The 230,686-nt window shown below is 44.5% G+C and carries 205 protein-coding genes (1 of these 205 cut by a window edge); 119 read left to right on the forward strand and 86 right to left on the reverse strand.

Annotated features, from left to right (window positions below; translation table 11 throughout):
* Positions 1 to 1,820: RHS repeat-associated core domain-containing protein (locus GTQ38_RS19135; RefSeq protein ID WP_161437191.1), on the forward strand; the 1,820-nt coding region annotated here is incomplete at its 5' end.
* An 893-nt stretch (positions 1,821 to 2,713) separates the two neighbouring features.
* Here the strand turns inward: GTQ38_RS19135 and GTQ38_RS19140 are convergent.
* The 3 genes from GTQ38_RS19140 to gldJ form a co-directional block, all read right to left on the reverse strand.
* Entirely contained in the window at positions 2,714 to 3,100 is a 387-nt protein-coding gene (locus GTQ38_RS19140) for a thiol-disulfide oxidoreductase DCC family protein (protein ID WP_161437192.1), read from the reverse strand.
* 140 nt (positions 3,101 to 3,240) lie between these two features.
* Positions 3,241 to 4,518, reverse strand: a complete 1,278-nt coding sequence (locus GTQ38_RS19145; RefSeq protein WP_161437193.1) for a UDP-N-acetylmuramoyl-tripeptide--D-alanyl-D-alanine ligase — start codon at positions 4,516 to 4,518, stop codon at positions 3,241 to 3,243.
* Between the two features lie 64 nt (positions 4,519 to 4,582).
* The gene (gene gldJ / locus GTQ38_RS19150) at positions 4,583 to 6,259 is read right to left on the reverse strand and encodes a gliding motility lipoprotein GldJ (protein WP_161437194.1); all 1,677 of its coding nucleotides are present in this window, start codon (positions 6,257 to 6,259) and stop codon (positions 4,583 to 4,585) included.
* Positions 6,260 to 6,748: 489 nt separating this feature from the next.
* Here gldJ and porV point away from each other — a divergent pair, with 489 nt between their 5' ends.
* The 6 genes from porV (at position 6,749) to GTQ38_RS19180 (ending at position 13,090) form a co-directional block, all read left to right on the forward strand.
* Positions 6,749 to 7,894 (forward strand): type IX secretion system outer membrane channel protein PorV, encoded by a 1,146-nt coding sequence (gene porV, locus GTQ38_RS19155; RefSeq protein ID WP_161437195.1) that lies wholly within the window; start codon positions 6,749 to 6,751, stop codon positions 7,892 to 7,894.
* Positions 7,895 to 7,978: 84 nt separating this feature from the next.
* On the forward strand, positions 7,979 to 8,449 hold the full coding sequence (cdd, locus tag GTQ38_RS19160; protein WP_161437196.1) for a cytidine deaminase: 471 nt from the start codon (positions 7,979 to 7,981) through the stop codon (positions 8,447 to 8,449).
* Positions 8,450 to 8,628: 179 nt separating this feature from the next.
* The gene (pdhA, locus tag GTQ38_RS19165; RefSeq protein ID WP_161437197.1) at positions 8,629 to 9,627 is read left to right on the forward strand and encodes a pyruvate dehydrogenase (acetyl-transferring) E1 component subunit alpha; all 999 of its coding nucleotides are present in this window, start codon (positions 8,629 to 8,631) and stop codon (positions 9,625 to 9,627) included.
* Between the two features lie 3 nt (positions 9,628 to 9,630).
* Positions 9,631 to 11,280 (forward strand): dihydrolipoamide acetyltransferase family protein, encoded by a 1,650-nt coding sequence (locus GTQ38_RS19170; RefSeq protein WP_161437198.1) that lies wholly within the window; start codon positions 9,631 to 9,633, stop codon positions 11,278 to 11,280.
* A gap of 81 nt (positions 11,281 to 11,361) precedes the next feature.
* Complete coding sequence (locus GTQ38_RS19175; protein WP_161437199.1) at positions 11,362 to 12,405, forward strand: M28 family metallopeptidase; 1,044 nt, start codon at positions 11,362 to 11,364, stop codon at positions 12,403 to 12,405.
* A 4-nt stretch (positions 12,406 to 12,409) separates the two neighbouring features.
* Positions 12,410 to 13,090, forward strand: coding sequence for an SDR family NAD(P)-dependent oxidoreductase (locus GTQ38_RS19180; protein ID WP_161437200.1), 681 nt, complete (start codon positions 12,410 to 12,412; stop codon positions 13,088 to 13,090).
* 7 nt (positions 13,091 to 13,097) lie between these two features.
* Here GTQ38_RS19180 and GTQ38_RS19185 read toward each other — a convergent pair whose 3' ends face one another.
* The 4 genes from GTQ38_RS19185 to GTQ38_RS19200 form a co-directional block, all read right to left on the reverse strand.
* Positions 13,098 to 13,493 (reverse strand): VOC family protein, encoded by a 396-nt coding sequence (locus GTQ38_RS19185; RefSeq protein ID WP_161437201.1) that lies wholly within the window; start codon positions 13,491 to 13,493, stop codon positions 13,098 to 13,100.
* 116 nt (positions 13,494 to 13,609) lie between these two features.
* Positions 13,610 to 15,622, reverse strand: coding sequence for a serine hydrolase domain-containing protein (locus tag GTQ38_RS19190; protein ID WP_161437202.1), 2,013 nt, complete (start codon positions 15,620 to 15,622; stop codon positions 13,610 to 13,612).
* A gap of 6 nt (positions 15,623 to 15,628) precedes the next feature.
* On the reverse strand, positions 15,629 to 16,741 hold the full coding sequence (locus tag GTQ38_RS19195; protein WP_161437203.1) for a C45 family autoproteolytic acyltransferase/hydolase: 1,113 nt from the start codon (positions 16,739 to 16,741) through the stop codon (positions 15,629 to 15,631).
* A 36-nt stretch (positions 16,742 to 16,777) separates the two neighbouring features.
* Positions 16,778 to 17,599 (reverse strand): helix-turn-helix domain-containing protein, encoded by an 822-nt coding sequence (locus GTQ38_RS19200; RefSeq protein WP_161437204.1) that lies wholly within the window; start codon positions 17,597 to 17,599, stop codon positions 16,778 to 16,780.
* A 115-nt stretch (positions 17,600 to 17,714) separates the two neighbouring features.
* Between GTQ38_RS19200 and GTQ38_RS19205 the strand changes: the two genes are divergently transcribed.
* From GTQ38_RS19205 to GTQ38_RS19215, 3 genes are read left to right on the forward strand one after another with little or no spacing between them, the layout of a single operon-like run.
* Positions 17,715 to 18,314, forward strand: a complete 600-nt coding sequence (locus tag GTQ38_RS19205; RefSeq protein ID WP_161437205.1) for a SprT-like domain-containing protein — start codon at positions 17,715 to 17,717, stop codon at positions 18,312 to 18,314.
* A 33-nt stretch (positions 18,315 to 18,347) separates the two neighbouring features.
* Complete coding sequence (locus GTQ38_RS19210) at positions 18,348 to 19,427, forward strand: mannose-1-phosphate guanylyltransferase (protein ID WP_161437206.1); 1,080 nt, start codon at positions 18,348 to 18,350, stop codon at positions 19,425 to 19,427.
* A 2-nt stretch (positions 19,428 to 19,429) separates the two neighbouring features.
* Entirely contained in the window at positions 19,430 to 20,890 is a 1,461-nt protein-coding gene (locus GTQ38_RS19215; protein ID WP_161437207.1) for a DUF389 domain-containing protein, read from the forward strand.
* On the opposite strand, the gene GTQ38_RS19220 is transcribed toward GTQ38_RS19215, so the two are convergent.
* Both GTQ38_RS19220 and GTQ38_RS19225 read right to left on the reverse strand, forming a co-directional pair.
* The gene (locus GTQ38_RS19220) at positions 20,887 to 21,654 is read right to left on the reverse strand and encodes an ABC transporter ATP-binding protein (protein WP_161437208.1); all 768 of its coding nucleotides are present in this window, start codon (positions 21,652 to 21,654) and stop codon (positions 20,887 to 20,889) included. The genes GTQ38_RS19215 and GTQ38_RS19220 overlap by 4 nt on opposite strands.
* Positions 21,654 to 22,391, reverse strand: a complete 738-nt coding sequence (locus GTQ38_RS19225) for an MlaE family ABC transporter permease (RefSeq protein WP_161437209.1) — start codon at positions 22,389 to 22,391, stop codon at positions 21,654 to 21,656. The genes GTQ38_RS19220 and GTQ38_RS19225 overlap by 1 nt, the downstream gene beginning before the upstream one ends.
* A 110-nt stretch (positions 22,392 to 22,501) precedes the next feature.
* On the opposite strand from GTQ38_RS19225, the gene pafA reads away from it, so the two are divergent.
* Positions 22,502 to 24,184: an alkaline phosphatase PafA gene (gene pafA, locus GTQ38_RS19230; protein ID WP_161437210.1), complete on the forward strand. Its 1,683-nt coding sequence runs from the start codon at positions 22,502 to 22,504 to the stop codon at positions 24,182 to 24,184.
* Here pafA and GTQ38_RS19235 read toward each other — a convergent pair.
* The 3 genes from GTQ38_RS19235 to gcvP form a co-directional block, all read right to left on the reverse strand.
* Positions 24,176 to 25,036: a glycosyltransferase gene (locus GTQ38_RS19235; RefSeq protein WP_161437211.1), complete on the reverse strand. Its 861-nt coding sequence runs from the start codon at positions 25,034 to 25,036 to the stop codon at positions 24,176 to 24,178. The genes pafA and GTQ38_RS19235 overlap by 9 nt on opposite strands.
* A gap of 192 nt (positions 25,037 to 25,228) precedes the next feature.
* Positions 25,229 to 26,287 carry a 3-oxoacyl-ACP synthase III family protein gene (locus GTQ38_RS19240; RefSeq protein ID WP_161437212.1) on the reverse strand — a complete coding sequence of 353 codons (1,059 nt, stop codon included), beginning with the start codon at positions 26,285 to 26,287 and terminating at the stop codon, positions 25,229 to 25,231.
* Between the two features lie 173 nt (positions 26,288 to 26,460).
* Entirely contained in the window at positions 26,461 to 29,316 is a 2,856-nt protein-coding gene (gcvP, locus tag GTQ38_RS19245; RefSeq protein ID WP_161437213.1) for an aminomethyl-transferring glycine dehydrogenase, read from the reverse strand.
* Positions 29,317 to 29,386: 70 nt separating this feature from the next.
* Between gcvP and GTQ38_RS19250 the strand changes: the two genes are divergently transcribed.
* Positions 29,387 to 30,280, forward strand: a complete 894-nt coding sequence (locus tag GTQ38_RS19250) for a UbiA prenyltransferase family protein (protein WP_238858044.1) — start codon at positions 29,387 to 29,389, stop codon at positions 30,278 to 30,280.
* Positions 30,281 to 30,500: 220 nt separating this feature from the next.
* Here GTQ38_RS19250 and GTQ38_RS19255 read toward each other — a convergent pair whose 3' ends face one another.
* The gene (locus GTQ38_RS19255; RefSeq protein WP_161437214.1) at positions 30,501 to 31,061 is read right to left on the reverse strand and encodes a sigma-70 family RNA polymerase sigma factor; all 561 of its coding nucleotides are present in this window, start codon (positions 31,059 to 31,061) and stop codon (positions 30,501 to 30,503) included.
* Between the two features lie 72 nt (positions 31,062 to 31,133).
* Between GTQ38_RS19255 and GTQ38_RS19260 the strand changes: the two genes are divergently transcribed.
* Both GTQ38_RS19260 and GTQ38_RS19265 read left to right on the forward strand, forming a co-directional pair.
* Positions 31,134 to 31,490 carry a rhodanese-like domain-containing protein gene (locus GTQ38_RS19260; RefSeq protein WP_161437215.1) on the forward strand — a complete coding sequence of 119 codons (357 nt, stop codon included), beginning with the start codon at positions 31,134 to 31,136 and terminating at the stop codon, positions 31,488 to 31,490.
* Positions 31,491 to 31,516: 26 nt separating this feature from the next.
* Positions 31,517 to 31,936, forward strand: a complete 420-nt coding sequence (locus GTQ38_RS19265) for an FKBP-type peptidyl-prolyl cis-trans isomerase (protein WP_161437216.1) — start codon at positions 31,517 to 31,519, stop codon at positions 31,934 to 31,936.
* Positions 31,937 to 32,007: 71 nt separating this feature from the next.
* On the opposite strand, the gene GTQ38_RS19270 is transcribed toward GTQ38_RS19265, so the two are convergent.
* The 3 genes from GTQ38_RS19270 to GTQ38_RS19280 are packed head-to-tail and all read right to left on the reverse strand — an operon-like array spanning position 32,008 to position 35,747.
* A complete protein-coding gene (locus GTQ38_RS19270) occupies positions 32,008 to 34,035 on the reverse strand; it encodes a M3 family metallopeptidase (protein ID WP_161437217.1) in 2,028 nt (675 codons plus the stop codon).
* A 55-nt stretch (positions 34,036 to 34,090) separates the two neighbouring features.
* Positions 34,091 to 34,585 (reverse strand): 5-(carboxyamino)imidazole ribonucleotide mutase, encoded by a 495-nt coding sequence (gene purE, locus GTQ38_RS19275; protein WP_161437218.1) that lies wholly within the window; start codon positions 34,583 to 34,585, stop codon positions 34,091 to 34,093.
* Between the two features lie 7 nt (positions 34,586 to 34,592).
* The gene (locus GTQ38_RS19280) at positions 34,593 to 35,747 is read right to left on the reverse strand and encodes a 5-(carboxyamino)imidazole ribonucleotide synthase (RefSeq protein WP_161437219.1); all 1,155 of its coding nucleotides are present in this window, start codon (positions 35,745 to 35,747) and stop codon (positions 34,593 to 34,595) included.
* Positions 35,748 to 35,877: 130 nt separating this feature from the next.
* Here GTQ38_RS19280 and GTQ38_RS19285 point away from each other — a divergent pair, with 130 nt between their 5' ends.
* The 7 genes from GTQ38_RS19285 to GTQ38_RS19315 all read left to right on the forward strand — a co-directional run bounded on the left by GTQ38_RS19285 (position 35,878) and on the right by GTQ38_RS19315 (position 45,140).
* The gene (locus GTQ38_RS19285; RefSeq protein WP_161437220.1) at positions 35,878 to 36,993 is read left to right on the forward strand and encodes an adenylate kinase; all 1,116 of its coding nucleotides are present in this window, start codon (positions 35,878 to 35,880) and stop codon (positions 36,991 to 36,993) included.
* A gap of 37 nt (positions 36,994 to 37,030) precedes the next feature.
* Positions 37,031 to 37,555, forward strand: a complete 525-nt coding sequence (locus GTQ38_RS19290; RefSeq protein WP_161437221.1) for a GNAT family N-acetyltransferase — start codon at positions 37,031 to 37,033, stop codon at positions 37,553 to 37,555.
* A gap of 33 nt (positions 37,556 to 37,588) precedes the next feature.
* Positions 37,589 to 38,587 carry a GTPase ObgE gene (gene obgE / locus GTQ38_RS19295; protein WP_161437222.1) on the forward strand — a complete coding sequence of 333 codons (999 nt, stop codon included), beginning with the start codon at positions 37,589 to 37,591 and terminating at the stop codon, positions 38,585 to 38,587.
* Positions 38,588 to 38,650: 63 nt separating this feature from the next.
* Positions 38,651 to 39,175, forward strand: a complete 525-nt coding sequence (locus GTQ38_RS19300; protein WP_161437223.1) for a DUF4136 domain-containing protein — start codon at positions 38,651 to 38,653, stop codon at positions 39,173 to 39,175.
* Positions 39,176 to 39,439: 264 nt separating this feature from the next.
* Positions 39,440 to 41,719 (forward strand): S9 family peptidase, encoded by a 2,280-nt coding sequence (locus tag GTQ38_RS19305; RefSeq protein ID WP_238858046.1) that lies wholly within the window; start codon positions 39,440 to 39,442, stop codon positions 41,717 to 41,719.
* Positions 41,720 to 43,353: 1,634 nt separating this feature from the next.
* Positions 43,354 to 44,412, forward strand: a complete 1,059-nt coding sequence (locus GTQ38_RS19310) for a sensor histidine kinase (protein ID WP_161437224.1) — start codon at positions 43,354 to 43,356, stop codon at positions 44,410 to 44,412.
* Positions 44,409 to 45,140, forward strand: coding sequence for a LytR/AlgR family response regulator transcription factor (locus GTQ38_RS19315; protein ID WP_161437225.1), 732 nt, complete (start codon positions 44,409 to 44,411; stop codon positions 45,138 to 45,140). Before GTQ38_RS19310 ends, GTQ38_RS19315 begins: the two co-directional genes overlap by 4 nt.
* A 62-nt stretch (positions 45,141 to 45,202) precedes the next feature.
* Here GTQ38_RS19315 and GTQ38_RS19320 read toward each other — a convergent pair whose 3' ends face one another.
* Complete coding sequence (locus tag GTQ38_RS19320; RefSeq protein WP_161437226.1) at positions 45,203 to 45,577, reverse strand: DoxX family membrane protein; 375 nt, start codon at positions 45,575 to 45,577, stop codon at positions 45,203 to 45,205.
* Positions 45,578 to 45,841: 264 nt separating this feature from the next.
* On the opposite strand from GTQ38_RS19320, the gene GTQ38_RS19325 reads away from it, so the two are divergent.
* Positions 45,842 to 46,723: a tetratricopeptide repeat protein gene (locus GTQ38_RS19325; RefSeq protein WP_161437227.1), complete on the forward strand. Its 882-nt coding sequence runs from the start codon at positions 45,842 to 45,844 to the stop codon at positions 46,721 to 46,723.
* A 1-nt stretch (position 46,724) separates the two neighbouring features.
* On the opposite strand, the gene GTQ38_RS19330 is transcribed toward GTQ38_RS19325, so the two are convergent.
* Together GTQ38_RS19330 and GTQ38_RS19335 are read right to left on the reverse strand one after the other, a co-directional pair.
* Entirely contained in the window at positions 46,725 to 47,510 is a 786-nt protein-coding gene (locus GTQ38_RS19330) for an SDR family oxidoreductase (RefSeq protein ID WP_161437228.1), read from the reverse strand.
* A gap of 16 nt (positions 47,511 to 47,526) precedes the next feature.
* Positions 47,527 to 47,844: a cupin domain-containing protein gene (locus tag GTQ38_RS19335; protein WP_161437229.1), complete on the reverse strand. Its 318-nt coding sequence runs from the start codon at positions 47,842 to 47,844 to the stop codon at positions 47,527 to 47,529.
* Between the two features lie 99 nt (positions 47,845 to 47,943).
* On the opposite strand from GTQ38_RS19335, the gene GTQ38_RS19340 reads away from it, so the two are divergent.
* Positions 47,944 to 49,305 (forward strand): UDP-N-acetylmuramate--L-alanine ligase, encoded by a 1,362-nt coding sequence (locus GTQ38_RS19340; protein ID WP_161437230.1) that lies wholly within the window; start codon positions 47,944 to 47,946, stop codon positions 49,303 to 49,305.
* Between the two features lie 80 nt (positions 49,306 to 49,385).
* Here the strand turns inward: GTQ38_RS19340 and GTQ38_RS19345 are convergent, their stop codons facing one another.
* Positions 49,386 to 49,835, reverse strand: coding sequence for a DUF1569 domain-containing protein (locus GTQ38_RS19345; protein ID WP_161437231.1), 450 nt, complete (start codon positions 49,833 to 49,835; stop codon positions 49,386 to 49,388).
* 62 nt (positions 49,836 to 49,897) lie between these two features.
* On the opposite strand from GTQ38_RS19345, the gene radC reads away from it, so the two are divergent.
* The 6 genes from radC to GTQ38_RS19375 all read left to right on the forward strand — a co-directional run bounded on the left by radC (position 49,898) and on the right by GTQ38_RS19375 (position 55,624).
* Entirely contained in the window at positions 49,898 to 50,596 is a 699-nt protein-coding gene (gene radC / locus GTQ38_RS19350; RefSeq protein ID WP_161437232.1) for a RadC family protein, read from the forward strand.
* 101 nt (positions 50,597 to 50,697) lie between these two features.
* A complete protein-coding gene (locus GTQ38_RS19355; RefSeq protein WP_317169094.1) occupies positions 50,698 to 51,945 on the forward strand; it encodes a polysaccharide deacetylase family protein in 1,248 nt (415 codons plus the stop codon).
* Positions 51,938 to 52,627, forward strand: a complete 690-nt coding sequence (locus GTQ38_RS19360) for a YjjG family noncanonical pyrimidine nucleotidase (RefSeq protein ID WP_161437234.1) — start codon at positions 51,938 to 51,940, stop codon at positions 52,625 to 52,627. The genes GTQ38_RS19355 and GTQ38_RS19360 overlap by 8 nt, the downstream gene beginning before the upstream one ends.
* A gap of 84 nt (positions 52,628 to 52,711) precedes the next feature.
* Positions 52,712 to 53,263, forward strand: coding sequence for a lamin tail domain-containing protein (locus GTQ38_RS19365; RefSeq protein WP_161437235.1), 552 nt, complete (start codon positions 52,712 to 52,714; stop codon positions 53,261 to 53,263).
* Entirely contained in the window at positions 53,260 to 54,717 is a 1,458-nt protein-coding gene (locus GTQ38_RS19370) for a DUF5723 family protein (protein WP_161437236.1), read from the forward strand. Before GTQ38_RS19365 ends, GTQ38_RS19370 begins: the two co-directional genes overlap by 4 nt.
* A gap of 13 nt (positions 54,718 to 54,730) precedes the next feature.
* Positions 54,731 to 55,624 carry a hypothetical protein gene (locus tag GTQ38_RS19375; RefSeq protein ID WP_161437237.1) on the forward strand — a complete coding sequence of 298 codons (894 nt, stop codon included), beginning with the start codon at positions 54,731 to 54,733 and terminating at the stop codon, positions 55,622 to 55,624.
* On the opposite strand, the gene GTQ38_RS19380 is transcribed toward GTQ38_RS19375, so the two are convergent.
* Positions 55,621 to 56,898: a replication-associated recombination protein A gene (locus GTQ38_RS19380; protein WP_161437238.1), complete on the reverse strand. Its 1,278-nt coding sequence runs from the start codon at positions 56,896 to 56,898 to the stop codon at positions 55,621 to 55,623. The two genes, GTQ38_RS19375 and GTQ38_RS19380, sit on opposite strands and share 4 nt — an antisense overlap.
* A 208-nt stretch (positions 56,899 to 57,106) precedes the next feature.
* On the opposite strand from GTQ38_RS19380, the gene GTQ38_RS19385 reads away from it, so the two are divergent.
* Positions 57,107 to 57,853: a rhomboid family intramembrane serine protease gene (locus GTQ38_RS19385; RefSeq protein WP_161437239.1), complete on the forward strand. Its 747-nt coding sequence runs from the start codon at positions 57,107 to 57,109 to the stop codon at positions 57,851 to 57,853.
* 9 nt (positions 57,854 to 57,862) lie between these two features.
* Here GTQ38_RS19385 and rlmB read toward each other — a convergent pair whose 3' ends face one another.
* The 7 genes from rlmB to GTQ38_RS19420 all read right to left on the reverse strand — a co-directional run bounded on the left by rlmB (position 57,863) and on the right by GTQ38_RS19420 (position 70,190).
* Positions 57,863 to 58,600, reverse strand: coding sequence for a 23S rRNA (guanosine(2251)-2'-O)-methyltransferase RlmB (gene rlmB / locus GTQ38_RS19390; protein WP_161437240.1), 738 nt, complete (start codon positions 58,598 to 58,600; stop codon positions 57,863 to 57,865).
* 66 nt (positions 58,601 to 58,666) lie between these two features.
* A complete protein-coding gene (locus GTQ38_RS19395; protein ID WP_161437241.1) occupies positions 58,667 to 60,007 on the reverse strand; it encodes an aryl-sulfate sulfotransferase in 1,341 nt (446 codons plus the stop codon).
* Positions 60,008 to 60,083: 76 nt separating this feature from the next.
* Entirely contained in the window at positions 60,084 to 60,824 is a 741-nt protein-coding gene (locus GTQ38_RS19400; RefSeq protein WP_161437242.1) for a hypothetical protein, read from the reverse strand.
* 58 nt (positions 60,825 to 60,882) lie between these two features.
* On the reverse strand, positions 60,883 to 64,227 hold the full coding sequence (locus tag GTQ38_RS19405) for an FG-GAP-like repeat-containing protein (protein ID WP_161437243.1): 3,345 nt from the start codon (positions 64,225 to 64,227) through the stop codon (positions 60,883 to 60,885).
* Positions 64,228 to 64,364: 137 nt separating this feature from the next.
* Complete coding sequence (locus GTQ38_RS19410; RefSeq protein ID WP_161437244.1) at positions 64,365 to 65,231, reverse strand: hypothetical protein; 867 nt, start codon at positions 65,229 to 65,231, stop codon at positions 64,365 to 64,367.
* Between the two features lie 13 nt (positions 65,232 to 65,244).
* Complete coding sequence (locus tag GTQ38_RS19415) at positions 65,245 to 66,918, reverse strand: SusD/RagB family nutrient-binding outer membrane lipoprotein (RefSeq protein ID WP_161437245.1); 1,674 nt, start codon at positions 66,916 to 66,918, stop codon at positions 65,245 to 65,247.
* Between the two features lie 26 nt (positions 66,919 to 66,944).
* On the reverse strand, positions 66,945 to 70,190 hold the full coding sequence (locus tag GTQ38_RS19420; RefSeq protein WP_161437246.1) for a SusC/RagA family TonB-linked outer membrane protein: 3,246 nt from the start codon (positions 70,188 to 70,190) through the stop codon (positions 66,945 to 66,947).
* 633 nt (positions 70,191 to 70,823) lie between these two features.
* Here GTQ38_RS19420 and rpsL point away from each other — a divergent pair.
* The 37 genes from rpsL (at position 70,824) to GTQ38_RS19605 (ending at position 95,113) form a co-directional block, all read left to right on the forward strand.
* Positions 70,824 to 71,198 (forward strand): 30S ribosomal protein S12, encoded by a 375-nt coding sequence (gene rpsL / locus GTQ38_RS19425; RefSeq protein WP_013305196.1) that lies wholly within the window; start codon positions 70,824 to 70,826, stop codon positions 71,196 to 71,198.
* Positions 71,199 to 71,219: 21 nt separating this feature from the next.
* Positions 71,220 to 71,696 carry a 30S ribosomal protein S7 gene (rpsG, locus tag GTQ38_RS19430; RefSeq protein WP_161437247.1) on the forward strand — a complete coding sequence of 159 codons (477 nt, stop codon included), beginning with the start codon at positions 71,220 to 71,222 and terminating at the stop codon, positions 71,694 to 71,696.
* Positions 71,697 to 71,703: 7 nt separating this feature from the next.
* Positions 71,704 to 73,830, forward strand: coding sequence for an elongation factor G (gene fusA, locus GTQ38_RS19435; protein WP_161437248.1), 2,127 nt, complete (start codon positions 71,704 to 71,706; stop codon positions 73,828 to 73,830).
* Between the two features lie 9 nt (positions 73,831 to 73,839).
* Entirely contained in the window at positions 73,840 to 74,145 is a 306-nt protein-coding gene (gene rpsJ, locus GTQ38_RS19440; protein WP_161437249.1) for a 30S ribosomal protein S10, read from the forward strand.
* Positions 74,146 to 74,315: 170 nt separating this feature from the next.
* Positions 74,316 to 74,933, forward strand: a complete 618-nt coding sequence (gene rplC, locus GTQ38_RS19445) for a 50S ribosomal protein L3 (protein WP_161437250.1) — start codon at positions 74,316 to 74,318, stop codon at positions 74,931 to 74,933.
* A 5-nt stretch (positions 74,934 to 74,938) separates the two neighbouring features.
* Entirely contained in the window at positions 74,939 to 75,568 is a 630-nt protein-coding gene (gene rplD, locus GTQ38_RS19450) for a 50S ribosomal protein L4 (protein ID WP_161437251.1), read from the forward strand.
* A 7-nt stretch (positions 75,569 to 75,575) separates the two neighbouring features.
* Positions 75,576 to 75,866, forward strand: a complete 291-nt coding sequence (gene rplW / locus GTQ38_RS19455; protein WP_161437252.1) for a 50S ribosomal protein L23 — start codon at positions 75,576 to 75,578, stop codon at positions 75,864 to 75,866.
* A gap of 9 nt (positions 75,867 to 75,875) precedes the next feature.
* Complete coding sequence (gene rplB / locus GTQ38_RS19460) at positions 75,876 to 76,700, forward strand: 50S ribosomal protein L2 (protein WP_161437253.1); 825 nt, start codon at positions 75,876 to 75,878, stop codon at positions 76,698 to 76,700.
* A 14-nt stretch (positions 76,701 to 76,714) separates the two neighbouring features.
* Complete coding sequence (gene rpsS / locus GTQ38_RS19465) at positions 76,715 to 76,993, forward strand: 30S ribosomal protein S19 (RefSeq protein ID WP_161437254.1); 279 nt, start codon at positions 76,715 to 76,717, stop codon at positions 76,991 to 76,993.
* A gap of 8 nt (positions 76,994 to 77,001) precedes the next feature.
* The gene (rplV, locus tag GTQ38_RS19470; protein WP_161437255.1) at positions 77,002 to 77,409 is read left to right on the forward strand and encodes a 50S ribosomal protein L22; all 408 of its coding nucleotides are present in this window, start codon (positions 77,002 to 77,004) and stop codon (positions 77,407 to 77,409) included.
* A gap of 10 nt (positions 77,410 to 77,419) precedes the next feature.
* Complete coding sequence (gene rpsC / locus GTQ38_RS19475; RefSeq protein ID WP_161437256.1) at positions 77,420 to 78,133, forward strand: 30S ribosomal protein S3; 714 nt, start codon at positions 77,420 to 77,422, stop codon at positions 78,131 to 78,133.
* An 18-nt stretch (positions 78,134 to 78,151) separates the two neighbouring features.
* Positions 78,152 to 78,574, forward strand: a complete 423-nt coding sequence (rplP, locus tag GTQ38_RS19480) for a 50S ribosomal protein L16 (protein ID WP_161437257.1) — start codon at positions 78,152 to 78,154, stop codon at positions 78,572 to 78,574.
* Positions 78,575 to 78,591: 17 nt separating this feature from the next.
* The gene (gene rpmC / locus GTQ38_RS19485) at positions 78,592 to 78,783 is read left to right on the forward strand and encodes a 50S ribosomal protein L29 (protein ID WP_161437258.1); all 192 of its coding nucleotides are present in this window, start codon (positions 78,592 to 78,594) and stop codon (positions 78,781 to 78,783) included.
* Positions 78,784 to 78,796: 13 nt separating this feature from the next.
* Positions 78,797 to 79,054, forward strand: coding sequence for a 30S ribosomal protein S17 (gene rpsQ / locus GTQ38_RS19490; RefSeq protein WP_161437259.1), 258 nt, complete (start codon positions 78,797 to 78,799; stop codon positions 79,052 to 79,054).
* 2 nt (positions 79,055 to 79,056) lie between these two features.
* A complete protein-coding gene (gene rplN / locus GTQ38_RS19495; protein WP_161437260.1) occupies positions 79,057 to 79,425 on the forward strand; it encodes a 50S ribosomal protein L14 in 369 nt (122 codons plus the stop codon).
* A gap of 13 nt (positions 79,426 to 79,438) precedes the next feature.
* Entirely contained in the window at positions 79,439 to 79,750 is a 312-nt protein-coding gene (gene rplX, locus GTQ38_RS19500) for a 50S ribosomal protein L24 (RefSeq protein WP_161437261.1), read from the forward strand.
* Between the two features lie 2 nt (positions 79,751 to 79,752).
* Positions 79,753 to 80,304: a 50S ribosomal protein L5 gene (rplE, locus tag GTQ38_RS19505; protein ID WP_161437262.1), complete on the forward strand. Its 552-nt coding sequence runs from the start codon at positions 79,753 to 79,755 to the stop codon at positions 80,302 to 80,304.
* A gap of 1 nt (position 80,305) precedes the next feature.
* Positions 80,306 to 80,575 carry a 30S ribosomal protein S14 gene (rpsN, locus tag GTQ38_RS19510; RefSeq protein WP_161437263.1) on the forward strand — a complete coding sequence of 90 codons (270 nt, stop codon included), beginning with the start codon at positions 80,306 to 80,308 and terminating at the stop codon, positions 80,573 to 80,575.
* Between the two features lie 20 nt (positions 80,576 to 80,595).
* Entirely contained in the window at positions 80,596 to 80,994 is a 399-nt protein-coding gene (gene rpsH, locus GTQ38_RS19515; protein ID WP_161437264.1) for a 30S ribosomal protein S8, read from the forward strand.
* 21 nt (positions 80,995 to 81,015) lie between these two features.
* The gene (gene rplF, locus GTQ38_RS19520) at positions 81,016 to 81,558 is read left to right on the forward strand and encodes a 50S ribosomal protein L6 (RefSeq protein ID WP_161437265.1); all 543 of its coding nucleotides are present in this window, start codon (positions 81,016 to 81,018) and stop codon (positions 81,556 to 81,558) included.
* Positions 81,559 to 81,568: 10 nt separating this feature from the next.
* Positions 81,569 to 81,925, forward strand: coding sequence for a 50S ribosomal protein L18 (gene rplR, locus GTQ38_RS19525; RefSeq protein ID WP_161437266.1), 357 nt, complete (start codon positions 81,569 to 81,571; stop codon positions 81,923 to 81,925).
* A gap of 6 nt (positions 81,926 to 81,931) precedes the next feature.
* The gene (gene rpsE / locus GTQ38_RS19530; RefSeq protein WP_161437267.1) at positions 81,932 to 82,456 is read left to right on the forward strand and encodes a 30S ribosomal protein S5; all 525 of its coding nucleotides are present in this window, start codon (positions 81,932 to 81,934) and stop codon (positions 82,454 to 82,456) included.
* Between the two features lie 6 nt (positions 82,457 to 82,462).
* Positions 82,463 to 82,642 (forward strand): 50S ribosomal protein L30, encoded by a 180-nt coding sequence (gene rpmD / locus GTQ38_RS19535; protein ID WP_161437268.1) that lies wholly within the window; start codon positions 82,463 to 82,465, stop codon positions 82,640 to 82,642.
* Positions 82,643 to 82,656: 14 nt separating this feature from the next.
* Complete coding sequence (gene rplO, locus GTQ38_RS19540; protein ID WP_161437269.1) at positions 82,657 to 83,109, forward strand: 50S ribosomal protein L15; 453 nt, start codon at positions 82,657 to 82,659, stop codon at positions 83,107 to 83,109.
* Between the two features lie 13 nt (positions 83,110 to 83,122).
* The gene (gene secY / locus GTQ38_RS19545) at positions 83,123 to 84,466 is read left to right on the forward strand and encodes a preprotein translocase subunit SecY (protein WP_161437270.1); all 1,344 of its coding nucleotides are present in this window, start codon (positions 83,123 to 83,125) and stop codon (positions 84,464 to 84,466) included.
* Positions 84,467 to 84,469: 3 nt separating this feature from the next.
* Positions 84,470 to 84,685, forward strand: a complete 216-nt coding sequence (infA, locus tag GTQ38_RS19550; protein WP_015753973.1) for a translation initiation factor IF-1 — start codon at positions 84,470 to 84,472, stop codon at positions 84,683 to 84,685.
* A 12-nt stretch (positions 84,686 to 84,697) separates the two neighbouring features.
* Entirely contained in the window at positions 84,698 to 84,814 is a 117-nt protein-coding gene (gene ykgO / locus GTQ38_RS19555; protein WP_013621733.1) for a type B 50S ribosomal protein L36, read from the forward strand.
* Positions 84,815 to 84,816: 2 nt separating this feature from the next.
* A complete protein-coding gene (gene rpsM / locus GTQ38_RS19560; RefSeq protein ID WP_161437271.1) occupies positions 84,817 to 85,191 on the forward strand; it encodes a 30S ribosomal protein S13 in 375 nt (124 codons plus the stop codon).
* A 37-nt stretch (positions 85,192 to 85,228) separates the two neighbouring features.
* Complete coding sequence (gene rpsK, locus GTQ38_RS19565) at positions 85,229 to 85,621, forward strand: 30S ribosomal protein S11 (protein ID WP_161437272.1); 393 nt, start codon at positions 85,229 to 85,231, stop codon at positions 85,619 to 85,621.
* A gap of 99 nt (positions 85,622 to 85,720) precedes the next feature.
* A complete protein-coding gene (gene rpsD, locus GTQ38_RS19570; protein WP_161437273.1) occupies positions 85,721 to 86,326 on the forward strand; it encodes a 30S ribosomal protein S4 in 606 nt (201 codons plus the stop codon).
* 17 nt (positions 86,327 to 86,343) lie between these two features.
* Positions 86,344 to 87,336, forward strand: a complete 993-nt coding sequence (locus GTQ38_RS19575; protein ID WP_161437274.1) for a DNA-directed RNA polymerase subunit alpha — start codon at positions 86,344 to 86,346, stop codon at positions 87,334 to 87,336.
* 63 nt (positions 87,337 to 87,399) lie between these two features.
* Positions 87,400 to 87,900, forward strand: coding sequence for a 50S ribosomal protein L17 (rplQ, locus tag GTQ38_RS19580; RefSeq protein ID WP_161437275.1), 501 nt, complete (start codon positions 87,400 to 87,402; stop codon positions 87,898 to 87,900).
* A 284-nt stretch (positions 87,901 to 88,184) separates the two neighbouring features.
* Complete coding sequence (gene carA, locus GTQ38_RS19585; RefSeq protein ID WP_161437276.1) at positions 88,185 to 89,312, forward strand: glutamine-hydrolyzing carbamoyl-phosphate synthase small subunit; 1,128 nt, start codon at positions 88,185 to 88,187, stop codon at positions 89,310 to 89,312.
* A 339-nt stretch (positions 89,313 to 89,651) separates the two neighbouring features.
* Positions 89,652 to 90,944 (forward strand): phosphopyruvate hydratase, encoded by a 1,293-nt coding sequence (gene eno / locus GTQ38_RS19590; protein WP_161437277.1) that lies wholly within the window; start codon positions 89,652 to 89,654, stop codon positions 90,942 to 90,944.
* Positions 90,945 to 91,048: 104 nt separating this feature from the next.
* A complete protein-coding gene (locus GTQ38_RS19595; protein WP_161437278.1) occupies positions 91,049 to 92,584 on the forward strand; it encodes a glycogen synthase in 1,536 nt (511 codons plus the stop codon).
* A gap of 106 nt (positions 92,585 to 92,690) precedes the next feature.
* Positions 92,691 to 93,974, forward strand: a complete 1,284-nt coding sequence (locus tag GTQ38_RS19600; RefSeq protein WP_161437279.1) for a citrate synthase — start codon at positions 92,691 to 92,693, stop codon at positions 93,972 to 93,974.
* A 224-nt stretch (positions 93,975 to 94,198) separates the two neighbouring features.
* Positions 94,199 to 95,113 carry a dimethylarginine dimethylaminohydrolase family protein gene (locus GTQ38_RS19605; RefSeq protein WP_161437280.1) on the forward strand — a complete coding sequence of 305 codons (915 nt, stop codon included), beginning with the start codon at positions 94,199 to 94,201 and terminating at the stop codon, positions 95,111 to 95,113.
* A gap of 9 nt (positions 95,114 to 95,122) precedes the next feature.
* On the opposite strand, the gene GTQ38_RS19610 is transcribed toward GTQ38_RS19605, so the two are convergent.
* On the reverse strand, positions 95,123 to 97,429 hold the full coding sequence (locus tag GTQ38_RS19610) for a glycoside hydrolase family 65 protein (RefSeq protein ID WP_161437281.1): 2,307 nt from the start codon (positions 97,427 to 97,429) through the stop codon (positions 95,123 to 95,125).
* Between the two features lie 206 nt (positions 97,430 to 97,635).
* Here GTQ38_RS19610 and GTQ38_RS19615 point away from each other — a divergent pair, with 206 nt between their 5' ends.
* The 4 genes from GTQ38_RS19615 to GTQ38_RS19630 all read left to right on the forward strand — a co-directional run bounded on the left by GTQ38_RS19615 (position 97,636) and on the right by GTQ38_RS19630 (position 102,874).
* Positions 97,636 to 98,235, forward strand: a complete 600-nt coding sequence (locus GTQ38_RS19615) for a TetR/AcrR family transcriptional regulator (protein WP_161437282.1) — start codon at positions 97,636 to 97,638, stop codon at positions 98,233 to 98,235.
* 161 nt (positions 98,236 to 98,396) lie between these two features.
* A complete protein-coding gene (locus GTQ38_RS19620) occupies positions 98,397 to 100,778 on the forward strand; it encodes an efflux RND transporter permease subunit (RefSeq protein ID WP_161437283.1) in 2,382 nt (793 codons plus the stop codon).
* Between the two features lie 19 nt (positions 100,779 to 100,797).
* Positions 100,798 to 101,571, forward strand: coding sequence for an outer membrane lipoprotein-sorting protein (locus tag GTQ38_RS19625; RefSeq protein WP_161437284.1), 774 nt, complete (start codon positions 100,798 to 100,800; stop codon positions 101,569 to 101,571).
* 19 nt (positions 101,572 to 101,590) lie between these two features.
* Positions 101,591 to 102,874, forward strand: coding sequence for a hypothetical protein (locus GTQ38_RS19630; protein ID WP_161437285.1), 1,284 nt, complete (start codon positions 101,591 to 101,593; stop codon positions 102,872 to 102,874).
* On the opposite strand, the gene GTQ38_RS19635 is transcribed toward GTQ38_RS19630, so the two are convergent.
* Positions 102,871 to 104,022 carry a serine hydrolase domain-containing protein gene (locus GTQ38_RS19635; protein ID WP_161437286.1) on the reverse strand — a complete coding sequence of 384 codons (1,152 nt, stop codon included), beginning with the start codon at positions 104,020 to 104,022 and terminating at the stop codon, positions 102,871 to 102,873. The genes GTQ38_RS19630 and GTQ38_RS19635 overlap by 4 nt on opposite strands.
* A 108-nt stretch (positions 104,023 to 104,130) precedes the next feature.
* Entirely contained in the window at positions 104,131 to 104,955 is an 825-nt protein-coding gene (locus GTQ38_RS19640; protein ID WP_161437287.1) for a LytR/AlgR family response regulator transcription factor, read from the reverse strand.
* Between the two features lie 94 nt (positions 104,956 to 105,049).
* Between GTQ38_RS19640 and ctlX the strand changes: the two genes are divergently transcribed.
* Complete coding sequence (ctlX, locus tag GTQ38_RS19645; protein ID WP_161437288.1) at positions 105,050 to 105,982, forward strand: citrulline utilization hydrolase CtlX; 933 nt, start codon at positions 105,050 to 105,052, stop codon at positions 105,980 to 105,982.
* Between the two features lie 62 nt (positions 105,983 to 106,044).
* On the opposite strand, the gene GTQ38_RS19650 is transcribed toward ctlX, so the two are convergent.
* The 4 genes from GTQ38_RS19650 to GTQ38_RS19665 all read right to left on the reverse strand — a co-directional run bounded on the left by GTQ38_RS19650 (position 106,045) and on the right by GTQ38_RS19665 (position 111,035).
* Positions 106,045 to 107,541, reverse strand: a complete 1,497-nt coding sequence (locus GTQ38_RS19650; protein ID WP_394350974.1) for a BCCT family transporter — start codon at positions 107,539 to 107,541, stop codon at positions 106,045 to 106,047.
* 50 nt (positions 107,542 to 107,591) lie between these two features.
* Positions 107,592 to 109,097: a carboxypeptidase-like regulatory domain-containing protein gene (locus GTQ38_RS19655; RefSeq protein ID WP_161437289.1), complete on the reverse strand. Its 1,506-nt coding sequence runs from the start codon at positions 109,095 to 109,097 to the stop codon at positions 107,592 to 107,594.
* Positions 109,098 to 109,171: 74 nt separating this feature from the next.
* The gene (locus GTQ38_RS19660) at positions 109,172 to 110,596 is read right to left on the reverse strand and encodes an SDR family oxidoreductase (RefSeq protein ID WP_161437290.1); all 1,425 of its coding nucleotides are present in this window, start codon (positions 110,594 to 110,596) and stop codon (positions 109,172 to 109,174) included.
* A gap of 13 nt (positions 110,597 to 110,609) precedes the next feature.
* On the reverse strand, positions 110,610 to 111,035 hold the full coding sequence (locus GTQ38_RS19665; RefSeq protein WP_161437397.1) for a hypothetical protein: 426 nt from the start codon (positions 111,033 to 111,035) through the stop codon (positions 110,610 to 110,612).
* A 226-nt stretch (positions 111,036 to 111,261) separates the two neighbouring features.
* Between GTQ38_RS19665 and argS the strand changes: the two genes are divergently transcribed.
* Positions 111,262 to 113,100: an arginine--tRNA ligase gene (gene argS, locus GTQ38_RS19670; RefSeq protein ID WP_161437291.1), complete on the forward strand. Its 1,839-nt coding sequence runs from the start codon at positions 111,262 to 111,264 to the stop codon at positions 113,098 to 113,100.
* Positions 113,101 to 113,152: 52 nt separating this feature from the next.
* Here the strand turns inward: argS and GTQ38_RS19675 are convergent, their stop codons facing one another.
* Complete coding sequence (locus tag GTQ38_RS19675) at positions 113,153 to 113,887, reverse strand: bacteriorhodopsin-like (protein WP_161437292.1); 735 nt, start codon at positions 113,885 to 113,887, stop codon at positions 113,153 to 113,155.
* Between the two features lie 86 nt (positions 113,888 to 113,973).
* Here GTQ38_RS19675 and GTQ38_RS19680 point away from each other — a divergent pair, with 86 nt between their 5' ends.
* Positions 113,974 to 114,867, forward strand: coding sequence for a Brp/Blh family beta-carotene 15,15'-dioxygenase (locus tag GTQ38_RS19680; RefSeq protein ID WP_161437293.1), 894 nt, complete (start codon positions 113,974 to 113,976; stop codon positions 114,865 to 114,867).
* On the opposite strand, the gene GTQ38_RS19685 is transcribed toward GTQ38_RS19680, so the two are convergent.
* The 3 genes from GTQ38_RS19685 to GTQ38_RS19695 form a co-directional block, all read right to left on the reverse strand.
* Entirely contained in the window at positions 114,864 to 117,464 is a 2,601-nt protein-coding gene (locus GTQ38_RS19685; RefSeq protein ID WP_161437294.1) for a TonB-dependent receptor, read from the reverse strand. The genes GTQ38_RS19680 and GTQ38_RS19685 overlap by 4 nt on opposite strands.
* On the reverse strand, positions 117,445 to 118,356 hold the full coding sequence (locus GTQ38_RS19690) for a FecR family protein (protein WP_161437295.1): 912 nt from the start codon (positions 118,354 to 118,356) through the stop codon (positions 117,445 to 117,447). Before GTQ38_RS19690 ends, GTQ38_RS19685 begins: the two co-directional genes overlap by 20 nt.
* A gap of 324 nt (positions 118,357 to 118,680) precedes the next feature.
* Positions 118,681 to 119,178, reverse strand: coding sequence for an RNA polymerase sigma factor (locus GTQ38_RS19695; RefSeq protein WP_161437296.1), 498 nt, complete (start codon positions 119,176 to 119,178; stop codon positions 118,681 to 118,683).
* Between the two features lie 126 nt (positions 119,179 to 119,304).
* Here GTQ38_RS19695 and GTQ38_RS19700 point away from each other — a divergent pair, with 126 nt between their 5' ends.
* The 3 genes from GTQ38_RS19700 (at position 119,305) to folD (ending at position 123,604) form a co-directional block, all read left to right on the forward strand.
* Positions 119,305 to 121,059 (forward strand): hypothetical protein, encoded by a 1,755-nt coding sequence (locus GTQ38_RS19700; RefSeq protein ID WP_161437297.1) that lies wholly within the window; start codon positions 119,305 to 119,307, stop codon positions 121,057 to 121,059.
* A gap of 168 nt (positions 121,060 to 121,227) precedes the next feature.
* Positions 121,228 to 122,556 carry a signal recognition particle protein gene (ffh, locus tag GTQ38_RS19705; protein WP_161437298.1) on the forward strand — a complete coding sequence of 443 codons (1,329 nt, stop codon included), beginning with the start codon at positions 121,228 to 121,230 and terminating at the stop codon, positions 122,554 to 122,556.
* Between the two features lie 166 nt (positions 122,557 to 122,722).
* The gene (folD, locus tag GTQ38_RS19710; RefSeq protein WP_161437299.1) at positions 122,723 to 123,604 is read left to right on the forward strand and encodes a bifunctional methylenetetrahydrofolate dehydrogenase/methenyltetrahydrofolate cyclohydrolase FolD; all 882 of its coding nucleotides are present in this window, start codon (positions 122,723 to 122,725) and stop codon (positions 123,602 to 123,604) included.
* 19 nt (positions 123,605 to 123,623) lie between these two features.
* Here folD and GTQ38_RS19715 read toward each other — a convergent pair whose 3' ends face one another.
* Positions 123,624 to 123,764 carry a hypothetical protein gene (locus GTQ38_RS19715; protein ID WP_161437300.1) on the reverse strand — a complete coding sequence of 47 codons (141 nt, stop codon included), beginning with the start codon at positions 123,762 to 123,764 and terminating at the stop codon, positions 123,624 to 123,626.
* A gap of 186 nt (positions 123,765 to 123,950) precedes the next feature.
* Between GTQ38_RS19715 and GTQ38_RS19720 the strand changes: the two genes are divergently transcribed.
* From GTQ38_RS19720 to GTQ38_RS19745, 6 genes are all read left to right on the forward strand, one after another.
* Positions 123,951 to 125,687: an alpha/beta hydrolase-fold protein gene (locus GTQ38_RS19720; protein WP_161437301.1), complete on the forward strand. Its 1,737-nt coding sequence runs from the start codon at positions 123,951 to 123,953 to the stop codon at positions 125,685 to 125,687.
* Complete coding sequence (locus GTQ38_RS19725) at positions 125,680 to 126,306, forward strand: DUF2306 domain-containing protein (RefSeq protein WP_161437302.1); 627 nt, start codon at positions 125,680 to 125,682, stop codon at positions 126,304 to 126,306. Before GTQ38_RS19720 ends, GTQ38_RS19725 begins: the two co-directional genes overlap by 8 nt.
* A 72-nt stretch (positions 126,307 to 126,378) precedes the next feature.
* Complete coding sequence (locus GTQ38_RS19730; protein WP_161437303.1) at positions 126,379 to 126,750, forward strand: VOC family protein; 372 nt, start codon at positions 126,379 to 126,381, stop codon at positions 126,748 to 126,750.
* 185 nt (positions 126,751 to 126,935) lie between these two features.
* Positions 126,936 to 128,138 carry an ADP-ribosylglycohydrolase family protein gene (locus GTQ38_RS19735; protein ID WP_161437304.1) on the forward strand — a complete coding sequence of 401 codons (1,203 nt, stop codon included), beginning with the start codon at positions 126,936 to 126,938 and terminating at the stop codon, positions 128,136 to 128,138.
* A 6-nt stretch (positions 128,139 to 128,144) separates the two neighbouring features.
* The gene (locus GTQ38_RS19740; RefSeq protein WP_161437305.1) at positions 128,145 to 129,116 is read left to right on the forward strand and encodes an aldo/keto reductase; all 972 of its coding nucleotides are present in this window, start codon (positions 128,145 to 128,147) and stop codon (positions 129,114 to 129,116) included.
* 165 nt (positions 129,117 to 129,281) lie between these two features.
* Positions 129,282 to 129,692, forward strand: a complete 411-nt coding sequence (locus GTQ38_RS19745) for a DUF6591 domain-containing protein (RefSeq protein ID WP_161437306.1) — start codon at positions 129,282 to 129,284, stop codon at positions 129,690 to 129,692.
* A 183-nt stretch (positions 129,693 to 129,875) separates the two neighbouring features.
* On the opposite strand, the gene GTQ38_RS19750 is transcribed toward GTQ38_RS19745, so the two are convergent.
* A complete protein-coding gene (locus GTQ38_RS19750; RefSeq protein ID WP_161437307.1) occupies positions 129,876 to 130,718 on the reverse strand; it encodes a DUF4349 domain-containing protein in 843 nt (280 codons plus the stop codon).
* A 128-nt stretch (positions 130,719 to 130,846) separates the two neighbouring features.
* Here GTQ38_RS19750 and GTQ38_RS19755 point away from each other — a divergent pair, with 128 nt between their 5' ends.
* Together GTQ38_RS19755 and GTQ38_RS19760 are read left to right on the forward strand one after the other, a co-directional pair.
* On the forward strand, positions 130,847 to 131,758 hold the full coding sequence (locus GTQ38_RS19755; protein WP_161437308.1) for a hypothetical protein: 912 nt from the start codon (positions 130,847 to 130,849) through the stop codon (positions 131,756 to 131,758).
* Positions 131,755 to 132,210 carry a hypothetical protein gene (locus GTQ38_RS19760; RefSeq protein WP_161437309.1) on the forward strand — a complete coding sequence of 152 codons (456 nt, stop codon included), beginning with the start codon at positions 131,755 to 131,757 and terminating at the stop codon, positions 132,208 to 132,210. Before GTQ38_RS19755 ends, GTQ38_RS19760 begins: the two co-directional genes overlap by 4 nt.
* Before the next feature lie 26 nt (positions 132,211 to 132,236).
* Here GTQ38_RS19760 and GTQ38_RS19765 read toward each other — a convergent pair whose 3' ends face one another.
* A complete protein-coding gene (locus tag GTQ38_RS19765; RefSeq protein WP_161437310.1) occupies positions 132,237 to 132,659 on the reverse strand; it encodes a VOC family protein in 423 nt (140 codons plus the stop codon).
* 90 nt (positions 132,660 to 132,749) lie between these two features.
* Complete coding sequence (locus GTQ38_RS19770) at positions 132,750 to 133,589, reverse strand: alpha/beta fold hydrolase (RefSeq protein WP_161437311.1); 840 nt, start codon at positions 133,587 to 133,589, stop codon at positions 132,750 to 132,752.
* 105 nt (positions 133,590 to 133,694) lie between these two features.
* On the opposite strand from GTQ38_RS19770, the gene GTQ38_RS19775 reads away from it, so the two are divergent.
* On the forward strand, positions 133,695 to 134,117 hold the full coding sequence (locus tag GTQ38_RS19775; protein WP_238858048.1) for a winged helix-turn-helix transcriptional regulator: 423 nt from the start codon (positions 133,695 to 133,697) through the stop codon (positions 134,115 to 134,117).
* Here GTQ38_RS19775 and GTQ38_RS19780 read toward each other — a convergent pair whose 3' ends face one another.
* From GTQ38_RS19780 to GTQ38_RS19790, 3 genes are all read right to left on the reverse strand, one after another.
* A complete protein-coding gene (locus tag GTQ38_RS19780) occupies positions 134,118 to 135,080 on the reverse strand; it encodes a YybH family protein (protein ID WP_161437312.1) in 963 nt (320 codons plus the stop codon).
* A 149-nt stretch (positions 135,081 to 135,229) separates the two neighbouring features.
* Positions 135,230 to 135,775 carry a hypothetical protein gene (locus GTQ38_RS19785; RefSeq protein WP_161437313.1) on the reverse strand — a complete coding sequence of 182 codons (546 nt, stop codon included), beginning with the start codon at positions 135,773 to 135,775 and terminating at the stop codon, positions 135,230 to 135,232.
* A 21-nt stretch (positions 135,776 to 135,796) separates the two neighbouring features.
* Positions 135,797 to 137,308: a helicase HerA-like domain-containing protein gene (locus GTQ38_RS19790; RefSeq protein WP_161437314.1), complete on the reverse strand. Its 1,512-nt coding sequence runs from the start codon at positions 137,306 to 137,308 to the stop codon at positions 135,797 to 135,799.
* Between the two features lie 149 nt (positions 137,309 to 137,457).
* Here GTQ38_RS19790 and GTQ38_RS19795 point away from each other — a divergent pair, with 149 nt between their 5' ends.
* Positions 137,458 to 138,090, forward strand: coding sequence for a 7-carboxy-7-deazaguanine synthase QueE (locus GTQ38_RS19795; protein WP_161437399.1), 633 nt, complete (start codon positions 137,458 to 137,460; stop codon positions 138,088 to 138,090).
* Positions 138,091 to 138,210: 120 nt separating this feature from the next.
* Here the strand turns inward: GTQ38_RS19795 and GTQ38_RS19800 are convergent, their stop codons facing one another.
* Positions 138,211 to 139,014 (reverse strand): hypothetical protein, encoded by an 804-nt coding sequence (locus GTQ38_RS19800; protein ID WP_161437315.1) that lies wholly within the window; start codon positions 139,012 to 139,014, stop codon positions 138,211 to 138,213.
* Between the two features lie 42 nt (positions 139,015 to 139,056).
* Entirely contained in the window at positions 139,057 to 139,770 is a 714-nt protein-coding gene (locus tag GTQ38_RS19805; RefSeq protein ID WP_161437400.1) for a class I SAM-dependent methyltransferase, read from the reverse strand.
* Between the two features lie 85 nt (positions 139,771 to 139,855).
* On the opposite strand from GTQ38_RS19805, the gene GTQ38_RS19810 reads away from it, so the two are divergent.
* Both GTQ38_RS19810 and GTQ38_RS19815 read left to right on the forward strand, forming a co-directional pair.
* On the forward strand, positions 139,856 to 140,353 hold the full coding sequence (locus GTQ38_RS19810) for a YkgJ family cysteine cluster protein (RefSeq protein ID WP_161437316.1): 498 nt from the start codon (positions 139,856 to 139,858) through the stop codon (positions 140,351 to 140,353).
* A gap of 732 nt (positions 140,354 to 141,085) precedes the next feature.
* A complete protein-coding gene (locus GTQ38_RS19815; protein WP_161437317.1) occupies positions 141,086 to 141,982 on the forward strand; it encodes a sterol desaturase family protein in 897 nt (298 codons plus the stop codon).
* Here GTQ38_RS19815 and GTQ38_RS19820 read toward each other — a convergent pair.
* Positions 141,951 to 143,195 carry an exo-beta-N-acetylmuramidase NamZ family protein gene (locus GTQ38_RS19820; RefSeq protein WP_161437318.1) on the reverse strand — a complete coding sequence of 415 codons (1,245 nt, stop codon included), beginning with the start codon at positions 143,193 to 143,195 and terminating at the stop codon, positions 141,951 to 141,953. The two genes, GTQ38_RS19815 and GTQ38_RS19820, sit on opposite strands and share 32 nt — an antisense overlap.
* A gap of 3 nt (positions 143,196 to 143,198) precedes the next feature.
* Between GTQ38_RS19820 and GTQ38_RS19825 the strand changes: the two genes are divergently transcribed.
* From GTQ38_RS19825 to GTQ38_RS19865, 9 genes are all read left to right on the forward strand, one after another.
* Positions 143,199 to 144,434: an ABC transporter permease gene (locus GTQ38_RS19825; protein ID WP_161437319.1), complete on the forward strand. Its 1,236-nt coding sequence runs from the start codon at positions 143,199 to 143,201 to the stop codon at positions 144,432 to 144,434.
* Between the two features lie 118 nt (positions 144,435 to 144,552).
* Complete coding sequence (locus GTQ38_RS19830; protein ID WP_161437320.1) at positions 144,553 to 145,533, forward strand: PLP-dependent cysteine synthase family protein; 981 nt, start codon at positions 144,553 to 144,555, stop codon at positions 145,531 to 145,533.
* 28 nt (positions 145,534 to 145,561) lie between these two features.
* Positions 145,562 to 146,860 carry a M20/M25/M40 family metallo-hydrolase gene (locus tag GTQ38_RS19835; RefSeq protein WP_161437321.1) on the forward strand — a complete coding sequence of 433 codons (1,299 nt, stop codon included), beginning with the start codon at positions 145,562 to 145,564 and terminating at the stop codon, positions 146,858 to 146,860.
* Entirely contained in the window at positions 146,861 to 147,655 is a 795-nt protein-coding gene (locus tag GTQ38_RS19840; protein WP_317169096.1) for an aldose epimerase family protein, read from the forward strand. It abuts the gene before it with no gap.
* Complete coding sequence (locus GTQ38_RS19845) at positions 147,645 to 148,277, forward strand: Crp/Fnr family transcriptional regulator (RefSeq protein WP_161437322.1); 633 nt, start codon at positions 147,645 to 147,647, stop codon at positions 148,275 to 148,277. Before GTQ38_RS19840 ends, GTQ38_RS19845 begins: the two co-directional genes overlap by 11 nt.
* Before the next feature lie 82 nt (positions 148,278 to 148,359).
* Positions 148,360 to 149,280 (forward strand): hypothetical protein, encoded by a 921-nt coding sequence (locus tag GTQ38_RS19850; protein WP_161437323.1) that lies wholly within the window; start codon positions 148,360 to 148,362, stop codon positions 149,278 to 149,280.
* Between the two features lie 79 nt (positions 149,281 to 149,359).
* Entirely contained in the window at positions 149,360 to 151,093 is a 1,734-nt protein-coding gene (locus GTQ38_RS19855; RefSeq protein WP_161437324.1) for a SulP family inorganic anion transporter, read from the forward strand.
* 35 nt (positions 151,094 to 151,128) lie between these two features.
* Complete coding sequence (locus GTQ38_RS19860) at positions 151,129 to 152,538, forward strand: MBL fold metallo-hydrolase (protein WP_161437325.1); 1,410 nt, start codon at positions 151,129 to 151,131, stop codon at positions 152,536 to 152,538.
* A gap of 99 nt (positions 152,539 to 152,637) precedes the next feature.
* Positions 152,638 to 152,853 (forward strand): YgaP family membrane protein, encoded by a 216-nt coding sequence (locus GTQ38_RS19865; RefSeq protein ID WP_161437326.1) that lies wholly within the window; start codon positions 152,638 to 152,640, stop codon positions 152,851 to 152,853.
* 388 nt (positions 152,854 to 153,241) lie between these two features.
* Here the strand turns inward: GTQ38_RS19865 and GTQ38_RS19870 are convergent, their stop codons facing one another.
* Positions 153,242 to 154,624, reverse strand: a complete 1,383-nt coding sequence (locus tag GTQ38_RS19870; RefSeq protein WP_161437327.1) for an exonuclease domain-containing protein — start codon at positions 154,622 to 154,624, stop codon at positions 153,242 to 153,244.
* Between the two features lie 145 nt (positions 154,625 to 154,769).
* Here GTQ38_RS19870 and GTQ38_RS19875 point away from each other — a divergent pair, with 145 nt between their 5' ends.
* The 8 genes from GTQ38_RS19875 to GTQ38_RS19910 all read left to right on the forward strand — a co-directional run bounded on the left by GTQ38_RS19875 (position 154,770) and on the right by GTQ38_RS19910 (position 164,040).
* A complete protein-coding gene (locus GTQ38_RS19875; RefSeq protein ID WP_161437328.1) occupies positions 154,770 to 155,543 on the forward strand; it encodes an SDR family NAD(P)-dependent oxidoreductase in 774 nt (257 codons plus the stop codon).
* Positions 155,544 to 155,546: 3 nt separating this feature from the next.
* Entirely contained in the window at positions 155,547 to 156,398 is an 852-nt protein-coding gene (locus GTQ38_RS19880; RefSeq protein WP_161437329.1) for a fumarylacetoacetate hydrolase family protein, read from the forward strand.
* Positions 156,399 to 156,407: 9 nt separating this feature from the next.
* On the forward strand, positions 156,408 to 157,961 hold the full coding sequence (locus tag GTQ38_RS19885) for a sulfatase (RefSeq protein WP_161437330.1): 1,554 nt from the start codon (positions 156,408 to 156,410) through the stop codon (positions 157,959 to 157,961).
* 15 nt (positions 157,962 to 157,976) lie between these two features.
* The gene (locus tag GTQ38_RS19890) at positions 157,977 to 159,140 is read left to right on the forward strand and encodes an alpha-hydroxy acid oxidase (RefSeq protein WP_161437331.1); all 1,164 of its coding nucleotides are present in this window, start codon (positions 157,977 to 157,979) and stop codon (positions 159,138 to 159,140) included.
* Between the two features lie 953 nt (positions 159,141 to 160,093).
* Positions 160,094 to 160,798: a caspase family protein gene (locus GTQ38_RS19895; protein WP_161437332.1), complete on the forward strand. Its 705-nt coding sequence runs from the start codon at positions 160,094 to 160,096 to the stop codon at positions 160,796 to 160,798.
* 18 nt (positions 160,799 to 160,816) lie between these two features.
* Complete coding sequence (locus tag GTQ38_RS19900; RefSeq protein WP_161437333.1) at positions 160,817 to 161,563, forward strand: hypothetical protein; 747 nt, start codon at positions 160,817 to 160,819, stop codon at positions 161,561 to 161,563.
* A 21-nt stretch (positions 161,564 to 161,584) separates the two neighbouring features.
* Positions 161,585 to 163,429, forward strand: a complete 1,845-nt coding sequence (locus GTQ38_RS19905; RefSeq protein WP_161437334.1) for a sensor histidine kinase — start codon at positions 161,585 to 161,587, stop codon at positions 163,427 to 163,429.
* Positions 163,426 to 164,040: a response regulator gene (locus GTQ38_RS19910; protein WP_161437335.1), complete on the forward strand. Its 615-nt coding sequence runs from the start codon at positions 163,426 to 163,428 to the stop codon at positions 164,038 to 164,040. The genes GTQ38_RS19905 and GTQ38_RS19910 overlap by 4 nt, the downstream gene beginning before the upstream one ends.
* Here GTQ38_RS19910 and GTQ38_RS19915 read toward each other — a convergent pair.
* From GTQ38_RS19915 to GTQ38_RS20010, 20 genes are all read right to left on the reverse strand, one after another.
* A complete protein-coding gene (locus GTQ38_RS19915) occupies positions 164,037 to 165,203 on the reverse strand; it encodes an ATP-binding protein (RefSeq protein ID WP_161437336.1) in 1,167 nt (388 codons plus the stop codon). The two genes, GTQ38_RS19910 and GTQ38_RS19915, sit on opposite strands and share 4 nt — an antisense overlap.
* Before the next feature lie 109 nt (positions 165,204 to 165,312).
* On the reverse strand, positions 165,313 to 169,035 hold the full coding sequence (locus GTQ38_RS19920; protein ID WP_161437337.1) for an eCIS core domain-containing protein: 3,723 nt from the start codon (positions 169,033 to 169,035) through the stop codon (positions 165,313 to 165,315).
* Between the two features lie 32 nt (positions 169,036 to 169,067).
* Complete coding sequence (locus GTQ38_RS19925; RefSeq protein WP_161437338.1) at positions 169,068 to 170,510, reverse strand: eCIS core domain-containing protein; 1,443 nt, start codon at positions 170,508 to 170,510, stop codon at positions 169,068 to 169,070.
* 1 nt (position 170,511) lies between these two features.
* Positions 170,512 to 171,948 (reverse strand): contractile injection system tape measure protein, encoded by a 1,437-nt coding sequence (locus GTQ38_RS19930; RefSeq protein WP_161437339.1) that lies wholly within the window; start codon positions 171,946 to 171,948, stop codon positions 170,512 to 170,514.
* Positions 171,941 to 175,729: a hypothetical protein gene (locus GTQ38_RS19935; RefSeq protein WP_161437340.1), complete on the reverse strand. Its 3,789-nt coding sequence runs from the start codon at positions 175,727 to 175,729 to the stop codon at positions 171,941 to 171,943. The genes GTQ38_RS19930 and GTQ38_RS19935 overlap by 8 nt, the downstream gene beginning before the upstream one ends.
* Positions 175,716 to 178,442, reverse strand: coding sequence for a hypothetical protein (locus GTQ38_RS19940; RefSeq protein ID WP_161437341.1), 2,727 nt, complete (start codon positions 178,440 to 178,442; stop codon positions 175,716 to 175,718). The genes GTQ38_RS19935 and GTQ38_RS19940 overlap by 14 nt, the downstream gene beginning before the upstream one ends.
* 5 nt (positions 178,443 to 178,447) lie before the next feature.
* On the reverse strand, positions 178,448 to 181,420 hold the full coding sequence (locus GTQ38_RS19945) for a baseplate J/gp47 family protein (protein ID WP_161437342.1): 2,973 nt from the start codon (positions 181,418 to 181,420) through the stop codon (positions 178,448 to 178,450).
* A complete protein-coding gene (locus GTQ38_RS19950) occupies positions 181,417 to 181,854 on the reverse strand; it encodes a GPW/gp25 family protein (protein ID WP_161437343.1) in 438 nt (145 codons plus the stop codon). The genes GTQ38_RS19945 and GTQ38_RS19950 overlap by 4 nt, the downstream gene beginning before the upstream one ends.
* Position 181,855: 1 nt before the next feature.
* Positions 181,856 to 182,149, reverse strand: coding sequence for a PAAR domain-containing protein (locus GTQ38_RS19955; RefSeq protein ID WP_161437344.1), 294 nt, complete (start codon positions 182,147 to 182,149; stop codon positions 181,856 to 181,858).
* A 1-nt stretch (position 182,150) separates the two neighbouring features.
* Positions 182,151 to 183,902, reverse strand: a complete 1,752-nt coding sequence (gene vgrG / locus GTQ38_RS19960) for a type VI secretion system tip protein VgrG (RefSeq protein WP_161437345.1) — start codon at positions 183,900 to 183,902, stop codon at positions 182,151 to 182,153.
* On the reverse strand, positions 183,902 to 184,570 hold the full coding sequence (locus GTQ38_RS19965) for a CIS tube protein (RefSeq protein WP_238858049.1): 669 nt from the start codon (positions 184,568 to 184,570) through the stop codon (positions 183,902 to 183,904). Before GTQ38_RS19965 ends, vgrG begins: the two co-directional genes overlap by 1 nt.
* 25 nt (positions 184,571 to 184,595) lie before the next feature.
* Complete coding sequence (locus GTQ38_RS19970; protein ID WP_161437347.1) at positions 184,596 to 184,760, reverse strand: DUF5908 family protein; 165 nt, start codon at positions 184,758 to 184,760, stop codon at positions 184,596 to 184,598.
* Between the two features lie 3 nt (positions 184,761 to 184,763).
* Positions 184,764 to 185,207, reverse strand: a complete 444-nt coding sequence (locus GTQ38_RS19975) for a phage tail protein (protein WP_161437348.1) — start codon at positions 185,205 to 185,207, stop codon at positions 184,764 to 184,766.
* Between the two features lie 2 nt (positions 185,208 to 185,209).
* A complete protein-coding gene (locus GTQ38_RS19980; RefSeq protein WP_161437349.1) occupies positions 185,210 to 185,641 on the reverse strand; it encodes a phage tail protein in 432 nt (143 codons plus the stop codon).
* A gap of 27 nt (positions 185,642 to 185,668) precedes the next feature.
* The gene (locus tag GTQ38_RS19985; protein ID WP_161437350.1) at positions 185,669 to 187,453 is read right to left on the reverse strand and encodes a phage tail sheath family protein; all 1,785 of its coding nucleotides are present in this window, start codon (positions 187,451 to 187,453) and stop codon (positions 185,669 to 185,671) included.
* The gene (locus GTQ38_RS19990; RefSeq protein ID WP_161437351.1) at positions 187,450 to 188,835 is read right to left on the reverse strand and encodes a phage tail sheath family protein; all 1,386 of its coding nucleotides are present in this window, start codon (positions 188,833 to 188,835) and stop codon (positions 187,450 to 187,452) included. The genes GTQ38_RS19985 and GTQ38_RS19990 overlap by 4 nt, the downstream gene beginning before the upstream one ends.
* A gap of 18 nt (positions 188,836 to 188,853) precedes the next feature.
* A complete protein-coding gene (locus GTQ38_RS19995) occupies positions 188,854 to 189,627 on the reverse strand; it encodes a hypothetical protein (protein ID WP_161437352.1) in 774 nt (257 codons plus the stop codon).
* Positions 189,624 to 190,193: a DUF4255 domain-containing protein gene (locus tag GTQ38_RS20000; protein ID WP_161437353.1), complete on the reverse strand. Its 570-nt coding sequence runs from the start codon at positions 190,191 to 190,193 to the stop codon at positions 189,624 to 189,626. Before GTQ38_RS20000 ends, GTQ38_RS19995 begins: the two co-directional genes overlap by 4 nt.
* Positions 190,194 to 190,195: 2 nt before the next feature.
* On the reverse strand, positions 190,196 to 190,507 hold the full coding sequence (locus tag GTQ38_RS20005; protein ID WP_161437354.1) for a hypothetical protein: 312 nt from the start codon (positions 190,505 to 190,507) through the stop codon (positions 190,196 to 190,198).
* Positions 190,508 to 190,716: 209 nt separating this feature from the next.
* Positions 190,717 to 191,568 carry a LytR/AlgR family response regulator transcription factor gene (locus tag GTQ38_RS20010; RefSeq protein WP_161437355.1) on the reverse strand — a complete coding sequence of 284 codons (852 nt, stop codon included), beginning with the start codon at positions 191,566 to 191,568 and terminating at the stop codon, positions 190,717 to 190,719.
* A gap of 264 nt (positions 191,569 to 191,832) precedes the next feature.
* Between GTQ38_RS20010 and GTQ38_RS20015 the strand changes: the two genes are divergently transcribed.
* Positions 191,833 to 194,094 carry a hypothetical protein gene (locus tag GTQ38_RS20015; protein WP_161437356.1) on the forward strand — a complete coding sequence of 754 codons (2,262 nt, stop codon included), beginning with the start codon at positions 191,833 to 191,835 and terminating at the stop codon, positions 194,092 to 194,094.
* 16 nt (positions 194,095 to 194,110) lie between these two features.
* On the opposite strand, the gene GTQ38_RS20020 is transcribed toward GTQ38_RS20015, so the two are convergent.
* From GTQ38_RS20020 to GTQ38_RS20030, 3 genes are all read right to left on the reverse strand, one after another.
* The gene (locus GTQ38_RS20020) at positions 194,111 to 195,202 is read right to left on the reverse strand and encodes an NAD-dependent epimerase/dehydratase family protein (RefSeq protein WP_161437357.1); all 1,092 of its coding nucleotides are present in this window, start codon (positions 195,200 to 195,202) and stop codon (positions 194,111 to 194,113) included.
* A gap of 221 nt (positions 195,203 to 195,423) precedes the next feature.
* Positions 195,424 to 196,407 (reverse strand): toll/interleukin-1 receptor domain-containing protein, encoded by a 984-nt coding sequence (locus tag GTQ38_RS20025; RefSeq protein WP_161437358.1) that lies wholly within the window; start codon positions 196,405 to 196,407, stop codon positions 195,424 to 195,426.
* A gap of 5 nt (positions 196,408 to 196,412) precedes the next feature.
* A complete protein-coding gene (locus GTQ38_RS20030; protein WP_161437359.1) occupies positions 196,413 to 197,969 on the reverse strand; it encodes a caspase family protein in 1,557 nt (518 codons plus the stop codon).
* A gap of 495 nt (positions 197,970 to 198,464) precedes the next feature.
* On the opposite strand from GTQ38_RS20030, the gene GTQ38_RS20035 reads away from it, so the two are divergent.
* Both GTQ38_RS20035 and GTQ38_RS20040 read left to right on the forward strand, forming a co-directional pair.
* Entirely contained in the window at positions 198,465 to 199,826 is a 1,362-nt protein-coding gene (locus GTQ38_RS20035) for a toll/interleukin-1 receptor domain-containing protein (RefSeq protein WP_161437360.1), read from the forward strand.
* A gap of 14 nt (positions 199,827 to 199,840) precedes the next feature.
* Entirely contained in the window at positions 199,841 to 203,413 is a 3,573-nt protein-coding gene (locus tag GTQ38_RS20040; protein WP_161437361.1) for an nSTAND1 domain-containing NTPase, read from the forward strand.
* Positions 203,414 to 203,735: 322 nt separating this feature from the next.
* Here the strand turns inward: GTQ38_RS20040 and GTQ38_RS20045 are convergent, their stop codons facing one another.
* The 11 genes from GTQ38_RS20045 to GTQ38_RS21080 form a co-directional block, all read right to left on the reverse strand.
* Positions 203,736 to 204,770 (reverse strand): hypothetical protein, encoded by a 1,035-nt coding sequence (locus tag GTQ38_RS20045; protein WP_161437362.1) that lies wholly within the window; start codon positions 204,768 to 204,770, stop codon positions 203,736 to 203,738.
* An 8-nt stretch (positions 204,771 to 204,778) separates the two neighbouring features.
* On the reverse strand, positions 204,779 to 205,711 hold the full coding sequence (locus GTQ38_RS20050) for a DUF6175 family protein (protein ID WP_161437363.1): 933 nt from the start codon (positions 205,709 to 205,711) through the stop codon (positions 204,779 to 204,781).
* Positions 205,708 to 206,166, reverse strand: a complete 459-nt coding sequence (locus GTQ38_RS20055; RefSeq protein ID WP_161437364.1) for a hypothetical protein — start codon at positions 206,164 to 206,166, stop codon at positions 205,708 to 205,710. The genes GTQ38_RS20050 and GTQ38_RS20055 overlap by 4 nt, the downstream gene beginning before the upstream one ends.
* Before the next feature lies 1 nt (position 206,167).
* On the reverse strand, positions 206,168 to 207,067 hold the full coding sequence (locus GTQ38_RS20060; protein WP_161437365.1) for a hypothetical protein: 900 nt from the start codon (positions 207,065 to 207,067) through the stop codon (positions 206,168 to 206,170).
* Positions 207,068 to 207,103: 36 nt separating this feature from the next.
* Complete coding sequence (locus tag GTQ38_RS20065) at positions 207,104 to 208,063, reverse strand: WG repeat-containing protein (protein WP_161437366.1); 960 nt, start codon at positions 208,061 to 208,063, stop codon at positions 207,104 to 207,106.
* A 69-nt stretch (positions 208,064 to 208,132) separates the two neighbouring features.
* The gene (locus GTQ38_RS20070; protein ID WP_161437367.1) at positions 208,133 to 209,005 is read right to left on the reverse strand and encodes an LEA type 2 family protein; all 873 of its coding nucleotides are present in this window, start codon (positions 209,003 to 209,005) and stop codon (positions 208,133 to 208,135) included.
* Positions 209,002 to 210,762: an ABC transporter ATP-binding protein/permease gene (locus tag GTQ38_RS20075; RefSeq protein WP_161437368.1), complete on the reverse strand. Its 1,761-nt coding sequence runs from the start codon at positions 210,760 to 210,762 to the stop codon at positions 209,002 to 209,004. Before GTQ38_RS20075 ends, GTQ38_RS20070 begins: the two co-directional genes overlap by 4 nt.
* Before the next feature lie 4 nt (positions 210,763 to 210,766).
* The gene (locus tag GTQ38_RS20080; protein ID WP_161437369.1) at positions 210,767 to 211,591 is read right to left on the reverse strand and encodes a M48 family metallopeptidase; all 825 of its coding nucleotides are present in this window, start codon (positions 211,589 to 211,591) and stop codon (positions 210,767 to 210,769) included.
* 231 nt (positions 211,592 to 211,822) lie between these two features.
* Positions 211,823 to 212,491 (reverse strand): helix-turn-helix domain-containing protein, encoded by a 669-nt coding sequence (locus GTQ38_RS20085; RefSeq protein WP_161437370.1) that lies wholly within the window; start codon positions 212,489 to 212,491, stop codon positions 211,823 to 211,825.
* 9 nt (positions 212,492 to 212,500) lie between these two features.
* A complete protein-coding gene (locus tag GTQ38_RS20090) occupies positions 212,501 to 214,312 on the reverse strand; it encodes a tetratricopeptide repeat-containing sensor histidine kinase (protein ID WP_161437371.1) in 1,812 nt (603 codons plus the stop codon).
* A gap of 172 nt (positions 214,313 to 214,484) precedes the next feature.
* Entirely contained in the window at positions 214,485 to 214,637 is a 153-nt protein-coding gene (locus tag GTQ38_RS21080) for a hypothetical protein (RefSeq protein ID WP_238858050.1), read from the reverse strand.
* Positions 214,638 to 214,833: 196 nt separating this feature from the next.
* On the opposite strand from GTQ38_RS21080, the gene GTQ38_RS20095 reads away from it, so the two are divergent.
* Positions 214,834 to 215,568 (forward strand): hypothetical protein, encoded by a 735-nt coding sequence (locus GTQ38_RS20095; RefSeq protein ID WP_161437372.1) that lies wholly within the window; start codon positions 214,834 to 214,836, stop codon positions 215,566 to 215,568.
* 11 nt (positions 215,569 to 215,579) lie between these two features.
* Here the strand turns inward: GTQ38_RS20095 and GTQ38_RS20100 are convergent, their stop codons facing one another.
* Together GTQ38_RS20100 and GTQ38_RS20105 are read right to left on the reverse strand one after the other, a co-directional pair.
* Positions 215,580 to 217,937: a pentapeptide repeat-containing protein gene (locus tag GTQ38_RS20100; RefSeq protein ID WP_161437373.1), complete on the reverse strand. Its 2,358-nt coding sequence runs from the start codon at positions 217,935 to 217,937 to the stop codon at positions 215,580 to 215,582.
* A gap of 7 nt (positions 217,938 to 217,944) precedes the next feature.
* Complete coding sequence (locus tag GTQ38_RS20105; protein WP_161437374.1) at positions 217,945 to 218,481, reverse strand: hypothetical protein; 537 nt, start codon at positions 218,479 to 218,481, stop codon at positions 217,945 to 217,947.
* A 182-nt stretch (positions 218,482 to 218,663) separates the two neighbouring features.
* Here GTQ38_RS20105 and GTQ38_RS20110 point away from each other — a divergent pair, with 182 nt between their 5' ends.
* The 9 genes from GTQ38_RS20110 to GTQ38_RS20150 form a co-directional block, all read left to right on the forward strand.
* Positions 218,664 to 219,107: a hypothetical protein gene (locus GTQ38_RS20110; RefSeq protein WP_161437375.1), complete on the forward strand. Its 444-nt coding sequence runs from the start codon at positions 218,664 to 218,666 to the stop codon at positions 219,105 to 219,107.
* Between the two features lie 706 nt (positions 219,108 to 219,813).
* Entirely contained in the window at positions 219,814 to 220,278 is a 465-nt protein-coding gene (locus tag GTQ38_RS20115; protein WP_161437376.1) for a hypothetical protein, read from the forward strand.
* Positions 220,279 to 220,307: 29 nt separating this feature from the next.
* The gene (locus GTQ38_RS20120; RefSeq protein WP_161437377.1) at positions 220,308 to 222,371 is read left to right on the forward strand and encodes a S8 family serine peptidase; all 2,064 of its coding nucleotides are present in this window, start codon (positions 220,308 to 220,310) and stop codon (positions 222,369 to 222,371) included.
* Complete coding sequence (locus tag GTQ38_RS20125; protein ID WP_161437378.1) at positions 222,365 to 223,615, forward strand: MBL fold metallo-hydrolase; 1,251 nt, start codon at positions 222,365 to 222,367, stop codon at positions 223,613 to 223,615. The genes GTQ38_RS20120 and GTQ38_RS20125 overlap by 7 nt, the downstream gene beginning before the upstream one ends.
* 443 nt (positions 223,616 to 224,058) lie before the next feature.
* Positions 224,059 to 225,717 (forward strand): hypothetical protein, encoded by a 1,659-nt coding sequence (locus tag GTQ38_RS20130; protein ID WP_161437379.1) that lies wholly within the window; start codon positions 224,059 to 224,061, stop codon positions 225,715 to 225,717.
* Between the two features lie 7 nt (positions 225,718 to 225,724).
* Positions 225,725 to 225,907: a hypothetical protein gene (locus GTQ38_RS20135; protein WP_161437380.1), complete on the forward strand. Its 183-nt coding sequence runs from the start codon at positions 225,725 to 225,727 to the stop codon at positions 225,905 to 225,907.
* Between the two features lie 125 nt (positions 225,908 to 226,032).
* On the forward strand, positions 226,033 to 227,538 hold the full coding sequence (locus tag GTQ38_RS20140; protein WP_161437381.1) for a DUF2779 domain-containing protein: 1,506 nt from the start codon (positions 226,033 to 226,035) through the stop codon (positions 227,536 to 227,538).
* Positions 227,528 to 229,114: a patatin-like phospholipase family protein gene (locus GTQ38_RS20145; RefSeq protein WP_161437382.1), complete on the forward strand. Its 1,587-nt coding sequence runs from the start codon at positions 227,528 to 227,530 to the stop codon at positions 229,112 to 229,114. Before GTQ38_RS20140 ends, GTQ38_RS20145 begins: the two co-directional genes overlap by 11 nt.
* 98 nt (positions 229,115 to 229,212) lie before the next feature.
* Positions 229,213 to 230,686, forward strand: partial view of an AAA family ATPase gene (locus GTQ38_RS20150; protein ID WP_161437383.1) — the 5' portion only. It continues 44 nt past the right edge of the window; the window shows 1,474 of its 1,518 coding nt (coding positions 1-1,474); the start codon lies at positions 229,213 to 229,215; the stop codon falls past the right edge of the window.

Genomic DNA, 230,686 nt, shown 5'->3' on the forward strand with positions numbered 1-230,686 from the left:
ATGTGCTGGACTATGATTACCACAACAGCGAGCTAAGTAACAAGCTTTACAAGGTTCGGGACGATGGGAACGACAGTTATGGCTTCAAAGACAGCACAGCTGACAGCCAGGACTATTGGTATGATGCCAATGGCAATATGGTCCGCGATTTGAACAAGGGTATTGGTACCAGTAGTGCAGATGGGATCAGCTACAACCATCTAAACCTACCTATACAAATAAAGTTTGATAACAGCGATCAGAAAAAGATTACATATATTTACGATGCTGCGGGGGTAAAACTACGCAAGGTAGTGGAACAACCTTCGGTAAGTTCTGTGACAACTGATTATGCGGGTAACTACATCTATGAGAGCAGTACTTTGCAGTTCTTTAATCAGCCGGAAGGCTATGTAGAACCCGATGGTAGCGGGGGCTATGATTACATCTACCAGTATAAAGACCATTTAGGGAACGTGCGGCTGTCTTATTCAGATATAAACCAGGATGGTATGGTCTCAGATCGAGTGATATTTGAGGATGGTATCGAACTTGCAACCGGATGGTCTGGCATCACAGCCTATGATGATACCTTCTCCCATACAGGTAACTATTCTGCTAAGATCGTGAAGACATCAACTGGCGAAAAGGTCTCTTTGAATGATACCTGGGCCTATATTGACCATGACGTGTCTACGGATTATACATTCTCCGGATGGTATTATAGCAATGGTCCATCCGCGGATATCTTTCTCTTTATGAAGACTGAGAACGAAACAGGATATTATACGCAAGTAGCTAATGTAAGGGGCACCACCACGAATAAATGGGTATACCTCGAGAAAACCTTTTCTGTTCCCTCCAATATCGCCAAATTGAACTTAAGGATTGATAACAATGGCGGAGGCACAGTTTGGTTCGATGACCTAAGAATTCGGCAAGTGACTGACGAAATAGTCGAAGAGAACAACTATTATCCTTTTGGGCTTGAACATAAAGGGTATAATAATGTTGTAAATGGTACAGAATACAAGTACAAGACATTCCAAGGTCAAGAGATAAACGAAGAACTTGGATTAAACTGGTTGTCTTTTAAATATCGAAATTACGACCCTGCAATAGGTCGATTCTTTAATGTTGACCCGCTTACGGAAGATTATATGGATTGGGGGCCTTATGTTTTTAGTGGTAATAGGGTTATTGATGCAAGAGAACTTGAAGGCTTGGAACCTTTTGTTGTTACAGGTAGAGCGTTTATACCTGATGAGAAGTTAGCAAATCCTAATCCTTTTTCAAAGACCAAATCTTTTGCGGGAGATAATAGAAGTGATTACCAACTCAATACAAGTGCATATAGAACGGAACAAAAAGTAAGGGTTGATATTGACAATGGTAATGCAACAACTTTAAGTAATAGGGCTAATTCAACTACTGGTTATGATAAAAACGGAAATGTAGCCGAAACTTCTGAACCAGGGAAAGCAGGTCCAACACCAACATATACAATGGATGGTAATACTGCAACTGTTAATATGGAAGTAGATGCATCAAATAAATTAGTTAGTGGTGCACCAGCTATTAATTATGACGTAGGTGTTACAATAACACAGAATGAGGATGGTTCTTTTAGTTTTGAACTTAAAGGGGAAACTGATGGCTTTCCTGCGTATGAGTTCTTTATCACAAATGAAAAAGACGGAAAATCATATTTGATTTATGGAAGTAACCCTAATCAAACAGGAGATGGTCCTTTTTCACTATTCCCACCAATGGAGAAAGATGTTAATACGAGTGGAAGTAGTACGACAACAACACCTATAGAGGACGATAAAAAGAAGTAAACTATTATGAAAAACAAAAATTTAATTCTTCGATATTTTGGATTACTCTTATTAGTAATGGGAATTATTTTGAGTATCAAAATGTACGTTGACAGAGCTTATCCAACTTATTTATTTTTTATCATAAGTGGTATAGGAATTATTCAAATCATAGCATCGTTTGTATCTAAACAAATGAAAGTCAGTTGGCAGATACTTTGGGCTTTATTGCCATTAGTAGTAGGCTTTGTGTATTTAAAGCTATGATGAAATAAATATTAAAAGATTGAAACCACTCTCGGAGTGGTTTTTTTATGCCATACGTTTTTGTAAATCACATTTGAGCAGAAAAGACTCTAACAGCTCTTTTACAATATCCTTTTTATCCTGTGGCAAATGTTAAGTTTTAAATGCCAAGTTTTTCGGTAAAAGTTAACCTAACACTTAGCACTTAAAATCTACAACCGCGGTACCGCTGGTCTTTGTGTAATAAACAGTAAACAGTAATCAGTAATCAGTGAACAGTGAACAGTTCTCATTCGCTAAAGTTGTAGAGGATGATATCAGTTGGCAGCACGCAGTTTGCGGTTGTAAGTCTTGTCAGTTCGAGCGCACGTGCCCATCGAAACTTTGGTGAAGATGGAGTCGAGAACGAATCAAGGAAGTAAACAGTAAACAGTCCTCCTTCGCTAAAGCTTCGGAGGATGAGAGCGTATAGCGTACAGCGCAAAGCAAAATCCCCGAACAATTAGATTTAATCTTAAACTTGAACTTAAACTTTCCAAGAAATGACCGCGCGGATTTATAATCCGTGCGTTCTCCCTGCTATAGCGCATAGTAATAAAAAAACCTCCCGTTCCCGGGAGGCCTCACTAATCCTCTTTTTCATAGCAACTTAATCTTAGGAGGATATTTTATCTAAAACTAACCGTACAGCTTTTGGATTTACCAAACCACTTTACACGGTTTCTGGATGCTATATGATAAATACTGTCCCTGATAATCCTGGGTATAAAGGCCAATAAGGCCGCAACCAATCTCCACTTTGGGATTTTGGAAACGATACGCAAGAAGCCGTCTGAATGGGTATACACCCCGGTCTCATCCAATAAGATCACCGTTTCCAGGCTTTCAGTTGGAAAACCATGCGCCTTTAGAATTCTATTTCCTTCTGCTGATTGGAAGGCCACAAAACGGAACACATCGGCAGGGGCAAAGCGCAGCAGCCAACCAACTACGCCATTGCAGAGGTTGCACTCTCCGTCAAAAATGATTACGCTTTCTTTTACTGCAGTTTCCATTGCTTATTAACTGAATTTGAAGCAATAGTCGTAAGAAGCCATAGATCATTTCAATAATCCTTAAATTTTTTTAGTGCCATAGGTTGAGAAGGGGAGGATTCCAGTTGAAACAGTCCGTTTTTTGCGCCTGGAGTTAGCCACTAAAGTACTTCCAGCAATCTTTCCAGTGCCATCCCGCGGGAACCCTTTATAAGTAAAGTGCCACTGCTTAGGGGAGAAGTTTTAAGATGTGATGACAGGGAGTCGAAGGACGGGAACTTTTGAAGTTCCGTTTGGGTCCTATAGAAATTTTCACCTACCAGGAATACCTCTTCCAAATTCAGAGAAGCTGCCAGCTCGGCAATTTGCTGGTGTTCCCTTTCCGCGTCCTCACCCAGTTCAAACATATCTCCCAGAAATGCGATTTTGGGATCTTCTTTCATCTTTCCGAATTGCTCCAGGGCAACTTTCATGCTGCTGGGATTGGCATTGTAAGCGTCCATGATGATCTTGAAATGCTTGTGATGCAGCACCTGAGACCGGTTGTTCTCCGGAACGTAGTTCTCAATACCCTCTTTCATGCTCTCCAGAGGGACATTAAAATATTTTCCGATGAGCAGCGCCACACAGCAGTTGGAAAAGTTATACTCCCCGATTAACTGTGTTTTGATCACCGTATCCTCAATCTCCAGCCAGACAAAAGGGTCTGCCCGCAAAAAGCGGATATTGAAGTATTGTGGGTCAGTCTGACTAAAGCCAATTTTTCGAACGTATCCCGACAGTTTCTCTACCTGAATAGGATCGTCCGCATTCAAAAAAGCGTGCTTGTTGTTGGCGGTCAGAAAATCATAGAGCTCGCTTTTTCCCTTTATCACACCTTCTACACCTCCAAAGCCCTCCAGATGCGCTTTTCCAAAATTGGTGATATATCCGAAATCCGGCTCGGCAATATTGCTGAGAAAGGCAATCTCTTTCTGGTGGTTGGCACCCATCTCGATAATTGCAAACTCCGTATCGGCCTGTATGGAAAGCAAGGTTAGCGGAACCCCAATATGGTTGTTTAAGTTGCCCTTAGTGGCAATGGTTCGATATTTTCCGGAGAGTACCGAATATATAAGTTCTTTTGTGGTGGTTTTCCCGTTGCTTCCGGTAAGGGCGATTACCCTGGCATTGCAGTAGTGCCTGTGATACCTCGCCAATTCCTGCAAGGCGGTCAATACGTCTTTTACCAGCAGGGTTTTGCCTTCCCAATGGTAGTCCGGGTTATCGATAACCACAAAGGCGGCTCCTTTCTCTAGGGCCTCCCGGGCAAAAGTATTGCCATCAAAATTGGGCCCTTTTAAGGCAAAGAAAATGCAATCAGCTTCAATTTTACGGCTGTCTGTAGACACCAGAGGGTATTCCAGAAAGCGTTTGTGTAATTCTTCAACGGTGGTCATGGCCGTAAATATAAAAAGCCCTGACGAATCCGACAGGGCTTTTGTTCTGCTTTTATAAACAGTCTTATTTTCTTCGGGCTTTTTTGCCTCTAATGGTCTTGTTCTTTGTTTTCGACTTAGATCCTACTCTGGACATCGCACATCGGAAACCTATGTAATCTGTCGCCATGTATTGTGGCAGGTATCTTCTTTGAGCCGGGTCTAACCAGTAAGCGCGATCTCTCCAGGAACCACCTTTATAGATCCTAACCTCGTCGTTGATCAGGGTTGTCCTGCTATTGCTGGTATCATACTGGCGAAGCAGTTTTCCGGTAGAATCCCGCTCTACTTTGTGTTTTGGCGAGTTGTACATTTTCCGGGGATCCTCTTCTTCTTCATCGCTAAAGCGGTCAAAGAACCTTGAAGAACCTGGATCTCCATCCCTGTAACCTCTGTTGTCACTGGAGCTGAAATTAGTTCTCAGGTAGGTCTCCTGCTCGTCAACCGGAACCATTTTGATCTCACCTGGTAAGTTCACAGCAACCACCTTACCGTTCGGAAGGGTGTCGTAAACGATGCTATCTCTAAGGATATTTACCTTACCGTCTTCACCTATGGCGGTTTTCATGTAGATATTACCTCTGTAGTAGTTGAAATCACTGATTTCGTCGTCAACTATTGGTCTGTATACATCAGCCACCCATTCGGCAACATTACCTGCCATATCGTAGAGACCAAGGTCATTAGGCTTGTAAGACTTCACTTCAGCAGTGATATCGGCACCATCGTCAGACCATCCGGCAATCCCGCCGTAATCTCCTTTTCCTTGCTTAAAGTTAGCCAACTGGTCTCCTCTACCTACACGTTGTCCGTTTCTGGTGTAGTCTCCTTCCCATGGGTACTTCTTTCTACCTCTGTAGTTGTTGTACTCTCTGGATCCTTGAAGCGCGGCTGCCGCGTATTCCCATTCTGTTTCAGTAGGCAGTCGGTATTCAGGCATAATGATACCACTACTTCTTTTAGCGAATACAGAAATGGAATCTCTTTTCTTATTTCCTTGTAACGAATCTATTTGTCCGTTGTATACAGACTCCGGGCGGTTAAGGTAAGCTTCAGTACTGAAAGTACCTTCTACTTCTCCGGTTACTGCCTTGTATTTGGCGTCCTTGGCCAGGTAACCTTCTCTTTCCAGCATATGCTCATTAACCCGGTCCGTTCTCCATTCGGCAAACTGAACGGCCTGAACCCAATTCACACCAACTACAGGATATTCTGCATAAGCAGGGTGTCTCAGGTAGTTGTTGGTCATGGTCTCATTGAAACCAAGCCTGTTCCTCCATACCAGGGTATCAGGCAAAGCACCGGTGTAAATATTCGTGTATTTTGGATTCTCCGGAGGGTAAACACTCTTAAGGTAATCCAGGTATTCCAGATACATTACATTAGTGACCTCGGTTTCGTCCATATAAAAAGACTGTACGTGCTGCTGAGTTGGGGTGTTATTCCAATCGTGCATCACATCGTCCTGAACTTTTCCTTTGGTGAATGTACCACCCTCAACAAAAACAAGTCCGGGAGCAGTCTCCTGTTCCTTAAAGTCAGAATTATACTGAAAGCCGCCTTCCTTGGCATTGATCTTCCAACCTGTGGCTCTTGAGGTGTTCTTGGAGGATGACGAAGCGGACTTTTTACAGCTTGAAACGCTGAGGCCTCCCGCAATCACTGCACAAGAGAGTACAACTTTAATAAATTGTTTTTTCATTTGTATTTAGGACTTAAATTCAAAGACAAGCTAAAAATTTTTAATCAACGCCTGTCCTCATTTATTAAATTGTTTTTGTGTCTTTCGGCTTATAAAACGAGCTTTTGCCCATAATATTTTATTACCTAAAAAATATTTGTGCCCCAAAATTCAAGGGAGGCACCTAAAGATCGCATTCTAAATTCATAACGACTCAAAACCTATTCTAGTATTACCGCCACGGCACATTTTTCAACGGGTATAGGTGAAGCCCGGGCGACGGCCTGAAAATCACCCTTAAATAGCCCTGATCAGCCCAGATTATGGAGTACTTTCCACCTTTTTATATAATTATTGAAAAAATAATTAAGGAAGCTTGTATAAGATATTCCCAAAAAGGCCGTTTACATGTCATACATCTAATACGGTATTTAAAGTATTACAGCTAAATATTTTTGAGTATTCGATATTTATTTGAGACTTTTGAGCCAATTAATCCTACGGAAAAAAATGAAAAAATTATTGCTATTTGCTTTCCTGGTTTCACTGTTTAAAGTGAGTGCACAAGAAGACAGGGTGATAACTACAGCGGTCCCTTTCCTTACTATTGCTGCAGATGCGAGAGCGGCTGGTATGGGCGATATGGGAGTCGCCACCTCTGTTGATGCCTTTTCGCAGCAGTGGAATCCGGCCAAGTTCGCTTTTGCCGAACGGAAAATGGGTATTGGCGTTAGCTACACCCCTTATTTAGAGAGTATTATCACGGATATTGCCCTGCTCAGTGGTAACTATTACAACAAGATCAACGATCGAAGCGCCTTTGCTTTTAGCCTTCGTTATTTTACCTTGGGTGAGATTGAATTGCGACAGTTCGCGAACGATATCGGAACCGTGGCTAAGCCCAATGAAATTGCGATAGACGGGTCTTATTCCCTGAAACTCAGTGATCAGTTCTCTATGGCTGTGGCCGGACGTTTTATAAGATCCAACCTGAGACTGCCAGAAACTGGTGATGTTGATTCTCAGGCAGCCAGCGCCTTTGCCGTGGATGTTGCCGGATACTACCGTTCCAGGGAGATCGCATATAACAGCTTTGACGGGCGTTGGAGAGCCGGATTCAATATCTCTAATCTTGGAGGAAAGATCTCTTACGATGAAGGAGGACAGGAAAACTTCCTCCCCACTAACCTGAAATTCGGTGGAGGTTTCGACTTCATTTTTGATCAGGATAATGTCCTTGGCCTTACCTTAGAGTTTAACAAACTATTGGTGCCAACACCAAGGGATTTTGACGGTGATGGCGATGTAGACGCGGATGATAACGTAGAATATCAGAATATCACCTTCTTAAATGGAGTTTTTGAGTCCTTCGGCGATGCCCCCGACGGCTTTAGCGAAGAGCTCAAAGAGATCACCTGGGCTTTGGGTGCTGAATACGTATACCAGGATGCCTTTATGGTACGTGCAGGATATTTCAATGAGAGTGAAGATAAAGGTTCCAGAAGGTTCTTCTCGCTGGGTGCAGGATTCAAATTCCGTGCAGCCCAAATAGATCTTTCTTACCTGTTCTCAAGTTCTCAGGTGAGAAACCCGCTGGAAAATACCCTGCGTTTTTCTCTTACCTTCCTGCTGGGTGAAGAATTTATAAACGACTAATTGGGATTCCCATCACAATAACATCAAAACCTGCCTCATGGCGGGTTTTGTTTTTTTTACGGCCCAGGAATTTTATATTTACTTATGGAGAAACGCCAGCTCGGTTTTGAATTGACAGTTTACGACAATATGGACGAACTTTCGGCCGAAGACCGATCCTTAATGCAGGCCGCGGTGCAAGCGAGGGAGGATGCCTATGCACCCTATTCCAGGTTTAAGGTAGGTGCGGCAGTACTTCTGGACAATGGGGAGATTGTTCTGGGCAACAACCAGGAAAACGCTTCATACCCCTCAGGCCTCTGTGCTGAAAGAGTAGCTGTTTTTCAGGCAGGTGCTGTTTATCCTAATTCCGCGATAAAGACAGTGGCCATAAATGTTGGTTCTCAAGATCCTGCGGCGCCATGTGGTAATTGCAGGCAGTCCATAGCCGAGTACGAACAACGCCATAAGAGCCCGATCGCACTTCTTCTGATGGGAGCCTCCGGGGTGGTATACAAGTGTAATTCCATAGCCGACATTCTTCCTCTGAGCTTTGACGGTTCCTACCTTGAGTAAGATTTGAACAACTTATTTTCCTACCAGAAAATGCCTGTTTTGTTATAGGCTTTAAGCTTTTTTGACAAATCTTTTTCACTATTGATATAATGTGTATTTTTGTTTTTCCTCATTACGGATAGCTTAGCTGAAAAGGGCTGGTAGTGGGATTTGTAGAATACTAATAACATTAGGATTTAATGGAAAAAATAACCAAGAAAGTTTACCTGAAATGGTATGAAGATATGCTGTTCTGGCGCAAATTTGAAGATAAGCTGGCAGCTGTGTATATCCAACAAAAAGTCAGGGGCTTTCTACATCTCTATAACGGCCAGGAAGCAGTATTGGCCGGGGCTTTACACGCCATGGATCTTACTAAGGACAGGATGATCACGGCTTATAGGAACCACGTACAGCCTATTGGCATGGGAGTAGACCCAAAGAGAGTAATGGCAGAACTGTTTGGAAAAGTAACCGGTACTTCCAAGGGAATGGGCGGTTCTATGCATATTTTTAATAAAGAACATCGCTTTTATGGCGGGCATGGTATCGTTGGAGGGCAAATTCCACTCGGAGCAGGCCTGGCATTTGCGGACAGGTATTTCAAGAGAGATTCTGTTACCCTTTGTTATATGGGAGACGGGGCCGTAAGACAAGGCTCGTTCCACGAGACCTTTAACCTGGCCATGCTTTGGCAGTTGCCAGTGGTATTTATCTGTGAGAATAACGGATATGCCATGGGGACTTCAGTGGCGAGAACCTCGCATTCCACGGAGATCTGGAAATTGGGTCTGGGATACGAAATGCCCTGTGGCCCTGTAGATGGTATGGATCCTGTGACCGTTGCCGAAGAGATGAGCAAAGCCATAGAGCGGGCTCGTAGCGGAGGAGGACCAACCTTCCTGGAGATGAAGACCTACCGGTACAGAGGGCACTCCATGTCTGACGCCCAGCACTACCGTACTAAAGAAGAAGTAGAAGAATACAAAAAGATAGACCCGATCACTCAGGTATTGGAAGTAATCAAAGAAAAAGGATATGCTTCTGATGAAGAGATCAAAGAGATAGACGACCGGGTAAAGGAAAGGGTTAAAGAGTGTGAGAAGTTTGCGGAGGAATCTGAATTCCCACCAGTTCAACAACTCTACGATATGGTTTACGAGCAGGAAGACTATCCATTTTTACAACACAAATTATAGGAAATGGCTGAAGTAATCAATATGCCGCGATTGAGCGATACCATGGAAGAAGGTACCGTTGCAAAATGGCTTAAGAAAGTTGGGGATAAAGTCGAAGAGGGCGATATCTTGGCCGAGATAGAAACGGACAAGGCTACGATGGAGTTTGAGTCCTTTCACGAGGGTACCCTGTTACATATAGGTATTCAGGAAGGAGATGGGGCTCCGGTTGATTCTCTTTTGGCTATTATTGGTGATGAAGGTGAGGATATTTCCGGACTGCTTAACGGTTCTGGTGAGCCTGCTGCGGCCGAAGCCGCTCCTGTAGAGGAAGCCAAGCCGGCGGAACAGCCTGCACCAGCCGCGGCAGAGGCCGCATCCGCCCCGATTCCCGAAGGTGTGGAAGTAGTCAAAATGCCAAGGCTTAGCGATACTATGGAAGAAGGTACCGTCGCTACCTGGCTGAAAAAAGTTGGAGACAGTGTTGAAGAAGGGGATATCCTTGCAGAGATAGAAACGGACAAGGCTACTATGGAGTTTGAGTCCTTTTACTCAGGCACCCTTCTGTATATTGGAATAAAAGAAGGGGAATCAGCCCCGGTGGATGAAGTTTTGGCCGTGATAGGCCCGGAAGGTACCGATGTAGACGCTGTCCTGAATGCAAAACCGGCTGCCGAAGCAGCAGCAGAAAAACCGGTGGCTGAAGCAGCAGTTGCAGCGGCGGTCCCTGCGGAAACCGCGGCGGCTCCCAGTTCCAGCAACGGACAAAGAATATACGTATCCCCACTGGCCAGAAAAATGGCCGAGGAAAAAGGCATATCCCTAAATGATGTCAAAGGCACTGGAGACAGCGGACGTATCATAAAACGCGATATTGAGAATTATCAGCCTGCACAAAAAGAAGTGGCTCCTGCACCGGCAGTGGAACAGGCAGCATCTGCAACTCCGGCGCCCGCGGCTGCTGTGGCCCCTGTACAGCTTCCGGTAGGAGAAGAAGGTTCTGAAGAGGTTAAAAACTCTCAGATGCGGAAGGTAATTGCCAAACGTCTCAGTGAATCTAAATTTACTGCGCCCCATTACTACCTCACCATAGAGGTGGATATGGCTAACGCCAAGGCTTCCAGGTCACAGATCAATGCATTACCGGATACCAAAGTATCCTTTAATGATATGGTGGTTAAGGCCTGTGCCATGGCCTTGAAGAAACACCCGCAGGTGAACACTACCTGGAACGGAGATACCACCAGGTACAATCATCACATACACGTGGGCGTGGCCGTAGCGGTTGAAGACGGACTGGTTGTTCCTGTGTTGAAATTCGCGGATCAGATGACCCTTACCCAAATAGGTGGTGCCGTAAAAGATCTGGCCGGAAGAGCGAGGATCAAAAAATTGACCCCTGCCGAAATGGAAGGAAGTACTTTTACCGTTTCCAATTTGGGAATGTTCGGAATTTTGGAATTCACCTCCATAATCAATCAACCGAATTCCTCTATTCTGTCAGTAGGAGCGATTGTAGAAAAACCTGTGGTACGAAACGGTGAAATTGTGGTTGGTAGCACTATGAAAGTTACCCTGGCCTGCGATCACAGGACAGTCGATGGCGCGACAGGAGCTCAATTCTTACAGACCTTAAGGGCGTACCTGGAGAATCCGGTTACTATGTTGGCATAATCGAACTATAAATCATATGAATAAATAAAAAGCATCCTGTATTATAAAGGGTGCTTTGTTTTTTCCATAAAATCCAATTCAATGAAAAACAGTATTCTTGGTTTCGTTCTCCTCCTGCTGATCAGCTGCGGTTCCGGCGCCATTAAAACTACAGACCCGGCCACCGTAAACGGCTCCTCCGTAACCTTAGCGGATAATACACCTAAGGGTCCGGCAAGTTCAATGCCGGCAGAGCCTGAAGTAAAACCTGAAGCGGGTCCAAAGCCATTTACGGATACCACCAGAATAGGAGGGATCATGAATTTCCTGGCTTCGGATGATCTGAAAGGAAGGGATTCCGGGTCTGAAGGAATAGCAAAAGCAGCCGAATTCATCGAAGGGATCTTCGAACAAAACAACATAAGCCCGTATTTTGAGAGCTACAGAGACACGCTTTCCAATTTTAAAAAGACGGCCTACAATGTAGTTGGGGTTCTGGAAGGAAACGATCCCGAATTGAAAAAAGAGTTTATCCTTATCGGGGCGCATTACGATCATATCGGCATCATAAAACCCGTAAACGGAGACGCAATCGCGAACGGGGCGAATGACAATGCCTCCGGTACTACCACCGTACTGGAACTCGCCCGATATTTTGGGAACAGAAAGTCCAATAAGCGCAGCCTGATCTTTGCCTTTTTCAGCGCCGAAGAAAAGGGACTGTTAGGTTCCAGACACCTTGCGGAAAAGCTCAAAGAACAGGAGTTGAACCTCTATACCATGCTCAACTTTGAAATGACAGGAGTTCCTATGAGAGGTAAGAGTTATTTTATTTATATCACCGGCTACGATAGATCTAACCTGGCCGAAGTGAGTAATAACTATGCTGGGGAAAAGTTGATTGGCTTCCTTCCAAAATCTAAAGAAGTAGGGTTATTCAAAAGATCGGACAACTATCCGTTTTACGAAGTTTTTCAGGTTCCCTCGCATACCTTCTGCACCTTCGATTTTAGCAACTTTATCCATTATCACGGGGTTGGAGATGAGGTTTCAGAAATGGATTTGGATCATATGGCCAAAGTAGTCAATAAAATGATCCCGGTAGTGGAAGGCATCACTAATGCTGCAACTCAGGAAATAAAATAGACCTATGGCCAATGTCATAATTACCGGCTGTAGCCGTGGTATAGGATACGAACTTGCGCGCCTTTTCGCTGAAGAAGGACATCAGGTACTGGCTTTATCCAGGAATGATGGACCTATTGCAGATTTGGGACATCCAAACATCTCCAGCTTCCCTTTTGATATTTGTAACTCCGCTGATCTGGAAAAGCTGCAAAGCTTTTTAAATAAGAATTGGGAGGCCGTGGACATACTGATCAACAATGCCGGAAAACTGGAAAATAAGCCTTTCCTGGAGACGAGCCGTGAAGATTTTGAGTCGGTCTACAGCGTGAACGTTTTTGGACTGGCAGAGCTAACCAGGATCGTAATCCCGTACATGCCCAAAACCGCTCATGTAGTGGTTATCAGTTCCATGGGCGGGGTACAGGGAAGTATGAAGTTTCCGGGTCTTGCCGCCTACAGTTCCAGCAAAGGTGCCGTGATTACTCTGACAGAATTGCTTGCTGAGGAATTTAAAGAAACCGGCCCTTCCTTTAATGCGCTGGCTCTGGGTGCCGTGCAGACAGAGATGCTGGCCGAAGCCTTTCCCGGTTACCAGGCGCCGACTACCGCTTTGGAAATGGCCACTTATATAAAGGATTTTGCACTTAAGGGACATAAGCATTACAATGGCAAATTGCTGCAGGTGAGCAGTAGTACGCCCTGATCCCGAACTATTGCGCTTTATCGCTTACAAACATCCACTGAATGCCGTAAGGGTCTTTCAGCATGCCAAAGTCTTCTGTAAGTGGGAAAAGAACCTTTCCGTTTTCCGAAAGCGCCGCAAATATTTCCTCCTTTTTAGCCTTATCGGCAAAGCTTACAAATAGGGATATATTCGTTCCTGCCTGTACTTCATGGCCCGGAAGATCATCTGAGGCCTTAATACGCAATTTTCCGGCTATCATTTCGCTGTCAAATATCCTATGCCCAACTTCCTCCGGGACTTCCATTGGGGCCTCTGCAAAAGTCTGTAGCTTAACTAATTTACCGCCAAAGGTTTTCGAATAAAATTCCATGGCTTCTTTACAGGTTCCGGGAAAAGCGATATAAGGTAAAAGTGTGGTCATGATAGTAGTTATTTTGCGGGTAAGGATGGCACGTATTCGTGCCCCATGGAAATCATCAAAGTTCGGTGTACTCCTAAAGGTATTGAATTACGGGTAATAATGCCAGTGGGAGCCGGTCAATGAAACAGGAATTCCTCCAGCATTCGTGAGAACTCGTCTCCAAGGTTACTATTGGTGAGCACAATGTAGCCAACTTTTTGCTGAGGATTGTAGGCAAATTTACAATCGTAATCCCCGTTATTGCCGCCATGAGCAAGTAGTTTTCCCTTGGCAGTCTCCTGCACAAAAAAACCGTGCGAGATGTATTGTGGGGTGTCCGGGTCGTAGATCTTCTGATCTGCTTCCAATACGGTTTGAGGGGTATAGAGCAATTCATAAGACCTTTTACTGAGATGTTTCTCTTTCAATAAGCCAATTACGAATCGTTGAAAGTCGTGGGCGTTAGTCACTACACTGGATGCCGGGCTTGGCATATACTCTTTTCCCTTATAGCTGGGATACTGCTGATAATGCCCCATGGCCGTGTTTTTTTCCTGGCTGTCCGCGTAGTTGTAGAAAGTGTTCTTAAGCTTAAAAGGTCCTGCTACCTCTTCTTTAAAGATCTGTGGCAATTTCTTTTGGGTGATTTGCTCCAATACCCTCCCCAGGTAGTTAAAGGCTTCGCCAGAATATCCAAAGGCGGTTCCCGGTTTAAAGTTCAGGGAGATCGGGCCACCGGATTCCCAGGTCCCTGGTCCGCCCCAGGCCCAATTCGGCAAGCCGCTCTGATGATTAAGGACGATCCTTGCCGTCAGCAGTTTATAACGCTCGTCTCCTTCCAGATTTGGGAAGGGCAGGTATTCGTACAGGGGTTTGTTCAGATCAATTATACCGCGCTCGGCAAGCCTCAAAACCATCACCGCGAAAACCGATTTAGAGATAGATGCCGCCTCAAAAAGCGTATTCTGATCCGTCAGTTCAGCGGTAGCCAGATTTTTATATCCAAAATTCTTGTCGTAGACCAGCTTGTTGTTTTGAATTAACGCTACGGATACCGCAGGTATATTCAGGTAATCCATCCAGGTCTTTATGAATTCGTCAGTACTCCGGGCCAGGTCCTTGCCATCTCCAAAAAGCATTTCAGAGCCTTGTGTCTTTGGATGAGGTTTTACCTCTACGTTTATAGTATCCAGCGTAGTATTCTGGTTTGCGACAACCGAGATGGACTGGGGTAGTTCATATTGCAATTTTCTCGTATTCTGTTTAAATCCCACCGAATATATGGGTGAGCTGTACCATCTGTTGGGTTCTATAAGGTAAGGACCCTGCGGCAGTACCGCCTTGAAGTATCCCGTGGAATCTACCCTTACTTTTATCCAAAAATCAGGGTTTTCAACACCCCGCAGGCTGAATTCGTCTATCCGGACCTCCTCAGGCAGCTTCAAATTACCTTCAATACTTCCCACAGAAGCATTGCTTTGCAATAGCATGACGTCTCCTAATCGTTGGCTCCCGCTACTTTTTTGGAAGCCGTCTTTCCATAACACATTGAGCTGATTTGGCTGGTTTGGATCCTGGTCAATGATAAAATGATCCAGGCCCAAAACGGTATTTGCTTTTATTTTATCTCCTAATCTGATCTTCCATTCGTAAAAGGTCTGATTCCCCTGATGCTTAACCGCGACTTTGGCATTATCCAGGGATACATCAGCATGATGTGGGTCCCAAAAAGGATGTTTTTTAACCAGTTCCAGGTGCTTTTCGGCCCCAACGTAGAAAAAAGGGGCACCGCCTTTGTTTTGGTGGTAACGGTCTAAATAGACCAGGGCGTGGTCCTGGGTCATATGGCTTTCTCCGTTTGCTCCTATATGCTCATCGTCTATGACCACGACCCCTAGGTAAAGCGCTTTCTCTACTTCGTTGTATCCCACGCAAAAACGGGCGGCAAAATCCTCCCTGGTTTCATTGTCCGGGCCGTATTTGTTGTCCACAATATACCAGGGTAGCTCATCGGGCCATTCTTTGAGTGAACCGTCAATGCTGATGTCTTCCACGGGATAGGCGATCGCAGATACCTGGGCAAATGTTGTACTGAGAAATAATGCAGCCAGCAGTGTCTGGAGTATGGTTTTGAGATGTGATGTATGCATTTATGATTATTTAAAAGATAGTATTAACTGTTCCCGGCTCTCCGGGTTAATAAAAGTGATCTGAGCGGCCTCCTGAGTTTGTTTCGGATAACTGGCAACATACCTGAGATAAGTTTCCTGGTTATGGATAGGCAAGATAGAACAGACCTCTTCCAGCCTGGAGAAACTATTCAACTTGGGCTCCATGCCATCCTCAAACCGGGTCACCAGGGAATCGAGATATTGGAAGCGCAGACAGAATCGGTTTTGGTAGCCCTTTATTTTGTAATCGCGATTCCCTATAGGGAAATTCGTATGACTAAAAAAGCCGGATGCCGCAGGGGTTTTCTTTACGATGGTGTCTTTTGAGATCTCAAAATTTACTACTCCATCCCGTGAAAGAAGTAACAGGTTTTGGGGAATGGCCAGGGGTTTTGTTTCAATAAAATTAACGGCTTCTGACATTGTGGGAGCCTCAAGCAGTTTCCTTATCGCAAAAGAAAGTGGTAGCCCGGACTTATCCATCCTAAGCATGGGCAGGGAATTGCAGCTCAGGGCAATGGCTTTAGAAGCCCCGCTTAACCCTATACTGCCTGGCATCGTAAAGACATAATGATCTTTATGCGCCAGTATAATTGGCCTGTTTTGACCGTGAAGAAAATCCGGGAGGTCCTGGTTATAGGCTACAAAGTTTTCGGAATTTCCCTGGTAAGCGATGGTGGAACAGCTTTCGAAACCAGCTGTAATGAAATTGTATATCTCTTCCCCCAAATTGTAGCACAGTATAAGATCTCGATCTAATTGAGCCCCGTCTGCAATGCCATTTATCTCTTCTAACAGTTCCGGAGCTTCTCGTTGAACGGCATCCAGGAATTGGCTGTGTTTAGAGACGATAAGCAACATACTGTCTCTCTGAATACCCAGTTCAGCACCCATGGCACTTTCCCATTTGGCCACTTGGGACCCTATTTCGTCTTTGAGGATTCTTCCGTGCTCATAACCCCTTTCGTAGGCTGAGCCCTGCTGTGTGATATAGTGGATAGAGGCCGGTTGTTTAGCCTCAACTGCTTCTTGTTCCTGCTGCTTTTGCTTACAGGCTATCAAGGTCAAAAAAACAAGTGACAGGTATATTAAGCGCATAACCGTTTTTGTCAAAAATAGCGGGGCCGGAAGAAATTACATTGTATAATAGCGCAAAGATTCTTCCGGGTTGGTAATAAAGGTGTCGCTATTGATGATCTTCTTAGGAGAGAAACCCCAGTATGCCTTGAACAGGTTCACAAAATGTGGTTGGTCAAAGAACCCGTATTTATAAGCCAGGGATATGTAGGAAGTTGAAGGATCTCCAAATTTGAGTTCTTCCGAAACCTTCCGCAAGCGAATCCCGTTGGAGTACTTTTGGGGGCTTAAACCGATAGTCCGGGAGAATTTCTGCTCTATGGAACGCGTAGACAGTTTGTTGTTCTTTAAGTAGAGATCCCTTGCTGTTTTGAAGTCGGCATAGCCGGAATCCAAAATCTGGCAACAGCTTTTTACCAGTTGGATGTCTTTGGGTGATGATATGGGATCCGCCAGGGCAATACTGAGCCGTTCAAGGATCTTGTCCAATTGACTCGAGGGTAAGAGGTATTGCAGTTGGCGGTTTAGCTCCGGGTTGATCTCCCCGAGAGGAACAGTTCTATTCAGTGCTTGTTTGAAATCAAATCCGCTAAGCGACGCGGCCGCCCAGGGTTCCAGCTTAATGGAAAGCAGGCTGGTGTCTTGTTCTATTTCCAATTCCAGGGGCCTATCCATTTGCCCGCCAAGGTATATGCCTTCTGAGAAAAAATCACTTCCCGTAGGCCGGATGGTACGGTATCCCTTTCCGGTAACGAACACCATTTCAAAACGACCATCACCTATCATAATACCGGTGTTCTTCTTAAGCTTTTGGGTCTTGTTTTCCAAAACCCAGATCTTCCTGATATAGGGATGGTACTTTTCTAGTGCTACCTGCATAGGCTCAGCCAAATGATCTGTCCTTTCCCGGACGGGAATTAAGTTAAGCCATATTTCAAATAAAATCAACTTAATATTGTTCAAACCAAAGTCGTATCGTGTATTTTTGTTTTGGATGGATACGGTGCTCCTAAAATACCTGCCTGAGCGAGCGGCCTCGCCATGTTTTGATCTGATTAAGGCTTACGGGGTCAACCTGAAGATCGTAAACCAGCGGGTTACCCGACACGGAGACTACCGCAGATTGCCGGACGGTTCGCATCAGATCACCGTAAATGCCACATCGAACAAATACAGATTCCTGATTACCCTGATCCATGAGATCGCCCATCTTGTGGCTTTTCAGAAATACGGGCGTCATATTAAGCCGCATGGCAGGGAATGGAAGCATACCTTTCAGTCGCTCATGCTGCCTTATATAAGACCTGAAATTTTTCCAGCTAAACTCTTGCCCTTACTGGCCAGGCATTTTAAGAATCCCAAAGCGAGTAGCAGCACCGACGCTAATTTATCCATTGCATTAAAGGAATACGATTCGGATTCCAACAAGACCTATGTCTTTGAGGTACCCCACGGGTCTCTGTTCAGATTGTACAATGGCAAACTCTTCAGAAAAGGGAACAAAAGGGTAAAAAGATATGAATGTTTGGAAGTAAAGAGTGGAAAGCTATATCTTTTTCAACCCAATGCGGAAGTTGAAGTTATAAGCGATTAATTCGAAATCTAACCATTAAACCACAGTTAAAAGGTGAATCAAAATTATTATGCAGTGATCATGGCCGGAGGGGTGGGATCACGCTTCTGGCCAACAAGCACAACTAAAAATCCCAAGCAGTTTCACGACATGCTGGGAACCGGAGATACCCTTATTCAGCGGACTTTTAAAAGGCTGAACAAATTCATTCCGACGGAAAATATCCTGATACTCACCAATGAAAGGTATAATGACCTGGTGTTGGAACAGCTTCCACTGATCGGCCAGGAGCAGGTTGTCCTGGAACCAGCTATGAGAAATACTTCTCCCTGTATCCTCTACGCGGCTATAAAGATCCAAAAACTAAACCCTGATGCCCAGATGATCGTGGCTCCCAGCGACCATTGGATAGAAGATGAAGAGGCCTTTGCCAAAGATGTACAGACCTGTTTCGCACTTTGTGAAAAAGAAAGTGTGCTGTGCACCCTTGGGATACAGCCTACCTTTCCGAATACCGGCTTTGGATATATTGAGTTTACCCAGCAAAAGTCGGACGAACTCTTCAAGGTGGAGAAATTCAGGGAAAAGCCCAATTATGAGACGGCGAAACACTTTATTGAACAGGGTAATTTTCTTTGGAACGCCGGCATCTTTATGTGGAGCGTAGAGACTATCGTCGATGCATTCAAAACACATCAACCAGATCAGTACGCCTTGTTCGAAGCAGGTATTCCGGTATGCAATACTGAAAAAGAATGGGACTTTATCGTTGAGAACTACCCCAAGGCGGAGAATATTTCCATTGACTACGCCATATTGGAACCCTCAAAACACATCTATGTACTACCCGCCAGTTTTGACTGGAACGACCTGGGCACCTGGGGAGCGCTTTATGAGAAACTGGACAAGACCGAAGATAACAACGCTTTGGTTAACGGAAAGATGCTGGCCAAAGAAAGCCATGGCAATATGGTACGGACAACCAAGGAGAAAATAGTGGTATTAGACAGCCTGGATGATTATATTGTGGTAGACAATGAAAAAGTTCTATTGATATTTCCCAAATCCAAGGAACAGGACATCAAGCAGATCCTGGCCGAAGTAAAAGATAAGTTTGGAGATCATTACGCTTAATTATGAATGAAACTAACGAAAACTACAGCCCCGAGGAAGAAGAAAAACTAAGTATTGAAGAGGTTGAAAAGAATTTTCAGGGGCTGTTGGGAAGCGCCAGAAAGTTTCTTTCCGAACTGCTCGACATCCGTAAAAACACGGACCAGGAAGCCACCAAAGAGGCCATTATAGCAGACATTCCCTTTAAGGGACATACCTCCTGGATCCTGGTTTGTTCCATTTTTATCGCTTCTGTTGGTCTGAATGCCAATTCCACTGCTGTAGTTATCGGAGCCATGTTAATTTCACCATTGATGGGGCCTATTCTGGGGATGGGCATGTCTTTGGCTACAAACGATATCGACACATTGCGCCGCTCCCTCAAGAACCTCGCTGTTATGGTTGTCTTAAGCGTGCTTACGGCCTTTTTGTTCTTTTACTTTTTTCCAATTCAGGATGAGTCTTCGGAACTGCTGGCACGAACAAAACCGGATATCCGCGACGTACTTATCGCATTTTTTGGCGGCCTGGCCCTGGTTATTGCCAGGGCAAAAAAAGGAACTATTGCAACAGTTATTTTCGGTGTTGCGATTGCAACCGCCCTGATGCCCCCTTTATGTACTGTGGGATTTGGATTGGCAATTGGCAATTTTGAGTATGCCGGAGGTGCATTGCTGCTTTTTGGCATCAATACTATTTTTATAGGCCTCGCTACTTTTCTGGTGCTAAAATTGCTGCGCTTTCCGATGGTGCGCTACGCTAATTCGAGGAGAAGAAGATTGATCGCCAGATTGGTGTCAGTAACCGCCCTGGCCGTAATGATACCTTCAGGGCTTATTTTTTACGATGTTTTTGAAGAATTCCGGTTCAAGAAACAGGCCAATGAATTTATTGAAGAAAATGTAGTTCCATATCAATTCTCAGGTGAAGGCCGGTTCCTTGAAGATTTTACAGACCTTGAATACAACGATGGGGATAACCCCCTGATTGAATTGGTATTTATGGGTAATGAGACCATTCCGGAAAACGTTATTGCTACCTGGACGGGGCAGAAGAATAGCTATGACAAGCTGGAAAACGCCGAACTGAAAGTGATCCAGGGTTCAAACAACGAGGCCGCAGACCAATTGAAATATGTCAATGAATTGTACGAAAGCAAAAAGGCAGAATTGCTAAATAAAGATGAACGGATCCGTCTTCTGGAGGATGAGTTGGCCAGCCTTAGCAAGATAGCAGCCAATCAAATACCTCTGAAGGATATCAGCGCCGAGGCCCTGACCAATTACGAAAACCTCGCGAGCCTTTCCTACGCCCAGACTATTATTACGGACTTTAAAAAATGGGATACGCTCCCTGTTTTTGAGGTAAAATGGAAGCAGGATTCTGACCGGAATAAGGTCTCAAACGATATGAAAAAACTACAGGAATGGTTGAGGCTTAGAACCAAAAACAATAAGATCCAATTAAAACAAGTAACAAACTAGTTACGTTCTTCCAGGTACATCTGGCGTACTTTTTTAAAGAGCTCTGAGGAATAGACGAAATTGGTAACAGCAGCATTGTCCGTTTTAAAGATCTCTTTATTACTGCCTTCCCACTCTTTGAAGCCGTCTTTTAAGAAAATGATCTTTTCTCCTATCTCCATCACGGAGTTCATATCGTGACTGTTGATTACCGTGGTGATGTTGTATTCCTTGGTGATCTCCTGGATGAGATTGTCTATAAGAATGGCTGTCTTGGGATCCAGTCCTGAGTTGGGTTCATCACAGAAGAGGTATTTGGGGTTCATTACTATGGCCCGCGCAATGGCGACACGCTTTTGCATACCTCCGGAAATCTCCGATGGGTATTTGTGGTGCGCGTCGATCAGGTTTACCCTTTTTAAAACAAAGTCTACACGATCCTGCATTTCGGACCTGGACTGTTTGGTGAACATTTCAAGCGGGAACATGACGTTTCCCTCCACGGTCATAGAATCGAACAGGGCGCTTCCCTGAAATACCATTCCCATTTCCTGGCGAAGGTCCCGCTTTTCATCTAAACTGAGTTCGGAATAGACCTGCCCTTCATAGGCTATTTTACCCTCCTCCGGAGTGAACAGACCCAACAGGCACTTGAGGAATACGGTCTTACCGGATCCACTTTGTCCTATGATGAGGTTGGTTTTGCCCTTCTCAAAACTGGTGCTGATCCCCTTGAGTACATGGGCCTCTCCAAATGATTTATGCAAGTTTTCTACTTCTATCATCAGCCCAGTAAAAGAGAGGTTAATATAAAGTTCAATATAATGATCACCACACTGGTCCAGACAAAGGAGGTTGTACTGGCCTTACCCACTTCCAGTGCCCCGCCTTTCATATAATAGCCGTGGTAAGAAGGCACTGTGGCGATAACAATGGCAAAAACCAGGGATTTAATGAAGGAGTAGCTCACGTGAAAGGGTATAAAATCCAGTTGAAGACCCTGTATGAAATCAGCACTGGAGGTATGCCCGCCAAAAACACCGGCTGCCCAGCCACCAAAAATACCAACGTACATGGCTATGGCAACTACAAAGGGATAGAGCAGCATGGCGATTATTTTAGGAAAAACCAGATAATTCAATGAATTTACACCCATAACCTCCAGGGCGTCTATTTGTTCAGTAACCCTCATAGTACCAATACTGGAGGTAATGTAAGAACCTACCTTTCCGGCCATTATGATGGAGGTAAAAGTGGGCGCGAATTCCAGGATAACGGACTGACGGGTGGCAAATCCAATAAGGTTTTTGGGAATTAAGGGGTTTGTTAGGTTCAGTGCTGTTTGAATAGCCACAACCCCACCAATAAAAATGGAGATGAAAATAATAATCCCCATAGAGCCATATACCAGTTCATCTATCTCCTTAAGGATCAAAGACTTCATAACGGACCATTTGGTGGGCTTTTTAAAGACCTCTTTGACCATTATTGCGTAACTCCCAATTGATGCGATATAATTCATGAAAAGGGTATCGACTTCAGTCCGTAAAAATAATAATATTAGCCTTCATTTGATCTTTATCTAAAATTTTAAAGCTTTATTTAATTATTTTTAGTCTCAATAATATTGGCATGATCCACAAGAGAATCACTCTGATAATTGCTGTGATATTCACAGCCTTTATGGTAAGCCCTGCCTTGCCGCAAAGAAAATCCAAAAACAAGGAACAATCCATCGAGATTAAGCCACCCTTCGCCAGGCCAAAATTGGTGGTCGGGATCGTGGTTGATCAGATGCGTTATGACTATTTGACCCGGTTCTGGAACCACTATGGCAATGGTGGGTTCAAGCGTCTGGTAGCAGAGGGTTTTAACTGTAAAAATAACCATTTTGATTACGCTCAGACCAAAACAGGTCCCGGTCATGCCTCCGTATACACGGGGACTACTCCTGCCAATCATGGGATCCTTGCCAACGATTGGTATGACAGGCAGCAGGAGAAAGAAGTCTATTGTGCTTCGGACGATAGTCGTAATACGATTGGAACGAATTCGGATGCGGGAAAAATGTCACCTCACCGTTTACAGGTGACCACCATTACTGACCAATTGAGACTGCATTATCAGCAGCGCTCCAAGGTGATCGCTATAGCCATTAAGGATCGCGGTGCCGTATTGCCGGGAGGGCATATGGCCAATGCGGCTTACTGGTTTGAAGGGGAGGACACGGGCCAATGGATCAGCAGTTCCTATTATATGAACCAACTTCCGCAATGGGTGATCAATTTCAATGCCTCGGGCAAGATCAAAGCCTATAAGCAGGCATGGAACACCTATAAGAACATCTCAGAGTATATTGAAAGTGCCCCGGACAATAGTCCGTACGAAGGCGTTTTTGAAGATGAAGCCAGCCCGGTATTTCCGCATAGCACGCCCAATCTCCTGAGCAAGGAAAGGGATTTTGAGATCCTGAAATATACCCCATTTGGGAATAGCCTGACTACGGATTTTGCCATTGAAGCTTTGCAGAACGAGCAATTGGGGACGGATCCTATAACGGATTTTCTGGCTGTCAGTTTTTCCAGCACGGATTATGTCGGCCATAAATACGGGGTGAACTCCAAAGAAGTCCAGGACACTTATATACGTCTGGACCGGGACCTGGAAAGGTTGTTGAATACGCTGGATTTGAAGGTTGGGGCAGGAGCTTACACGGTTTTTCTCACCGCGGATCACGGTGCGATACCGGCTCCCGGATTTCTGAAAGCCAGGAAATTCCCGGCCGGGTTTATGCGGGAGGAAGAAGTAAAGCTAAAACTGGAAGAATTCCTGAAGTATTCCTATGGCACGACGGATATCCTGATGAATATTTCAAATGATCAGCTGTTTCTGGACAGGCGTGTTGTACAAAACCTGGATCTGGAACTTTCGAAAGTGCAGGAGACCTTAGCGGCAGAATTGTTGTCCTATGGCCCCTATTCCCAAGTGTATACCGCCCATCAGATGAAGTCTTCTCAGTTCACGGCCGGCATACCGTATTTGCTCCAGAAGGGTTATAATCATGCGGGTTCGGGAGATGTATTGATGGTATTGAAACCGGGCTTTATCGAATACCGTGCGGCAGGTTCCACCCATGGCAGTCCACATCCGTATGACACCCATGTACCTCTGTTGTTTTTCGGTAATGGTATTAGACAGGGAAGCACCGTGGAGCGAACGGAGATCTCGGATATAGCCCCTACCATATCTGCCTTACTCGGAATCGCTTTTCCAAACGGAGCTACGGGAATGCCTGTTTCACAGGTGCTAAAATAGCTTGGCCCGTATCTTGGTCCACCGGTATTTTCGAATAAAATTACCTTCTTCTTCAGAGACTATAAAGGGAATCTTATCCTTTTGTGCACGCCAATAGCCTTGTAAATTATAAATAAATACCGCAGGCTTTTTTCGTTGCCATGCCATTTTGAGGGAAGCGATAAGACACAGCAATAACCCATATCTCATTTTGTACAATGCTGTGCCCTGTAACCTGGCTGTATTGCTACTGTAGGAGCCGCCGGTGGGTCGCAGGTGTTTAACCGTTAAGCTGTGATCAGTAAGAACGGAATAACCGTGGTATTGCACCAAAAGCTCATCCAGGGTGTCCCACCCTATGGAAGCCCTGAGACCGCCAATTTTCTTGAAACACTCTGCCGAATACATCTTAATCGGTCCGCGAACATGAGATTTATTGGAGATCGCCTCATATACCCACTTACCATTCCTTTCGATGAACAGTAGCCCTGAACACAAACCAAGTTGGTTATCTGAATGGAAGTGGTTTAATATCTTTTCAAAGTAATCGCCCGGAAGTACAATATCGGCGTCAAATTTTCCAATAAACCGGAATTTGTTTTTAGAGTGCGACAATCCCTTATTAAAGGCATCCACCACCTTTTTTCCTGGAATATGAAGTTCTGAAGAGTGGTTTTGAACAAGATGTATCCAATGGTGTTTTTCACTAAAGCCCTTGGCGATCTCAAAAGTGCCGTCCGTAGAATTGTCGTCTACTATAATGAGTTCAGTGGGTTGTTGAGTTTGGGAAACGAAGGAATTTAGACACAAGCTGAGGTTTTCCTCTTCATTGTGGGTAGGAATAATTATGGTTGTACTTGATTTGTCAGACATTATCGCTCTTTTGGCCCTTGAATGCTCAGGGCTATCGGCATGCTTTGGTAGCAGTATAGCTGAGACTTGCAGAAATTTCCCAGCTAATTTAAACAATCAGCTTATAATACGGTCTTCTATACCAAAATATGTGGTTGGAGAAAAGGCAGCGATGGATTTATGATCAGTGAACTGCTACACCTGGATCTTGCATCAGCATCTGTACACAAAGGCATTGATATTCATTCCGGCACCCACACTTGCAAAGATCACTACATCGCCTTCCCGTACACTCTGACCCTCAATTTCTCCTCGTCTCACCATATCGAACAAGGTGGGGATAGTGGCTACAGAACTATTTCCATGTTTTTGGATATTCATAGGCATGATCCCCTCAGGCACATTCATCCCGAACAATCGATAAAAGCGCTTAACAATTGCGTCGTCCATTTTTTCATTTGCCTGGTGCAAAAAGATCTTCTTTACCTCAGAGATATCTACCCCGCTGTCCTCCAGACATTCTTTCATAGCTTTGGGAACCTGGGTGACTGCAAATTCATAGATCTTACGTCCATTCATTTTGATGAAACGGGTGTCCTCGCTGGTATCTGTTTTGAAGGAATTTCCGAATCGAAGCAAATAAGCTTCTCCATTGGCGTAAGTGGCCGAAGTATGTGCTATGATCCCTCCTGTTTCTGATGAGGCGGAAATTACAGCGGCTCCCGCACCGTCCGCGAAGATCATGGAATCCCGGTCATACTTGTCCACTACCCGGGAAAGTGTATCAGCACCCACTACCAAACAGTGCTTTGCCATTCCGCTTTGGATAAACGCATGTGCCTGGATAACTCCCTCTACCCAGCCTGGACAGCCGAACAGCATGTCGTATGCCACGCATTTTACATTCTTTATTTTCAGCAGGTGCTTAACCCTTGTAGCCAGAGTTGGCAGCGTATCCCCCTGAAGTTCCCCGAAATTGACGTCGCCGAAATTATGTGCAAATATGATATAGTCCAGGTCTTCGCGGTCAATACCCGCATCTTCCAAGGCTTTTTCGGCCGCCAGATGACCTATATCCGAGGTATTCAGTTCTTTACTGGCATAACGCCTTTCCTGAATACCGGTAATGTCGCTGAACTTCTGGATAATATCACTGGTCGGGTTGTCAAAAGGCCTTCCCCCGGAATCCACAAAGTGCGCGGATTCAAAGTCTTCATTGGGCTTTCTTTCGGACGGGATGTAGCATCCTGTTCCTGTGATTGCTGTCTTCATCGTAGCCTGCTTTTGGTTCGGTAATAGCAAGTTAGCCAAAAGCTAAAAAAATATTATGCATGCATAATATTAATTACGATGCCCAAAAGTTCTAATTGTAAAGAATACCGTACAAAATCGCTTCGTGCGCATTCGAAAACCCTAATGAATTAAGCTCTTAAGCCAATTATAGCTTAGGTTTCCGCATAGGCTTCTATGGGCGCGCAGGTGCAGATCAAATTACGATCCCCATAGGCATCGTCCACCCGTCTGACGCTGGGCCAGAATTTGTTTTCCGAAACATAGGGAAGTGGAAAGGCGGCTTGTTGCCTGCTATAGGAGAACGGCCATTGATCGTTAGTCACCATCTCCAGGGTGTGAGGCGCGTTCTTAAGGATATTATCGGATTCCTGTTCTGCAGAGATGTTGTCAATTTCCTCCCATATAGAAAGCATGGCATTGCAGAATCGGTCCAGTTCCTCCAGGCTCTCGCTTTCTGTTGGTTCTATCATCAGGGTGCCGGCTACCGGGAATGAAACGGTCGGGGCGTGAAAGCCGTAATCCATAAGGCGCTTTGCAATATCCGTGATCTCGATACCTTTTTGCTTGAAGGGTCGGCAATCAATGATCATTTCATGTGCCGCCCGTCCCTGTTCTCCGGAATACAATACATTGTATTTACCGTTAAGACGTTCCTTAATGTAATTCGCATTGAGAATAGCTATTTGGGTGGACATGGTAAGTCCCCATTCGCCAAGCATTTTGATGTATCCGTAAGAGATCAGGCAAACCAGGGCACTCCCCCAGGGAGCTGCTGATATGGCCGGTATGGCTTGCTCTCCACCGGTCTTTATGAGGGGATTTCCAGGTAAAAATGGCAATAATTGCTCTGCAACGCAGATAGGACCCACTCCCGGGCCTCCCCCGCCGTGTGGAATTGCAAAGGTTTTGTGCAGATTCAGATGGCATACATCGGCCCCAATGGTTGCCGGATTAGTTAGCCCCACCTGGGCATTCATATTTGCCCCATCCATATAGACCTGCCCGCCATTGTCGTGGATCAATTTGGTGATATAGCGTATGGAAGACTCAAAAACCCCGTGGGTTGAAGGGTAGGTTATCATAAGTGCCGCAAGGTTGGCAGAATGAAGTTGTACTTTTTCTTCAAGATCCGCGACGTCTATATTTCCTTTGTCATCTGTCTTGGTCACCACTACTTTCATACCGGCCATTACGGCTGAAGCCGGATTGGTACCGTGCGCTGATGCAGGAATGATACAGATGTTCCTTTGGCTTTCACCTCTGGATTCGTGATAGGCCCGGATCATCATCAAGCCTGCATACTCTCCCTGGGCACCTGAATTAGGTTGAAGGGAGGTGCCGGCAAAACCGGTAATTGTCGTGAGGTCCTTTTCAAGCTCTTTTAAGACGTATTGATAGCCCTGAGCCTGTTCTACCGGGGCGAAAGGATGGATATTGCTCCATTGGGGAGAACTCAGAGAAAGCATTTCCGAAGCCGCGTTGAGTTTCATGGTGCAGGATCCCAGGGAGATCATGGAGTGATTTAGCGCTAAATCCTTTCGTTCCAGGTTCTTAAGGTACCTCATCAGCTCGGTCTCTGAATGATAAGTGTTGAAAACTTCATTTTGCATGAAGGCAGAAGTTCTACTGAGTTCATAGGGTATAACCTCTTCTGTTCCTCCTGAAAATGATGGATCTTCCTTATAACCGGCAAGTTCTGCAAAACAGCTGACCAATTCCCTGGCATCAGTTTCGGAAGTGGCTTCGTTCAAAGAGATAGAGACGCTTGTCTCATCGATATAATTTAGGTTGATCTCTCTTTTCTCCGCTATTTTACGCAGGGCTACAGCATCTACCTCCTCAAAGAGCAGGGTATCAAAGAACACCGGGTTTGATTGCTGGAAACCTAAAGATTCCAAGGTGCCGGAAAGTTTCCTCGCCAGGTCGTGCACCTTATTCGCTATATATTTCAATCCCTTGGGTCCGTGATACACGGCGTAAGCTCCGGCCATTACTGCGAGAAGTACCTGGGCTGTACATATGTTACTTGTAGCCTTATCTCTTTTGATATGCTGTTCCCTGGTCTGCAGGGCCATTCGCAATGCAGGTTTACCATCACTGTCTTTAGTGAGCCCGATGATCCTTCCGGGAATATTTCTTTTATAAGCCTCCCTGGTTGCAAAAAAGGCCGCGTGTGGTCCACCATAACCCAATGGGATCCCAAACCTTTGGGTAGTCCCGACAACTACATCCGCTCCCATTTCCCCTGGTGGGGTAAGCATAGTAAGGCTCAATATGTCGGCGGCGACGGCAACTTTTATTTCCTGCCGTGCTGCTTCCGCTATGAACCCGGCATAATTGGATACCTTGCCGTGTTTTCCCGGATACTGAAGCAGGGCCCCGAAGAATTCCGTACCGAATTCAAATTTTTCGTGATCTCCGATTACCAGTTCTATTCCCAGCGGTCTGGATCTTGTCTGTAGCAGGGCTAGCGTCTGAGGAAGGATTTCGGCGGAAACGAAGAATTTCAAAACCTCCTCTTTCTTTTGGGCCCTGCTCCGAAGGTCGAATAACATGGTCATCGCCTCCGCGGCAGCCGTGCTTTCGTCCAGGAGGGAGGCATTGGCCAGCTCCATTCCAGTGAGGTCGCAGACCATGGTCTGAAAGTTTAGGAGCGCCTCAAGGCGTCCCTGTGAGATCTCCGCCTGGTATGGTGTATAGGCCGTATACCAACCCGGGTTTTCGAGAATATTTCTTTGTATAACCGGTGGAGTAAGGCTTTCGTGATAGCCAAGGCCTATATAGCTCTTGAAGACCTTATTTTTTTCGGACAGTTTATGAAGGTGTTGCAAAAACTCATATTCGCTCATAGCCTGGTTTAAGCCAAGTGGCCTCTGGAGCCTGATATCGTCCGGAATGGTTTCGTAGATCAGTTGTTCGAGGTTCTCAACTCCCACAGTTTCAAGCATCTGCGGTAGGTTTTCTTCGCGTATGCCTATATGGCGCAATGCAAACACGTCTGTCTTCATGATGCGAGCAATTTTATTTAATCATTTAACTAACAAAATTACTGCTAATTCTTCAAAAAATGGAGTTTTTATGCATACATGGCAACTAAAGTTTTTAACCAAATCCAGGGCTTATGAACAGTTTGGCTACTTTTGCTTTATGAAGATACTGTGGCGCGTGTTGGATTTTTATCTCGATGCCAGCATTCATGTGGCGCTGGCCGTTTTCTGCCTTATCTATTGCACCGCATTTTTCCTGCAGATCCGGGTCGATGAGCATCTGGCTCTTTATGTACTTACCGGGACGATTGCGAGCTATAATTTCATCAAATACGGGGTAGAAGCAGAGAAGTATATTCTGGTGGCTAATCGTTATCACAAGAACATCCAGTTCTTTAGCTTTATTGCTCTTGGTTTTGCGGCCTATCATGCCTGGTTTTTGAATCTAAAGACCTGGATAGGCATTGGTGTCCTGATTGTGCTGACCGGGCTTTATGCGCTACCTCTTTTACCGCAGGGACAAAAACTCAGGAGTTTAGGACTTTTAAAAATCATTCTGGTAGCCTTGATCTGGTCGGGGACTACTGTTTTCCTACCCGTGTTGTCAATTGATCATCCCATAGATTGGGATACGGCAGTTGAGGGAGTTCAAAGGTTTTTGTTGGTGCTCGTGTTACTGGTGCCTTTTGAAGTGAGAGACCTCAAATACGATCAACCTGAACTAAGGACACTTCCGCAAAGACTTGGATTATCCGGAAGCAGGGTATTCGGCATAGGAGTATCGGTAGTTTTTTTCTTTTTGACTTTCCTAAAGGACGATCTCCACGCCCTGGAACTTATAGCCAAGGCATTCCTTTTCCTGATCCTGGCTCTGATGTTGGTAGTAACCAGGCGCGACCAATCCAGGTATTTCGCTTCTTTATGGGTAGAAGCTATACCTATACTCTGGTTAGGGATTATCTGGTTGCTGTGGAAGTTTTCCTAAAGCCTTTCTTCCAGGCGTTTTTTCATCTGCGCCTTTTCATTTTCCGAAAGCGCTTGTAGATTCGCCCTTTGGCAAAGGGTTGTAAGTTGTGTGTTTTTCTTTGTAAATGCAGAACAGGTCTTGCACATAAACAGGTGGAACCGCAATTTTAAGCGTTCCCAAAAGGTTGCCTCTTTATACTGTGTTTTATTACAAATTATTGCTGCTTCGTCGCAAGAAATCATATTTTGAACCAATTTTCATTAAGACATCCCATCAGGGCTGTCCGTGCTCTATGCACCATTACCCACAGATTAGACGGATTAATTCCAAGTTCTTTACAAATATCTTCAGTACTTATTCCCTGAACAGTTTTCATGGTAAAAACCAGAGACTGTTTTTTTGGCAATTTAGCAATACAGGATTGAATGGCCATGCCTAATTCCTCATTTTCCACGGCGTCATTTTCCTGCAGGCTAAAGGGGTCTGCCACTTGTTCTTCCAGCCAATCTCCTTCGGATTCACTTGAGGAGCTATAACCGATCCTTACCTCTGCCTTGCCTTTTTTGGAATTTATTTTTCTGTAATAATCAATGATCTTACGCTTCAATATGGCTATAAGCCAGGTACGCTCCGCGGCGGAGCCTTTATAGTTCTTTGCGGATTTGAGTCCGGCCAAAAAAGTCTCCTGAACCAGGTCTTTGGCAATTTCCGAATCGCTAACCCTGGTCACTGCATAGTTGAAGAGGTAGTCCGCATAAACGTCCACCCAGGTATCGGGCTGTAATTGATGTGCCGTCATGCTATTTTTTGTTGCTATCAAAAGTAAATGAATTTAGTGAATATATTTAATTTTACACGAAACAGCGTTCCAATGAAAACACAGTATCTATGGGTAATTTTGGTGTTAATTCATCTGAACTGCACACAAATAAAATCAAAACCTATCACAGAATTTTCACAAAAAGATATTAAAAGTGGCCTGCTTGTAGACGTTCGCACTCCGGAGGAGTTTGCCAATGGGCATTTGGAGAACGCACGGAATGTCAATTGGTTAGCTGATGGATTTCAATCGTATTTCGACAGCATACCTAAAGACCGGACCATCTTTCTCTACTGCAAAAAAGGTGGAAGAAGCTCCAAGGCCGCGGCGGTTTTGGATTCACTCGGTTTTGAGGTTGTAGATCTTATTGGCGGGTACGATGCGTTTATAAAAAATCAAATAAATTAGCCGAATTGTTCTAAAATGCATTTTTTATGAAGTTACTATGGAGTAAAACCGCACTCTTTATTTTCGTCATTTTTGCACTTTCTGCCTGTAAGGATCCAGGTAGCAAAGAGGTAACCCTTACCTCCGGACTTCGCTATGAGGTGTTGAAAGAAGGCTCAGGTAAAGCAGCTCAGATCGGTGATGAGGTCATTATTAAGGAAAAGCTGGAATATATGGATGGAACCCTGCTTTATTCAACCGAAAACCGTGGAGTAAACCTTCCCAAGTTTACTTTGGGACAAAAACATGTTATCGACGGGGTGGATCAGGGAGTACAGGGTATGCGGGTAGGTGAAGTACGTAAACTGGTCGTTCCGCCTGAGCTTAGCAAAAGGGAAACATACCCAAAATTTCTCTCAGCGGATTCTACTCTGGTGTATACCATTGAATTAATTACGATAATGTAATAAGGCAAGGCGTTGCAGTTTGCGACCTATTTCCTCCCATTACAGAACTAATCTCAGGCAATTGGGCAGTCTTAAGCCGTTTTGCCCAGTAATCCGGCACGCTCCAGCAAGGCCTCAATTTTTGGTTCACTACCCCTGAATCTTTTGTATAATACCATTGGTGGTTCGGTTCCACCTCTGGAAAGAACCTGTTCCTTGAATTTATCGGCCACTTCCCGGCTAAATATGCCTTTTTCCTTGAAGTAGGCAAAAGCGTCCGCGTCCAATACCTCTGCCCATTTGTAGCTGTAATAACCTGAAGAATAACCGCCTTGGAAAATATGTGAGAAAGCCGTGCTCATACAGGTCTCCGGGCTGTCCGGATACAGTTGGGTACCTGAAAAAGCTTGCAGTTCGTGCGCCTTTACATCAGCAATTGAGGTAGGATCTACCGCATGCCAGGCCATGTCCAGCAGTCCAAAGCTCAATTGTCTGAGCGTGGCCATACCTTCCTGAAAGTTTGCTGTTGCCCGGATCTTTTCTACCAATTCCATAGGAATTACCTCATCCGTTTCAAAATGTCTGGCAAATAATTCCAAAGCCTCTTTCTCGTAACACCAATTTTCCATAACCTGACTGGGTAATTCTACAAAATCCCAATAAACCGAAGTGCCCGAAAGACTTGGATAGGTGGTATTGGCAAGCATACCGTGTAAGGCGTGACCAAATTCGTGGAATAAGGTAGTTACCTCGTTAAAGGTCAGTAAGGAAGGTTTGCTTTTGGTTGGTTTTGTGAAATTGCAGACGTTGGAAATGTGTGGCCTTACGTTTTCTCCACTGCTTCTGTATTGCGGTTTATATGAGGTCATCCAGGCGCCTCCTCGCTTACCCGGCCTGGGATGAAAATCCGCGTAGAACAGGGAAATGAAAGAACCCGTTTCATCAAATACCTTGTAAGTCTTAACTTCTTCGTGATACCTTTCAATATCGAAAACCTCTTCGAATTTCAACCCAAAAAGCTTCTCCGCTACCTGGAATACTCCGGAAATTACATTTTCAAGCTTAAAATAGGGCTTTAACTTTTCATCGTCCAGACTGAAAAGCCGTTGTTTTAGTTTTTCCGAATAAAAGGCGCCATCCCATTTTTGAAGACCTTCCAGACCGTCTTCAGTTTTTGCAAATTTTTCGAGTTCCTCGAACTCCCTTAGCGCCGCGGGCTTAGCCTTTTCCAATAGTTCGTTGAGAAAATCATATACCTTTTCCGGGCTTTCGGCCATGCGCTCTTCCAGAATGAAATGCGCGTGGGTATCGTATCCTAACAACCTGGCCCTTTGATAACGCAGGCTGGTGATCCTGAGAATATTTTTGCGATTGTCCAGTTCATCTCCATGAAATCCTTTACTTCCGAAGGCTATGCTAAGTTTTTTCCTCAATTCCCGATTGGTCGCGTATTTCATGAAGGGAATATAGCTGGGATAATCCAGGGTAATGATCCATCCCTCCATATCTTTACTTTTGGCGAGTTGAGCCGCAGCCTCCCTGGCACCATCAGGCAAACCATCCAGGTCTTCTTCATTGGTCAGCTGCATTTGGAACTTATTGGTTTCTGCCAGCACATTCTCGCCAAATTTTAGCTTTAGTTTAGCCAGCTCCGCGTCGATTTCCCTTAGCTCCTTCTTTTTTTCTTCAGGGAGATTTGCCCCGTTCCGGCTGAAATTCTTGTATTTTTTGTCCAGCAGGGTCTGCTGTTCCGCGCTCAACTGATCGGATTCCCGATGCTCATAAACTGCCTTTATCCTTTGGAACAAGCCTTCATTTAAGGTAATATCATTGCTGAATTCCGTAAGCATGGGAGAAACCTCCTGGGCTATTTTTTGGATCTCCTCATTGGTTTCTGCCGCGTTCAGGTTAAAGAAGACACTGGAGATCCGGTCCAGGTGCTGCCCTGCAAAGTCCAGGGCCTCAACGGTGTTACTAAAGGAAGGGGGCTCCGGATTTGCCGTTATGGCATCAATTTCTGCCCTGGCTTCGGCAATTGCCTGTTCAAAGGCAGGTTTGAAATGTTCTGTTTGGATGGCAGAGAACGGGGCCGTATCAAAAGGTTTTAAAAGTGGATTCATGCTTGAATAAGTTGAAGTTAAGGAAAAGATCAAATCTGCTTATGTCCGGAGGCTTCTACTGCTTTTTACCACTGACTTCTTCGGCTCCCTTGATGACTTTTTCTTTGAGTCCTTCCTTGTATTGAATAATGCGGTTTCTGACCGTGAGATCGTTACTTCCGATGATCTGGGCAGCAAGTATACCGGCATTTTTGGCGCCATTGAGCGCTACTGTGGCCACAGGAACGCCTCCGGGCATCTGAAGTATGGAAAGTATGGAATCCCAGCCATCGATAGAATTACTGCTTTTTACGGGTACACCGATCACGGGAAGTGGTGATAAGGAAGCGAGCATCCCAGGCAGGTGTGCCGCGCCTCCAGCTCCGGCAATGATCACCTCATATCCTTCATCGTGAGCTGTCTTGCCAAAACTAAACAGCTTGTCCGGTGTTCTGTGGGCAGAAACTATATCAACATCCACCTCAATATTAAAACTCCTGAGAATATCAACAGCCTCCTGCATGACCGGAAGGTCACTGGTGCTTCCCATAACCACAGCTACTTTACCCATAATTTGATTATTTGCTGATTACTCTGACCGTCTTCTTAACTTTCTCCGCCGTACTTCGGGCTCTTTCCATATTGGTATCTACAATGGTAACATGCCCCATTTTTCGGAACGGTCTCGTTTGCTTTTTGCCATAAACATGGGGCGTTACTCCGTCTATTTCAAGGATCTCCTCCATATTTTCGTAGTGCACATCGCCACGAAATCCTTCGGCGCCCACCAAATTTACCATAATTCCGGAAAGTTTGCTCTCCGGATTCCCCAGGGGTAGGCCCAGAATAGCCCGAATATGCTGTTCAAACTGGTCTGTATAACTGGCTTCAATGCTATAGTGCCCGCTATTATGTGGTCTGGGGGCCACTTCGTTTACCAGAATGTCGTCTTCCTGGGTCTGAAATAATTCTACCGCCAGCAGTCCTACATGTCCCAGGCCTTTTGAGACTTTTAGTGCTACTTCCACAGCCTTTTTGGCTACCTCCGGATCAATCCTTGCCGGGCAGATCACGTATTCTACCTGGTTGGCTTCCGGGTGGAACTCCATTTCTACAACCGGATAGTTAACTACCTGGCCGGTTGAATTACGCGCCACGATCACTGCCAGCTCATTTTTAAAGGGTATCAACTCCTCCGCTATACACTCCACATTAGGCAAACCTTTAAGATCTTCCAGCGAGCGTACCACTTTTACGCCCTGACCATCGTAGCCGAATTGAGCACTTTTCCACACAAAGGGAAACTGTAATCCTCCGTTGCTGAGACTGTCCTCAATCTGGCTTGTATAGGCAAAACGCGAAAAGGGAGCTGTAGGGATGTCATGGTCCGTATAAAAGAGTTTCTGAGTAGCTTTATTTTGAATGGTCCGCAGTGTACTGGAAGGGGGGTATACTTTAACGCCCTCCTGCTCCAGTTTTTCAAGGGCATCTACTGAAACATTCTCGATCTCAATGGTTAGTAAGTCCAGATCTTTACCGAAATCGTAAACTGTTTCTGCATCCATCAGATCCCCAACCCTGAAATCATTGCATGACATCCGGCAGGGAGCATCTTCCGAAGGATCCATTACACGGGTATAAATGTCCCATTTGCGGGTTACGTAAAGCATCATTTTTCCCAGTTGGCCCCCGCCAAGGATCCCCAGTTTAAATTCAGAAGAAAAGTAAGTCATTTGATCGCATTACGGCCTTCATGAAGCCAGACAGAGCACAAAAATACACCGAAATATCAGAATCCGATAAGACAGGCATAAAAAAGAGAAATCAAAGTGTTATCTTCGCAGTTCCAGAAAAAATTAACTATTGATTAAGCTGCACGACAAACAGTTTGTTCCCTTCCTTAGCGAGGAGCAGATCCTTGAAGCGGTTAAGAAGATTGCAGAGGAGGTAGCCAAAGATTATAAGGATCAGGTGCCAATTTTTGTTGGGGTTTTGAATGGTGCCTTCATGTTTGCTTCAGACTTTCTGAAGTACTATCCTCACCCCTGTGAAGTATCTTTTGTAAAACTGAGCTCTTATCGCGGTCTGACCTCTACCGGAATCGTGGAAACCTTGCTTGACGTTCCTAAGAGCATTGAGGGCAGGAGCGTTATTATTCTGGAGGATATCATAGATACCGGGCGAACACTAAGGGCCCTGGTACATCTTTTTTCCAATACCAATGTAAAGGACTTCAAAATTGCCAGCCTGTTTTTCAAATCTGAGCTCTATAATGGCGAGTACAGCATTGATTATTTCGGTATGGAGATCCCCGATAAATTTATTGTGGGTTATGGTCTGGATTATCGTGAACTGGGAAGGAATTTAAGACAAGTATACCAACTAAATCAGAACCAAATGATAAATCTTGTGCTATTCGGAAAGCCAGGTGCCGGCAAGGGTACTCAGGCCAATTTTCTGAAGGAGACATATAATCTAAAACACATATCCACCGGGGACGTTTTTAGGTACAATATTAAGAACGGAACGGAACTCGGAAAGCTGGCCCAGTCTTATATGGACAAGGGAGACCTTGTGCCGGACGAGGTGACCATTAAAATGTTGCAGGACGAGGTTGATAACAATCCGGAGGCCAGTGGCTTTATATTTGATGGCTTCCCCAGGACCACAGCGCAGGCTGAAGCCCTGGATAACTTCCTGGAGTCCAAGAATATGCAGATAGATGCGACCATCGCACTGGAAGCAGACGAGGAAGTGCTGATCCAAAGATTGCTCGATCGCGGCAAGGAAAGTGGCAGGCCGGACGATCAGGACGAGGAAAAGATCCGTAACCGTTTCGAAGAATACAATCAAAAAACCGCACCGCTTAAGGCCTATTACGAGAAACAGGGTAAATTTCAAAGCGTGGACGGTATAGGGGAAATTACAGAGATCACCCAAAGGTTACAGAAAGTGATCGATGCACTTCAGGTGGCCTGATCCACTTTCCTGAGCATCATTAAATTTTACCGTTAAGATGAGTTTTAACCTCCAGCCTGTCCTAGTGGATGACCGTATACTTTTGGCCCCGCTGCAGGCAGGGGACCTGGAAGCTTTATACCAGGTTGCCTCAGATCCGCTGATTTGGGAACAACACCAGGAGCCCGAACGCTATCAAAGGCATCGGTTTGGAAACTATTTTGCAGAAGCCATCGCTTCCGGAGCAGCACTTAAGATCGTATTGAAGGCCAACGGCGAGCTCATAGGGTGCTCGCGCTACAAGATTATTGACGAAGATGAAGGTGTCATAGAGATTGGATGGTCTTTTTTGGCTTGCGAGTACTGGGGTGGAGATTACAACCGTGCAGTAAAGAAACTGATGATCAATTACGCCCTTACCCATTTTGACAAGGTGATCTTTTACGTGAACAAGTACAACCAAAGATCACGAAAGGCTGTGGAGAAGATCGGGGGTAAATTCATATCACCCGGGGCCACCAGCTGGGCTTTGGAGGAAGAGTCAAACGGTGTGACCTATCTGATCAATTCAAAACTTTCGTAGATAAAAAGGGCTAAGGCAGCAAATTCCTGAGATATGACAGAAGGCAATTTTGTGGATTACGTTAAAGTTCACCTGGCTTCCGGAAACGGAGGCAAGGGCTCTGTACATCTGCACCGGGAGAAGTACGTAGCTAAAGGCGGCCCTGATGGCGGAGACGGGGGTCGAGGAGGACATATTATCTTAAGAGGGAACAAGAACCTCTGGACCCTGTTTAGTTTTAAATTTAAAAAGCATTTCAAAGCGGGCCACGGCGAACACGGGAGTAAGAACAGAAGCACAGGAGCAGATGGAAAGGACGAGATTATTGAGGTGCCTTTGGGAACGGTGGTACGGGATAGCCAGACTAACGAGGTGCTTTTTGAGATTACAGAGCATGGTCAGGAAAAGATCGTATTGGACGGGGGTAAAGGAGGCCGGGGTAACTGGCACTTTAAAAGTCCTACCAATCAAACTCCCCGATATGCACAACCCGGGATCCCTGGTAAGGAGATGCAGATAACACTGGAGCTCAAAGTCCTGGCTGATGTTGGCCTTGTAGGATTTCCTAATGCCGGCAAGTCTACCCTGCTTTCTGTACTGACTTCAGCCAAGCCCAAGATCGCCGATTACGAGTTCACCACTCTAAAACCGAATCTGGGTATAGTACAGTACAGGGATTTCAGGAGTTTTGTGATGGCAGATATCCCGGGTATCATAGAAGGTGCGGCGGAAGGCAAAGGATTAGGGCATTATTTTCTACGCCATATTGAGCGGAATTCCAGTTTGCTTTTCCTGATACCGGCCGATAGTAAAGACATCAGTAAAGAGTACGATATACTGCTTAACGAGCTTAGAAAGTACAATCCTGAACTTCTGGACAAACAGCGCCTGGTTGCTATTTCCAAAAGCGATATGCTGGATGATGAGCTTATGGAGGAAATGCGCAAGGAGTTGGATAAGGATTTACAGACCCCTTATCTATTCATTTCTTCAGTGGCCCAAATGGGTTTGTCAGAGCTCAAGGATAAGCTTTGGGCGATGTTGAACGAATAAATGCGGATTACTTCTGATCTCCCTTCTTTTTTCCTTATTTTTATAGGAATCTTTTAGTTTGTAATGAGATATTTAACAGTTGGTTTTCTCTTGATATTTTGCCTTTCGTGTACAGCCGTAAGGGTGAATTATGACTATGACAAGAAGACGGATTTCACCAACTATACCACTTACAACTATTATCCACAGATGGACACCGGATTGAGCCAACTGGATGCCAAAAGGCTGTTAAAAGCCGTTGATTCCACCATGCAAATGAAAGGAATACTGTTTTCAGAAGAGCCGGATTTCTTTATAAACATCCAAAGCAGGGCCTTTCGAACCCCTCAAAACAGCAGTGTTGGAGTAGGGGTTGGAGGGACTGGAAGAAATGTTGGCGGCGGGGTTTCCATAGGTCTGCCTGTAGGACGCCCTAATATGGAACTGGAAATTGTCTTTGATCTGGTAGACAGCCAGAAAGATGAGCTTTTTTGGCAGGCGGTGAGCGAAAGCGCTTTCCGGGAAAATGCATCTCCATCCGTAAAAGAACAAAATTTACGGAATCTGGTTGCCAAGGTCTTTGCCAAATACCCTCCGAAAACCAAATAACTCATAACCGCCTTCCGAATCGGACAATAAAGCTAGTTCTCAACAGGCCTTTAAAATGATTTGCCGTTCAATAACACAATTTTACCGTTTGACATATTTTTGAAGCACAAACCCAAGTATCCACATATATTTATCCGGAAAAAGGCGACCAATTTGTGACAAATCCCATTTGGAGTCGTCTTATTTCTCGAGGAAGAGTTTCCTATTATCAACTATATATTTAGAATATCTATGATTAAATTAAACACTACTACATCAAAAATTATGGCAACATTCCTGTTTTTCGTGGGGATGTACAGCTATGGCCAGGACGTTCAGGGATCCTGGAAAGGCAATCTTTCTGTTCAGGGAACAGAAATGCCCCTGATCTTTAATGTTTCCATGGAAGATGGAACCTACTCATCAACCATGGATAGCCCCTCGCAAGGAGCTACTGATATTCCAATGGACGAGACCACTTTTGCGAATGACGAACTTACTATTGTTTTCAAGCAAGCGGGCATTAAATACGTTGGAAACCTGGATGGGTCTACCCTTAACGGTACATTTTATCAGGCAGGAATGGAATTTCCACTGGTGCTCGAAAAAACAGAGAAAACCATTCCGGGAAACCCGGAATTACCCAGTTCAGATGAAGAACTGGACGCACTTACAAAGCTGGATCAGGGAGACTACCGATATACGGTAGAAGACTATTTTGCCAAGCCTAAAGCTTCCACTTTCCGATTTTCACCGGATGGGAAATACATGTCTTACCGGGAAAAGGATGAGAACGGAAAACGCCATATTTATGTAAAAGACGTGGCTTCCGGTGTAGCCAAAAGGGTTATTGAAGAAAAGGAGGAGCTCGTAAGAGGTTACGGATGGATCAACAATGAGCGCCTGGTCTATATTATGGACAGAGGTGGAGATGAAAATTATCATGTATACGCGGTGAATCTGGACGGATCAAACCAAAAAGACCTTACTCCTTTTGACGGCATCCGAGCTCAATTCAGTGATTTGCTTAAGGATGATAAAGATCACATCATCGTACTGATGAACAAAAACAATCCGCAAGTATTTGAACCCTATAAGATCAATGTGGTCAACGGTGAAATGGAACAACTCTATGCGAATGACGACCCGGCAAACCCTATAGCAGGGTATGATTTTGACAAGGATGGTAAGCTGAAATCCTTCACCAGGATCCGTGATGGGGTAGAGCAGGATATCTATTACGCCAAGGAGCCCGGTAAGTTTGAGCTTCTTAAAAGCCTGAATTGGAAGGACTCCTTTGGAATTCTTCAATTCAACTACGCTACTGAAAATCCACATGATGCCTATATGGTCTCTAACCTTGAAAATGACAAGGCCGAAATTGTATTGTACGATCTGAAGGAAGACAAGATCATAGAAAAGGTATTTTCCAATGATCAGTACGATGTGTCTAACCTTGGGATTTCACGAAACAGGGATTGGGAGTTGGATTACTTCAGCTATGAAGGAGAAAGAAACGTGATCGTTCCGGTAAGCGAATACTTTACAAAGCTACACAACAAGATCACTGCCAAGTTTGAAGGTAAGCAGTACTCTATTCCCGATGCTACAGACGACGAGAGCAAGTACCTGATCTTTGTACAGAGTGATCGGCTATACGGAGTTTACTATTCCTATGATGCGGAGAAAGACGAGTTCACGGAACTATACAACCTGATGCCTCAGTTAAAAGAGGAGGATATGGCTGAAATGAGGCCCATAAGTTTCAAAAGCAGGGATGGATTGACTATTCACGGTTATATTACCCTTCCAAAGGCAGCCCTTCAGGGCCAAAAAGTACCTGTTGTCGTGAATCCACATGGTGGACCACAGGGGATAAGGGATTCCTGGGGTTTCAATCCGGAAGCTCAGCTTTTTGCAAGCCGGGGTTATGCAACTTTACAGGTTAATTTCAGGATCTCCGGAGGATACGGAAGAGAATTTCTGGAAACCGGATTCAAGCAGATCGGAAGAAAGGCCATGGACGATGTGGAAGACGGACTGCAATACGTGATAGACCAGGGTTGGGTAGATAAGGATAAGGCCGCGATTTACGGTGGAAGCCATGGTGGTTACGCTGTACTGAGAGGACTTACCAAAACCCCGGACCTTTATGCCTGCGGTGTGGACTATGTAGGAGTATCTAACCTCTTTACCTTCATGAAAACCATTCCGCCTTACTGGAAGCCATATTTGAAGATCATTAAAGAGATCTGGTATGATGAAGATGTTCCGGAAGAAAAGGCTATTATGGAAGAAGTATCTCCGGTATATCAGATAGACCGTATTAAAAAGCCGCTTTTTGTGGTTCAGGGTGCCAATGACCCCAGGGTGAATATTGACGAGTCTGACCAGATCGTGAGTGCGCTGAGAGCCAAGGGATTTGATGTGCCCTATATGGTGAAATACGACGAAGGTCACGGTTTTGGCAAAGAAGAAAACTCCATCCATCTTTATAAGGCTATGATGGGCTTTTACGCCAAGCACCTGGGCCAGCAGGAGATCACAACACCTTTAAGAGACTAATTAAATAATTCATACACAGTTTGAGTTGGGAGCCGAGAGGCTCCCTTTTTTTGTTTGAAATCTAAGATCAGGTTGAAGTACAGGAATAAGTACAAGTATAAGTACAAGTATAAGTACAAGTTTAAGTTTAAAGGTTTTAGGTGTTGAGTAAGCAAAACTGTTTACTCCCGATAGCTATCGGGACTGTCCGCCAACCTAATTATGTCTCGACTGCCCGTCCGAATGCCTTGGCCCCATCCGTACCGGAGCGGGCGGGCGGGCGGACGCTCGACCTGACATAGCGAAAAACCAACCGCCACCTACATCATTCTCAGTTGCTTTAGCGAAGGAGGACTGCCAACTGCGAACTGCCCGCTGCCCACTGAAACCGGGGGCCTAAACCCCGCCCCAATCTTAAATTAATCCCGGACACTGCAATGTAAAAGCAGAAAAGGTGATTTGTTGATTTGATGGTTTGTCAATTTGAATATTTGAAAATGTGAAAATGAGGAAATGTGAAAATGTAAAACTGTGAAACCGCCTCCTATCTGTTGATTTCATCCTCCGTAGCTTTAGTGAAGGAGGACTGCCAACTGCCAACTGCCCACTGAAACCAGGGTTCTAAACCCCGCCCTAATCTTAAATTGACCTCGGACACTGCAATGTAAAAGCAGAAAAGGTGATTTGATGGTTTGTCAATTTGAATATTTGAAAATGTGAAAATGTGAAAATGTGAAAATGTGAAAATGAGGAAATGTGAAATTGTAAAACCGTGAAACCACCTCCTACCTGTTGATTTCATCCTCCGTAGCTTTAGCGAAGGAGGACTGCCAACTGGCAACTGTCCACTGAAACCAGGGTTCTAAACCCCGCCCTAATCTTAAATTGACCTCGGACACTGCAATGTAAAAGCAGAAAAGGTGATTTGATGGTTTGTCAATTTGAATATTTGAAAATGTGAAAATGTGAAAATGTGAAAATGTGAAAATGAGGAAATGTGAAATTGTAAAACCGTGAAACCACCTCCTACCTGTTGATTTCATCCTCCGTAGCTTTAGCGAAGGAGGACTGCCAACTGGCAACTGTCCACTGAAACCAGGGTTCTAAACCCCGCCCCAAATTCAAGTTAATCCTTGGTACTGCATTTTAAAAGCAGAGAAGACAAAGATTAGGTTGAAGTACAAGTATAAGTACAAGTTTAAGTGTTAAGTAAGGCAAACTGTTTACTGTTTACTGCCTACTGCAAACGGCCTACTGCCAACCGCCAACCGCCAACTGCCTACTGCGAACTGCCCACTGACACCAAACCGTTCGCTATTACATTTTTACCGCTTGTCATAATACCGTTTCCCGGCCGCTGATTACAGTATATATTTGAATAAGAAATGAGATAGAAACCATTAAATCCAAAAGTTATGGTCACTTTAGCAAAATTGGTAATCACCTTACTTTTAAGTGTAATCCTTTAAGAAGTACGATATGAGAATTCAAACCGCTACCCTGAAATTATCGTTGAGATCTTTTGCTGTATTCACCTCAGTGGTCTTGATAATGTTTGGCTTGGGATTCCTTGTTGGTAAGGGCCTCTATTATCTTTTCAATTAATGTTAATTGATTCTGGAATACCCTATATTTGAGGCTTTCCGCCAAATGTTATGGAATTATCTGCAACCAAGCGCAATCGCATATTTTGGCTCCTTCAATTTCTGGGTTGGGGATTTATAAATGCATTCTCCTTTTTTCTTTTCACGAAAGTCAGTCTTGAATTCATCATTTTTTCTATTCTTTCCGGAATTTTTATTGGTGTTTTCACTACCTCCTTACTTAGAAATTACCTTAAAAAACAGAACCTCTTTGACCAGTTTGGACTTAAGGAAATCCTTAAGATTGCCATTTCTACTGTTTTGTGCTCGGCTCTTTACGGCTCTATGAGTTTCGCTGCAGGATTCTTCTATGGAAAGTACATGCCGACCGTAGATGAGATTGAAATCAAAATACTTGAGAATTATAACAGTTTTTGGCTCATAGCTGTTAATTCCCTCTTTATTATTTTCGTTTGGGTGGTTTGCTACCTGGTCATAAAGCTATTGCTTAAACTGAATGCAGACCGCATAGAACGCCTGGAACTGAATACAACCTTGAAACAGGCACAGTTAAATACCCTCAAGGGCCAGATCAACCCGCATTTTATGTTTAACAGTCTGAACAATATCCGGGGGTTGATGCTGGAGGATGTTGAGAAGTCGAGGGATATGTTGACCAAACTTTCGGAAATGCTCAGATATTCACTTACCCAGAATGACGGGAATGCCATTGCCCTGGAACAGGAACTGGAGATGGTGGAGAACTATATTGACTTGTCTAAAATTCAGTTTGAGGACAGGCTTCGCTTTGAGAAAGACATTGACCCAAAATCTCTACACCTCAGTATTCCCCCAATGATAGTGCAACTGCTGGTAGAGAACGGAACCAAACATGGAATATCCAAACTCAAGCAAGGCGGGACCATTGCGCTAAAGACCAATGTTGAAGAAGATCAACTGACCATTCGCGTTAGTAATACAGGAAGCTTGAAAATGGGTAAGAATACCACGCAATTAGGGCTAAAAAATATAAGGCAGCGATTAAGGCTGCTATATGGCGAAAGGGCCACTTTTGGGCTAAAAGAAGAAAACGGAGAAGTAGTGGCAACCATAAAGATTCCGTTATCATGAGCAAAATAAACACGGTAATTGTTGAAGATTCCAGACTTGCCAGGAACGAGCTAAAGGAGATGATCAAGAAATATTCCCGGATTTCGCTTGTCGGGGAGGCTGAAAATGTGGATCAGGCTTATGAGCTCATAAATGAAACAAGGCCAGACCTGATCTTTTTGGATATCAATATGCCGGAGAAAGATGGTTTTGAACTGCTTGAAATGCTGGATGAGGTTCCCATAACGGTTTTTACTACCGCTTTTGACGAATACGCCATAAAATCCTTTGAGTACAATGCCCTGGACTATCTGCTAAAGCCAATAAATGAAAAGAGATTTGCTGTCGCGATGGAAAAAATTGAGGCCAGACTGGAAGCCATGGATTCTAAAAGCTCCGGGCATGAATCGCGCCTCACAGATAAAAGCCAGATCTTTATTAAGGATGGTGAAAAATGCTGGCTGGTACGCATAGAGGAAATCCTCCTTTTTGAGATCGTCGGAAACTATACCCGTGTCTTTTTTAAGGAAGAGAAACCAATGTTGTACAAGTCTTTAAACCAGGTAGAAGAAAAACTTCCTCTTGCCAACTTTTTCAGGGCAAATAGACAGCAAATCATCAATATTAACTTCATCAAGGAAGTGGTTCCCTGGTTCAATGGAAAGCTGAAGTTGACCATGACCAATGGGGAAGAGGTAGAAGTATCCCGTAGGCAATCCTACATTTTTAAAGACAAGATGAGCCTTTAATACCAAAAAAAAACGGCCCCCTGAGGGGACCGTCCACAAATTGTTTCAGGGATATAAATCAGTTAACCAGCGAGTAAACTCTGGTATTTATCCTTGTACCCAAAAAGTACTGCTATATTTAGTACAATGAGTGCAACCGCTCCTCCTATACCCTCTGGTGCAAGGGCAATATGAAAGAGTATTGCATTTACGGAAACACTCATCAGAATTAAGGCCATTAATGCTCCGTACTTATTAAAGATCAGGGCTAAGCCCGCTACAATCTCCACAATAGCCACGAGCGAAAGGGTATTGGTGCTCATCATTGCCCCGAAGTAGGCAGCGACATCGTCACTAGGTTCTCCCATTGGAATAAATTGTAAGAATTTGTTCAGGCCAAAGACCAGGACAAACAGGCCAAGAAGGATCCTGATGACCATAAAAACTTTAGAATTCATAGGTTTTAGTTTAGTTGTTAACACAATAAATGTACGCAAAAACCGTCAATATGGTAAAATTTATAAGCTTTTGTTGAAATAATCACAAAAATTTAAAGTTCTAGTACTTCTGCCAAACCAGACTCGAATAGTGATCCAAACAACCTGCTTTTAAAGCCGGTCCGGTCGATTTTTATAGGTTGATTGGCATTATATTATTTCAATTAACCAGGCATTTAAGGAATCAAAAGAGTTTTCGACCAAAAAGGAAAAGAATTAAGCGCTATGAAATTGAGGTTTCTCTTAGTAGTTCTGGTATTCGTTACCGGCTTATCGGCTCAGAAATCTCCCGAACTGCATCAAATAGAAGAGCTCATAAGTTTGGGTAAATTTGAAGCGGCGGAGTCCTTATTGCTTCAAGCTGTTCAAAACAATTCAACCCCTGAATTACAGGACAGGCTGGGGGAAGTTTACGGATTTCAGCAAAAATGGGATAAAGCCATAGAAGTTTATTCCCAATTGTCAGAATCCTTTCCTCAAAATGCGGATTACAGCTTTAAATATGGTGGTTCCCTTGCAAAAAAGGCTCAGAATGGCAACAAATTCAGGGCACTGACCCTGGTCAGCAAAATAAAGTCAAACCTAAAACGCGCCGTAGAAATAGACCCCGGGCATATTCAAGCTTATTGGGCCTTGGTGGATCTCTATGTTTCCCTTCCAGGGATTTTGGGTGGCAGTAATTCCAGGGCGATGGAATACGCCAAGCGCTTACAATCTATCTCTACCCTGGATGGCTACCTCGCCACGGGCTATGTTTACGAGTATGATGATAAACCGGAACAGGCAAAAAAGGCATATATGCAAGCCCTTCAGTTACTCGGGAATTTCAAAACACTAAGCCGCAACCAATTGCATTATCAGATTGGGAAGATCTGTGGCACCTACGGAACCCGAATAGAGCAGGGGATATGGCATATGCGGCAATACATCGAGAACTATACTGCCTTGGATGGTGTACCTCTGGAGTGGGCGCATTATAGAATGGCCAAACTACATCGGAAAAACGGTGCTACGGACAAGGCATTAGCAAGTATTGAAAATGCACTGAAACTGAAGAATTCTTTTGGTCCGGCACTGGAGGAAAAAGAGAAGATCTTATCGCCCTAGACTAGAGGGATTTAAGCAGCCCACCATCTATGGGAATATTGATCCCGGTGATATAGGAGGCCTTCTCAGAGGCCAAAAACGCGACCAAATAACCGTACTCACGGGGGTCACCAATACGTTTCATGGGCACCTGCTCTTCCATATTGGCCCGCACTTCACTTTCAGCAATACCGAGTTGCTCGGCCTTTTTAGCATTCAGATCTGCTATTCGCTCCGTATCAAAATAACCTGTAAGTATATTGTTAACGGTGATCCCGTCCCTGGCAACATCGGTAGCCAGAGTCTTGGACCAGGTGACCACCGCTGCGCGGATGCTATTGGAAAGTGCGAGATAAGAAAGGGGTTCTTTTACAGAAATTGAAGCCACATTGATAATCCTTCCCCAGGACTGTTGCTGCATATGCCTTAAGGCCAGTTGGGTAGTAAAGACTACGGATTTGAACAACAGGTCGAAGGCCTCCTGGTAATCTTCAACCTCTTTTTCCAGACTACCACCGGCTGCCGGTCCCTGAGTGTTGTTCACGAGGATATCAACTTCATTTTCGGCAAAATAAGTTTCCATGGTTTTCCGGTATTCGGCAAATCCCGAGAAGTCTACCTTTAGATAACTGTGCTGTTGTTCTTCCGTTGAGGGTAGAGATTTCACAATCGCTTTCAGCTTATCTTCGCTCCTGGCCATGAGGGTAACACTTGCTCCGCTGGCAGCCAATTGCTCTGCAATGGCCCTGCCAATACCACGGCTACTACCCCCGATCAGGGCTTTTTTGCCTTTAAGGGAAACCAACATAATACAGCTGATTTAATTATTTATACTCTTCGCGTACCGGACTAAAAACGTCCAGAAGTCTGCATGGGGTAAGGGCTTTACCTCCATGAGGGGTATGGGCTGGGATCACCACCAGTTCGTCCGGGCTATATACCTTGGTAACGCCGCCTACAGTAAATTCAAAACGACCCTCCAATACCTGCATGATCTGCTCATGCATATGGGAATGTTCAGGTACTACCGCACCTTCTTCCACCTCCCAGAAAGCCATAGACATGTTTTCCCCGTGAACCATTTTTCCGTGGTAGCCGGGCATAATTTCCTTTGATTTAATTTCAGAAAGCTTGATATCCATCTCCCGAAGTTTTTACGAAGATAAAAAGAATCTCAGCACCCTAAAAGCGGTTTGCCGGGCACTTTTCAATCCCTATCTTTACGCCATAATTCGGTTTAGATGCACATCCATTTTATAGCAATCGGGGGCAGTGCTATGCACAACCTGGCCCTGGCCCTGCACGAAAAGGGCTATCAGATCACGGGGAGTGATGACGTCATTTTTGAACCCTCAAGAGGAAGACTGGAGAAAAAGGGATTGTTGCCTGCCAAGATGGGATGGTTTCCGGAACGCATAGACAGCAAACCGGACGCAGTGATCCTGGGAATGCATGCCAAGCCGGATAATCCTGAACTTCTCAGAGCACAGGAATTAGGGATAAAGATATACTCCTACCCGGAATTTTTATACGAGCAATCACAACACAAAACCAGGGTAGTCATCGGAGGGAGCCATGGCAAGACCACAATTACTTCGATGATATTGCATGTACTTCAATATCACGGAAAGGAAACAGACTACATGGTAGGTGCCCAGCTGGAGGGTTTTGACCGGATGGTACATCTTACTGAAACCAATGATTTCATTGTTTTGGAAGGGGATGAATATTTGTCTTCTCCGATTGACAGACGCCCTAAATTCCACCTATACCAGCCCAATATCGCGTTGCTCAGTGGGATCGCATGGGACCATATCAACGTATTTCCCACATTTGATAATTATGTAGAACAATTCCAGATCTTTATTGACAGTATTGTACAGGGAGGAAGCATCACCTATAACGAGGAAGATAGTCAGCTGAAAAAGCTGGTGGAGTCTTCGGATAAAGCCATTCGGAAGTTTCCGTATGTAACGCCTGAATTCTCGGTTTCCGATGGAACCACACTGCTACAAACCCCGGAAGGCCCCATGCCAATAGAAGTCTTCGGAAAACACAACCTGAGCAATCTGGCTGGTGCAAAATGGATCTGTCAGCAAATGGGAGTTGATGAAGACGATTTTTATGAGGCCATTGCCTCTTTCAAAGGGGCTTCAAAGAGGTTGGAAAAGATCGCGGCGGGAGCCACTTCTGTGGGGTATAAGGATTTTGCCCATTCTCCAAGTAAGGTGGCAGCGACTACACAAGCCGTAAAAGAACAGTACCCGGACAAAAGGCTGTTAGCCTGCCTGGAATTGCATACCTATAGCAGCCTCAATTCGGAATTTCTGCAGGAGTATAAAGACAGCCTGGAGGCTGCAGATGAGGCAGCAGTATTCTATTCCCCTGAAGCCATCAGGATCAAAAGGCTGGAAGAAGTGGATGCCGAAGACATTATGCGGGCATTCGGACGAACGGACCTAAGGGTATACACAGACCCAAAAAGCTTTAGTGACTTTTTGTTCGAGCAGTCTTTTAACGATACCGTTCTCTTGTTGATGAGTTCCGGAAATTATGGAGGGTTAGACTTATCAGCCGTTGCAGCGGAGGTAGAAAAGTTCTAAAGCCAAATAGACCTGTTCCTTAACCAAGCCCATGGGATTCCACGCCATTTAAAACTTAAAACTTAGCAATCATAATTTCCTCAAACGCCAAATTGCCTGAGGTGATGATCCAGGTGTTTGTATTGCAATTTCCCCCATTGCTCATGGGTAAAATCTCCGAAGGCGGGATGAGGATCCCAGGAAGTTTTGTTCTTGGCTTGATGGAATTCCGTTACCAGTTCAAGGAGTTTTGGCTTTTCTTCAGCAAAATCCTTTGGCGTAACTACCTTATACTCCTTTGCAGTAGGTTGGTTTGGCTTCCAGGGTTTGTCATCATACAAGGAAGACTTGAAACTTTTATAAAGCAGTTTCATAAAGAAATTGGGCTTTTTGAAGGCCTGTTTTCCCAGGCCCACAGCCAGCGGATTCCGGCAGTGATTTAGCATTTGCGCCACATCCATTTTACCCCATTTCGCAGGAGAATCCGGACGCAAATTGTCTATGCGGGTCACAACTTCCTGGTAGACAGAATCATCAAAAATTGATTGCATATTTTCCTGGTATTTTCTGTGAGAAATGTACAATTTTTTTGTGAGTTACGTATCTTTAGAGTATGCAAGAACAGCTTACTTCTTTTACTATAAAGCAATGGTCTGACGATGACAAGCCGCGGGAAAAACTGCTCAGGAAAGGACGCTCAGTAGTATCCAATGCTGAGCTGCTGGCGCTGTTGATCGGTTCTGGAAGCAAGCGGGAAAATGCTGTGATACTCGCAAGAAAGATACTTGCGGAAGTAGATAATGATCTTGCGGCTTTAGGGCGGCTTTCTGTTGCCCAACTTATGCAGTTTGAAGGCATTGGAGAAGCAAAAGCGGTAACTATTGCCGCGGCCCTTGAGATTGGCCGAAGACGGCAGGGAACAGATATCAAGGCGGTCTCCCGAATCAACAGCAGTTCAGATGCTTACAAATTACTCTTTCCAATGCTAAGTGAGCTGGCCCACGAAGAGTTCTGGATCGTTTATCTCAATAATTCCCATAGGGTACTTCATATTGGCCAGCTGAGCAAAGGAGGCATAACAGGCACATTGGTAGATATCCGCCTTGCCATGAGACAAGCCCTTGAGTACGGGGCGGTTGCCCTTATTTTAGCCCACAACCATCCTTCTGGCACCTTAAAGCCCAGCAGGGCCGATAAAGAGATTACCGCTAAGTTGAAAACAGCCTCCGAGGCCTTGGATATTAGGATCCTGGATCATATCATACTGGGCCAACAGCAATACTTTAGTTTTGCAGATAGTGGAATGCTCTGAAACCGTTTGCCCGGTAGGGTCGGGAATTTGTACTTTTGGCTTTTCGTCATTCTATGTTACTGATCTATACCCATAAAATAACGCCACGCTTCAGCTACATAATGCGGCATCTTTTTACAAGGGTATTGGGGATAGATGTGACATTTGCTACCAAGGTCGAGGATTTCATCAAACATACCGGACCAAAAATTACCTATACCAAGCAGCCATTGCAGAATGAGTTTTTTGTTCGAAGCACGGATCTACTTTTTGAACAGGGCGTTAATGATTTCGATATTACAATGGGTGACTGGGAAGGGATACCTTGCTTTTTTACCACTGGTGAGCGAAGCAACCTGCCTTACGATATTTTCGCCGCCAGCTTTTATCTGATCAGCAGGTACGAAGAATACCTTCCACATCTGAAGGACCTTCACGGCAGATTCCCGCCAGGGGAAAGTTTCGCGAGCAAAAATGGCTTTCTGCACCTACCTGTAATCGATATTTGGGCATTTAAGCTTAAGCAAAGCCTGGTAAATCGATTTCCTCAGATTATAGCCAGCGACAGGTTTTACACTTTTAAACCCATAATCGACGTGACAACCTCTCATTGCTATTCAAACAGGGGGTTGTTTCGAGGTTTGGGGGGGCTATTGCTAGATCTGGGAACTTTCAAGTTCAAAAGGGTAGGGCAAAGGATACTGGTATGGTTCAACGCGAGAAAGGACCCTTATGACAACTTTTATCCCTTGATCGATCTTCATAAGAAATACGGTGTAAAAGCGATGTTCTTTTTTCAGTTCGCTTCCTATTCTACCTATGACAAGAACGTATCCCCCAACAACAATAACTTCAGATACCTGATCAAGTCTGTGGCAGACTACGGGGTTGTCTCCCTGGCGGCATCCTACAGTTCATTCAATAATAACGAATTGCTTAAGACCGAAAAGAAAAGACTTTCAGAGGTGATCAACAGGCCGGTAAAGTATTCCAGGTTGCGTTACAATCGAGTGGATATACCTGCTACCTACCGAAACCTGATAGAAACCGAATTTACAGACGATTACACCATGGGCTATACCCATGCAATTGGCTTTAGGGCAGGTACATGTAGCCCTTTCTATTTTTATGACATTGCCCTGGAGACCCAACAACCCATTAAGGTCCACCCGTTTGCGGTTCACGATTATGCACTTACCACGCTTAATACGGAGGAGGAGATCATGCAAAAAATGGATCATATGTACCGGCAGATAAAGCAGGTGAACGGAAATTTTATTGCCATTTTTTCCAATGAATTGCTGGGTGGGGATCACAAAGTGGACTGGATGGACCTCTATAACAAAGTGATACAGAAATACCATGTTTAAAGGCGTAGTAACCGATATATTTTTTGACCTTGACCACACCTTGTGGGACTTTGATAAAAATTCTGCTCTTACCTTTGAGCAGATCCTGCAAGCCCAAAATATTGTGGTTAATCTACCCGACTTTTTAGAGGTATATGTACGGCTTAACCAAGAGTATTGGAAGTTGTACCGTGAGGAGCGCATCACTAAGTCTGAGCTGAGATATGGGCGATTAAAACGTAGTTTTGATGCCCTGGGTTATCCGATATCCGACAACACGATCGACCTTTTGGCTCAGGAATACATAGCGCATCTTTCATCCTATAACAACCTCTTTCCAAACACTATTGAAATTCTGGAATATCTGAAACCCAATTATCGGCTTCATATTGTTACCAATGGCTTCCAGGAGATACAAGAGAAGAAGCTCAGGAATGCGGACATTCTGGATTATTTTGACCAGGTCGTGAATTCAGAAATGGCAGGGGTAAAGAAACCAAATCCCAAAATTTTTAATTTGGCTTTGGAGAAGGCCGGGGTCTCCGCGCTAAACTCCCTGATGATAGGCGATAACCTGGAAGCAGACATACTTGGGGCACAAGCTGTGGGCTTTCATACCCTGCATTTTAACCCACAAGACGAACCGCTGCACGAATACTGTGAAATCATTCAGGACCTTAGTGAAATAAAAAACTATTTGTAGAGTTATATAAGATGAAATTAGATTGTAACATTTACCCAAAAATGGATGTCAACCCGAACACGATCATTTTAAAGGTACTCTACAATGAAAAAAAACCTTCTATACCTCTTTGCGGTATTAACAATTGTTGCCAGTTTCAGTGGTTGTTCGGAAAAACAGGATTTTGATCAATTTGACGATCTTGACATCACTCCTACGGTCGAAGCGAGTATAATTTACATTGAATCTCCGGAAAACCTTATAAACCTTGCGGCTGGCATAAACTTTTTTACAGGCGATTTCAATTTCGATGCCTTTAATGAGGATTTTGTGGCAGAAAGAGTTTTGGAAGGCCTGGTGATCTACGAACTGGAAAATACCACAAGCAAACCTATAGATGTCTCTTTCCAATTTCTGGATGCTGCGGGGAATATTCTGGACACCGAGTCCTTCTCCATTCCACCCGCACCCACAGCGGTACTACGCCGCGAAGTGGCCTACGGGGGAGCAACGGGAAGAAGTATTGATATTATTACGAATACCTCGGCGATCAGGGTAAACGCGATAAACCAGGGTGATAGTACCAGTGTTTCAAGTCTCCCCGACCCTAAAATAATCTTACGTTCAAGCGCCCAATTAAGGATTCGCCTAAAATGAAAAGAATCCATCTATTTTGTTTTGCCTTATTTATAGGGTGCTCAGGATTGTTTGCTCAGAATAAACAGCTTCTATACGATTTTGTAGAAATACCCCAGGCATTGATGGTCAATCCTGGAATGCAAACCGACTTCAAATGGTATGCGGGGGTTCCCTTATTGTCCGGACTTTCCGTACAGGCGGGTACGAGTGGGTTGAGTGTACATGACATATTCGCTGATGACGGCCTTGATATTAATGACAAGGTAAGAGAACGTGCGGTTTACGGGCTGAATACACGGGATATGATCGGAACAACAGTTCAGATAGAACTGTTAAGCGGAGGTTTTAGGCCCGCCAACCGCCCAAAGGACTTCTATTCCTTTGGGATCTATCACGAGACGGATTTTGTCAATTACTGGCCACAGGACCTGGCGTTTTTGGGCTACGACGGTAATGCCAATCAGTTGGGAAGACGGTATCGGTTGGATGACCTGAAATTAAGGGGTGAAATATTAAATGTCTTTCATTTTGGGATCAACAGGGAGGTCAATCCTAATCTTACGGTAGGAGCACGCGCTAAGATCTATTCAGGGATCCTGGATTTCAACAGTACGGCCAACGAAGGTTATTTTGTTACCAATGAGGGTCAGGAGAATTTGTTAAGCAGTACCCTGGTCTCCGATATGCAATTGCGTACCTCCGGATATGAGGAGATCAAAGAAGCCCTGGACGACGACGTACCGGGAGACAACGGTACCAGACTAAGGGATGTTTTTGTTAAAAGGGGCTTTTTGGGTGGTGACCTCGGGCTCGGACTTGACTTGGGTTTCAGTTACAACCTCAATGAGCAGACCACCATCACAGGTAGTGTGCTGGATATAGGCTTTATTTACCACTATTCCGACCCGAAAAATTATACGCTTGAAGGACAAGCCACAACCGAAGGGGTACGGATCATTCTGCCCAATGCCCTTGTAAATCCCAGCGGGGATTTCTGGCAAGACCTGGTAGATGAGATAGAAGAACTTGTTCCCTTTGAGGATAACACGAATAGTTATATCAATTTCAGGCCAACTAAACTCTACGGGTCCATCCGGTACAGCTTTGGCGAACCAGACGGGACAGCTGAAAACTGCAACTGTGATTATCGCGTCTCAGGAAGCCGCAGCAGTGGTATCAGGTACAGGAACAGTCTTGGAGGCCAGCTATTTGTAATTAACCGTCCCAGAGGGCCACAGGCCGCGGTGACCGCATTCTACCAGCGCCGTTTCGGCAGGGCGCTTTCTTTGAAGGCTACTTACACCGCTGATAAGTTCACATTTACCAATGTTGGCCTGGGGTTAAATATGCAGGCCGGACCGGTTAACCTATACCTAATGGCCGATAATTTATTGGCCTATCAAAATATTGCTGACAGCAATTACGCTTCTTTTCAATTCGGATTAAATATTATATCTTGGGATCGGAATTGATATAATACCCTTCATGAAAAAGCTTTTTTTCTGTGCCTTCATGGCCGGAGTCTTCCTAAGTCAAGCACAGTCTCCTCTTGATCCTTATAAGTACGTTATCGTCCCTAAAAAGTTCTCAGCGTTCAAAAATGAAAATCAACATCAGACAAGTACCCTTATTAAATATCTGCTTACGCAAAGAGGTTATAATGCAGTGTACGAAGGTGACCTTCCGGCAGATCTTGCCAGTGACAGATGCCTTGGCGTTGTAGCGCACTTAGAGGACAATTCTTCGCTTTTTGCGACAAAGACAAGCCTGACATTCGAAAATTGCGAGGGTAAAGAGGTTTTTATTACCAAAGAAGGACGGAGTAAGGAGAAGGAGTATAAGGCGTCCTATAGTGAAGCCATTCAAAATGCCTTAGAGTCCTTTGACGGGATGGAATACGTGTATACCCCAAAAAACAAGGATGCAGACCCTGCACCTATAACGGTTAGCTTTAAGAACGATATCAAAAACCTGGAAAAGGAAACGACTAAAGAAGTGGCGCAGGAAGCAACAACCGAAGCTGATCCGGTGGTAAAACAGGTAGCGACACCGGAGGAACAAAGTTATGAGAACAAGGCACCGCAGCCTTCTGCCATGACAAAGGCGGACAGCCCTATGGTCGCAACTTCCACATTGGATCCGGCTAAGATCACCGTAATGGATGAGGTTTGGTATGCCCAGGAATTGGCAAACGGATATCAGCTGGTAGACAGCGCTCCGAAGATCCGGCTAAAATTAATGCGAACTTCCATGCCGCAAGTATATTTTGCGGAAAATGAAGAAGTAAGGGGCATGGTTTACCAAAAAGGCGGAAAGTGGATTTTTGAATACTACGAAGAAGGCGAACTTAAAGCGAAAGAACTCAAGCTAAAATTCTAAAGCTCATATTTGTCTTTCCATCGGTTTTCTAAAAACTCTTTGATGGCTTTTTCCCTGGAATTTTTGCCGGGGATGTAAAAGGACGTCCCGGAGATCTCTTCCGGCAGAAACTCTTCCGCTACGAAATTATTGGTATAGTCATGTGCATACTTGTAGTCTTTCCCATAACCCAGGTCTTTCATGAGTCGGGTAGGGGCGTTCCGCAGGTTTAATGGAACGGACAGGTCGCCGGTTTCCTCCACTTTCTGCTGTGCTTTTTTGATGGCAACATAGCTGGCGTTGCTCTTCGGAGAGGTAGCCAGGTATACCGCACATTGACTCAGAATGATCCTGGCTTCAGGATATCCTATGGTGCTTACCGCCTGAAAAGTAGCATTCGCGATGACCAGGGCGGTTGGATTTGCCAATCCGATATCTTCGGATGCCAGTATTACCAGGCGTCTGGCGATGAATTTCACATCTTCACCTCCGGCAATCATCCTGGCCAGCCAATACACAGCCCCGTTAGGATCACTGCCGCGTATGGATTTGATAAAGGCCGAAATAATATCGTAATGCTGCTCTCCGGTTTTGTCATAGAGCACAGTGTTTTTTTGCACTTTACGCATTACCAGTTCATCCGTGATACGTATGGGGTCTTTTTCCTCGGAGTTTACAACCAGCTCAAAAATGTTGAGAAGTTTACGCCCGTCCCCACCTGACAGCCTGAGCAGTGCCTCGGTTTCCTCCACTTCAATCTGCCTGGACTTCAATATCTCATCTTCCCTTAAGGCCCTATTGAGCAAGGCCTCCAGGTCTTCCTTACCAAAGGAATTCAAAACATATACCTGACAACGGGAAAGAAGAGCCGGGATAACTTCAAAACTCGGATTTTCCGTGGTGGCCCCAATGAGGGTGATCCAGCCTTTTTCTACAGCACCAAGCAGGGAGTCTTGCTGAGACTTGCTGAAACGATGGATTTCGTCAATGAACAGAATAGGGTTTTTGGCGGTGAACAAACCGCCGCTTTGCTTGGCCTTCTCTATTACTTCCCGAACATCTTTTACACCACTGCTTATAGCGCTGAGCGTGTAAAATGGTCTTTGGCTTTCATTGGCAATGATCTGGGCAAGGGTTGTTTTACCGGTGCCCGGCGGACCCCAGAAAATAAGGGAGGGGATCTGTCCGGTCTTTATCTGATGCGTAAGCGAACCCTCTTTGCCCACTAAATGGGGCTGGCTGATATAATCCTCAAGCGTTTTTGGACGTACGCGTTCTGCCAGTGGTTCGTTCATGGCGTAAAATTAAGAAATGAACCTCAATTAATGCTTTGGCTGCGGGATTAGTTCAATAATCTGTTCGAATACATTGTGGTGAAACCTCCTTCGCTAAACCCCTTATTTTTTAAGGATGGACGGCAGATTTCCCAAAAAAGCAAATGACAATTTATCAGGTTTAAGGGTTGTGGCCGACTAATTGCATTCTAAGTTGTAAATTCAGGTTGTGTCAGACGAGAGATATTTCCGCTTTTCCAATCGGGTGCTCATTGCCCCGATGTTGTCTATATTGCTTATCTGGTCTGTTTTCTGGTTTGAGATCCGATTTCAGGTAAATCTGAATGATCTTGGGATCTATCCCAGAACACTATCCGGGCTGAAAGGTATTCTCTTAAGTCCGGTACTTCACGGTTCCCTGGAGCATTTATACAATAACACCCTACCACTGTTGATTTTAATGGCATCACTCTTCTATTTTTACCGGGATGTTGCCCTAAGGGTTGTGTTGATTGGCATTCTGTTCTCAGGGATACTTACCTGGATAATCGGAAGGCCTTCGTTCCATATAGGTGCAAGCGGGGTAATTTATGTGTTGGCAAGCTTTATTTTCTTCAAAGGGATCTTTACCAAACACTACAGATTGGTGGCACTTTCCATGATGGTGGTTTTTCTCTACGGGGGCTTACTTTGGTATATCTTTCCTATAAAAGAAGGGATATCCTGGGAAGGACACTTGAGTGGTTTTATTACCGGCCTGTTACTTGCCGTATTTGTTAAAACAAGCGTACCCAAACCCGTAAAATATGTCTGGGAGAAAGAGGACTACAACGAGGAACAGGACGACTTTCTTAAACATTTTGACGAAGACGGGAATTTTATTGAGAATATTGATGAGGAAACCGGCGATGCGAATGCTGAAATTAAGATCACCTATCACTACAAGAAAGACAGGAAATCACCGGATGAGAAATAAGAAGGTGTTTTAAGCTAAACGTTGTCGTAACACTTCGTACAAAAATACCCCACAAGCCACGGAAACATTAAGGGAAGCGATTTCTCCCAACATGGGAAGTCTGGCCATATGGTCCACAGTTTTTAGCACCGATGGAGAAACACCTTTATCTTCTGCACCCATGACAATGGCCAGAGGTACATTTAACGGAATGTCGTACAACGTATCCTTGGTTTTCTCAGTGGCGGCGACAACACTTAGCCCGGATGACTGAAGATAAAAAATGGCATCTTTGAGGTGGTCAACCTTAGCGATAGGTATTTTAAAAGCGGCGCCTGCAGAAGTTTTTATGGTATCTGCGGTAAGCGGGGCAGAGCCGTGTTTTGGAATAATGATCCCATCTACTCCGGTACATTCTGCCGTCCTGATAATGGCCCCAAAGTTGCGAACATCCGATAGCTGGTCCAAAAGGAGAAATAAGGGAAGTTTTCGCTCCTCGATCACCTTTTCAACCAGATCCTCAAACTGGTGAAAGGCAATGGGCGAAATGCTGGCAACAACCCCCTGATGATTTTCCGTGCTAAGGCGATTTAGCTTCTCTACAGGAACATAGGAGGTACTTATTCCCTTTCGGCGAACCAGGGTTTCCAATTCTTTGGATAGCTCTCCTTTGAGTCCTTTTTGAATAAATACTTTGTCTACAGGCTCTTCCGCATTGATTGCTTCAATAATAGCCCTTATGCCATAAATCCTATGGTGTTCTTTCATTTGCTGAACTAAGGTATTAGGAAATATTTTCCTGAGAATGGGGCAATATACGAATATTGATCCCTATTACAGTCCCAATGCCTGGATTTCCGGAGCATCTTTGTCATAATGATAAGCCCGCCAGAAGAATCCGTTTTGACTGAACTTCCAGACCACCTCCCCATCCCGGGTCACTTCCCAAATCCCAAAGTCACCTTCGGTGATCATCACATTGCCATTGGGTAGTTTTACGGCTCCCGAAACCCTTGGAGCAAAAAGATCAGGGTCAGTAAAGCTCCATACAACCTCTGGTTCGTTATCCACTCCGCTTTCCAAGCTGAAGGTTTCCGGCATCTGCAGTTCATACACTATGGACTGATCAACCTCTTCCGCCATACGGTTTGAGAATATGAGCATTCTTCCGAGGTCTTCGCCGGAGAGAAGATTGGGGAAATGATTGTTGTAAAACAAACGCTCTCCTGCAGTATTCTTATAGGCCTCAGGATTTCCAAATCTATAGATCAGGTCGCCTCCTTTGCCGTAATTCCCACCGGAATCGGAGGCAGCTTCTGCCGTGGTCGTGCTGTGATCTATCACCCATACTTCGTGATAGAAGTTGACACTAATAAAGATGAGGTCGTTCACCGCATCATAGGCGATACCGTTGGCATGCATAATATCGCCTTTCTCATTTGGGACATAGTTAAGGTCAATCAATTGTGGATTTCCAGAGATCACCCCAAAGTTTTCTTTAGTATCGTCAATATCCTGTATCAGATGGTCCCAGGCATGCCATTCCCAGACAATCTCATCAGTTTGCGGGTTTACCTCTATTACAGCCTCCGGAAAGAGATCAATACCGAGATCAGATCCTGCCATTTCCGCTTCCTCCAGGCTGCGCTTTTCCCACACCAGGGCTATGACGTTACCGTTGGGTAAAAGTTCTGCATCGTGATGGGTTTCCGCATCTTCTGAAGAGTAATTGAAATTCCATTCAATCTTGTTATCCGGAGCGATGAACTGTAGTTTTCCGCCCTGGCCACCAAGGGTTATCTTAGGGTCATCTGCTTCCAAAGAGGCCAGTAAATTGCCATTGGGAAGTAAAAATACGTCGTTACCGATATTGTTGCTGAGCTCCCATTCCTGCAGCAAATTAGCTTCCTTATCCATAAGATAAACCCGGTTAGCCGCCGCATCGTTCACAAGGACGTAATTATCTGCGGTAAGTTCGGGATTCAGCGCTTCGATGACCCCCAGAGGGTCTTCCTCTTCCTCCTCCTCCGGATCCGGATCATCCATGCCCGTATCCTGATCCGGTATAACTTCTGGTTCGGGTACAGGACTGTCGTCACTGGAACAGGACAAAGTACTGAGGGAAATGGCCAAAACGATGACCAGAGAACACAGCAAACGAGATAAACGCCTCATACGGGATACATTAACTTACGTTACTAATCCCTTAAAAACCAGACTGTCTCTCCCTATTTTTTAAGGTAAAATGATACTATTTCAGGTAAGCGAAGAACTTGATCAGGTCCGCTTCGTTTTTGAGGTCAAGCGAGTTGTCCTTGATATAGCCGCTAAGTGCTTGCTTATCACCGCCCACTGCCTTGATCAGTTGATTCTTCTTTAGCAATATCTCATCAATCCGATCTACTCCATTCTTCTGCATATAGTACTCCTCGAAGTGGGCAAACCTGTTAGGGGTGGCTTTGACAAAGGAATTCTGTGCCGGGCTACCCTCTGTAAACTTTACATGTGTTCGCTTGTAAAGGTCAAAGGTCTCTCCGTCGTGAAGTAAGGTAAGGTATCCATTGGTGGTTTTACCCTTTCGATCGATAAAGGTTTTAAAGCTCATAGGCTTACCGTTATTGTATATGCTGATATTCTTATCACGGCCCAGGGCTCTGATACCCTCTTCCAGAAGGTTTTGTTGCTTAATTTCTACTTCCTCATTCAGCGCGTTATAGCGGTAAAAAAGTGAACCTACCTCTTCGTCGCGATAGAAGATAGTGGTGGGCCTGAAATTATCGTCCACATATGGAGATCCCTGAAATTCTTCAACTTCCAGGGTCCGCTTTGCGTCGGCTTCAACAATTGGGCCCAATAAACTCGCGATGGTCGCAGAAGCTATTCCCTGGGTGTCACCACCTGCGGATAAGTTAGTGGCTAATTGACCGGAATACTGGGCGCTTGCAACACTTACAACAAGTCCCATAACGAAAAAGCTAATGTATCTCTTCATGTCTCAAATTTTATCAAATATACGGATTAACGCAAAGAATACGGTGGTTTTTCACCAATTATTTCCTTTGCTCAAACAGCAGGGGAGTACCATTATTTCTGGCCGCCAGAAGGTATTTGGAGCCACTGAGTTCTATGAATTTTATATCCTTGATATTACCAGGTAAATACAAGCCCGAATTGAAAGCGTCCTCCGAAATATAGCCATTGTTTCCGTCGGAGAATAAAACGGTACCTGAAATAGCGTCCAGGCGAGGTGTCTCCACCTCTGTTTCATAAATATTTCCTGCAACCACCAGGTCTTCGTACCCGTCCTGGTTCAAATCCCTGGCTTCAATAGCCAAAATAGGGTGTTGTTGGGCTTCTACAGGAAGTGCTTTCTTTTCAAACTTAAGGTCTCCCAGATTGATCAAAACAACGGATTGGAATTCAGTAACCTCCCTGGCATAAGAATCCTCTAATTTACCTCCGTAGACATCTTCAAGTGAAGCATTTGCAAACTCCTGATAACTTTGGAACTTTTCTTTGATAAATGGCATTTGCTGCGAAGAGCACTCCCTTCCGCGTACCGGTACGTAGGTCCCTTTGTATTTTGAACTCAAAACCACGTCGTTGGTCCCATTCTCATCAAAGTCCGTGGCATATACCTTAAAGGGTTTTTCAGTTCCGGCTTTAAACTTTATGTTCAGGCCGGCATTTCCCAAAACATAGTCCTTAAGACCGTCATTGTTGACATCCGTTTCAGCCACTGAAAACCACCATCCTTTTGAATCCAGGATGCCGTCTTCGTCCACAAACCTTTCAAAAATGCCTTCTTTATTCTGAAAAAAGCCTATTGGGCTCCATTCTCCGACAGCAATGAAATCATCCCAGCCATCGTTGTCAAAATCAGACACGATCAATTGGTTAATGATCCCAAAATCTGCCAGTCCCGCTGCATTCGATTCGGTGACATCCGTGAGGGCTCCATTATCATTTCTAAGCAAGGTAGAAGCAGCGTGCTTTGGATAATTCTTTGGGATAATCCTGTTTCCTACCAGCAGGTCTTCATCCCCGTCCTTGTCAAAGTCGATGGCTATTACAGATTTACCGCTTTTTGGATACCTGCTAAGTATTTCGCTGTTCAGTTTGGAAAAGTTACCCTTGCCGTCATTGAGATAGATCCTGTCCGCATACAGTGAGGAGAAGGCCTCAAACTCATTCCCCCCGCTTACCACATAGAGGTCCATATCCCCATCGCCATCAAAATCAAAGAAGGTAGCGGCGGTGTCTTCATAAAGCTGATCATTTTCTATGGCTGATGAGGTGATCTTTACGAAGCCGCTGTTGGTCTGGGCGTACAATTGCCCGGATTGGCCGGAAGCCCCTCCAATATAAAGGTCCTCTTTTCCGTCCCCATTGACATCCCCGCTGGTCAGAGATGGACCTAAGGTAGATTGTTTATAGGGCAGCAGTATCTCTTTTTCAAAGTCGTCATAAATATTTTCCCGATGCTCAAAATCCAGGTTAACACGCTTAGGGTCTGATTGAACAAAACGGGTGCTGCTGGCCGGAATGTCGGATGATTTAGACCTGGCGTCCGCTTTGTTAAAAGTGAGGAACTGGTTTGCGGGAATATGGTATTTCTCTATAAGCTTTCCGTCCGGCCATTCAATCCTAAGGGTATCTACCTGACTGGTTTTGCCGAGGCCGAAATGAGCCACTTTATCATGCGCAGACATATATCCGCGTACTCTTTTGGTCTCTATGAACTGGGTTTTATCACCGTATGTAATTGTGATCCTGGCCGGTGTCTCGGATGTCATACCGTCTGTCTTGACCTTCAGGTAATTTCCCAAGCCTCTTTCTGTAGCCGTATTCTGATATAGAAAGGCACCTTCGTCCATGTTGTTTACCACAAGGTCCAGATCACCATCGTTGTCCAGATCGCCGGTTGCTGCGCCATTGCTAAAGGAAAAGTCGGCCAACCCCCAATCCCTGGCTACTTCCGAAAAACGAAGCCCGGAATCATTGCGGTACATGATGTTAGGTAGTTTTTCGGATGGCATGGCATTGTAAAGCTCCCTTTTCAATTCCAGGGGCATGTTCTGCCCGTAACGCATTTTGGCCTGATAGACTTTTTGCTGCAGGTCGTTGTCCAGGGCGTATCTGCGATATCCGTTCGTTACGAAGATGTCTTTCAACCCATCCTGATCAAAATCAGACATCAACACGGACCAACTCCAATCTGTTTTTGCCGTTTGAGTAAGTTGAGCGATATTGTTGAATTGATCATTCCCGAGATTGAGTTGCAGGGAATTGAACATGTATTGGTAATGAAAACCGGCTTCTTTGGTCAGATAGTCAAAACGGCGGGTATTCATGGAGGCCATCAGGGTTTTGGCCCTGTAATGATCGCTGGAGGCCATATCCAATACAAAGATCTCCTGTCTGGCGTCGTTATTAAGATCCGCAATATCCATTCCCATACCGTAGTAGGAGATCTGGTTGGTAAAGTCTTTGATCCTGTCCGAAAAGGTGCCATTCTTATTGTTGATGAAAAGCGCGTCCGGAATGTAGTAATCACTGGCGATGTAAATATCGGACCATCCGTCGTTGTTAATATCGCTCACCATCAGGCCCAGGCCAAAGATCGGTCTTTCAATCCCGGAACTTTTGGTCACATCTACAAACTTACCACTGTCATTCCTGTACAAATGCGAAGAATTAAAATACTCAGTCTCCGGGGACTGGCCCACCATTTTGTAAAGGCTTATAGGATCTACACCGTATAGTTCGTTTTCATTCATTACAATACAGTCCAGATCGCCATCCCTGTCAAAGTCAAAAAAGGTAGATTGGGTGCTTATCCCCATATCATCAAGCCCAAAAGATGCGCCCTGTTCCAGGAATGTCTCGTTTTTCTGGTTGATGAAGAGCAGGTTCTTCCTTTCCAGTCTGGGATTGGGTCCGCCCTGAGATACATAGACGTCCATCCAGCCGTCCTGGTTTACATCCGCAAAGGTGACTCCGTTAGACCACACTTTCCCCGAATTGATACCAGCCTTTTCAGTGACATCCTCGAAGGTCATATCGCCCCTATTCATAAAGAGTCGGTTTTCCACCTGATTCCCACAGAAAAAGATATCGAGCAGGCCGTCATTGTTAAGGTCTTCCATACCTACACCTGCACCGTTGTAAAAATAGTCGAAGTTAAAGAGGTTCTCAATGGTCTCCAGGTTTTCGGTAAGTTGATTAGAAAAGACCACACCGCTTTTTTCCGGAGCTATTTTTTTAAAAAGGGGAGGTTGTTTATCCTCGGTTGATTTTTCCAGCCCGGTATTTTCGGTAACGGCATCATTGCGTTTACAGCCAGAAAAGGTAAGCAGCAATACAAGTATATAAAAGAACAGTCTTACAGTCATAATCACTTCAGCAAAGCAAATTTTATTGATCGCAAAATTAACAATTATCCCGGGATACCTGGGATTTTGTGAAAGTTGCGAAAAAAAGGAGACCGCACAGGCGGTCTCCCCTTAAAGCAAATTCAATTTTTCCTAAATCAGATACAAATACTCAGTGTAATTACACCCGGATTAGGACTAGGGCCATCTTCAACCGCCAGATCTCCTGTCGGCCCTATAATATCATAAGTGTGTTCACCTTCAAAGTTACCGGGAGTGTACTCAAATATCAGCTCAGTAGTTCCAACGGGAACATTGATATCGAAAGAAGCTTCTGAACCGTCATCGATGGTGTACTCAGTGGCTGTTCCATCAATAGTTACAGTGATAAAAGCACCATCCCAACCGTCTCCAAAGCTGTCGTTCATGTTTATCTCATAATCACCTGGAACAGGAGCAGTAGGTACACACTTTATAACCAGTCTGTAAAGGAAGGGTGAACTAAAGAAGGATCCTGTGATCGTACCGGTGTTGTCGGTATTGGTGAAGGTTCTGCCGTCCGTGAGTGTCAGTAAAAGCCTGAACTCAATGGCATCCCCTCCATCAAACTGACCAGCAACCAGTCCGAGTGCGGACAGGGCTTCGGCGAAGGTGCTTGATACACTTGCTCTGGGTAGTCCAAACTCACCAGTTTGGAATTCCGAAGCATTGATCGTTTGTACCAGGACTTCAGCCGGTGCAACTGTTCCGTTGCCTTCCGTATTATCGTCAAAGCCGACGAATAGATCTACTTTCTCCAGTAATGCGCCATCTTCCTGATCCTGCTCCTCAAATTCAAGGCTCCAGGAGGTAGAGGTGTCGTTTCTGTCAAAGAAGGTACCTTCCTGAGAAACTGTTCTGAGGACAGCCCCTCGGGTAACATCAGCTGTGATATCATCAAATGGCAGATCACCATCTTCACATCCGATCATTAACATTGCCAATGCTATTGCGGATGACTTTAAAATGTTTATATGTTTTTTCATCTCAATCATTTATTTAGTTAGCAGGTGGAAATGTTGGACTTGCCGGATTGGTATCCCAGAACACCTGAGTGTTCAAATCCGTTCTTTGCGACAGATTCGGGTTAGTAAGAACCTCGTTCTGTGGTAGCAGGAAAGTCCTTGGGAATGGTCCCGGATCTGGTTCCCAGCTAGGAGATACGGTTGTTGGGAAGCCTGTCTTACGATAGTAGTTGTAAGACTCGGTTCCACCGCCGTAAAGTGCGATCCAGTACTGCTCTGCAAAGATATTTTCCTGATCATCTCCGGTTGCCGCGTTGAAATCTGCAATCACTCCGTCTATATAAGCGGTTACATCCGCCTCAGAAGGCTCAAAAGATTTGTCCGCACTTCCGTCAAGCGCTCCAAAACCTTGTACTTTGGCAATAGATTTTTCCATTCCCGCTCTTAGGAAGGCAGCTTTTTCTGTTGCGCTGGCTGCCATCGCACCTCTCATGAAATCCACATATGAGGCTAAGAGGATCGGCTCTATTCCGGCACCGCCACCTCCAAGTCCAAGACCTACTTCGCCGAAGCTACTGTCATCAAATAAACCTGCTGCAGGATATACCCCAACTGCGGTTCTTTTGAAGTTATCCGGAGGAGTACCTTCGTCATTACCGTGAGAACGTCCCCAATAGCCGTTAGCAACGCTACAATAAGTAAAGCCATCGTAATGCGGAGGAGGAACTACCAGTGAACAGGCAAGATCTTCTTCGTTTGGAGGAACACCTGTAGCTCCGGGAGTAGCATCTACCTGTCGGTAGAAGTAGTACCTGATCCTTGGATCTGCAAGCTCTAACATGGTTTCCATCAACCAGTTAGACTGATAGATATTAGCACCACTTGGCGTATAGTCGTCTATATAATCAGGATGCCTGTTATCTGGCTGCAGTTCGCTGGTTCCGTACTGGAACTCAAAATCATCTTCGGAATCCGAAATGAAGTTGCCTCCGCTGATGATACTGTTGAAAGCAGCAGTATCTCCGGTATTGAAATAAGAACGAAGTCTTATGGTATTGATCAGCTTGATCCATTGATCAGTATCTCCATCGTAAAACAGATCGGTAGCACCTTGAGTAGCCGGACCTGAAGCGAGCAAGGACTCAGCTTCGTCCAAAAGGCCAAAGGCTGCTGTGTAGATCTGCTCTCCTGTGTCTAACATTGGTGTTGGGAACTCTACCGGATTAGCCGCCTGGCTCCAGGTCGCAGTTCCGAGGTAATCCGCTAGCAGGAACAACATATGCGCTTGTAGCACTCTTGCAACTCCTATGTGGAAGGAGTAATCAATGTCTGAAGTCTGATCGATCTCGATAAGGTTATTGACATTCGTGAAAATGCCCACTTCCTGAAGCAATCCATCACCCTCTATAAGGTCTTCACTACTATAGGTACGTGCCCAAATGTCATCAAAAGTATCCCCTGGCAGTTCGTTGAAGTATATCCTACCAAAGAAATAATCAATACGGGTCAACTCCGCACCATTATCACTAATGTCATCCATATTAACAGCGTAAGCCAGCTGGATGGAATTCAACAGCAAATTAGGATCTGCCTGATCTGCTGCAAGGTCGTTTGGACTCACTCTTAGGTCCAGGTCTGTCGTTTCACAAGAAGTAACAAAGCTTCCCGCGATAAGTACAACTGTGAAATATTTAAATATTTTTCTCATAATTCTGTATCACTAACAATTTTTAATTAGAAAGAAGCTTGAATACTGATTCCATATCTTCTCGAGCTTGGCCCGTTGATGAAATCGAACCCTCTTCCGTTACCAACACCTACACCCTGTACGTTAGGATCAAAGTTTGCACCATCTGGAGTGTTGTATGCATCATACCAGAGGTTGAAACCCTGAGCGGTAATCTTCAAGGATCCGAAAGGTGTTTTATCTAACCATTTGGATGGGAATGTATATCCAAGTGATACTTCCTGTAATCTGATAACTGAAGCGTCATAGATCCTGGTTTCAGTAGGCCCGAATAACAGGTTGCTAAAGAAGTATGTAGAGTTATTGATCTGAAGGTTGTTAGGATTTCCATTCGGGTCAATACCTGGCAGGATATAAGTATTTAACCTGTCCTGAGTTTCTACGATCAATCCTCTACCCAGCAGTACAGCTACCGTACTTGAAAGGATATCACCTCCTTTTACATGATTCACCTGGAATCCAAGGCTCCAGTTTTTATAGCGCAATGTGTTAATGAAGTTCATGGTGTAATCAGGAATCGCGTCCCCTACAATTGGCACATTTCCATCAGCATCCTGCTCCACCTCTACGAAGTTACCACCGGAATCGATCAGGAAGTTGCCATCAGCATCTCTACCGATCGCCGTACCTACAATAGTACCGAGAGACTCGCCTTCGATCGCGGCGTTTGAACCTCTGTCAAGGTTACCACCTACGGCCAAACTACCCGCATAGAATATTGCATCCTGATCCTGCTGAGTCACCGTCTCGTTGTTGGTGAAGAAATTCACTCTGGAATTCCAGTTGAAGTTCTCTGATTTGAAGATATCCACCCCAAGATCAACTTCTATACCTTCGTTCTGGATCTCACCAATATTACTTTGAGTAAAAGAGAATCCTGTAGAAGGTGGCAACGGCTCTGTAACAATAAGGTCGTTGGTCCTTCTATCAAAATAAGTGAAATCTACAGTAATCCTGTTCTTCCATAGTCTGGATTCAAATCCTAATTCGAACTCTTCCAGAAGTTCTGGCTTAAGGTCTGGATTCGCACGGAAGTTATCTACCTGGTTGGTAGTGATACTTGTACCGTTGTCGAATACCTGAGTATTCTGCTGTACTACGTTAATAGTAGGATACCCTGTTGGGAAGGTTGCCGAAGTACCGTAACTGGCTCTTAACTTCAGGAAGTTGATCCCGTTTTCCGAACGCAGACCATCAAAGGCCGCCGTTGGAAGGAAGGATACACTAACACCCGGATACGTTTTACTGTTGTTTTCTGAAGTAAGGTTAGATACCCAGTCAGTCCGTGCAGAAAGGTTAAGGAAAAGCATATTGTCATAATCCAGGGTAGCCTGACCCAGTAGACCTACGATATTCCTTTTCTGGGAGAATTGGATCGGGGCCTGGTTGGCGTAGTTGAAATGCCTCTTTATCCCGAATACCAACTGACCTGTACTGGCCGTACCCTGCTGATCAAAGAAATCCTGCCTGGATGTCGCACCAGCAGTAAAGGTAAGACCCAACTTCTCTGATAGGTCATAATTACCATTAATGGAAACAAAATGCTCCCAGATAGTATTGTTGTTATCATAGGTATCGTAGAAACCAAAGATCGCCTGGTTAAATTCTACCCCACCTTTGTTAGAACCATTGATGTTACGCTCGTTATAGAAGTCTAAACCTGTTCTCCAGTTAAGGTTAAGGTTATCATTGATCTCATAAGATAACTGAGCGTTCCAGTAGAAACGATTTGTAAGCTGCTGTAAGGTAACGTTTGCCGCAGTCCATCTCGGGTTGATGATGTCATTACCATTTCGGTAGTAAACACTGGAACCATCAACCGGATTTTGGAATGGCAGCCCCATAAGGTCAACACTACGAGGTGTAAACAGAACGTTACCGTAAACTGAAAGTCCGTCTGTTCCGTTACCCCTACTGGATGCAATAGGAGGAGTTCGGTAATCTGTACGGGCATAGTTCATGGTACCGCTTATAGTAAACTTGTTGGATAGTCTGGAACGACCACCGATAGAAACGTTAGCTCTGCTTAATGAGTTACCAGGTGTAAATCCTTTATCGTTCAGGTAACCTACGTTTACATTGTAGTTTGTATTACCGTCTGTAGTAGAGCCGGCAATGTTAATAGATGTGTTGGTCACATAACCTGGGCGGAAGAATTCCTCTACGGAATCGTAGGGCCTCCACGCGTATCTGGTATCCTGAAGTTCAGGAAAAGCTTCCCGGGTTGCTCTAACCGCAGTAGAAGAGTAAGGGTGCTCTAGTGTCCCCTGATCGTCGATCGCGGATTGCCTTCCCCAACCGGATACACCTTCACGGTCGAAACTTGGACCCCAGTTACTAAAGAACCATCCGAAGTTCTGGTCGAAACCGTTACCGAACTGATCCTGGTAATCAGGGATTGAAGCCATTTCGTTGCTAAAGAACGACTGGTTTACGGTGATCTCAGTTTTCTTAGCCCCGCCTGTTGCGGCTCCGGCCTTGGTTGTGATCAGTATTACCCCGTTCTTTCCCTGTGTACCATAAAGGGTTGCCGCGGCAAGACCTTTAAGTACCTCAACACTCGCGATGTTGTTAGGGTCCAGGTCAAGGAACCTTGAAGATCCTGTGTTACCGTTAATGAAGCTAGCTGTCTGACCGTTTGTAGCACCGGCGGCATTAGTATCATTACTGAAGGGTACCCCATCTACAATGAACAGTGCCTGGTTACTTCCGCTAAAGGAGCTAAGACCCCTAACTGTAACGTTTGTCGCGGATCCTGAGGCACCACCGGCCGATGTAATCTGGACCCCGGCTGCCTTTCCAGCTAGTACCCTGGCAACATCACCTTCGGTCCGATTCTCAATTTGATCCTGGCCAACGGAGGTCACGGCATAACCCAGAGCTTTCTTTTCTCTTTTAATACCCTGGGCGGTCACGACGACCTCTTCCAGCGCCTGTGCGTCCTCCTCCATTTGTACATTAATGACATCTGCGGCACCGATAGTCCTTCGGACGTCTCGCTGTCCGATGTACGAGAAGAGTAGAGACTGCCCTACGCTTCCGTTTATGGAGTAATTTCCGTCGAAATCGGTCTGGGTACCTGTAGTGGTCCCCTCTACAACGATGTTTACACCAGGTAGGGGCAGGCCGTCTTGATCCGTCACCGTACCTGAAATCGTCTTGTCTTGCGCAAATGACAAATGCACAACCAACGCCAATAGAAGCGTTGAGATTCCATTTAATTTTGTTCTCATTTTTTAATTATTTGAATTAGCTAGTTGCGAAAATCATAATTTCGTGTTAATAATCCAAACTTATTTTAATAAAACTTTAAGAGTGAAATGCCCGTAAAATGCAAATAATCGACCATTTGTTACACCTAATAGGGGGGTATATGTTAAAAAAATCAAAATGACTCGATTTTGGCCTGTTGCAATTATCAATAGACCCTAAAAGCGAGGGTTGAATTGTGGACTTTGCAAAAAAAAATTAACACCACTTTTACTACAAGGGTGGATATTTGAGTAAAAATTCTCTAAATCGGTGTTCATACCTAAAAAAATCATCCGCAAAAAGGCCAGGTTAGCTGGCCATCCGTATCTAATTCCGGAACTCAATTTTCAGCCGGGAAGTTTGCGGATCCGATCCGTGTCAATTCGCGGCTTTGAAAAGTGAGTTTATGCCCTGAAGGGAGTCTGAGTCCGAGTGGAAATTAAAAAGCTTCAAAATGCTATATATATTAAGGTATAAGAGTAGCATTTTAATGGAGTGAGAGGGCTTCTGTAAAAATTAGGTAAAATTAATTCGGAACCATTTGAATTATAACGAATAATTAGTACATTTGCCAGCCCTTAAAAGAGGGTAGTATTTTATACATAGATAATAGTATGCCAACAATTTCACAATTAGTACGAAAAGGAAGGGCCACAATTACCAAGAAGAGTAAATCGGCTGCTTTGGATTCGTGCCCTCAGAGACGAGGAGTTTGTACGCGTGTATATACCACTACACCGAAGAAACCAAACTCTGCAATGCGTAAGGTTGCAAGGGTAAGGTTAACCAACGGTAAAGAGGTGAATGCGTACATTCCCGGCGAAGGGCATAACCTCCAGGAGCACTCGATAGTATTGGTAAGAGGCGGAAGGGTGAAGGATTTGCCAGGTGTTAGATATCACATCGTTCGAGGTGCATTGGATACCGCAGGTGTCGCAGGCCGGACACAGAGAAGATCTAAGTACGGTGCAAAACGCCCTAAGAAGTAATCTAAACTTTAAGAAGAAGCGATGAGAAAAAGACAGGCAAAGAAAAGACCGCTATTACCGGATCCCAGATATAATGATCAATTGGTTACCCGATTTGTAAACATGTTGATGTGGGATGGTAAGAAGTCGGTTGCTTTCAAGATATTCTACGATGCTATCGATATTGTAGAAGAAAAGAAGACCGATGAGGAGAAATCCGCATTGGAATTATGGAAAGACGCTTTATCTAATGTAATGCCGCACGTTGAGGTTCGCAGCAGACGGGTAGGTGGTGCCACTTTCCAGATCCCTATGCAGATCAGACCAGACCGTAAGATATCTACGGCTATGAAATGGTTGATCAGCTTTGCGCGTAAGCGAAACGAAAAATCAATGGCACAAAAATTAGCAGCCGAAATTTTGGCAGCATCAAAAGAAGAAGGCGCCGCGGTTAAAAAGCGAGTTGATACTCACAAGATGGCCGAAGCCAATAAAGCGTTTTCCCACTTTAGATTCTAATCAGACAATGGCAAGAGACTTAAATTATACTAGAAATATAGGTATTGCAGCGCATATCGATGCTGGTAAAACTACCACCACCGAGCGTATCCTCTTTTATACCGGGGTGAGCCACAAGATAGGAGAGGTTCACGACGGAGCTGCAACCATGGACTGGATGGAGCAGGAACAAGAGCGCGGGATTACCATTACTTCGGCAGCTACTACCTGTACCTGGAACTTTCCAACCCAGAACGGGCAAATGATTCCGGAATCCAAGCCATACCACTTTAATATTATAGATACTCCCGGTCACGTGGATTTTACCGTTGAGGTAAACCGTTCGCTGAGGGTATTGGATGGGCTGGTTTTCCTTTTTAGCGCTGTTGACGGTGTTGAACCTCAGTCCGAAACTAACTGGAGACTTGCGGATAATTACAAGGTTCCGCGAATGGGCTTTGTAAATAAAATGGACCGTCAGGGTTCTAACTTCCTGGCTGTTTGTCAGCAGGTAAAAGATATGCTCAAATCCAATGCGGTACCTATTGTACTACCGATTGGTGAAGAAGCAGACTTTAAAGGCATTGTAGACCTTGTGAAGAACAGGGCTATCGTCTGGAATGAGCAGGATATGGGATCTACATTTGAGATCATCGACATTCCGGAAGAAATGAAGGATGAGGTAGCTGAGTACCGTGCAGCGCTTATAGAAGCTGTTGCGGAATACGATGAGAACCTCATGGAGAAATTCTTTGAAGATGAGGATTCCATCACAGAAGATGAGGTGCATGCGGCATTGAGAGCGGCGGTGATGGATATGAGTATCATCCCTATGATTTGCGGGTCTTCATTTAAGAACAAAGGAGTTCAGTTTTTATTGGATGCGGTTTGCCGTTACCTTCCTTCTCCTTTGGACAAAGAAGCGATCATCGGTACCGACCCGAGAAATGATCAGGAGATCGCCAGAAAACCAGATCCTAAAGAACCTTTTGCGGCTCTTGCTTTTAAGATCGCCACAGATCCCTTTGTAGGGCGTTTGGCATTCTTTAGAGCTTATTCCGGGAAACTGGATGCTGGTTCTTACGTATTGAATAACCGATCCGGCAACAAAGAGCGTATTTCCAGAATTTATCAGATGCACTCTAACAAGCAAAACGCCGTGGAGTCCATTTCTGCCGGAGATATCGGGGCAGCTGTTGGTTTTAAAGACATCAAGACAGGGGATACCTTATCTGATGAGAAACACCCAATTGTCCTGGAAAGCATGAAATTCCCGGATCCTGTAATTGGTATTGCTGTAGAGCCTAAGACCAAGGCCGATGTGGATAAATTGGGGATGGCTCTTGCCAAACTTGCAGAGGAAGATCCAACCTTCCAGGTAAAAACTGACGAGGCATCCGGACAGACCATTATCTCAGGAATGGGAGAGCTTCACCTTGATATTATTGTTGACCGTTTGAAGCGGGAGTTCAAGGTTGATGTTAACCAGGGGCAGCCTCAGGTAGAGTACAAAGAAGCTATTACGCGCAGTGCGGATCACAGGGAAGTTTACAAGAAACAAACCGGTGGTCGAGGTAAGTTCGCGGATATCATCTTTACCATGGAGCCGGCTGATAAAGAAACTCAAGGTCTTGAGTTCGTAAACGAGATCAAAGGGGGTAACATCCCAAGAGAATATATCCCTTCTGTGGAAAAAGGCTTTAAGGAAGCCATGAAAAACGGGCCTTTGGCTGGTTTTGAAATGGATAGCATGAAAGTTACGCTTAAAGATGGTTCTTTCCACCCTGTGGATTCCGATTCGCTTTCTTTCGAATTGGCTGCCAAACTGGGTTACAAAGATGCTGCGAAAGCCGCGAAAGCCGTACTTATGGAGCCTATCATGAAACTGGAAGTACTTACCCCTGAAGAGAATATGGGAGATATCGTTGGAGACCTTAACCGAAGAAGGGGACAGGTTAACAACATGGACGACAGGGCAGGTTCCAAGGTGATCAAAGCTGAGGTACCGCTTTCAGAGATGTTTGGTTATGTAACCGCACTGAGGACCTTGTCTTCAGGTAGGGCAACATCTACTATGGAGTTTTCACATTATGCAGAGACTCCGACAAATATTGCTGAAGAAGTGATCAAGGCAACCAAAGGTGTAACCGCTTAAATTTAGGAGATGAGTCAGAAAATCAGAATAAAATTAAAGTCGTACGATCATAACCTGGTGGATAAGTCCGCGGAGAAAATCGTAAAAACGGTAAAGACGACAGGAGCGGTGGTTACAGGACCTATTCCGTTGCCAACGCATAAGAAGATCTTTACAGTATTGCGGTCTCCGCACGTAAATAAGAAATCCAGAGAGCAGTTTCAGTTGAGCGCGTACAAGCGTTTACTCGATATATACAGCTCTTCCTCCAAAACCATCGATGCACTTATGAAGCTTGAACTTCCCAGTGGCGTTGAGGTGGAGATTAAGGTGTAAGTGAAATGCCGCTGTAAGAAGCGGTGGACATGTCCGGAGCGTTTCGCGAAGGAAAAACGGTAACAAAAATAAATTCGGGGTCGGATTATTTTTGGCCCTGTTTTTTTTGTCCGAATAAAAAGAAATAATTAAAAACTAAATAGTTAGTAATTCATAATCAATAATTAAGTATGTCTGGGTTAATTGGAAAAAAAGTAGGCATGACCAGCATTTTCGATGAGAATGGAAAGAACATTCCATGTACTGTTATCGAAGCGGGGCCATGCGTAGTTACCCAAGTCAGAACCGAAGAGGTAGACGGGTATAATGCCCTTCAGCTCGGTTTCGATGACAAGGCAGAAAAGCGCGCGAATAAGGCTGAAATGGGCCATATGAAAAAAGCGGGCACTTCTCCCAAAAAGAAAGTCGTTGAGTTCCGGGAATTTGAAGGTGAGCACAAATTAGGGGATACCATTGGGGTAGACCTGTTTGTAGAAGGAGAGTTTGTGGATGTTTCTGCGACTTCCAAGGGAAAAGGATTTCAGGGTGTGGTTAAAAGACATGGCTTCGGTGGTGTCGGACAGGCTACACACGGGCAGCACAATCGATTAAGAGCTCCAGGTTCTATCGGGGCAGCTTCCTATCCTGCACGAGTTTTTAAAGGGATGAAAATGGCCGGTAGAATGGGCGGCGGAAGAGTAACGGTTCAAAATCTCAGGGTTTTGAAAGTGGTTCCTGAAAAGAACCTGCTTGTACTCAAAGGCTGTGTACCTGGTCATAAAAATGCGTACGTAACTATTGAGAAGTAGCCATTATGAAGGTAGCAGTTTTAGATATCAAAGGAAAAGATACAGGTAGGAAGGTAGACCTTTCAGACGCTGTTTTCAAAATAGAGCCGAACAATCACGCCATCTACCTTGATGTAAAGCAGTACACAGCGCACCAGCGCCAGGGTACTCACAAAACCAAGGAAAGAGCGGAAATTGCAGGTAGTACCAGAAAGATCAAGAAGCAAAAAGGTACGGGTACCGCGAGAGCGGGTAGTATCAAGTCTCCTATTTTTCGAGGAGGTGGTAGGATCTTTGGGCCAAGGCCAAAAGATTACAGCCAGAAGTTGAACAAGAATGTGAAGCGGCTTGCACGTAAATCTGCCCTAAGTCTAAAGACCAAGGAAAAGGCAGTCATCGTGGTTGAGGATTTCAATTTCGAAAGTCCGAAAACCAAAGATTTTATTGCTGTTCTGAAGTCGCTGGGCCTCGAAAACAAAAAGTCCCTCTTTGTGTTGGGCGATTCAAATAATAACGTATATTTGTCGTCGCGTAATTTGAAAGGTTACGAAGTTATAACTAACTCAGAATTAAGCACTTACAAAATATTGAACGCAAACAATATCGTGCTTCTCGAGGGTTCTTTAGAAGGAATTGAAACGAACTTAAACCGATAGGAAAGTCATGAGCGTGTTGATAAAACCAATTATTACAGAAAAGATGACTGCAGACAGCGAGCTGTACAATCGCTATGGGTTTATTGTAGACCCTAAAGCGAACAAGTTGCAGATCAAAGATGCTGTTGAAGCAACCTACGGTGTTTCTGTAAAGAAAGTTCGTACTATGAATTACGGTCCTACCCGACGAACCCGTTACACCAAAACCGGTGTTCAGCACGGAAAGACAAACGCTTATAAGAAAGCGATAGTCGATGTTGAGGATGGAGATGTAATTGATTTTTACAGTAATCTATAAAGACCTAAGATGTCAGTTAGAAAATTAAAACCGATAACTCCAGGACAGCGTTTTAAAGTAGTAAACGGATTTGACGCGCTTACTGCTGATAAGCCGGAGAAAAGCTTGCTTGCTCCGTTAAAAAGGTCTGGAGGTAGAAACAGTCAAGGAAAGATGACCATGCGCTACCGTGGTGGTGGTCATAAAAGAAGGTATCGTATTATCGACTTTAAAAGAGATAAGCAGGATGTTGCCGCTGAGGTAAAGTCTATACAGTACGATCCCAACAGAACCGCGTTTATTGCACTGTTGGAATACAAGGACGGTGAAAAAAGATATATCGTAGCTCAAAACGGATTGCAGGTAGGGCAGAAAGTATCTTCAGGAACGGGATCCGCTCCTGAGATTGGAAATGCCTTACCACTTAAGGAGATCCCTTTGGGAACTATCATTTCCTGTATTGAGCTAAGGCCGGGTCAGGGAGCCGTGATGGCTCGAAGTGCCGGAACCTTTGCTCAGTTGATGGCAAGAGAAGGAAAATTTGCGACCGTTAAACTTCCTTCCGGAGAGACCAGATTAGTACTGTCTAACTGTCTTGCGACCATTGGAGCAGTTTCCAACTCAGATCATCAGCTCATCGTATCAGGTAAGGCTGGTAGAAGCAGATGGCTGGGTAGAAGACCAAGAACAAGACCAGTAGCCATGAACCCTGTGGATCACCCGATGGGTGGTGGTGAAGGAAGGGCTTCCGGAGGTCACCCAAGGTCTAGAAACGGAGTACCTGCAAAAGGTTACAGAACCCGTTCCAGGACCAAGGAAACGAACAGATATATCATAGAACGTAGAAAGAAATAAAAACGTAGAAAGAAATGGCACGTTCATTAAAAAAAGGACCATACGTTCATTACAGCCTTGAGAAGAAAGTCCAGCAGAATTTGGAGTCTGGGAAGAAGTCAGTGATCAAGACCTGGTCACGAGCTTCAATGATCACTCCGGATTTTGTAGGTCAGACTATAGCGGTTCACAACGGAAGACAATTCGTCCCTGTTTACGTCACTGAGAATATGGTTGGGCACAAGCTCGGAGAATTTTCTCCTACCAGATCTTTTAGAGGACACGCGGGTGCAAAGAACAAAGGTAAAAAGTAAGCTAAGCTATGGGAGTTCGAAAAAAACAAATGGCTGAAAGAATTAAAGCCGAGAAGAAAGATCTGGCGTTTGCAAAACTCAATAACTGCCCTACCTCTCCCAGGAAAATGAGATTGGTAGCGGACCTTGTAAGAGGAGCGGAAGTTGAGAAAGCACTTGCCATCCTGAGGTTCAACCCGAAAGAAGCTTCCAGGAGACTGGAAAAACTGTTGCTTTCTGCTATTGCCAACTGGCAGGCTAAGAACGAAGATGCGGATATTGAAGGCGCAGACCTTTTTATCAAAGAGATCCGGGTAGACGGCGGACGTATGTTGAAAAGATTACGACCAGCTCCTCAGGGAAGGGCTCATAGAATAAGAAAACGGTCCAACCACGTAACACTGGTATTGGGATCTAATAATAATACTCAAAGCTAGACAGCGCATTATGGGACAAAAGACAAATCCAATCGGGAATCGCCTGGGAATTATCAGAGGATGGGAGTCCAACTGGTACGGAGGGAATGATTATGGAGATAAGCTTGCCGAGGACGACAAGATCAGAAAATACGTTCATGCCCGTCTGGCTAAGGCCAGTGTGTCTCGGGTGATCATTGAGCGAACCCTTAAACTGATCACAGTTACAATCACTACTGCCAGACCCGGTATCATAATCGGTAAAGGAGGCCAGGAAGTGGATAAGTTGAAAGAAGAGCTCAAGAAGATCACGGACAAAGAAGTACAGATCAACATATTTGAGATCAAAAGACCGGAACTGGATGCCAACCTGGTTGCCGCCAGTGTCGCAAGACAGATAGAGAACAGGATCTCTTATCGTAGGGCTATCAAGATGGCTATTGCGGCGGCAATGAGAATGAATGCAGAAGGGATCAAGATCCAGATCTCAGGACGTTTGAACGGAGCTGAGATGGCGCGTTCAGAATCCTATAAGGATGGAAGAATTCCACTTTCAACCTTTAGAGCCGATATTGACTACGCTTTGCACGAAGCACATACTACCTACGGAAGATTGGGTATTAAGGTGTGGATCATGAAAGGCGAAGTATACGGTAAGAGAGAGCTTTCCCCGCTGGTTGGAATGTCTAAAAGCCAGGGAAAAGGGAAGCAGGATTCAGGTAAGAAACCGCGTCGTAGAAAATAATTAAAGAAGTAAGTTAAGATGTTACAGCCAAAAAGAACCAAGTTTCGCAAAGCGCAAAAGGGCCGTATGAAAGGAAATTCCGGGAGAGGACATCAACTTTCCAATGGGATGTTCGGAATTAAATCTTTGGATTCCAGTTTTATTACTTCGCGCCAGATTGAAGCAGCGAGGGTAGCAGCTACCCGTTATATGAAAAGACAAGGGCAGTTGTGGATCAAGATCTTCCCGGACAAGCCAATTACCAAGAAGCCTCTTGAGGTGCGTATGGGTAAAGGTAAAGGAGCTCCGGAATATTGGGTGGCCGTTGTCAAGCCAGGAAGGATCATGTTCGAAGTGGCTGGGGTACCCATGGATGTAGCTAAGGAAGCTTTGCGACTGGCTGCTCAGAAATTACCGGTTAAAACAAAATTTGTAGTGGCTAGGGATTACGAAGCCGCATAATTTTATTGCAAGGAAAGATGAAACAATCTGAGATAAAAGAATTGTCGGTAGAAGAGTTGAAGGAAAAGATAGCCGATTTTAAGAAGCAACACGCTGACCTTAAAATGGCTCATTCCGTAACCCCATTGGAAAATCCGCTTCAGATCAGGCAAGCGAGAAGAACGGTGGCAAGGCTAGCAACTGAATTAACTAATAGAGAAAACCAATAATAGGTTCTGCTTTATGGAAAAAAGAAATTTAAGAAAGGAAAGGGTAGGCGTTGTAACCAGCAACCGCATGGAGAAATCAATAGTGGTTTCCGAAGTAAAGCGCGTAAAGCATCCTATGTACGGAAAGTTCGTATTGCGAACTAAAAAATATGTTGCACACGACGAGACCAACGATTGCAATATCGGGGATACTGTTCGGATCATGGAGACACGTCCGTTGAGTAAGACCAAATGTTGGAGGTTGGTTGAAGTATTAGAAAGAGCCAAATAATTATGTTACAGCAAGAATCCAGACTAAAGGTAGCGGATAACACAGGGGCAAAAGAAGTGCTTACCATCCGCGTATTGGGAGGTACCAAAAGAAGGTATGCCTCAGTAGGTGATAAGATCGTGGTTACGGTTAAAGAAGCCACTCCAAACGGAGGTATTAAAAAAGGTGCTGTTTCTACAGCGGTGGTGGTAAGAACCAAAAAAGAGGTTAGAAGACCTGATGGATCTTACATCCGATTTGACGATAACGCCTGTGTATTGTTGAACCCTACCGGCGAGATGAGAGGAACCAGGGTATTCGGTCCTGTTGCCCGAGAGCTGAGGGATAAGCAATTTATGAAGATCGTTTCACTGGCCCCCGAGGTGCTGTAAAAGAATAGAGAAGATGAAACTAAAGATAAAAACGGGAGATACCGTACGAATCATTGCCGGAGACCATAAAGGTACTGAAGGCAAAGTAGTAAGCGTAGATCGCGCCAAGAACCGGGCGATCGTGGAGGGAGCGAATATGGTCTCCAAGCACGAGAAGCCCAGTGCACAGAACCCACAGGGTGGTATAGTAAAAAAAGAGGCTCCTATTCATATTTCAAACCTTTCCCTCATCGATTCCAAATCAGGTGAGACAACGAGAGTAGGTTACGAAGTAAGGGATGGTAAAAAAGTAAGGGTTTCCAGGAAATCCAATGAAGTAATTTAGTTATGGCTTACGTACCGAGATTAAAGAAAGAATACAGAGAGCGCGTAATCAAAGCGCTTACCGATGAGTTTGGTTACAAGAACGTGATGCAGGTACCCAAATTACAAAAGATCGTGGTTAGCCGTGGTGTTGGTGCCGCAGTGGCGGACAAAAAGCTGATAGATCATGCAGTGGATGAGTTGACCCTGATCACCGGACAAAAAGCTGTGGCTACGATCTCTAAAAAGGATGTCGCTGCCTTCAAGCTTAGAAAAGGAATGCCAATTGGGGCTAAAGTTACCCTTAGAGGAGAACGTATGTACGAGTTCCTGGATCGTTTGGTAACCACCGCGCTTCCCAGGGTAAGGGATTTCCAGGGGATTCGAGCAACCGGTTTTGACGGAAGAGGTAATTACAATCTCGGGGTGACAGAACAGATCATTTTCCCTGAGATCAATATAGACAAGATTAACAGGATCAACGGTATGGATATCACTTTTGTGACCTCCGCTGATACTGACAAGGAAGCAAAATCATTATTAACCGAATTAGGACTACCTTTTAAAAAGAACTAGTATGGCTAAAGAATCAATGAAAGCCCGTGAGCGAAAAAGGGCAAAGATGGTAGCGAAATACGCCGCAAAACGCAAAGCTTTGAAAGAAGCCGGCGATTACGAGGCGTTGCAAAAGTTGCCAAAGAATGCCTCACCTGTTCGAATGCACAACAGATGCAAATTAACAGGAAGACCTAAGGGTTATATGAGGACTTTTGGAATTTCCAGGGTAACCTTCAGGGAAATGGCCAATCAGGGATTGATTCCGGGAGTAAAAAAAGCGAGTTGGTAAAACACTAAATAGGAAAGAAGATGTTTACAGATCCTATATCAGATTATTTGACAAGAATTAGAAATGCCAGCAGTGCCGGTCATAGGGTAGTGGAGATTCCTGCTTCGAACCTGAAAAAAGAGATCACCAAGATCTTGTTTGATCAGGGTTATATTCTCAGCTACAAGTTTGACGAAGACAAAGTACAGGGAACCATCAAGATCGCACTGAAATACGACAGGCTGACCAAAGAGCCGGTTATCAAAAAGATCCAGCGCATCAGTAAGCCAGGTCTTAGGAAATATGCGGGATCTGATGATTTACCAAGGGTCCTTAACGGATTAGGAGTTGCTATTGTATCTACCTCTCACGGGGTGATGACGAGTAAGCAAGCCAAGAAAGAAAACGTGGGTGGCGAGGTACTGTGCTACGTTTATTAATAAGATTTAAAGAGATCAGAAATGTCTAGAATAGGTAAAAGCCCGATCGCAATACCAGAAGGAGCCACAGTAGAGGTTCAGGATAATGTTGTTGTTGTAAAGGGAAAATTAGGGGAGTTAAGCCAGGAATTCTCAGGAGTAGAAGTAAAGGTTGAGGACGGACAGATCCTGATTAGCCGACCCTCTGATTCCAAAGAACACAAAGCCAAGCACGGACTTTACAGATCCTTGATCAATAATATGGTTGAAGGTGTAACAAAAGGCTGGACCAAAGAATTGGAATTGGTAGGTGTAGGTTACCGTGCTTCTAACCAGGGACAGAAACTGGATCTGGCATTGGGATTCTCACATAATATAGTCATGGATCTGGCACCTGAGGTTAAAATAGAGACCAAATCTGAGAAGGGAAAGAACCCTATCATCAAATTGACCTCTCATGACAAGCAGCTTGTCGGTCAGATTGCGGCTAAAATAAGGTCTTTCCGCAAGCCGGAGCCTTACAAAGGAAAAGGAATTAAGTTCGTTGGAGAACAACTAAGAAGAAAAGCAGGTAAATCCGCTTAATAACTGAATTATGGGATTAACAAAGACTGAAAGAAGATTGCGCATCCGCAGAAGGATCAGAAAAGTGTCCTTCGGCACCGCGGAGAGACCAAGATTGTCTGTGTTTAGAAGTAACAAAGAGATCTACGCTCAGATCATTGACGATACCAAGGGTGAAACGCTTGCGTCCGCTTCTTCCAGGGACAAAGAACTGGCCAAGGCAAAAGGGACCAAATCAGAGATCGCTGCTGAAGTAGGGAAAGCCATTGCTGAAAAAGCGCAGAAAGCAGGTATCGAGACTGTTGCTTTTGACAGGGGCGGAAACCTTTACCACGGTAGAATTAAGGCATTGGCAGATGGTGCCAGGGAAGCCGGACTAAAATTTTAATAAAATATGTACGGGAAATACAAAAACGTAGAATTGGTAAAACCCGGAGGTCTTGAGCTTAAAGACCGACTGGTTGGAGTACAAAGGGTTACTAAGGTTACCAAAGGTGGTAGGGCTTTCGGCTTTTCTGCTATTGTAGTTGTAGGAGATGAGAACGGAGTGGTAGGTCACGGACTGGGTAAATCCAAAGAGGTGGCAACAGCGATCGCCAAAGCCATTGAGGATGCCAAAAAGAACCTGATCCGTATCCCACTGAATAAAGGAACACTCCCTCATGAGCAAAAAGGGAAGTACGGCGGAGCCAGAGTTTACATCCAGCCCGCCTCTCACGGTACCGGGGTTATCGCCGGTGGTGCTGTGCGTGCGGTTCTCGAAGCTGTTGGAGTTCAGGACGTATTGTCCAAATCCCAGGGCTCTTCTAATCCTCACAATGTAGTAAAGGCTACTTTTGATGCTTTACTGCAACTGCGAGATGCGAGAACTGTTGCCAATCAGCGAGGTATTTCTTTGGAAAAAGTTTTTAAAGGCTAAGAGGTTATGGCAAAGATCAAAGTAAAACAGGTAAGAAGCAGCATAAAAAGACCTCAAAACCAGAAGAGAACTCTGGAAGCTCTTGGTTTGAGAAAAATTGGCCAGGTGGTGGAGCATGAAAATACTCCGAATATCCTTGGCATGATAGACAAAGTAAAACACTTGGTTTCTACTGAAGAAGCTTAAAAAAGAGAAGTAAAATGGATTTGAGCAATTTGAAACCTGCCAAAGGCGCAGTACAGAAGCCGGGAAAAACCATAGGTAGAGGCCAGGGATCAGGTAAGGGCGGAACCGCAACCCGAGGACATAAAGGTGCGAAATCGCGCTCTGGTTACTCCAGAAAAATAGGTTTTGAAGGAGGACAGATGCCGCTTCAGAGACGTGTGCCTAAGTTCGGTTTTACGAATATCAACAGAAAAGAGTATCGCGGGATCAACCTGAATGAGTTACAGGAGTTGGCAGACAAAGGAAAGGTGAAGAAAGAAGTTACTCTGGAGAATCTGATAGAAAACAGGCTGGCTAGAAAAAGTGACCTGGTAAAAATCCTCGGTGGAGGTGAATTAAAAGCGGCACTAAAAGTATCCGCGCATAAATTTACTGCCACAGCCAAAGCCGCCATAGAGGCCGCGGGCGGTGAAGCAATAAGTTTATAAGGAAACAGCGACTATGAAGAAATTTTTTGAGATCATATCAAATATCTGGAAGATTGAAGAGTTAAGGGGGCGGATTATCGTTACCCTTGGCTTGCTTTTGGTGTACCGATTCGGAGCCCAGATCGTACTTCCGGGTATTGATACCTCCCAATTGGCTGAACTCTCTTCCAATACCGAACAGGGTATTCTGGGAATATTGAATGCATTTACCGGAGGAGCATTCGCTAACGCTTCCGTATTTGCACTTGGAATTATGCCGTATATCTCGGCTTCCATTGTGGTTCAGTTAATGGGTATTGCCGTTCCTTATCTTCAAAAGTTAGACAAGGAAGGTGAGAGTGGTAGAAAAACCAAGAATCAGATCACTCGATGGTTAACGATTGGGATCTGTATCGTTCAGGCTCCGGCCTATCTTTATAGTCTTAGCGCTTTGGGTGTTCCCGACAGTGCCTTCCTTTTAGGTAAAGGACTGAATTTCATCGTACCAGCGGTTATAATACTGGTTACAGGCTGTGTTTTTGCGATGTGGTTAGGCGAGAAGATCACGGACAAGGGTATCGGAAATGGTATCTCCTTGCTTATCATGATCGGTATTATCGCGACTATGCCTCAATCCTTTGTTCAAGAGTTCATCTCAAGGACTACGAATAACAACGGTGGACTGATGTTCATGCTTATTGAAGTTATACTGTGGTTCGTGGTGATATTAGCCAGCGTATTGCTGGTTATGGCCACCCGTAGAATACCGGTTCAATACGCGAGGAGAACGGCCTCTGGCGGATATGAGAAAAACATTGCGGGATCAAGGCAGTATATCCCCCTAAAGCTAAACGCTTCCGGGGTTATGCCGATCATCTTTGCACAGGCGATCATGTTTGCGCCGGGCTTGTTAGGTAGAACATTTAACAATACGGCAGTAGGCCAGTGGATGGAAGTACAATTCCAGGATATTTTTGGTTTGGCCTACAACATATTGTTCGGGGTATTGATCATTATTTTTACCTATTTCTATACAGCGATTACGGTACCGACCAATAAAATGGCAGACGATCTTAAGAGGAGCGGAGGCTTTATTCCAGGGATACGTCCTGGAAAGGAAACCGCGGACTTTTTAGATAAGGTGATGTCATTGATCACACTACCCGGTTCCATATTCCTTGCACTACTTGCGGTATTACCAGCGGTAGTGGTGAAATTGATGGACATACAACCCGGATGGGCTTTGTTCTACGGCGGAACTTCCCTGTTGATCATGGTAGGTGTAGCGATCGATACGGTTCAGCAGGTAAATTCCTATTTGTTGAACAGGCATTACGATGGACTCATGAAAACCGGTAAGAATAGAAAAGTAGCATAATTTATGGCCAAACAAGCACCAATAGAACAAGATGGCAGTATCATAGAAGCCCTGTCCAATGCGATGTTCAGGGTAGAACTGGAAAACGGGCATGTGGTAACTGCACATATTTCAGGGAAGATGCGTATGCACTATATCAAATTGCTTCCCGGGGACAAGGTGAAGCTGGAGATGAGTCCATATGATCTGACTAAGGCTAGGATTACATATAGATATTAAAAAAACGAAAAGGTGAAGGTAAGAGCATCCATAAAGAAAAGAAGTGCCGAGTGCAAAATAGTGCGCAGAAAAGGCAGACTGTACGTGATTAATAAGAAGAATCCCAGATTCAAACAAAGACAAGGGTAATTATGGCAAGAATTGCAGGGGTTGATATCCCAAAACAAAAAAGAGGTGTTATTGCCTTGACCTATATCTACGGTGTTGGCAAAAGCAGGGCACAGGAGATCTTAGAGACTGCCAAGGTAAGTGAAGATACCAAAGTTTCTGATTGGAATGACGATGAGATCGGACGAATCCGGGACGCTGTATCTGCCTTTAAGATTGAGGGAGAGCTTCGTTCAGAGACACAGTTGAATATCAAGCGACTGATGGATATTGGTTGCTACCGCGGTATTCGTCACAGATCCGGCCTTCCGTTAAGAGGACAACGCACCAAGAACAATTCCAGGACGCGTAAAGGAAAGAGAAAGACTGTTGCTAATAAGAAGAAAGCAACTAAATAATAATTCGTACGGATAAATCCGCAACAGCTTAGAAAATATGGCTAAGACAGGTACAAAAACAACAAAGAAGCGCAAGGTTATCATCGAATCTGTGGGAGAAGCGCATATTACAGCTTCTTTTAACAACATCATTATTTCTTTGACCAATAAGAAGGGAGATGTTATCGCTTGGTCCTCTGCCGGTAAAATGGGCTTCAGGGGTTCTAAGAAGAACACCCCTTACGCCGCCCAGATTGCGGCGGAAGAATGTGCAAAAACTGCACATGAAGCAGGGTTGAGGAAAGTAAAGGTTTACGTGAAAGGACCCGGAAACGGAAGGGAGTCTGCAATTCGCTCAATTCACAACTCCGGTATCGAAGTAGCGGAAATCATCGATGTGACCCCACTTCCACACAACGGGTGCAGACCTCCGAAACGCAGAAGAGTATAATTTTTATTTAATTCCTAATAATAGTTTTCACCGGGAGTGTAGTTACGATTATCGAAGGATAAGCCTTAATTCATAATCGCACTTCCAAATTAATAGAAGATGGCAAGATACACAGGACCAAAAACAAAGATCGCTCGTAAATTTGGCGAGCCGATTTTCGGAGATGACAAGTCTTTCGAGAAAAAGAACTACCCTCCGGGACAGCACGGAAATAACAGACGCCGTGGTAAAAAATCAGAATATGCGATCCAGTTAATGGAGAAGCAAAAGGCAAAGTATACCTACGGGATTTTGGAACGACAGTTCAGGAATCTCTTTGCCAAAGCAAACAGAAGTAAAGGAGTTACCGGTGAGGTACTTCTTCAACTATGTGAATCCCGCCTGGACAACGTGGTATTCCGAATGGGATTGTCCAACTCCAGGAGAGGAGCAAGACAACTGGTTTCGCACAGACATATTACCGTAAACGGAGAACTGGTAAACATTCCTTCCTATACCCTTAAGGCAGGAGACGTTGTCGGAGTAAGAGAGAAGTCCAAATCCCTACAGTCCATTCAGGATGCCCTTGCAGGAAATAGCGCGGTGTACGAATGGATCACCTGGAACACTGAAAAAAAGGAAGGTACTTTTGTGACCGTTCCTGAAAGAGTTCAGATTCCGGAAAACATAAAAGAACAATTAATCGTCGAGTTATACTCTAAATAAACAACACAGATCCGACTATGGCATTATTTAATTTTCAGAAACCCGATAAAGTAATCATGATAGATTCTTCCGATTTCGAAGGGAAGTTTGAATTTCGCCCTTTGGAACCCGGATACGGATTGACTGTCGGTAACGCATTGAGAAGAGTATTACTTTCGTCCCTGGAAGGATTTGCGATCACTTCCGTTCGTATAGACAAGGTAGAACACGAATTTTCAGTAATTGAAGGTGTTGTTGAAGACGTAACTGAAATTATTCTAAATCTCAAGCAAATTCGCTTTAAAAGGCAGATTGAAGACGTTAATGAAGAGACTGTTTCAATCTCTGTAAGCGGAAAAGAGCAACTCACTGCCGGGGATTTCCAGAAGTTTATTTCCGGATACCAGGTATTGAATCCTGATCTGGTGATCTGCAATATGGACCCCAAGGTGAGTATCAATATGGAGATCATTATTGAAAAAGGCAGGGGTTATGTACCTGCAGAAGAAAACAAGAAATCTAATGCGCCTCTGGGAAGCATTGCTGTTGACTCCATCTTTACACCGGTAAAGAACGTAAAGTACAGCATTGAGAATTTCCGGGTAGAGCAGAAGACGGATTACGAAAAACTGATCTTTGAGATCGTTACGGATGGATCAATACATCCAAAAGATGCGCTTACCGAAGCGGCCAAGGTACTGATCCACCATTTCATGCTTTTCTCTGATGAGCGTATTACCCTTGAAGCGGATGAGATCGCACAGACCGAGACTTACGATGAAGAGTCTCTTCACATGCGACAATTGCTTAAGACTAAATTAGTTGATATGGATCTCTCTGTAAGGGCACTGAACTGCCTGAAAGCGGCGGAAGTAGACACCCTTGGAGATCTGGTATCCTTCAATAAGAACGATCTGATGAAATTCAGGAACTTTGGTAAAAAATCACTTACTGAGCTGGAAGAGCTTGTGATCAACAAAGGATTGAATTTCGGAATGGATTTATCAAAATATAAGTTAGATAAGGATTAGTTTTTCTACTGAAGATTGCGGTTTGAACCGAGGATCCTTTAAATGAAAATACAATAAAGAGCGATGAGACACGGAAAAAAAGTCAATCATTTAGGAAGAAAAACGGCGCACAGGAAGGCGATGCTGGCCAATATGGCCTGTTCCTTGATTGAACATAAAAGAATCAATACCACCGTTGCCAAGGCAAAAGCCTTAAAGCAATTTATAGAACCATTGATCACCAAATCCAAGGCTGAAAACAACCAGTCTGCTGAAAAAGGTACGCACAACAGGCGTATCGCTTTCAGGAACCTTAGAGATAAGCATGCGGTAACCGAATTGTTCGGGACTGTAGCAGACAAGGTAGGAGACAGGCCTGGAGGTTATACTCGTATCATCAAGCTGGGAAGCCGGCTGGGAGATAACGCGGATATGGCCATGATAGAGTTGGTGGATTTCAACGAGTTGTACAATGCCGGTAAGCCTAAGAAGAAGAAATCTACTCGTAGAAGTAGAAGGGGTAAGAAAGCGGAAACGGCTCCTGTAGCAACAACCGAAAATCAGACTGATGATTCAGAAGAATAGAATGTTCATAAATTCTGGGAAATTTAGAGAAGGGTAGTCTTAACTGACTATCCTTTTTTTATGTTTCTTTGTGAAACGAGAATTCATACTGTTCTCTGAAATCTGGGTGTAAGATTTATAAACTGGAATAAGCAAAGTCCTGCCGAATGAGAACCGGCCGTTTTGCTTAGATGTAAAAATGACAATTGCGTAAATACAAGTGGAAGTATCCGCTTTCCCAATAGGTTTCAAAAGACCCGATTAACAGTAAATAATATGAATTTCTTATCAAAAAAAAGTCGACAGTGAAGTATCAATCCAAAAGAAAAGCGCTGATTTTATTGGCAGACGGAACCATCTTCTTCGGAAAGGCCGTTGGAGACAAAGAAGGTACAGCCTTTGGCGAAGTATGTTTTAATACCGGGATGACCGGCTACCAGGAGATCTTTACCGATCCCTCCTATTTCGGACAGTTGATGGTAACCACCAATGCGCACATTGGCAACTATGGAGCCAATAATGAAGAGGTGGAATCCGATTCTGTGAAAATAGCCGGACTGATCTGCAAGAACTTCAGCTATGAGTATTCAAGGCCGGATGCGGATATGGGACTCGAAGAATTCCTGGATAAAAACAATCTGTTTTCAATATCCGATGTAGACACCAGGGCTCTGGTGAGTTACATCAGGGATAATGGCGCCATGAATGCCGTGATCTCTACGGAGGTAGATAATATAGAAGGCTTGAAAGCCAAACTCAAGGAAGTACCCAGTATGGAAGGCCTGGAGCTTGCTTCTAAGGTCTCCACGGAGAAGCCTTATTTCTTTGGAGATGAAAACGCGAAATACAAAATAGCCGCCCTGGATATCGGAATTAAAAAGAATATTCTCCGTAACCTTGCCCAGCGTGATGCCTATATCAAGGTTTTTCCCTATAACAGCACCTTCGAGGAGATGAAAGAATGGCAACCTGATGGTTATTTCATTTCCAATGGCCCTGGGGACCCGGAACCGCTAAAGGAAGCGATTGAAACTGCAAAGCAGATCATAGCAGAAGATGTACCCTTATTTGGGATCTGCCTGGGACACCAGGTGATCGCCCTGGCTAACGGCGTATCTACCTATAAAATGCATAATGGACATCGCGGGATCAATCACCCGGTGATCAACCTGAAAACCGGAAAGGGAGAGATAACCTCTCAGAACCACGGATTTGCGATTAATCGGGAAGAAACAGAGGCCAATGCAGATCTGGAAATAACCCATGTGCATCTGAACGACAATACGGTCGCGGGAATAAGGATGAAAGACAAAAATGTGTTTTCCGTACAATATCACCCGGAAGCCAGTCCAGGGCCGCATGATGCCACTTATCTCTTTGATCAGTTCTTTGAGTTGATCGCCTCCAGTGTGAATAACACCACCCTGGTTTAAAGAGCATTCCAAAAACGGCTCAGATCAAGTAATTGAAAATCAATTACCTGAGTCGTATTTCCTGTAGGCTGAAAGTTGGCAAGCCAACTTTGTTATCGGTCCTTTATCCATGGAAACCACAAGGGCTGTAACAGAGGTTTAAGGAATTGTTATTTTCTGTAATTACTTCGCGAGGGCTGTGGTCTAACGGCCCTCCTTTTGTATATTTACCGAATTAAAAATGCGAAGTTTCACGTACGAAATTTGGGGCTCAAAAGCAGCAATGTGAAGCAGTTCAAAAACAGATATTCGTACCTCTGACTCGCGACTTATCAAATTTCCAATCATAAAAATTACAGTATGAGTAGTATCATAGACGTACACGCGAGACAAATTTTAGATTCCAGAGGTAACCCAACCGTAGAGGTGGATGTGCTTACCGAAAACGGTGTTTTGGGCAGGGCGGCCGTCCCTTCCGGAGCGTCAACCGGGGAGCACGAGGCCGTAGAGCTCCGGGATGGAGGTAGTGCCTATATGGGCAAAGGAGTCAGCCAGGCCGTGGATAATGTTAATGATACCATTGCTGAAGCCATACGAGGGATGTTGGTCTTTGAGCAAAATGCCATCGACCAAAAAATGATAGAAATAGACGGAACTCCCAACAAATCCAAATTAGGGGCTAATGCTATTCTGGGAGTTTCCCTGGCCGTAGCGAAAGCCGCGGCAAACGAATTGGGCATGCCCTTGTTCCGTTATGTCGGTGGTGTGAGCGCCAATACCCTTCCGGTTCCCATGATGAATATCATCAATGGTGGCTCGCATTCCGACGCTCCAATTGCATTCCAGGAATTCATGATCATGCCGGTTAAGGCAAATGATTTTAGCCACGCCATGCAAATGGGGACAGAGATCTTTCACAATCTTAAAAAGGTACTGCACGATAGGGGGCTGAGTACAGCGGTTGGCGATGAAGGAGGATTTGCACCAACCCTGGACGGAACCGAAGATGCCCTGGATACCATTGGAAAGGCAGTAGATAAGGCGGGATACAAGCTGGGAGATAACGTGATGATCGCCCTGGATTGTGCATCTGCAGAGTTCTACGAAAATGGCAAGTACGACTACACTAAGTTTGAAGGAGACAAAGGTGCTGTGCGCAGTTCAGAAGAACAGGCACAGTATCTTGCAGACCTTTGCGCAAAATACCCCATAATCTCTATTGAAGATGGGATGGACGAAAACGACTGGGACGGCTGGAAGGCGCTTACCGACAAAGTGGGTGATTCAGTTCAGTTGGTCGGTGACGACCTGTTTGTGACCAATGTGGAGCGACTTTCAAGAGGAATAGAGAACGGCATCGCTAACTCCATTCTGATCAAGGTGAACCAGATTGGAACGCTTTCAGAGACCATTGCGGCGGTAAATATGGCCAAGAATGCCGGCTACACCTCGGTAATGTCTCACCGCTCAGGGGAAACCGAAGACAATACCATTGCAGATCTGGCTGTGGCTCTAAACACCGGTCAAATTAAAACCGGTTCCGCTTCAAGGAGTGACAGGATGGCCAAGTACAACCAGTTACTGCGAATTGAAGAGGAGCTTGGGGATGTTGCTTACTACCCCAAAGAAAAAGCGTTCAAAGTAAAACAGTAAAAGCTAAAAAACACCGGGCCTTTCGGAAAAACGAGAGGCCCTTTTTTTGGTTTGATGGTAAACTTTACCTAATTTAAAACAACAATCCTAACCGTGCCTCAACCATGAATAACTTCCTCTTCGTAGCCGCCGAAAATGACGCTATCCCGGAATGCAAGGCTGGCGGAATGGGTGATGTGGTCAGGGATGTACCCAGACAGATATCTGAGCGAGGGGATAAGGTTCATGTAGTGGTTCCGGCTTACTCCAGGCTTCATGTAAACGGTACATTTAGGACCAATCTCAATTTTCAGTTAAGGGGATTTACCTATACAGCGGAGCTATACGAAGTACCCCCCAAAAAAGAATTCCGGAATATTACGCACTACGTAATTCATCATCCTGAAATTGAGGCGGGAGATATCGCTCATATTTACCACAACGATCCTACGGAACCCTTTTATACTGATGCCATCAAGTATTTTATCTTTTGTACAGCGGTGGCCGAGGCGATCAAACAAGAAGTGTTCGGCAAACTGGACGTAGTACACCTGCACGATTGGCATACCAGTTTGTTGCTTTTTCTGAGGAGATACCACAATTCCTACAGCGTACTTAAGGAATTGCGTTTTGTCTACAGCATACATAACCTGGCCATACAGGGAATACGTCCTTTTGATGACAACTACTCCTCCGTTACCAACTGGTTCCCCCAGGTGGATTATGATGCAGCGGAGTTATTGGACTACAGATACCAGGATTGTATCAATCTGATGGCCGTGGGAATTCGGCTTGCTGATGCAGTACATACGGTATCCCCCTCCTATAAGGAAGATATTCTCTTACCCAGCGCTCCACCGGAATTTATCGGGGGAGAAGGCCTTGAAAAAGATCTGCAACAGGCCAATAATGAAGGACGGTTGTTTGGTATACTAAACGGCTGCAATTACAAGAATATAAGACGAGCCAAAAAGCGCACTATTTACAGAAATATCATTAAGGCGATATTCCTCTGGTTGCAGGAGGAGTCCAAAAAGTATAAAGCGCATTTTTTAGCCCATACCGGAGAGAAGGTAGTTCCTTTTCTGGTCAATCCCCCTGAGTTTATTTGTGCCAGTGTGGCCCGACTTACCGAGCAGAAGTTTTACTTCTTTAAAAGATCTCCCGAAGCCCTTGAGGAGATCCTTAAAAAACTGGAAAAGATCAACGGTGTTTTTATGCTCCTGGGTACCGGTGCTCCGGAATACGAAAAGTTCCTCAGGCAAATGAGCCGCGAAAATAAGAACTTCATTTTCATCAACGGCCAGTCCGAAGATGTTATAGACTCCATCTATTTCGAATCGGATCTCTACTTTATGCCCAGCCTCTTTGAACCCTGCGGAATCAGTCAGATGCTCGCCATGAGAAACGGCCATCCGGTCCTGGTCCATAATACCGGAGGATTAAAAGATACGGTTTCTCATATGAAAACCGGTTTCAAGTTTGATGGCGACACCTACGATGAAAAGATCAGTAATATGCTGAAGTCCTTTGATGAGGTTTTGGATATCTTTTTAAACGACAAAAAAACCTGGAGCGAAATTCGGGCTAACGCCAAAAAAGTTCGTTTTACCTGGGAGAAATCCGTAGACGCTTACTATAAACTTCTTTACGCCCTTTAAGCTCCAAGAAGGCTGTTAATAAAGCCTTAAATGAAAAAACGGAATTGTTAACGTCCTTCGTTTTTCGTAAATTTAGGGTCTGTTCAAAAATTACAAAATCAAACAAATGTCAGATAAAGCTACTTTAGAATTTAATGGTGAAAAGTATGAATTTCCGGTGATCGAGGGCTCTGAAAATGAGCTGGCCATAGATGTGAAAACACTGCGTGCCTCCTCCGGAATGATCACTTTAGATCCAGGGTATAAAAATACAGGCTCCTGCCAGAGCGCCATAACTTTTTTAGATGGGGAGAAAGGTATTCTCAGATATCGGGGATATTCGATCGAGGATCTGGCTGAAAAAGCGGATTTTTTAGAAGTAGCATATCTGTTGATCTTCGGAGAACTTCCCAATAAGGAACAATTGGATAAATTCCACGCGGACATCAAAGCGGAATCTCATGTGGACGAGGAAATGAAAAAGATCCTGGATGGTTTCCCCAAGTCTGCGCATCCTATGGGGGTATTGTCTTCACTTACCTCAGCCCTGATCGCTTTTAATCCTTCATCAGTGAATGTCTCTTCGGAAAGCGATATGTACCACGCTATTGTTCGCCTGCTGGCTAAATTTCCGGTATTGGTGGCATGGACACTTCGCAAGAAAAAAGGCTTGCCATTGGACTATGGTGATAGTTCCCTGGGTTATGTGGAAAACATTCATAAAATGATGTTTAGGAGGCCCAATGAAGAGTATAAAGAGAACAAGATTGTAATAGAGGCCCTGGATAAATTACTTATCCTTCATGCGGATCATGAACAAAACTGCTCCACTTCAACGGTTCGGATCGTTGGATCTTCTCACGCCGGATTGTTCGCATCGATCTCTGCCGGGATTTCGGCACTTTGGGGCCCGCTCCACGGTGGGGCCAACCAAGCCGTACTGGAAATGCTGGAGGCTATTGACCAGGACGGGGGCGATACCAAGAAATACATGGCAAAGGCCAAAGATAAATCCGATCCATTCAGGCTAATGGGATTCGGGCATAGGGTTTATAAGAATTTTGACCCAAGGGCCAGGATTATTAAGAAGGCGGCAGATGAAGTGCTGGGAGATCTCGGTGTGGAAGATCCTATTCTGGACATTGCGAAAGGACTCGAACAAGAAGCCCTGGTGGACCAGTATTTTGTGGATCGAAGACTGTATCCGAATGTGGATTTTTACTCCGGGATCATTTACAGGGCCTTGGGAATTCCTGTTGATATGTTTACCGTAATGTTCGCTCTCGGAAGGCTTCCCGGTTGGATCGCCCAATACAGAGAAATGCGATTGAGAGGAGAGCCCATAGGCAGGCCAAGACAAGTTTATATTGGAGAAAACCACAGGCCATTTGTGGCTGTGGATCTAAGATAATCCCTTGAATTAAGTTCTGGAGGGCCTTTAAAAGAGCATTTTGTCAGTTCGAGCGGAGTGGAGAACGTATTAAAGTTCCTAATGTAAAATACATCCCGACTGTCTGCCCGACTAAGTCATTCAGGCGGGCGCTCGAACTGATAAATTCCCAACAGAACTCTTTAGACAACTTCTATTTTGACTTCCAAGCACTTCATTTTTCTATATTTGCGCAAACAAAATCTATGTTGCATCTAAACGTAAGGGACGAAACATCCAGGCTTAAAGCCGTACTACTGGGGACTGCTGAAAGCCCCGGTCCCGTCCCGACTCCCGAGGAGGCCTACGACCCCAAATCCCTGGAACACATATTGGCTGGAACCTATCCCAGGGAAGAAGATATGGTCCGTGAGATGGACGCGTTTGCCGAGGTCCTTATGAAATATGGGGTAGAGGTTTTCCGACCTGAAGTATTGAAGGATTGCAACCAGATATTTTCGCGGGATATCGCTTTTGTAATAGAAGACAAGCTGATCAAGGCTAATATACTGCCGGAGCGCGAAAAGGAATTCGAGGCGATATTGCATGTACTGGATTATATTGCTCCGGACTGCATTCTTAGCCCGCCGGAAGAGGTGCACGTGGAAGGAGGAGATGTCATGCCCTGGAACGACCATATTTTTGTGGGAACCTATACCGGTCCGGATTATCCGGACTATATAACGGCAAGAACTAATAAAGCAGCGGTTGAATACTTAAAAAAGCAGTTTCCACATAAAAAAGTAAAGGCCTTTGAACTGAGAAAATCCAATACCAATGCCAGGGAGAACGCGTTGCACCTGGATTGTTGTTTTCAACCGGTTGGCCGGGACCGGGCAATCTTACATAAAAACGGTTTCCTGGTGGAGGAGGAATACGAATGGCTGCTGAATTATTTCGGGAAGGACAAGGTATTTGAAATTGACCGCGAAGAGATGTACCAGATGTTCAGTAATGTTTTCTCCATATCTCCGGAGGTTATCGTTTCCGAAAGGAGTTTTACCAGGCTCAACGACTGGCTGCGTTCTCAGGGCTTTACGGTAGAAGAGATCCCATACGCTGAGATTGGCAAACAGGAGGGGTTGCTCAGATGCAGCACCCTTCCGCTGATCAGGGAATGATCCAGTTTTTCAGAGTATGGCTGTCTGCCCGGGCTGAAGCAGGGCAACCTCGTCATCCACAAAGATCTTTATATTATCCCCGTTCTGTGCCGTGCTTTTTACGGTGATGGACGATGGGTTGAGTTGTATATCTAAAAGGCAGTTTTTAACCTTCAGGGAGAATGCCAGGCTGTTCCAGCTTTCAGGTAAGGCGGGTTTGAAACGGATACCCTCTTCGGTTACCTGAAATCCGGCGAAGCCCTCAACAATTATAAGCCAGACGCCACCCGCAGCAGCCGTATGGATCCCCCCGAGAAAAGAACCTCCACTAAGTACTTTTTTACTGGCGTTGTAAAGATCAATGGTGGCCGCTTCCAGAAAATAGCGATAGGCTTCTTCATGATGGCCGGCTTTAACGGCTACCAAAGCATGTACACTGGGGCTTAAAGAAGAGCCATGCTCTGTTCTGGGTTCGTAGTATTCATAATTGGCAGTGAGCACTTTTTCAGGGAATCCGCCCATCAATGCCAGCAACTGAATAACATCCGCCTGCTTCAATACCTGGGTAGCGATGGCCACTCCATTAGGCCATCCCCAATATTCACCCGGATCTATGAGTCGTTTACGTACCTGATCCGGTCTTACGTCCTCCAGTTGAAAATAGCCGTCAAATTGTTCAATGACCCCTGTTTTTGTATCAGCTTCAGGGATATAGATCAAATCAGCTATCTCTTTCCAGGTTTCCGGACTATTTTCAGAGATCCCTGTCAACCGCTCTAGTTCCTCCATCCGCTCCGGTGCTCTTCGGGTAATTTCCCTATAAACGATAACGGCCTTTTGCAGAGCGTAACGGCTCAGGTAATTGGTATAGGCATTGTTATCCACATTTTCGTGGTATTCGTCCGGCCCTAACAGACGGATCAACTCGTAGCGGTTCTTGTCTTTTTTGAAATGGACGCGCGATACCAGGAACTGAGACACTTCAAAAAGAACTTCAGCACCGTGGTTCAGCATAAAATCCCAGTCGCCAGTCGCCTCATAATAAGACCAGATGCCATAGACCACATCAGGAGAGATATGGATCTGCCAACAATTAAAATGGTTCCTGATCTTTCTTCCGGTCAACACATCCGTAAAGAAGTAATCCGGAAAGAGTTCATCTCCGGTCTTACCACTTGTCCAGGCGTAAAAAGCCCCGTAATAACCCAGGTTTTTGGCCTTTCTACGGGCACCGTCCAGCGTATCATGTCTATAAGTAACCAGCCTGCGTGCTATCTCAGGATGGGTGTAGATAAACATTTTAAGGTTAAAGGTTTCCTGGTCCCAGAAAGCGGCTCCCTGATATACCTGGCATGACAAGCCTCTGGCTCCGATGGGAAGATTGGCATGCCTTGGGGTGGCAATAAAGGCCTGGTATAAATTGAACCGGGCCAGTACCTGGGCCTCCTCGTTTCCGGATATCCGGATATCCGAGACCGTCCAGAAATCATCCCACTGCGATTGGTGCGCTTTTTTCAGGCGATCATGGCCCTGTTTAAGACCTTCCTCTACCTCTGCAAGGGCTACTTCTTTAGGATTTTTCACTTCATTGGCATGAGTGACTGAAACCAGCTTGTGAATGTGAATCTCCTCATCTGCTTCTAATTCAAAGACAAACTCCCGTAGAATTCGCCTGGAATCCTCGATCACTTCAGATTCAAGTACGTGCCCACCATTGATCTTCAGCCCTTCGCAAACCACGACCTGACTCCCGGATTCACTGGTCTTAAGATTAAATCCAATGAGGTTCTCTTCCTGTATTGGAGTGTAAGATTTGAAGTGTTCTCCATTAATGCTCCACACCTTTCCGTCTATACCGGTAAGTAAGCGGTATCTTCCTTTGTGCAATGCCTTGAAGCGATACGACATGGAAATGAGATGATGGTTTACCAGACTGGCAAATTTCTCAACCTCCAGGGCTACTTTTTTGCCTTTGGGAGATCTCCATGTCAGTTTTCTTTGATTGAGTCCATGCCTGAGGTCAAGGGCACGGTAATAATCCTCTGTTTTTCCGCTGAAAGCCGAGAACATATCGTTATCCACGAAGAGTTGGGTGAAAAGCCCATTAGGCACATTACAGAGTTCGCTCCACTGGCTTCCCTCAGCCTGGTCCCAGGTATCGGTAACCACACAGGCCACGTACTCCCGGGCTTCCCATTCTTCAAAAGTACCGCGATACCCCAGGTAACCGTTCCCGATCATGAAATTGCTCCCGGTGGTCACCAATTGGTCAGGGTCAAAAGAATTCTCAATAATTTCCCATCCGGTCTCTGTGCGAAGGTTATTTTTCAATTTCATGCAACGGTTTTGTGAGGGGGTTATTCCACAAAAGCAAGCAAAATAGCAATTTATCCCATGCAGTTCAAGTCAACAGACTTAATAAAATGCATTCATTTGATTATTAGTTATTTACGCTCTTTTTTAAGACCTTATAGAAAATTTTAACATCAAATAGTTGAAATTACTAGACGACTGGTCATATTTTTGGTCCGCAAGATGGAAGAATGATGCAGAAAACGCTCAAACACGAAATAAAGGCTGATTTTTTATTGGAGAAGGGTATGGAACTCCTTTGGTCTAAGGGGTATAATGCCACCAGTGTGAATGACATTGTGATGGCCGCAGGCGTACCAAAAGGTTCTTTTTATTTCTATTTTGACAGCAAAGAAGATTTCGCGATCCGGGCTATAGAGATGTATTTCAAGGCGCATTTTGTTCCGGCTAAGGAGTATCTGATGAATAAAGAAGTATCTCCAAAGCAAAGACTTGTAGACTTCTATGAGTACAGAACCAAGGTGCTGAAGGAAGAATTGAATTGCAAAATGGGATGCCTGGCTTGTAATTTGGGTTCAGAGATGGCCGAACACAATGAGAATATCCGTGAGGCGATCTGGAAGAACGAGGAAGAAGTAAAATCCTTTATCACCGGGGTTGTGGAAGAAGCCCAGGAACAAGGAGAAATAGACCCTAAGCTGAATGCGGCTGATGTTGTAGCCTTTTTCGAAGATGCCGGAAAAGGAGCTATGACCACCATGAAGGAGATGAAAAGTGCTTATCCAATAGACAATTTCATGACCATGCTCAGGAATTTTCTATTAAAATAAAATTTTTTTGACCTTTACTAGATGACCGGTCAATTATTAAATGAAAAATAATTCCGGAATCTGTCCAGTAAAGAAAATTTGAATCGTCTTAAGAACATAAGATTAACACGTCGGTCTAACCAATTGAGTATACGACTGGTCAACTATAAATCCTAAAAACTATGAATGCACTTAAAAAAGCAGGAAATGCCACAAATCGATTTGCCAAAAATTGGGCTTCATTTGTGATCCGTTACAAATGGCCCGTTTTTATCGGAACCATCTTACTTGCCTTTGGTCTGGCTTCCCAGGGCAAAATGGAATTTGATGGGGATTATCACGTTTTCTTTAGCGAATCCAACCCGGAATTAGAAGCCTTTGACGCCCTCCAGGAGAAATACACCAAAGATGACAATGTAATCCTGGTCCTCTCTCCCTCCAATGGGGATGTTTTCACCAGGGAAAACCTTATTGCCATTGAAGAACTGACGGCCGAAGCCTGGAATACCCCATATTCCTCAAGGGTGGATGCCATTACCAATTTCCAGCACACCCGGGCCGATGGAGATGATCTTTACGTGGATGACCTGTCTTACGAAACCAGTTTAAAAACAGAAGCTGAGATCAAAGAGATAAGGGTAACCGCGCTCAAAGAACCCCTGCTGGTAAACAGGATCATAAACGAGGCTGGAAGTGTAACCGCCGTAAATATTACCGTGAGACTACCCGGACTGGATAGTGCTGCAGAGATTCCTGAAGTTACCAAGTTTACCAGGGACATGATCGCGGCTTTTAAGGAAAAGAACCCCCAATTCGAAGTACACTCTTCCGGTTTGGTCCCCTTGAATACGGCTTTCTTTGAGTCGTCTCAGCGAGATCTGATGCTTACCATGGTCATGCTTCTCATCGTGATAGTGACTACCCTGATCCTGACCCGTAGCTTTTTCAGTACCATATCCACCCTGGTGGTGGTTCTATTCTCCATAATCAGTGCCGTAGGCTTTGTGGGGATCATGGGAATTAAGCTTACACCGCCCTCCGCTGTCTTTCCGACCATGGTACTTACCCTGGCGGTGGCAGACAGTATCCATATTCTCATTACCATGTTACAGAAAATGCGAAAGGATGGACTGGGCAAAAAAGAAGCGCTTGTAGAATCCATGCGACTGAACTTTATGCCGGTGCTGATCACCAGTTTAACAACTGTTATTGGTTTCCTGACCATGAATTTTGGAGAGGTTCCTCCTTTCTGGGACCTGGGTAATATCACTGCCTTCGGAATGACTATGGCTTTTCTTTACTCTACCACCACTCTGCCTGCCCTGATGGCCATATTTCCGGTAAAAGTGAGGCAAAGGGATGTTGAAAAAGAGCAAAAGATCGGCTGGTATACCAAACTGGGGTATTTCGTCTCCAGGCAACCTGCAAGGCTAACCTTAATTAGCTTTACGATCATTGCAGTGCTGGCCTATATGGCCACAAGGAACGTTTTCAATGATGAGTTTATCAATTATTTTGATGAGACGGTCGACTTCAGAACAGATACGGATTACATCAGCAATAACCTGACAGGGATATACAATATTGAGTATTCCATAGGTAGCGGTGAAAGCGGTGGGATCAACAACCCTGAATATCTTCAAAAGCTCAACGAGTTTGAAGATTGGTTAAACGAGCAACCCGAAGTAGTCCATGTGAACGCCTTTAGCGAGGTGGCCAGAAGGGTTAACCGCTCTATGCACGGAGATGAAACAGCTTACTACAGGGTTCCTGACAACCGGCAGGAAGCTGCACAGTTTTTACTCTTGTACGAGCTCTCCCTGCCTTTCGGGTTAGATCTGAATAACCAGATCAATGTGGATAAATCTGAAACCCGTGTAACCGTAACTATCGAGAATATTTCCAGTGCAGAGATGATCGCCTTCTCTAAAAGAGGAGAGCAATGGTTGAAAGACAACGCCCCGGAAGCCATGCAATCCCTGGGTGTGAGTCCAACCCTGATGTTCTCAAAACTGGGCTTCAGACAGGCGGAAAGCATGTTCAAAGGCAATGTATTCGCGATCGTACTTATCACCCTGGTACTCATTCTCGCCCTGCGAAGCCTGAGGTTAGGACTGTTAAGCATTATTCCAAATGTTACCCCTGTTCTGGTCGGTTTTGGAATCTGGGCGCTCTACAAGGGGCAGATAAACACGGGAATGGTAATTGTTTTCGGGATGACCCTGGGGATTATTGTGGATGACACAGTACACTTTATGAGTAAGTTCCTTAGAGCCCGGCGGGAGTTGGGTTACGATGCCAGGCAAGCCGTGGTTTACGCTTTTGAGACAGTAGGAAAGGCTTTGGTGACAACTACCGTCGTGCTCCTGGCTGGCTTTGCCGTACTTTCCACATCTTCCTTCGCCCTGAACAGTTATATGGCCCGGATTACAGTGATTATCATTACCGCAGCCCTGATCATCGATTTCATATTGCTTCCTTCACTGCTCATCCTGATCAGTAAAAAAAGCGAAGCAGTGGATGAGGTTAAAGAATTACAACCCCAAATTCAATTAAATAAATAATAAAAAAACACACATAATCATGAGAAGAATAGTAATTGCAGCAACAGCGCTATTTGCAGCTAATACATTAAGTGCACAGACCCCGGAAGAAAAAGGACTACAGATTGCAAAAGAAGCGGAAAAGGCTGATTTGGGATTCGGTAGTTCTATCGTAGACCTAAAGATGACCCTTAAGAACAAGAATGGCCAGACTAGTGAGCGCTTCCTGACCACAAGGACCCTGGAACTGACAGAAGACGGGGATAAATCCCTGATTGTTTTCAATAGTCCAAAAGACGTTAAAGGAACGGCCACTCTTACTTTTACTCACAAAGTAGGATCGGACGACCAGTGGTTGTACCTTCCATCGATCAAAAGGGTAAAGCGGATCTCCTCCAATAACAAATCCGGACCCTTTGTCGGAAGTGAGTTTGCTTACGAAGACCTATCCTCACAGGAGGTAGAGAAATACACCTACAAATTCCTGGAACAGAATGGCGATCTGCTATTAGTGGAACAGGATCCCGTTGATCCGAAGTCTGGTTATACCAGGCGTATAGTAACTTATAATAAAGACAAAGGTTATCGCCTGGAAAAGGTAGAATTCTACGACCGTAAAAATGCCCTGCTTAAGACCCTTACCTACAGTGACTATAAACTGTACAAAGACAAGTTTTGGAGGGCCCTTACTTTTGAGATGGTAAACCACCAGAGCAATAAAGAAACATTGCTGAGATTCAGCGAATACGATTTCGGAACAGCGCTTTCGGATGACGATTTCACTGAAGTAGCGCTAAAACGGGCCGGAAATTAGATCAGGGCTAATTCAAAAAATGAAGGATAAACTGGTTGCCGGGAAATTTACCGGCAACTGGTTCCCTCCTTATGATAGAAGATATACCATGAAGAATTATAAGATCTTTCCATGGATTCTTGGCCTGTTTTTTTTGACTGTTGCTTCCGGGCAGGACGACGGGGAAAAGGCTTCCAAACCTGAAGGAGAATTTGAGCTGGAGTTGGAGACGGAATACCGCTACTTTTACAATGATGCGCAATTTGAAGGTCAGAAAGATCACTATCCTTCCATTGCCTTCCGCCCGGAATACACCCTGGAGTGGAACAAAGGTTACGAAAGCATAAATTTTACAGGTTTTCTGAGGCTGGACAGGGATGACGAAAGGACCCACTGGGATATACGTGAACTCTATTACCTCAAAGCAAAGGGTAACTGGGAGTTGAGCGTGGGCCTTAAAAAGATCTACTGGGGTGTTGCTGAGAGCAATCACCTGGTAGATATTATCAATCAGACCGATGCGGTGGAAACCTTTGATGGAGAAGAAAAGCTGGGACAGCCAATGGTACAGTTTTCCTGGGTAACGGACAAGGTTGGTACTTTTGATTTCTTTTACCTGCCTTACCATCGTAAACGAACTTTCGCGGGCGAAGCCGGTAGATTGAGGTTTGGTACAGTCATCAACCAGGATGATCTGGGCTACGAAAGCGGGGCCGAAGAGTGGCGGCAGGATCTGGCCGTTCGTTGGAAGCACTATTTTGGGATCTTTGACCTCGGGCTTTCCCATTTCTACGGGAACGGCAGGGAGCCTCTTTTTACTTTTGACGCCCAGGGGAACATCAACGCCTTTTACCCTGTGATCCATCAATCAGGGCTGGACCTTCAGATCACTCACGGAGCCTTTCTCTGGAAACTGGAGTCCATTTACAGGCATGCGGACGCACAGGATTTTGTGGCTCTGGTAGCGGGCCTGGAGTATACCTTTAGCAATATAGATGGCAATGGCCTGGACATTGGATTATTGGGTGAATATCTCTACGATGAAAGAGATGAATTAGCCCTGACAGCGCTTCAGAATGACATATTTTTCGGAAGCAGGATCGCTTTTAATGATACCCAGGACACCTCTTTTTTGCTTGGTGGAATTGCAGACCTTGATGGAAGTAGTAAGATCTTCAGCCTCGAGGCATCCAGGCGCTTTGGCAGCACCTGGACCGCCGAGATCGAGGCCCGGATCTTCACTGATATCGAAGACAACGAATTGATACTTTCGAATTTCAGGGACGACAGTTTCCTTCGTATCTCGATCTCCAAGTATTTCTAAGGTTCAGAAGGGTCTGCGAAAAGTGCCTGCAATACCTCCATCTGCAGATTTTCGGCTTTTTTCCGAATTGGGGATTCCATCATGGTATTGAAATTGGTGGCGAGGAATAAAATGGAATCGAGTTCGGGAAGGTAGATCAGTACACAACCCGCTCCGATCCCTCCTCCGGAATGCCCTATTCCAAAGGTTACATCCAGATCGTAGTAGGTTAAGCCAAGCCCGTACCTTCGCTCACCATTCTCATCCAAAACCCATTCCTGCATAAGCTCCAGGGTTTTAGGCTTTAGGAGTTTACCTTCAACAAGGCCTTTCAGGAAGTTAACAGCCTCGAGTGTGGAGGTTATCATTCCGTCATCCCCGCGCATTGAAGCCACATTGGCACGTTGCATTTTGGAGATGTTTACCGGAATACCTTCAAGCAATACATCCCAATAAGCCGAGACAAGGTTCAGGTCTTTGGTATGGTTTTGAGGAGTTAGATAAAGGGTGTTCTTTAAACCCAGTTTTTTAAAGATCACCTTCTTCATAAAGGCTTTATGGTCTCCGGTTACCTTGTCGGCAATCAGGGAAAGCAGACCGTAATTTGTATTTCTGTAGGTATAGCGGCTGCCGGGTTCAAACTCCAGTTCTTTGCCTTTGATATAAGCCAGCATTTCAGCTGGACTCAGAACGGATAGCGGATCCTGGACGATCCTGGAGACCAGAATTGGATCCGTGCTGTATTCCGGTAATCCGGAAGTATGGTTTAAAAGCATCCGAACCGTTATTTTCTCACTGCCCTCTATGGCTTGCAACCAGGGCAGGTCCAGATAGTCCACAATCGGGTCGTCCAGGCCTAACTTACCCTTTTCATATAGTTTAAGTATAATTACGGCCATATAGGTCTTACTTACACTTTGCAAAAAATAGCGATGATCCGGGCCTAACACTTTTTGCGCTTCAAGATCCGCATACCCCTCTGCATGCGACCAATAACCCACTCCTGGGTTGTAGACGGTCAGGGCAAGACCCGGAATACCTAAATCCGTATATTTTTTAAAGATTTCTTTGATCGCCTGCTGCCTTTCCACAGGGAATTCCTGTTGCTGAGCATAGCCGAAATGAAAGATCAATGCGGCAAGAATTGTGATAATTGTTCTTTTTTTCATGATGAATGTTTTGGCAAATTTGCAGGCTCAGCCCCAAAAACAGGCCGTTTTTAGACTACTTTTTGTTGAAGTGTAGTGATTTCTGCTCTGAAATGTGGTTTTTGCATTTCAGTCTGCCTGAACTGCATTCCGAAACCATCTTTTAAAATCGGGTGCAGTAAGCCTGCTGATGGTCAGATGATCCGGGAAACCGGAATCTTTTAGTAATTCTGCTCTCAATTTTCCATTTGCTTCCCTTTGATAACCCTTAATGAGATCCCGGTGCACAATGAATTTCCGATTGAGCCTGAAGAAGGACTCTTCCGGAAGCCGTGGCATGATCTTATTCAAAGACCCCTCCAGGACATAGTTCCGACCTTCTTTCGTCCTAAGATATGTTGCTCCATCTTCCACGTAAAAGCCAAGGATATCCTCAAAGCCCAGGGTGGTCACGGACTTTCCAAGTTGTACTTCGAACCCCCTTTCTCTGATCGCTTTGTCTCTAGCCCGCAGCGACATGGTATTACGCCATTGATCGTAAAAATATATCCCGATATAAATACCGTTGATCACCAGGATCCAAATAAAGAAAATGAAGAGGTTATAGGTGTAAAATTTTGTTGGCAAGGGGCCATCTCCGAAGAGGGCGTTTACAACTTCCGTTTGCAATATGATAAAGCCCTGGGCGAACAGGTTGGTGAACAGTATCTGAAGCCCAATGCGTTTCGCCGGAGCTTTTAAATAGGGAAGCCAATTATCCAGCCAGAGTATGGTCCTGCGAATGATCCACCAGGCTATAAAACCTGATGCCGTATCTATGGCGTAGGTAGTATAAGTGTACCAATCCCAACGAATTCTGGAATAAGTGAGATGATAGTTTATGGTATTGATCACGGGGATCAGCACCAGAAACAACAGGCTGTCATTGTATTTTCCAAGATACCTGGAGAGCATCTTTCCGGTTTTGATTTAAAGATACCTTAAGTTTGTTTTTGTTACAAAATGATATTCGAATTGATTACATTTACCGCCAATTTTTATGGCCCTAATGAAACAGATCACTAACAGTATTCTGATGATTCGCCCGGTAAGCTTCCGCATGAATGAGCAAACCGCGGTAAACAACTATTTTATGGAGGAAATGGACCTCCAGGAAGGAGTTATTAATGCGAAAGCCCAGGCGGAATTTGATGCTTTGGTCAAAGCGCTGAGGGATAAGGGTGTGAATGTAATAGTGGTGGAAGACAGCCTGGTACCGGACACACCGGATTCCATCTTTCCGAATAACTGGATCTCCTTTCACAGCAGCGGGACGGTGGTGGTCTACCCCATGTTTGCCCCAAACCGAAGACAGGAAAGAAGGGAAGATATTCTTGAGATCCTGGAAGGCGAGGGATTTAAGATCGAGAACGTCATTGATTATACCTCTGCAGAAGAAGAAGGGGTCTTCCTGGAGGGTACCGGAAGTATTATCATGGACCGCGTAAACCAAAAGGTCTATTGCGCGCTTTCCCCCAGGGCGGATGAAGAGCTGATCATTGAATTCTGCGAGGATTTTGACTGCCTGCCAGTCATCTTTACGGCAAACCAAACCGTAGATGGTGAGCGATTACCCATTTACCACACCAATGTGATGATGTGCCTGGCTGAGGACTATGCGGTGATCTGCCTGGACGCTATAGACGACAAGCAGGAGCGAAAGAATGTGGTCAGGAACCTGAAGGAAGATGGGAAGGAAGTAATAGCCATTACGGAAGAACAAACGCAGCACTTTGCGGGTAATATGCTTCAGGTGGCGGGATCGGATGACAAACGCTTTCTGGTGATGAGTTCGCAAGCCTATCACAGTCTTACTCCGGATCAACTGGTGAGGTTGGAATCTTACAATCCTATAATCCACAGTAAACTGGATACCATTGAGACCTGTGGCGGCGGTAGTGCCCGTTGCATGATCGCTGAGGTATTTTTACCCAGGGCCTAAAGAGGCAAACCCCTTCAATTCCATTGGATAATTTTTTTATTGTTAGCTCAGGAAATATTAGGCTAACCTTGGTGTTTTCCAAAAGTTATACTATGAAGAAAAACCAGGGTCATAACCACCATAAACAGGGAGAAGGGTAGTGATGTGATGATCAGGAGTTTTTGAGCAGCCACCAATACATCTATTTCTGGCCTGGCATAGCCAAGGACGATTAATGCCAGGGTGGCCATCAAAACAAACACCGACCAGATCAATCGATGCTGCTTTCTAGGTTTTTGACTGCCGCGATCTGTAAACATGCTAAGGACGAACACTGCGGAATCCACTGAGGTGACCAGGAAACTGATCAATAAGACAATAGTTATGATATTAAGACCTGTGGCCAAAGGGTAGTTTTCGAAAAAGACAAAAATCGAAGAAAACACATTGCCAAACTCCCCCTGGTACTGCCCCCAACCCTCAATGATCTGGAAGGCAGATGTCCCGAAAACGGAAAACCAGAAAAAAGTCCCGATGGAAGGTATTATCATAACTCCCAACAGCAACTGTCTTAGGGTCCGCCCTCTTGAAATACGGGCTATAAAGATACCTGTAAATGGAGCCCAGGCCAACCAGAAGGCCCAGTAGTAGAAAGTCCAGTCCGTTAAGAATTCCAGGCCCGGATCGTAATTCCCGTAGGCAATGCTCATGGGAATGAAATCCAGTAAATACCGCCCGGTGGCCGTTACAAATGACAACAATATGGCGCCCATATCGCTGGTCAGAAAGACGAAAAGCAACAGGATCAGGGTGATAACAATATTGATCTTTGAGATGATCTTTATACCCTTGTTAACCCCCTTCCAGACAGATATAAATGCCAGGGAAGAGATCAGGGTGGCCAGTAGCAATGTAGTTGCCAATCCGTAGCTATCATCGCCCAGATGATTAAGGCCTCCGGTTATCTGCGCAGTGCCAAGCCCAACCGCAGCTATTAAGCCGAAAACTGTAGTAATGATGGTCATTACATCAATCCCTTTACGTGCGGCTTTGTTATGAATAACATCTTCTATGGATGCACTGACACTTACCCGTTTTTGTCTCACAAAAAGGGCGTAACCCACTACCATGGCAAAAAGCCCGTAAAAGGCCCAGGCAGTAAATCCCCATTGATAGAAGGTAAACTCAAGGGCCAGGATCTCAGGCTCCCAGGAAGCTTTAAAAGGTGGATTCTGCTGCATAAATACCGGTTCCTGGACTGCCCTTAGCAATATTCCGGCACCCATCCCGGCGCTGTAAAGCATAGAGATCCAGGCCCAAAGGGAATGCTCGGGCTTTTCCTCCGCTTTTCCAAGTTTAAGTTTTCCCAGTGGGGAAAGCGCAAAAGCTACCAGCAAGAGTACACAACCCAGTCCGAGATAAAGGTAAAAGTGGCCAAAGTAATTCCGAACCCAAACAGAAGCCTGCTCTATGACCTTATAACTTGACTCTGTGAAAACAAAAGCCGTTAAGGACAACACAAACAGAATACCGATAGATATGCTGAGTAGCTGTTGATGTCTTATAAAGGATCTGATGATATGCCTTTCAGGATTCGATCCTAAAGATAGCGGATTTAATGGTACCCGCCTTATTCGGCAGACACCCTAAATTCGCGAATGGCCTTATTGGGCTCCATGATGTTGTAGCCTTCCCAGAATTCCGGATTGTATTGGGCCATGTAAGTTGCCCTAACACTTTTATCCTCCGTGTAGTTGTCAAAACCGCTTTGGTTTATCAATTCGTTTTCAAACACCACCAACTCCCATTTATTAGTGTTGGCCATTCTAAAGTCAATATTGAGCTTAAGTTCGTTCTGCTTTCTTCGGCCCTTTACGTGTTTGTTCTTTTCAATAACATCCAGGGGGCGATCAAAGCGGAACCAACGACCAAAACTAAGGTCCGCGAATTTCAGGTCGTATCTCCCATTGCTTAATTTCCCAAAGCGCATGGTACCCTTATACAGCGTTTCGCGATAAAAAATACCCAGTAACCTGAAATTTTTAAGGTTCCTGAGATTCTCAAAGTCGATCTGCATCACGGCAAAGTCTTCTATATTGATGTACAATCTTCCTTTGAAGTCGGCGCTTCGTTTAGGAATAAATTCAATTACATAGACCCCTTCCTCATCGATCTCTGAATAGCCAGCAATCCTGTACTCGTATTTTCTGTATTTATCAATGAGGTTTAATTTGGTATCCTCCTTGTAATACAGCTCCCCGAGTAACTCGTCGAAAATGTGTTTTTGACTATCCGCCACACCGGAGACCGTGTCTGTTTCCATCTCTTCGGCCAGCTTCTTTGCTTCTTCTTCCTCCATATCACTTAGAATGGAATCTACCTGTACCTTTTGACTGAAAATACCCGACTTTATCTTTAAATATGAATCCGGTTTTACGTTTTGCTTGAACATGGTTTCCATACGTTTACCGAGATCTTCAAAAGAGCCAATATTCTTTTTGTCATAAAGCTCGGCAGCTTTCAGAACATTCACCTTATACTCCTCTTTCGTCTTATAGAAGTCGCCCAGGGTTTCCGAATAATGCGAAGAACTTCGGGGTATGGCCATTGCAATGCTGTCTATCAATGCCTCGTTCAGTTCTTCAATAGATGATTTCTCAAATCCGAAATCTACTTTCTGTATATTTCCAAAGATGGACTGCCTCAGGAAGTAACGCTGCTTGATGGGATCCTTATTTACATTTTGAGGTAAACGCTCAATCATTTTTTCAATGATCTCCTCTGCTTCCAGTTCCTTGTCAAAAAGATAAACTCCGCTTAGCTCTATCGCTTTTGGAGCAATGAAGATCACGGAATCCAATACCTGGTCTGTAGGTAAAGCGGTCCGCTCGTAACCCATGCTGGAGATCACCAGGGAATCCGGTTTTGTTCTCAGCTCGTCAAGGATCAGACTAAATCTCCCTTCCTCGTTACTGATGATCCCCTTGTTTTCCTCGTACTGTACGGTGGCATAGGGGATAGCTTCCTTGGTTTTCGCATCCACCAGTCTGGAACTCAGGGTTTGGGCAGAGGTTGCAGTGCCTAGAACAGTGGTAAATCCAAGAAACAAGAGGTGCCTGAAGAGGTTAGTGCGCATAACAACAGATTTTAAATGCAATTACGGTACTAAGACGCCTTTGGCCTAAAAAAGTTACTTTTTTTGCAGAAATTTTAAGATTTGGAAATGTTTCTGATCATCCCTTCAAAGATGAAATAATGAAAGGGAAGCACACTATACCAATACAACCGCCCCTTTAAGCCGCGTGGCCGGAAAGTGGCCGTTTGGTGTAATACGTCGTTGTCGTCAATTCTAAATTCCAGCCAGGCTTCACCCGGGAGTCGCATTTCCGCAAAGAGCAGAAGTCTTCTTTTTTCCCTGTCTGCAAGCAGTACCCTCCAAAAGTCCAGCGCATCGCCAGGAAAGATCTTGTCCGGATGGGTGCGGCCCCTTCTCAGTCCGACCCCTCCTATCAGCTTATCCATGAAACCCCGTATCCTCCATAACCAGCTTCCGTAATACCAACCCTGTTCCCCTCCGATCTTCCAGATATTTTCAAGCACCCGTTCCCGGTTACTTACCTTGATCTTTTTTTCATCTTTTAATACGCCAAACTTGGGTACCTGAATATAACGCTCCAGGTTTTTCTTAAACCTACCGCTGACCATACTGTCTTTCCAACTGCTAACGACCAGGTTTTGCTCGATCTTTTTGAAAGCCATTGCGATGGCCTCCTGGTAGGTGTGGGTTCGTATTTCCAAAATATCCGCCAGACGGTTGTCTTTGGCTATCACTTCAATTTTCATACTGTCAACCAGGTTTAATGCCAGCTTAAAGGAGGTTGAAGTCACAAAATACAGCCAGTAGGAAGAGAGTTTTGGCGTCATTACGGGCACCGTAAAGATCCAATTTCGGAATCCCCGGGCCTTTGCGTAGCCCTGCAACATTTGCTTGTAGGTCAGTACATCCGGACCGGCAATATCAAAGGAATCATCATAGGTTTTAGTATTTCCCAGTACCCCTGTTAAAAAATGCATGACATCACGGATGGCGATAGGCTGGGTCTTGGTCAGCACCCATTTTGGAGTGATCATAATGGGTAACTTTTCGCATAGGTCTCTGATGATCTCAAAAGAAGAACTTCCCGAGCCTACGATAATTCCAGCCCTGAGTACGGTAAGGGCGTAATCTCCTTCACCCAGGATCTGTTCCACATTTTTACGGGACCACAGGTGTTTGGAGAGGTTTTGGTCGTTAACGATCCCACTGAGATAGATTACCTGCCTTATAGCTGTTCCTTTAACCGCATCGTTAAAGTTGTTTGCGGTCCTGGCTTCCATTTCATCAAAGTCTTTGGTGGAAGTTGCCATAGAGTGGATCAGGAAGTAGGCGGCCTGAATATCCGATGGGATATGCCCTTGCGAGACAGGCCTTAAAAAATCGATCTCAATGATCCTTACTTTAGCCCGTGTCTCCTCGTCAATGGAAAGGCGTTCCTTGTCCCTTACCGCACATACCACCTCATGCCCGGCTTCCAGAAGCAGGGGGAGTAATCGCATGCCGATATAACCATTGGCACCGGTTAATAGGATCTTCATTTGCGTTATTTATTTACAAATCCTCAATGGATGTTGGTGAATTATCCGCTTTGTAATCCAGTAATTTTTTAAAGAACTTCTGGATGGCCTTGGTATCTGCCCGTACTTTAATGAAAAAATGATCCCTGTAAATGGAATAAATGGCTAGGTCTCCCTTATAAATGGATAGTTTGTAAAAGGGGATGACCAGGGCATAGGTTTCCAGCAGGGAGCGAAATCTGACAATGATACCCCTGGGCCTCATTTCTATATTGCAGCTGTTCAGATTATTGTCGAGGATCAGTAGATTTCTGATCTCCACACTCGCCTCGGTGATCATCAATTTTGGGGAACCTATGCCTCCAAGAGCCCATCGTTGCTTGAGTGGGAAAGGTTTTCCAACTTCCTCATCCACTTTGCGGGTGATCTCTTTGTTGTTATAGGAAACGTTTACCAGCATATCAGTCCGCAGCATGGATTTTGGGCGAATGCCCTTTGATCAAACTGCTATATTCGTTCTTTGCATTAGGTGTTTCCCGGAGATTTCTGCAGCTGGCTCCTTGCAAATATTTCATAGTTTTCTTTTGTATAAAGTTACGGAAATCTCTCCACGGATTAATACTGTATGCGCCTATCTTTAAAAGCCCAAAAATTATGTAGTTTTGCAGCTTCAATCCCTATGATAAATGGACATTCAAAATGTGATCTCAGATAAGGTCAGGGAAGTCGTAGCCGACCTTTTTAAGGTTGATCTCCCAACGGTAGAATTTCAGCCTACCCGTAAGGATTTTGAAGGTGATATTACTCTGGTGGTCTTTCCTATGCTCCGCTATGTGAAAGGTAACCCGGAAAAGATAGGAACGGAGATCGGTGCCCGCCTGAGATCTGAGCTTAATGAGGTTACGGACTTCAATGTCATCAAGGGGTTTCTAAATTTGGTCATAGATGATGCCTATTACCTGGAGTTCTTCAATAGTATTTTAGAGAATCCTGAATACGGATATGTTTCCACGGCATCTGGGGATGCGGTTATGGTGGAATATTCCTCTCCGAATACGAATAAACCCTTGCATTTAGGTCATATCCGTAACAATCTGTTGGGTTATGCGGTGTCAGAAATACTCAAAGCCTCGGGCAAGAAAGTCTACAAAACCCAAATTGTGAATGACCGGGGCATCCACATTTGCAAAAGTATGCTGGCCTGGAAAAAATGGGGTAATGGAGAAACTCCGGAGCGTAGTGGTTTAAAGGGTGATAAGCTGGTAGGGAACTACTATGTCGCATTTGACAAGGCTTATAAGGAGGAGGTCTCTGACATGGTTTCTTCCGGGATTTCCAGGGAAAAGGCGGAGAAAGAAGCCCCGATCTTATTGGAAGCACAGCAAATGCTGCGCCTATGGGAGTCTGGAGACCCTGAGGTGGTGGAGCTTTGGAAAACCATGAATTCCTGGGTGTATGATGGCTTTAACGAGACTTATAAAAACCTGGGCGTGGATTTTGACAAGCTCTACTACGAAAGCGATACCTATCTCCTTGGGAAGGACTTTGTAGAAGAAGGGTTGAAGAAAGGGGTTTTCTTTAAAAAGGAAGACGGTAGCGTCTGGATAGACCTCACAGATGAGGGATTAGACGAAAAGATCGTCCTCAGGGCAGACGGTACCGCGGTATACATGACCCAGGATATCGGCACAGCCATTCAGAGGGTGAAAGACTACCCGGATATTACAGGCATGGTCTATACTGTGGGTAACGAGCAGGATTATCACTTTAAAGTGCTGTTCCTCATACTTAAAAAGCTCGGCTTTAGCTGGGCAGAACAATTGTACCACCTGAGCTATGGAATGGTTGATCTACCCTCGGGTAAAATGAAGAGCAGGGAAGGCACGGTAGTGGACGCGGACGACCTCATGGAAGATATGGCCGCGACCGCAGAGGCGATCTCAAAAGAGTTGGGGAAGCTGGATGACTATTCGGAAACGGAAAAACAACAACTTTACCGCATAATTGGCCTGGGAGCATTGAAATACTATATCCTTAAGGTTGACCCTAAAAAACGAATCCTCTTTAACCCTGAAGAATCTGTGGATTTCCAGGGGAATACAGGTCCGTTCATTCAATATACCTATGCAAGGATACAATCAATTCTTCGAAAAGCGACTGATAGAGGCGATGTCTCATCGAGCGTCTACCCGCCCGCCCGCTCCGGTACGGATGGGGCCAAGGCGTTCGGACGGGCAATCGATACGTCCTTAGAATTACATCCCAAAGAAAAAGAGTTGCTAAAGCAGATCGGGACGTTCCCTGAGACCGTCCAATTGGCTGCAGGGAATTACAGTCCGGCACTTATTGCCAATTATACTTACGACCTGGTAAAAGAGTTTAATTCCTTCTATCAGCAGGTTTCTATCCTCGGGGAAACGGATGAAGCAAAAAAGATCTTTAGAGTTTTGCTGTCTAAAAAGGTGGGACAAGTGATTCAAAATGCTTTTGGATTACTGGGGATTCAGGTGCCTGACAGAATGTAAAAAGGGGCCTTTTTTCAAAAGCCCCTACTACTAACAACTAAACTAAAGCGTATTAGGCTTCAGCCTTAGCGGTAGCTGTTACCGCTAAATTGTAAACTACCAGGCCAAAGCCGATTTTATTAATGGCGTCACCAATATTGTAGATTACGTCCATTGAAATGCCGCCGAAGATCCCTTCGTACCAGCCCGGAGTTCCGGCCATATACCCTACGGGATAAATAGCCCATCCAACCAGTACAAACCAGCAGAGCATCTTATGGGCTGAAAGTACTGCACCACCAGCTGACTCAGCCAGTTTTTTGGCGGAGCCCAACCAGATCTCGTAAACAATTACGAAGTAAGCTGCTCCTGAAAGAAGACCCCATAGCCAGGCATTATCACGGTCAACGGCTTCGCCGAAGTAGCCAAATACCAGCATAATTACAGAAAGAATGATTAACTTCCACATAAGGGCCTTCTTAGCGCCGGCCACTTTAAGTATGAGGAAGAATTCCACACACATTAACGGAACGGTAAGGATCCAGTCAACATAGCGGAAGAAGGTGGGGGACTCTGCGTTTGCAGCCCAGTAGTCCCTCATGTACCAGTAGTGAACGGCTGCAATAAAGGTTATTAAACCTGAAACAAGGATGGAGGTTCTCCATTTTCTGTCATAACTATTCATTGACAGAAAGAAAAAGGCCGAGGCGGCCATCATAGCCATACATCCTACAAAGAATGTAAAGCCTACATAATCGTCTGTGGCAATTTTGCCCACAAGCGAAAAACTAGCTGTAAGTTTTTCCATTTTACTCGAATATTTGATTTGTTTAATTTATTCTTGGTAAAATTAAACAAAAAATGTTTAATTTTATAGAAATTTTGTTAAACAAAATGCAAAATCAACTACCTGAAATTGTCAAATTGAAAAATTGGATGCTTGTGGGCACTTTCTTTGCCTTGTGGATCTCAGTATACTTCAATAAGGCAACAGAGGAAGTTTTGGCCTATGTATTGATCTTGTCCTTTGGTATTTTACACGGCTCCAATGATATTAAGTTGATCCGGGCTACAAGTTATAACGAGAATGCTCCAGGAATGATGAAAGTGTTGCTATGCTACCTGGGCTTTATTGCCATGGTTATTGCATTACTCAAGTTTTTGCCACTAGTGTTGATAGGGGTATTTCTGATTTTTAGCGCCTATCATTTTGGGGAACAACACTGGAATGGCGGTCTTAGTGGCAGTAGGATCTCAAAAACGACGCTTTACGTGAATTACGGTCTGCTGGTCCTCACCATATTGTTCCACGCGCATGGAAAAGAGGTTGAGAACATTCTGCTTAAGCTCACTGATTTTGTTGTGCCTGCGGCAATATGGCGTAGTCTGCTGTTCATCTTACTGATCACTTTTGTTTTACAATATATTTTAAAATTTAAACAAAAAGTTTCAACCCGCTTTCGTGAACTGCTCATATTGCTGGTGCTTTATATAGTCTTTAATACTGCCTCCTTGCTTTGGTCTTTCGCAATCTATTTTATCATTTGGCATTCTGTTCCATCCTTAAGTGATCAAATACAATACCTGTATGGAGAGCTTAGCTGGAAGAATTTTTTTAAGTACTTCAGGACTTCTTTCTGGTATTGGGCGGCGGCCGTAGTGTCTCTTTTTGGTCTGTTTCTGTTCTTTTCCAAGGCCTTTGATGAGGTAGTTCCGATGCTTTTCGCTTTCATCATTGCGATTACCTTTCCTCATGTTTTGGTTATTGATAAGCTGAGAAGATCTTAAAAACTCACCCGGAAACTGATATTGGGTGTAAGTCCGAGGGATTTGTTTTCTATACGCTCAATTTCGTTTTGATCGTTGAGGCGATAGTAGGTATTCAAAATGTTCTCCCGATCCAGAATGTTGAGGATGGAGGCCCCGGCCGTAGCCTTGATCCTTGGACTGATGTTAAACTTATAGATCGCAGAAGCGTCTAAACGGACGTAATCGGGCAAACGGCTGCTGTTAGGGTCCTGGTAATTGATCCTGTTTGGAAATACCGTGGTGTCCAGGGAATTCGGATCGTCCAACGGCTCTGTAAAAGGTCTTCCTGTTCTGTAGTTCAGGCCAATACCGAACTTAAAATCGTTATAAGTATAATTGGCGGCCACGGTGGCCGTATGACGCACATCCAGGTTATTGGGGAACATCGGTGGGACGATATCGTCAAAAGTATAGTCGTTTACATTGTAGGTATAGCTCACCCAGCTACTGAAATCTTCCGTTTTGTAGTTTAGCAGGAATTCTACTCCTTTAACCTCGTACATGCCGATCTCTCCGTTAAATTGGTCCTGGTTCTGGAAGCCCTGGGTTGCCGTGCTGATGTTGTCCACTACTTTGTAAAATCCCTCCAGCCCGAAATACCAGTACCCGCGGTCGTAGTGAAAACCTATTGAACCCTGTTTACTGGTAACTATGGGCAGTGCCCTTTCTCCAGGCCTGCCATTGACCAGGGTATCCGATTTTGTATTGGACAGTACCCACCTTCTTTTTTCTATTCCCAAAAAGTTTTGTTCCAGGTCTATGACCTGATTGGTGGTTTGATTTTTGAATTCGCCCAGTAATTCCACTCTCAGATGATCCGTCAGTAAATAGCTGGCATTAAGTCTGGGTTCAATGACAATGTCCGAAAAAGTGGCGATATTTTCAATATAATTGAAGCGTCCGCCTATTTGAGCCCTCAATCTTTCATTTTCCGAGATATAGTTCACCTCGCTGAAGGCGGAATGTTTTCTTATTACATCGGTAAGTTCAGATTCAAAAGGAGGTTGGGTAACCCGGGTTTCATTAGTGATGCCCACCTCTGTAAGCTCATAGCCGTTACCAAAACTCAGATTATCGTTAAGCACAAAGACTGTATTTAGCTTAGCAGAGGTCTCTTTTACGGTGTTTTTCTGCAACAGCCCCTGTACTCCATTGGCTGTGATATTCTGTGCATCCAGACTATAGAAGGTGTAGTAACCGCTTAAGTTGGTAGAGAAACGGTCTGTCCATCTGCTTTCCAGACTTCCACCCAACGAAAGATTGGTCTGATCCAGGTTACTTTGATTCGTTCTTCCGGTATTCTCCGCAGTTTCGGTATAGTCTAACAAATTATTGATGTTGATGAAACTCACCCGCACTTTGTGATCTTCATTGTAATCGTACAGTATCTTTCCGGTAAAGTCGTAAAAGTAGAAGCGCTCATCGGTATCTATGCGAACGTCGGAATTTTGACTGTTATCTACTTTAATTTCCGTGTTCTGGAAGGCCCGGAATATAAATTCGTCATAAGTGGGAGTGGTAAAAAAATCGGTAGCGGAACGCCTGGCAGAGAATTGTACCCCTAGCTTTTGGGAAAGGGGGATATGGGCGTAGAGGTCCCCGCTGATCAGGTTGAAGCCGGCACCCCCGAAAACCTGGTCTGCAATCTCATTTTGAGTGCGCATATCGATGATTCCACTTACCCCGTCACCGTATTCTGCGCTTGTTCCGTTTTTTATGATGCGGATCTTATCGGTGAGATAGGGATTGAAGGCGGAAATCAAACCAAAAAAATGGCCGGACTGATACATCTTTATCCCGTCCCACAATAAGAGATTCTGGTCATTGGTTCCACCCCGGATATTGATGTCAGATACGGTTTCATCAATACTTTTTATGCCTGGCAAGGCCTGAACGGTCTGAAGAACGTCCGGTTCTATCAATCCGGGTAATATGCCAAATTCTGCGGTATTCAATTCAATGCTGCCGTCAGACTGTTTTACCAGACCCGTGGTCAGGAATTTGTAGACCACCACCTCGTCCAGTTGCTGGTAATTTAAGCCCAGAAGTACGGTTTGACAGGGGTTTTTGCTTACCAGGTTTTCGGCAGTAACATATTTGGTCTTATAACCCAGGTGTCGGATCCTGATCGATGCCTTTCTGGGGATATTCGTAAGCATAAAATTCCCGTCCAGGTCGGTAATTGTGGCGATACTGCTACCCAAAACCTCCACAGACGCGCCGGTAACATTATTCTGCTCAAAATTATCCAGTATCCTTGCGCAGATATCAACGGTAATGCTTTTGGAAAGGGTATAATACCGCTCACTTAGCTTTTTGACCTGAAGCTGGGTCTGGTTCCGAATGTCTTCCAGTATTTCTTCCAGTACCCCGCTCTTAGGGACTTTTATCTCCAAAGGGCGCAGATCTTCATCCACATAGGAGAACTTTACATCAAAATCCCGCTCAAGCTGCTGAATGTAGGCGATAATGTTTAAGGAAGAAGGGGTAGGTGCATCCTGTGCCCAACCCCAATAGAGGGCAGACCAAAGCAAGAACGATAAAAGTAGTTTTTTGCTAAGGAGCGTCTTCGGCATAGAATAGCACTTTGTTCCCCTCTAATTTAAACTTTATCAGGGAAGGTGTACTAATACTTTGTAACGCCAAATTTATGTTTGTGTTGCTAAAAGTACCTGTAAATAGTTGTCCTAAGTCAACATTTTCGGTTTCAACTTCTACATTATATTGCCTTTGGAACTCATCCAGTACATAGGCAAGAGGTATACTTTTAAAAGAACTCTCGTTGTTGATCCATGAAGGAGCAGCAGTGTTGGGTGCCTCAGAAGGTATCACTTTTCCATCTATAGCCATAAAGGAAGTACCCGCAGGTAGTTTGGTCTCTTTCCCGTTAAAGGTAACGCTAACCAAACCTTCAAAACAGGTCACTTCAAAGAATCCTTTTCTGTTTTCCACATTGAATTGTGTTCCAAGTACGGCAACGGTGCCATCTGTTGTGGAAACTGTAAATTTCTTACCCTTGGCCACTTTAAAAAAGGCCTCACCTTTAAGGGATATATTTCGCTCCTGATCCCACTTTTTTTCACTGTAGGAAACCTCAGAATCCGCATTCAGCACAACTTCAGAGGCGTCTGGTAGTACCACCTCCGTACGTTGTGCAAATTGGGTGCTCACGGTCTCATCCATGCTGTTCACATAGAAATAAGAAGCCACGACGATCACAGCTATAGCAGCGGCGATACGCCATACCTTACGCATAGGGTTAAGCTGCACCACTTTGGGTGTATTCTGGGACTGTTTTTTCTTGATGTCTTCGAAAGCTGCAGCCAAATGGAATTCAGGAGCTTCCAGTTCTCCGGAAACTTCTGCGATTCGCTTATAGGTTGCATATTCGGCAGTCTTTTCAAACTCCGCCAACTCCGCTTCCGTAAGCTCGTTGTTCAGCCACTTTGCCAAATAATTCTCTTTCATCTTTCTAATTTTTATACTTCCTTTTAGATTTTATTAAATATTTGAAAATCAACTATTTGTAAAATCATTTTAAGGAAATCCCGGCTTTTGAATTCCGGCTTTACCCCTATATAACAACTAAATATTAAAAAACCCTACTTTTTTATTTGATTATCTGCATTTTATACCGAACCAGAGGTTCGTTTTATGATATATTCGTGTATTTGTTTATTCGTGTATTTGTTTGTTCGTGTATTCGTGTATTTGTTTATTCGTTTAGTTCACTGTTCACTGTTCACTGTTCACTGTTCACTGCTTACTGCTTACTGCAAACTGCCCACTGAACTATATCCCATCAATCTGCTCCCTAAGCGTTTTCAGCGCCAGGTGCATGCGTTTTTCTATAGCCTTGACACTAACTCCTTCCATTTCTGCTATTTCCGAGTACTTTTTGCCATCAATACGGTTTAGCAGGAATACCGTACGCTGATTTTCAGGTAGGCTGTCCAAAGCCCGGTCCAGTTTTGCCTTGAATTCCTGTTCCTCCATCAGGAACTCCGGAGACTCATTGGATCTGTCATTGGAGGTGTCTCTGTACTTCAGTCGCACCTTTTCTGCCTTGATCACATTCAAATAGAGATTATTCGCTACAGTATAGACGTAGGATTTGGCTTTTTCCGGGCTGACTTTGGCGCAGTTCTCCCAAAGTTTTACGAAGGCTTCCTGAACCGCGTCATAAGCCTTTTCCTCATTCCCGAACTTATAATATATATAGTTAAAGACCGTTTTAGAATTAGCGGTAAAGAGGGAGCTAAATACTTCTTCCTCACAGACGTTATCCATAATTTTACAGGTTGAGGAGTGTTGGTGTTTTCCCAAAGATATTTTAAAAAAAGTTAAAAAAATAGTAGGGTATTTTAAAAGATGATTGTTTCAGAACTGTACGAACAACAAAAAATCCAAATCGTTATGAAAAAGTTTTTTAAATCTTCAGCGTATGCATTACTACTTATGACGGCGCTGATCTTTACTGCTTGTCAGGAGGAATTTGAGGAATTACCGCAGCCGGATGATCCTCAGACGATCACCGCGAGTTCTTCTACCGCCAAGCTGATCGAAGATACCTGCACCAATGATGGTTCTTTTGACAATATCGTTGATGGTGCCAGCTGTTTTTCTATTGAATTCCCTTATACGGTCAATGTAAACGGAATTGAGATTACCCTGGATTCCAGAGAAGACCTGCATTTGATCGAAGAGATCTTTGATGAACTGGAAACGGATGATGATATATTGGAGATCATCTTTCCTATTACAGTAACTCTGGGAGACTTCCGGGAGCTGGTAATTGAAGGGATAGAAGACCTCAGAGCTCTTGCTGAAGAGTGTATTGAAGGAGGAGATGATGATGATATTGAGTGTATTGATTTTGTATACCCTATTACGCTTTTCACTTTTGACGTGAATGAAGTACAGACTGGAACGGTTACTGTTGAAAGTGACAAAGACCTGCGACAGTTTATGAGCGGGTTGGATGATAGCGACCTGGTTAGCATTGAATTCCCGATTACTTTGGTGAAGTACGATGGTACTGAGATCCAGGTAAACAGCAATGCGGAACTAGCTAATGCTATAGAAAGTGCAAGGAACGCCTGTGACGAAGATGATGATAACGATCATAATGATGATGATTTTGACAAAGAGCGCCTGGATAACCTGCTTGCTGAGTGTCCTTGGTTGGTAAAAGAAGTGATCCGTGACGAAGTCAATCAGACAGATCAGTATTTCGAGTACGTGATGAACTTCAATGAAAACGGTACTGTGGTCGTAAAAGACCGAATGGGTAACAGCCTTGAAGGAACGTGGTCTACCAGAATCTCTGACCGCGGAGTATTGCTTAAGCTTGAGTTTGATGTACTGGTTGATTTCAACCTGGAATGGGTAGTCTATGAACTTGGAGAAGGTGTGATCAAGCTTTACGAAGAAGGCGGAAACAAGATACTGATGCATATCGCTTGTGACCTGTTCAATACCCCTCCTGACAGTCTTAGGGATATCCTTAGGGAATGTGTCTGGATCATTAAGAAGGTGAAAAACCAGGGAGAAGAAATAGACCGATTGATCGGATTTGAATTCCAATTCTTGGCCGGTGGCGTGGTAACATTGAGCGATGGAACCACCACTTCCGAAGGAACCTGGGAGATCACTACCAATGCACAGGGTAGGCTGGTAATGGCAATCTCTATGGGAGATGAGCCTGCCGTAAACTTCGAATGGCCAATAAGTGAATTGAGAGATGATAGATTAAAATTCGAAGTCGAAGACATCGATTACGAGTTGGTACTTCAAAGAGTTTGTGAAGATAACGATGGTGATGTAATGGAGATCCGCAACGTACTGATGGGCGGAGAATGGATGATAGCTCTTTTTGAAGAAGGAGAAGTGAATGCTACGGCTAACTACGGAGATTATACCTTCTACTTCCACCCAAACCACAGGCTTGAAGTATCCATTAACGATATGCCTGTTAGGGACGGGATCTGGAGAGTGATCCGCAACAGCGATGGAAAACTTAAAGTATACCTGAATCTGGGTGATGAAGATCCGCTCGGAGAAATTACGGACGATTGGTACTTTGTTTCTCTTACCGCGGACAGGCTAGAACTGATAGACGAAAGTGGTGATGGAACAGTTTCCAGCCTGGTTTTCGAGAAAAATCCATAGGACCTTCTAAAGAAGGCCGGTAAAAATACCTTATTTGCCCCCTATTTTGCTCAAAAAGGGCGACTTCCAAGAGAAGTTGCCCTTTTTAATTTTATATTTCATACTCCTCCTTTCGCTCTTCCCCCAGAGATTATTAAATTTGCACTTCCCCGTAAATACGGTAAATGTATGTTTGATAATTTAAGCGAAAAGTTAGATAAGGCCCTGCACGTGCTCAAGGGGCACGGGCAGATTACGGAGATCAATGTTGCCGAGACCACTAAAGAGGTAAGGCGTGCATTGCTGGATGCCGACGTCAATTTTAAAATAGCCAAGGAATTTACGAACAAGGTCAGGGAAAAGGCCTTGGGTCAGAATGTATTGACCACCTTACAGCCAGGGCAACTGATGGTAAAGATCGTCAAGGACGAGCTTACGGAGCTCATGGGTGGAGATGCGGAAGGGATCAACCTTTCGGGCGACCCATCCGTTATCCTGATGTCTGGTCTGCAGGGATCGGGTAAGACCACTTTTTCCGGCAAATTGGCCAATTTTCTCAAGAAAAAGAAAACCAAGAATCCGCTGCTGGTAGCCTGTGACGTCTACCGTCCGGCGGCTATCGATCAGTTGCACGTGGTAGGTGAACAAATCGGGGTTGAGGTATATTCGGACCGTGAGAACAATGATCCTGTAGCGCTGGCCAAGGCCGGTGTGGCCCATGCCAAAGCAAACGGGCACAACGTAGTCATTATAGATACCGCGGGTCGTTTGGCGGTTGATCAGCAAATGATGGATGAGATCGCCAGTATTCGCGATGCGGTTCAGCCTCAGGAAACCCTTTTTGTGGTGGATTCCATGACCGGACAGGATGCCGTTAACACGGCCAAGGCTTTTAACGATGTCCTCAATTTTGATGGAGTAGTGCTGACCAAATTGGATGGGGATACCCGGGGTGGTGCGGCGATATCCATCAAATCCGTAGTAGATAAACCGATCAAATTTATCGGTACCGGGGAGAAAATGGATGCGATAGATGTATTCCATCCTTCTCGTATGGCTGATCGGATCTTGGGGATGGGAGACGTAGTATCTCTTGTGGAAAGGGCCCAGGAACAGTTTGACGAGGAAGAAGCGCGGAAGATCCAAAAGAAGATCGCCAAGAACCGTTTCGGATTTGACGATTTTCTGAAGCAGATCCAGCAAATCAAAAAAATGGGTAGCATGAAGGATCTCATGGGGATGATCCCCGGTGCGGGTAAAGCGCTTAAAGGCCTGGATATAGACGATGATGCCTTTAAGCATATAGAGGCTATCATCTACTCCATGACACCGGAAGAAAGGGCCACCCCCTCTAAGCTGAATGCCAGCCGGAAAAAACGCATTGCCAAAGGAAGCGGAAGAACCATACAGGAGGTAAATCAGCTGCTTAAGCAGTTTGAACAAATGAGCAAAATGATGAAGATGATGCAAGGCGGAGGCGGCAAGAAAATGATGCAGATGATGCAGAATATGAGGTAAATCAGTGAACAGTCCCGATTGCCATCGGGGAGTGAACAGTAATCAGTATTTTGTTGATCATCCTTGGAAGAATAATTTTAGTTGTTACTCAATAAGAAGGGAGACTGGGTGTCTATCAATCATGACCCCATCTCTGTTTACTAAAAACTGTTTACTGTTTACTGCTATGACACTACTCGACGGTAAGAAGATTTCCAATCAGATCAAGGACGAAATAGCTGCGGAGGTGGCTGAAATCAAAAAAAGAGGGGAGAAGGTACCTCACCTGGCTGCGGTATTGGTAGGGAATGATGGCGCCAGCCTGACCTACGTTGGCAGCAAAGTGCGTTCCTGTGAGCGCATTGGCTTTGAATCCACCTTAATCCATCTTCCGGAAGATACTACAGAAGAGGAATTATTGGCGAAGGTCGAAGATCTCAACCTGGACCCCGGGATAGACGGATATATCGTTCAACTCCCCTTACCCCGTCATATCGATGAACAAAAGGTGCTGATGGCTGTCCATCCGGATAAGGATGTTGACGGATTCCACCCTACCAATTTTGGCAAGATGGCCCTGGATATGGAGTCCTTTATTCCAGCCACTCCCTTTGGAATTATGGAGCTTTTAAAGCGTTATGAGGTAGAAACTGAGGGCAAACACACCGTGGTGATCGGTCGTAGTCATATTGTTGGAAGGCCTATCAGTATTCTGATGAGTCAGAAGGGCAAGGCCGCCAATGCCACCGTTACGCTTACCCACAGCAGAACCAAAAACCTTCAAGAACTTACCCTGCAGGCAGATATAGTAGTTTCCGCTCTGGGAGTGCCGAATTTCCTCAAGGCAGATATGGTTAAAGAAGGGGTTGTAGTTATCGATGTGGGCATTACCAGAGTACCTGACGAGAGCCGGGAACGCGGTTATTATATCACTGGGGATGTACACTTTGAGGAGGTCAGCAAAAAGGCCAGTTTTATAACCCCCGTACCAGGTGGTGTCGGGCCTATGACCATTGCCATGCTGCTAAAAAATACGCTTCTTGCCCGCGAAAGGCACGGGCTTGGATAAAATAAGAACCTTTTAAGACTTACTGGTCTGGGGCAGACTTAGCAGAAGTACTGTCAGAAGGCGTCAACAGGTCTATTCCTGTCCCGTCTTCATCATTGGTACAACTGCCCATAGCAACTATGGCTGCCAAAAGCAGCGCAGCTCCGATCCACTTTTTCATCACTCAATAATTTAGTAGGTATCCTTACCAAGTTGAACTAGTATTTCAACGTTTTAAATCAGGCTTTGGTATGAGAATGACTTTCGAAAATCAAGGCTTACGATCTAAAGGCCAGGCAAAATCGGCCCTAAAACTTGTTTGATTCCACCCTCAAAATTCCTACCTTTTACATAAAATAACCAACCTATGAGGTCTGTAATACTACTACTTTTATTAGCCAGCTTCCTTGTTCTGTCGTGTCAGACCGCGACAGAAAATCCTTCATATATCAATATCCAGGCTGTATTTCCTAAAAAGACCAGCTCCGAGGCCCTGGACGGTCGTTTGCTGATCATGCTTTCGAACAATGAGGAAGCCGAACCCAGATTCCAGATCAATCCCGGGCTGAATACACAGATCATTTTCGGGCAGAATGTAGAAGGAATGAAGCCCGGCCAACAGGTCTCTTTTGGTACTGAAATCCCGGGTTTTCCATACGAAAGCCTGGCGGATGTTCCGCCTGGAGAATACAATGTTCAGGCCTTACTGCACGTATACGAAACCTTCAACCTCAGTACAGGCCATACGGTGAAATTACCAATGGACAACGGAGAAGGGCAGCAGTGGAACCGCTCTCCCGGAAATTTGTATAGCAAACCGTTTAAAATAGAGATAAAAGAGGGTGGAAGTTTGGATGTTTTGGTGGAAATGGACCAGGTGATCCCTCCGATTGAGGAGCCGGAAGATACTGAATGGATAAAGCATATCCGGATCAAATCGGAAAAGCTATCAGAATTTTGGGGCCGCGATATGTATTTGGGCGCTCATATTCTTCTGCCAAAGGGCTTTGAAGAGCATCCGGAGGCCCGTTATCCCCTGATGATCTTTCACGGTCACTTTCCTTCGGATTTTGGCGGGTTCCGGACTACACCACCTGACCCGGACCTGGAACCGGACTATTCGGCCAGGTTTGATGTAACCGGATATAACATTATACAGCAGCAGGAGGCATATGACTTCTATAAACGCTGGAACGAACCCGATTTTCCGAGATTCCTGATCATTGAGATCCAGCACCCTACGCCTTATTATGACGATTCATATGCCGTAAATTCAGCCAGCCAGGGGCCCTATGGTGACGCGATCACCTATGAACTCATTCCGTATATAGAAAAGGAGTTCCGTGGCATGGGAGAGGGCTGGTCGCGCTTTTTGTATGGTGGTTCTACAGGGGGTTGGGAAGCTTTAGCCGTGCAGGTCAAATACCCGGAAGAGTACAATGGTTGTTTTGCAGCCTGCCCGGACCCGATTGATTTTAGGGCTTATTGCCTGACCAACATTTATGAGGATGACAATGCGTATTTCTACCAAAGCGATCATAAATCCCTGGAAGTACCCGGACATCGGGATTACCTGGGTCATGTAGAGACTACGGTAAGGGAATACAATCAACTGGAACTGGTATTGGGAGATAAAAGCCGCTCCGGGCAGCAATGGGATATTTGGGAAGCCACCTATTCTCCCCAGGGAGAGAATGGATATCCCGTACGCCTATGGGACAAGAAAACCGGGGTGATAAACCGGGAGGTAGCCGAATATTGGAAAGAGAATTACGATCTCCGCTATATTCTGGAAAGGGACTGGGATAAACTCGGGGATAAGCTAAAGGGAAAGATACACATCTATTGTGGGGATATGGACAATTATTATCTCAACAACGCAGTGTATCTGATGGAAGACTTTCTGGAAAATACTTCCGAACCCTATTACGAGGGTGAAGTTCTATATGGAGATCGAGCGGAACATTGCTGGAACGGAGACCCCGAGCTCCCGAATCATCTCAGCAGATTGCGGTATAACAGTATGTACGTTCCTAAGATCATGAAAAGGATCGCAGTGAGCGCACCGCCCGGCGCGGATCTGAAAAGTTGGCGTTATGAGTAGTGCAGGCAGAAGGAATAAGTTCGCTTGGATCGTTTTCGCGGTGGCCGCCGTGGGTATCGGACTTTACCCATTGATGTACTTTTTTACAGATAGGGAATTTGGCCTTCTGGCCTCTAAAAGCGAGGAATTACTGGGTGATATTCTCTGGAATGCGGGCTTTTACGGGCATATATTGTTTGGGGGGATAGCGCTGCTGGTAGGTTGGACACAGTTTAGCAAAAAATGGCGTACCGCCTATCTGAACTGGCACCGAACCCTGGGGAAGGTCTATGTACTGTCCGCATTTGTAAGTGGTACCTGCGCAGTTTATATCGGGTTTTACGCTACAGGGGGTTTTATTACGGCTGCCGGCTTTATCAGCTTGGGTATCATATGGTTGTACACTACTTTTAAGGCCTATATGGCGATCAGAAAGGGTGACCTTAAATTGCATCAAGGATTTATGATCTATAGCTATGCGGCTTGTTTTGCCGCGGTTACCCTGCGTATTTGGCTGCCCTTGCTGAGTATGGGATTGGGATTCATTACCGCTTATAAAATAGTGGCATGGCTTTGTTGGGTTCCGAATATCATTTTTGCTTATTTCTGGGTAAAGAAAAAAGGCCTGTCCCTGGGCTGAGATCCGCTTTTTTTATATTTTTCTGTCGGTCTTTAAACCTTTCCTAATGTAAAAACTAAAACTTTTGACACTATGAAATTAGGCGCTTTCTCGATTAGCCTCAGCGTAAAGGATTTAAATGTATCCAAAGCATTCTACGAAAAGCTCGGATTTACGGTTTTTGCCGGCGATTTGGAACGCAACTACCTTATCATGAAAAATGAATCAACCCTGGTGGGGCTTTTTCAGGGTATGTTTGAAAACAACATCCTCACTTTTAATCCCGGGTGGGACCACAATGCGGCTACCCTGGAGAATTACGATGATATTCGGGATATTCAGAAGTCATTGAAAACCCAGGGCATCCAAATCCAGAACGAAATAGACGAAAGCACTACGGGCCCTGCTGGTTTTATGTTTAGCGACCCCGATGGGAATGTGATTTTGATCGATCAGCACGTCTGAATCAATATAACTACATCCTAAGTTTAAGCCTTCCTGCCGCCTTTCTGCGAAGACCGGGGAGGGCATAGTTTTTAGTATATTTGAAAGCAATGGTCTGTCCGTTAAAAACCAAACTCTTAAAGATGAAAATCAATAAATCATATCAAATCCCCTTTCTTTTTTGTTGCCTGTTAACCTTTGCGTTCATGTCAATCCCTAATTCCCTTTCGGCCCAGGAATTTCAGACTATCAGTAAAGAAGAGCTTCGCAGTAAAATTGAGGGTTACTGGTTGGGTCAGTTGGTGGGTAACTACATGGGTTTCCCTTTTGAGTTTGTATTCAGCGAAGATCCAGCGCCGGTATTTATAGACAAGTATTACAATGTAACGGATTCCACAGGTATCAAAATGAATCATACAGATAGGAGGGGAAATGTGAATATTTTTGCCGATGCTTTGGGTGGAGCCTGGAGCGACGATGATTCGGATATTGAATTTGTTACCCTTCATGCCGTAGAAGAACACGGCCTGGACATCAATTACGAGCAGATCACCCAGGCCTGGAAAGACCATATCAATCGCTTTATCTGGGTAAGTAACCGCAAAGCCAGAGACCTTATGGAAGAGGGCCTGGTAGCCCCGGAGACCGGGAAAAAAGAGAATAACCCCTATTGGTTTGCCATAGACCCGCAGTTGGTGAATGAAATTTGGAGTGCCTTTTATCCGGGAATGACAGACAAGGCTGTGGAGCGTGCCGACTGGAGTTCACGGATCACCAGCGACGATTGGGGCACGCATCCGACCATCTTTTACGCGGCAATGTACAGCGCGGCATTTTTCGAAAAGGATGTCTCAAAACTCTATGATATCGGCTTGTCCTATATCCCTGAAGACAGTCCCTTCAGGCAGGGGCTGTTAGATGTAAAAAAATGGCATAAGGATAACCCGGACTGGAAAACCACCAGGGAGCTGATCAAAAAGAACTACCTGAAATATCCCGAAGTGGTGGAGAACCCCTGGTTCCACGAAGTCTCAGCCATGGTGAACGGACTTTGCGGAGCCATGGCCGTACTTTACGGGGAAGGTGATTTTATTAAAACTACGGGAATCGCGGTTTCCGCAGGATACGACTGCGATAATCAGGGCGCCACCTGTGCTGGGCTGATGGGAGTGCTGAACGGCGCCAAGAGTATTCCAAGAGAACTTACTCATGAAATGGGTTATAACGAAAAATGGGAGCAACCCTTCAACAACCAGTATATCAACTATTCGAGAGACGGACTTCCCAATCTAACCTATATATCGGATATTATCGATCGTATCCTCGCTATAGCTGAAACGGCAATTTTAGAGAACGGGGGTAAGAAAACTGAGCAGGAAGGGCAGATTATTTATCATATTAAGGCATAAATACCTATGGAATACAGAAAATTTGGAAGAACAGGCTGGTCCGTTAGCGAGATCGGCTATGGCATGTGGGGCATGGGAGGCTGGACGGAGTCTGACGATATACAATCCGCCAAATCCCTTGATCTTGCCGTTGAAAACGGTGTGACCTTCTTTGACACGGCCTGGGGCTATGGAGAAGGGCATAGTGAAAAATTGTTGGGAGAACTCGTCAGGAGACATCCGGACCGCAAACTCTTTACCGCCAGCAAGATCCCACCCATGAATTTTAAATGGCCCGCCAGGCCGGAATACAATTATGAGGAATCTTATCCGCCAGGACACATTACAGAATTCACCGAGAAAACCCTGAAAAACCTTGGTTTGGAACAAATTGATCTGATGCAATTCCACACCTGGGACGATGGGTGGTCCTCCAGGGAAGAATGGCAGAGAACTGTGGAAGATCTGAAAACCTCCGGTAAGGTCGCCGCCATGGGTATCAGTATGAATCGCTGGGAACCGGAGAACGGGATCAAAGCTCTGGAAACCGGTTTTATAGATGCTGTTCAGGTTATTTATAACATATTTGACCAGGCACCGGAGGATGTACTCTTTCCGATTTGCGAGCGACTTAATATAGGTGTGATCGCCAGAGTCCCTTTTGACGAAGGAACACTTACCGGAAATATCACAAAGGAAACCACTTTCCCGGAAGACGACTGGCGTTCTACTTATTTTGTTCCGGAAAATCTGATTGCCAGTGCGGATAGGGCAGATCGCCTTAGACCTGTAGTACCCGAAGGCATGACTATGGCCGAAATGGCCCTGCGTTTCATTCTGATGAACAAGACCGTAGGTACAGTGATCCCGGGCATGAGAAAGGCGAGCAACGTCCTGGCAAATACTGCTACCAGCGACGGTCAGGGCCTGTCCGAAGAACTTTTTTCAGTGCTCAGAGAACATCGCTGGGACCGGCAACCCACTTCCTGGTCTCAGTAGGAGGGCAGGCAGTTGAGGCGTTCTGATGACCGAGTCCGTCGCCCCAGCCGGAAGAAGGTCAGTTGCAATTGAAAAAAAGCGTTCATAACAAGCTGTTTTAAAGGAATTTAGCTGTATTTTTAGTTGATAGTAAAATACTTTGATCAATCCAATACACTTTATATTATGAAAACAGTTCTCAGTACTCTTTTGTGTGCCTTTTTGCTACTCTCCCTGTCCTGTAAGAAAAAGAAAAAAGCCTCTGACGATTCTGAGGAGACAACTATTGAAATAAAGTCTGAAGCAGCTGAAGGATCTGACGCTGAGAGCTCGGGCTCCATTGCTGACTGCGATGAATTCCTGGATGAATACGAGGAGTGGATGGATGATTACCTCGCCATGATGGAGAAATACAAAGACAATACCATGGCCATGGTATCTTCCGAGGAGTATCGGGAAATGGGGACCAAGGCGATGGAATGGACCAACCAGGCTGCTCAATTGGCCTTGAAATGCAGTAGCGATCCTGATTATGAAGAACGGATGGATGAGATCCAGAAAAGAGCGGATAAGAAAATGGAAGAATTGGGCTTGTAGGCCGGTAAATAAGGGAAGCTGACCAAAAAGTTCGTGTTTTTTTGGTCACATCGAGCGCAGTCGAGATGTGGTTGAGTTAAGAACTTTGATAAGTTCCCGACTGCCCGTCCGAATGTCTTAGCCGGGCGGACGCTCGAACTGACAAGATGATCTTTTCAGTCAGCCTCTATTTTTCATACTCTGCTATTTGGAGGACTTACGAATGTATTTTAAGTAGATAAAAAGTCCGGTTCCAAAAAGAACAAATGGCCAGATATACAGCAATCCCAGGAACATTTTTTCTACAACTCTCCAACCAAATACCAGGCTGTCCTTCATTTTTGAGGTAAAGCTTTGGTTGTATTCCTCTGGAACGTCACGGTGTTCTACGGTCTGGTAAAGATCTAGTTGGATAGTGCTCAGAGCTACCTTATTGCTAAGAAACTTAAGCCTGCCCTGGGCAGCTTCAATTTCTTCCTGCAATACCCGTAGTTTTTCCTCGCTTAAAAGCACTTCTTCAACAGTCTTGGCTTTGGAACGCAAGATCTCGTCATATCGCTCTTTTACAGCCATCTTGGTTTTCAAGCGGGTCTGCAAGTCAATATATTCTTCCGAAACATCCGTGGTTGAAACGTTTTTAAAGTCTATGTATTCTGCCGTTTCAGACAGTTCGGAGATTACAGCCTCAAATTCCTTGGCGGGAACTCGCATACTGAGGCGGTTTTCCAGCTGATAGCGGGTATTTTGAAAACGCATTTCCGAAACATATCCGTTGTACTTTCTCAGCACATCCTTAACCGATGAAGTGGCCTTGTCCACATCAGCAACCTTGAATCGGCAACTGGCATTCTTTATGATCTTCAGGTTTTCACTGACATCTTTAGTGATTTCCGGATCAAAAGTCTCTGCCTCTTCAATACTTTTGGCCTCATAAGTTTCTTCAACACTATCCATATTGACCTCAATAGCGTTCGTTTCGGTGCTTCCATTGCATCCTGTTTTCAGCATGCTTATGGCCGCCATAAGCACAAAAATGTTTGATTTCATAATGAATTAATCTTAAAATTGTTCGAACAAACCTATGAGTAGCCATGTAGAGAGGGTTGTAAATGCCTTGTAAAACAATTGTAAAAGGAATTGTAAAACTCATAACTACTTGAATAATAAAAGTTTAAATGAAAAATAGGTCGAAGGAAATCAGTGCGTTTCGCAAGCTTTTGGAACAGGTTGCCATAGCTTTTCGCGTTGATTATCCTTCTGCTGATCCTGATATTTCCAAGTGGAAAGGCAAGGTTATACAGGATTTCCAGGAAGACTTAAGGCAGAAAGCAGGGGGTAGTATCAGCGAAAAGTGGTTCTATAGTCATGCCAAAAACCGTCCTGCAAAACTGCCAAGAATAGACGTGCTGGATCTTTTATCTAATTATGCCGGATATCAGGGGTGGAATGCCTATTTAGGACAATACATGCAATCCGGGGTCTACCGTCCTAAAAGCGATCGCAAAAAGCTTCTCTGGATGGTACTGACAGCTGCAATCCTGATTGCCGGGGTATATGCCTTTATACCTAGGAAGAACACTTATTATTTCTGCTTCGTTGATGCCGACAAGAAAGAAGCCATCACTGAAATTGCTATAGACGTGATCATTCTGAACGAGGAGGAATCGCCCAGGTACCTGAAATCCGATAGCCTGGGTTGCTTTTCGTGGACGAGCAGGGAGAAGTATATTCGATTCATAGCCCAATCCCCTTATCATAAAAATGATACGATCTACAGTTCGTTCTCCGGGGATTCAGACCGGGAAGTCAGGCTCAGGACAGATGATTATGCCCTAATGCTCGATTATTACAGCAACAGGAATGTAAAGGATTGGAAAAGGAGAAGGGCCGAGTTGCAACGACTCATAGCGGATGATGCACTTATTTTTGAATTGCTCCCTTTTCAACTTGGTGTGGAGATCTATAATAAGGAGGAGTTCATACAGAAATTGATCACACCAACCCAAAGCCTTCAAAAGCTGGAGGTTATAGAAACGGCGTATAAAGACGGCCAGCTTGTAAAATTAAAATTCAGGATAAAACAATGAAACTGAGAAACTGGATTTTCGGCTGCATTTTTACCATGCTCTGTTCTTGCGGAGGAGATCCTGGCGCACGCAGTTCCAATATCTCCCTGGAACCTGCAGAAGAGGGTTATGATATCATTCCTGAGGATCACCTTGATGCCTACAAGGAAGTTTTGAGAAGGAAACTACAGGAAGACCTGGAGAAAATTAAACTTAAGGAGGAGTTTCCGGAATTTCAGCTTTCAGGCTCCGATCTTGATTTCTTTAAGGAGAGCGTAACCAAAAATACCCGTTTGGAATCCCTTCAAATACTGTCCGGGGATACTTTTGGTGATACCTTGTTTTTGAAAATGGCGGTAGGCCTGGAAGACAAGGGCAGCCAACTATCGGATACCGTGGAGGTGTCCATTATACGAAAGAGGGTAACTGTCCAGGGAGAATCCGTTTTTGCCACTGAGATCCTATATCACTAGGAGTTGAAAACTCGGACCCTGTCCATTCATTTTGCAAACAACTGCGTCATATCCTTAAACGCCTTAAATTCCAAAGCATTACCTGCAGGATCTAAAAAGAACATAGTGGCTTGCTCTCCTACCTGGCCCTCAAAGCGGATGTAAGGTTCTATGATGAAATCAACCCCTTTTTTTTGGAGTTCCTCAGAAAAACTGCCGAAGGTCTCCCAGGGTAGTACTACACCATAATGCGGCACCGGGACCTGTTTTCCATCAACTGGGTTGGCGTGTAACTCTTCTTCTGACTTGGGTTTGTAATGAATTACCAATTGATGTCCGAAAAGATTAAAATCAACCCAATGATCGCTACTCCTGCCTTCTTCGCAGCCCAGCACTTCCCTGTAAAATGTACGGCATTCTTTGAGGTTATGAACGGGTATGGCAACATGGAATGGTGTTATCTTGGACATTGGATGTTTTCTGATATTAGTATGTGATGACAAGCGCCGGATAAAGTTTCTAAGCCAGCGCGGATTTTAAAGTTGAAAGGTACAGGATTCTCAGGAATTCAGAAAATCCAGGATCTTCAGATTTACCTCCTCCTGGTGCATGGAGTGCCCCAGTCCCTGGGTAGCCACAAGCTCGCTTCCCTTCCAACTGGCATGCACTTTCTGCGAGGCATGGAAGGGAGCAATGGCATCCAGTTTATCGTGAAACAACAGTCCTTTTTTGGGATTGGTTTGTGCGAAGCGGGAGGTAGAAAAATCCCTGATCTGAAAACCAAAATTTTGTTTTACGTAGTTGTCCAGTCCGTGCATAACCCTATCGCTTAGCTTAAGAATACGTTGGTATTCATCCATGATCTCATGAAATTCGGAAGGAGCTCCTATGGTTACGATCTTCTCTGTTGGCGAATCCGGATAACGGTATTGATGGTACATGGCCGTCATACCACCGACAGAATGGGCCACCAGGTATTTAGGTTTATGTCTGATGATCATTTGTTGCACACAGAGGGTATAGAGCGGTACGTGAAGCCAACTACCTGAAGAATACCCATGTCCGGGAGCGTCGAAGGCGACTATATTGAATTCTTGTTTACGGAGATATCCGATCAGATTTCGCCAGCGGTGGGTATTGCTTTCCCATCCGTGCAGCAATAACACTGTCTCCCGGGCACCAGGCCAGTGATAGACCTGTAATATGCGGTCTTCTACCTCCAGGGTTTCTTTCTTCGCGCTATTGAGGAAGTCTTGTTGCTGAGGTAGCACCCGCCCTTTACGGATCTTGCAAAATGTAAAAAAAGCCTTCTCTGCAGCGGCACTCCTGGAAATAACCGCAAGGCTATTGAAATATAAGCCGTAGAACCTCGGAAGCAGTTTTTTGAGCTGTTTTTTCATTTTTTAAAACAAGTAACTTTTTGTAACTTACTCTTAATTATAGACTAATTTACAACATCCTTTTTCAAAATAAAAGGGGTGTCAAATGCCAAAGCAGGTATGGAAATGGAAACTATTACTGAGGATCAGAAGGTTATGACGGCCAAAAAGATCAAAAAAATGTTTGGTCATATTAACCCCAAGGATCATCCTGAGTATTGCCCGATTAAGGACGTAATGGCATTGGCATCGGACAAATGGAGTATACTGATCATTATTTATCTGGGCTACTATCCGGTTTTGCGCTTCAATCAACTGAAAAAGAAGGTATATGGAATTTCTAACAAAGTCCTTAGCGAACGACTTAAGCTTCTTGAGGGCGACGGGTACTTAAACAGGAAGATGTATCCTGAAGTCCCCGTAAGGGTAGAGTATCAACTCACGGATTTCGGGCATTCTTACCTTGAAAAGCTTCTGGAATTAACGGAATGGGTTACAACTTATAGCGATATGATCATGGCGAACCGTAGCCGGTACTCCAAGCAATGATCAGTCTGCTATCCGGTTCCAGATGTCGAGGTACATTTTCCAATCCTCACCCACTTTTTTCCATACCACAACATACTTCCCGCGCCAGGGGATTTCTTCTCCGCCTTTGGTAAGGGTTTTGCCATTGTAAGTACCGTAGTCGTAGGCATAATCTCCAAGAAATCTTATCTCATCAGGGTTGATCTCGTGATGTAGTATCCTGGAACCTTCAGGTATTATCCATCTTTTCTTAATGGCTTCCCGACCTTCGATGATCGGCGCATTGTTCGGGAATATTTTGCCATCAGTCGTATAGGCATCGGCTATGGCATCGTAATCTCCGGCCATGTAAGCCTTTGAGAACTCCCGGACCCCTTGCATAAGCCTTTCCTTTTCCGCTGTATCGTTTGTGCCGGTTCTTTTTGTGCAATCTATTTTCCAGGTAGGGAAGACTATGGATTCATCCGTATTGACCCATTCCCCCGCCCATTTAAATCCGGTTTCCGACATATCGGAAAACGTAAGTCGGTAAAAGCCTTCCATTCCGTTAGGCGCTTTTTGTTCTCTGTACAGGACGATCTTTCCCTCTTCCTGTTTTACACCTTCCCAGGCGGGCAATACGGTTGAGGGTAAAGCGGAATTGTAATAGTGCACGTACCAGCGTGTACTGTCTGCTATGAATTGACGGATACTACCGGCATGCTTACCATCCGATTTCAGGGTTTCATCCTGAACCGCCATGCCGTTCATGATATATTTGAAACGCCAGACCATATCCACAGCTTCAGCCCAGGTCTGATCCGGATTCCGACTAACGGATTTACAATCGCATTCCCCAATAAGCGGCGCAAAATCCAGGATCTGCTGAGGTGCCTCAGGATTGGGTAATCCAAAGGGATGTTCGGCCGAAGGTTCATAGCTGAATTGCGCTTGAAGAATTCCTGAAAAAATAAGGAAGAGGAGGACAAAAGAGGTAGATTTCATCGGTTGGCGGTTTTACTACAATGTAATCAATAGGCCTTAGCCCTTTCACCTCCTTAAGAATAAATTAACGGAATAGCTCCCTTTTCGTTAGTCCAACAGGGGTTCCAAAAATAAGTTGAGATCTGTACTTGCCTTAATTCCCACACAGGTCAATCCCAGCCAACCATCAGATATTTCACCTTGGCCTCGTCCGGGATCTGTACCGCTTCAATATTTGTACTGGCGGCATAGCGAAGACTGGAAGGAAGTTCTTCCTTTGAGATTGTGAAGTACATATCGCTGTTCTTGAGAAAGATCACCACATTGTTCATGGAAGTGACCACTTTTCTCAAGGGGTAGGCATCCTTGATCTGCTTAAAATTGCTTTGGACACCAATCCCTTTATCCGTCTTGAATCTCGGGTCAAAAATACGGATATTCTCAATCACAGGAAGGCTGTCTGCAGAGGGGGTAAGTGTAAGCAAATGGGCACCACCTTTTTCGTATATCCTGACTTTTCCCTTAGCGGATCCTATTCTGCTGGATAAGGTATCGCGTACTATGGAGTCCAGAGCATAGATTGTTTCCAGGTCTTTTAGGGGTGTATTCTTTTTCAGCTTTCCCACATGTTCTTTACCAATCAGGAAAGTGGTATCCACTTCCTTCTGACATGATATCAGGATCAGAATGGAACAGATCAGGAATAGTTTTTTCATATAGTTTAGAATGGTTTAGGCTTATCGGATCACTTTTTTCAGCACACCAAGTACCCCGCGAATAAAGGTAGCACTTGTAAGCACCTTGATCACCGGATTTTGCCTGGTACTTCGTCTTCTGCTGCTTGTGGTTCTTCTGGAACTGCTGCGTTCTGCTTCGCGTTCCGCTTCTTTTTCGGCCTTTTCTATCTTCTCATTTAGCATTTCATAAGCGCTCTCCCGGTCAATGACATCGTTGTATTTTTTTACCAGGTTCGAGCTGCCGATAACAGCATTCAGCTCACTGTCCGTCAGTACATCCATTCGGCTCATCGGAGCCCTTAAAAGGGTTGCTGCCAGGGGAGTTGGCCTTCCCTTTTCATCCAGAGCAGATATAAGCGCTTCACCTATTCCAAGGGAAGTCAACACTTCCTTGGTATCGTAGTATTCTGAAATCGGATAGTTTTCGGCAGTAAGTTTGATAGCTTTTCTGTCCTTTGCGGTAAAAGCTCTAAGAGCATGCTGTACCTTAAGACCCAATTGAGCAAGGACCGCGTCCGGCACATCTGTTGGGTTTTGTGTTACAAAGTACAATCCCACTCCTTTGGACCGTATTAGCTTTACAATGCTCTCAATTTGTTCCAAAAGTGCTTTAGAAGCTTCTTTGAAAATTAGGTGGGCTTCATCTATGAACAGGATCAGTTCCGGACGGTCGCTGTCTCCCTGTTCCGGAAATGTTGAATACACCTCTGCGAGCAGGCTCAGCATAAATGTGGAGAATAGCTTTGGCCGGTCCTGAATATCCGTAAGCCGGATGATGTTAATATATCCCCGGCCATTTTCGTCTATTCGGGTAAGATCGTCTACATCAAAGGACTTTTCTCCAAAAAAAAGGTCGGCACCCTGTTGCTCAAGTTCAATGACCTTTCTTAAAATAGTACCCGTGGAGCTTGTGGAGATCCTGCCGTAGTCTTTGGTAAATTCCTTCTTCCCCGCATCCGTAGCGTATTGCAGTACTTTCTTGAAATCTTTCAGGTCTAAAAGAGGTAATTTATTGTCATCGCAATATTTAAAGATCACGGCGACTATACCTTCCTGGGTCACTGAGAGATCTAAAATCCGGGAGAGCAATACCGGCCCGAATTCAGACACTGTAGCCCGCAGCTTTACACCGTCCTGCTCTGAAAGGGACAGGATCTCTACCGGAAAATTTTTGGGCTCAAAAGGTATACCTATTTTCGAATGCCTTTCATCGATCTTTGGGTGTCCCGGACTGGGTTGTGCCAGTCCGCTTAGGTCGCCCTTAAGATCCATCAGCAATACCGGAATGCCTTTGTCCGAAAGGTTTTCCGCTATGACCTGCAGCGTTTTGGTTTTACCTGTTCCGGTGGCCCCCGCGATCAATCCATGGCGGTTTAAGGTCTTTAGCGGAACTTTTACAAGGGCGTTGGTAACTGCTTCACCTTCTAACATAGCAGCCCCCATGGTTATAGTATCTCCTTTGGCGGTATATCCCTTCTCTATATGGGCAAAAAAAGCCTCTTTGGTACTCATGCTGGTTATTTTTGGATAAAAATAGAAGAATTTTTCTCAGTTGAGAAGGGATTTGCCAAAGTTTGACCCATTTTGGGCCCTGATGCGGTCTCATGCTATTTGAACAACCTTCTTTGGGAATTGGGACTAATGAAGCCTATCTTTGCGCCATGATTACGGACGAAGTTATGAGCCTGGTAGACCAGGGAGAAATGCTTCCTTTAATGGAAGAGTTCTATACTATTCAGGGTGAAGGTTACCACAAAGGAACCGCCGCCTACTTTATACGTGTAGGGGGTTGTGATGTGGGCTGCCACTGGTGCGATGTCAAGGAAAGCTGGGATGCGGCAACGCATCCTCCTACGGCCATAGGAAGCATAGTTATGAATGCTGCAAAATACTCGGATACCATTGTAGTAACCGGAGGAGAACCCCTTACCTGGAATATGGAACCCCTTACTACAGCGCTTAAGGCCCAAAACCTCCAAACTCATATTGAAACCTCCGGGGCTTACCCATTGACAGGTATCTGGGATTGGATCTGCTTGTCTCCCAAGAAGAATAAGCTACCTTTAGCCGATATATATGGCCAGGCTGATGAACTAAAGGTGATTATCTATAATAAACACGATTTTGTATTTGCCGAAGAACAGGCAGCCAAAGTTGGACAAGACTGCATACTGTATCTGCAACCGGAGTGGAGCGTTAGGGAGAAAGTGACACCGGGAATTGTAGATTACGTTATGAAAAACCCCAAGTGGAAGGTCTCTCTACAAACCCATAAGTATTTGAATATTCCTTAGGGAATTAAGTTTAAGTCTAAGTTCAAGTTTAAGCTTAAGTACAAGTATAAGTTTAAGACCGGGATCAGGAAGACCTTACCAATACCTGGCACCAAAACTTAGAACTTAAAACTTACAAGATCAACGCCCTCCGTTGGACTGAAGGTCACGGATACATTCTGCATCCAGGGGTATCACAGCCTGTCCTTTAGCGGCCTTACTTTCCAGCATACTTACCATTCCCATCCCGAATTCCAGTTCTGCGCGCATCAGGCAACCCTCTACAATACAGTGATTTGCGGCGTCAGGATCTTCATGATCATTGATCTCTGGCGTACCAAGGTCTACTAGTCCCAGGAGGTGACCGAATTCGTGATTAAGGGTAGCACTTTGGATATCGCTCACTGTTAGCAAGGCACTTCGCGATGCCAGATCCCTTACCGTTTGGGCAAAGATCACCATAGAGGTATTCCTGTATACCGCGCCCAGGGTAACAAGGCCCTCATCCGGGTCATCGTCCTCATCTGGTGCGTCTGCAAAATAGATATATACGGCCAGGGTTTCCCCATCATTGTATGCTGTTCTGTTCTCTTCTTCCAGATCCGCGATCTCCTGCAGGGTAAGGTCATTCTCGTTCGGAGAATCCAATTCCAAATAAGATATCTGAATGTCTTGCTTAAAGGTTCTATCTCTCAGGAAGGTCACAAAATTATCCATGGCCTCCGAAGTGGGTCGAAATCCTCGGACATAGCCAATTTCTACATGTAGGTTATTGAAGTTCTCATTTGAAAGAAAATCGCTGGCTGAATCTCCGGTACCGAGCAGATTGGCACTTTTATCAATAGGAGTAGGCTGGGGATTTGAACCGTCTCCATTGTCACTATTTGAGCAGCCCAACAGCATTACCGTTGCAGCAAGCATAATCACCAATCGGATTTTTTTCATCACATCAACATTTATAGTATAAACGAAAACCACAAAACTCTATTATACCAGAGGACATAGCCTTGCTAGATAGTCGTAATGTTCACCGTTGCTTACAAGTTCACACGACAAATTATTCGCATTGGCTGCTCTTTGGAGGGTATTGTAATCAATATACAACCAATTGTAGGTTTCACTTTTGTTTCCTTTATACTCCATTTGGAAGGTCATTTCCCCATAGTAACCTTCCGCATCGGGGATCCAGTAGCCTCCATCATCATCCGATTCATACATATAGATGATGTCGCTGGAATCCAATAAGATTTGACCGCCTGCCTTTAGCAGTGATCCCAGATGTACCAGCACTTCATCAAGATCTTCCAGCCGGCCAGCCAAACCTATACCGTTCATAAGCAAAAGTAAGGTATCAAATTTTGTACCGGAAAAGTCCAAAATAGCTTCATGCACCGTTTTTTTTACACCTCTCATCGAACAGATGGAAATGGCTTTGGCTGATCTGTCCAAAGCGGTCACATCCAGGCCCTTTTCCTGCAGGTAAAGACTATGACTTCCGGCACCACAGCCAATATCCAACACGCTACCTTTGCAAAGTTCCAAGGCCTTTTGTTCCAATACAGGCATAGCCTTATAGTCGCGGAAAAGGTAAGGAATTGGCAAGATATCCTGCTCGTCGAGGGAGGAATGAATGACGACTTTTTGGTCGTAATTTCCGCTGTGATAATCCCAAATTGCATCTCCAAGGATATCCTCGGCCATAGTTTTTGTACTTTGCACAAAAGTGAGGTTTTTTCACTAGATAATAAAGGATTCGCCGCCTTCGCTTTTCTGAGATGATCCTCTTATGAAAGAAATAATACAGCAATTACCGGCAAAGGCCCGGGAAAAGAATAAAGAGCACAGGAAGTTTTTCTCCCGCTTGAAGAAAAAGCCTCCAAAACAATTGGATTATCTTATGGAAACCCTGCACGAGGACGAATTCGGCAGGACGGATTGCCTGCAATGTGCCAATTGTTGTAAGACCACAGGACCGCTTTTTACGGAAAAGGATATTCAGCGGATCTCAAAATTCCTCAAGATGAAACCGCAACAGTTCATTGCCAGCTACCTCAGGGTAGATGAAGAGGAAGATCATGTTCTTCAGCAGCTACCTTGCACTTTCCTGGATGCGGATAACCGTTGTATGATCTACGAAGTAAGGCCAAAAGCATGTAGGGAGTTCCCGCATACTAACCGAAAAAAATTTCAACAGATATCGAACTTAACCCTGAAGAATGTAGCCATTTGCCCCGCGGCTTTCAATATTGTGGAAGAATTACGGAGGCGGGTTGAGGGGAAATAATTTGAACGGGGTAGGTTGAATTTTATGATGTAAGCTTAAGTTCAAGTACAAGCTCAAGTTTAATTAATTGGTTTTGGGTTTTAAGTGTTGATTTCTAAATGAGGCAAGACTGGCAAAAAAAAGTGAAATTGTAAAACTGTGAAATCGTGAAATTGTAAAGTAAGTGCTTGATGGTGCTAAAAGGAGCTGCGCACTGCCCACTGATTACTGTTCACTGGTTACTGATTACTCCCGATAGCTATTGGGACAGTTTATGACACTATCCTAAATTAGGTCTCGACTGCGCTCGACCTGACATAATAGCTCAATGCATTCATCCTCCGAAGCTTTAGCGAAGGAGGACTTCCAACTGAATACTGAAACCGGGGCTCTAAGCCCCACCCCAAACTTAAGTTAGAGGTTATTACTGCAATTTAAAAGCAGAAAAGATAAAGAATAAGTACAAGTGCAGGTTTAAGTTTAATTGTAAGGTTTTGAGTTGTGATTGTTGATTTCTAAATGAGGTAGTACTGGCAAAAAAATGTGAAATTGTAAAACTGTGAAATCGTGAAATTGTAAAATAACGGTTTGAAGATGATAAAGGAGCTGCTCACTGCCCACTGCCCACTGCTCACTGCCCACTGCCCACTGATTACTGTTCACTGTTTACTGATTACTGTTCACTGGTTACTGTTCACTGATTACTGTCAACTGCCCACTGCAGACTGCCTACTATTTCCCTATCTTTACCTCATGGAGACAATTCTGAACTATTTTGAAAACATTCCTTCCACGCACAGAAGCCTGATCCTGGTTTTGGGAATTACGTTTTTCTGGTTGCTCGAAGGTGCTGTTCCCCTTTTCAAATTCAACTACAGGAAATGGAGGCATGCCCTTCCAAATTTCTTTTTCACCCTCACCACCATTATCGTCAATTTCGCCCTGGCATTTTTATTACTTATGACCAGCGATTGGGTAGGGGAAAATGATTTCGGACTGATCAACTGGCTGCCAGAAATGCCTCTGTGGCTCTATATCTTGTTGGGTGTTCTGCTGTTGGATCTCTTCGGGGCTTACCTGGCACACTATGTGGAACACAAGGTTAAACCGCTATGGATGATACACCTAGTTCACCATACCGACCATGAAGTGGACACTACAACGGCCAACAGGCATCATCCGCTGGAGAGTTTGATCCGATTTAGTTTTACCCTTTTTGGCGTTTTTGTTGTCGGTACACCGATCGGGATAGTCATGTTGTATCAATCACTTTCGTTGGTGGCTACACAGTTCGGTCATGCGAATATCAGGTTACCTAAAAAAGTCGATGAGCTTTTGAGTTGGGTGATTGTTTCTCCGGATATGCACAAGGTACATCATCACTTCGTGCTACCTTATACAGACTCTAACTACGGGAATATATTCTCCATTTGGGACCGTATGTTCGGTACTTTTATGAAACTGGACAGGGATTCCATAGTCTACGGGGTGGATACCTTCCCGGATCGTAAGGAGAACGGCAGCATTATTGGTCTCTTAAAACAGCCATTTCACAAATATCGCAGACCAACTACTGTAGAAGTTTCGGATGGAAAACCAGTAACTTCCGTTAAGGCGGCTAATCCGGATACTTCAGATACTTTTGTCTGATCGCTTTGAATCCAAGAAGGTCCTCTTCCCAGCTGGCTTTGATCTGTTCCCCAGTCAGGCCGGCCTCAATTTGCTGTTGTAGCTTTTCAGTACCGGCATGCCTGGTGAATCCGCTGGTATTAAAAAAAAGGGATTTATCCGCACTGTTATTGTAGGCATCAATGATCCATTTTAGAGAAACTTCGCTCATATGTGGGGCATGCTGCAGGTCTTTTCCAAAGCAGGTCAAACCGTTTTGCTTTGGACTCTTAGAGCCAAAATTGGGCCTCGGAGTATAGCTAAATTCGTAATTGACAGAATCCAGGAAGGAAGCCCCATAGCGCTGAAATTGAAATTCGGTACCCCGGCCCGCGTTTACATTGGTGCCTTCAAACAGCCCCAGGCTTGGATATAGGTTTATAGCTTTATCATTAGGGAGGTTAGGAGAAGGCCTGATGGCCAGGGAATACTGTGTATGGTGGGTGTAATGCTCCATTGGGATCACCGTAAGGTCCGCTTTGATCTTGTCCTGCATCCAGCCTTCCTCGTTGATCATTTCGGCATACTCGCCAATCGTCATGCCATAGACCAGAGGAATTGGGGTCATTCCCAGAAATCCTGTATGCGCTTCTTCCATGGTAGGTCCATCCACATAATGTCCATTGGGATTAGGCCTGTCCAGCACGATCACCGGAATTTGCTGTTCGGCACAGGCTTCCATCACCAATTGCAGTGTTGCGATATAGGTATAGAAACGCACCCCCACGTCCTGAATGTCGAACAATACAAGATCCAAACCTTTTAATTGTTCCTGACTTGGTTTTCTGTTCTTGCCGTAAAGGGAAATAATAGGTAGTCCGGTTTTGGTATCAATCCCGTCTTTAACGTGTTCTCCTGCATCGGCTTTACCGCGGAATCCATGTTCCGGTGCAAAAACTTTTCGGATATCTACCTTAAGAGAGCGTAAAGAATCTACCAAATGGGTATAGATAGTTGATTGTGTATCCTTAAAAATAACGCTGGTTTGGTTTGCCACCACCCCTATTTTTTTATCCTTTAGTATAGGCAGATAGCTCTCAGTCCGGTTTGAGGCAACGATCACACGGGGTTCCGAGATCCGGATCTCCTCCTTGTTATTTGCAATTTCAGGAGATTTCTTCCGCTCAGAGATTCCACAAGCTGAAAGTAATATAATCAGGAATAATGTATTTTTGATGCTGGATAAAAATGCCATGAATTGAATTTCGAATTCTTTATCGCCAAGCGCCTTGTAACCGGTAAGGAGCATAAAATTAGTATTTCAGCTCCAATTATAAAAATAGCCATTGCCGCAATAGCAATAGGCATTATTATGATGCTGGCCGCTATGGCAACCGGGGTGGGCCTGCGATATAAAATAAGAGAAAAGGTCGCGGCCTTCAACGGGCACATTCAGATCTATAATTACGATACCAACAATTCGGATATCTCCGTAAATCCGGTTTCAACGGATCAGGACTTCTATCCGGAATTTAAATCGGTTGATGGAATATCGCATGTTCAGGCAGTAGCCACCAAGGCCGGAATCATCAGAACTGCGGATACCTTTGAAGGCTTTATAGCAAAAGGAGTAGGGAAGGACTATCAATGGTCCGTGATGGAGGAATTTCTGGAAGAAGGTAGTCTTCCTGATTATTCCGGAGAGCTGAACACGGAAGTACTAATGTCTAGTTTGCTGGCCAATCGACTAAAACTAAAACTAGGGGACACCTTTTTTGCCTTCTTTCCTAAAGAAGAAGACCCTACAAAACCCAATCAGCGCAGGTTTACCATAAAGGGCATCTACAACAGTGGTTTTGAGGAACTGGATACCTATATTTTTGTCGATATCAGGCATATTCAAAGGATGAACAAATGGCAGTCGGATCAGATAGGTAATTTCGAAGTCTTCCTGGATAATTTTGACGATATGGAGGAGAAGAGCAGGGAGATCTACGGCAAAACCCTGTCCGACCTGGATACCCAAACCCTGCGGAATAAATATTATCAGATCTTTGAATGGATCGGACTGTTTGATTTCAACATTGCCCTGATCATCGGTATCATGATCATAGTTGGTGGCATAAATATGATCACGGCTCTGCTGGTCCTCATCCTGGAACGAACACAGATGATCGGTATTTTAAAAGCTCTGGGAAGTGCCAACTGGAGTATCCGAAAGGTGTTCTTGTACAATGCCGCCTATCTGATCAGCGTGGGATTGCTCTGGGGTAATATCATCGGACTTGGGATCATTTGGGTCCAACATCGGTATCGTATTTTCAAATTTCCAAACCCCAAGGAATACTACATTGATTATATTCCTGTTCACGTTGATCTCCCTTCAGTTTTGCTTTTAAATCTTGGAGTATTGCTTTTGTGCCTATTAATGCTTTTGGTGCCTTCTTACATAATAACTAAGATCAGTCCTGTAAAAGCTATCAAATTTGAGTGAGTATAGTTCTTGCTGAGGTCAAAATCAGTCTTCATAGCGCATCATTTCCCATTAATTAGCTGTACCTTTGCAGGCGCAAAACAGTAGCCGGTTCTCTGTGCTAATACCTGAAACGTTTATGAAATACGCCAAAAACATTTTGGAGACCATTGGAAACACGCCGCTGGTGCAGATCAATAAGCTCACAGCGGAATTGCCCTGCTTGGTGTTGGCCAAATACGAAACTTTTAATCCCGGTAATTCCGTAAAGGATCGTATGGCTCTCCAAATGGTGGAAGATGCCGAGCGCGAAGGGAAGATTAAGCCAGGAGGAACCATAATTGAAGGTACTTCCGGCAATACTGGAATGGGCCTGGCCCTGGCAGCCGTTATCAAAGGCTATAAGATGATCTGTGTGATCAGCGATAAACAATCCAAGGAAAAGATTGACATACTAAAGGCTATGGGCAGTGAGGTTTATATATGCCCAACGGATGTGGCCCCGGACGACCCTCAAAGCTATTATTCAACCGCCAGGAGACTGGCCACGGAGATCCCGAACTCGTGGTATGTAAACCAGTATGACAATCCCTCAAACACCAAAGCTCACTTTAACAGCACTGGTCCTGAAATTTGGGAGCAGACCGAAGGAAAAGTTACCCACTTTGTGGTAGGAGTAGGAACAGGGGGCACTATTTCAGGTGTTGGGCGTTATTTGAAATCCAAAAACCCCAATGTTAAAGTTTGGGGTGTTGACACCTATGGCTCGGTCTTCAAGAAGTATCACGAGACAGGCATATTTGATGAAAACGAGATTTACCCCTACGTTACCGAAGGTATTGGGGAAGATATTCTTCCTGAAAATGTGGATTTTAAGATCATAGACGGCTTTACCAAGGTTACGGATATTGATGCCGCGGTATACACCCGAAGGCTGGCAAGAGAAGAAGGGATGTTCCTGGGAAACTCTGCCGGAGCTGCCATAAAGGGAGTTTTGCAACTTAAAGAACATTTCTCCAAAGACGATGTTGTCGTCGTCCTTTTTCACGATCATGGAAGCCGTTATGTGGGCAAAATTTTTAATGACGACTGGATGAAGGAACAGGGCTTTTTGGAATAGATTTGGTATCTTGTCAAAAACCCTTTTTATGAGAATTAAATGCATTCTGGCCCTCTTGGTCTGGTCATTTTTTTGCAGTCCGGCCATCTCCCAGAAACTTTCCAGAACAGAAAAAAAGATCGTCAAATCCATCGAAAAAAATAACCAGGCGGCCATAGCTTTCCTGGAGGAGGTAGTTAACATTAACAGCGGAACCTTAAATGCCAAAGGCGTTCAGAAGGTAGGTAAAGTGTTCGCTGAGGCCTTTGAAGGTTTGGATTTCACGACAAAATGGATCGATATGCCCGCGGAAATGAACAGGGCAGGGCACCTGTTTGCCGAAACTACGGGTACTAAGGGAAAAAAATTACTTCTTATTGGGCACCTGGATACGGTTTTTGAAGAAAACAGCCCATTCCAGAAATTCGAAATGGTTAATGACAGCATAGCCCATGCCCCGGGGGGGAACGACATGAAAGGAGGTAATGTTATTGTACTGTACGCCCTTAAAGCCTTGCATGAAAACGGACTGCTAAAAGATGCACAGATTATTGTGGCGTTTACCGGCGATGAGGAAAGCACAGGAAAACCGCTGGAAATTAGCAGAAAGCCGCTTATCGATGCTGCAAAGCGTAGCGATATAGGCCTGGGTTTTGAAACATCCACCGGCTTTAATTATGCGACAGTGGCCCGTAGAGGAGCTTCCGGATGGATGGTGGAGGTTGAAGGGAAAAGGGCTCACTCTTCAGGGGTTTTTAGTGACCGCGTTGGAGCAGGGGCCATTTTTGAAGTTTCCAGGATACTCAATGCATTCTACGAAGAAGTTAGAGGTGAGGAGTTTTTGACCTTCAATCCCGGAATTATCATGGGCGGAACCTTTACTGAATTTGATAAGGCGAGCAGCTCTGCCACTGCTTTTGGCAAAAGCAATGTGGTTGCCCAGACAGCTACGGTACGTGGCGGCCTTCGGTTTATCTCTGAAGAACAGAAAGAAAGCGCCAGGGCCAAAATGAGGGAGATTGTGGCAAACAGTCTGCCAAAAACCTCTTCAAAGATCAGTTTTACGGATAGCTATCCCGCTATGGTCCCGAAGGAAGGAAATCAAAGATTACTGGCAGATCTTAACCGCGTAAGTCTGGATCTCGGTCAGGGGGAGGTATTCGGTTATGACCCGGGAAAAAGAGGAGCCGCGGATACTTCGTTTGTCGCAGAATATGTAGACTGCCTGGATGGGCTTGGTACCATGGGAACTGGTGCCCATACTCCCGAGGAGACCGTAAACCTGAATACCATTGAGGCCCTGACCAAGAGAACGGCCATACTGATTTATCGCCTGATCAATTCCTGAATGATGGTTCAATTACAACTCAAAGATCAGGAAGTAAAGATAGACGGAGGAGAATTAACAGGCTACCAACAACGGGGACATGAATTTATCCACCAAAAAGGCAGCCCCGGCTGGCGAAGCTCTGATACGGAAATGTTTCCGCTAATAGGACCAACAGCCGAAGCGGGTTTTCAGGTAGAGGTAGATGCGGGCAGAGCGATACAGGATCAACACGGCCTCTTGAGGGAATTGGATTATGAATTGATCTCAAATACGGAAACCACCGCTGTTTTCCGAAAGCTTTATACCGCAGGAACATTGGTTCGGAACTCCAAATATCCCGCCAAGTCTGAAGTGGAGTGGTTGGAATGGCCTTATGATTTTGAATTTATAAAAGAATTTACCTTGAGGAAGGATGGACTGGAAGTGCGATTTGAGATCTCAGGCCCTTCGGGAATGCCTTATATGCTTGGCTATCATCCGGCATTTAAAATTCACACTGAGAAACCGGAAATAATCGTTGAGAACAAGCGTATTTCGCTTGAGGAAGTACTGGCAGTTGGAAGCAGGGCACTGGAGGTCCCTGAAACTAATGTTGTCTTGTTAAAAGATAAAAACCATTTAGAAATAAGGACGCAGGGTTTTAAACATTTTATGCTGTGGACCGAGGTGAGCAATATGGTATGCATAGAACCCATCACTTTCTATCCCTATGCTGTACCTCAAAGCCAATTACATGAGGGTTTTGAGCAGCTGCTGCAACCCCCGGCTATCTATAAAGTCTGGTTGAATCCAAAGCGAACAGATGAAAGCTGATCTGGAGAAACATTACGGTTACGTCTTCGAAGATAGCCTGCTGAGCGAAATTGAAAAAGTGGGCCGGCTAATGGAAGTGAAACAGGGAGACATTCTGATAGACCTGAATCAGGAGATCCGTTTTATGCCATTGCTGTTCGAGGGAGCCATTAAGATCCTGCGGGAAGATAAGGACGGAGACGAATTGCTACTTTATTTTATTGAAAAAGGTGATAGCTGCGCAATGACCTTCAGCTGTTGCATGGGCAGTGGAACAAGTGAGATAAGGGCTGTGGCCGAAGTAGATACGCGGCTGGTGATGATCCCAGTCGCTTATATGGAACTCTGGATGGAAAAGTACCAAAGCTGGCGCCGTTTTGTGTTGGACAGTTACCATGGCAGGATGACCGAACTTCTGGAGACCGTGGATACGCTGGCCTTCATGAAAATGGACGAAAGGCTGTTAAAATACCTACAGGATAGGGCCATGGTTACCCATGACGATGTAATCCACGCTACACATCAGGAAGTGGCGCTGGATCTGCATACTTCCAGAGTAGTGGTTTCCCGATTGCTAAAGCGGCTCGAGCGGGAGGGTAAAATTGCTATGGAGCGTCATGCGATCAAACTGTTGCAACTCTAAGTTTTTTGATTTTTCACCCCAATCCACTGTAACAACTGCGATTTCTGCTCGTCTTTTGAGAAATCAATCTAAAAACGAACTCATGCGATCACTATTACTATTAGGAGTACTTTTTTGCCTAAGTATTCCTGGGATGAGCTATGCGCAAACCGAAAAATTATTTCACGGCCTGGAGCTATACGAATCCCTGGCAAGTGGCAAAGCCAAAATGGAACCTTACGCACAGCAGATCAAGCTTATTGAGGTAGAAAGCCCAGGCTTTCCACTATCAAAGTCCAGCGAAGCCCATGTGGTCTGTCAGAATTATCAAACCCAGTCCGGAACCATCGCGGAGGTGGTGTTTACCTTTGCGGATGATAAACTGTCCTATATCCAGGCCTATGGGAACGCGGTGGAAGCGCTCACCGGACATAGAAAGGATACTGCTCAAACCTATATGGGGTATGGGGCTTACTGGAAGGACTACATTGTGACCAAACCCGCCGAAGACAAAGTTTGGATCCTGACCCCTGAGGCAGCCCATCCGAACCTTTTTACCTGGGACAATCCGTACCTGCCCTCCAATGGGGGACAGCCTAAAACCTACGAGACCTCCGCTAAAGTACCTGAATTTGTGAAAATGGGTGGAAAGCTTGAAGACCTCCAACCAGTACTTGAGAAAGCTTCCATGTTCACTAATACCATGAAACTGGACGGTAGCGACCCGAATGCCCAACTACAGCTGGACTGTTTTGGGATTGAGTACGCGGGATTCCCCAGGAAATTCGAGGCCCGATTCGGGGATGAACAACTGAATGTGGTGTGGATTCTAACCGGGAAGGGCGAAGAAGATCGCATAAGGCAAAAGCTGATCGAGGCTTATGGGGAAATCATTTTTAAGAACGAAGCCTGGGAAGTTTTTGATAACTGGCAGGTATTGCTGCGAAAAGACAAGCCCGAGGTACTCTTGCTTACCCCGGAATTAGGTGAATTCTACAAGAAAGAATATTTCAAACAGCAGTAAGGACACTAAAGTTAAATCACATTTGCTGAGCGTAACACAGGTTACCCATGTTTAGTCATTAAATGCTAAATTTGGGCCGATGCAAGGATTTCTTCCCAGTATACATTGGTTACGCAGCTATAAGCTATCGGACCTACCCAAAGACCTTATTGCAGGTATAACCGTAGGTGTGGTGATAGTCCCTCAAGGTATGGCCTACGCCATGCTGGCTGGCCTACCTCCCGAATATGGACTCTATGCCTCCCTGGTACCTTTGCTGATCTATTTGCTTATGGGAACCTCCAGGCAACTGGCTATAGGCCCGGTGGCACTGGATTCACTTCTTGTAGCAGTTGGCCTTGGAAGTTTAGGGCTGGTTCAGCCGGAGAACTATATTGTGGCCGCTATTTTTCTGGCATTTTTGGTGGGGGCTATTCAGTTCCTGTTTGGCCTTTTGAGAATGGGCTTTTTAGTGAACTTTTTATCCAAACCCGTAATAAGCGGCTTTACCTCGGCAGCTGCCTTAATCATCATTGTAAGTCAGTTGAAGCATTTGTTAGGAGTTCAACTAAACGGGGTATCCTCCTTTTATCCTATACTTTACGGTCTTGCCCAAAAACTGGAAGCGACGAATGTATTTGACCTCTCCATTGGGCTGTTGGGGATAGTGCTGCTTTTGGCACTAAGAAAATTAAGTCGTCGGATTCCAGCCGTCTTACTGGTAGTAATACTAGGTATAATCGCAGTCTATTTCTTTAAACTGGAAGGTCATGGAGTCCAGGTGGTGGGTCGTATACCTGCCGGACTGCCTGTATTTCAGGTCCCAACATACAGCATGGAATTGTTTCTGGAACTATGGCCATTCGCCCTGACCCTGGCACTGGTCGGTTACCTGGAAGCCATATCCATCGCCAAAGGCATTGCTGATAAGAACGACGAAGACACCCTGGATGCCAACCAGGAGCTACTGGCTCTGGGTACGGCAAATATGACCGGTTCCTTTTTTCAATCCTACCCGGTTACCGGTGGATTCTCACGTTCGGCGGTTAACTACGAAGCCGGGGCAAAGACCAATCTCTTTGCTTTGTTTACGGTAATTCTGGTGGTAATAACACTCTTGTTCCTTACTCCGCTGTTTTATTTTCTGCCGAACGCCGTTTTGGCCAGTATTATCATCGTGGCAGTGATCCGGTTGATAGACCTTGCCTACGCAGCGGATCTTTGGAAACGGCGTAAGGACGAATTTGCCGTTTTGTTGCTGACCTTTCTACTGACCCTGCTTTTGGGGATAACACAAGGCATATTGATCGGCATTCTGTTTTCATTGCTTTTAATGGTTTACCGTACATCTAAGCCGCACTTTGCCGTTTTGGGTAACATTAAAGGGTCTGACTATTACAGGAATATCAACAGATTTGATGATAAAGTTGAGGTTCGGGAAGATCTGCTTATCGTACGTTTTGATTCTCAAATGTATTTTGGGAATGCCAACTACTTTAAGAATCAACTGTCAAAATTTATTGTAAAGAAGGGCCCTGCGCTTAAAGCTGTCATTCTCAATGCGGAGGCCATCAATTATATCGATGCCAGCGCCACCCAAATGCTCATCAGGGTCATTCGGGAGCTACACGCGAAAAACATCAATTTCTATATAGCAGGGGCAATAGGCCCCGCCAGGGATATTATTTTTAATTCTGGGATCATTAAAGAATTGGGCCCGGACTGCTTGTTTGTGGAAACCAAGGAGGCCGTCGCTTATTATGACAATCCGAAGGCCATTTCTGAAATAGGATCGAGGCTTGCCCATCAGAATAAAGGGAATCGTAAAGAATAAGCCGTACTTTTGGCAAAAAAATAAAGAAGCAGGAAATGAATATTGAACAGATCTACACAGGTTGCCTCGCCCAGGGAGCCTACTACATTGAAAGTAATGGGGAAGTGGCCATTATTGACCCGCTGAGGGAAGTGGCTCCTTATTTGGAAAGAGCTAAAAAAGATGGCGCGGAGATCAAATATATTTTTGAAACGCATTTCCATGCGGATTTTGTCAGTGGGCATTTATCCCTGGCCAAAGCTACCGGTGCACCCATCGTTTACGGGCCGGAAGCCAAACCTTCTTTTGATGCGCTCATAGCCACCGACGGTCAGGAATTCAGACTGGGGGAGATCACCATAAAAGTATTGCATACACCCGGGCATACTATGGAAAGTACTACTTATCTGCTTATAGACAAGGATGGGAAAGACCATGCGATCTTTTCAGGAGATACCCTGTTTTTAGGGGATGTTGGCCGTCCTGATCTGGCTCAAAAAGCCGCGGATATGACTAAGGAAGACCTGGCAGGTATTCTGTATGACAGCCTGCGAAACAAGATCATGCCTTTGGGTGACGAGGTGATCGTTTACCCGGCCCATGGTGCGGGATCCGCCTGTGGAAAAAATATGATGAAAGAGACGGTTGATACTCTGGGCAATCAGAAAAAGATGAATTACGCTTTAAGGGAAGATATGACAAAAGATGAATTCATCAGTGAAGTCACGGAAGGTTTGTTACCACCTCCAAAGTATTTCCCTTTGAATGTAAAAATGAACAAAGAAGGCTATGAAGATATAGGTACCGTCCTGGAAAGAGGAACCCGGGCCATACCTGCCGAGAAATTTGAAGCAATAGCCAACGAAACAGGAGCATTAGTACTAGACGTACGTCATCAGAATGAATTTGTTAAGGGCCATATTCCCCGTTCTATTTTTATAGGCCTGAATGGCGACTTCGCCCCCTGGGTAGGTGCTCTTGTTGCCGACGTAAAACAACCCATCCTGTTGGTGACCCCTTTGGGCAAGGAAGAAGAGACGGTTACTCGCCTGTCCAGGGTAGGATTTGACCAGACTTTGGGATACCTCAAAGGCGGTTTTGAAGCCTGGAAAGCCTCCGGCAAAGATACTGACAGCATAGAATCCGTTGAAGCCAGCTCGGCTAAAAAGCGACTCCAGACTACTCCAGCTACTGTTTTTGACGTCCGTAAAGAAAGTGAGTTCGGCTCCGAGCATTTGGTAGACGCCATAAACACTCCTCTTAGCTTTCTGAGCACCCATATGAGTAAATTCCCGGAGAATGAAACATTCTATGTGCATTGTGCAGGAGGTTATCGTTCAGTTATCGCCGCTTCCATTCTAAAAAGCAGGGGAATTCATAATCTCATTGATATAGGAGGTGGTTTTGCAGCTATGAAGGCTGCCGGTATGGAACTGACGGACTACGTCTGCCCATCTACGCTCTAACTGATGGATATCATGGTTATTTGGCGCCTTTAAAACTAACTTGATCCCTTAAATCGATGGGAGATCCTTAAATCCGGTCTCTCGCAAAAGTGATCGAATATGAAAACGAATATGGGCGCCCTGGATCGCGTGATCCGAATTGTTTTAGCTCTTGTCGCCGTACTATTGGTATATCTTGATTACGTAACAGGTAGCTGGGGGTATATTGCGCTTACCTTTGCCGCTGTATTTGCGCTGACCTCTCTGGTAAGTTTTTGTCCGCTCTACGGCGCTTTGGGAATTAATAGCTGTGGTGTAAAAAGAAAACGATCCTGAAGTATCAGGCCTAAATTGAGTTATTTAGGGCTTATTTGTCAGCTTTTACGGTGCAAGAGAGCGTTTTGAGCTTCGAAAAGTCGGTAGTTCGTCGAAAATGTTAAAGAAATCACAATTTTTTAACGTTAAACTGGCTCAGATTGCCTAACTTAGTAAGAAATGTTTGACAAAGCCGGGAAGATATCTATCTATTGCCAGGATTTGGACCTCTAACGGCTAGGCCCCGAAACTATCCCCGGTTTCAAGACCATCCTAAAACGGTCAATCATACTTTAAAGCTGTAGACCATGGACCTTGTTTCGTATTATACTGTCTTTATCACCTGTATTTTTATACTGTGGCTGCTCTTTATCATCAGAATGTATAAGAAGATGAAAAAGTAGGCAGATCAACCTACTTCCTTTAGTGACAGGCTAAAAACGTTCTCAGGATGTTTTATTCGATAAGATTCAACCAGTCTTGTAGTTTCCGGTGTATTCTTTTCTATCTTGATATGCGCAAGTATATCCTCAAGTGAACGGATTTCCAGTTCCTTAGAGATAAAGCCATATCCCCTGTAATTCCCTTCTTGTACCAGAATAACAGCATCTTCATCCGGGTTTCTTCCTTTTTCCCTGATCAGGAAATCTTCTTTAGTTGAACTCAAATGCCGGATAGCCATTTCTACTTTCTCATTATAGGCTGAAATAGCTTCTGTTTCCCGGCAAATGCCTTCACAGTTGGTAAGTCTGAAGTGAGAACAGTGCTTAACCTGTTCCTGTAAATGGCAGTACTTGGGGCAGAGCTTATACGCCTCGCAGAGTTGTTCCATAAACAGCCTGGCATCTGTAGTGTTGTAACAAATAAACAAGGCTTGGGGAACATGCCTTAATTTGTTAAATGCCAGGTGACGGATACCCTTCCTATCCACATAGCTAAATAGCCCGTACTGCTGTACCGGGCGTTTCTGTGCCCTGTTGAATTTTGGGTAATGCCGTTTTATCTCTCCGGACTCCATGAGTAAGGCCAACAGTTCGCTGCCGGATAACTCAAACGCGATGTCCGAAGTCTCCCGGCAGAGTTCCATTTCCCGGGACGCTTTGTCGTAAAAGTGTCCCAGCACCCTTTTTTTGATATTTACGGCCTTGCCCACATAGATAATTTCTCCTTTCTTATTCTTGAAATAGTAGACTCCCGGCCTGGAGGGCAATTTGTTAAAAACTGCTCGTGATAATCCCGGCGGAAGAGTGGCCTCTTGGGAACGTGCATTCAGGAAGGTCCGGAAAACAGTCTCTGCACCTTCCATATCTATGAGTTTTTTAAAAAGCAGGGTTGTAGCATAGGCATCTCCGCGAGCCCTGTGCCGGTCTGTAATGGGAATATCAAGGGAAGAGCACAGTTTCCCAAGGCTATAAGAGTGGAAGCCAGGTAACAATTGCCTTGAGAGTCTTACCGTACACAATTTTTTTCGGACAAAATCAATACCAATTCCCCTGAGTTCATTTTTGATCACATTATAGTCGAAATTAACGCTATGGGCCACAAATACGCAGTCCCGGGTAATTTCCTCAATTTCATTGGCAATCTCGCCGAGTAGGGGAGCATTACGCACCATATGATTGTCTATCCCGGTAAGTCCGGTAATGAAATAGGGGATCTCACATTCCGGATTAACCAGGGATGTAAATTCCTCAACCACCTGCTTTCCATCAAACTTAAAAATGGCAATTTCAGTGATCCGGTTTCCCTGTATTCCGGTACCGGTCGTTTCTATGTCGACAATGGTGTACAAAATTGTGGTGTAAAAGAACTTAAAGTTAGTCCAAATTATTCAAATCCTGATCAGAAAATGGCTATTATGGCAAGCTGTGAATATAAAAATGCCGTAATCGTTTGAAAGTAATACTGATTGTTTATTTTTATGAAAATCTCTCGATATGAAGTTCAGCTTGGCAGGAAAAACCTCCATTATTACAGGCGGGGGCAGTGGTATTGGTAAGGCAATAGCCAGTACGTTGGCTGAACAGGGAGCGTCTGTGAATATCCTTGAAAGGGATATCGAGGCGGCAGAAGAGATCTCAAAAGAGATCAATGCTGCAGGATTTGTATCCATTCCGCATAGCTGTGATGTAAGCGACCATGATGCCGTTCTAAAAACGATTCAATCTATTGTGGGAGATTCAGGGATCGATATTCTGATCAACAATGCCGGGATTGCTCATATCGGGAATGTGGAAGCGACTACCGAACAGGACATGGACCGGCTTTACAGCGTAAATATTAAGGGGGTGTATAATTGCGTTCATGCGGCCATACCTCATATGAAAGAAAAAGGAGGAGTGATACTCAATATGGCTTCTGTGGCAGGGTCCCTCGGAATTGCCGAACGCTTTGCCTATTCAATGACCAAGGGCGCGGTGCTCACCATGACCTATTCTGTGGCGAAGGATTATCTGGAATACGGGATCAGATGTAACAGCATTTCACCTGCGCGCATCCATACACCATTTGTAGATGGTTACCTCAAACAAAACTACCCAGGCCAGGAACAGGAAATGTTCCAAAAGCTATCCAAAACCCAGCCTATAGGAAGGATGGGAAACCCGGTAGAAGTGGCCAACCTTGCATTATACCTTTGTTCAGACGAAGCTTCGTTTATCACGGGAACCGATTTTCCCATAGATGGAGGCTATATCAAATTAAACGGATAACATATGAAACTAATACGATTCGGTGAAAACGGGGCCGAAAAACCCGGGATTCAGGATGCGGATGGAAGCTGGCTGGATGTCTCCACTTTCGGAGAGGATTACGATGAGAAATTTTTTGGTACAGAGGGGATTTCCCGTCTGCGAGATTGGCTCAGTGACCATCAAAGCAATTGCCCGGTGGTATCTCCGGATACCCGCCTGGGACCTCCTATTTCCAGGCCTTCAAAAATAATCTGTGTCGGACTCAATTATGCGCAACACGCGCAGGAAAGCGGCATGGAAATTCCGGAGGAACCCGTATTGTTCTTTAAGGCTACAACTGCCATTGTAGGACCTAATGACGATCTCGTCATTCCGAAAAATAGTCTGAAAACAGATTGGGAAGTGGAACTGGCCGTTGTTATCCGCCGAAAAGCTTCTTACGTAAGCGAAGAGGACGCCATGGATTATGTGGCGGGTTATCTTCTTCATAATGACTATAGTGAGAGGGCCTATCAATTGGAGCGTCAGGGGCAATGGGTAAAAGGAAAGAGTTGTGATACTTTTGCTCCCTTGGGCCCATTTATGGCTACGACGGATGAAATCTCTGATCCTCATAAGCTGCCACTTTGGTTAAAACTAAATGGAGAAACCATGCAGGATAGCAATACATCGGATTTTGTATTCGGGATCCCAAAGCTCATCAGTTATATCAGTGAATTCATGACCTTGCTTCCTGGCGACATTATTTCTACGGGGACCCCCTCGGGTGTAGGCCTGGGACTGGACCCGCCCAGATACCTGGTGCCTGGTGATTCCGTGGAACTGGGAATTGAGGGCCTGGGAAGCTCTGTACAAAATGTGGTTTCATATTAAAACTTATAAATGAGGTATACAGTTTGCATACTGTTACTGTGCTCCCTACTTCTCCCGGGCTGCAAGCCGCCTGAAAAAGAAGCCAAGCGGCCACCTAATGTCGTACTGTTTTTTGTGGACGATCTGGGTTGGCAGGATACTTCTGTTCCTTTTTGGAAAGCCAGGACCCCATTTAACGAGCGCTACCATACTCCAAACATGGAAAGACTGGCCGCTGAGGGGATGAAATTCACCCAGGCCTATGCCACGGCAGTGTGTTCACCTACCCGCATTAGCCTTATAACGGGGATGAATGCCGCAAGGCATCGGGTAACGAACTGGACCTTGAGAAAGGATCAATTGCAGCCTATGGAGACAAACCATGAAAACTTGTCCTTCCCTCAGTGGAATGTGAATGGTATTGATCCTGGTGGTACCGATCCCAAAGCGGTCCATGCCACGCCTTTCCCTTCATTGCTTAAGAATGCGGGATATTATACCATTCATACCGGCAAGGCTCATTTTGGCGCCATTGGAACAGTAGGGGAAGATCCGCTTAATTTGGGATTTACGGTGAATATCGCCGGACATGCGGCAGGAGCACCGGCAAGCTATTACGGATTGGAAAACTTTGGCAATGGCCAGGATAAGCGTGCGGTCTGGGCGGTACCCGGACTTGAAGAATACCACGGAAAAGAAATAAATCTTACCGAGGCGTTGACGGTTGAAGCTCTAAAGGAATTGGACGTCGCGGTTGAAAAAGAGCAGCCCTTTTTTCTCTACATGGCTCACTATACTGTGCACACGCCAATCATGGCAGATAAGAGGTATTTTCAAAAATACCTGGAAAAGGGACTGGATTCCATTGAAGCGCGTTATGCATCCATGATAGAGGGAATGGACAAAAGCCTTGGCGATATTATGAATTATCTGGATTCCAAGGATCTAAGTGATGATACAGTTATCCTTTTTATGTCGGACAACGGTGGCCTGAGCGCTGTGGCAAGGGGAGGAGAGTTACACACCCACAATCGCCCTTTGGCCAGTGGAAAAGGTTCAGCTTACGAAGGCGGGATCCGCGAACCCATGCTGGTGAAGTGGCCTGGTAAAGTGGCGCCGGGATCGGTTTCCAACCAGCAAGTGATCATTGAAGATTTCTTTCCTACTATTCTGGAAATAGCCGGGGTAGTGGATTTGGAATTGGTTCAGGAGGTAGACGGTCAGAGTTTTATTCCCGAGCTACTAGGTGAAAAAGCCCTATCTTCAGAAAGACCTCTTTTTTGGCACTATCCAAATGAATGGGGACCATCAGGACCTGGAGTTGGGGCATCCAGTACGGTTCGCCAGGGAGATTGGAAACTCATTTACTTTCACGAAGATCAGCGAATGGAACTTTATAATTTGGCGGAGGATATTGGGGAAACCGACAATAGGGCAGAAGCGGAACCTGAGAAAGTAAGGGAATTGGCAAAGCTATTATCCGATCATTTGAAGAATGTCCAGGCACAAATGCCAAGTGATAAGGAAACGGGTATTCCAATTCCTTATCCTGCTGAAGCCCTGGAAGCAGTATCTAAAACCTGAAGAGACCGTTATACGATGGGAAGATTGCGCAAACCAGATTTCGATCCTCGCTATCCCTCGGTGGAAGACCTGAGGGCAAGGGCAAGGAAACGCATACCCGGTTTTGCTTTTGAATATCTGGACGGAGGCTGCAACGAAGAGGTCAACCTTCACAAAAACACCGCTCAGATCAGGGAGGTTGAATTGAAACCCAAATATTTGGATACCTTCTCAGAAGCCCGGCTGGAAACCGATTTATTTGGTCACCGTTATAGCGCACCCTTTGGTATTGCTCCTATAGGCCTTCAGGGACTCATGTGGCCAAACGCTCCTGAAATCCTCGCTAGCGCCGCCTTTGAGCACAATATCCCGTTTATTTTGAGTACGGTTACCACCAGTCCCATAGAACGGATCAGCGAGCTTACCGAAGGCAGAGCCTGGTTTCAACTATATCACCCCAGCGAGGTGGAAGTTCGGAACGACATCATTTCGAGGGCAGAGGCCGCGGGCTGCCCCGTTCTGGTCCTGCTATGTGATGTGCCCACCTTTGGTTTCCGCCCGAAAGACATTAAAAATGGATTGGCAATGCCTCCAAAAATGACTGGCAGGAATATTATGCAGATGCTGGGCAGGCCTGGCTGGGCCCTGCAAACCCTGAAACACGGTGTTCCTCAGTTTGCTACGCTCAAACCATATATGCCCAAAAACCTGGATCTTCAGCAATTGGGAAGTTTTATGGATCAGACCTTCTCCAAGCGTATGACCCTTGAAAAAATCGCACCGATAAGAGACCTTTGGAAGGGCAAACTGGTTCTAAAAGGAGTGGCCACCGAAGAAGATGCCCTTAAAGCCATACAGTTGGGTCTGGACGGCATAATTGTTTCCAATCACGGCGGCCGACAGTTGGATGCCGGGGAGTCTACCATAAGACCGATGACCAGGATCGCGGAAAAATACGGGGATCAGATCACTGTGATGATGGACAGCGGAATGCGTTCCGGACCGGACGTTGCAAGGGCCATAGCCAGTGGATCCCGGTTTACCTTTATGGGACGCTCTTTTATGTACGGCGTTTCCGCCCTTGGGAAGCATGGCGGCCATCACACTATTGCCTTACTGAAAACACAGTTGAAACAGATCATGGAGCAAATCGGATGTGCCGAGGTAACAGATTTTCCAAAGCATCTTGTCCGGGAGTAACCCCAAGGATTTTCTTAAATAAAAATGAAGGAAGCTGCAATAAATGTTGCCTGCTTGCCTAATTAAAAGGAAAGAAAAAACCCTCCACTTTCTGTATCACCAAGAGTTCCCCGAAACAAAAGTGTACATTTTCATGGAGGGTTAAGGTATTACGAGTTAATGGTTATGTCATCAGGCTATTGAATAACGATTTCTGGTTTCGGTTGTATTTGCTTCTCAAACGAATTAAAAATCGCAATTCCGACTCCGTCAACTCATATGCTTCTTTTATAGCCTCAATTTTATCCTTTCTGAGGTAATGTGCAAATATTTCTAATTTGTTTTCAATTTTCATAGCAAAACTCTTTAAAAACCCGACATTTTTTGTAGGGCAATGCCGGGTTTTAACTAGGTCAACTTAACTAACTCAATATTTTGTGTTTAAAGCAACTAGCTTTGGCGATTTGTCCCGGAGCCCGCATTCCAGATGGGTATTCAGATCGCTGTTCATGAGGTATCGGACGATAGTATGATGAAACCATCGAAGAAAGGACATCGGGGAATAATTCATTTTGATCGCTTAAGTAAATTGCTTTGTATATAGGACGCAAAATAGTGTTGAAACAGAGGTCGATCAATACCCAACAATGGGTATTTTTTAAGAAAATCCGTGAGAAAATTCAACAAAATTGTAATTCGTTTACAAATACGGCATGGAAAGCCTAAAAAAGGTGTCGAAAATCATAATTAAAAACCTTGATATTTCTAATAATATGGGCGGTGTTCCTTAAATTGGCTTAGAAGTTCTTTTGGGTATTTCAAAGACCCGCTGATTCCTAAATAGAATATGTAAAAAGTATTATATTACTTACATTTTCAATTCTTTATTCTTTCATTTTGAGCATTTTAATATAAAAATCCCTATCAATGGGGATAGTATTTCTGAACTTAAAAGTCTTACTTGTTTCATATTTATGACTCGTCTCTCCCTAATTGTCGGAATTAATTATTACCGTGATGCCAATACCCTGATTTCCTGCCTGCAGGATATCCGGGATTGGAAAGATCTTTTAATGCAAAAGTTTGACTTTCCCGTCTCAAGTATTCGCATGCTTACCCAGGTAAAGGAAACTACAAAGAGGTCAATTCTCGACTCCTACCGGGATTTTTTATCTGCGCTGAAGGCTGGAGATTACGGAATTTTCATTTTCTCCGGTCATGGAGGACAATTTATTGTGGACGAAGGCGGAAAGCAAGAGCTGGTAGAAGGTCTTAGAACCAGTGACGATGTGATTTACAGCACTGAAATCCGTCAGCTTCTTGAATCCCACTTGAATCCGCATAGCCGTTTGGTTACCGTCATTGATGCCTGCCACTCCGGGGGAGCGACACTTCAGGGGTCCTCTGTCCCGAGTCCATGGCGCTCAGATCATCAGAATCATGTAGTATTGACCTCCTGCCGGCAATCGGAGCGTGCCTACGGAGACGCAATTGGCGGAACAATGAGAGGAGTCTTTACATATTATCTGTCTCAATCCTTGCAACAATCCCAAAAACTGACATTCAGAGAGTTTTTGGATTATATAAAAAACCATTTGCCCAATAAGCAAAAGGGCTACCACCAAACCCCACAATTTTTTGGTACCCCCGAAAATTTAGACCAAAGTATAATTGTGTAACCATTAAAACCCATACCGATGCATGAAAATTTGAAGTATAATTTGAAATTAGATGAAGGCATAGCTGCTTTTGAGACATTAAACATCAGTGATACCCCAACTGCTGAAGAAAAGGCCCAGATCGCTGATTGGCAACCCATCTTTTCTGAGACAAATTACGGAACCCACTATCTGATCTATGCGAAGTTTTTAGGAAAGAAGATTGACAAAGACGCGTTTCAGGTGGACAGGGTGCAGTTGTATCTGCAGAATTTTTCAGGTGGTGTTACCATTGGCATGACAGGAAAGGTAGATTTCTTCCAGTCAGCAAAAGACGCTACGGATCCGGATTACAAGGATCCCAGGTACCCCAACCGCCAGAAGTACAAGATCCAGGTAGGTTTACAGGGGATGGCAACCAATCAGGTCATGGATCACTACAAGCCTGAGAAGGAGATAGTGCTTAAAACCGGTGACATTGTTCAGGCAGAGGCTTTCTTCATTCCGGTGGATACCGGTATTTCAAAGATCTTTGATCCGGATGATATGACCAATTGCTGTTTTGTAGATGAAATATTTATGGAACGAAACGGGGATGAAATTTTTGTAACTTCAGTAGGCGAAACCCGCCTGAGGGATTTAGCGGCTTTTGAACGTATCGATCCGAAACAACTTGGTAAAATAAATATTGACCTTAATAAACCCCAAGATGGCGGTGGCGGTCCCGAAGAGCGGGGAAGTTATCACCCCTGCAAGCCTACCAGCGCCATTGTGGACGTACAATAAATGAAGTATAGAATATCCTTTATGTTTCTAATTTTGGGCGCCTTTGTTTCAGGCGCCCAAAATCCGTCAGCTCTTATAGACCGATTCCGGTTTTACGAGCTGGATACCGTTTCCATCAACCTTGACCAATACCATCAGGATGAAAAGCAGTTGATTCTGTGGCGCTTAGATTTTTTGAAAGAGTACGATATCAGTTCAGGACGCCATGATGAAATACTGAATTTCGAAGCATCCAAATTGCCGACTTCCCTGGCCCGCTTTCTGTATTATCTCAACTATGGAGATTATCTGTTTTATAAACACGATGATTCAAATACGGAAGCTAAGGATGCCTATGTAAGCGCCTTGGATATTGCCCTTGAAAAAAAAGATAAGAAACTGATATGCGAAGCGCTTAAAGGCCTTCTAAGTCTTAACCGCCAGTCTTATCTCCTCCGTAACAATACGGCTTCTCCTTATTTGCAATTGTATGAGCAACACAAGTATGACGAACTGGAAGACATCACCTATACCTATTACAAACTGATTTTCGATTTCCAATACATTGAAGTAGAAAGATGGGATAAGAACACCGCCCAAAAACTTCTGGATTTTGCAAAGAGCAGTCCTCACCATATGATCAATGGTAAAATATTCTATTTGTTGGATAGTTATGCTGAGGCCCAGGGAGATTTTGGGGGAGCAAGTTCGTTGAGCAAGCTGGCCCTGGAGGAATTCAAGAAGATCCCGTACAAATTTGCATCCACCCAAATTAAGAACACTTATATCAGTCTGGCCCGTAACTATGTACTGGATAAGGATTTTAAGAATGCCCAGTACGCGCTGGATCAAATCGATACTGATCACCGCAACAATCTTGAAAAGGAGAACTATCGCTTCGTTTACTATTATCAGGCCCTTATTGATTCTGTTAATCGGGATTTTAATAATGCTTTCAACAATCTAAGGATACACAACTATGAAAGCGAAATTGTACTGGATGCCAGAAACAAGAAACTTTTTGACGAACTGGAAGCTAAATACCAAAACGTTAAAAAAGAGCAGGAAAATCAGGTTTTACAGGCCAATATCAGAAAGGAACAGCGAGAAAAACAGTATCTGTTGCTCGGAACCGCGGCTGTAGTACTCTTTGGCGGCCTTATCGCGATGTTGTTATACCAGAACAAGGCAAAAAAGCAGAAATTGGCAGAGCAGGAAAAATTGCTGGAACAACAAAAAGTGGAAAATCTGCTGAAAGAACAGGAATTGATAAATATAGATGCCATGATCACTGGCCAGGAGAAAGAAAGACAACGTGTGGCTAATGAACTACATGACGATCTTGGAAGCCTCATGGCTACGGTCAGGCTCCATTTTGACAATATCCAGGGTGACAGGGAGGACCCGGCATTGCGGAAAGCGCAGAAACTCCTGGAGGAGGCTTATGAGAAAATAAGAGGCATAGCACATTCTAAAAATTCAGGGGTAATGGCCAATCAGGGCCTGCTTCCGGCGGTGCAAAAAATGGCCCATACCATCAGCGGCACCAATGCCCTGGAAGTAACTGTGGAGGATTACGGTATGGAAGAACGTATGGAAAATTCATTGGAACTGGCTATCTTCAGGATGATCCAGGAATTGGTGGCCAATATCATCAAACACGCGAAAGCCACAAGGGCCTCCATTCAGTTCACCCAGCACGAGGACAATCTCAACATCATTGTGGAAGACAATGGCGTTGGATTCAAAGGAAGCAGCTTTGGGGCCTTTAAAAGCGGAATGGGGCTTTCGAGTATTGAAAAAAGGGTGGAATTCCTGGAAGGTAGTTTTACAGTAGACAGTGTGCCTGGCAAAGGCACCTCAATTTTAATTGACATTCCGGTATGATACATCTTGCCATAGCTGAAGATCATCAGGCCTTAATCGATGGGATTGCCTCCTATATAGAGTTTGAGGATGACATCGCTTTGGTGGGTTACGCCAATGATGGTGAAGAATTGCTTAAACTGGTAAAGCAAAAAGAACCGCAGGTGATACTCTGCGACATCAGGATGCCGAAGATAGACGGCATAGAAGTGACCAAGAAAATCCTTGCTATGAGACCGCTTACCAGGGTCGTCGCTTTTACGATGTTTGACCAGGAAGAGGCGATCAAACAAATGCTCGATGCGGGAGCTGTTGGCTATATCCTTAAAAGCTCTTCCCTCAAGATCGTGTTGGAAGCCATCAGAAGCGTGGCAGGCGGGAATACCTATTTCGACAAAAAAATACATTTACCGGTAGCGGACAAGAACCATTCGAAAAGCATACTTTCTTCAAGGGAAAAACAGATCCTTGGTTTGATCGGTAGGGGGAAGACCTCAAGCGAAATAGCCGACGAACTCTATATCGGGAAAAGCACTGTGGATACCCATCGCAAAAATATGATCCGCAAACTCGGACTTAGCGGCCCGGGAGAGTTATTACGATATGCCGTAGAGAAGAAATACGACTTTTAAGCGTAAACAGAGAATACCTTCCCTTCTTTTTCCACTTCCCGACGGATCCCCTTAAGTACATCCTCCTTAAAGATCTCATCACTGCGTTTTGAGATGGATTTTAGACAGGCGTACTGCACTACGTTGATAATGTTTCCGCCGCTCAGTTCGTAATCACTTATCAGGGCCGGAATATCACTGCGTTTCTCAAATCGGATGTTCTCCGGGAATGCCTTATGAGCAATCAGCTGCCGTTCGTATTTATTCGGAAAGGGGAATTTAATGATGGCATTGAAACGCCTAAGGAAGGCCTCGTCAATATTGGATTTAAAATTGGAAGAAAGGATTACCAGCCCCTCAAAATCTTCAACGCGCTGTAACAGATAACTGACTTCCTGGTTCGCGTAACGGTCATGCGCGTCCTTTACCCCTGTACGTTTCCCGAAAATAGCATCCGCCTCGTCAAAAAATAGTATCCAGTCACGGTTTCTGGCCTTTTGGAACAGTCGCTCAAGGTTTTTTTCCGTTTCGCCAATGTATTTGGAAACCACGGTGGATAGATCTACCCGGTAAACCGGCTTTTTGGTGTATTTGCCCAATAGGGTAGCGGTCAGGGTCTTGCCGGTACCCGAGGGACCGTGAAACAGGGCGCGATATCCCGGTTTGATCTTTTTGGCCATTTGCCATTGCTGCATGAGAATATCATTATGAGCGATCCAGATCCGCAATTCTTCAATTTGCTCTCTGACTTCCTCCGTCAGCACCAGGTCTGTCCATTCCAGTTCGGTAAATATTTCCCGGGCCGGGAATTCAGGACTGAACCTGGGTTTGCTGCGTTCGCCTGTCAGGAAGTAATCCACATAATCCTGGGTCATGAGTAGCCTCCCGCTCATCTGAGGTTCACCTTCAGGAACTGCTTCCAGGTAAAGAATGCCCTCTTTAACCAAAGGCGCTGATTCTGCCAGCATGGCCGCGACCGCAATCCTTGCCTCAGGATCTGACCCTGCCAGTATAAACTGGGCAGTTTCCCCTGTAGGAATAACACCTCGGTGGTTTTTTCCCTTTACCCCTCCAAATTCCGGGAATTCGCCGCCCTGAGGCATGAATTCCTGAAGGATTGAGGTAAAGAAATCCGGTTGGATATGCGGAACAATGGCGAGAGCCAGAAGTAAATCACAATGCATATCTCTATTTAAATCGGAAGGCTTTTGATTGTTTAAAGAGCAATCATGCGTTAATCTGTTTTTTATGGCCTCTTTTAGTTTATTTATTAAGGCCGTTGTAGTTTTTGGCTTAATCATATTCTCCGGAATTAAAGTCATCTAATGTATGTTCTGGCGTATAAAGTGCTTCTTCTTTCTTTTTGGCCGCCCTTTCGGCTCCATGAATGCTTTTATCGCCTTTACCCCTGTGTATTTCTCGTGTGGCGATTACCAGGCTGATTTCGTCCAGAAGCTCATCTCCTTTATCTTCAACTTCCTGTTCGTAAACTTGCTCTACCCATAGGGATAAAATAGCCTTTTGGTCGGCTTCTGATTGTGCAGCCATCCGATCTTGTTCAGCCTGAGGCAGGCTTTTTATTTTCTTTTTCAATTTTATCCTAATACGGTTCTTTTTGGTCTTTTCAAACGTATTTGGGTTTTCTCCAACCCTATCGATATGGTGTGCTTCCAGATTGGGTGGTACACTCGCTACTTCAGCAGCGTATATATCGTTTACGATCCTCTGTGCCTTTCTTAAGTAATAGTAGATCTGAGCTTCGGATTCAGAAGCTCCGGCATCGTCTATAGCCTTATTGGTTTCTTTAATTTTATCTATCTTTTGTTGAGAGCTCAAAGAAGATCTCCTTATTAGGCTTGCCAGTACTGCTTTGTTTAGGGGTACGTCGGATGCCACCAGTTTGACCTTTTTCTCTTTGGGTTGTTCAGGGATCAGGACCTTACTGGTAGAAGTTGCCTCCAGGATTATTTCTGCAACGGCCAATAGCCTTTCCTCGGAAGAACTCAGTTCCTTGTTTGTGGGTTGCTCATCCTTTGGATTTACCTCTCCAATGATCACCCATTTTTTACCTTTTACCTTGGCTACCAGGGATTTAAGCTGATACCGGGCCTTAATCCCGGCTAGTATAGGTGTGATGAGCTTCTCTTGAATTCCCTTACCCTTAAGACGATTTACTGCGCCTACTGCTGTTTTCATGGCCTTGGCCAGGCGTGCTTTCGGATCTTTAGGAGTGCCGGCCGTAATCAATTTCTTCAGGAATGCCTTGGCTTTGCCAACGATCCAACCAATTACCTTGTCAATCGCCTGATCTACCTTCTTCTGAATCTTTTTAACTATGCTTACAATCTTCTTGGAGATCTTTCCAAGGCCCAGGAAATTTGCCAGGAAGCTGATGGCCAGGGTAAGCATGCCGGCCAGGGTTTGCTCCACCTTTTTAACCGCACCGCCAATTGCTCCGTTTGCAATAGCGGCCATAGAGTCCAGCACCGCCATACCTACCCGGGCGATCTGAGCGATCTTATCGATCAGGAAGGTTACGGTATCGTAAATAAAAAGAATGGCCTGTATAACCGCGCCTGCCGGGTTTAGGCTACTCACCAGCTTGGTGATCGCCTTGGTAACCACTTTGGTCACTACCCAGGATGTGATCTCACCGATGATCATGGATTTCAGATCACTCAACTGCTCTTTTATACGTTCCCACATGGCCAATGGCCCTTTGGTCACCAGGATGGTCACCAGCTCAAAACCGGTTTCCAAGGCCTTGACTGCAGGTTCCCCAAGATGTTTAACCAGTTTTAAGCGCAGATTCGCCCAGGAAATACCAAGGACCGATAGCACAAATTTTATGATCTCCTTGATGCTAAGAGATTGAGGGATATAGATCCCGGCGCCGGCCAGGGAACCCATCAACCAGTTGATCAGGGCCTTTTTGAGATGCGTGCCAATGTTTGCTGCAAATTGCATGAAACCCTGTTTGGCTGCCTCTACCAAATTACCTACAAAGCCAATTGGATTTTCAAGTATGCTGTTAAAGGCACCTCCTGCTTTCTTAAGCCAGGGTACCACGGCTGGCGCTACCACAGAAAAAATGATCTCCAGCAGCTGCAGCACAGTGCCGCCCGCCCAGGACATAAATTCGCCTGCGATATTTAAGAAAGCCTTCCCGATCTTTTCAAAGGCTCCGGCTACTAATACAATATCTTTCCAGGTCAGGGATTTTAGCGTTTGGATAATGGTGGATGGAATGCTGGAAACAAAAGTCATAAGTCCGGATAGCGCCCCCTTGAACCAGGAAAAAGCTCTTTCAATAGCATTACCTTTTTTAATGTTTTCCCAGACTTCTTCCTGCCCGATCAGCTTCATAAAACCTCCGATCAGGTTCTCAGCACTAGGTGGATAGGGATCTCCAGTTATCGGATCACTGCCCAGAACAACCCTTAAGAGATCATAGGCCGGGGTACCTTCTGCGAGTAGGGCAAGGGGCCGGAGTATAGCTTCTTTTACCCAATCCATCATCTGTTTTACCAACGATTTGGCAAAGGAAATAAGGCGTTTTATTGGAGTGGTAAAGATTCGCTTGGCCCTTCTCCAAACACCGCCCAGATCAAATATATCAGACCAGCTAAGCGAGTCCAGGAATTGGTCTATAGCATCTTTAATGGAAGCGCCAGTGATACTCAAACTGTCCATTTGTTCTTTGAACCAACTGCTTACCCTGGAAAAGATCCCATGGTTGTCCAGGGCATCCGTGATAAGCTTTCCTCCAGGCAGGAATTCTACCATAGCTCGGATAACATTACCGGCACTCCGGTCCACGGAACTCATATTGATGGGGTTTACACCCAGTATGATGGTGAACATGCGGTATCCCGGGATGTTGTTAGCCTTATCCGCGAAGTAATCCAGGGCATCACTGATCCCTAGCCGTTGAACTTTGGGCTGTGTATTGGATATTTGCGGTTTCCTGCGAACCGCTGCTCCTTGTTGTACCGTATGTGTTAGCTCATGGGCCAGAAGGCGCTGACCTTCCCTGCTGTTTGGATTGTACTGTCCTTCATTAAAGTAAATGTGGTTTTCATGGGTGAAAGCCCTCGAATGGAGATCGTTGTTCATGGCAGCGGCGCTGCTGTCATTATGGATCTTTACTTCTGAAAAATCTGCCTGGAACTGAGATTCCATAAATACCCGGGTGGTCGCAGGCATGGGTTCTCCTGAAGATTTACTGCTGGAGATCCCTCTGCCGACTGCAGCGGATGCCTCCGTGTTCCCGGATCCGTTTCTTTGAAGTGTACCTTCCTGGTTCTCCTCATCATCTGTAGCGGAGAATTTAGCCTGGACTTTTTCCTGTTCAGTTTCCCGTTCTTGCTCCTCCTCTTCTTCAACGGATTGAAGGCTTTCCTGAGCCTTGGTTTGAACAAATTGATTGCTGAGTTCGGGACTTATCTCGATGGGAGCAACAGGTTCCATATTGGCCTCTCCCTGGAAGGCAGCGGCTTCCTCAGGGCTTACCTCAGGCGAATCGTCTTCCTGCTTTAGCTCCTCTTCTTTTTCCTCACCTTCGGCAGCAGCTTTTTCTTCTTTTTCGCCAGCTTCAGCCTTGTCCGGCTTTTCTGCTTTTCCATCAGGAACCGGGGGTTCCTGAGTTTCAGGACTTTCCTCCGGCGGGTCCTTTTCGGGTTCTTTATCGGAACTTACTTCACTATCTTCTCCTGGTCTGGGTGGCATAATATCGGCAATCAGGGTATCCGGGTCTTTATCTGTTCCGGGACCCGCGGTCCTGGGGGCAGTCTGGATGCCGGGTGCGACGAAAGTATCAGTGGTGTGAAAGGCCGAAACACCAACGACCTGATCCGCCATTTGATCAGCTTCGGCTTCATAAATGCTGTCCGGGGATCCTACCTCAAGTTTTGCCTGTACGGAAGGTATAAAAGGGGCACTGCGTTCCCTGGGAGTAAAGACGGGGTGACGACTTACTTTCTTGGCGGGCGTTATGGCAGTGGTTTTGGTGCGCATGGATCGGATGAATCATTATTTCAAATGGCCGGTCATTCCGTAGCCTGTTGCTGAGCAGCTGCCTCTGCTTTGGCCTGGTCCCTGGCCGCCTTAAGCATCTGATCGAAATCAGTTTTCCATTTCTCCTGCTTTTTAAGCTTTTTGCTGTGCACAGTTCCCTTGTCGTAAATGATCTGTACAGCATCTTCTTCTGCACTTGCTTTCGCATAAATGGCATCTATCGCAGCGTTGATTTCATCGGCTTTTTTGTTCAAAACCGAATCCACAAAAGCGTTCATCGCCTCCTGCGATTCAGCGGTTCCTGTTTCTACATAAGGAGAAGCAGGAATGGCCGCCCTCGCTTCATCCTGATAACTTCGCGCTATGGTTTCAGTGATCTTAAAATGAATTTGCTCGTGAGAGAGCAGAATGTCTCTTTTGGTGTTAAAATTGACGTTATCTCCGAACTTTTGCTTAGCAGCCTCATCATCGGTTACCCACTTTTTCTTCCAGGACTCATCCGTTTCCATGATGCCTTTTAGGAATACTTTGGTTGGATCGAAGGAGATAGTTACTTTGACGGTAGTTCCGTCCCACTCCGCATTGGCACTCATATATCCGCTGCCTATGTCCAGTTTAACGGTAGTAGCAGTTCCCGCAGAATATTTGGAAGTTTCGTCCACAGGGCCGTTAAAGTCATCCCAGGTGAGGGCCCTGTAATCAATGGGCACCCTTTGAACACTGGCTGGAGTCATGGATTTACCTCCCTTAAGGCCTGGGTTAACCGCACCTTGTTGAATGGTATGGGTTAGCTCATGGGCCAGTAAGTGCCTGCCTGCTTTGGAATTTGGATCAAAATTACCCTGCTTAAAATAGATGTCGGATCCATGGGTAAATGCTTTGGAGTTGATTTGATTGTTGAGGTCATGCGCGGTGCCGTCTGTATGGATGCGAACATTAGCGAAATTCGCCCCAAAGGCACTTTCAAGTTGTAGTCTATCCTTGGGATCCAGTTTTTGACCCTGACCTTTTTGCTGTGCCAATTGTGCCTCAAAATCAGGCCTAATTGCACCCCTTCCAAGGCTTTTAGCCTGGACCTCTTCCTCCTCTTCCTGTGCCTGAACCTGCTCCTCTTCTTCCTCTTCCTGTGCCTGTACCTGTTCCTCTTCTTCTTTTTCGGCCTGCATCTGAACCTGTTCTTCTTCCTCGGCCTCCTGTTTTTGTACAAAAGGGGTCAGTCCGTCGGCCAGGGGCTTAGCCTGGACTTCTTCTTCCTCTGTCCCCATCCTTTGAATTTGACCTTCGGAAGAGGTTCTGTTAACCACTTCGTCAGCCGTTCGGTCTGCCTCTACTTCATAGGCATCGCCTGGCTTTCCAATGTTCAGTTTAGTCTGAACCGGAGGGATAAAAGGGGTTTCCTTCTGGGATTCGCTCCCTTCCACAAAATTTTGGGCACGTGGTTTGTTTCTTCTCCTGAATCTTCTTTTTGAAAACATCTCAACGCCATTTTACTGTTAATACATTAGGTAACCAGGGAAAGTGAATTATGGATATCCCCCAGGGAAGCTGATCTAAAAGAATGTCCGCCGTATGTTTTTCCACATAGAGCGTAATGCCCGGACCATCCTGTTCCAGGGTACCCTTTCTCTGCAGGAAATTGATCCTCAAACCATCTATACTTGTTTTTTTCAATGCTCCCCAGTGGGCCACCGCAGATTCCAATAGTTGATTTATTTCTTCCAGCTCAAATTCGCTTATGGGCAGTTCCCTGGGGAGTGGTTTTTGAACAGGATAATGACAGAGCACTTTGGCCAATAGCAGTTCCTCTTCAGGGAATATCGTACTTCCTGTCGCAAGCGTATGCATCAGGCATAATGCTCTTTGCTGATGTGCAGTGCTGATAAACTGATCGTTTTCCAGCAATCCTACCTTTAGGAATAAACGTTTTATAAAAGGATGCAGTAATACAAGCCCTGCATTGTAAACCAGTTGCCTGCGGTCTTTAGATTCGGCTTGCCAATCATCCCTCTCTGCCTTAATTCCCTGATTTGCAAATACACGTTCTTTGGGGGTATTACTTTCAGTATTTTCTGAACCGGATAGATCCACACCGTGTTTATTGTTCTTTCGACTTAATGATTCCGGAAGCTGAGTTTGCAGGAATTCAAGAAAAAGCAGATGATTTCCATTACACTCTTCCTTAATTTGTTTGCTAAAAGAAGGCCAGACTGATGCTGCCAGGTCCTTCCAATCATTCCCCACCTCTAAGGAAAAGGCATAATTCAAAAAGGATTTGAGAAAATGTTGCCTTAACCGATGGCCGGCTGCGAATCGTTTGCTGTAATTCCGGGATTCCCGTTTTATGGTTTCCAGGAAGCTAAACAATGGCAATACGGGTTTTTCTCCCAGGGTTTTCAACAATATGTCATACAATAGTTTTAGTGGTACCTGATCCGCTAATCGCTCCCTGGCTACAGCCTCATTGGTCAATAGTTCAATGAAATCGGATTTGATCCTGTCCTTTGAGAAGTCGACCCTTTCCGGCTCCGGTTTCAAGGAGAACCAGGGCGTTTCTCCGTGCTTCAGGAAGTAAAAGAAGGCCATCTCCGGGGATACGCTTTTATCTGATATTACCCATTCAGAATTGGCATTATCCCTTTGAGTACCTAATTCCAGTAAGACTGTGACCAGTTGCTCAGAAAGGGATTTTCTCAGCTTGTAAAGACTGTCCGCATTCAGATCCAGGTTTAGGGACAGTTCGGGGATCCTTGTAACACCCTGCCCAAATCTTTCATCAAGAAAGGGCGCAATATCTTCGAGACAATGCTGCAATTCATCAGCCAGACCGAGGGCTTGCAATGCGGGTAGCTGCTCGGAACTGCAATCAAAGGTCAGGTTGATGCGGTTAATGATATGTCTCTTCGATCTATCCAAAAGTACCTTTAAATGTTTCCAATACTTCGTCCAGGTTGTTCCTGACACCACCGCTAAGTCGCTCGTCAGTTTCGGATCTGATCTCCAGTAAGCGTGTAGGGATGGGGTTTAGCTCAAACAGCATTTTTAACGGCTCTATAAAGGTGTCTACGGCGTTTTTGGTGAAACTTACCCAGTCCTGAGGGATGCCATTTCGACTTGTAATCTTTCCTTCTCTGCATAGCTGCAGATAGAAGTAAAGCAACATGTTTTCATAGTACAGACGTAGCGTAAACTCCTGCTCTTTCAATGGTAAGTTTACGGTCAATCGTTCTGTAATAGACCTTTGCAGCGTTTGGATGCCCTTGTACAGCTGGCTATCCAACTCCCCTTTTAATGAACTTTCTATATCCGTAAGCAGGATCTTGTATAGCGGAGTAAAATTCTCCTGGTAGAATACCGCACCGTTTTTCAGGGCTGAGGGATGCTTCTCAAGATCTGTTTCTATCGCGAGTTTTGCAGTATTGATCTTGTCAGCTGTTTCTTTCTGACAGTTTACGGGTTCGTTTCCTGTTTTTGGGACATTGATCACTTTGGTCTGGGTAGCTGTATCCGTACATCTGCCGTTTTCCGCAGTCAATTTAATGTCGAAACTGAAGGTACCTCCGGGAGTTACGGCGTATTTGTGGGTAAATTCCAGTGCATCCTGCTTAACAATTCCTCCCTGACCGAAGTCCCAGCTAAATTCTTGTCCGTCAATATCCTTACTCGTATTCTTGATCGTAATGACCGCGCTGGTGTTGTCATTCCTGAAGTCCACTTTTTCACTTATGGCGAAACTGGCATCTGGCTTTCTCAACACAACCAGTTCTTCAGTAACGTTCTGGCCATTTACTCTGAATTTTATGGTCTTACCGAAAAGATTTTCGGGAACCTGGTTCGGGTCAAAGAAGAAGTTACCCTCCTTTTTAACGATCACTTCCGCCAGATCTTCATTATCAACATGGGCGGTAACCACGCCGTCTACTGGCGTTACTTCCATTTGCTCCGGAGTTCCCTGTCCTTCAAACGGAACGCAAAGGTGATCCTTGGCGATAAAGATGAAGGTTTCCTGATCGGGGAATACAAATGTGGTTGCAGGGGTATCTGTGCAACAGATATAAGGCAGGCATAGATCTCCTATCACAGTTCCATGGGAAAGATTGGCTATCGTTCCAAACCTGCCTTCAAGCAACAGGTTCTCCAGGGCCAGATCCCTGATCGAGGGTTGATTTCCTATAGCGGTTAATCTTCTTATGTCCGATTCCGCAACCAGTGATCTTGGCTGAAATCTCCCGATTGGTGTACCTGTTATGTTCCTTATATCCCTGGAGGTTTCCACAGGCCTTATTCCTGTAAGGACATCGGAGGCGGAGATACTTGTAGCGGGTTTCGGCTTAAGGGAGGAGTAATACAATACAATGAAGGTCCCTCCTCTTTCAACCCCGGCTTTGTGCTCCAATCCAGGATGTGGTTTCACATATTCCTTAAGTAACATTTTGCGCAGCAGTTCCTCTTTTCTCTCAAGGATCTTTTCATATAGCACTTTTACCCTTTCAACCAGGCAGCAGGACGAGATTATTCTGTTGAGCACAAAGAAGTAATTCTCCAGGTAAGTAGCTCCGGAAATGGCGCTGTCCTTTTTGCTCACCTGGTTTTGTAGCTTCTTTTTGGCGGCTTTAGCTGCATCGCATTGCTTTTGCAGAGCCTGGATATACTTGGCAAGGTTTTCCTCGGTAAAATCTTTAATGTCTATGAGTTTGCTGTCTTCACTAACCTTAAGTTTACCAAGGAGATCTCCCGGGATCTCGGCAACTGCCACCTGGAACTCATTTTCCCAGTCCTTTATGGTATCCTTTACAGCAGCGTCAATTTTCACCTGGAAATCACTGCCGCCATCCGAGGTGCTTAGATTTTTTACATATAGTTCTCCAAGGCTGCCCTCGCTACTATCCATATTGTCCATCACCGCATTTCGCTTTGGTTTCGCGGCCCTTCTTGCAAAGGTCCCGGCAACGGCTTTTTCAGTTCCGGCCCGGCCAAGGACTCCTTCTCCGAATCTGGTGACCGGGGTAAAAGCTGTCAGCCCGGAGAAAGTACCGCCTCCGGCCAGGGGTTGGCCGGAATCTGTGTTGTTCTCTGCTACCAGGGCATCCGTGGCAAACATCTTGTAATCCAGGTGGGCACCTTTTTCCACTGCGCTAAATCTCGTAAGGAACTTACTGCTCCCGGAGATCATACATTTTTGCTCTTCATTCCAGGCCTGAAGGATTACCTGTAGATCTTCAAAAAACACATTGTATTTGTCGTAATCTATGGTGTCTTCATCGGCAAGAGCTCCTACCGCAATAGGTACAATATCAAAGGCCAGGCCATTTTGAGCCCTTAAGTTTTGCAATTCTTTTACTACGGATTGTACTTCCAGACCCACATGACCTTCTATCCTGTAAAAATCGTGGTCTTCCAGGCAATAATTAAGTGGATTGAAGTCTGCGGTCGGGTATCCCACCTTGTAGTAGTTCAGGGGGCGTTTCCGCATTTCAGGATTCCAGTTAGGCGGAAGATCTTCCTTAGCCGATGCGGATGTAATGTTGTAATAAAAAGGTATTGCCCTTTCGCCTAAGGTGTAATGGCCATTTCTGGAAGGTGTTATCCGGGTATCCTTGGTGATCGAAACCAGGAAGTGTTTGATCATATACATCATTCTTTCAAAAAGCTTTTGAAAGTACTTGAGGCTTTGTTCCTGCTGATGGGTCGGGGAGGGGTAGAAGGCATGCCTGATACTGCTTGTCTCCGAATGAACTTCTCCGAGGATCACATGTTTGGGAAAGGCCAAAGGATCCGGGCAACAAATACCGTAATCCTTGCTCAGCGCTTCCAATAGTTCGTTATAGGCGGTTGCCAGATCTTTGTAGAAGTCGTACAGGTATTGAAAGTTCAGGTCGTGCGGCTTCAGTTTGCCAATATCTTTTTCAAGATCATGGCCGGAAAGCGCGACCAGGTCCCTGAAAATGCTCATTTGGCCCAATTGGAGAATACGGTTAAATAGCTTGTCGAATTGCACAAAGTAGGCATTCTTCAGGCTGCTCAAAGAGGCAGCCACGCCGGTATTGATGATCACTTTTTTGGGCAGATAGTCATCTATCTTCCCCAGAACATCCCCTTCTGCAGCATCGAGAAAACCCTTGAGGATACTGTCCTTTTCGGCAATTTTTTTCGCATTGCTGAGGGAAGTTACCAGGACACGGAGGTTTTGGGCAACTTCACGGCCCTGGGCATTGCAATCTACAGGGGAACAGTCTTCCTCCTCCTTTAAAAAGTCTTCCAGGTAAAGTAAGGCAACCATTTGGTCTTTGGTAATACCTGTTCTGGTTTGAAACTGGCTCAGTGCAAAAACGTCCGAAGGCGCGGTATCTTCCTCCAGTTCGTAGAGTTCCATCACCGTTTCTCCATCTAGAAAATGGTTGTATTTTACGTTCTCATCTTTAAAAAGCTTAAATCCCTTGTAGACGGTATCCTGCTTCTTGAGAAGGTCACCATCTGTGGTGACGGCAATACCTCCGCTCAATCTGATGTTGTTTCCGGTTACACTGATCTGCAATCCGCATACAATACCCACACCGGCCAGCGACGTACGGCTGATCTTATCCTGGTAATTGACATGATCCAGGACCGCGTTCAGTTGATCATCAGTAAGTACCTGATTGTCTACAAATCGATGATAAATAGGAGTTTGCTTGTCTAATATACTATTCGTTGCCATTTTCTTTCTTTTTTAATTCTCCAAGGGATGATCTGTTTAATATGATAGAGGTTTCAGCTTTGCCGTCTTCGTTACAATCGTGTAAAGTGCCATGCGGATAAATACTGTCCAGGGTATGGAGCAATTTTACCAGGGGCTTGAGGAATGGATTGTTCATTTGGTCTGAAGGGGATTGCATTCGATGTTCCAGCCATTTTCGGTATAGTTCTTCCAGTTGCTCCATTTGGCTTGGAGGCGGGTCTTCACTGTCCGTTTCCGGTAATGAACCGATCCAGCATATCCTGGTCAGGATATGGGCCGGGACTTCGGATCGGATTAACTGTTCAGCGAATTCCCTAAAATGCAGATTGGAAAAACGACGGGTCCAGCCCGGGAAAACAATGGTCAATCTAAATGAATAAGGGTCCTCAGGTTTGCACTGCTCGCAGTTTTCATCCACACAGATGTCCATAAATTTTTGGGTCGCTGACGGATCGGCAGCATCTGGTCTGAGGTAAATGTTTTCAAACAAGAAGAATCCTTCATCTGTAACCTTATCGAACATATAAGCCGCAAAATCCTGAATCGTTTTTTCCGCTTCAGATTTATCAGCATAGAATTTTACATGCCTCGCAACGATCTCTTTACTTTTATCCAGCAGATTAAAAAACCATTGTGTACCATCCGCAGTAGGCTGCAACTGGTAATTATCGGTGTCCCATGCCAGGGGAATGGCTTTCCACAGTTGGGATTCGGCTTCCTCCCGGGTGTCGTACTTTCGGTTACTTGTAAATACGATGCTATTGTCCGGATACCGGACCCTCCACCGCCATTCGTCAGTAGGATCGGCATCTGCTTCGGGGAATATTTCAAAATTGTAGGAAGTAAGGTCGCGCCTGGAGAAGTCCCTGACCCCCAATAATCTGGCTATCCTGTGCTGTAATCCTGAAACGTTTGAGGTGTCCCAAATACCATCGGGGACATCCAGATAGTTCATAGCTCCTGCGCGTTGGTAACCAAGATCACCGTATTCGGAGAGCAATCTGGCCTTGTGCCAGAGGCTTGCTTCACGGGTCTCCAGGCCGAACAGATCGATCATCAGAAATACATATTCATTCATATTCTCGGCGAATCGAGCCAGCAGATGATCCAGGAGTTTTCCTTTCCGATCAATGTAATTGTCCAGCTTGTTTAAGGCCAAAAAGGCCTCTTGTTGGTACTCTACATCATTTTTGAGCACCTTTTCCAAATGTTTGATATCCTGCAATTCGTCCAGGTAGTAAGTGTTACTGCCTTGCATATTTCCGGAAAGTAGCTTCCCAATATTGTGAAGATGGCTGAAATAGGTTGCGAGGATCTGATCAAAGAAGGTTAGATAGGCCTTTAACTGCAGGGCTTGTGCATGCCTTTCTTTGGATTCCCTGGGCGAGAGTCCTTCAAGCCCAATGCCGTAAATACCGGGCAGGTCGTTCTGTACACTGTGATATGTTCCATTGTTCAGGTATCTGCCCTCCGGAATGTCAATATCGTCATAAGTCAGAGCCAAAGCTTCGTTATGCGCCTCGAATTTTTCTTCGAAAGCCAGGGCTACTTCCGCAGGGTCTATGTTGATGGGGATTACATCTTTAAATATGTTCAAAACACTGTTTTTCAGGCAGAGTTTGATCACTTTATCAAAACCGGGTGGGAAACAGATCTTCCATGGATTTTCTTCAGGTTCGCATTCTTCTTCAGGACTATCCCCATCATCTTTATTGCAGGGACAAGACATAATGGCCAGGTCTCTAACGCTTGCCACCCCAGGGGTCTCCATAACGATCTGTACCAGGTCTGAGAGCCGTATTTCGGTCTTAATGTTGGCATTCTCCAATTCTTCATCTGTGATAAAACCGTGCTCCAGCACTGGTCCGTTGAATATGGCATCTGTAGTTTTGCCTTGTGCCAACAACTCATCCAGGGTATAGCGTTTAACCGAGGGAGATACGTGCTCCTGTATCCTAAAGAGAATTTCAACGACGACCTCCTGCGCATTTGCGGTCTTATCGATTTCTATATCTCCGCACACCTGGAATTCGTATTCACCTACTTCCTCAACCTTAACCAGGTCTTCGCATAAATTCCTGTTGCTGTGATAGCTATTGAATATGGCATCGCTTACTTCCTGAACCTTTGCCATACGTACAGGATCGTCTTTTTCAAGTTGCTTAAAATTACTGTCGAGTTCAAAAAAGACATCGTTTAAGCCCTTCAGAATAAATGTGTCCTTCTTTTCGTAATCTGGCAATAGATCACTCTCATAACTCAGCTTACCCTTAGGGTCCTGAGGTGTAACCTCGTCTTTCAGGGAGCAGTGCATATGTACTTTGGCCTCCAGGTTTTTCCTGATGAAGGCGTTCTTTACCCCTGGAATATCAATAAAAAGTTTCCGATAATCACTTTCCGTAATGGGCTTGGTGGTGAAGATGCTTTTTGCCGTAGGGAAAATGTCCTCCAATTCAGTGCTTTCAGACTGCGGACGGGCAACCAGGTCGGGTATGGGGAAATCTATGCGATAGCCCAGGTCTGTGATGGCATAACAAAGCACCTCCAGGAAGGTAATGCCCGGGTCGTGCGCATTGTAGTCCGTCCACAGTTTATGGGCCATGGATTCAATATGCTGCATACCCACCTGCCGTAAGAATGTGTAATCCTTATCGTCTAGCGTGTTGATCTGTTTCGGTATCGTTGTCTCCATTTACACTAACATATTTGAGCTTCTACAATGGTATGAGTCTGTTTGGGAGCCAATACCGCCATGGCATTGCTGGGTGAGATCCTGCTTTTCATCTCCCAGCTTTCTCCCGTTGGCTTGTGATACATCTTAAAGTCTTCCAGGAAGTCTACATATTCCAGGTTTTCTATGAAATTGATGACGTCATAACTGTAGATCGAATTGTTAAACTTGATCTCTGCACTGCTGTCATAGGCCCAGGGCGCAAGCAGGGCGATAAGCTCTTCTTCCAGCTGAGCCCGGAAGAAATTGTAATCGTATTCCTTGTAGAATCGAACCTTAAAATCAAATTCAACCAACTCATAGATCGGGTTAACCACTTTCATATCCACATGGAGTCCCTGTTTTGGTGCCAGATGGGCTTGGATTTCGTCCTTGGTGTTCTGACTTACTGTTGGGTACAGGCCAAATGCCGCGCTTAGATCACTGATCTTCGGGACCACAACCAGGGTTACATGACCGGGAGCCCGTTCCTGTACCTTGTTGTTATGGAAGCGGGTGTGATTCAGGCATTTTACTTTGTGTATTTGTGGGAAAGCCTCAAGGGTGAGGTGCTCAAAATCCCAAATGGTCACGGCCCTGTCTTTGTGACGGAGTCGTTCACTTGTTCTTCGATAAAAATCCTGGTCGGATTCCTGAGGTTTCCCATCAAATGAGGCGTAAGGTTGTTGTACCCCCTTGATCTTTGATTTTCTATTAGCCAATTGTTTGATCTCACCGGGACTAAGGCCAGAATTCAGGTGTTCCAGACTGTTATTGTTATTTTCAAAAATAGCTGTGGTAGCCTGGCTATGGACTCCTATGAAGCGAGCGATCGCCTCAGGCTTTTTAAATAGCTGTGCCCTGAGCCAGATCATGCCATCTCCCAGGAGGTAATGAGAATCGGTACTTTCTCCGGGAAGACTCAGACGTGCTATCCCTGAACGCAGGAAGTTGTTAGTTGTGTTCAGGATAATATCGGTTTCTCCCAGTTGCTGCCAATGGTCATTTTCCGCGAGTACGGACCATCGGATCTCCTGCCCCGGGGCGAAAGTACTCAACTCAGGGTTTTCGCTGCCCTCAGATACCTGGAAAAGCAGGGAGATAACATCCCTCGGATGAGCATCGGAAAGACCGATATACAGGTTGTGCCCTGGATGATCGGCTAAGATGGTGGTTTTTGAGCTTACCTGAGAGCTGCCAAAAGGATTGAGATGATGAAATTCCACCATATCCCCCGCCAAACCGTCTTCGTTCAGGCTCACTGTGGCTATTGCCGAATAGCCCAGGCTGAGGGAGTCCACCAAAGGGGTATAAGGTTCGTTGGGGAGTTGGTCCGGGTCAACTCCGCTCCACATGTTCTTGGTAATCACGGAAACATAGATATCGCTGTAGAGATCGTGATAGAATGATTCTTTGAGACGAAGCCTGATATTACCCCCCTTTAAATGCGTTTTGGCGGCGTTTTTCTGTACCTGGGGCAAGCCGGTAAACATTTCAAATTCCGTCTCCCCTTCGAAATAGGGTGAGCTAACCAAAAATTTAAAGGTTTCCCGTCGGGTATCTGCCTGAGTGTTGGTCAGGTCTATAGGCGTTTTCTGGAATTCGTTAAAGAATGGGGTGTCTCCTTCCAGCATGAAATACGGCATCAGATAGCCAAGGTTGTTCAATTCCTCCTGTTGCTGAGCCAAAATGGCATCGTCATAATGCGAATAGTGATTGCTGAAATTGGGAGGAAGGTTCAGCCAGTTGAAGGCCAGGTCAAATGAAGCGATCTCCTTGCCGTCAAATTCCCCGCATTCCACGTTGAGGCTTGCATTTTTCTTAGGTCTGGGACCGTAAGGCATGAAAGGTTTGTCTGTGGGTTGTAGTCCGAGTTCATTCTTTATGATCAGATCTGTTACCCCACTTACAGTAGCTGTAATGGTTACTTTGGAAACCACAACGTCCCGTGCCTGTTTATAGGCTGAGGGGTCTTCCATTAGGAATTTTATTGCCGGAAGTTCGGTTTGCAGTCTTTTCAGGTGGATCTCTTCCACATAGGGGCTGATGGAGGCTTCCTCAGCTGAGATCAACACCTTCCATTCGTTATGCCTGGGGCCACTCACATCAACTACCAGAGGGTCTGTCCAGCCTTCCTCCGTGGTCAAAGAGGCATAGATAGGGCCATCGTAATTAAAATCCTTATCGAATTCCCAATTGAAATTCAATACCCGTTCACCCTGCCTTAGATCAAAGATCTTTCCGCTTAAGGCAAACTCCAGCTCAGCCAGTGGCCATAATGCGTCTCCAAAAGCAGACCAGCTCAGATCGCCTTCCAACGGTTCTTCGAGCCCATCTTTGGTATTGGGCTGAAGCGCATATCGCAGCTGGCCGTCCTCGTCTGTAAACAGGCTGTGAAGGCTTCCTATTTTGGCCTGGTTAACTACAAAATCTCCTGCTGTCCGGTACTGCCGCTTGTTTCCTTCCTCGTCTTTTCCGGCTTCAAGCGCGCTTTGGTCCGCCACGAGTTCCGTTTCGGCATTTTTAGCTAATTCGAAGATCAGGTGAACCGTATCCGGAGAAAACTCCCTTGGACTGAGTTTTAGTACTTCACCGTAATAAAAGTCCAGGTGCCTTTTCGGGATTTCGTTCAGGCTTTTTTGCGGATAGTAGAGCAGTTTTAGAAATGCGATAAAAAGTGCCAGGTGCGGCTCAGTATTCCCGTCGATACTGAGGTTGAGAAAATTGGATATCTCATCCTTTTCAGGGAAGAAGTTATCCCAGTCCCCATCGGGTAGCTCCGGATCTGAACTCTTGTAGTAGTTGATCAGTGAGGCATAGTCTTTGGCAAATGACAGCCAGTCCTCAACCGTGAGTTCGTGTAGTTTTACATTTTCAGGAAGCAGGGCTTCTATGAGCCTGCGTACCTGGGTAGTACCCTCCCGGGACAAAGGATTGGTATTTTTGCATTCTGCACTCATATGGTCTGACTGCTAAGGGGTTTCGGGATCTCGGTTCCCTCATTGATGTAAAAGGGATACACCATATTGAACCTGGAATTACTGGCTCTGATGATGTAGTCAATAACAATCAATACTTTTCCTTCCAGGATTGTACTTTCGTCTATACTGATCTTTAGAGGTTCTATTCTCGCTTCGTGGTACAATATGGCTGTACTGATCAGGTCCATGAGGTAGTTCTTCATAGTCAGGTTGAAAGACTCAAAGACCATTTCGTCCAGGTTACAGCCAAAGGAAGGCTGCATTACCCGTTCTCCTTTTATGGTTCCTAACAAGATCTCCAGGCTCTTTTCAATATCCTCCCTGTCACTGGTAAGCAGCACCTTTTTCTCAGTTTTGCTGAAGGCGGGTGGAAAACTCCAACCTGTTCCGGTAAATGGGCGTTCACTTTTCATATTATCCGATTAAAACTGTGGGTGCCCCGCCGACAATAGTGCCGCCATGGGCAGTTGAATCTCCTAATCTGGCAGCCGGCATACCTCCGATCATCACGGTGGAAGAACCTGCTACGATAGTGTCCGGGGGCCCGGTACAAGTGGCCATATCTCCCACTCTTGCCGCCGGAATTCCTGCTATTAAAACCGTGGGTTCTCCTGCCGGCAGAATAGGGCCACCTACATGGGGAACGGGCCCGGGATTCATCATTGGGCAAATATGCATATCTGTTATTCGTGCGGCCGGTGCTCCCATCTTAATTGATTTGTACTATACTTCCTTTAACTGTTGTGGATCCCGAAGAGGAGATCTCAGCGGTTCCGCTGCCTTCCATTTTGACACCTGACTGGGCCGAGGCCTGTAGGTTAATGGCTTCCATCTTCAGGTCTCCGGAACCTGTCTTCAGAATAATATCCTTCCCGCTTTCCAGGGTAATGCCGTCACTGTTAAGAAGTATCGAATTGTTGTGATCATCCTTGATACTGATCTCATCGGCATCATCGGACATAAACAATTCCTTGCCTGACGGAAGCTTAATCTGAATGGAATTTTCTTCATCGTGAATTTTAAGCTCAATGCCACCACGGGTGGTCCACCCCTTTTCGTGATTATCATCACTGGCGGCTATAGGTGAAGGAAGGTTGCTGCTATGTAAACTGCCAAGGATTACCGGGTTTACCGGATCGTCATTGACAAATCCCAGCAGTACTTCGTCCCCAATTTCAGGTCTGTTTACAATGCCCCGGCTATCTCCTGCACCTGCTGTACTCATTCGGGCCCAAACCCCTTTATCGTCGGCATTGACCAGGGGAATATTGACCAATATTCGCTCGTCTCCTTCCGGATCCCCTTCAATTTGGGTAACAATCCCGATCTGAAGGCCACTAACGGCTGCTTGTAAGCCGGCTGCCGGACATGTACTGATATCCGCCTGTTTGGCAAAAGGTGTGGGATCCAGACCAAATTGAACATCGATCAGCCAATTTCCATTGCTGATCTCATGCTTTACACCGCTTACGAATGCCTTGCCGTTAAAACGGTCTCCGAGCCCCTGAAGCTCTATGATCTTTCCGGCCTTCATTTCCAGGATTCCCTGGAATTGTGCCCGACCTCTTACCTTGGCCAGCTGATACCTGGTAAGGGTAGCGTCTACCCATTTTTGTAAGACCTCGTCCGGCTGTTTGGCATTATTTCGCAACAGCAGTTGGGTTTCTTTAAAAACTTCGCTTAGTGAATCGTAATCCAGGTTGCCTGGAGAAACCGTGTTTCCGGCAGTGGCTTCTATTTCCGTAATTTCTGTCTTGGAATAGTCCCAGGTCTGCCCGGTCACCGAACTTAATTGGGTGGAAGCATCGATCTCAGCATCCAAAGAAAGCAAAGTAGAGCCGAAGCTTACCGCCTCGGTGGCTTCCTGTCCGAAATCCGGAGGTTGGATGACTAAATCCTCCTTCTCTCCAATAACAAACAGTCCATTGGTCTCTGCCCGGGATACGATGTAGTCCCAGTCCGTACACTCAAATTGAAGTAGTTCGTTATGGCTGAAGTCGGTACTGGCTATATCCGAACTAAGCCCGTATTCATCGACAATTGTAGTCCAGGCATCAGATTCCGTACTGTCATAGAAGTAACGACTCTTCGGAACCTTGGTCATTTTTACGGCAGGATGCGCGCAGTCTACTACCAGGTGCCCTTTTCCATTACTTCTGATCTTAATACTGTGCTTTACGACAATTCCCTTGAACAGGCTTTCCTCGTCTGAATGATAACCAACCTGTATTTCGAGTTCCTTTCCCGGAATAAAAAAGTCCTCCTCGCTTGTGGGGAAGGTCTGATCGGCAGCAGAACCATCAAGGATTACGATCCTGGCCCTGGGAACCCGGTTTACTTCCTGCCAGATCGCAATGCTTTGCACCGCAATGGAATCCGGCAACGCTGTACCTTCACTTAGAAGTGTAAAGGTGACCGAATCTGAGGGCTGGGAGGTCGATATGGTCTGTTTTTCTGCCATCAGTTAACCGTTTTGTCTAAAGGTGGAAAGAGCAGTCGCTGCCCTTGTTTTAGTGTTCTAAAATGGGTGAGTTCGTTTGCCCTGGCTACTTCCAGGTAGTATTTGGAGTCTCCGTATATTTTGAAGCACATTAACGGAAGACTGTCTCCGGCTTCAGCGATGCGAACATGACTCAGGTCCGGAGACTGTTTGTTTTCTTCCTTAACCCGTTGTTCGTCTTCCTTGAATTCTCTGAATTCGCATTTGAGGGTGGCTCTGAGTGGTTTCCCTTCCTTGTTGAACAGCTTGTATTCAATATCGAGTTTCTCCAGCTGGCATTTAAAGATCAGGGCTCCCCAGCAAAGTTTCAGATATCTGGGTTTGTGGATCTCGCCCTCCATATCTAAAGCCACCTTTCTAAAGTGGTCGATGTCTTCTTTCACCCCGTTTTCCGCATCGGATTCGTTCCCAAGGGCCCCGGTGCGGTCCAGCAGAAAATCGAAGGTCATTTTTAAAGGCTCCGTATTGTTGTGGTTGTTCTGTTTTCCACTAGTACCCTGGGCCTGCTCATCAGAAAAATTGATCTGAGTGGACTGGGTATAGTTTTCCGGATTCACATGGACTACAAAAGGCTCAACGTCCTTTAATTCCTGTTCGAATTTCGGATCGCTATAGGATCTAACTGTCATTTTTTCGTTCATAGAAAAACTCATATCACCGCATTTCCTTTTGTTTCAATACCTCGAGAACAGCTTCGACACAGGCCGCTATAATCCCCTCACGGTCCTTCTTGGACTGGCCCTGTGAGGGTATTTCTTCCTGCTTTTCCGGGCTGCTTACATTTACTTTGATATGTAATTGATTGATCTCTACGGGCATATCTTAGCTTTTTGATACTCTGAAATATCGATAGTACAATTCCAGGGATTCAATGGCTATAGCACTGGATTCCGCATTGAGGTCGCTTACACTCCATTTCTTGGGCCAGGCGTGAACCACGTTCCAGGTGAAAAGGGGATCTCCCTCTTCATTGAGCATTGAGATGTCCAGGCTTACCGGGTTGATTATGGTGGATTCAAAAGCATCGAAACACCAACTGATGAGTTCTGAGTCCTTAAACAACCCCCTTTTCAGGGTAAGGTCGTTGTACTTGGACCGAATCGGTAAAACATGTTCAAACCGGTTCTCTCCGCCTTCCGCGATCGTTTCGGTTTGCATTTCAACGGAAAGTCCTGCCACAGACTGAAATTGTGTGTCAATGGTGCCAGAACCAATACCGTTAAAAGAAACCCTGAAATAAAAACTTACCGGCGGATAGATCTCCATGCTTATACGTACTCAATGGTTAAACCTTCATGAACGAGCTCCATGCTTTCAATAGCCACCTCGTTCCCGTCGCTTTTCAGATCCGTGCTTTGGATTTTCATAGGCCAGCAGTTTTTTACCTTCCAGACCACGGTAGGCTCATGCTCTTCGTTCAGCAGGCTTATGGTAATGTCTCTACGGTCTATGGTATTCAGTTTCACCGTATTCATCCATTCGTAATACTGGTTATCACTGGCAAAAGATCCACGTTTAAGGGTAATATTGCTGAACTTTTGCATGCCCGGCATTTTCGTTTTGTGGTATTCCGGGCTGGCACCGTGTCTGTACTCTATAGGTTCGATTTCCATGTCCAAACCAGATACTTCGGTAAAGCCGATCTTTGTTCCGCCCCAGTCTACCTGGAAATGGAACTTTACTAAAGGATACTCATTCATTTTATAAGGATTTAAAGTTTTGTTTTATTAAGCTTCCATCATTTTGTGGGAGAATCGCAGTATGATGAATTCTGCAGGTCGTACAACGGCCATTCCGATCTCAACGATCATCCTTCCGTTCAATACATCGTCCTGGATCATGGTCTCCCCAAGGCCTACCTTCACAAAAAAGGCCTCTTCAGGTTTCCCACCCATAAGCGCTCCCGCCCTCCATTGGAGGATCAGGAAGTTTTCTATCATCGCTTTTACCTTTACCCAGGTATTAGCGTCGTTGTTCTCAAAAACAAACTGCTCACTGGCCTTCTTAACAGATTCTTCAACCATATTGAAGAATCGGCGTACGGAGATATACCGCCATTCGTTACTGTTTCCGTCCAGCGTCCTGGCTCCCCATACCAGTGTTCCTTTTCCGGTGAAGGAGCGGATAACGTTTATGGATTTTCCTGTGGGGTGCACATTAAAATTGTCATTGTCCGTATTGTCTACCTTTACTGTTGGCCCGTTGATGAGGTTAATACTCACATTGGCAGGAGCCTTCCATACGCCACGGGTATTATCCGTCCTTGCATATATCCCGACGACTGCAGAAGAAGGAGGCATAGCTACCGTGAATTCGCTCAGGGCCGTATTGACTTCGGCCAGAAAAGCATTCGTAAAATAGGTCGCGATATTGGTATTTCTGGCTGCAGGTATTCCCTGATCCGTGTTTACCTGGGCCAGAATGTTACCGGCCGCGGTTTCACTGTCCGCGCAGGAAGCAGCAAGGTCTGCTATGGCGGTTTCTATGTCCGTATTGTTGGTTGATGATGAGATATTTCTCCCGATAACATCGTCCAATGTAGCTTTGGCAGCAGTCAGTTCCGCTGAAGTGAAAGTGTCGTCCGTTACCAGCAGTAGAGCGTCTTCACCGTTCTTGTGTGCCTTTTGGGCAGCCCCTAGGGCAATCCTGTACTGTTCCAGTTTTCCGGTCTTAGGCAGGGGACCCGCGTCAATCACAGCCTGGTCTGCAACAGCTTTGGCCGCTACCACCTGGGCCTGGTGGGCCAGTGCCTCTGCAACTGTACCAAGGGCGGCAAGCGTTTGACCATTGAAGGCATCCGTCGCTCCATGAGACAGGGTAACGGTACTGTCTGAGTGCGGATGCACGATTTTAGTATCCAGGTAGGGGTAATATGCGGCCCCATAACTCAGGTTGTTTACACCGATATTATCCCGGAAACCACTGGCATCCGTGTCTGAAGGCAATACATCAAAAAGCCCGAAACGGTCTTTGAGATCAGCGCACTGAGAAAGTACGTCTTTATAAATGTCGTAGTACTGATTAATGCTTAGCCTATCTGCTTCGGGAAAAAGAATAAGTGTGATCTCGTCTATTTTCCGGGCAGCATCCAGGCCCTCTTTAAGTTCCGTATAATCGTCTATGGCGTCCAGACTGGGAGTGGGTGTGGTGGAATCAAAGTCGCCTGTTGATATGATATAACATGGGCCGCCTCCGTTGGCAAAGTACATTTGTAAGGCCTGGTACATCCTGTAAGGAACTTCACCTCCGTTAAAATCAACACTTTGTGGTTGAAAGGGTGGTTGGTCTGCCAGGGTAACCAGTATTGGCTGTTGATGGCTTTTTCCGAAGTAAGCCTCGTATTCCAGCAGGGACTTAACCCTAGTTGGAACCTTAAGCAGGGAATTTCCGTCTTCATCCGCTGCTTTCTCCGTGTACCCGATAAAGGCCGGAATTGCAGTTTCTACCTGTGCCACCGATGGAGGCAGCAAGGAGACTTCTTCTACGTAAACACCGGGAGTTTTGTAATTCATGATTCAAGCATTTTGTGAGAGAAACGTAGGATGATAAATTCAGCCGGCCGTACGACTGCCATTCCGATCTCAACGATCATTCTGCCGTTGAGTACATCGTCTTCCGTCATGGTTTCACCGAGTCCGACCTTTACAAAGAAGGCCTGTTCGGCCTTGGCACCCATTAAGGCGCCGGCTCTCCATTGAAGTACCAGGAAGTTCTCGATCATGGATTTGACCTTTATCCAGGTGTTGGCGTCATTGGGTTCAAAAACAAACCTTTCCGTGGCCTTCATAACGGACTCTTCCACCATATTGAAGAACCGTCTTACAGAGATGTATCGCCACTCATTGCTGTTTCCATCCAGGGTACGAGCCCCCCATACCAGGGGTCCTTTTCCTGTAAAGAAGCGAATGGCGTTGATGGATTTTCCGGTATCGCTTACGTTCAGGCCGTCCTGCTCTACATTTTCCAGGTGTACAGTTGGTTTTTTAACCAGATTGAGACTTACATTGGCCGGAGCTTTCCAAACTCCCCGGCTGCTATCCACGGCAGCATAAACGCCAGCGATAGCTCCACTGCACGGCATTTCCAAGGTGGCGTCCGCGATAGATTTTTTGATTTCGTAATACTTCTCTTTATGAGATCCATTGTCTGCGTGAAAGAGCGAAGCATCCGCAAGGGCCGGAGTAGCTGTGATAGCTTCTTCCGTATGCCGCAACTTCATTGCTGTACCATCATTATCCACATCTATCTGATCGTCTGCGGCCATATGGGTAAGCGATGTTTCCAGGTTCGGATAGTACGCCGCTCCATACATCAGGTTACTGGTTCCTATGGCATTTCTAAAGGGAGTTGCAGAGCTTCCCGCCGGATCTGTGGCGTCCGCTACCGGGGTCACATCGCAGATGGCAAAGCGGTCTCCCAGGTCAGCGCACTGCTGCATGGCCGCTACATAAAGGTCCGTTTCCCCGGGAGCATCCGGGAAGACGATCATTGTGGGTTCATCCTCCTTTTTTAGCAGGGCAAGTCCACCGGTGAGCGCGGTATTGTCAATATCGTTGACGTTTGCAGGGATGGTGTAGTTACCTACAGAAACAATATAACAAGGCCCTCCGCCATTGGCAAAGTACAATTGCAGGGCGTAATAAAGTTTGTATACCGGGGTGGCGGGGATAGTACCGCTAATGTTTCCTGAAGCATCTATGGAGAATTCAGGCAATTCGTGGGCCGGACCCCCGTAAACTGCCTCATAATCCACCAGGGATTTGATCTTTTTTGGTGTAGTGGGCCCGCTTTGCGTGTACCCGATAAATGCAGGGATCGCCGTTTCTACTTGGGCTACAGAGGGAGGGAAGATGCTGATTTCCTCTATGTAAACGCCGGGTGTCTTGTAATTCATATTTCTGGAGTTTTATTACTATTTCAGTTTTAAAATGATTTGATAAGCCTTTCCGGTATCTGCCGGGGCAGTAGATTGAGAATTGTTCCAATAAATGTCCAATACGCCGTTGGCAGCACTTTGTTTTATACTGTTGCTCAGGTAAACCGTGGCTGCCGCCGGACTTGCCTGGTCTGTTTCAAGCAAATAAGGCCCTTCATCTGCTATGTAATCACTCTCCTGCTCTATGGGATCGTTGATCCGCACATAGATCAGAGGCATACTTGGGGATGTGGGCGGGTCTATTGGGATGGTCTGTAATACATCCTGTGGTGTAAATTTCTTTTTAAGACGCCATTCTGTCGGCGTATTTGTTGTCGGCAAGTCTGTGCGTTGATCAAAAGACTGTTGTTTGATAAAAGCCAGGTCTGCCGTTCCCAGGCTGGTGGATGCAGTTAGGTTCTGGCCCGGAGAAATACCGCCGTCAGTTTTTAAATTATCCAGGTAGAATTGAGGCACTTCGCTGGTTTGAGGCTCATACTTTGTAATGAAGGCCGGGTCTGTGATCTCAATGCCAAAAGAAAACCTGATCTTTTCCGTGATTTCTGCCTGAATGGGGACTGAAGCTTCCGGGAAGGTTTTGTAGTAAATATCAAAACCATTGTCCCTTTCTTTAAATACCAGCTGATAACGGTTTAGCAGTTCATTACAGGCCTGAGTAGGGCTAAACCGCAATCCCCTTACCGCAATATCGGTGGTTTGTTCTTTAACCCGAACGGTAAAAAGGCGTTGGTATGTTAGCGTAAAACTCATGATTTCAAATTCAATTGACTGTCCAGGCTTATGCTGCTCACCTCCGGGGCTTCAGCGTGTTCGTTACGCTGTACTTTAACTACTCTTATCTTATAGAGCACAGACGGATAGTGATTGCCACCCAATACGCTCCAGATATGATTCAGCTGTTCAAAGTTTACATTGTACATCTCGAAGATCAGTCTGTCTATGGGCGGGTTGAAAAGTTGAGTGTCTGTCACATTGTTAAAGGTGAACCACTTGTTGGTTTGGAAAAAACTTATGAGTTGAGACAGTTTGGTGATGCTGGTGGTATAGGTCTCCAGTTTAAAGGCAAAAAGTATGAATAGGTTCAGAACGATAGGAGGTTCCATCCGCCGCAATTGATTGTTTATGCGGATGTAATTCGGTTTGTTCTTCATGGTGGCCTCTTCTTCTATGTTCACCAGGGACAGGAACAGCCCTTCTTTGTTCGGATCGTTGTGAAGTGTATGCAGGTTATCTGCAATGATATCATTGGCATTTAGGTTGAGGGTGGGGTCATTGCTCAACTGTGTTCTGATGAATTGCAGGGTCTGTTCGATCATTATTAAGGACTGAGTTTTTCAAATATGAGTTGAAAGTCACCTTCGTCTATCATATCGGTGATCATTGGATGCAATTCTTCGCGTTTCAGATCCTTGACGATTACCATATTTTTAGACCAATAGTATCTTTTTGCCATTTCGCTCCGTTTCCGATAGCTTTCCTCTACCGCGTCTACCAATTCGTTCAGGCTGATAAAATGAGCCTTGTAATGATCCCCATTCTCTAAGTGGACGATCACATCTGTATCAAGTTTGCTGTAATCCAATTCACGACTTCCGATATCCTCGGCAAAAAAAATCCTCTTTATGGTCATACAGTGGTTTGGCCAATTTTTATATCAAGATAGGCCTGCGTATCCCCCATATCAAGCTACGTTTGCCTGGCGGTACTGTAATTGGTACGAACGGTAGTATATTTGGCATGAATGGTCTTTGGTGGCTTAAACCAGGTCAATAGCTATCGCATCAGTCCTTTTTTGGCCTGTCGCGGAACGGTATATGTAAAATTGATGTGAATGGGATTTTAGCTCCTGATCTGATGGAGGAAGTCAGATTTTCTCCGTCTGGAAAGTGGAACCGGTTTGGAATCTGAGCTGAAGAAGATATAGCCTTCGCGTGAGTACTTTTTCACGAATTTGAGATTAATATGATGGGAGCGGTGACAAGGGAAAAAACCACAGCCTTTGAGGAGTTCCCGAAATTTGCCGATACTGTAAGAACTGATGATATGTGTTCTGGCGGTGGTGATGATCAGGGTGCATTTTTGAAGCCCCTCACAGCGGATGATATCCTCTGAGTTGATGAACTCCAGGCCGTCAATGGTAGGTACACCGATCAATTTGCTTTTTCGGTTTGAGCTTTCGCTAATCGCTTCCAGCTGTTTCTTATGGCGTTCTACTTTCTTTAGGGCACAACGGATAGAGAGGCTGGCTTCCTCGCCCTTTAGCGGCAGGGAAATAAAGCCATAATTTTCTTGTCTTAGGGCTTTTATAGCGTCTTCCGGGCTTTCAGACAAGGAAATTATCCCCGGTAATGCAGTTTCATCCAGGAAAGCCTTAATGGCTTGTATATAGGTAGCTTTGCAAAAGATCAGATCCGGTTTATGATTTCTGAAGACCGTTGGGATCTCTGAGAGGCTGGATATCACCGCAACTACCTGGATCTCCGGAAACACCCTTTTTAACCAAATGACCAGGCGGGATACCATAGGAATGTCTTTTTCCAGTATCAGCACATTGTAATCACCGATTTCCGTCTGGCTGCCGTGGGTTTCGTTGGATTTCGTGTTTGCCCCGGTGCTCATAGTCTCATCCCTTGAGGTAGTAGTGGTATCACCTTCCTTGGGATAATGCTGATGATCTGCGCTAAAAGGCATGGGCATACAGGTTATTGACTTAGCGATAAGACTTACAAGGGGGGCACTTTATTTCCTTCAAAGTATGGATTTATTTTACGATCCGTAGGATAAATTGTATAGAATGCAGGAAGTTTTGTGTGGATGGAACAAGCTGATTTGATACCTCAAAGATCCTGTGGCATCATTTTCATCCCTAAATGCCTGTTCCCTCTGGCCTAAGAGGTGGTCTCCGGATTATTGAGTAAATTGTAGGAAAAATAATCAACGACCAATAACCGATTTATGGAAAACCAAGGCAGTTTTCTCCAGTCCATTGTAAGCTGGATCTTTAAGATCGTGCTGGAATTAAGGAAGCACATTATCCCTGTGCTTATTATCGGCTTGGTGTATTTGATGTTCTGGAATTTTCCTCAGACCAATGACCTGCTCCTGGTCCTGAACCAGCCCAGGGACCACTTTAAGGAAATGCTGTTTTTCTTCGCTGGCCTAACCGTACTGGCCTTTCTGATCAGTAACCTGAATGATTACCTGAATGGAAACAATTCCAAAGCGGCCTATGTGCCTATGGATAGTAAGGAAAAAGCGATCAGCAAGGGCGAAGAGTCCGACTATGACGATAAGGAGACCGAAGACCAGTACCTGGAGCGTATGCTCCCAAAGGTTCTGGGGACCATATTGTTGCTGATTACAACCTTTGCCGTAGAACATACCTTCAACACCATTACCGGCAAAGTCATATTCATAGGTGCTGGATGGGGTCTGACTATTTTCCTGTTTCTCCTATTGCTCAGCCTCTATCAGGATATAGGTCAATGGTTCGCCAGATTCATGAAAAAATGGGATAGAAAGGGAGTGATAACGCTTGTATTGGCGGTAATTTGTCTCTTGATCATTATTATACTTGGCTTTTTCAACAGGGGAGGTTCGGATGAGGACATCGTCCGCTTGTTTTGGGCCTTTTTGCTGTTGAGTCTCTTCTTTTTCATCGTATCAGTCTCTTATTCCAGGCTCATATTATGGTTTAAGGAGAACGTAGGGGTTTTTCTCATTGCCGGCCTTACAGCCATCGCCTTTGTTTTGTATTTGGTATTTCTTGTGGTACCCGGGTATTCCAGCAATTTAAACCCGCTTACGGTTATCCTGGTTTTCCTTATCGGTTTGTTTAGCGTGGCCCAGGCGATCAAGGTATTGGGGGCCAAGCTAAAGATCCCCTTGTTATCCGTAGTGGTATTCCTGCTGTTTATCTGGGGAGGAATTACGGCAGCCAGGAAGGATTTTAACCATTATGAGGTGTCCAGCACCAAAAGGACAATTTCGGTAAATGAACGCCCGGGTCTAAAGGAACACATACGTTCCTGGATAGAAGACCGGCGTGATACCATTGCAGCGTCAACAAAATTCCCGGTGATCTTTGTGGCCGCGGAAGGAGGAGGCTCACGCGCCGGATTGTGGTCTTTTTTGATACACAGTAAATTGTACGAGACCAATCCGGATTATTTCAATACCTATTTGTTTTCCATGACGGGGGCATCCGGCGGCAATGTTGGTAACAATATGTTTTACAATGCCGCTTACGAGGCTTTCCAAAAGGATCGCACTATAAACTTAAAAAGCAGTGGCGTATATCGCTATAAAGCCAGTACGGTTTACGACCAGAACTATTTATCTTCTTCAATCGCCTCCCTGTTGGGCAGGGACCTGGCCGAGAGCATTTCCGGTATTTTTAGTTTTAAGGACAGGGCTGAACTGTTGGAAGGCGAGTGGGCCTCCCGATATTCAGAAACTTTCAACGGCACTATAGCACCATCGATAAACCGGGAATTCCTCAGTTTTATACCCCGCAAGGGCAAGAGTGGAAAAACACCTCCTGTGATCCTGGTAAATACCACCCACCTTCAAAGCGGGAACTACGCGGTGATCAGCCCGGTAAACCTGGTAAAAGATTCCCTTGGGACCCATATTTTCAGGGATTTTCTGGCAAATTACGAGAGGGCGGCAAACAAAATGAAAGAGCAGAAGGCCATTAGGATCAATACCGGCATGTTGCTCAATGCGCGTTTTCCTTATATCAGTCCTGTTGGGCGTGTCCCGGGTGTAGGTCAATACGCGGATGCCGGCTATTACGACAATATTGGCGGGACGCTAACTACCCGTCTTGTCGCGGCTTTTGAAGGGATTGTAGATCAGGAATACGAGGATCTTAAACCTAAGCTGGATATCCGGGTTTTGATGATACGCAATATAACTAAACCAAAAAGTGCCAAAGACACGCTTCGGTATTCCAGTCAGTTGCTGGCGCCTCCGCAGGTAGCCGCTAATGCTATTTTCGCTCATCCCAATGAACTATTCAACTTATTCGGCGATGACTATATGATCGAGTCTAAACGAACACCAATAGAAGCCCCAAGAGACAGTACCAAAACTATCACCCCCATCTTACCTTTGGGTCGTTATTTGTCCGAATCGGCAATTCTGTCCTTAGAGGCCAGGCTTAAGAACGACACGATTCAGAGGCGTTTAAAGAAGTTATTGGAGGTGAAATAACCGGGCTCTGGACGAACTATCCTTTTAGGATCTTTATGACTTCCAATTCTTTTTCCCTTGATATTCCTATTGGTTGATCTCCCTGTCCGAAAGTGATATTCGGATCCCCGTTTTCCCGGTGCCATTGAAGGCAGTCCTCAATGGTTTTTCCCAGGGAAGCATAGGTGAATCCTGCGGCTACAGACTTACTGTTGCCTATTTTCATGAAGTAGTCGTCGGTAATCGGGGCCCAAAGGGGAAGGCTTTCCCAGGCATACACCTTGTTCTGACTCAGGAACTCCCGGTCTGACCAAACCAATTCAGAAGAGGATCCCAGGTGCGCTTTAGCGGCCTCCAGGAATGCTTTCCAGGAAAGGGTTTCTGCTGGCCCAACACAATTGTATTTGCCTATCTCCTTTTGCTCCACAGCTGTGATCGCGAAACGCCCAACATCATTTACATCGATGAACTGAACCGGGTCACTGCCATCTCCAGGCGCCAAAATACTTTCGTTACGTTCCAGTTTTATCAGCCAATACAACAAGTCATAGGCAGGGTCTCGCCATCCCTTGATAGGGCCGGGACGCAGAATGGTATGATTATCGGCAAAACGTTCTGAAACTAAAGCCTCAGAAGCGACCTTCTCTTCAGAATAACCCCAACTGCTTCGATCTTCAGGTAAGGTGACAACCGGATAATCCTCCGCGCGGAAGGGTTCATTAAAATCTTTATACACCGCCACGCTGGAGATAAAGAGGTAGTGACCGGTATGAGATTGAAGGGCGGAGGTAGCTTCATCCACCAAGCCGGACTGTTGTGGCCATACGTCTATTACCGCATCCCATCGTTGTTCTTGCAACGCCCGATAGGCCCCGGCTCCTTTTTCGCGATCACCCTTGATCAGCGGAAGCTCCGCAAAGAGTTTTGGATTGGTGATGCCGCGGTTAAACAAGGTAATCTTATGCCCTTTTTGTATACCTGCCTTTACAATAGCAGGCCCTAAAAAGTCAGTACCTCCCAAAACAAGGATGTTTAAAGGCCGGGAAGTATTTGAGCAGGAAATTAGCGGAGAGGCACTAAGCAAAAGGCCTCCGGCGCCGAGGGTTTCAATAAAATGTCTTCTTTTCATGATTAGGTTCTATTTAGTTGTGATGCGAAGCAGGTTAAAATAGAACTGTCTCGTAAAAGCCCTGAAAGAGCTTCCTTCTAAGATCCAGGGACACCCTAATTTACCAAAAAAGCGGTGGCCCTAACTGCACTTTTAGCTTCTTTTAACACTAACCCGGTTTATGGATACCCTCTACAGTATGGTAGAAGAGGCAGAGGAGAGTTGTAATTCCGCAGGGGATCTCAATCTTCTGATTTGATCATTTCGATCAATCGCTGCATGCTTTGATCGAATGTAGCTGGCCGTACATCCAGGCTAAGGCTGCCTTTTAGTCTGGAGACGATCTGGTCTATTTCATTCCTGAGTTTTCGGAGTCTTGTGATCTCATTGTTGAGGTTTCTGGAATCGATGTTGAGCAGGTCCTGCTCCGCTTTGTGCTTTAGTTTGGTTTCAAGCTGCTCGTCTATCTTTTTAACAGTCTCAATTACATAATTGTCTTTGAAAAAGTCGTCTTCAAGGTAACAGGCTACGAACTTTCGATGTTTTAGATAGCGTTCCAGGAAAAAGGTATCTATAGTTTCCATGGCCACCCAGCCGGAACTCAAGCTGGCGTTAGAGACCAGGGATATGGTAACCGTGGAGGCCAGGATGGAGTCCTGTATAAAACCCTCAATGTTCTCTCCAGCCTGCATGTCTTCGTGATCTATGATGACTTCAATGGAGGCTGCCTCAAGCCTTTTCTGTATGTTTTCGGCCAAATCATGGTCCTTGTGGTTATACGAAATAAAGGCCGTCGGGGTATCGGGTAGGGTAAGTATTCTGGTTTCCGCCTTGAAATACTTACGTATGAGGAATAGTATGAGCAACTCCAGCGGAATGAGGATGTAAAGCGAACTCATCAGTGTTCGAATACGGGTTACATGGGCTCCTTCCGAATCATTAGCCCAGGAATCCACAGCAAAGGGTTGCAATAAAATGGCCAGAAGGGAGACCAGGACAAAAAGGCTGGTCAGGGCGGTGAGCGGGATGGTCCCGGTTGCTTTCCCTGAGGTGGGACTCTTAAATAGTAACACCAGCGGTGCTACGTATAGGACAATTAGCCACAACCAGGCCAGGTAAGTCAGGTTGGCATACTTGTTTCCGAAACTCTGCCCCAGCAAAATCAGAGACAGCAGAACAAGTCCGGTCAGCAGTATGAGGGAAAGTCTTTTCTTTAAGCGTCTCACGGTTTCTATTCAGTACCGGCTAGTTGGGCCCAGAGCCCTGATTTTTCTAAATGTATTCTGCCCGCATGGTCGCTTGGTTTCTCAATGGTTGCGGTTATATCGTTTTCCGGCAGGCGGTATTCGTATATCAGGGCATAGACTTTATAGCCGCTGGCATCTATTCCCGCGATGGTTTCTTCAAGGTCGCTTGCCCCGCCGCTTACCCAGGTGATCACTTCTTCTCTCGAGGCATTTCCGCCACTGGTTGAAAAGGGCTGGTTGACCACGGCGAAGACGATCACCCTAAAATATCCTTCCCTGGGGAAAAACAGGGATCTGAGGTATTGTGTCAATGAAAAGTCGGACGTAGTTGAGATCAGGGATTTGTTCCAGCGGTTGTCTCCATCCAGGGAGCTCGCATCATCGTTGATCTGTTCCAGTCGGGTAGCGATGGCAAAGCCGTTGGTTTGGCCTTCCTCTATGGCGTAGTGGCTGGTATCAAAATAGCCCTGGTTGTCCAGGGAGCGCAATAGTTTTTTGTTGATGTCACCAAGGGTCTGGCTGTCGGCAAAGAAAGCCTCATCTATCTGCTCGGAGGCGGAGGCGAAAGGTGGTGGCCAGGAGAATTTGGGGTAACTGGCCTGGCTTTGGGCCAATATCTGGAATTGATAAGGGCCCCAATATTCCGTTTGACTCATTTTCCCATAATAATAAACGTCTTGTTTGCCTGAAGAGAATTTCTTAACCAGTTTTTTGGTATCCATAAAAGTATTGTAGACCACCTGCTGCTGTAAGTTGAAGGCGAAGAGGTAACAAAAGAGGCTGATATCGTCTCCAGCTACCACAGGCGCCAGTTGGTTTTCGTATGCGCTAAAGCTGATAAAGGTATCATCCGGCCACTTTGCGGGAGGGCTAAAACAGAGTTCTTCTTTTGGGTTTTGGGTGCCAATCCCAAAATTGTTGGGGTAACAGGCGTCTATAGCGATGCGGTTCCTGGCCTTTCGGTTAAGTTTTCTGATGAGGTAATCCAGGGGGATGGTCTGATCCTTTAGTACTGTTTCGTCTTCAAGGGTAGCGTCCGTTGGGACCAGGAAGTTATTTCCGTCAGATTTTACCAGGTGCCCGGAAAAGTAGAAGAAGGTGGTCTGTGCATGCCGTGATTTGCGGATGAATTGGATGATGGCCTTACGCAGGTCGAGGCGAGTGGTGTTTTTGAGCAGCATCACATCGAACCCCAGCTCTCTGAAATTGTCGGCCATAGTATCCGCGTTGTGTTCCGGGGAGTCAATTTCGTTCCCTTCGCTATAGCTGGCATTCCCTATGATCAGTGCGATCTTGGGTGGGTGTACGGGTTGTTCGGGTTGGGTAGGCGTAAGCCTGATATTGGAATCGATTACCGCCAGGTTCACCACACGCGCACGTTCGAGGACCTTTACCTGGCTCTGGAGAGGTATAAAGCTCAGTAGAAAAAGAAATAGCAGGAAGTACGGGCCAGAAGTTACGAGGCTTGAGTTATTAGCTGTGTGGGAATGTTCCTTTGGGTGATTTCGGGAGAATTTCATCATCAAGGGTTTGTGGGCCATAGGGTCCTGTTCGATGCAATGCGTTTTGGATATGAGAAAACGGCTATCCCGTTCCACCTGATAAGATACCTTAAAAAATCTAAATGAGGGATTTGAATTTGTATAAATGCACGAATTTTCTGTATGGTTGGTAGGGGGAGGAGAAAGTTGATAAACGGCCTGGCTTTATTCTATTAAATTACCGATTTAAATAACGATCGAAATAAAGGTCTTCAAAAGGTTTTTTTCTTAATATGACCTGCGATACTTTGATAGGAACTTGAGGTATTTAAAGAACTTCAGGTTTCAAGGATCGGACTTCCAAGAAATTGCATCCTCAGTCATCTCAAGGCATAAATAGATCAATTGAGTTGATAAATAGAGCGTAATTTCTTACATTTAATTACTCCCCCTTTGGTTTAAAGGTTTACATGCCCTTAAAATAACTTACCAGAAGTTGCTCAGAGCACTGTTAGACCATATGTCAGATGTACTAAAAGTTACGACGCGTTTTATATGAGTTCGACTATTAAGATGAAGGGACGGGATTGGAAAATTCTCGTAAACAATATTATCTCAGGCAACTGTATCCTCGTAATTGGTCCGGATATGGCTTCCGTGGAGATAGAAGGCAAATCAAAACCGATCACCAGTCACTTTGCCAATCATTTGGTAGGAGAAATTGACGGCAATCCTAAAATTGGGAATGAGGATGATCTCGAGGAGGTAATCGAAGCGTTTTTACACCAGGAGCCCGAAGATGCCCTTCAATTTGAAGCAGATGAATTTTTTAGGGAAAACTGCGATGAAAGGCCGGTATATGATGATCTGGCCGCAATACCCTTTAATTTGATAATAAATGCTTCGCCAGATAAGTCATTGATCAGAGCTTTTGAGAGGAAGGATCTGAAAATTGATAAGGATTTTTACGTAGACTTTTACAATCACAAAGGAAGAAAACGCGATCAGGCTAGATGGGAAGATGAAAAAAAACCGATGCTATTCTACCTTTATGGTAGTTCGGACAATTGGGATTCGGTGGTGGTCTCCGAAATACACCTGCTCGATTACTTATTAAGCATCATCTCTCAAACCCCGGCCCTACAAAGTAATATTAGCAGCAGATTCTGTGATGAAAAGACCTCTTTTGTCTTTTTAGGGTTCGGATTTCAGAATTGGTATTTGCGTATACTGCTATATACCTTACTAGGTGGTAAAGAAGTGCAAAAGGGCCGTTCGCGCCGTTCAGTTGCCTTGGAAAAAATGATGACAGATGACAAATCCGATTCAGACCGTATAACCGTTCTTTTTAAAAACAAACTGAACATCATCTACCCTGAACGCAAATTGGATGAGTTTATCAGTGAGTTGAGGAAGCTTTGCGAGAATAAGTTGAAAGGCAAGGAGGAAGAAACGGGGATCCGTCCGGACCATGAAGACGACGAGATAGACATACCAGGAGCTCCTAGCGTATTTATTTGCCACGCATCCGAAGACAAAAAAGAAGCTATGGATATTTATCGGAGTCTCAAAAAGGGCCAGTTAAATCCTTGGATAGACAAAGAGGGAATAAGGTCTGGCGATAACTGGAATCTCGTTCTAGAGAGAACTATCAAGGATATAGACTATTTCATAGTGGTGCAAAGTAAGGCTATGGCAGGCAAGGTAAGGGGCTATGTCAATAAGGAGATCAACCTTGCACTGCGATTGGCCGACGAGGTTCGTGCCGGCTTTAATTATCTCTTTCCTGTCCTGATCGATGACAGTGAACCCCTGGAAGAATTAAGAAAATATCAAACCAGGGACCTTACCGATATAAGTAACATTAAGGGCTTGATTAAGGACATACGCCGGGATTGGGAACGCCTTAAAAGATAAGAGGAATACAGACTATGACTAATACGAAGAACACCAGATATCCGGGTGCTCGTCCGTTTAAGGACAGTCCCTTGGAACGCAAATTGTTCTTCGGGAGAAACGCAGAACAAAAGGAATTATTACACCTGATCCTTTCCCATAATATTATAGTGCTATTCGCTAAATCAGGAGTTGGGAAATCTTCTCTTTTGAATGCCGGTGTTTTTGAAAAACTATACGACAAAGGCTATTTCCCAGTCTCTATTCGTTTAAATGCACCTTCGGATGGTATTCTTGAAACCATTGATTCACGTATCATTGAGTTGGCAAGTAGGAAGAATGTAGAGTACAATCCCGGAAATAAAGAATCCCTGTGGGAGTTTTTGAAGACAGCAGAATTGTGGACTAGTGACGATAAGCTTCTGACGCCCGTATTGGTTTTTGATCAATTCGAAGAAATCTTCACCCTTGGGTACAATGAGGATCAGCGCAAAGATTTTTTCAAACAGATTGCGGATTTGGGCAGGACCAGAAGAAGATGGTCCCAAGGCAAGAAGGGGGATACAAAGCAATATCTGTCTGAAAGCCCTCCAAAAGTAAAGGTGGTACTCAGTCTGCGCGAAGAATTTCTGGCACAACTGGAAGAGATTTCAGAGGATATTCCGTCCATTTTACACAATCGATTTCGATTAAGAGAGTTGACTGAAGAGCAGGCGATCAGCGCCATCGAGAGCCCGGCAAAACTGGATGACGAGAATTTATCATCACATAGTTTTAATTATTCTGAAGGAGCCATCAAAGCGGTTACCAAGTTTCTCATGAAAAAAGATCTTAAGGAAAGGCTGAAGATAATAACCAAGACCTGGGATCCGAAATGGCCGAAGTGGCTATTGTTTTTATTTGGAGCACTATTGCTTCCTGTTGCCTTGTTGGCCAATTTTCTGGGGGATGACCTGGGCATTCTCACTGTGCTGATCACGGTGTGGTTGATCATTCCTGCCTTTGCGATGACATTGGCCGTTCGCAGGCCTATTGCGGGCAGGAACACCCTGGTTCCGATCATACTTTTGTACGCCTGGTTTTGCACATTGATCTACGTCTCAAGCCTGTCTAACGAGGTCTTGCAATCTGATAACAGTGCCCTGGTATCAATCGTCATGGTGCCCCTTGTATTGGTACTCATTTTAGTATTGCTTATAAGTGCGATCTACAGAAAAGGTCGGAAGGAAAAACTTAGCACTGATGATCTACCTTCATCAGAAGAGGCTCTCAAAGATAAAAGATGGTTGTGGAAACCTCACTTTTACCTTTTTGGTTGGGTCATCCTCAGTATCCTGGTCTCTAAACTTATGGACTTTAGCCCTCAAGTTTTTTTATTGAATATTCTTATCATTTTCGCTTATTTCGTAGGTCTTTCCGTAAAGTATCCAGTTCCTCCGAAGAAGGCCATAGCGCCAATAGCTATCGCACATTTTTTGAATATTTTGATGGTAATACTGACAGATTATACCAGGTCTGATATCCCATGGCCTTTGTTGATTGTTTATTCCTTGTTGACACTAATTACTTTTGTCTCCGCTGCTTCCCTTTGGTGGAGCTATTTAAGAGGTTGGAAAAGTGTGAAGCCGCAGCTTCTTGAAATCTTGGGCAAATCCAAAGAGAAGATCGAACCTTTTCAACTGCAATTGCTCTGTCAGAATATAGAGGAAAAAGTGTTGTTAAAACAACGCAAGATGCACAACGACAAACCGATTACCATTACGAAAAAAGATTTTGGAGGGGATCAGGGAATGCGAAGAATCTTGCTGAAATTTTATGACGATCAGCTCAAAAGGGTCAATTGGAAAATCAGGGGAAGGGTTCGGAAACTTTGTGAACGCGGCCTGATCAGCCAGACTGGCAGGCGCCTGAGTATTGCCGAAGATGATATTTACAATCGATTTAAGCTGGAAAAGGACACTTTGGATAAGCTTGTCGAATATCGCTTGCTTCGTTTTGAACGAAGATTGGGAAGCCGGTATTTTGAGATAAGCCACGATACCCTGGTGCAACCTATTCTAACCTCTGCAAAGAAGCATATCAATAGAGAGATGGCAATAAAATGGGTAGGGTATCCAATGGCGCTGGCACTTTTGGTTTACGGCTTCAATTTTTACCAGAGTCTTATAAATCCCAGTAACCAGGAAATTTATGAACGCATGGATAACACCCTGGAGTCTGAATGGTCCACCATTAAAGACCAAATCTTTGGATTGAGTAGCCTCTTGGACAGACTCGATCAGAGAGATGATCTGAAATGGCTTATCATGAATGACGAGAGGGCGAATAGTGGTTTTGGCAATACGTATGGCATCGGATACGATAAACCGCTGTACACAGCCAAGCTAGATAGCCTGAGGTCAATAGATAAGTCGCTATTGAAATACGGCAATCTCCGACTGGTTGATTCAAAGAAAGAAGATGTTGAGGACTATTCGATTGTCCTTGGTGCCGGCTTAAAACCCCAAAGATTTTCGCTCTCTATGAAACCGGATAGCAACACCACTGGATTTCACAACCTTGAAATCGAATGGTACTTCAAGTCGGACTACGACAGCGAATTTGAGCTACTTCGAAAGATCAAAATGGATTCGATATCGAGGGAGTCGGGGGAAGTCACTACGAGATCGTTTCCTCTTTCCGAGACCTTATGTGAAGGGTTTAATGTGTTGAAACTGTATGAATTGGATTCCGATAATCCATCGAGAAGGTACCTTCGTGAGATTCGTGATTTCAATGTGAGACTCAACGATATTGGGCACTATGAAGACAGGATCAATAAGGAGCCCGAGAATGCAAAATACAACGCACATCTCGGATTTCTTTACTTCAGGAAGAGGGTGTCCAATGAAGACGCGCGCACCTATCTGGACAATGCCATTAAAAACGATTCTAATTATGCACTTGCCTATTACTGGAGAGGGCATGTTCAAAATAGTGCAGCAAAAATGTGGTCTGACTACTTGGTAGCTTACTACAAGGATCAAAGACTTCGTCCTGCTTTGAAAAAGATATTAAGCGGGTCCATTAACCGGGTGAGCAACGGAAGTTTTGAATTCCCTAAATTACCGGACAATAATTATCTTTTGACCAGTGAGTTGGGTAGGGAGTCAACCGATACTATTAAGGGGCCTAGTTGGGAGAATGAGGATGGAATAAACTTTGACTTAAAGTCTTTTAAATTAGGACAGGGGGAAGCGAAGACCGGAAAGCAATTCATTGAACTTTCTGGCAAATCCAACTCCTGGATCCGCCAAAAGGTTCTAACAGAACCAGATACCGAATATGTGCTATCTTTTGCATTTTCACCAAGGCCAGGAAGGGTGAAGGAAGACAACAGAATGGAAATAAGCTGGAACGGAGTTCCTATTGATACTGTGGAAGCCGATGGGCGTGAACGTGTTAATACGCGGTGGAAAACCTTTTATAAAGTTGTGAAAGCGACCTCAGAGGAGTCTTATCTTAAATTTCGGGATATCGGTGATTCTGCGGGACACAATGTCGGTACAGGACCTTATTTGGACGCCATTTTCCTGGTCAAAAGGCAGGATTACGGAGACACCTATTAATATTTCAGGATTGAAGTTCAGACATAGAAGTGCGCGTTGAGCTTGCGAAGCAGGTTAATAACATCTCGCTGTCTTGTCCTCAAACTATGATTTCGTCTACCAGCCATGAATTCAAGCTCAACTTGAAGCGAATTCCTCCCGATTTTATATCTTCTTATTAAATACCCTGAAAATGGGTATTTAAAGAAACTTCGGTTTTGTTAGCTGTTGGGCAGACTTTTATGCTGAGGGACTTTACCAAACTGCGATTTCTAAAAGTCATCATTAGAATATGTACGGTTCTGAATGCTGCTGCATAATCACTGACAGATTCAATAATTACTCAACCCTCACTCATTGCTCTGTCTACCTCTCCCTGATGTCTGGTGCGTCTAAATTCGGCCTGCGCTACTGCTCTCATCCCACTTCTTCTTTTAATCCTTTGCTGGCTGGCATTTGCTGATCTGGTGTTTTCAGGGGCAGCGGATACAGCCGGATTTTGGTTATTGTCAATTTCCCGATTTGTGCCTACACCTTTCTCACTAAGAGGTCCGGTAGCACCGCCATCCGAATTGGCAGTGGCTTTGTTTTCTATTTTAGTCCTTAATTCTTGAGCTGAGGAATGACAATTAGATTCCGTTTCAATAGAAGCCAATATTTCCAGGGCATTCTCATTATTGTTTTTTGATATTTCCGCCTTCGCCCTTAAAAGATTCTTTTCGCAGGTCTGATTCAGGTAGCCGTCATAGGCCTCGTCTAATTTTCGCTGGATTTTGTCGTAACAGTCTCCTCCAACTTCCTTTGGAACGGGATACAACAGCGCAATAGCTTCATTGTATCTCTTTTGCCGGACCATAGTGCTTCCTTCCTGATAGAGCCGATCACAATTGGCACGGTAATAATTCAAAATTTTGGTTTTAGCGTTGCTTAAAAAGTTCTGAATTTTATCACCTTTCGTCTTGATCCTGGAAATACTCTGATTAATGGCCTCTTTTTTCGAATACCCATCTCCGGTGATTTCCTGCTGATAGACACTATAAACCTTAGCGGTTTTAACTTCCTTAATGATCAGGTTTAATTCCGCATCAATGACATGCACATTTTGTAAGCCTTCCACCACTTTGTGGTCATAGATCTCATATTTGGGATATAGAATGAACTTATTTGTATATCCTTCTCCGGCAATCCCATAATTGCTAACCATTCTAAGTAGTTTTGATTCAATCTTGGAAAGTTGCGCGATGGAAAGCCCTTCAATTTGTAGGGGAACCACCACGGAGATATTCAGATCGTTTTCTGCACTGTCCTGACTTTGGGCTGTAAGGCCCCAAATGCATGTAAGGAAATATATTATGAGTGTATGGGCTTTTGTTTTCATATTGTATTCTATAAAATGGTAATGTATAAGGTTCCCCGGCTATTGTCGAACTTGGCTGGGATATCAATCCGGTCAAAAAAGCGCTCAAGTTGTCGCTCAATTTTCCTGGTGGTCATGTTGGTGCAATTCTTGGGATCTCGCACAGAATAGCGGTAATCTTCAACCATAAGTTTTGTCTCCGTCACAAAGGAGATTAGGTAATAGTTGTTTAGAGCTGTTGCTTCTAACCAATCTTCAATTACATACTTCAGTTTTTCACCTTTAGAAGGCACATCCTGGTTCATATTAATCTCCGCATCTCCTGCAAGGCTAAACTCCATTCTGACCGTTTTTCCGGTCTCACGCATCTCAGCCCATTTTTCATTCATCTTTCTCAGAAACTCATCCAGTAGAAGTTCCTTTTGATCATTCTTCATTTTTAGGGCGGAACCTATCAATAGAATTTTGTCAGATGTTTCAAACCAATTTCCTTCTATGGGGACACTGGCCATGGAATTCCCGTTGTCGGTAACATTGGCTTCAAGCACAAGCGTTGCTCTGTGATCCTTGCCGATTTGACTTATGATAACATCAATTTCCACAACAATATCCGAGGCAATGTTGTTGAAAATTCTATTTTTAAATTCCGATTGAGATTCTTTCGTTACAACCTCTCCTCGCATTCTTGCATTTAGTGTGGTTTCAAAATCCAAAGTGGTATAGGCCCTGTCGTCAAAGGCTTGTTTTACCTTGGAAATAGCCACGCGAACTTCGGGTTGCTCATCCATAATGGTTCGCAGGTCCTCACCCCTGTCTGTTCTGGGTAAAACCATGATGCTCGGCTGAACGGTTTTGATGCTCTGCTGAGAGCAATCGGTTTGTGCCAAGACAGCACAACTGTTGGCGGTAACCATAATGGCCAGCAAATAGGCCATTTTCAGCATTTTGTTATTGCTTTTCATAAACCAAATTTTTTGATTACTGATTTGTCTTCAAGGTCTTTTCGCAATGCCCTTAAATTAATTTGTAGGGTGACTTTTGCCAGTTTCTGCCCACCCTTTACCTTTTCCAGATTTTCACTGGAGCTGAGAATAAAAGATTCCATTCGGCCGGAATAAAACTCCTTGAAGTAAGTCTCATTTGCCTTATAGCCCTGCCGTTCATTTATTCCGATCAGGGGGTCATTAAAAGGCGAACCGGAAATACCCCGGAAGAACAGGTTCTGAAATGCCAGTTTCTTGGCATTGAATATGGCCTGGTCCTGATTATTTCCAAGATCTGTACTTTGTACTGTTAAGGAATTCCTCCCCTGACTGGTCAGATATTTGACCCGCGCTGAGCTTAGGTCAGTATGGCTTCCCGCGCTTTTACAGGAAAGGAGAAGAATGAAAATAACAAGGCCAATAGATTTTCTCATATCACTTCGATTTACAGATTAGTTTTGCTCCGGATTCAAATAGCTCTTTTAATTTTTGGCCGCCTTTGTCTACCTTGGCTGTAGACAATTTTTCACCTTCTACGGCTGTCACTTTAAGATCTGCCACCCATTTCTCTCTAATGGTATCCTCACCATCGATCTGCAGGACAGAAATTTCATAGACCTTGAATTTTTTGTTCTTTTTGGTATCCGTGGAAGAACCTGAGTTAATGAGTACAATCGCCGCTGAACCGCCTTTTTCCTCTTCTATTGAGATGAGTTTAATGGCCCCTCCTCCGGATTCATTTAAGAATTGGCTTAATTTGCCTTCCAGGGACTTTGCCTTTAGGGCACTTTGAAATGCTTCCGGTTTGGTTATCCCTCCTAGATTATCCGAGACTGTACCAATGGAAAATTTTTGGGTATTTAAGGTGGCTCCAGTTTCAGTATCAAGTATGTCCACAGAGAAGCTGAAAACAGCTCTCTGCAAACCAACCTCTGAGTCTTTGTCCTCATCACTGCCCAGGACACTCTCGATAGGTTTTTCAAAGATTGATGGTTTGATCTTTTTATAGGCTACATTGAAGAGCTTGCTGGCAATGATAAACTCAGCCCCTTTAATCCTGCCCTGGGCGACAACATCCGCGTTTATTGAGGTAATCTTTTTTTGTATGTTTTGTTCGTCCATTACAAGGCCAAGAGCTTCTCTGTCCAGGATCTCATAAGTTCCTGTACTCAGAATTACTTCCTTGATCTTCTGACATACCAGTTCTGCTTCAACGGCATTTTCCAGATTAAGCGCCCTGGTCGATTGAATGCCAATGGTGGAGTGTTGTCCGTATGACAGCCCTGTACATATTAACAATAGGATGAGATATTTTTTCATAGTTGTCAAATTCATAGTTAATCAGTTTTGAATTTTATTCTTGCGTCTAATTCATTCCATGTCATAGAAGGCGTCTACATAATCGTATTTAAAGTGTATGACTACTTCTTCTTCCTTGTTAATAAAGCCCTGTTGTCCGTCCATTTTTACAGGAGCAAGACCGTTGAGGAAGACAAACGCATCTTCGTATTTTGGTGCAATGACCTGCTCGCCTTTACGGTTTATATAGCCCCATTTACCATTTATTTTAACAGGGGCCAGGTCTTCGGAAAACCCCCAGGTGTGTTCAAATTGCGGTTCTACGATTACCCTGCCATTTTTGGCTATGAATCCCCATTTTCCATTGTGGTTTACAGCTGCTAATCCCTCAGAAAAAGGCAAGGCATAGTTGTAATGTGGTGGGATGATTATGTTTCCTTCAGGGTCTATAAAACCTTCTAATCCATTGACCCCTACAGGTGCCAGTTTTTCTGAAAACAAATAAGCGCTGGAATACTCAAAAGGGATAACCACATTTCCGGATTTATCGATAAATCCCCATTTGTTGTTTTTCTTTACTGGTGCCAGCCCTTCGGAGAATGGAATGGCCTCTTCATAATCGGATTCGATAATAAATGATCCATGTCGGTTAATAAACCCCCATTTTCCATTTAGCTTAACGGCCGCCAGGCTGTCCGAAAACGGATGGGCGTTTTCATAGAACATGGGGATCCTGATCTCATTGTTCTTATCGATAAATCCCCATTTATCATTCTTTTTGACCAGTGCCAGGCCTTCGGACATTTTCCAGGCCATATCGTAGGTGAAAGGAATAATCTCTTCTCCTTCCTTGTTGATAAATCCCCATTTTTTACCGTGTCTTGCAAGGGCCAGGGCATCCACAGACTGGGATATGGAGAAATAGAAATAAGCGGCTGTCAATAGTATTAGGATGCTCCCCAATACAAGAACCGGTAGTTTACTCTTCTTTCTTCTCTTCTTGTTAGGTATTTGAGGGTTTGATTTACGCATCTCTGAACAGTATTGTAAGTTCCTTACCAATTCCTTTATCCGAAGGGCCCGGAGCCCATAAATGTTCTACTACCATTGAAATAAGTCCGTTTGGGTTACAAATACTTTGCGAATGGGGATCTCAAAATCATAACCTGAAATATTCAATATTGCACTGCCTTCTCCAATCAACTCAAGTGGTGCCGCATTCAGGAAAATTCCTCCCAGGTTTTTCAGGACATTCAGGTTGTACAACTCGGTATTCAGGGGGAGTTCAACAGTCTCTTTGGTCTTTAGTTTAATGGGGGTGTCCAGGCTGCTTTGTGCAATTGGCCGCTGACCTTCCTTTAGCCTGAAAATCATATTGAATCTTTGCAATCTAAGGTCAAAGGGTTGCTTGTTTCTGAAACCAATCTTAAACTGAACGTCGGATCTGTTCAGGCCATAGGATTTGAATGAGGTCAAATTTTGGATCTCTATTTTTTCGGTAAAAAGATCATCGTTAAACACCGTATTGGTAATAAAATCTTTCATATCATAAGGCAGGCTGACCGAGAAACTTTTCCTGACCTTCTTCAATGGATGTTCGGCAAGAGCTTCACCTTCAAGCAGCAGATGGACGGTGTCAGCAGACAACATCTGATGGTGTTTTTTATGGAGATTATTCAACTGTAGAGAGCAATTGAAGGAGAGTGGGACGGTATCCCTGGGATAGATCATTTTTTCTTCTTTCAGCGTACCGCTACCCAATTTTTCGCCCTCATAAGAAATATCGAACAAGATCTCCTTCAGGAGGTATTTAAAACCATTCGGGTTGTACATCCGCGTGTCTACAGAAAACCTGATGAGGGAGTCCAAGGTGTTAATTTTCAGATGAACCTTGTCCGCTAAAACAGGCTGCTGTACCCGGCAGGAACAGCATAGGCTAATGAGCAAAATCGGTATTAAGGCCCTTGTGCTCATAGACTGTCTTTCTTGTTGAGTGATATGAAGATGAGCAGGTACATGATTACACTTAGTAGACCCACAGCGATAAGATTGGCATATTGGTTATTGAATACATCCCCGATCAGCACCCCTTTATCAATAAGATCGGCGTCGTAAAGTCCTAACTGTTCCAGAGCCCCGGAAGTTTCACATTTGCAATCGTTTTTGTAGTAACCATCCGGATTGAATTCGGGGATAATAACACTCTCCGGTTCCATATCGCGGTCCTGAAAATAGCCGTCTTGCATTCGGGCAAAGCCCTCGGTTCCCCATCTGCCCAGGGTGAAAAAACTCAAGATCTCTACTATCCTGCTGTCCAGTTTGGTCATCACTCCGGCCAGCATGATCTGTGGCATCAGGGTGATAGGGACAACCGTCATAACTTTCTCGGTATTGCTGAAGTAAGAGGACAGGAAAAGGCCGATCAGGCTGGCCGAAAAAGAGATAAAAAAAAGGAATGCTACGCTAAATGCAAAAGGTCTGAGATAGGTATCCGGAAATTCGGAAACGGCCCTGAAACTGAAATTAAAATATATAATCGTGGTGAAAATCAGCACCTGTAGCAGCGCGATTAATGCGAGTACTATCAACTTGGAAAGGATATAGGTGTTGATGTTGAGGTTATACATCCGCTCTCGTTTATAAATGGGCAGTTCCCCAACGATTTCTTTTGCGGAATTACTGACCCCAAACCAAATCGCTGAGATGACGGTCAGGAAGAGTACGCCGATTCTGAACTCACTGAATACCAAACTCACCAATCCGCCAACTATCAGGGGTTGCAGCAAGAGCAGAAACAAATTGCCAGAATCATTGGTCTTAATATTCAGATATCTTTTTGCCAGCCAGTAGAGCTGACGAAGACTGGAATCTGCTTTGCTTCGGCTAATTTTTGGATTGGAGTCTGTTGAGGGCAGGGTATCTGAAGGGGCCTGATAAAGTTTTTTAACCGCCTTCAAATCACTCATTTCGCTATACACTTCAATAATGCTACTTACATTAAAGTGTTTGAGGATGTCCGCCGGTGGACCTTTGAATACCAGATGTCCCTTAACACCCAGAAACACTACCTCGTCTACGTAGTTTAGGTCTTCCGGCTTATGGGTGACCATGATGATGGTTGTGCCTTCCTTTGCCAGCTCTTTAAGGCTATTCAGGAAACTGTCTATGGTTTCCGGGTCAAGAGGGGAGGTAGGTTCATCCAAAAACAGTATGGAGGGTTCGGTCAACAGTTCTACAGCGATAGAGATCCTTTTTCTTTGTCCTCCGGAGAGCTCCTTAACCTTTTTTGCTTTAATATCCTTTTGGTCGGGGGTGTCACCCTGATCGTGCTGATCTAATTTCAGACTTTTTAAAACCTTATCTATACGCCTGTCGATCTCCTGGTTTGAAGTGCCATCCGGAAGGCGGAGTTTGGCGGAGTAAAAGAGTGTTTTATAGACGCTGAGCTCCCGGTGTATGATATCATCCTGAGGGACGTACCCAATGTTCTTTTTTACCAGATCGTAATGGTCCAAAAGCGAAAGGCCGTGTATATAGACTTCCCCATAAGTCGCAGGGTTATCCCCATTCAAACATTTCAGTAAAGTAGATTTCCCACATCCCGATGGACCCATAAGCGCAACGAAGCTCTTGCTTTTAATGTCCATGGACATGGGCTGCAAGCCAATTTTATTTTTGGAGTATCTTTTAGTGATCCCTACTGCCTTGATGGATAGCCCCTTTTCTTCCATAATGCTACTTTTTAGACAGGTAATTCTCCAAACAAGCCCGTCTGTTTTTCGAAAAAGGATGTGTAGATTTTAGCTTGTCGATGATCTTGGTATTCTCGTATTTCTCCATCCGAATAAAAAAATCCGAAAACCTTTGCGGGTCGTAACCGCAGCTCTTCGCGATTTCAAAACCGTATTTGTCGGCTTCGTATTCATCCATCTGATCAAAAGGGGCCCTGACAACATTGTTGACATCAGTAGCCATCTTGGTAAAGCTTTCCATATCAGCGAAACTCAGGAAGCGGGAGACCATTGATATTTTCAGGATTTTCCTTTCCATATGTCTATTTAGCTGGTGGCCTATCTCGTGCCCAAGAATAAAGGCCAATTCATCATAAGACCGTATAAAATCCAGAAGACCGGTTGACACATATACATAGCCACCTATTGTTGTAAAAGCGGTTATTTCTTTGGATTCAATGAGGTGAAGGCTAAATGTGGTCTTGCTGCCTTGGGTGCGGCTGAGCAGTTTTTTGAAGATCTCGTTCAATTTTGCCAGGTCTTTGTGCTTTTTTAGGAACTTATTGTTTTTTTGAAGCTGTACGTAGTTCTGTTTTCCAATTTCAGCCTTTTGCTTTTCGGTGAGCACAAGTAGTCTGTCCAGGGTGTTGTTTTCTGCCTGTTTTACGACATATGCGGGGCCGTCAAACGCATGGCCGCAATCCGTAATCTCCCTGGTAGATTCAACCTGGGATTTGTACTTCCTGATGAGGTCTTCATTGGAGGCAGTTTGCCCAATGGCATTTGCAGAACCTGATAACAAAAAGACCAGAGCTAAAAAGCGTTTCATAAAAACCTGTGGTTTGATAGCTTGTTTGAAAATTTCTTTTGATAATGGAAAAACGAGACTGGTTTTCCGCCTGTCTCCCAGCTAAGCAAACCTAAGTTTGGTAAGCTTCATTTCCTTACGGGATCCCGTAATTGACCTTATTAATAACCGTTTTTTGGTCAAGGGGTCTATAAAAAACGCTTAAGGGCATGAGAGCGGTGTAAAAGCGGTAAAAGTTGTAAGATTTTTCTATTAAATAAGCCCTAAATCCTTCGCGCTTGCTACAAGGTGTATGGCGTTCTTGGCCTTGAATTCCAGTTTTAACCTGTTAAGCCTTTTTTCTATAGAACTTACACTGGATGGAGAAATGCCTTTTTGTTTGAAGTTTACGGCAATTTGTTCCTGTGTCAATCCCGAGGAAAGGTGAGAAAGAAGTATCAAATCATAATCCTCTATTTCGAATACTTCCCTTTGCGACATGAAACCTGAAAGTTCCGGGGAAACATAGGTATTTCCCTTCTCGATTTCGGATATGCCTTCGACAAGATTTCGCAATCCGTGACGTCCTTTTACCACATAACCGTCTATCTTTTTGTCTTCAAACAGCTGTTTTATTTTTATGGATCTGTCCTCGACGGAATACACTATGGTTTTTAGTTCAGGTTGCCTTTCCTTGAGCAATTGGATGAGTTCTGCTCCGGATTTTATTTTACTTTCTCTATGATCTTCCTTAAAGGAGAGGTCTGTGATCAAGAGATCAAACAGGTCGTTGTCTTTTTCGGACCTTAGGAATTTCAGATAGGCATCATCGCAGTAAAGGGACTGGGTTACATTTTCAATCCTGGCTTGCTGTTTCAGCATTTGGGCAATACCGAAACCTATGCTGTCTAAATCCTCCACAACCAGAACCTTTTTTAGCATGAGCAAAGATTATTTCGGGAACAGTATGCTTACCTTCAGCCCCTTGTTAAATTCAGGGGCTAAAATAAGTGTTCCATCAATGTTCCGAATACGGTTTTCCGTATTCCGCAAACCATTTCCCTTTTTTTGTTCAGGCTTCATTCCTATGCCGTTGTCAACATATTGAATGTGAATTTGATTGTGCCGCCTTTGAAAACTTAAGGAAACCAGGGAGGCTTCACTGTGTTTCTTCATATTGACCATTAGCTCGTGGATGGCCCTGTAAACGGCAATTTTTTTGTAGTCCGCGGTATTTTTCCAAACAGACTCTTCCAGTCCCATGACTGCAATATTGGTGGTAGGGCTCTGGTATTGAGCTAGAAGCTTTTTTAGGCTGAGATGGAAATTCCGCGTGTCTACGTCTCCGGTTTCATAGGAAATGTCACGTGTCTTCTGATAAATGTGTTCCAGGGTGTCTAACACCTCAGGGCTTTCCGAACCGCTGTTGTGCTGCAGATTGGTCATCACCCCGTAGATATCATTAGCCAGCTCATCATGGACTTTTTTGGAAATCCGTTTTTCGGTGGTATAGATTTCCTGCATTTTTTCCTTTTTATGACGCTGAAGCATGAAATAGATATACAGTCCGCTAAGAGCTAATAGAATACTACCCAATGAAAGATAGATGACTTTCTGGGTCTGTTGCTCAGCCAATTCTGCATTTTTTGTGGCCTCGGTCGCCTGAAGTTTTAAAATGGCTTCCTGCTTAATCCGATCATCGTATTTCATCTTGGCGAATTGCGTTTTTACCTGCAAGTCTACGCTGTGCATACTGTCTTGTAGTGAGATATAGCGGAGCTTGTGATCGTCATTTCGAGTTTCTAGTCGCATGAGGTATTTTAAAGCGTCGATCTCTGCCCTGGGCACTGCCAGACGTCTGGAGATCTGTATCAGGGTATCCAGATAGCCTCTGGCCTGGACGGGTCTTTTATTGAGATAAGCTTCTGCCAGATGGGTGTAACTCGCCATTTGCCCGCGGAGATCATCTACTTCCTTTCTGATTTGAAGGGCTCTGTGAAGACCATTCGTAGCCTCGGGATTGCCCAATGCCCAGTTGGTGTAACTTAAGTTATCCAGGACTCGCGCATAATGTACAGACCTCTTAGCTGGTATACTGTCCAGCAATTTTAGGAGGATAGACCGGGCTGTTTCGTACTCCTTTTGTTCCATATAGATGGTAGCCAGGTTGTTCTGATAGATCTGCCGGTCGTTGGGACTCGCGGTAGTCTTAATAGCTAGGGTGTAGTAATTTATGGCATCCGTATGGTTAAGGAGTTTTCCGTGATTAGTTGCTAGTTCGTTGTAAACCGAAGCGATGAATTTCTTGTCCAGGCTCTCGTCCAGGTAACCCAATGCCTCGGTAAGCGTTTCTTTAGCGCCGAAATGGTCGTTCCGGTTTTTTTGAATTATACTCATGCTGAGTAGTCTTCTCCCGATGCGCGCGCTATCTTCTATTTTAATGAATTGGTTCTTTGCCTGGTTGTGATAATAAAAAGCGCTATCCGTGTCATGAGTTACGCGGCCGTGGTAATAAGCCATCAGGTGCTGGTACTTGCCCAGGCTTAGAAAGTTGCTACTGTTTTGGGAGTGAGTAGTGAGTATTTTTCCGGTGATGTACAGGCTGTCATACTCTTTAAGGGCGTAGTGCAGGCTGCATTTAGAATACAATAGCTGTCCGTGAATTGAGTCCTTTCCCTGGCTTTTTGCAAGAGCAGTATTAATGTGTTCCTTCCTTTGATGCAGCGGCAGGCTGTCATTGATGGCTGATTGATAGGCGGCCATAACATCCTTGGGGATATTTGATTTAGCTGCTTTTGCTGTTTGGGTTGGGCTCGAACAAGAACAGCAGTAAAGAAGGACTATAAGGGGGATCAGGCGATACACAAGCACACTTTTTGTAAATGTATCAAAAAAAACAAATCGCAGCTCAGGCTGCGATTTGTGGATCTTTTGGCTATTGTTCTGGCTTGTCTTCTACGGAGCCATCATTGCCTTCTGTACCTTGTTCGTACAAGTTGCGATCTTCGGCAAAACTGTCGTTTGTGCAAGAAGTTAAAGACAATCCCATAATCAATACTACGGCCAGAACTTTGAATACATTTCTCATTTTTTAAAGATTTTTCGTTAATAATTCCGTTAAAAAATGAGCGCGCTCTCTGCAATCCTTTTGAGGTACCGGTACTAAAGAATTACACTGCAAGGTGCTGAGACAGGGCCGGATTTAGGTGTCATGACCGGTCATGACGGGTCATGACCGATAGGATTCAAAGAAATGGTATAGGGTTTTTGGTTATTTTTGAGCCATGGCCAACAGCACACTTTCAGAAGAGTATCTTCCCGCCTTTATGTATTTAGTGGATCTGATCGTGGCAGAGGAAGCTCAGGTGGATTATGACACTATTGCGGTGGAAGGTGTTGAAGAGCGTCAGGATATTGATGCCCGTACCATTAAACGCGCTTTTGAACTTAGGGAAGCTCTCAGGAAAGAAGCCTTGACCGGAAAGGTATACCGCCCCTCCTTTAAAACGTTGAACGCCCTCACCTTCTATTATTTTGAAGGAAAAGAAAAGTTGTTTGCGGAATTTGCCCGGAAGCATAGTAAAAACATCGAAGAACACTTTTATAGGCATCGACCTTCAGATGCCGTAGTTTCAACCTTGTTTGAAAGTTCTCAGAACAAAATACAACGCTTAAAGACCCAGAAGACAGAACTGGAAAAGCTCCTGCAGGAGCTGGATGGAAAGTCTTTGGGGGAGTTTTTGGGAGAGTTGGTGGATGATCGTCTTGCGAGCTTCTACAAAAGGTCTGAAGCGGAAGGCCTGAAGACGGAATTGGAGAGTTATATTGATCAGCAAATCAAGAGGGTGATACAAAAAGAAAAAAGGGCTTCGATACTGTTTCGTTTCTTTGGTTCTTTCGGGCTACTGCTGGTAGGGGTAGATCAGATCCAGGATATGAAGCGCAGAATTCTGGAGGACTTCACTGAAGAACAGGAGGCATTGCTGGACGACGATGATGAATTGTTGGATATGATTTGATTAATCCGGCCTCAATCATCCCGATAACCATCATCCAATAACGGTCCAACCTTTATTGGACTTTCCCAGAGGACCTTGCCTTCTTTGAGGATATAGGCACTAGTGGGAACAACATCCAGCACATACAGTTTTGAATTTCTTAGGGTCGTAACACTGATATCCTTAAAAGTGTAGCGGACCACCAGATCAAAATAATAGTCGCTGCTGTATTGGCCTTTGGGAGGTTTTGGAATTTCATTGTCCCCGAGGGTAATATAATAGCGATCCGTATTTTCGGGTAATTTCAGAAAGGATCGAAGATTCCGGTTGTTTAGATGCAGGTAAAACTCCTGTGCCTCAAATGGCATGTCTTTGCTCTTAAAATAGGCAAGTGCTTTATAAGTCCCTTTGAATTTTTTGAACAAGAAGCGTTGGTTCTTCCCGGGAAGGGAGGTCCCTGCGCTTTGAAGCCTTCCCAGTTTATAGCTGTTGATGCGATAGGGTACATCCAGATGTTTTACTCGCAGCCTTGCCGCTCTTGCCAATGTCCATTTTTTGTACAACTCAACATGTTGCGGAGGCAGAAACCCACAGGCAGTTCCTTCCGGATAGAAGCTATTCCAGCTGTTTTTTCCGGATTGCGCGGACTTATCTACAGCGCACCTGCTCAAGGCCAGGCTTTTCCAATCATAAGGTTTCAGCTCTTCTGGTCTCAACACCCCCTGGGCCAGCATGAGGACGTTTTGGGAATCCGCATCCCAATGCAATGGACCTTTATAGCGTGTATCTGAGACCTGTTTTTCAAGGGTACTTAAAATTGCCTTAAGCTCTTCGCCGGAACCTTCAACGGCTTGCATTTGCTTGATGCTTGCATCTATAAAATCAATATGATTTCTCAGTTTACTTAGCAATTTGTTGCCTCTCTGGGCGTGGTCCCAAAATTTGGCTTCAAAACGGTACGTAGCGTTGATATAATTCGGCCCTTCGCGGGAATACCTTCTGAGTACCCCTATAGGTTTGAGGGCATCCGCGTCCCTGAATTTCAAGCTCCCTGGAATACTTAATGGTAGCCGTGAAAGTTTGGATTGCTCGGCGCTGAAATCCGGATATTTATAATCATAACGTGCGGATTCCCTGGTCTCACCAAAGATCTCCAGCCGAATGGGGTACTGAAAGGGAGCACTTCTGCGCAATTCCCTTTTTTGCTCCTTTGAAAACCCCACCGAGTTGGCAACAGCACCAGTAACATCCGTATTTTGGATGATGGCATTGGTGAAATCCGCCTTATCCAGTACACTGCCGTATAAAATGGCATCTGTAAGATCGGCACCGGCAAAGTTGGCGCCACTAAGGTTGCAAAACGCGAGGCAAGCCCCTTTTAAGTTGGCTTTAGAAAAATCTGTATTGCTTAGATCTGATAGAAAGAAGGAACTTCTGTAAAGATCGGCTTCCGCAAAAGTGGCCTCCTTGCCTTGAAGATATTGGAACCTGGTTTCGCGGGCAACTACTTTATTAAAGGAGGCTTTTTCTGCCATGGCAAAGTTCAGTATTGCCTGGTCAAGTGTGGTACCGGTAAAATGGGTGCCTCTGAGGTCCGAGACCTCAAAGGTGGCCGACTTGAAGTTGGTGGCAAGTAACTGGGCTCCGGCAAGAGATATTCCATCAAAATTGGCGTTCTGATAGCTATAGCCGTTCCTGATAAGGCCTTCAAGCGCCTCATTTTGCCCACGAATGCTGCCATCACGGCTTGCCATGGCCCTATCCAGAATTTCAGTGGCTGCCAGCACATCAAAATTTCCTTTTGAGGCCTTTTCAGTCTTACAATTGGGTACTAAAACCACTTTTTCATCGCCGCTATCAGACACTTCAAGGATCTGATTTTTATAACAGGTTTTGCTGAAAGATGCCTGTAAACTGGAGACGCCATAGGCGCTAAAATCATAGCTGACCTTCCCGAATTCATTGGTGGTTTTGGTGCGTCCTTTGATGTCTACCTTTACGCCTTCCAGGAATTCCCCGGTTTCTCCATCGACCACGGTGATCCATAGAAGATTGTCCAGTACCCGTTTCATGACCAAATTATTGATCGCCCCGGAACCGAATACCACAATATTCGTTGTGGGACCAACTGTGCGGTAGCCATCCATTTCTAAAACAAAGGAATAGCTCGGTTCTCCGACGACAAAACCGCCCTTTTTGGAAAACTTAAATTTTCCTTCGCCATCTGTAAACTGAATTTCTCCTGTCGCAACCAGCTGCACGGAGACACCTTCAATACCCCTGTTGTTTACGTCAACCACTTTGCCCACGAGCTGATCCCGACGTTCCTGGCCCATGCCATTGGCTGTAAAAAATAGGAAACACAGGAAGAAAGCTTTGAGTGTTTGCATAGGGCTGTTAATAGGTGTTGAATTGCAGGTTTGAAAATCGCATAGACCGGTGATAGAGTAGGGTGTCTGCAACGAACACATAGAAATCGTACTCCCGGTTTGAGTCGAGAAGGGATTGAGGTATGAGGGCCCTTGTCTTCCCATCCGGCCCTGAAACGGTTGAAGTACATTCATTGCATTGCTTGATGGTAAAATAGGCGCCAGCCAGCGGTTTTCCCTTGAATTGCAGGATTTCCACAATTTCGTTTGCCGCCGGGGTCGCGGAGGTTATATCCGCTTTTTCTTTGACGAAATTATCCGGCTGTGTATCTGGCTGCTCGTCTGCCGGCTTCTCTTCGGGCATTACGGCTTTCTCATGTTGCCCCTCAATTGGGGTAGGGGTGCTAAGGGTATCCTGACTTGCTTTTAAGAGTTCTTCGGGATTGGTTGCTCCAAAGTTTTTGGTCAGATATGGAATGAGTTTAAAAATGACCAGCGCAATGATCAATACCTTGGCCAGGGTAGAGAGCCAAAATCTAATTTTCCGTTCTGTTCTGATATTCATTCCGGTACTGTGCTAGGAAAAGCTTTCTGTAAATCTAGGGGCTTCTTTTGAGGATTACAAACGGGCTTTACAAACTTTTAGGCAAGCCGTGTTTATGGTGTTTTACAATGAGGAAAACCGTAAGGAAAACAGGGTGTAAGTATTTAGTTTCGGATCCTAACAGAGATAAAATAATAACGGCTATGAAATTATTTAAAAAAGAGATACTAAAGTATATGATACTTCCTTTGTTTTTGCTTGCGCTTGGTTGCAATAGCGAAGATGAAGGGGAATCTGAAGCAGAACAGGCTGAAGTTTCGCAATTGAACTCCAATTTAGGAGTTTGGGAAGGCAGCGGCATGCAACCTGGCATTTCCTGGACGATTAAGATCACCCTGGCAGAAAATGAGCAGTTAATTGAATATCCCTCGCTGGATTGTGGTGGCTTTCTCACCCTGCTGGAAGAGGGTGATGGGGTTTTGCTATTCCGGGAGACCATCACTTTCAACACGGTATGTGCTGACCAGGGTTTTGTGGAATTGATAGAAACTTCGGCCACGACTATGGATTACAACTACTATTGGCCAAACGCGTCGAACGAACAGGGAGAGCTGGGTGCTACGGGTAGTGTTACTAAGGTGGATTGAGGTTTTGTTCCCCGGTGAAAGGCTCTAATAACTGTTTAAAATCATCAATCCTGAGATACTATGAGATTTCAGATATTATAGAAAAACCATAGAATTTCCATGGGAAAAATACAATGTAAACTAAAGAAAAACCTTTGATTTTCTATGGTTTTTCTATAATGAAAGTTGAAAGTAAATCATTACATTGTGATCAATCAACTACCCCCAAAATTTACTTCATTAGGAAACTGCCTTCTTCCTGCAAAGGTACCTCCCCGATATTAATTGTTTTCAATAACCAAATCATTTTTTGATATGAGACAAAGGTCTGTTTGGATTTTTGCCTGGAGACATCAGGTTTTTTAGGGGGGATAACCTAGCTAATTCCTAATAAGCACTTAGTAAGTTATAAATGGCTTTCAAAACCAAGATGGCATTTTTTTGAGGGCGTCAGGAGGGTACCGGAGGAGCTATAATCTACCTTTCGAAACTTGAACTAATAAGTGATTTACAGACCTTTGAGAATTTATTCTCACGGAATGGGTTACTCCTTCCAAATTCAGTTCAAAACTGTGGAGAACACCAGTTTTTCTAAGGATTTTGTACAATGTCTTTTATTATTTTTCGGTCTCCCCTCCCCAAGAACTATACAATTAATTTTTATGGCTGAGCTGAGCCCTATCTGCTTGTGGCGCTATTCTTTACTAACCCTTAAAACTCATTTGAAATGAGCAGACTGTATTATGAGAAAGTCACGATTCCAACAAGAAATCCAATCGTCGCGGCAGATAGCGACGAGCCTGAAGTAAGTAACAACCAAGATATAAAAGGTTACTTGGAAAAGGTTTCAAGTTTGATACCTGCTGAAGTAATTGCGGGATATTTAACAATGTTTGGTTTTGTACCATTGATTGATGAAACTACACAAGGAATTCTCTCCAAAAATGAAACTACGGTTGCTTGGATTGTATTCTTTTTCTGTTTTTTACTTACTCCAATATATCTCAACTACCAAGCAGAAAAGGGGAAACCAAAACAAATACACTTGATTATTTCTAGTGTTGCCTTCGTAATATGGTCTTATGTTACTACTGGGGCATCATTGATTCCTGATTACTACAACGCCGCATTAGGCTCTATTTTTCTAGTCGCCTTTAGCCTGATTAGTGGATTCGTTAAACTCAACAAATAATAGATCCCATAATACTGCTTAAAAAATCTATGAAGTCTTCAATAACATCAAAAAAGTGTCAAGCGAAAATTAGGATGTATTCAAATGCAGGGCCAAATGTTAATAGAAATCGGGCTGAATTGAGTAGTTCTTTAGGTATCCGGAAATCAATGAAATTAGATTCATCACCAATTTTTACGCAAAAAAAGTTTGAAAGCGAAAAAATGGAAATTACAGGTGGTCAACTAAAATCTAAAGGAGCTAGCAAAAAAGAAATTTATAACTCATGGTCAGATGTAAAACTAAATGTATTCATTGAATACAATCCTTTGGTTGTTGATAAAATAAGGAAAGAAAAGTGGGAATTAAATCGAAAAGGAAATATTGTAATTGCTAACATAAGTCTTCGAGACTTAGATCTTTTACTAGAAAAGGATGAAGAGATCAACAACATTTTTAATGTTGAATTAGGACAAACATTAAAGATACCTAAACCAAGAAAACGAAAACCAACAAAAAAAAATTTAAAAGTTTCCCCTCCTTTTTTGGTTGATGACCAGAGTAGCTCTTCCAATGTATTAATTGGAATTATTGATGTAGAAGGATTTGATTTTGCACATCCGGACTTTTTGGATAAAAATGGTAGTACCAGATTTATATCCATTTGGGACCAAGGAGGAACTCATAGAGATTCTCCAAGAGGAGGAAACTTTGGATATGGATCGGAGCTTACAAATGAACTAATGAATTCCGCAATCGAAAGTTCAAATGAATATAAAGTTCCAGCTTATGAATTGGAGCCTCAATCTACGATGATCCCAGGATCTCATGGTACTCATGTGGCTAGTATAGCAGGAGGTAATTCGGGAGTTTGTCCTAATTCCTTGCTTGCGGGTGTTTTAATACATCTAACCGATAGAGATTTTGATCGAAGGAAATCATTTTATGATTCAACGAGATTAGCAAATGCAGTTGATTATCTGCTGAGCCTCGGTGATGAAATGGGATTGCCGGTGTCAATAAATATTAGCCTAGGTACTAATGGTCATGCCCACGATGGATCGGCTCCGGTTTGCAGATGGATTGATTCTGAACTAAAAATCCCTGGGCGAAGTGTTTGCGTAGCTGCAGGGAATGCAGGTCAAGAAAATCCAGAATACGAAGAAGATTTAGGTCACTACATGGGAAGAATTCATACGTCTGGAAGAATACCGGCGAATGGATTGGAGAAAGACATCGAATGGATTGTTAAGGGAGATGGCATAGTAGATATTTCAGAAAATGAACTGGAAATATGGTATAGTTCACAAGATCGATTTGCCATTTCGCTTAAACCACCAGGTCAAGAATGGATTGGACCAATTGAACCGGGAGAATATATAGAAAATTTTCAATTAAAAGACTTAAGTTTTGTTAGTATATATAATGAACTTTATCATACGTCAAATGGCAGCAATTACATTGCTGTTTACCTTACGCCTGACTTAGAAGACAGAAATAATATAAAAGGGGTGCCTAACGGAATGTGGAAGGTACGCTTATATGGGAGGCAAATTCGAGATGGTAGTTTTCATGGGTGGATAGAAAGAGATGACGTTTTTCAATATGAAGAATCGAATTTCTTCGGTGGCACAAAATGGTTTTTCCCTTCATACTTTACAGATACTTCCAATGTGAATGATTATTCTATAAGTTCGCTGGCTTGTGCCAACGAAGTGGTAGGTGTAGCAAATTTGAATCTAATTAATAATGCAATTAATTCTTCCAGTAGTCCTGGACCAACCAGAGATGAAAGATTTAAACCGGAGGTTGCTGCTCCTGGAACAAACATTCAAGCAGCAAATGGATTTGATTACGATGATTTGTGGATTGAAATGACTGGGACTAGCATGGCCAGTCCGTTTGTATGTGGAGTAATAGGCCTAATGTTTAAGGAAGAAAGAAACTTAACAGCTTCCCAAATAATCGGCATTCTTAAATGTACAGCTAGGCCTTTACCAGGAATGAGTTATGATTGGGATACCGATTCCGGTTATGGTGTAATAGATGTAGAGGCTTGCATTGAGCATGCAAAAAAAATTAATAAGAATACTGATATTACTAAAAGATGGTAGTTAGAGTTTTTCAATCTGACAAAGGCGATTGTATGCTTTATCAAGGGAAAGATGATAAGATGATTCTGATTGATGGGGGAATGGCTAAGTCATATAATAAGTACGTTTCCAAATTTCTTGAAGGTAAGACGCTTGACCTGTTATGTGTATCACATATTGACCAGGATCACATACAAGGAATCCTTGAGATGATGAAGCATATTTTGAAATGGCGTGTTTACGATTACCAAAGGACACAGAACAATCGAAGGTTTAAGAAACCCAACCTTCCCAAACCTCCTAATGTTTTATCAGTTTGGCATAATGCATTTAATGATAGTGTTCTAGAGAATGATGGTAGAATCGAAGATATGTTAGCCGCAGCTTCAGCTATTCATTCGTTGTCTGATATGTCAAATTCTAATTTATTTCAAAGCAAAAGAGAAGCGATACTTCTTTCCAATAGGTTAAAACCATCTCAGCTACATATACCATTGAACAAAGAGTTCAATGGTAAGTTAGTTTATTATAATAGAAGTTCAGCAAAACAGGCAATAGGTGGAAGCAATATTACTATAATAGGTCCTTTTAAAGAAGATTTGGATAAGTTAAGAAATGAGTGGAACAAATGGCTAAGAGAAAGCCGAAGCGCTATTGCTCGGCTTAGGAGGAAGGCAGAGGAGGATTCTGATTTATTAGGAAATGCAGATACAATTGAAGTAGTAAGTTTAAGTGAGCTAGGTATAAGAAGTAAGGTTTCGACTCCCAATCTAGCCTCAATAATGTTTTTAATAGAAGAAGATGGGAAAACTGCTTTATTTACAGGGGATGGTCACGCAAAAGACATTTTGAAAGGTTTGAAAGCGAATGGGAAACTTGATAAAAATGGACTCCTACATCTGAATTTACTAAAAGTTCAGCATCACGGTTCTGAACATAATATAGATTTGTCTTTTTGCAAATCAATTACTGCTGACAATTATGTTTTTTGTGGCAATGGATCACATGAAAATCCAGACTTAGAGGTCGTGAAGATTATTATTGATTCGAGAATAGGAATTGCCAAAAATAGGAGCGCCAATGAAGAGGTAAGTAATGAATTTAAGCTTTGGTTTAATAGTAGTGAAAATAATACTTATGGTCACGAATCTAAGCATATGAAGAAGCTAAAAGACTATGTTGAAAAAAGGGCCAAATCAAGTAATGGGAAGATGAGTTTTTTCTTTATACCGAAAGGTAGAAGTTCTTTTCAAATTAAAATATAACATGGAAAAAATGAAGAAGTATTTAAACCTTATATCGAGTTATGCCAAAAAAGATTTCTAGGGAAACCCTTATTACAGATAAAAGGCACAGTTCTTTAGAAACCGAATAGTCACCTTTTTGGAATATAGGCAGTCCAAGTCGTCTATAGACGTAAATTCAGCTTTCGATGGGATAGCTAGCCAAAATCTATTGACGGGATAGCTAAAAATTCTGAATATCTAAGTTTTTTGAATTGAGAAATTGGAACTGTCCAGGTTAATCAGAAAGCTGATATAGATTATGATTTCTCCCATGAGTCTGATAAGAATAATGTAAAACTTGAAATAAAAAGCAGATTATTCTTAGGAGGTTGTTATTTCCAGGATTCAGAAGAAAAAATTGAAAACCCATTCTCAAAAGCAAAACACGTAAAATAATTATATCATTTAAACTAGCAGGTATTATGAGGGACATCATACTCTTTCTTCTAATTGTTCTTTTTGACTTTTCAATTTATTCGCAGGAGGTTGGTAATAGAAAACCAACAGAAGAAGGTTTAAATGACCAGGAGATAGAATTATTACTTAATAGGGAGTTCACCTCACTTTTTTCTGACTTACCCAATAATTCAATTGGTAATTATGCAACTGTTAATCTTGAGGCGACTAGTGCAACCTTTGTAAAAAGCTTTATCGGAAAGCAAAATGCATTGACCTTTAGGGTTAATGGCAAGGCTACCGATGGTACATTAAACTTAGCAGAAAACGGAAAGTTAAACTATGATGTATCTCTGGGTGCTCAATACCATTTTATTGATGCTTCTAAAATAAAAGCTCTAGTATATGATGTTTCTAGCTGGAAGATTTATCGGGCGAAGAAAAAAAAGATTATTGAAGACGCTAGGGCACTGAAACGAAAAATACGAACAGGAGAAAATGTTAAGCCTTTAAAAGAGCAGAAAAAGAAGATTGAAAAGCAGATTTCAACAATTGATCAATCAATAAAATACTATGAGAAGTATAAAGAAAACATTCAAACAAGTGGACTTAAATATGAATTTGATTTAACGGAGACAAAATTAAAAAGAATAAATAAAATACTCCTGGAGTTTGAAAATGACAATAGTACTTATCAGAAAAATAAAAAAGAGGAGTTGGCAAAAATTAAAAATTGCAATACGGAAGATTGTGAAAAGCGAAGACTTTCATTAGTTCATGATAAAGAGATTAATGATTCACGAATTGAGAAACCGAAATTGACTAGTAAAAGAGAAGAGCTGAAAAAAAGGTTGGAATCATTAAAAAGATTGGATTGGTTAGAAAAGGAAAATGAATTATTGGAAGCATTAAAAGCATCCCTGAAAGAGCTTCAGGAACGTATTGATTCTCTTGAATTGGAAGTTAATAAAGCTTGGGAAGAGAGTTTTGTAAATGATGATAGAGTAAAAAAACTAAAAGCACTTTATAAAGAAGGTATAAGGTCCTTTGGGTCTAGGTTTAGCTGGTTTTCAATAGGAGCAAATATTAGTAGGGAAACGTTTAATCTTATTAATATCGATGAGGAGTTTTCAAATCAACTTATAGAAGAAAACTACACAGGGTATGATATAACCCTTCAATATTTTTGGCATAATCGCAATTACAATAAAAAGTGGGACTCGTATTTGATAAGTGCAGGAGTTACTTTGCGATATGACAATAACTTGTCCTCGTTATCCCTGGTCAACTTTGAAAACGAAGAAGTGATAGGAGAGGGTACGGATAGCAGGAGAATAGTAAGAACTCAATCCAAAGCATTTGCTGGCAATTATCAAAAAGACATTACGAGTGCCCTTTGCTTTGTTGATGTTTATTATTTTTTGTTCGATGGGAACTTTGCAGCATTGCATTGGTATCCTAACGCACAGTTGACTGAGGGTCTGAAACCATTATGGAATAGTGAAATAGGGCTATTGTTTACCTATCGCGATAGTAAGAAGGAGGGGGCATATATAAATGCGGAATTGTTTTATAGCCTTAATGATATAGGTAACCGCGCAGAATCTGATCTTTCATTATTAAGCAGGAATAGTGTAGGTCTGCGTTTGACATTACCGTTTGAGTTCAATTATAAACCAAAATAGTAGCTACATGAAAGTAAAAGAACGATACCAACTTGATTTAAAAAAACCATATAGGGTTATTTGCTTGGAGGGAGATTATTCTGCAAGTTTTGAAACAGAATTGGAAGCCGTGCGGGCCAAGAATAGGCATCAGGACCAAGACGAATATGCAGACCATGAAGTGGTTATAGAGAAAAAGGAATTTATTTAATGGAGAAAAAGCTCCATTACTACATTTAAGAAATCAAACAAGTCTTTACTAGTGTATAGATTTATTGAAGAGCCAATGTAAAATTGGCTTGTGCTATTACTTAGGTGATACAAAAACTGAAGTCATTGAAACTCTTAACCAAAACCGACTTTATCCATTACCTCAGATGTCCTGAGTCCCTTTGGTTGACAAAAAACAAACCAGACGAAGCTAAAAAAGGTAAACTTTCCTTTTTTCTTCAAAAAATCATTGATGAAGGTTATGAGGTTGAGGCCTATGCAGAGCAATTGTTTCCGCATGCTATTAAATTGCCAGATGACAATGGTGTGAAAGTGACTCTTCGAACGTTGCAACAAGGATATAATCATTTTTTTCAAGCTGCTTTTGAGACGCTGGAAGGTGGATTTGCTCGTGTTGATGTTTTGGAGCGATTATCCGACGGTACTTGGCATCTATTTGAGATAAAATCTTCTTTGCGGGTAAGTACTAAAAAAAGCCATAACCACATTTTTGATGCATGTTTTCAGAAGTACGTTTTAGAGAAAAATGGATTATATGTCAGCAGGGTCTCAATAATACACTTAAACAAGGGATATAGAAGGCAAGGAGAAATTAAACCATCTGAATTGTTGGAAACAACGGAAGTCACAAATGAGGTTACTAAGGAGTTCCCCGTTATTTCACGCAAGATTCATGAAGCCTTAAAATATATTCAATTGAGCAAGATTGACAAAAATCAATGTTCTTGTTTAAGAAAAACAAGAAGTAATCATTGCGATAACTTTGATTATTTCAATTTTCAATTGCCGAAGCATCCTGTTCATGAAATCAAACGAATTACCGAGAAAAAGTTGACGGAGTTACTTGATTCGGGTCATAAAAGCTTATCAGAAGTTCCAGATAATTATGCTCTGAACAATTCTCAAAAATCTCAGGTCAATTCGTTTAGGCAAAGACAGCCACAAATTGAAATTGAGACAATCAAAAGGAAATTGGATGGATTGGTGTTTCCTTTACATTTTTATGATTACGAAACATATTCAAGTGCCATCCCTAAATTAGATGGAATTGGGCCTCATCAGCACATTCCCTTTCAAGTAAGTATTCATACTCTCTCTGAAAATGGTAACATGGAACATTTTGAGTATTTGGGAGATAAAATGGAGATGCCTAATGGAATGATTGAAGGAATGAAAGAATTTACTGGAACACAAGGTACCTTTATTTCATGGCATGCCAGTTTTGAAAATTCAAGAAACAAAGAGATGGCGTTACTGCTTCCTACACATAGTAATTACTTGGATTACATTAGTGGAAACACCTTCGATTTGGAAGAGATTTTTACTACAGCCTATATCGACTATCGCTTTGCTGGCTCCTCTTCCATAAAAAAAGTACTTCCGGTATTGATTCCTGAATTAAGTTACGACAACCTTCAAGTTCAGGACGGCACAATGGCCATGGATATCTGGAGTAGATTAGTCCTTGGAAATGATATTCCTAATAATGAAACAGAGCGAATAAGAAAAGATCTGTTGGCGTATTGCAAATTGGATACGTTGGCCATGGTTGAAATATACCAATATCTTATCAAATTGATTAATCAATATAAATTGTCCAATGCCCACTGAAATCAAAACTGAGAGAGATAAAAAACCAAAAGAAAAGTTTAAGGGTATTGAAGAAATTGCACTCTGCTTTTCAGGTGGGGGTTATCGAGCGGCTTGCTTTTCCTTGGGAACATTGTCATTTTTTGAAAAAATCGGTTTGCTAAAAAAAGTAAAAGTGATTTCTACTGTTTCTGGGGGAACAATTACTGGAGTGAAATACGCCCAATCACAAGCTGCAAAGCAGGATTTTGACACCTTTTTTAAGGACTATTTTAATTGGTTGAAAAAAGACGAACTAGCCTCAAACGCGATTAGGCATATCAAAAAAAGAAAGATTTGGAAGCGAAGCGAAAATATTCACAAGAGAAAAAACCCAATCAATGCTTTTGCAATTGAGTACAATAGTTTCACTCGACAAATGACCTTGGGGGATGTTCAAAATGCTATTGAAAACAATGATACGCATTTAGAAAGGGTTGTTTTCAACACTACCGATTTTACCCACTCAATGCGTTTTCGGTTTCAAAATACAAATACACGAGGTCTTTTGGGGAACAAGAAGATTCAAGATTTAGGACATGATTTGAAGGCTTATTTGAACAAATTAAAGCTTGGTGATATACTAGCTTCTTCCTCAGCTTTTCCAGGCGGTTTTGAACCTATTGGTTTTCCGAATGATTTCGTATCTAAAGCTGTTAGGGAAAAAATGGGAATGGCGGAAATAGGCCTAATGGATGGAGGAATTATAGACAACCAAGGTATTTCCAGTATACTTTCGTCTTCCAAGAAATATGATTTATATTTTCTGAATGATGTGGCCTCACCATATCCAGGCGAACCGTTCAAGTTTGCTCAATCCAATAGTATTATAAAAATATTATCGTATATGACAAGCCTGCCCTTATTGTTTTTAACTCTTTCACTTACCATCTATTTCATATTCCAGAAATATTTCATTTTGACAGCACTATTCGTCTTATTGGTAACCATTATGGCCGCCTTTCAATACCTCTTTTATTTTGCTAACAAGATGTTGAAAAAAGAGATGGGCGTATTAGATAAATTGAGAATACCTCCAAGAAGATTTGGATACTATGTGTTTGATAGAATTACTTCCTTATTAAAAATGACTACTGAGGTCTTCTTAAAAAGCGCAAGAAGGTCAAATTATGAAAGCATTTATAGCAAATTCTGGAATAGGATTGCGACTTCAGCTATCTATGAGCTTAGGTGCCAAAATAAGGAGAACAAACCGGAAGGACAAAACCAATGGGAGTTAATTAAAGAAACTACCGGAGAAATAACCGAGAATATGAAAAAGGTTGCAAAATATGCGGCATCACTTGGCACTACTCTTTGGTTCAGTGAAGAAGAAAGAAAAAGAGGGATGCTAGATGCAGTTGTGGCATGTGGTGAGTTTACGGCCTGCTATAATTTGATTGCACATTTAATTACCAATCATAAGGAAGATATTAGGGAGGGCGGCATGCTTTACAATATGTTTTTTAAGGCCTTAGGAGTTTGGAAGAGTATGCTGAATGATCCATATTATATTCTGGCTGGGAGAATAGATTCAACTAGGATATTAAGGATTTAAATTAATCAAAGTGTAAAACGAATGAGAAAGTTGAGAAAGCACTGAATCTTTAGGCGCCTTTTCAAGAATTACATAGCAATGCAAACCCGAATTAAGTAATGGAATCTTTTAGCGAATTGATAAAAAAAACTCTTTTAGACACTTCAAACATATCCTTGATAACAGGTTTTGCATTTGGCTTAATTGTAACCTTTTACTTTAAGCGCTTATCAATTTTTATTCGAAATTCCTTTAAAAGAATTATTTATAAATCCAAAAGACGAAAAGAGGAAAAAAAGAACAGCTTGAGTGAATCGGAAATTAATAATTATCCCGGAAGCAATTATGAAAAAATGCCAAGTCTTCCCGCATTATATCTTAAGGAATTGAAGTTGAACAATATAAGGTGCTTTTCAAATTTGATAATAAATACTTCAAAAGAAAAGTCTATCGCTCAGTCCATATCTATTTTAGGTGATAATTCCATGGGAAAATCTACAATTCTAAAGGCTATTGCATTGATTTTCTGTAATGAAAGTGATTCGGTTTCCTTAATTAAGGAAATGGAGGGCAAATTATTAAAGAATGGTGAAAAAAAAGGGAGCATAGAAGCAATATTGATAAATAGTGAAACAAAGGAAGTACATCGTGTTTTAAAATCTATTTCTTTAACCAAGGAGAATGAGGAAAAGATAAAGCAGGAGATTGCACTGCCGGTAGGGCCTGCCTTTATTTGTGGGTATGGTACAAACAGGTCTAGATCAGGACATACTAGTTATAAAGGTTATGGGGTGAGAGAAGCCGTATTGGGCTTATTTGATAATGACCATATTCTACAAAATCCTGAATTGGCATTATTGCGAAGTGGGGAGTTCAAGGATATGATTCAATCTAAACTTCTGAATATTTTACTCCTGGATGAGTCAAAAGATAAAATTGAAAATGCAATGCAAGGAATCTTATTTAAAGGTCCATGGGGGGATATTCCTTTTTCTTCTTTAAGTGATGGATATCGAAGTACTACTCAATGGATTTTGGACCTTATATCTTGGATGATTATGGATGAACGGATCTCAACTTCCAATGGTCCCCCAGCAGGTGTCCTATTGGTAGACGAGATTGAACAGCATTTACATCCAAAATGGCAGAGGTACATAATTCAACGTATTTGCAAACAGTTTCCAAAAATACAAGTCATTACAACCACCCATACTCCCTTGGTTGTTGCAGGTGGAGCGGATTTAGCTGATAGCAAGATTATTAGTCTATTCAAATATGAGGGAAAAATAAGTTATATGGATATTGACACTAAATCTTTACGTGGGAAGCGAGCAGATCAAATATTAACCTCTGTATTCGAAATGGCCACTAGCAGAAGCCCTGGTAGCTCACATTCCATTCAACGTTATTATGAGTTAAGTAACAAAACCAGCTTAAAAAAGTTGGAAAAGGAAGAGTACGATGAGCTCAAAGCCCAACTAGAACCAATTATGCAATTTGGTGAAACAGATTTGGAGCAAGATGTAAAGAAAGCAGTTTCGAAAGTATTACGTGACATGGGAAGGAAAATGACAAATGAGTTAGATTTTGAGT

The sequence above is a fragment of the Poritiphilus flavus genome (assembly GCF_009901585.1).
GTDB classification, from domain to species: domain Bacteria; phylum Bacteroidota; class Bacteroidia; order Flavobacteriales; family Flavobacteriaceae; genus Poritiphilus; species Poritiphilus flavus.

What these genes read in the sequence shown, in the direction of transcription:
- GTQ38_RS19140 (WP_161437192.1), bottom strand. Translation starts at nt 3,100, where the DNA reads ATGGAAACTGCAGTAAAAGAAAGCGTAATCATTTTTGACGGAGAGTGC.
- GTQ38_RS19145 (WP_161437193.1), bottom strand. Translation starts at nt 4,518, where the DNA reads ATGACCACCGTTGAAGAATTACACAAACGCTTTCTGGAATACCCTCTG.
- gldJ (WP_161437194.1), bottom strand. Translation starts at nt 6,259, where the DNA reads ATGAAAAAACAATTTATTAAAGTTGTACTCTCTTGTGCAGTGATTGCG.
- porV (WP_161437195.1), top strand. Translation starts at nt 6,749, where the DNA reads ATGAAAAAATTATTGCTATTTGCTTTCCTGGTTTCACTGTTTAAAGTG.
- cdd (WP_161437196.1), top strand. Translation starts at nt 7,979, where the DNA reads ATGGAGAAACGCCAGCTCGGTTTTGAATTGACAGTTTACGACAATATG.
- pdhA (WP_161437197.1), top strand. Translation starts at nt 8,629, where the DNA reads ATGGAAAAAATAACCAAGAAAGTTTACCTGAAATGGTATGAAGATATG.
- GTQ38_RS19170 (WP_161437198.1), top strand. Translation starts at nt 9,631, where the DNA reads ATGGCTGAAGTAATCAATATGCCGCGATTGAGCGATACCATGGAAGAA.
- GTQ38_RS19175 (WP_161437199.1), top strand. Translation starts at nt 11,362, where the DNA reads ATGAAAAACAGTATTCTTGGTTTCGTTCTCCTCCTGCTGATCAGCTGC.
- GTQ38_RS19180 (WP_161437200.1), top strand. Translation starts at nt 12,410, where the DNA reads ATGGCCAATGTCATAATTACCGGCTGTAGCCGTGGTATAGGATACGAA.
- GTQ38_RS19185 (WP_161437201.1), bottom strand. Translation starts at nt 13,493, where the DNA reads ATGACCACACTTTTACCTTATATCGCTTTTCCCGGAACCTGTAAAGAA.
- GTQ38_RS19190 (WP_161437202.1), bottom strand. Translation starts at nt 15,622, where the DNA reads ATGCATACATCACATCTCAAAACCATACTCCAGACACTGCTGGCTGCA.
- GTQ38_RS19195 (WP_161437203.1), bottom strand. Translation starts at nt 16,741, where the DNA reads ATGCGCTTAATATACCTGTCACTTGTTTTTTTGACCTTGATAGCCTGT.
- GTQ38_RS19200 (WP_161437204.1), bottom strand. Translation starts at nt 17,599, where the DNA reads ATGCAGGTAGCACTAGAAAAGTACCATCCCTATATCAGGAAGATCTGG.
- GTQ38_RS19205 (WP_161437205.1), top strand. Translation starts at nt 17,715, where the DNA reads ATGGATACGGTGCTCCTAAAATACCTGCCTGAGCGAGCGGCCTCGCCA.
- GTQ38_RS19215 (WP_161437207.1), top strand. Translation starts at nt 19,430, where the DNA reads ATGAATGAAACTAACGAAAACTACAGCCCCGAGGAAGAAGAAAAACTA.
- GTQ38_RS19220 (WP_161437208.1), bottom strand. Translation starts at nt 21,654, where the DNA reads ATGATAGAAGTAGAAAACTTGCATAAATCATTTGGAGAGGCCCATGTA.
- GTQ38_RS19225 (WP_161437209.1), bottom strand. Translation starts at nt 22,391, where the DNA reads ATGAATTATATCGCATCAATTGGGAGTTACGCAATAATGGTCAAAGAG.
- pafA (WP_161437210.1), top strand. Translation starts at nt 22,502, where the DNA reads ATGATCCACAAGAGAATCACTCTGATAATTGCTGTGATATTCACAGCC.
- GTQ38_RS19235 (WP_161437211.1), bottom strand. Translation starts at nt 25,036, where the DNA reads ATGTCTGACAAATCAAGTACAACCATAATTATTCCTACCCACAATGAA.
- GTQ38_RS19240 (WP_161437212.1), bottom strand. Translation starts at nt 26,287, where the DNA reads ATGAAGACAGCAATCACAGGAACAGGATGCTACATCCCGTCCGAAAGA.
- gcvP (WP_161437213.1), bottom strand. Translation starts at nt 29,316, where the DNA reads ATGAAGACAGACGTGTTTGCATTGCGCCATATAGGCATACGCGAAGAA.
- GTQ38_RS19250 (WP_238858044.1), top strand. Translation starts at nt 29,387, where the DNA reads ATGCATACATGGCAACTAAAGTTTTTAACCAAATCCAGGGCTTATGAA.
- GTQ38_RS19255 (WP_161437214.1), bottom strand. Translation starts at nt 31,061, where the DNA reads ATGACGGCACATCAATTACAGCCCGATACCTGGGTGGACGTTTATGCG.
- GTQ38_RS19260 (WP_161437215.1), top strand. Translation starts at nt 31,134, where the DNA reads ATGAAAACACAGTATCTATGGGTAATTTTGGTGTTAATTCATCTGAAC.
- GTQ38_RS19265 (WP_161437216.1), top strand. Translation starts at nt 31,517, where the DNA reads ATGAAGTTACTATGGAGTAAAACCGCACTCTTTATTTTCGTCATTTTT.
- GTQ38_RS19270 (WP_161437217.1), bottom strand. Translation starts at nt 34,035, where the DNA reads ATGAATCCACTTTTAAAACCTTTTGATACGGCCCCGTTCTCTGCCATC.
- purE (WP_161437218.1), bottom strand. Translation starts at nt 34,585, where the DNA reads ATGGGTAAAGTAGCTGTGGTTATGGGAAGCACCAGTGACCTTCCGGTC.
- GTQ38_RS19280 (WP_161437219.1), bottom strand. Translation starts at nt 35,747, where the DNA reads ATGACTTACTTTTCTTCTGAATTTAAACTGGGGATCCTTGGCGGGGGC.
- GTQ38_RS19290 (WP_161437221.1), top strand. Translation starts at nt 37,031, where the DNA reads ATGAGTTTTAACCTCCAGCCTGTCCTAGTGGATGACCGTATACTTTTG.
- obgE (WP_161437222.1), top strand. Translation starts at nt 37,589, where the DNA reads ATGACAGAAGGCAATTTTGTGGATTACGTTAAAGTTCACCTGGCTTCC.
- GTQ38_RS19300 (WP_161437223.1), top strand. Translation starts at nt 38,651, where the DNA reads ATGAGATATTTAACAGTTGGTTTTCTCTTGATATTTTGCCTTTCGTGT.
- GTQ38_RS19305 (WP_238858046.1), top strand. Translation starts at nt 39,440, where the DNA reads ATGGCAACATTCCTGTTTTTCGTGGGGATGTACAGCTATGGCCAGGAC.
- GTQ38_RS19310 (WP_161437224.1), top strand. Translation starts at nt 43,354, where the DNA reads ATGGAATTATCTGCAACCAAGCGCAATCGCATATTTTGGCTCCTTCAA.
- GTQ38_RS19315 (WP_161437225.1), top strand. Translation starts at nt 44,409, where the DNA reads ATGAGCAAAATAAACACGGTAATTGTTGAAGATTCCAGACTTGCCAGG.
- GTQ38_RS19320 (WP_161437226.1), bottom strand. Translation starts at nt 45,577, where the DNA reads ATGAATTCTAAAGTTTTTATGGTCATCAGGATCCTTCTTGGCCTGTTT.
- GTQ38_RS19325 (WP_161437227.1), top strand. Translation starts at nt 45,842, where the DNA reads ATGAAATTGAGGTTTCTCTTAGTAGTTCTGGTATTCGTTACCGGCTTA.
- GTQ38_RS19330 (WP_161437228.1), bottom strand. Translation starts at nt 47,510, where the DNA reads ATGTTGGTTTCCCTTAAAGGCAAAAAAGCCCTGATCGGGGGTAGTAGC.
- GTQ38_RS19335 (WP_161437229.1), bottom strand. Translation starts at nt 47,844, where the DNA reads ATGGATATCAAGCTTTCTGAAATTAAATCAAAGGAAATTATGCCCGGC.
- GTQ38_RS19340 (WP_161437230.1), top strand. Translation starts at nt 47,944, where the DNA reads ATGCACATCCATTTTATAGCAATCGGGGGCAGTGCTATGCACAACCTG.
- GTQ38_RS19345 (WP_161437231.1), bottom strand. Translation starts at nt 49,835, where the DNA reads ATGCAATCAATTTTTGATGATTCTGTCTACCAGGAAGTTGTGACCCGC.
- radC (WP_161437232.1), top strand. Translation starts at nt 49,898, where the DNA reads ATGCAAGAACAGCTTACTTCTTTTACTATAAAGCAATGGTCTGACGAT.
- GTQ38_RS19355 (WP_317169094.1), top strand. Translation starts at nt 50,698, where the DNA reads ATGCGGCATCTTTTTACAAGGGTATTGGGGATAGATGTGACATTTGCT.
- GTQ38_RS19360 (WP_161437234.1), top strand. Translation starts at nt 51,938, where the DNA reads ATGTTTAAAGGCGTAGTAACCGATATATTTTTTGACCTTGACCACACC.
- GTQ38_RS19365 (WP_161437235.1), top strand. Translation starts at nt 52,712, where the DNA reads ATGAAAAAAAACCTTCTATACCTCTTTGCGGTATTAACAATTGTTGCC.
- GTQ38_RS19370 (WP_161437236.1), top strand. Translation starts at nt 53,260, where the DNA reads ATGAAAAGAATCCATCTATTTTGTTTTGCCTTATTTATAGGGTGCTCA.
- GTQ38_RS19375 (WP_161437237.1), top strand. Translation starts at nt 54,731, where the DNA reads ATGAAAAAGCTTTTTTTCTGTGCCTTCATGGCCGGAGTCTTCCTAAGT.
- GTQ38_RS19380 (WP_161437238.1), bottom strand. Translation starts at nt 56,898, where the DNA reads ATGAACGAACCACTGGCAGAACGCGTACGTCCAAAAACGCTTGAGGAT.
- rlmB (WP_161437240.1), bottom strand. Translation starts at nt 58,600, where the DNA reads ATGAAAGAACACCATAGGATTTATGGCATAAGGGCTATTATTGAAGCA.
- GTQ38_RS19395 (WP_161437241.1), bottom strand. Translation starts at nt 60,007, where the DNA reads ATGAGGCGTTTATCTCGTTTGCTGTGTTCTCTGGTCATCGTTTTGGCC.
- GTQ38_RS19400 (WP_161437242.1), bottom strand. Translation starts at nt 60,824, where the DNA reads ATGAAGAGATACATTAGCTTTTTCGTTATGGGACTTGTTGTAAGTGTT.
- GTQ38_RS19405 (WP_161437243.1), bottom strand. Translation starts at nt 64,227, where the DNA reads ATGACTGTAAGACTGTTCTTTTATATACTTGTATTGCTGCTTACCTTT.
- GTQ38_RS19410 (WP_161437244.1), bottom strand. Translation starts at nt 65,231, where the DNA reads ATGAAAAAACATATAAACATTTTAAAGTCATCCGCAATAGCATTGGCA.
- GTQ38_RS19415 (WP_161437245.1), bottom strand. Translation starts at nt 66,918, where the DNA reads ATGAGAAAAATATTTAAATATTTCACAGTTGTACTTATCGCGGGAAGC.
- GTQ38_RS19420 (WP_161437246.1), bottom strand. Translation starts at nt 70,190, where the DNA reads ATGAGAACAAAATTAAATGGAATCTCAACGCTTCTATTGGCGTTGGTT.
- rpsL (WP_013305196.1), top strand. Translation starts at nt 70,824, where the DNA reads ATGCCAACAATTTCACAATTAGTACGAAAAGGAAGGGCCACAATTACC.
- rpsG (WP_161437247.1), top strand. Translation starts at nt 71,220, where the DNA reads ATGAGAAAAAGACAGGCAAAGAAAAGACCGCTATTACCGGATCCCAGA.
- fusA (WP_161437248.1), top strand. Translation starts at nt 71,704, where the DNA reads ATGGCAAGAGACTTAAATTATACTAGAAATATAGGTATTGCAGCGCAT.
- rpsJ (WP_161437249.1), top strand. Translation starts at nt 73,840, where the DNA reads ATGAGTCAGAAAATCAGAATAAAATTAAAGTCGTACGATCATAACCTG.
- rplC (WP_161437250.1), top strand. Translation starts at nt 74,316, where the DNA reads ATGTCTGGGTTAATTGGAAAAAAAGTAGGCATGACCAGCATTTTCGAT.
- rplD (WP_161437251.1), top strand. Translation starts at nt 74,939, where the DNA reads ATGAAGGTAGCAGTTTTAGATATCAAAGGAAAAGATACAGGTAGGAAG.
- rplW (WP_161437252.1), top strand. Translation starts at nt 75,576, where the DNA reads ATGAGCGTGTTGATAAAACCAATTATTACAGAAAAGATGACTGCAGAC.
- rplB (WP_161437253.1), top strand. Translation starts at nt 75,876, where the DNA reads ATGTCAGTTAGAAAATTAAAACCGATAACTCCAGGACAGCGTTTTAAA.
- rpsS (WP_161437254.1), top strand. Translation starts at nt 76,715, where the DNA reads ATGGCACGTTCATTAAAAAAAGGACCATACGTTCATTACAGCCTTGAG.
- rplV (WP_161437255.1), top strand. Translation starts at nt 77,002, where the DNA reads ATGGGAGTTCGAAAAAAACAAATGGCTGAAAGAATTAAAGCCGAGAAG.
- rpsC (WP_161437256.1), top strand. Translation starts at nt 77,420, where the DNA reads ATGGGACAAAAGACAAATCCAATCGGGAATCGCCTGGGAATTATCAGA.
- rplP (WP_161437257.1), top strand. Translation starts at nt 78,152, where the DNA reads ATGTTACAGCCAAAAAGAACCAAGTTTCGCAAAGCGCAAAAGGGCCGT.
- rpmC (WP_161437258.1), top strand. Translation starts at nt 78,592, where the DNA reads ATGAAACAATCTGAGATAAAAGAATTGTCGGTAGAAGAGTTGAAGGAA.
- rpsQ (WP_161437259.1), top strand. Translation starts at nt 78,797, where the DNA reads ATGGAAAAAAGAAATTTAAGAAAGGAAAGGGTAGGCGTTGTAACCAGC.
- rplN (WP_161437260.1), top strand. Translation starts at nt 79,057, where the DNA reads ATGTTACAGCAAGAATCCAGACTAAAGGTAGCGGATAACACAGGGGCA.
- rplX (WP_161437261.1), top strand. Translation starts at nt 79,439, where the DNA reads ATGAAACTAAAGATAAAAACGGGAGATACCGTACGAATCATTGCCGGA.
- rplE (WP_161437262.1), top strand. Translation starts at nt 79,753, where the DNA reads ATGGCTTACGTACCGAGATTAAAGAAAGAATACAGAGAGCGCGTAATC.
- rpsN (WP_161437263.1), top strand. Translation starts at nt 80,306, where the DNA reads ATGGCTAAAGAATCAATGAAAGCCCGTGAGCGAAAAAGGGCAAAGATG.
- rpsH (WP_161437264.1), top strand. Translation starts at nt 80,596, where the DNA reads ATGTTTACAGATCCTATATCAGATTATTTGACAAGAATTAGAAATGCC.
- rplF (WP_161437265.1), top strand. Translation starts at nt 81,016, where the DNA reads ATGTCTAGAATAGGTAAAAGCCCGATCGCAATACCAGAAGGAGCCACA.
- rplR (WP_161437266.1), top strand. Translation starts at nt 81,569, where the DNA reads ATGGGATTAACAAAGACTGAAAGAAGATTGCGCATCCGCAGAAGGATC.
- rpsE (WP_161437267.1), top strand. Translation starts at nt 81,932, where the DNA reads ATGTACGGGAAATACAAAAACGTAGAATTGGTAAAACCCGGAGGTCTT.
- rpmD (WP_161437268.1), top strand. Translation starts at nt 82,463, where the DNA reads ATGGCAAAGATCAAAGTAAAACAGGTAAGAAGCAGCATAAAAAGACCT.
- rplO (WP_161437269.1), top strand. Translation starts at nt 82,657, where the DNA reads ATGGATTTGAGCAATTTGAAACCTGCCAAAGGCGCAGTACAGAAGCCG.
- secY (WP_161437270.1), top strand. Translation starts at nt 83,123, where the DNA reads ATGAAGAAATTTTTTGAGATCATATCAAATATCTGGAAGATTGAAGAG.
- infA (WP_015753973.1), top strand. Translation starts at nt 84,470, where the DNA reads ATGGCCAAACAAGCACCAATAGAACAAGATGGCAGTATCATAGAAGCC.
- rpsM (WP_161437271.1), top strand. Translation starts at nt 84,817, where the DNA reads ATGGCAAGAATTGCAGGGGTTGATATCCCAAAACAAAAAAGAGGTGTT.
- rpsK (WP_161437272.1), top strand. Translation starts at nt 85,229, where the DNA reads ATGGCTAAGACAGGTACAAAAACAACAAAGAAGCGCAAGGTTATCATC.
- rpsD (WP_161437273.1), top strand. Translation starts at nt 85,721, where the DNA reads ATGGCAAGATACACAGGACCAAAAACAAAGATCGCTCGTAAATTTGGC.
- GTQ38_RS19575 (WP_161437274.1), top strand. Translation starts at nt 86,344, where the DNA reads ATGGCATTATTTAATTTTCAGAAACCCGATAAAGTAATCATGATAGAT.
- rplQ (WP_161437275.1), top strand. Translation starts at nt 87,400, where the DNA reads ATGAGACACGGAAAAAAAGTCAATCATTTAGGAAGAAAAACGGCGCAC.
- eno (WP_161437277.1), top strand. Translation starts at nt 89,652, where the DNA reads ATGAGTAGTATCATAGACGTACACGCGAGACAAATTTTAGATTCCAGA.
- GTQ38_RS19595 (WP_161437278.1), top strand. Translation starts at nt 91,049, where the DNA reads ATGAATAACTTCCTCTTCGTAGCCGCCGAAAATGACGCTATCCCGGAA.
- GTQ38_RS19600 (WP_161437279.1), top strand. Translation starts at nt 92,691, where the DNA reads ATGTCAGATAAAGCTACTTTAGAATTTAATGGTGAAAAGTATGAATTT.
- GTQ38_RS19605 (WP_161437280.1), top strand. Translation starts at nt 94,199, where the DNA reads ATGTTGCATCTAAACGTAAGGGACGAAACATCCAGGCTTAAAGCCGTA.
- GTQ38_RS19610 (WP_161437281.1), bottom strand. Translation starts at nt 97,429, where the DNA reads ATGAAATTGAAAAATAACCTTCGCACAGAGACCGGATGGGAAATTATT.
- GTQ38_RS19615 (WP_161437282.1), top strand. Translation starts at nt 97,636, where the DNA reads ATGATGCAGAAAACGCTCAAACACGAAATAAAGGCTGATTTTTTATTG.
- GTQ38_RS19620 (WP_161437283.1), top strand. Translation starts at nt 98,397, where the DNA reads ATGAATGCACTTAAAAAAGCAGGAAATGCCACAAATCGATTTGCCAAA.
- GTQ38_RS19625 (WP_161437284.1), top strand. Translation starts at nt 100,798, where the DNA reads ATGAGAAGAATAGTAATTGCAGCAACAGCGCTATTTGCAGCTAATACA.
- GTQ38_RS19630 (WP_161437285.1), top strand. Translation starts at nt 101,591, where the DNA reads ATGAAGGATAAACTGGTTGCCGGGAAATTTACCGGCAACTGGTTCCCT.
- GTQ38_RS19635 (WP_161437286.1), bottom strand. Translation starts at nt 104,022, where the DNA reads ATGAAAAAAAGAACAATTATCACAATTCTTGCCGCATTGATCTTTCAT.
- GTQ38_RS19640 (WP_161437287.1), bottom strand. Translation starts at nt 104,955, where the DNA reads ATGCTCTCCAGGTATCTTGGAAAATACAATGACAGCCTGTTGTTTCTG.
- ctlX (WP_161437288.1), top strand. Translation starts at nt 105,050, where the DNA reads ATGAAACAGATCACTAACAGTATTCTGATGATTCGCCCGGTAAGCTTC.
- GTQ38_RS19655 (WP_161437289.1), bottom strand. Translation starts at nt 109,097, where the DNA reads ATGCGCACTAACCTCTTCAGGCACCTCTTGTTTCTTGGATTTACCACT.
- GTQ38_RS19660 (WP_161437290.1), bottom strand. Translation starts at nt 110,596, where the DNA reads ATGAAGATCCTATTAACCGGTGCCAATGGTTATATCGGCATGCGATTA.
- GTQ38_RS19665 (WP_161437397.1), bottom strand. Translation starts at nt 111,035, where the DNA reads ATGCTGGTAAACGTTTCCTATAACAACAAAGAGATCACCCGCAAAGTG.
- argS (WP_161437291.1), top strand. Translation starts at nt 111,262, where the DNA reads ATGGACATTCAAAATGTGATCTCAGATAAGGTCAGGGAAGTCGTAGCC.
- GTQ38_RS19675 (WP_161437292.1), bottom strand. Translation starts at nt 113,887, where the DNA reads ATGGAAAAACTTACAGCTAGTTTTTCGCTTGTGGGCAAAATTGCCACA.
- GTQ38_RS19680 (WP_161437293.1), top strand. Translation starts at nt 113,974, where the DNA reads ATGCAAAATCAACTACCTGAAATTGTCAAATTGAAAAATTGGATGCTT.
- GTQ38_RS19685 (WP_161437294.1), bottom strand. Translation starts at nt 117,464, where the DNA reads ATGCCGAAGACGCTCCTTAGCAAAAAACTACTTTTATCGTTCTTGCTT.
- GTQ38_RS19690 (WP_161437295.1), bottom strand. Translation starts at nt 118,356, where the DNA reads ATGAAAGAGAATTATTTGGCAAAGTGGCTGAACAACGAGCTTACGGAA.
- GTQ38_RS19695 (WP_161437296.1), bottom strand. Translation starts at nt 119,178, where the DNA reads ATGGATAACGTCTGTGAGGAAGAAGTATTTAGCTCCCTCTTTACCGCT.
- GTQ38_RS19700 (WP_161437297.1), top strand. Translation starts at nt 119,305, where the DNA reads ATGAAAAAGTTTTTTAAATCTTCAGCGTATGCATTACTACTTATGACG.
- ffh (WP_161437298.1), top strand. Translation starts at nt 121,228, where the DNA reads ATGTTTGATAATTTAAGCGAAAAGTTAGATAAGGCCCTGCACGTGCTC.
- folD (WP_161437299.1), top strand. Translation starts at nt 122,723, where the DNA reads ATGACACTACTCGACGGTAAGAAGATTTCCAATCAGATCAAGGACGAA.
- GTQ38_RS19715 (WP_161437300.1), bottom strand. Translation starts at nt 123,764, where the DNA reads ATGAAAAAGTGGATCGGAGCTGCGCTGCTTTTGGCAGCCATAGTTGCT.
- GTQ38_RS19720 (WP_161437301.1), top strand. Translation starts at nt 123,951, where the DNA reads ATGAGGTCTGTAATACTACTACTTTTATTAGCCAGCTTCCTTGTTCTG.
- GTQ38_RS19725 (WP_161437302.1), top strand. Translation starts at nt 125,680, where the DNA reads ATGAGTAGTGCAGGCAGAAGGAATAAGTTCGCTTGGATCGTTTTCGCG.
- GTQ38_RS19730 (WP_161437303.1), top strand. Translation starts at nt 126,379, where the DNA reads ATGAAATTAGGCGCTTTCTCGATTAGCCTCAGCGTAAAGGATTTAAAT.
- GTQ38_RS19735 (WP_161437304.1), top strand. Translation starts at nt 126,936, where the DNA reads ATGTCAATCCCTAATTCCCTTTCGGCCCAGGAATTTCAGACTATCAGT.
- GTQ38_RS19740 (WP_161437305.1), top strand. Translation starts at nt 128,145, where the DNA reads ATGGAATACAGAAAATTTGGAAGAACAGGCTGGTCCGTTAGCGAGATC.
- GTQ38_RS19745 (WP_161437306.1), top strand. Translation starts at nt 129,282, where the DNA reads ATGAAAACAGTTCTCAGTACTCTTTTGTGTGCCTTTTTGCTACTCTCC.
- GTQ38_RS19750 (WP_161437307.1), bottom strand. Translation starts at nt 130,718, where the DNA reads ATGAAATCAAACATTTTTGTGCTTATGGCGGCCATAAGCATGCTGAAA.
- GTQ38_RS19755 (WP_161437308.1), top strand. Translation starts at nt 130,847, where the DNA reads ATGAAAAATAGGTCGAAGGAAATCAGTGCGTTTCGCAAGCTTTTGGAA.
- GTQ38_RS19760 (WP_161437309.1), top strand. Translation starts at nt 131,755, where the DNA reads ATGAAACTGAGAAACTGGATTTTCGGCTGCATTTTTACCATGCTCTGT.
- GTQ38_RS19765 (WP_161437310.1), bottom strand. Translation starts at nt 132,659, where the DNA reads ATGTCCAAGATAACACCATTCCATGTTGCCATACCCGTTCATAACCTC.
- GTQ38_RS19770 (WP_161437311.1), bottom strand. Translation starts at nt 133,589, where the DNA reads ATGAAAAAACAGCTCAAAAAACTGCTTCCGAGGTTCTACGGCTTATAT.
- GTQ38_RS19775 (WP_238858048.1), top strand. Translation starts at nt 133,695, where the DNA reads ATGGAAACTATTACTGAGGATCAGAAGGTTATGACGGCCAAAAAGATC.
- GTQ38_RS19780 (WP_161437312.1), bottom strand. Translation starts at nt 135,080, where the DNA reads ATGAAATCTACCTCTTTTGTCCTCCTCTTCCTTATTTTTTCAGGAATT.
- GTQ38_RS19785 (WP_161437313.1), bottom strand. Translation starts at nt 135,775, where the DNA reads ATGAAAAAACTATTCCTGATCTGTTCCATTCTGATCCTGATATCATGT.
- GTQ38_RS19790 (WP_161437314.1), bottom strand. Translation starts at nt 137,308, where the DNA reads ATGAGTACCAAAGAGGCTTTTTTTGCCCATATAGAGAAGGGATATACC.
- GTQ38_RS19795 (WP_161437399.1), top strand. Translation starts at nt 137,458, where the DNA reads ATGATTACGGACGAAGTTATGAGCCTGGTAGACCAGGGAGAAATGCTT.
- GTQ38_RS19800 (WP_161437315.1), bottom strand. Translation starts at nt 139,014, where the DNA reads ATGAAAAAAATCCGATTGGTGATTATGCTTGCTGCAACGGTAATGCTG.
- GTQ38_RS19805 (WP_161437400.1), bottom strand. Translation starts at nt 139,770, where the DNA reads ATGGCCGAGGATATCCTTGGAGATGCAATTTGGGATTATCACAGCGGA.
- GTQ38_RS19810 (WP_161437316.1), top strand. Translation starts at nt 139,856, where the DNA reads ATGAAAGAAATAATACAGCAATTACCGGCAAAGGCCCGGGAAAAGAAT.
- GTQ38_RS19815 (WP_161437317.1), top strand. Translation starts at nt 141,086, where the DNA reads ATGGAGACAATTCTGAACTATTTTGAAAACATTCCTTCCACGCACAGA.
- GTQ38_RS19820 (WP_161437318.1), bottom strand. Translation starts at nt 143,195, where the DNA reads ATGGCATTTTTATCCAGCATCAAAAATACATTATTCCTGATTATATTA.
- GTQ38_RS19830 (WP_161437320.1), top strand. Translation starts at nt 144,553, where the DNA reads ATGAAATACGCCAAAAACATTTTGGAGACCATTGGAAACACGCCGCTG.
- GTQ38_RS19835 (WP_161437321.1), top strand. Translation starts at nt 145,562, where the DNA reads ATGAGAATTAAATGCATTCTGGCCCTCTTGGTCTGGTCATTTTTTTGC.
- GTQ38_RS19840 (WP_317169096.1), top strand. Translation starts at nt 146,861, where the DNA reads ATGATGGTTCAATTACAACTCAAAGATCAGGAAGTAAAGATAGACGGA.
- GTQ38_RS19845 (WP_161437322.1), top strand. Translation starts at nt 147,645, where the DNA reads ATGAAAGCTGATCTGGAGAAACATTACGGTTACGTCTTCGAAGATAGC.
- GTQ38_RS19850 (WP_161437323.1), top strand. Translation starts at nt 148,360, where the DNA reads ATGCGATCACTATTACTATTAGGAGTACTTTTTTGCCTAAGTATTCCT.
- GTQ38_RS19855 (WP_161437324.1), top strand. Translation starts at nt 149,360, where the DNA reads ATGCAAGGATTTCTTCCCAGTATACATTGGTTACGCAGCTATAAGCTA.
- GTQ38_RS19860 (WP_161437325.1), top strand. Translation starts at nt 151,129, where the DNA reads ATGAATATTGAACAGATCTACACAGGTTGCCTCGCCCAGGGAGCCTAC.
- GTQ38_RS19865 (WP_161437326.1), top strand. Translation starts at nt 152,638, where the DNA reads ATGAAAACGAATATGGGCGCCCTGGATCGCGTGATCCGAATTGTTTTA.
- GTQ38_RS19875 (WP_161437328.1), top strand. Translation starts at nt 154,770, where the DNA reads ATGAAGTTCAGCTTGGCAGGAAAAACCTCCATTATTACAGGCGGGGGC.
- GTQ38_RS19880 (WP_161437329.1), top strand. Translation starts at nt 155,547, where the DNA reads ATGAAACTAATACGATTCGGTGAAAACGGGGCCGAAAAACCCGGGATT.
- GTQ38_RS19885 (WP_161437330.1), top strand. Translation starts at nt 156,408, where the DNA reads ATGAGGTATACAGTTTGCATACTGTTACTGTGCTCCCTACTTCTCCCG.
- GTQ38_RS19890 (WP_161437331.1), top strand. Translation starts at nt 157,977, where the DNA reads ATGGGAAGATTGCGCAAACCAGATTTCGATCCTCGCTATCCCTCGGTG.
- GTQ38_RS19895 (WP_161437332.1), top strand. Translation starts at nt 160,094, where the DNA reads ATGACTCGTCTCTCCCTAATTGTCGGAATTAATTATTACCGTGATGCC.
- GTQ38_RS19900 (WP_161437333.1), top strand. Translation starts at nt 160,817, where the DNA reads ATGCATGAAAATTTGAAGTATAATTTGAAATTAGATGAAGGCATAGCT.
- GTQ38_RS19905 (WP_161437334.1), top strand. Translation starts at nt 161,585, where the DNA reads ATGTTTCTAATTTTGGGCGCCTTTGTTTCAGGCGCCCAAAATCCGTCA.
- GTQ38_RS19910 (WP_161437335.1), top strand. Translation starts at nt 163,426, where the DNA reads ATGATACATCTTGCCATAGCTGAAGATCATCAGGCCTTAATCGATGGG.
- GTQ38_RS19915 (WP_161437336.1), bottom strand. Translation starts at nt 165,203, where the DNA reads ATGCATTGTGATTTACTTCTGGCTCTCGCCATTGTTCCGCATATCCAA.
- GTQ38_RS19920 (WP_161437337.1), bottom strand. Translation starts at nt 169,035, where the DNA reads ATGCGCACCAAAACCACTGCCATAACGCCCGCCAAGAAAGTAAGTCGT.
- GTQ38_RS19925 (WP_161437338.1), bottom strand. Translation starts at nt 170,510, where the DNA reads ATGTTTTCAAAAAGAAGATTCAGGAGAAGAAACAAACCACGTGCCCAA.
- GTQ38_RS19935 (WP_161437340.1), bottom strand. Translation starts at nt 175,729, where the DNA reads ATGGCAACGAATAGTATATTAGACAAGCAAACTCCTATTTATCATCGA.
- GTQ38_RS19940 (WP_161437341.1), bottom strand. Translation starts at nt 178,442, where the DNA reads ATGGAGACAACGATACCGAAACAGATCAACACGCTAGACGATAAGGAT.
- GTQ38_RS19945 (WP_161437342.1), bottom strand. Translation starts at nt 181,420, where the DNA reads ATGAGTGCAGAATGCAAAAATACCAATCCTTTGTCCCGGGAGGGTACT.
- GTQ38_RS19950 (WP_161437343.1), bottom strand. Translation starts at nt 181,854, where the DNA reads ATGAAAAGTGAACGCCCATTTACCGGAACAGGTTGGAGTTTTCCACCC.
- GTQ38_RS19955 (WP_161437344.1), bottom strand. Translation starts at nt 182,149, where the DNA reads ATGGGAGCACCGGCCGCACGAATAACAGATATGCATATTTGCCCAATG.
- vgrG (WP_161437345.1), bottom strand. Translation starts at nt 183,902, where the DNA reads ATGGCAGAAAAACAGACCATATCGACCTCCCAGCCCTCAGATTCGGTC.
- GTQ38_RS19965 (WP_238858049.1), bottom strand. Translation starts at nt 184,570, where the DNA reads ATGACAGTTAGATCCTATAGCGATCCGAAATTCGAACAGGAATTAAAG.
- GTQ38_RS19970 (WP_161437347.1), bottom strand. Translation starts at nt 184,760, where the DNA reads ATGCCCGTAGAGATCAATCAATTACATATCAAAGTAAATGTAAGCAGC.
- GTQ38_RS19975 (WP_161437348.1), bottom strand. Translation starts at nt 185,207, where the DNA reads ATGGAGATCTATCCGCCGGTAAGTTTTTATTTCAGGGTTTCTTTTAAC.
- GTQ38_RS19980 (WP_161437349.1), bottom strand. Translation starts at nt 185,641, where the DNA reads ATGAATGAGTATCCTTTAGTAAAGTTCCATTTCCAGGTAGACTGGGGC.
- GTQ38_RS19985 (WP_161437350.1), bottom strand. Translation starts at nt 187,453, where the DNA reads ATGAATTACAAAACTCCCGGTGTTTACGTAGAAGAAGTCTCCTTGCTG.
- GTQ38_RS19990 (WP_161437351.1), bottom strand. Translation starts at nt 188,835, where the DNA reads ATGAATTACAAGACACCCGGCGTTTACATAGAGGAAATCAGCATCTTC.
- GTQ38_RS19995 (WP_161437352.1), bottom strand. Translation starts at nt 189,627, where the DNA reads ATGAGTTTTACGCTAACATACCAACGCCTTTTTACCGTTCGGGTTAAA.
- GTQ38_RS20000 (WP_161437353.1), bottom strand. Translation starts at nt 190,193, where the DNA reads ATGATCGAACAGACCCTGCAATTCATCAGAACACAGTTGAGCAATGAC.
- GTQ38_RS20005 (WP_161437354.1), bottom strand. Translation starts at nt 190,507, where the DNA reads ATGACCATAAAGAGGATTTTTTTTGCCGAGGATATCGGAAGTCGTGAA.
- GTQ38_RS20010 (WP_161437355.1), bottom strand. Translation starts at nt 191,568, where the DNA reads ATGCCTTTTAGCGCAGATCATCAGCATTATCCCAAGGAAGGTGATACC.
- GTQ38_RS20015 (WP_161437356.1), top strand. Translation starts at nt 191,833, where the DNA reads ATGGAAAACCAAGGCAGTTTTCTCCAGTCCATTGTAAGCTGGATCTTT.
- GTQ38_RS20020 (WP_161437357.1), bottom strand. Translation starts at nt 195,202, where the DNA reads ATGAAAAGAAGACATTTTATTGAAACCCTCGGCGCCGGAGGCCTTTTG.
- GTQ38_RS20030 (WP_161437359.1), bottom strand. Translation starts at nt 197,969, where the DNA reads ATGGCCCACAAACCCTTGATGATGAAATTCTCCCGAAATCACCCAAAG.
- GTQ38_RS20035 (WP_161437360.1), top strand. Translation starts at nt 198,465, where the DNA reads ATGAGTTCGACTATTAAGATGAAGGGACGGGATTGGAAAATTCTCGTA.
- GTQ38_RS20040 (WP_161437361.1), top strand. Translation starts at nt 199,841, where the DNA reads ATGACTAATACGAAGAACACCAGATATCCGGGTGCTCGTCCGTTTAAG.
- GTQ38_RS20045 (WP_161437362.1), bottom strand. Translation starts at nt 204,770, where the DNA reads ATGAAAACAAAAGCCCATACACTCATAATATATTTCCTTACATGCATT.
- GTQ38_RS20050 (WP_161437363.1), bottom strand. Translation starts at nt 205,711, where the DNA reads ATGAAAAGCAATAACAAAATGCTGAAAATGGCCTATTTGCTGGCCATT.
- GTQ38_RS20055 (WP_161437364.1), bottom strand. Translation starts at nt 206,166, where the DNA reads ATGAGAAAATCTATTGGCCTTGTTATTTTCATTCTTCTCCTTTCCTGT.
- GTQ38_RS20060 (WP_161437365.1), bottom strand. Translation starts at nt 207,067, where the DNA reads ATGAATTTGACAACTATGAAAAAATATCTCATCCTATTGTTAATATGT.
- GTQ38_RS20065 (WP_161437366.1), bottom strand. Translation starts at nt 208,063, where the DNA reads ATGCGTAAATCAAACCCTCAAATACCTAACAAGAAGAGAAGAAAGAAG.
- GTQ38_RS20070 (WP_161437367.1), bottom strand. Translation starts at nt 209,005, where the DNA reads ATGAGCACAAGGGCCTTAATACCGATTTTGCTCATTAGCCTATGCTGT.
- GTQ38_RS20075 (WP_161437368.1), bottom strand. Translation starts at nt 210,762, where the DNA reads ATGGAAGAAAAGGGGCTATCCATCAAGGCAGTAGGGATCACTAAAAGA.
- GTQ38_RS20080 (WP_161437369.1), bottom strand. Translation starts at nt 211,591, where the DNA reads ATGAAACGCTTTTTAGCTCTGGTCTTTTTGTTATCAGGTTCTGCAAAT.
- GTQ38_RS20085 (WP_161437370.1), bottom strand. Translation starts at nt 212,491, where the DNA reads ATGCTAAAAAAGGTTCTGGTTGTGGAGGATTTAGACAGCATAGGTTTC.
- GTQ38_RS20090 (WP_161437371.1), bottom strand. Translation starts at nt 214,312, where the DNA reads ATGGCCGCCTATCAATCAGCCATCAATGACAGCCTGCCGCTGCATCAA.
- GTQ38_RS21080 (WP_238858050.1), bottom strand. Translation starts at nt 214,637, where the DNA reads ATGAGAAATGTATTCAAAGTTCTGGCCGTAGTATTGATTATGGGATTG.
- GTQ38_RS20095 (WP_161437372.1), top strand. Translation starts at nt 214,834, where the DNA reads ATGGCCAACAGCACACTTTCAGAAGAGTATCTTCCCGCCTTTATGTAT.
- GTQ38_RS20100 (WP_161437373.1), bottom strand. Translation starts at nt 217,937, where the DNA reads ATGCAAACACTCAAAGCTTTCTTCCTGTGTTTCCTATTTTTTACAGCC.
- GTQ38_RS20105 (WP_161437374.1), bottom strand. Translation starts at nt 218,481, where the DNA reads ATGAATATCAGAACAGAACGGAAAATTAGATTTTGGCTCTCTACCCTG.
- GTQ38_RS20110 (WP_161437375.1), top strand. Translation starts at nt 218,664, where the DNA reads ATGAAATTATTTAAAAAAGAGATACTAAAGTATATGATACTTCCTTTG.
- GTQ38_RS20115 (WP_161437376.1), top strand. Translation starts at nt 219,814, where the DNA reads ATGAGCAGACTGTATTATGAGAAAGTCACGATTCCAACAAGAAATCCA.
- GTQ38_RS20120 (WP_161437377.1), top strand. Translation starts at nt 220,308, where the DNA reads ATGAAGTCTTCAATAACATCAAAAAAGTGTCAAGCGAAAATTAGGATG.
- GTQ38_RS20125 (WP_161437378.1), top strand. Translation starts at nt 222,365, where the DNA reads ATGGTAGTTAGAGTTTTTCAATCTGACAAAGGCGATTGTATGCTTTAT.
- GTQ38_RS20130 (WP_161437379.1), top strand. Translation starts at nt 224,059, where the DNA reads ATGAGGGACATCATACTCTTTCTTCTAATTGTTCTTTTTGACTTTTCA.
- GTQ38_RS20135 (WP_161437380.1), top strand. Translation starts at nt 225,725, where the DNA reads ATGAAAGTAAAAGAACGATACCAACTTGATTTAAAAAAACCATATAGG.
- GTQ38_RS20145 (WP_161437382.1), top strand. Translation starts at nt 227,528, where the DNA reads ATGCCCACTGAAATCAAAACTGAGAGAGATAAAAAACCAAAAGAAAAG.